Source organism: Thiovibrio frasassiensis, assembly GCF_029607905.1.
In the GTDB taxonomy this organism is placed as follows: domain Bacteria; phylum Desulfobacterota; class Desulfobulbia; order Desulfobulbales; family Desulfurivibrionaceae; genus Thiovibrio; species Thiovibrio frasassiensis.
In genome coordinates this window covers 674,407-900,755 of the sequence record NZ_JAPHEH010000001.1, presented here as the reverse complement: position 1 = coordinate 900,755, position 226,349 = coordinate 674,407, and the positions used below count along the sequence as shown (strand labels likewise).

At 57.1% G+C, this 226,349-nt stretch carries 208 protein-coding genes, 1 tRNA gene and 1 pseudogene (2 of these 210 only partly in view); 104 read left to right on the top strand and 106 right to left on the bottom strand.

Annotated features, from left to right (window positions below; translation table 11 throughout):
* Positions 1 to 832, bottom strand: the 5' portion of a protein-coding gene (gene glyQ, locus OLX77_RS04205; RefSeq protein WP_307632339.1) for a glycine--tRNA ligase subunit alpha. 50 nt of this gene lie to the left of the window's left edge; only the first 832 of its 882 coding nucleotides appear in the window; it begins with the start codon at positions 830 to 832; its stop codon lies off the left edge, out of view.
* Positions 833 to 1,475: 643 nt separating this feature from the next.
* On the opposite strand from glyQ, the gene OLX77_RS04200 reads away from it, so the two are divergent.
* The 5 genes from OLX77_RS04200 to secB all read left to right on the top strand — a co-directional run bounded on the left by OLX77_RS04200 (position 1,476) and on the right by secB (position 8,886).
* Entirely contained in the window at positions 1,476 to 3,029 is a 1,554-nt protein-coding gene (locus OLX77_RS04200) for a DUF3373 family protein (RefSeq protein ID WP_307632338.1), read from the top strand.
* 172 nt (positions 3,030 to 3,201) lie between these two features.
* Positions 3,202 to 3,924: a peptidoglycan editing factor PgeF gene (gene pgeF, locus OLX77_RS04195; protein WP_307634061.1), complete on the top strand. Its 723-nt coding sequence runs from the start codon at positions 3,202 to 3,204 to the stop codon at positions 3,922 to 3,924.
* A gap of 24 nt (positions 3,925 to 3,948) precedes the next feature.
* Positions 3,949 to 5,280, top strand: a complete 1,332-nt coding sequence (gene rsmB / locus OLX77_RS04190) for a 16S rRNA (cytosine(967)-C(5))-methyltransferase RsmB (protein WP_307632337.1) — start codon at positions 3,949 to 3,951, stop codon at positions 5,278 to 5,280.
* Between the two features lie 106 nt (positions 5,281 to 5,386).
* The gene (gene uvrA, locus OLX77_RS04185) at positions 5,387 to 8,215 is read left to right on the top strand and encodes an excinuclease ABC subunit UvrA (protein ID WP_307632336.1); all 2,829 of its coding nucleotides are present in this window, start codon (positions 5,387 to 5,389) and stop codon (positions 8,213 to 8,215) included.
* 188 nt (positions 8,216 to 8,403) lie between these two features.
* Positions 8,404 to 8,886: a protein-export chaperone SecB gene (gene secB, locus OLX77_RS04180; protein WP_307632335.1), complete on the top strand. Its 483-nt coding sequence runs from the start codon at positions 8,404 to 8,406 to the stop codon at positions 8,884 to 8,886.
* A gap of 78 nt (positions 8,887 to 8,964) precedes the next feature.
* Here the strand turns inward: secB and OLX77_RS04175 are convergent, their stop codons facing one another.
* The 6 genes from OLX77_RS04175 to pilM all read right to left on the bottom strand — a co-directional run bounded on the left by OLX77_RS04175 (position 8,965) and on the right by pilM (position 15,798).
* A complete protein-coding gene (locus tag OLX77_RS04175; protein ID WP_307632334.1) occupies positions 8,965 to 10,614 on the bottom strand; it encodes a secretin GspD/PilQ domain-containing protein in 1,650 nt (549 codons plus the stop codon).
* A gap of 181 nt (positions 10,615 to 10,795) precedes the next feature.
* Positions 10,796 to 12,889 (bottom strand): AMIN domain-containing protein, encoded by a 2,094-nt coding sequence (locus tag OLX77_RS04170; RefSeq protein ID WP_307632333.1) that lies wholly within the window; start codon positions 12,887 to 12,889, stop codon positions 10,796 to 10,798.
* Complete coding sequence (locus OLX77_RS04165; RefSeq protein ID WP_307632332.1) at positions 12,889 to 13,407, bottom strand: hypothetical protein; 519 nt, start codon at positions 13,405 to 13,407, stop codon at positions 12,889 to 12,891. The genes OLX77_RS04170 and OLX77_RS04165 overlap by 1 nt, the downstream gene beginning before the upstream one ends.
* Positions 13,408 to 13,473: 66 nt before the next feature.
* Entirely contained in the window at positions 13,474 to 14,124 is a 651-nt protein-coding gene (locus tag OLX77_RS04160) for a type IV pilus inner membrane component PilO (RefSeq protein ID WP_307632331.1), read from the bottom strand.
* A gap of 20 nt (positions 14,125 to 14,144) precedes the next feature.
* On the bottom strand, positions 14,145 to 14,696 hold the full coding sequence (locus OLX77_RS04155; RefSeq protein WP_307632330.1) for a PilN domain-containing protein: 552 nt from the start codon (positions 14,694 to 14,696) through the stop codon (positions 14,145 to 14,147).
* 4 nt (positions 14,697 to 14,700) lie between these two features.
* Positions 14,701 to 15,798 (bottom strand): type IV pilus biogenesis protein PilM, encoded by a 1,098-nt coding sequence (gene pilM / locus OLX77_RS04150; protein WP_307632329.1) that lies wholly within the window; start codon positions 15,796 to 15,798, stop codon positions 14,701 to 14,703.
* Between the two features lie 476 nt (positions 15,799 to 16,274).
* Between pilM and lepB the strand changes: the two genes are divergently transcribed.
* The 3 genes from lepB (at position 16,275) to OLX77_RS04135 (ending at position 19,406) form a co-directional block, all read left to right on the top strand.
* Complete coding sequence (lepB, locus tag OLX77_RS04145) at positions 16,275 to 16,895, top strand: signal peptidase I (RefSeq protein WP_371877492.1); 621 nt, start codon at positions 16,275 to 16,277, stop codon at positions 16,893 to 16,895.
* A gap of 272 nt (positions 16,896 to 17,167) precedes the next feature.
* On the top strand, positions 17,168 to 18,100 hold the full coding sequence (locus tag OLX77_RS04140; RefSeq protein ID WP_307632327.1) for an aspartate carbamoyltransferase catalytic subunit: 933 nt from the start codon (positions 17,168 to 17,170) through the stop codon (positions 18,098 to 18,100).
* 1 nt (position 18,101) lies between these two features.
* Positions 18,102 to 19,406, top strand: coding sequence for a dihydroorotase (locus OLX77_RS04135; RefSeq protein ID WP_307632326.1), 1,305 nt, complete (start codon positions 18,102 to 18,104; stop codon positions 19,404 to 19,406).
* Here the strand turns inward: OLX77_RS04135 and OLX77_RS04130 are convergent.
* Positions 19,396 to 19,749, bottom strand: coding sequence for a flagellar basal body rod C-terminal domain-containing protein (locus OLX77_RS04130; RefSeq protein WP_307632325.1), 354 nt, complete (start codon positions 19,747 to 19,749; stop codon positions 19,396 to 19,398). The genes OLX77_RS04135 and OLX77_RS04130 overlap by 11 nt on opposite strands.
* A gap of 175 nt (positions 19,750 to 19,924) precedes the next feature.
* Between OLX77_RS04130 and OLX77_RS04125 the strand changes: the two genes are divergently transcribed.
* Complete coding sequence (locus OLX77_RS04125) at positions 19,925 to 20,701, top strand: YdcF family protein (protein WP_307632324.1); 777 nt, start codon at positions 19,925 to 19,927, stop codon at positions 20,699 to 20,701.
* Positions 20,702 to 20,708: 7 nt separating this feature from the next.
* Here OLX77_RS04125 and topA read toward each other — a convergent pair whose 3' ends face one another.
* The 4 genes from topA to dnaG all read right to left on the bottom strand — a co-directional run bounded on the left by topA (position 20,709) and on the right by dnaG (position 27,833).
* Entirely contained in the window at positions 20,709 to 23,000 is a 2,292-nt protein-coding gene (topA, locus tag OLX77_RS04120) for a type I DNA topoisomerase (RefSeq protein ID WP_307632323.1), read from the bottom strand.
* A 56-nt stretch (positions 23,001 to 23,056) separates the two neighbouring features.
* Positions 23,057 to 24,172: a DNA-processing protein DprA gene (dprA, locus tag OLX77_RS04115; RefSeq protein WP_307632322.1), complete on the bottom strand. Its 1,116-nt coding sequence runs from the start codon at positions 24,170 to 24,172 to the stop codon at positions 23,057 to 23,059.
* A gap of 198 nt (positions 24,173 to 24,370) precedes the next feature.
* On the bottom strand, positions 24,371 to 25,987 hold the full coding sequence (gene rpoD, locus OLX77_RS04110) for an RNA polymerase sigma factor RpoD (RefSeq protein WP_307632321.1): 1,617 nt from the start codon (positions 25,985 to 25,987) through the stop codon (positions 24,371 to 24,373).
* A gap of 76 nt (positions 25,988 to 26,063) precedes the next feature.
* Positions 26,064 to 27,833 carry a DNA primase gene (gene dnaG / locus OLX77_RS04105; RefSeq protein WP_307632320.1) on the bottom strand — a complete coding sequence of 590 codons (1,770 nt, stop codon included), beginning with the start codon at positions 27,831 to 27,833 and terminating at the stop codon, positions 26,064 to 26,066.
* A gap of 226 nt (positions 27,834 to 28,059) precedes the next feature.
* Here dnaG and OLX77_RS04100 point away from each other — a divergent pair, with 226 nt between their 5' ends.
* From OLX77_RS04100 to yajC, 7 genes are all read left to right on the top strand, one after another.
* Positions 28,060 to 30,150, top strand: coding sequence for a bifunctional aldolase/short-chain dehydrogenase (locus OLX77_RS04100; RefSeq protein ID WP_307632319.1), 2,091 nt, complete (start codon positions 28,060 to 28,062; stop codon positions 30,148 to 30,150).
* Positions 30,151 to 30,244: 94 nt separating this feature from the next.
* Positions 30,245 to 30,850: a DUF6657 family protein gene (locus OLX77_RS04095; RefSeq protein ID WP_307632318.1), complete on the top strand. Its 606-nt coding sequence runs from the start codon at positions 30,245 to 30,247 to the stop codon at positions 30,848 to 30,850.
* Positions 30,851 to 30,899: 49 nt separating this feature from the next.
* Complete coding sequence (locus tag OLX77_RS04090; protein ID WP_307632317.1) at positions 30,900 to 31,160, top strand: hypothetical protein; 261 nt, start codon at positions 30,900 to 30,902, stop codon at positions 31,158 to 31,160.
* A gap of 7 nt (positions 31,161 to 31,167) precedes the next feature.
* Positions 31,168 to 32,262: a M24 family metallopeptidase gene (locus tag OLX77_RS04085; protein ID WP_307632316.1), complete on the top strand. Its 1,095-nt coding sequence runs from the start codon at positions 31,168 to 31,170 to the stop codon at positions 32,260 to 32,262.
* A 183-nt stretch (positions 32,263 to 32,445) separates the two neighbouring features.
* Entirely contained in the window at positions 32,446 to 33,147 is a 702-nt protein-coding gene (rph, locus tag OLX77_RS04080; RefSeq protein WP_307632315.1) for a ribonuclease PH, read from the top strand.
* Complete coding sequence (gene tgt, locus OLX77_RS04075) at positions 33,147 to 34,259, top strand: tRNA guanosine(34) transglycosylase Tgt (protein ID WP_307632314.1); 1,113 nt, start codon at positions 33,147 to 33,149, stop codon at positions 34,257 to 34,259. The genes rph and tgt overlap by 1 nt, the downstream gene beginning before the upstream one ends.
* Positions 34,260 to 34,318: 59 nt before the next feature.
* Positions 34,319 to 34,681, top strand: a complete 363-nt coding sequence (gene yajC / locus OLX77_RS04070; RefSeq protein WP_307632313.1) for a preprotein translocase subunit YajC — start codon at positions 34,319 to 34,321, stop codon at positions 34,679 to 34,681.
* A gap of 83 nt (positions 34,682 to 34,764) precedes the next feature.
* Here yajC and OLX77_RS04065 read toward each other — a convergent pair whose 3' ends face one another.
* The 6 genes from OLX77_RS04065 to OLX77_RS04040 form a co-directional block, all read right to left on the bottom strand.
* Positions 34,765 to 36,375, bottom strand: a complete 1,611-nt coding sequence (locus OLX77_RS04065; protein ID WP_307632312.1) for a methyl-accepting chemotaxis protein — start codon at positions 36,373 to 36,375, stop codon at positions 34,765 to 34,767.
* 33 nt (positions 36,376 to 36,408) lie between these two features.
* Positions 36,409 to 36,894 carry a chemotaxis protein CheW gene (locus OLX77_RS04060; RefSeq protein WP_307632311.1) on the bottom strand — a complete coding sequence of 162 codons (486 nt, stop codon included), beginning with the start codon at positions 36,892 to 36,894 and terminating at the stop codon, positions 36,409 to 36,411.
* Between the two features lie 43 nt (positions 36,895 to 36,937).
* Positions 36,938 to 37,372 (bottom strand): response regulator, encoded by a 435-nt coding sequence (locus OLX77_RS04055; protein ID WP_307632310.1) that lies wholly within the window; start codon positions 37,370 to 37,372, stop codon positions 36,938 to 36,940.
* A 240-nt stretch (positions 37,373 to 37,612) separates the two neighbouring features.
* Positions 37,613 to 38,995, bottom strand: a complete 1,383-nt coding sequence (locus OLX77_RS04050; RefSeq protein WP_307632309.1) for a sigma-54-dependent transcriptional regulator — start codon at positions 38,993 to 38,995, stop codon at positions 37,613 to 37,615.
* On the bottom strand, positions 38,992 to 41,547 hold the full coding sequence (locus OLX77_RS04045; RefSeq protein ID WP_307632308.1) for an ATP-binding protein: 2,556 nt from the start codon (positions 41,545 to 41,547) through the stop codon (positions 38,992 to 38,994). The genes OLX77_RS04050 and OLX77_RS04045 overlap by 4 nt, the downstream gene beginning before the upstream one ends.
* A 59-nt stretch (positions 41,548 to 41,606) precedes the next feature.
* Positions 41,607 to 42,011 carry a CoA-binding protein gene (locus tag OLX77_RS04040; protein WP_307632307.1) on the bottom strand — a complete coding sequence of 135 codons (405 nt, stop codon included), beginning with the start codon at positions 42,009 to 42,011 and terminating at the stop codon, positions 41,607 to 41,609.
* A gap of 132 nt (positions 42,012 to 42,143) precedes the next feature.
* Between OLX77_RS04040 and OLX77_RS04035 the strand changes: the two genes are divergently transcribed.
* Together OLX77_RS04035 and OLX77_RS04030 are read left to right on the top strand one after the other, a co-directional pair.
* Positions 42,144 to 42,338, top strand: a complete 195-nt coding sequence (locus OLX77_RS04035; RefSeq protein WP_307632306.1) for a CooT family nickel-binding protein — start codon at positions 42,144 to 42,146, stop codon at positions 42,336 to 42,338.
* Position 42,339: 1 nt separating this feature from the next.
* Positions 42,340 to 42,600, top strand: a complete 261-nt coding sequence (locus tag OLX77_RS04030) for a DUF8180 domain-containing protein (RefSeq protein ID WP_307632305.1) — start codon at positions 42,340 to 42,342, stop codon at positions 42,598 to 42,600.
* Between the two features lie 54 nt (positions 42,601 to 42,654).
* On the opposite strand, the gene OLX77_RS04025 is transcribed toward OLX77_RS04030, so the two are convergent.
* Both OLX77_RS04025 and OLX77_RS04020 read right to left on the bottom strand, forming a co-directional pair.
* Positions 42,655 to 43,152 carry a hypothetical protein gene (locus OLX77_RS04025; protein WP_307632304.1) on the bottom strand — a complete coding sequence of 166 codons (498 nt, stop codon included), beginning with the start codon at positions 43,150 to 43,152 and terminating at the stop codon, positions 42,655 to 42,657.
* Between the two features lie 18 nt (positions 43,153 to 43,170).
* Entirely contained in the window at positions 43,171 to 43,791 is a 621-nt protein-coding gene (locus OLX77_RS04020; RefSeq protein ID WP_307632303.1) for an HAD family hydrolase, read from the bottom strand.
* Positions 43,792 to 44,035: 244 nt separating this feature from the next.
* Between OLX77_RS04020 and nadB the strand changes: the two genes are divergently transcribed.
* From nadB to OLX77_RS03995, 5 genes are all read left to right on the top strand, one after another.
* A complete protein-coding gene (gene nadB / locus OLX77_RS04015; protein ID WP_307632302.1) occupies positions 44,036 to 45,685 on the top strand; it encodes an L-aspartate oxidase in 1,650 nt (549 codons plus the stop codon).
* 289 nt (positions 45,686 to 45,974) lie between these two features.
* Positions 45,975 to 48,089 carry an anaerobic ribonucleoside-triphosphate reductase gene (nrdD, locus tag OLX77_RS04010; protein WP_307632301.1) on the top strand — a complete coding sequence of 705 codons (2,115 nt, stop codon included), beginning with the start codon at positions 45,975 to 45,977 and terminating at the stop codon, positions 48,087 to 48,089.
* 14 nt (positions 48,090 to 48,103) lie between these two features.
* The gene (locus OLX77_RS04005; RefSeq protein ID WP_307632300.1) at positions 48,104 to 48,418 is read left to right on the top strand and encodes a hypothetical protein; all 315 of its coding nucleotides are present in this window, start codon (positions 48,104 to 48,106) and stop codon (positions 48,416 to 48,418) included.
* Positions 48,419 to 48,475: 57 nt separating this feature from the next.
* Positions 48,476 to 49,129, top strand: a complete 654-nt coding sequence (locus OLX77_RS04000) for an anaerobic ribonucleoside-triphosphate reductase activating protein (protein WP_307632299.1) — start codon at positions 48,476 to 48,478, stop codon at positions 49,127 to 49,129.
* A gap of 191 nt (positions 49,130 to 49,320) precedes the next feature.
* Entirely contained in the window at positions 49,321 to 49,641 is a 321-nt protein-coding gene (locus OLX77_RS03995; RefSeq protein WP_307632298.1) for a TusE/DsrC/DsvC family sulfur relay protein, read from the top strand.
* Positions 49,642 to 49,769: 128 nt separating this feature from the next.
* Here OLX77_RS03995 and OLX77_RS03990 read toward each other — a convergent pair whose 3' ends face one another.
* The 6 genes from OLX77_RS03990 to OLX77_RS03965 form a co-directional block, all read right to left on the bottom strand.
* Positions 49,770 to 50,033 carry a hypothetical protein gene (locus tag OLX77_RS03990; RefSeq protein ID WP_307632297.1) on the bottom strand — a complete coding sequence of 88 codons (264 nt, stop codon included), beginning with the start codon at positions 50,031 to 50,033 and terminating at the stop codon, positions 49,770 to 49,772.
* Positions 50,034 to 50,200: 167 nt separating this feature from the next.
* Positions 50,201 to 50,482: an acylphosphatase gene (locus OLX77_RS03985; protein ID WP_307632296.1), complete on the bottom strand. Its 282-nt coding sequence runs from the start codon at positions 50,480 to 50,482 to the stop codon at positions 50,201 to 50,203.
* Positions 50,483 to 50,525: 43 nt separating this feature from the next.
* A complete protein-coding gene (gene ligA / locus OLX77_RS03980) occupies positions 50,526 to 52,571 on the bottom strand; it encodes an NAD-dependent DNA ligase LigA (RefSeq protein ID WP_307632295.1) in 2,046 nt (681 codons plus the stop codon).
* Positions 52,571 to 52,759, bottom strand: a complete 189-nt coding sequence (locus OLX77_RS03975) for a tautomerase family protein (protein WP_307632294.1) — start codon at positions 52,757 to 52,759, stop codon at positions 52,571 to 52,573. Before OLX77_RS03975 ends, ligA begins: the two co-directional genes overlap by 1 nt.
* 139 nt (positions 52,760 to 52,898) lie before the next feature.
* Positions 52,899 to 54,017, bottom strand: a complete 1,119-nt coding sequence (locus tag OLX77_RS03970; RefSeq protein WP_307632293.1) for a GGDEF domain-containing protein — start codon at positions 54,015 to 54,017, stop codon at positions 52,899 to 52,901.
* A 54-nt stretch (positions 54,018 to 54,071) separates the two neighbouring features.
* Positions 54,072 to 57,398 carry an EAL domain-containing protein gene (locus OLX77_RS03965; RefSeq protein ID WP_307632292.1) on the bottom strand — a complete coding sequence of 1,109 codons (3,327 nt, stop codon included), beginning with the start codon at positions 57,396 to 57,398 and terminating at the stop codon, positions 54,072 to 54,074.
* A 183-nt stretch (positions 57,399 to 57,581) separates the two neighbouring features.
* On the opposite strand from OLX77_RS03965, the gene OLX77_RS03960 reads away from it, so the two are divergent.
* A complete protein-coding gene (locus tag OLX77_RS03960; protein ID WP_307632291.1) occupies positions 57,582 to 58,775 on the top strand; it encodes an MBL fold metallo-hydrolase in 1,194 nt (397 codons plus the stop codon).
* 25 nt (positions 58,776 to 58,800) lie between these two features.
* Here the strand turns inward: OLX77_RS03960 and OLX77_RS03955 are convergent, their stop codons facing one another.
* Positions 58,801 to 59,988, bottom strand: a complete 1,188-nt coding sequence (locus tag OLX77_RS03955) for an NAD-dependent epimerase/dehydratase family protein (RefSeq protein WP_307632290.1) — start codon at positions 59,986 to 59,988, stop codon at positions 58,801 to 58,803.
* Positions 59,989 to 60,162: 174 nt separating this feature from the next.
* Here OLX77_RS03955 and holA point away from each other — a divergent pair, with 174 nt between their 5' ends.
* From holA to ahcY, 7 genes are all read left to right on the top strand, one after another.
* Positions 60,163 to 61,566 (top strand): DNA polymerase III subunit delta, encoded by a 1,404-nt coding sequence (holA, locus tag OLX77_RS03950; RefSeq protein ID WP_307632289.1) that lies wholly within the window; start codon positions 60,163 to 60,165, stop codon positions 61,564 to 61,566.
* 106 nt (positions 61,567 to 61,672) lie between these two features.
* The gene (gene clpS, locus OLX77_RS03945; protein WP_307632288.1) at positions 61,673 to 61,987 is read left to right on the top strand and encodes an ATP-dependent Clp protease adapter ClpS; all 315 of its coding nucleotides are present in this window, start codon (positions 61,673 to 61,675) and stop codon (positions 61,985 to 61,987) included.
* Positions 61,988 to 62,010: 23 nt separating this feature from the next.
* Positions 62,011 to 64,296 carry an ATP-dependent Clp protease ATP-binding subunit ClpA gene (gene clpA, locus OLX77_RS03940; protein ID WP_307632287.1) on the top strand — a complete coding sequence of 762 codons (2,286 nt, stop codon included), beginning with the start codon at positions 62,011 to 62,013 and terminating at the stop codon, positions 64,294 to 64,296.
* A gap of 116 nt (positions 64,297 to 64,412) precedes the next feature.
* A complete protein-coding gene (locus tag OLX77_RS03935) occupies positions 64,413 to 65,315 on the top strand; it encodes a DNA-binding protein (RefSeq protein ID WP_307632286.1) in 903 nt (300 codons plus the stop codon).
* 8 nt (positions 65,316 to 65,323) lie between these two features.
* Positions 65,324 to 66,271, top strand: a complete 948-nt coding sequence (locus OLX77_RS03930; protein WP_307632285.1) for a ketopantoate reductase family protein — start codon at positions 65,324 to 65,326, stop codon at positions 66,269 to 66,271.
* Positions 66,272 to 66,393: 122 nt separating this feature from the next.
* Positions 66,394 to 67,560: a methionine adenosyltransferase gene (gene metK, locus OLX77_RS03925; RefSeq protein ID WP_307632284.1), complete on the top strand. Its 1,167-nt coding sequence runs from the start codon at positions 66,394 to 66,396 to the stop codon at positions 67,558 to 67,560.
* A gap of 135 nt (positions 67,561 to 67,695) precedes the next feature.
* Positions 67,696 to 69,069: an adenosylhomocysteinase gene (ahcY, locus tag OLX77_RS03920; RefSeq protein ID WP_371877491.1), complete on the top strand. Its 1,374-nt coding sequence runs from the start codon at positions 67,696 to 67,698 to the stop codon at positions 69,067 to 69,069.
* Between the two features lie 120 nt (positions 69,070 to 69,189).
* Here the strand turns inward: ahcY and OLX77_RS03915 are convergent, their stop codons facing one another.
* From OLX77_RS03915 to OLX77_RS03895, 5 genes are all read right to left on the bottom strand, one after another.
* The gene (locus OLX77_RS03915; protein WP_307632283.1) at positions 69,190 to 69,876 is read right to left on the bottom strand and encodes a YkgJ family cysteine cluster protein; all 687 of its coding nucleotides are present in this window, start codon (positions 69,874 to 69,876) and stop codon (positions 69,190 to 69,192) included.
* 54 nt (positions 69,877 to 69,930) lie between these two features.
* Complete coding sequence (locus OLX77_RS03910) at positions 69,931 to 70,728, bottom strand: biotin--[acetyl-CoA-carboxylase] ligase (RefSeq protein WP_307632282.1); 798 nt, start codon at positions 70,726 to 70,728, stop codon at positions 69,931 to 69,933.
* Positions 70,729 to 70,920: 192 nt separating this feature from the next.
* Entirely contained in the window at positions 70,921 to 71,640 is a 720-nt protein-coding gene (locus tag OLX77_RS03905; RefSeq protein ID WP_307632281.1) for a response regulator, read from the bottom strand.
* 23 nt (positions 71,641 to 71,663) lie between these two features.
* Complete coding sequence (locus OLX77_RS03900) at positions 71,664 to 72,197, bottom strand: chemotaxis protein CheD (RefSeq protein ID WP_307632280.1); 534 nt, start codon at positions 72,195 to 72,197, stop codon at positions 71,664 to 71,666.
* A gap of 85 nt (positions 72,198 to 72,282) precedes the next feature.
* A complete protein-coding gene (locus tag OLX77_RS03895) occupies positions 72,283 to 73,734 on the bottom strand; it encodes an exodeoxyribonuclease III (RefSeq protein ID WP_307632279.1) in 1,452 nt (483 codons plus the stop codon).
* A 304-nt stretch (positions 73,735 to 74,038) separates the two neighbouring features.
* On the opposite strand from OLX77_RS03895, the gene OLX77_RS03890 reads away from it, so the two are divergent.
* The 4 genes from OLX77_RS03890 (at position 74,039) to gspG (ending at position 77,527) form a co-directional block, all read left to right on the top strand.
* Positions 74,039 to 75,025 carry a sulfite exporter TauE/SafE family protein gene (locus OLX77_RS03890; RefSeq protein ID WP_307632278.1) on the top strand — a complete coding sequence of 329 codons (987 nt, stop codon included), beginning with the start codon at positions 74,039 to 74,041 and terminating at the stop codon, positions 75,023 to 75,025.
* Positions 75,026 to 75,048: 23 nt separating this feature from the next.
* Positions 75,049 to 75,489: a hypothetical protein gene (locus OLX77_RS03885; RefSeq protein WP_307632277.1), complete on the top strand. Its 441-nt coding sequence runs from the start codon at positions 75,049 to 75,051 to the stop codon at positions 75,487 to 75,489.
* A 317-nt stretch (positions 75,490 to 75,806) separates the two neighbouring features.
* Positions 75,807 to 76,955, top strand: a complete 1,149-nt coding sequence (locus tag OLX77_RS03880; protein WP_307632276.1) for a Na+/H+ antiporter NhaA — start codon at positions 75,807 to 75,809, stop codon at positions 76,953 to 76,955.
* Positions 76,956 to 77,104: 149 nt separating this feature from the next.
* Positions 77,105 to 77,527 carry a type II secretion system major pseudopilin GspG gene (gene gspG / locus OLX77_RS03875; RefSeq protein WP_307632275.1) on the top strand — a complete coding sequence of 141 codons (423 nt, stop codon included), beginning with the start codon at positions 77,105 to 77,107 and terminating at the stop codon, positions 77,525 to 77,527.
* Positions 77,528 to 77,617: 90 nt separating this feature from the next.
* Here the strand turns inward: gspG and htpG are convergent, their stop codons facing one another.
* Positions 77,618 to 79,504, bottom strand: coding sequence for a molecular chaperone HtpG (htpG, locus tag OLX77_RS03870; RefSeq protein ID WP_307632274.1), 1,887 nt, complete (start codon positions 79,502 to 79,504; stop codon positions 77,618 to 77,620).
* A 341-nt stretch (positions 79,505 to 79,845) separates the two neighbouring features.
* Here htpG and OLX77_RS03865 point away from each other — a divergent pair, with 341 nt between their 5' ends.
* Complete coding sequence (locus OLX77_RS03865) at positions 79,846 to 80,706, top strand: HDOD domain-containing protein (RefSeq protein ID WP_307632273.1); 861 nt, start codon at positions 79,846 to 79,848, stop codon at positions 80,704 to 80,706.
* A gap of 99 nt (positions 80,707 to 80,805) precedes the next feature.
* Here OLX77_RS03865 and OLX77_RS03860 read toward each other — a convergent pair whose 3' ends face one another.
* Positions 80,806 to 82,731 (bottom strand): chemotaxis protein CheW, encoded by a 1,926-nt coding sequence (locus tag OLX77_RS03860; protein WP_307632272.1) that lies wholly within the window; start codon positions 82,729 to 82,731, stop codon positions 80,806 to 80,808.
* 182 nt (positions 82,732 to 82,913) lie between these two features.
* Between OLX77_RS03860 and OLX77_RS03855 the strand changes: the two genes are divergently transcribed.
* From OLX77_RS03855 to OLX77_RS03830, 6 genes are all read left to right on the top strand, one after another.
* Entirely contained in the window at positions 82,914 to 83,768 is an 855-nt protein-coding gene (locus tag OLX77_RS03855) for a sulfurtransferase (RefSeq protein WP_307632271.1), read from the top strand.
* A gap of 117 nt (positions 83,769 to 83,885) precedes the next feature.
* Positions 83,886 to 84,455 (top strand): manganese efflux pump MntP, encoded by a 570-nt coding sequence (locus OLX77_RS03850; protein WP_307632270.1) that lies wholly within the window; start codon positions 83,886 to 83,888, stop codon positions 84,453 to 84,455.
* A gap of 251 nt (positions 84,456 to 84,706) precedes the next feature.
* Complete coding sequence (thiC, locus tag OLX77_RS03845; RefSeq protein ID WP_307632269.1) at positions 84,707 to 86,008, top strand: phosphomethylpyrimidine synthase ThiC; 1,302 nt, start codon at positions 84,707 to 84,709, stop codon at positions 86,006 to 86,008.
* A gap of 26 nt (positions 86,009 to 86,034) precedes the next feature.
* Complete coding sequence (locus OLX77_RS03840; RefSeq protein ID WP_307632268.1) at positions 86,035 to 86,367, top strand: hypothetical protein; 333 nt, start codon at positions 86,035 to 86,037, stop codon at positions 86,365 to 86,367.
* Between the two features lie 20 nt (positions 86,368 to 86,387).
* Positions 86,388 to 87,023 carry an endonuclease III domain-containing protein gene (locus tag OLX77_RS03835; RefSeq protein ID WP_307632267.1) on the top strand — a complete coding sequence of 212 codons (636 nt, stop codon included), beginning with the start codon at positions 86,388 to 86,390 and terminating at the stop codon, positions 87,021 to 87,023.
* Between the two features lie 253 nt (positions 87,024 to 87,276).
* The gene (locus OLX77_RS03830; RefSeq protein WP_307632266.1) at positions 87,277 to 88,233 is read left to right on the top strand and encodes a magnesium transporter CorA family protein; all 957 of its coding nucleotides are present in this window, start codon (positions 87,277 to 87,279) and stop codon (positions 88,231 to 88,233) included.
* On the opposite strand, the gene OLX77_RS03825 is transcribed toward OLX77_RS03830, so the two are convergent.
* The gene (locus tag OLX77_RS03825) at positions 88,230 to 89,069 is read right to left on the bottom strand and encodes an RNA methyltransferase (protein WP_307632265.1); all 840 of its coding nucleotides are present in this window, start codon (positions 89,067 to 89,069) and stop codon (positions 88,230 to 88,232) included. The genes OLX77_RS03830 and OLX77_RS03825 overlap by 4 nt on opposite strands.
* Positions 89,066 to 91,393: a ribonuclease R gene (rnr, locus tag OLX77_RS03820; RefSeq protein ID WP_307632264.1), complete on the bottom strand. Its 2,328-nt coding sequence runs from the start codon at positions 91,391 to 91,393 to the stop codon at positions 89,066 to 89,068. The genes OLX77_RS03825 and rnr overlap by 4 nt, the downstream gene beginning before the upstream one ends.
* Before the next feature lie 166 nt (positions 91,394 to 91,559).
* On the opposite strand from rnr, the gene OLX77_RS03815 reads away from it, so the two are divergent.
* Positions 91,560 to 93,674 (top strand): RelA/SpoT family protein, encoded by a 2,115-nt coding sequence (locus tag OLX77_RS03815; RefSeq protein ID WP_307632263.1) that lies wholly within the window; start codon positions 91,560 to 91,562, stop codon positions 93,672 to 93,674.
* A 341-nt stretch (positions 93,675 to 94,015) separates the two neighbouring features.
* Here the strand turns inward: OLX77_RS03815 and OLX77_RS03810 are convergent, their stop codons facing one another.
* Both OLX77_RS03810 and OLX77_RS03805 read right to left on the bottom strand, forming a co-directional pair.
* Positions 94,016 to 94,696 (bottom strand): Crp/Fnr family transcriptional regulator, encoded by a 681-nt coding sequence (locus OLX77_RS03810; protein ID WP_307632262.1) that lies wholly within the window; start codon positions 94,694 to 94,696, stop codon positions 94,016 to 94,018.
* A 4-nt stretch (positions 94,697 to 94,700) separates the two neighbouring features.
* The gene (locus OLX77_RS03805) at positions 94,701 to 95,471 is read right to left on the bottom strand and encodes a 4'-phosphopantetheinyl transferase family protein (RefSeq protein WP_307632261.1); all 771 of its coding nucleotides are present in this window, start codon (positions 95,469 to 95,471) and stop codon (positions 94,701 to 94,703) included.
* A gap of 63 nt (positions 95,472 to 95,534) precedes the next feature.
* Here OLX77_RS03805 and OLX77_RS13245 point away from each other — a divergent pair, with 63 nt between their 5' ends.
* On the top strand, positions 95,535 to 96,125 hold the full coding sequence (locus OLX77_RS13245; protein WP_371877490.1) for a CvpA family protein: 591 nt from the start codon (positions 95,535 to 95,537) through the stop codon (positions 96,123 to 96,125).
* 9 nt (positions 96,126 to 96,134) lie between these two features.
* Here OLX77_RS13245 and OLX77_RS13240 read toward each other — a convergent pair.
* Both OLX77_RS13240 and OLX77_RS03795 read right to left on the bottom strand, forming a co-directional pair.
* Positions 96,135 to 96,758: pseudogene (locus tag OLX77_RS13240) on the bottom strand (TIGR04283 family arsenosugar biosynthesis glycosyltransferase); the annotation flags it as partial.
* Positions 96,703 to 97,335 (bottom strand): TIGR04282 family arsenosugar biosynthesis glycosyltransferase, encoded by a 633-nt coding sequence (locus OLX77_RS03795; protein WP_307632259.1) that lies wholly within the window; start codon positions 97,333 to 97,335, stop codon positions 96,703 to 96,705. The gene OLX77_RS03795 and the pseudogene OLX77_RS13240, both read right to left, overlap by 56 nt.
* Positions 97,336 to 97,443: 108 nt before the next feature.
* Here OLX77_RS03795 and OLX77_RS03790 point away from each other — a divergent pair, with 108 nt between their 5' ends.
* Positions 97,444 to 98,208: a UPF0280 family protein gene (locus OLX77_RS03790; protein WP_307632258.1), complete on the top strand. Its 765-nt coding sequence runs from the start codon at positions 97,444 to 97,446 to the stop codon at positions 98,206 to 98,208.
* Positions 98,209 to 98,248: 40 nt separating this feature from the next.
* Here OLX77_RS03790 and OLX77_RS03785 read toward each other — a convergent pair whose 3' ends face one another.
* Positions 98,249 to 100,537 (bottom strand): ATP-binding protein, encoded by a 2,289-nt coding sequence (locus OLX77_RS03785; protein WP_307632257.1) that lies wholly within the window; start codon positions 100,535 to 100,537, stop codon positions 98,249 to 98,251.
* 222 nt (positions 100,538 to 100,759) lie between these two features.
* On the opposite strand from OLX77_RS03785, the gene OLX77_RS03780 reads away from it, so the two are divergent.
* The 4 genes from OLX77_RS03780 to nosR are packed head-to-tail and all read left to right on the top strand — an operon-like array spanning position 100,760 to position 107,312.
* Positions 100,760 to 103,120, top strand: coding sequence for a PAS domain-containing sensor histidine kinase (locus OLX77_RS03780; RefSeq protein ID WP_307632256.1), 2,361 nt, complete (start codon positions 100,760 to 100,762; stop codon positions 103,118 to 103,120).
* Between the two features lie 16 nt (positions 103,121 to 103,136).
* The gene (locus OLX77_RS03775; RefSeq protein WP_307632255.1) at positions 103,137 to 105,104 is read left to right on the top strand and encodes a PAS domain-containing sensor histidine kinase; all 1,968 of its coding nucleotides are present in this window, start codon (positions 103,137 to 103,139) and stop codon (positions 105,102 to 105,104) included.
* Positions 105,105 to 105,107: 3 nt separating this feature from the next.
* Positions 105,108 to 105,944, top strand: a complete 837-nt coding sequence (locus OLX77_RS03770) for a response regulator (protein ID WP_307632254.1) — start codon at positions 105,108 to 105,110, stop codon at positions 105,942 to 105,944.
* Between the two features lie 39 nt (positions 105,945 to 105,983).
* Positions 105,984 to 107,312 carry a response regulator c-di-GMP phosphodiesterase, NosR family gene (gene nosR, locus OLX77_RS03765; RefSeq protein ID WP_307632253.1) on the top strand — a complete coding sequence of 443 codons (1,329 nt, stop codon included), beginning with the start codon at positions 105,984 to 105,986 and terminating at the stop codon, positions 107,310 to 107,312.
* A 24-nt stretch (positions 107,313 to 107,336) separates the two neighbouring features.
* On the opposite strand, the gene OLX77_RS03760 is transcribed toward nosR, so the two are convergent.
* Positions 107,337 to 108,212 (bottom strand): HDOD domain-containing protein, encoded by an 876-nt coding sequence (locus OLX77_RS03760; RefSeq protein WP_307632252.1) that lies wholly within the window; start codon positions 108,210 to 108,212, stop codon positions 107,337 to 107,339.
* A 210-nt stretch (positions 108,213 to 108,422) separates the two neighbouring features.
* Between OLX77_RS03760 and OLX77_RS03755 the strand changes: the two genes are divergently transcribed.
* A complete protein-coding gene (locus tag OLX77_RS03755; protein WP_307632251.1) occupies positions 108,423 to 110,714 on the top strand; it encodes a sensor domain-containing diguanylate cyclase in 2,292 nt (763 codons plus the stop codon).
* A 124-nt stretch (positions 110,715 to 110,838) separates the two neighbouring features.
* Positions 110,839 to 111,894 carry an SPM autocatalytic domain-containing protein gene (locus OLX77_RS03750; RefSeq protein WP_307632250.1) on the top strand — a complete coding sequence of 352 codons (1,056 nt, stop codon included), beginning with the start codon at positions 110,839 to 110,841 and terminating at the stop codon, positions 111,892 to 111,894.
* Positions 111,895 to 111,900: 6 nt separating this feature from the next.
* Here OLX77_RS03750 and OLX77_RS03745 read toward each other — a convergent pair whose 3' ends face one another.
* On the bottom strand, positions 111,901 to 113,016 hold the full coding sequence (locus OLX77_RS03745; RefSeq protein ID WP_307632249.1) for a sensor histidine kinase: 1,116 nt from the start codon (positions 113,014 to 113,016) through the stop codon (positions 111,901 to 111,903).
* Positions 113,017 to 113,246: 230 nt separating this feature from the next.
* On the opposite strand from OLX77_RS03745, the gene OLX77_RS03740 reads away from it, so the two are divergent.
* The gene (locus tag OLX77_RS03740; protein ID WP_307632248.1) at positions 113,247 to 113,846 is read left to right on the top strand and encodes an FmdE family protein; all 600 of its coding nucleotides are present in this window, start codon (positions 113,247 to 113,249) and stop codon (positions 113,844 to 113,846) included.
* A 3-nt stretch (positions 113,847 to 113,849) separates the two neighbouring features.
* Here the strand turns inward: OLX77_RS03740 and nikR are convergent, their stop codons facing one another.
* Positions 113,850 to 114,269 carry a nickel-responsive transcriptional regulator NikR gene (gene nikR, locus OLX77_RS03735; protein WP_307632247.1) on the bottom strand — a complete coding sequence of 140 codons (420 nt, stop codon included), beginning with the start codon at positions 114,267 to 114,269 and terminating at the stop codon, positions 113,850 to 113,852.
* Positions 114,270 to 114,516: 247 nt separating this feature from the next.
* Here nikR and OLX77_RS03730 point away from each other — a divergent pair, with 247 nt between their 5' ends.
* The 3 genes from OLX77_RS03730 to OLX77_RS03720 all read left to right on the top strand — a co-directional run bounded on the left by OLX77_RS03730 (position 114,517) and on the right by OLX77_RS03720 (position 117,261).
* Entirely contained in the window at positions 114,517 to 115,539 is a 1,023-nt protein-coding gene (locus tag OLX77_RS03730; RefSeq protein WP_307632246.1) for an energy-coupling factor ABC transporter permease, read from the top strand.
* 136 nt (positions 115,540 to 115,675) lie between these two features.
* Entirely contained in the window at positions 115,676 to 116,488 is an 813-nt protein-coding gene (gene cbiQ / locus OLX77_RS03725; RefSeq protein ID WP_307632245.1) for a cobalt ECF transporter T component CbiQ, read from the top strand.
* Positions 116,485 to 117,261, top strand: coding sequence for an energy-coupling factor ABC transporter ATP-binding protein (locus OLX77_RS03720; RefSeq protein ID WP_307632244.1), 777 nt, complete (start codon positions 116,485 to 116,487; stop codon positions 117,259 to 117,261). The genes cbiQ and OLX77_RS03720 overlap by 4 nt, the downstream gene beginning before the upstream one ends.
* A gap of 31 nt (positions 117,262 to 117,292) precedes the next feature.
* Here the strand turns inward: OLX77_RS03720 and OLX77_RS03715 are convergent, their stop codons facing one another.
* The 7 genes from OLX77_RS03715 to OLX77_RS03685 form a co-directional block, all read right to left on the bottom strand.
* Entirely contained in the window at positions 117,293 to 117,715 is a 423-nt protein-coding gene (locus tag OLX77_RS03715; RefSeq protein ID WP_307632243.1) for a universal stress protein, read from the bottom strand.
* A 157-nt stretch (positions 117,716 to 117,872) separates the two neighbouring features.
* The gene (locus OLX77_RS03710; RefSeq protein WP_307632242.1) at positions 117,873 to 119,378 is read right to left on the bottom strand and encodes a B12-binding domain-containing radical SAM protein; all 1,506 of its coding nucleotides are present in this window, start codon (positions 119,376 to 119,378) and stop codon (positions 117,873 to 117,875) included.
* Between the two features lie 141 nt (positions 119,379 to 119,519).
* Positions 119,520 to 120,374 (bottom strand): universal stress protein, encoded by an 855-nt coding sequence (locus tag OLX77_RS03705; protein WP_307632241.1) that lies wholly within the window; start codon positions 120,372 to 120,374, stop codon positions 119,520 to 119,522.
* A 3-nt stretch (positions 120,375 to 120,377) separates the two neighbouring features.
* Positions 120,378 to 121,436 (bottom strand): sulfite exporter TauE/SafE family protein, encoded by a 1,059-nt coding sequence (locus OLX77_RS03700; RefSeq protein WP_371877489.1) that lies wholly within the window; start codon positions 121,434 to 121,436, stop codon positions 120,378 to 120,380.
* 305 nt (positions 121,437 to 121,741) lie between these two features.
* The gene (locus OLX77_RS03695; RefSeq protein ID WP_307632239.1) at positions 121,742 to 122,089 is read right to left on the bottom strand and encodes a hypothetical protein; all 348 of its coding nucleotides are present in this window, start codon (positions 122,087 to 122,089) and stop codon (positions 121,742 to 121,744) included.
* Between the two features lie 36 nt (positions 122,090 to 122,125).
* Entirely contained in the window at positions 122,126 to 122,653 is a 528-nt protein-coding gene (locus tag OLX77_RS03690) for a putative universal stress family protein (RefSeq protein WP_307632238.1), read from the bottom strand.
* A 28-nt stretch (positions 122,654 to 122,681) separates the two neighbouring features.
* A complete protein-coding gene (locus OLX77_RS03685; protein ID WP_307632237.1) occupies positions 122,682 to 122,861 on the bottom strand; it encodes a hypothetical protein in 180 nt (59 codons plus the stop codon).
* A gap of 346 nt (positions 122,862 to 123,207) precedes the next feature.
* On the opposite strand from OLX77_RS03685, the gene OLX77_RS03680 reads away from it, so the two are divergent.
* Together OLX77_RS03680 and OLX77_RS03675 are read left to right on the top strand one after the other, a co-directional pair.
* Positions 123,208 to 124,671 (top strand): sensor histidine kinase, encoded by a 1,464-nt coding sequence (locus tag OLX77_RS03680; RefSeq protein ID WP_307632236.1) that lies wholly within the window; start codon positions 123,208 to 123,210, stop codon positions 124,669 to 124,671.
* Positions 124,658 to 126,025 (top strand): sigma-54-dependent transcriptional regulator, encoded by a 1,368-nt coding sequence (locus OLX77_RS03675; protein WP_371877458.1) that lies wholly within the window; start codon positions 124,658 to 124,660, stop codon positions 126,023 to 126,025. The genes OLX77_RS03680 and OLX77_RS03675 overlap by 14 nt, the downstream gene beginning before the upstream one ends.
* A 22-nt stretch (positions 126,026 to 126,047) precedes the next feature.
* On the opposite strand, the gene OLX77_RS03670 is transcribed toward OLX77_RS03675, so the two are convergent.
* From OLX77_RS03670 to OLX77_RS03650, 5 genes are all read right to left on the bottom strand, one after another.
* Positions 126,048 to 126,524: a hypothetical protein gene (locus OLX77_RS03670; protein WP_307632234.1), complete on the bottom strand. Its 477-nt coding sequence runs from the start codon at positions 126,522 to 126,524 to the stop codon at positions 126,048 to 126,050.
* 66 nt (positions 126,525 to 126,590) lie between these two features.
* Positions 126,591 to 127,565 carry an AAA family ATPase gene (locus tag OLX77_RS03665; RefSeq protein WP_307632233.1) on the bottom strand — a complete coding sequence of 325 codons (975 nt, stop codon included), beginning with the start codon at positions 127,563 to 127,565 and terminating at the stop codon, positions 126,591 to 126,593.
* 36 nt (positions 127,566 to 127,601) lie between these two features.
* On the bottom strand, positions 127,602 to 128,003 hold the full coding sequence (locus OLX77_RS03660; RefSeq protein ID WP_307632232.1) for a hypothetical protein: 402 nt from the start codon (positions 128,001 to 128,003) through the stop codon (positions 127,602 to 127,604).
* A 36-nt stretch (positions 128,004 to 128,039) separates the two neighbouring features.
* Positions 128,040 to 128,510 (bottom strand): PilZ domain-containing protein, encoded by a 471-nt coding sequence (locus OLX77_RS03655; protein WP_307632231.1) that lies wholly within the window; start codon positions 128,508 to 128,510, stop codon positions 128,040 to 128,042.
* 262 nt (positions 128,511 to 128,772) lie between these two features.
* Positions 128,773 to 129,213 (bottom strand): hypothetical protein, encoded by a 441-nt coding sequence (locus OLX77_RS03650; RefSeq protein ID WP_307632230.1) that lies wholly within the window; start codon positions 129,211 to 129,213, stop codon positions 128,773 to 128,775.
* A 299-nt stretch (positions 129,214 to 129,512) separates the two neighbouring features.
* On the opposite strand from OLX77_RS03650, the gene hemL reads away from it, so the two are divergent.
* The 7 genes from hemL to rimO all read left to right on the top strand — a co-directional run bounded on the left by hemL (position 129,513) and on the right by rimO (position 134,877).
* On the top strand, positions 129,513 to 130,805 hold the full coding sequence (gene hemL, locus OLX77_RS03645; RefSeq protein WP_371877488.1) for a glutamate-1-semialdehyde 2,1-aminomutase: 1,293 nt from the start codon (positions 129,513 to 129,515) through the stop codon (positions 130,803 to 130,805).
* A 97-nt stretch (positions 130,806 to 130,902) separates the two neighbouring features.
* The gene (locus tag OLX77_RS03640; protein WP_307632228.1) at positions 130,903 to 131,127 is read left to right on the top strand and encodes an AtpZ/AtpI family protein; all 225 of its coding nucleotides are present in this window, start codon (positions 130,903 to 130,905) and stop codon (positions 131,125 to 131,127) included.
* Positions 131,127 to 131,528 carry an ATP synthase subunit I gene (locus tag OLX77_RS03635; protein ID WP_307632227.1) on the top strand — a complete coding sequence of 134 codons (402 nt, stop codon included), beginning with the start codon at positions 131,127 to 131,129 and terminating at the stop codon, positions 131,526 to 131,528. The genes OLX77_RS03640 and OLX77_RS03635 overlap by 1 nt, the downstream gene beginning before the upstream one ends.
* Positions 131,529 to 131,557: 29 nt before the next feature.
* Entirely contained in the window at positions 131,558 to 132,280 is a 723-nt protein-coding gene (gene atpB, locus OLX77_RS03630; protein ID WP_307632226.1) for a F0F1 ATP synthase subunit A, read from the top strand.
* A gap of 69 nt (positions 132,281 to 132,349) precedes the next feature.
* Positions 132,350 to 132,694 carry an ATP synthase F0 subunit C gene (atpE, locus tag OLX77_RS03625; protein ID WP_307632225.1) on the top strand — a complete coding sequence of 115 codons (345 nt, stop codon included), beginning with the start codon at positions 132,350 to 132,352 and terminating at the stop codon, positions 132,692 to 132,694.
* An 82-nt stretch (positions 132,695 to 132,776) separates the two neighbouring features.
* Complete coding sequence (locus tag OLX77_RS03620; protein ID WP_307632224.1) at positions 132,777 to 133,511, top strand: nucleoside phosphorylase; 735 nt, start codon at positions 132,777 to 132,779, stop codon at positions 133,509 to 133,511.
* A gap of 4 nt (positions 133,512 to 133,515) precedes the next feature.
* Positions 133,516 to 134,877, top strand: a complete 1,362-nt coding sequence (gene rimO, locus OLX77_RS03615; RefSeq protein ID WP_307632223.1) for a 30S ribosomal protein S12 methylthiotransferase RimO — start codon at positions 133,516 to 133,518, stop codon at positions 134,875 to 134,877.
* On the opposite strand, the gene OLX77_RS03610 is transcribed toward rimO, so the two are convergent.
* From OLX77_RS03610 to OLX77_RS03590, 5 genes are all read right to left on the bottom strand, one after another.
* Positions 134,874 to 135,158 carry an integration host factor subunit beta gene (locus tag OLX77_RS03610; protein WP_503827384.1) on the bottom strand — a complete coding sequence of 95 codons (285 nt, stop codon included), beginning with the start codon at positions 135,156 to 135,158 and terminating at the stop codon, positions 134,874 to 134,876. The genes rimO and OLX77_RS03610 overlap by 4 nt on opposite strands.
* Positions 135,159 to 135,257: 99 nt before the next feature.
* Positions 135,258 to 135,971, bottom strand: a complete 714-nt coding sequence (locus OLX77_RS03605) for a pseudouridine synthase (RefSeq protein WP_307632221.1) — start codon at positions 135,969 to 135,971, stop codon at positions 135,258 to 135,260.
* A gap of 100 nt (positions 135,972 to 136,071) precedes the next feature.
* The gene (locus OLX77_RS03600; protein WP_307632220.1) at positions 136,072 to 136,506 is read right to left on the bottom strand and encodes a hypothetical protein; all 435 of its coding nucleotides are present in this window, start codon (positions 136,504 to 136,506) and stop codon (positions 136,072 to 136,074) included.
* Between the two features lie 100 nt (positions 136,507 to 136,606).
* Positions 136,607 to 138,391, bottom strand: a complete 1,785-nt coding sequence (locus OLX77_RS03595; RefSeq protein ID WP_307632219.1) for a UbiD family decarboxylase — start codon at positions 138,389 to 138,391, stop codon at positions 136,607 to 136,609.
* A gap of 79 nt (positions 138,392 to 138,470) precedes the next feature.
* Entirely contained in the window at positions 138,471 to 138,716 is a 246-nt protein-coding gene (locus OLX77_RS03590; RefSeq protein WP_307632218.1) for a hypothetical protein, read from the bottom strand.
* A gap of 29 nt (positions 138,717 to 138,745) precedes the next feature.
* Between OLX77_RS03590 and OLX77_RS03585 the strand changes: the two genes are divergently transcribed.
* Positions 138,746 to 139,480: a flagellar brake protein gene (locus OLX77_RS03585; protein ID WP_307632217.1), complete on the top strand. Its 735-nt coding sequence runs from the start codon at positions 138,746 to 138,748 to the stop codon at positions 139,478 to 139,480.
* Positions 139,481 to 139,509: 29 nt separating this feature from the next.
* On the opposite strand, the gene OLX77_RS03580 is transcribed toward OLX77_RS03585, so the two are convergent.
* Positions 139,510 to 139,902: a secondary thiamine-phosphate synthase enzyme YjbQ gene (locus OLX77_RS03580; RefSeq protein ID WP_307632216.1), complete on the bottom strand. Its 393-nt coding sequence runs from the start codon at positions 139,900 to 139,902 to the stop codon at positions 139,510 to 139,512.
* A 164-nt stretch (positions 139,903 to 140,066) separates the two neighbouring features.
* On the opposite strand from OLX77_RS03580, the gene OLX77_RS03575 reads away from it, so the two are divergent.
* The 11 genes from OLX77_RS03575 to OLX77_RS03525 all read left to right on the top strand — a co-directional run bounded on the left by OLX77_RS03575 (position 140,067) and on the right by OLX77_RS03525 (position 150,468).
* Complete coding sequence (locus OLX77_RS03575) at positions 140,067 to 140,699, top strand: MBL fold metallo-hydrolase (RefSeq protein ID WP_307632215.1); 633 nt, start codon at positions 140,067 to 140,069, stop codon at positions 140,697 to 140,699.
* The gene (locus OLX77_RS03570; RefSeq protein ID WP_307632214.1) at positions 140,686 to 141,396 is read left to right on the top strand and encodes a precorrin-2 dehydrogenase/sirohydrochlorin ferrochelatase family protein; all 711 of its coding nucleotides are present in this window, start codon (positions 140,686 to 140,688) and stop codon (positions 141,394 to 141,396) included. The genes OLX77_RS03575 and OLX77_RS03570 overlap by 14 nt, the downstream gene beginning before the upstream one ends.
* A complete protein-coding gene (gene ccsB / locus OLX77_RS03565) occupies positions 141,393 to 142,208 on the top strand; it encodes a c-type cytochrome biogenesis protein CcsB (RefSeq protein WP_307632213.1) in 816 nt (271 codons plus the stop codon). The genes OLX77_RS03570 and ccsB overlap by 4 nt, the downstream gene beginning before the upstream one ends.
* On the top strand, positions 142,198 to 143,484 hold the full coding sequence (hemA, locus tag OLX77_RS03560) for a glutamyl-tRNA reductase (RefSeq protein WP_307632212.1): 1,287 nt from the start codon (positions 142,198 to 142,200) through the stop codon (positions 143,482 to 143,484). Before ccsB ends, hemA begins: the two co-directional genes overlap by 11 nt.
* Positions 143,485 to 143,679: 195 nt before the next feature.
* Positions 143,680 to 143,817 (top strand): 50S ribosomal protein L34, encoded by a 138-nt coding sequence (gene rpmH, locus OLX77_RS03555; protein WP_307632211.1) that lies wholly within the window; start codon positions 143,680 to 143,682, stop codon positions 143,815 to 143,817.
* Between the two features lie 21 nt (positions 143,818 to 143,838).
* Entirely contained in the window at positions 143,839 to 144,225 is a 387-nt protein-coding gene (rnpA, locus tag OLX77_RS03550) for a ribonuclease P protein component (RefSeq protein ID WP_307632210.1), read from the top strand.
* 47 nt (positions 144,226 to 144,272) lie between these two features.
* A complete protein-coding gene (yidD, locus tag OLX77_RS03545; RefSeq protein ID WP_371877456.1) occupies positions 144,273 to 144,608 on the top strand; it encodes a membrane protein insertion efficiency factor YidD in 336 nt (111 codons plus the stop codon).
* Positions 144,609 to 144,685: 77 nt separating this feature from the next.
* Positions 144,686 to 146,326 carry a membrane protein insertase YidC gene (gene yidC, locus OLX77_RS03540; RefSeq protein WP_307632208.1) on the top strand — a complete coding sequence of 547 codons (1,641 nt, stop codon included), beginning with the start codon at positions 144,686 to 144,688 and terminating at the stop codon, positions 146,324 to 146,326.
* A gap of 103 nt (positions 146,327 to 146,429) precedes the next feature.
* Positions 146,430 to 147,278: an RNA-binding cell elongation regulator Jag/EloR gene (gene jag, locus OLX77_RS03535; RefSeq protein ID WP_307632207.1), complete on the top strand. Its 849-nt coding sequence runs from the start codon at positions 146,430 to 146,432 to the stop codon at positions 147,276 to 147,278.
* A 194-nt stretch (positions 147,279 to 147,472) separates the two neighbouring features.
* Positions 147,473 to 148,879 (top strand): tRNA uridine-5-carboxymethylaminomethyl(34) synthesis GTPase MnmE, encoded by a 1,407-nt coding sequence (gene mnmE / locus OLX77_RS03530; protein ID WP_307632206.1) that lies wholly within the window; start codon positions 147,473 to 147,475, stop codon positions 148,877 to 148,879.
* A 47-nt stretch (positions 148,880 to 148,926) separates the two neighbouring features.
* Entirely contained in the window at positions 148,927 to 150,468 is a 1,542-nt protein-coding gene (locus OLX77_RS03525; RefSeq protein ID WP_307632205.1) for an HDOD domain-containing protein, read from the top strand.
* Between the two features lie 3 nt (positions 150,469 to 150,471).
* Here OLX77_RS03525 and rd read toward each other — a convergent pair whose 3' ends face one another.
* Entirely contained in the window at positions 150,472 to 150,633 is a 162-nt protein-coding gene (rd, locus tag OLX77_RS03520) for a rubredoxin (protein WP_307632204.1), read from the bottom strand.
* Between the two features lie 181 nt (positions 150,634 to 150,814).
* Between rd and hpt the strand changes: the two genes are divergently transcribed.
* From hpt to OLX77_RS03505, 3 genes are all read left to right on the top strand, one after another.
* Complete coding sequence (hpt, locus tag OLX77_RS03515) at positions 150,815 to 151,339, top strand: hypoxanthine phosphoribosyltransferase (protein ID WP_307632203.1); 525 nt, start codon at positions 150,815 to 150,817, stop codon at positions 151,337 to 151,339.
* Between the two features lie 5 nt (positions 151,340 to 151,344).
* A complete protein-coding gene (bioA, locus tag OLX77_RS03510) occupies positions 151,345 to 152,697 on the top strand; it encodes an adenosylmethionine--8-amino-7-oxononanoate transaminase (protein ID WP_307632202.1) in 1,353 nt (450 codons plus the stop codon).
* A 29-nt stretch (positions 152,698 to 152,726) separates the two neighbouring features.
* Positions 152,727 to 152,803 (top strand) — tRNA-Arg (locus tag OLX77_RS03505).
* Positions 152,804 to 152,961: 158 nt separating this feature from the next.
* Here the strand turns inward: OLX77_RS03505 and OLX77_RS03500 are convergent.
* The 3 genes from OLX77_RS03500 to dusB all read right to left on the bottom strand — a co-directional run bounded on the left by OLX77_RS03500 (position 152,962) and on the right by dusB (position 161,306).
* Complete coding sequence (locus OLX77_RS03500) at positions 152,962 to 154,467, bottom strand: ShlB/FhaC/HecB family hemolysin secretion/activation protein (protein ID WP_307632201.1); 1,506 nt, start codon at positions 154,465 to 154,467, stop codon at positions 152,962 to 152,964.
* 195 nt (positions 154,468 to 154,662) lie between these two features.
* Positions 154,663 to 159,885 carry a beta strand repeat-containing protein gene (locus OLX77_RS03495; protein WP_307632200.1) on the bottom strand — a complete coding sequence of 1,741 codons (5,223 nt, stop codon included), beginning with the start codon at positions 159,883 to 159,885 and terminating at the stop codon, positions 154,663 to 154,665.
* A gap of 467 nt (positions 159,886 to 160,352) precedes the next feature.
* Positions 160,353 to 161,306: a tRNA dihydrouridine synthase DusB gene (gene dusB, locus OLX77_RS03490; RefSeq protein ID WP_307632199.1), complete on the bottom strand. Its 954-nt coding sequence runs from the start codon at positions 161,304 to 161,306 to the stop codon at positions 160,353 to 160,355.
* A 963-nt stretch (positions 161,307 to 162,269) separates the two neighbouring features.
* On the opposite strand from dusB, the gene OLX77_RS03485 reads away from it, so the two are divergent.
* The 4 genes from OLX77_RS03485 to OLX77_RS03470 all read left to right on the top strand — a co-directional run bounded on the left by OLX77_RS03485 (position 162,270) and on the right by OLX77_RS03470 (position 165,648).
* Positions 162,270 to 163,769: a methyl-accepting chemotaxis protein gene (locus OLX77_RS03485; protein WP_307632198.1), complete on the top strand. Its 1,500-nt coding sequence runs from the start codon at positions 162,270 to 162,272 to the stop codon at positions 163,767 to 163,769.
* 148 nt (positions 163,770 to 163,917) lie between these two features.
* Positions 163,918 to 164,910 carry a glucokinase gene (gene glk, locus OLX77_RS03480; RefSeq protein WP_307632197.1) on the top strand — a complete coding sequence of 331 codons (993 nt, stop codon included), beginning with the start codon at positions 163,918 to 163,920 and terminating at the stop codon, positions 164,908 to 164,910.
* 19 nt (positions 164,911 to 164,929) lie between these two features.
* Positions 164,930 to 165,130, top strand: a complete 201-nt coding sequence (locus tag OLX77_RS03475) for a hypothetical protein (protein ID WP_307632196.1) — start codon at positions 164,930 to 164,932, stop codon at positions 165,128 to 165,130.
* 74 nt (positions 165,131 to 165,204) lie between these two features.
* A complete protein-coding gene (locus OLX77_RS03470) occupies positions 165,205 to 165,648 on the top strand; it encodes a hypothetical protein (protein WP_307632195.1) in 444 nt (147 codons plus the stop codon).
* Between the two features lie 14 nt (positions 165,649 to 165,662).
* On the opposite strand, the gene OLX77_RS03465 is transcribed toward OLX77_RS03470, so the two are convergent.
* From OLX77_RS03465 to OLX77_RS03450, 4 genes are read right to left on the bottom strand one after another with little or no spacing between them, the layout of a single operon-like run.
* Positions 165,663 to 166,460: a substrate-binding periplasmic protein gene (locus OLX77_RS03465; protein WP_307632194.1), complete on the bottom strand. Its 798-nt coding sequence runs from the start codon at positions 166,458 to 166,460 to the stop codon at positions 165,663 to 165,665.
* A gap of 14 nt (positions 166,461 to 166,474) precedes the next feature.
* Positions 166,475 to 167,680: an acetate/propionate family kinase gene (locus OLX77_RS03460; RefSeq protein WP_307632193.1), complete on the bottom strand. Its 1,206-nt coding sequence runs from the start codon at positions 167,678 to 167,680 to the stop codon at positions 166,475 to 166,477.
* Positions 167,677 to 169,791 (bottom strand): phosphate acetyltransferase, encoded by a 2,115-nt coding sequence (gene pta / locus OLX77_RS03455; RefSeq protein WP_307632192.1) that lies wholly within the window; start codon positions 169,789 to 169,791, stop codon positions 167,677 to 167,679. The genes OLX77_RS03460 and pta overlap by 4 nt, the downstream gene beginning before the upstream one ends.
* A gap of 38 nt (positions 169,792 to 169,829) precedes the next feature.
* Positions 169,830 to 170,960 (bottom strand): class I SAM-dependent RNA methyltransferase, encoded by a 1,131-nt coding sequence (locus tag OLX77_RS03450; RefSeq protein ID WP_307632191.1) that lies wholly within the window; start codon positions 170,958 to 170,960, stop codon positions 169,830 to 169,832.
* 52 nt (positions 170,961 to 171,012) lie between these two features.
* Between OLX77_RS03450 and OLX77_RS03445 the strand changes: the two genes are divergently transcribed.
* The 3 genes from OLX77_RS03445 (at position 171,013) to OLX77_RS03435 (ending at position 174,614) form a co-directional block, all read left to right on the top strand.
* Complete coding sequence (locus OLX77_RS03445) at positions 171,013 to 171,669, top strand: hypothetical protein (protein WP_307632190.1); 657 nt, start codon at positions 171,013 to 171,015, stop codon at positions 171,667 to 171,669.
* A gap of 396 nt (positions 171,670 to 172,065) precedes the next feature.
* Positions 172,066 to 173,652: a peptide chain release factor 3 gene (locus tag OLX77_RS03440; RefSeq protein WP_307632189.1), complete on the top strand. Its 1,587-nt coding sequence runs from the start codon at positions 172,066 to 172,068 to the stop codon at positions 173,650 to 173,652.
* Between the two features lie 248 nt (positions 173,653 to 173,900).
* Positions 173,901 to 174,614 carry a PilZ domain-containing protein gene (locus OLX77_RS03435; protein ID WP_307632188.1) on the top strand — a complete coding sequence of 238 codons (714 nt, stop codon included), beginning with the start codon at positions 173,901 to 173,903 and terminating at the stop codon, positions 174,612 to 174,614.
* A 7-nt stretch (positions 174,615 to 174,621) separates the two neighbouring features.
* Here the strand turns inward: OLX77_RS03435 and OLX77_RS03430 are convergent, their stop codons facing one another.
* Positions 174,622 to 176,250 (bottom strand): ABC-F family ATP-binding cassette domain-containing protein, encoded by a 1,629-nt coding sequence (locus tag OLX77_RS03430; RefSeq protein ID WP_307632187.1) that lies wholly within the window; start codon positions 176,248 to 176,250, stop codon positions 174,622 to 174,624.
* A 446-nt stretch (positions 176,251 to 176,696) separates the two neighbouring features.
* On the opposite strand from OLX77_RS03430, the gene OLX77_RS03425 reads away from it, so the two are divergent.
* The 9 genes from OLX77_RS03425 (at position 176,697) to OLX77_RS03385 (ending at position 186,279) form a co-directional block, all read left to right on the top strand.
* Positions 176,697 to 177,320 carry a CHAP domain-containing protein gene (locus tag OLX77_RS03425; RefSeq protein WP_307632186.1) on the top strand — a complete coding sequence of 208 codons (624 nt, stop codon included), beginning with the start codon at positions 176,697 to 176,699 and terminating at the stop codon, positions 177,318 to 177,320.
* A gap of 79 nt (positions 177,321 to 177,399) precedes the next feature.
* Complete coding sequence (locus tag OLX77_RS03420) at positions 177,400 to 178,326, top strand: substrate-binding domain-containing protein (RefSeq protein WP_307632185.1); 927 nt, start codon at positions 177,400 to 177,402, stop codon at positions 178,324 to 178,326.
* A 12-nt stretch (positions 178,327 to 178,338) separates the two neighbouring features.
* On the top strand, positions 178,339 to 179,796 hold the full coding sequence (locus OLX77_RS03415) for a sensor histidine kinase (protein ID WP_307632184.1): 1,458 nt from the start codon (positions 178,339 to 178,341) through the stop codon (positions 179,794 to 179,796).
* Positions 179,786 to 180,442 (top strand): response regulator, encoded by a 657-nt coding sequence (locus OLX77_RS03410; RefSeq protein ID WP_307632183.1) that lies wholly within the window; start codon positions 179,786 to 179,788, stop codon positions 180,440 to 180,442. Before OLX77_RS03415 ends, OLX77_RS03410 begins: the two co-directional genes overlap by 11 nt.
* Positions 180,443 to 180,627: 185 nt before the next feature.
* Positions 180,628 to 181,089, top strand: a complete 462-nt coding sequence (locus OLX77_RS03405) for an MOSC domain-containing protein (protein ID WP_307632182.1) — start codon at positions 180,628 to 180,630, stop codon at positions 181,087 to 181,089.
* Between the two features lie 27 nt (positions 181,090 to 181,116).
* Entirely contained in the window at positions 181,117 to 183,684 is a 2,568-nt protein-coding gene (locus OLX77_RS03400; RefSeq protein ID WP_307632181.1) for a molybdopterin-dependent oxidoreductase, read from the top strand.
* A gap of 78 nt (positions 183,685 to 183,762) precedes the next feature.
* Entirely contained in the window at positions 183,763 to 184,515 is a 753-nt protein-coding gene (locus OLX77_RS03395) for a 4Fe-4S dicluster domain-containing protein (RefSeq protein WP_307632180.1), read from the top strand.
* Between the two features lie 103 nt (positions 184,516 to 184,618).
* Entirely contained in the window at positions 184,619 to 185,272 is a 654-nt protein-coding gene (locus OLX77_RS03390; protein WP_307632179.1) for a TorD/DmsD family molecular chaperone, read from the top strand.
* Positions 185,269 to 186,279: a 4Fe-4S binding protein gene (locus OLX77_RS03385; RefSeq protein WP_307632178.1), complete on the top strand. Its 1,011-nt coding sequence runs from the start codon at positions 185,269 to 185,271 to the stop codon at positions 186,277 to 186,279. The genes OLX77_RS03390 and OLX77_RS03385 overlap by 4 nt, the downstream gene beginning before the upstream one ends.
* 51 nt (positions 186,280 to 186,330) lie before the next feature.
* Here the strand turns inward: OLX77_RS03385 and OLX77_RS03380 are convergent, their stop codons facing one another.
* The 5 genes from OLX77_RS03380 to OLX77_RS03360 form a co-directional block, all read right to left on the bottom strand.
* The gene (locus tag OLX77_RS03380) at positions 186,331 to 187,029 is read right to left on the bottom strand and encodes a cytochrome c biogenesis CcdA family protein (protein ID WP_307632177.1); all 699 of its coding nucleotides are present in this window, start codon (positions 187,027 to 187,029) and stop codon (positions 186,331 to 186,333) included.
* A complete protein-coding gene (locus OLX77_RS03375; protein WP_307632176.1) occupies positions 187,029 to 187,430 on the bottom strand; it encodes a thioredoxin family protein in 402 nt (133 codons plus the stop codon). The genes OLX77_RS03380 and OLX77_RS03375 overlap by 1 nt, the downstream gene beginning before the upstream one ends.
* A gap of 60 nt (positions 187,431 to 187,490) precedes the next feature.
* Positions 187,491 to 187,997, bottom strand: a complete 507-nt coding sequence (locus OLX77_RS03370; RefSeq protein WP_307632175.1) for a rhodanese-like domain-containing protein — start codon at positions 187,995 to 187,997, stop codon at positions 187,491 to 187,493.
* On the bottom strand, positions 187,978 to 189,324 hold the full coding sequence (gene arsB / locus OLX77_RS03365; RefSeq protein WP_307632174.1) for an ACR3 family arsenite efflux transporter: 1,347 nt from the start codon (positions 189,322 to 189,324) through the stop codon (positions 187,978 to 187,980). The genes OLX77_RS03370 and arsB overlap by 20 nt, the downstream gene beginning before the upstream one ends.
* A gap of 100 nt (positions 189,325 to 189,424) precedes the next feature.
* On the bottom strand, positions 189,425 to 189,766 hold the full coding sequence (locus tag OLX77_RS03360) for an ArsR/SmtB family transcription factor (protein WP_307632173.1): 342 nt from the start codon (positions 189,764 to 189,766) through the stop codon (positions 189,425 to 189,427).
* A 212-nt stretch (positions 189,767 to 189,978) separates the two neighbouring features.
* On the opposite strand from OLX77_RS03360, the gene OLX77_RS03355 reads away from it, so the two are divergent.
* The 4 genes from OLX77_RS03355 (at position 189,979) to OLX77_RS03340 (ending at position 193,637) form a co-directional block, all read left to right on the top strand.
* The gene (locus tag OLX77_RS03355) at positions 189,979 to 190,800 is read left to right on the top strand and encodes a ZIP family metal transporter (RefSeq protein WP_307632172.1); all 822 of its coding nucleotides are present in this window, start codon (positions 189,979 to 189,981) and stop codon (positions 190,798 to 190,800) included.
* Between the two features lie 144 nt (positions 190,801 to 190,944).
* The gene (locus tag OLX77_RS03350) at positions 190,945 to 191,955 is read left to right on the top strand and encodes a serine/threonine protein kinase (RefSeq protein WP_307632171.1); all 1,011 of its coding nucleotides are present in this window, start codon (positions 190,945 to 190,947) and stop codon (positions 191,953 to 191,955) included.
* 67 nt (positions 191,956 to 192,022) lie between these two features.
* A complete protein-coding gene (locus OLX77_RS03345) occupies positions 192,023 to 193,342 on the top strand; it encodes an adenylate/guanylate cyclase domain-containing protein (protein WP_307632170.1) in 1,320 nt (439 codons plus the stop codon).
* Between the two features lie 94 nt (positions 193,343 to 193,436).
* The gene (locus OLX77_RS03340; RefSeq protein ID WP_307632169.1) at positions 193,437 to 193,637 is read left to right on the top strand and encodes a hypothetical protein; all 201 of its coding nucleotides are present in this window, start codon (positions 193,437 to 193,439) and stop codon (positions 193,635 to 193,637) included.
* 93 nt (positions 193,638 to 193,730) lie between these two features.
* Here the strand turns inward: OLX77_RS03340 and OLX77_RS03335 are convergent, their stop codons facing one another.
* Together OLX77_RS03335 and OLX77_RS03330 are read right to left on the bottom strand one after the other, a co-directional pair.
* Positions 193,731 to 194,411 carry a response regulator gene (locus OLX77_RS03335; protein WP_307632168.1) on the bottom strand — a complete coding sequence of 227 codons (681 nt, stop codon included), beginning with the start codon at positions 194,409 to 194,411 and terminating at the stop codon, positions 193,731 to 193,733.
* On the bottom strand, positions 194,411 to 195,880 hold the full coding sequence (locus OLX77_RS03330) for an ATP-binding protein (protein ID WP_307632167.1): 1,470 nt from the start codon (positions 195,878 to 195,880) through the stop codon (positions 194,411 to 194,413). Before OLX77_RS03330 ends, OLX77_RS03335 begins: the two co-directional genes overlap by 1 nt.
* Before the next feature lie 188 nt (positions 195,881 to 196,068).
* On the opposite strand from OLX77_RS03330, the gene OLX77_RS03325 reads away from it, so the two are divergent.
* Positions 196,069 to 196,965: an EF-hand domain-containing protein gene (locus tag OLX77_RS03325; protein WP_307632166.1), complete on the top strand. Its 897-nt coding sequence runs from the start codon at positions 196,069 to 196,071 to the stop codon at positions 196,963 to 196,965.
* Positions 196,966 to 197,021: 56 nt separating this feature from the next.
* Here the strand turns inward: OLX77_RS03325 and OLX77_RS03320 are convergent, their stop codons facing one another.
* The 9 genes from OLX77_RS03320 to OLX77_RS03280 all read right to left on the bottom strand — a co-directional run bounded on the left by OLX77_RS03320 (position 197,022) and on the right by OLX77_RS03280 (position 204,292).
* The gene (locus OLX77_RS03320) at positions 197,022 to 197,966 is read right to left on the bottom strand and encodes a PA2778 family cysteine peptidase (RefSeq protein ID WP_307632165.1); all 945 of its coding nucleotides are present in this window, start codon (positions 197,964 to 197,966) and stop codon (positions 197,022 to 197,024) included.
* A 40-nt stretch (positions 197,967 to 198,006) separates the two neighbouring features.
* The gene (locus tag OLX77_RS03315) at positions 198,007 to 198,414 is read right to left on the bottom strand and encodes a PA2779 family protein (RefSeq protein ID WP_307632164.1); all 408 of its coding nucleotides are present in this window, start codon (positions 198,412 to 198,414) and stop codon (positions 198,007 to 198,009) included.
* A gap of 203 nt (positions 198,415 to 198,617) precedes the next feature.
* Positions 198,618 to 199,454 carry a putative beta-lysine N-acetyltransferase gene (gene ablB / locus OLX77_RS03310; protein ID WP_307632163.1) on the bottom strand — a complete coding sequence of 279 codons (837 nt, stop codon included), beginning with the start codon at positions 199,452 to 199,454 and terminating at the stop codon, positions 198,618 to 198,620.
* Positions 199,444 to 200,760 carry a lysine 2,3-aminomutase gene (kamA, locus tag OLX77_RS03305; protein ID WP_307632162.1) on the bottom strand — a complete coding sequence of 439 codons (1,317 nt, stop codon included), beginning with the start codon at positions 200,758 to 200,760 and terminating at the stop codon, positions 199,444 to 199,446. Before kamA ends, ablB begins: the two co-directional genes overlap by 11 nt.
* Before the next feature lie 244 nt (positions 200,761 to 201,004).
* A complete protein-coding gene (locus tag OLX77_RS03300) occupies positions 201,005 to 201,550 on the bottom strand; it encodes a MarR family winged helix-turn-helix transcriptional regulator (protein WP_307632161.1) in 546 nt (181 codons plus the stop codon).
* Positions 201,551 to 201,745: 195 nt separating this feature from the next.
* Positions 201,746 to 202,036 (bottom strand): DUF504 domain-containing protein, encoded by a 291-nt coding sequence (locus tag OLX77_RS03295; protein ID WP_307632160.1) that lies wholly within the window; start codon positions 202,034 to 202,036, stop codon positions 201,746 to 201,748.
* A 22-nt stretch (positions 202,037 to 202,058) separates the two neighbouring features.
* Complete coding sequence (locus OLX77_RS03290; protein ID WP_307632159.1) at positions 202,059 to 202,874, bottom strand: ATP-binding protein; 816 nt, start codon at positions 202,872 to 202,874, stop codon at positions 202,059 to 202,061.
* Positions 202,875 to 202,876: 2 nt separating this feature from the next.
* Positions 202,877 to 203,473 carry a DUF502 domain-containing protein gene (locus OLX77_RS03285; RefSeq protein WP_307632158.1) on the bottom strand — a complete coding sequence of 199 codons (597 nt, stop codon included), beginning with the start codon at positions 203,471 to 203,473 and terminating at the stop codon, positions 202,877 to 202,879.
* Positions 203,474 to 203,698: 225 nt separating this feature from the next.
* The gene (locus OLX77_RS03280; RefSeq protein ID WP_307632157.1) at positions 203,699 to 204,292 is read right to left on the bottom strand and encodes a cytochrome c3 family protein; all 594 of its coding nucleotides are present in this window, start codon (positions 204,290 to 204,292) and stop codon (positions 203,699 to 203,701) included.
* A gap of 314 nt (positions 204,293 to 204,606) precedes the next feature.
* On the opposite strand from OLX77_RS03280, the gene OLX77_RS03275 reads away from it, so the two are divergent.
* Together OLX77_RS03275 and OLX77_RS03270 are read left to right on the top strand one after the other, a co-directional pair.
* Entirely contained in the window at positions 204,607 to 204,735 is a 129-nt protein-coding gene (locus OLX77_RS03275; protein WP_307632156.1) for a hypothetical protein, read from the top strand.
* 95 nt (positions 204,736 to 204,830) lie between these two features.
* The gene (locus tag OLX77_RS03270) at positions 204,831 to 205,871 is read left to right on the top strand and encodes a lipid A deacylase LpxR family protein (RefSeq protein WP_307632155.1); all 1,041 of its coding nucleotides are present in this window, start codon (positions 204,831 to 204,833) and stop codon (positions 205,869 to 205,871) included.
* Here the strand turns inward: OLX77_RS03270 and OLX77_RS03265 are convergent.
* The 6 genes from OLX77_RS03265 to OLX77_RS03240 form a co-directional block, all read right to left on the bottom strand.
* Positions 205,849 to 206,622: a ceramidase domain-containing protein gene (locus OLX77_RS03265; RefSeq protein ID WP_307632154.1), complete on the bottom strand. Its 774-nt coding sequence runs from the start codon at positions 206,620 to 206,622 to the stop codon at positions 205,849 to 205,851. The two genes, OLX77_RS03270 and OLX77_RS03265, sit on opposite strands and share 23 nt — an antisense overlap.
* Positions 206,623 to 206,635: 13 nt before the next feature.
* Positions 206,636 to 207,619 carry a TIGR00341 family protein gene (locus OLX77_RS03260; protein WP_307632153.1) on the bottom strand — a complete coding sequence of 328 codons (984 nt, stop codon included), beginning with the start codon at positions 207,617 to 207,619 and terminating at the stop codon, positions 206,636 to 206,638.
* 33 nt (positions 207,620 to 207,652) lie between these two features.
* Positions 207,653 to 208,408: a DUF4197 domain-containing protein gene (locus tag OLX77_RS03255; protein ID WP_307632152.1), complete on the bottom strand. Its 756-nt coding sequence runs from the start codon at positions 208,406 to 208,408 to the stop codon at positions 207,653 to 207,655.
* Positions 208,409 to 208,476: 68 nt separating this feature from the next.
* Positions 208,477 to 209,328, bottom strand: coding sequence for a deoxyribonuclease IV (locus OLX77_RS03250; RefSeq protein WP_307632151.1), 852 nt, complete (start codon positions 209,326 to 209,328; stop codon positions 208,477 to 208,479).
* A gap of 3 nt (positions 209,329 to 209,331) precedes the next feature.
* A complete protein-coding gene (locus OLX77_RS03245) occupies positions 209,332 to 209,859 on the bottom strand; it encodes a peptidylprolyl isomerase (protein WP_371877487.1) in 528 nt (175 codons plus the stop codon).
* A gap of 137 nt (positions 209,860 to 209,996) precedes the next feature.
* The gene (locus OLX77_RS03240) at positions 209,997 to 211,097 is read right to left on the bottom strand and encodes an alkene reductase (RefSeq protein ID WP_307632149.1); all 1,101 of its coding nucleotides are present in this window, start codon (positions 211,095 to 211,097) and stop codon (positions 209,997 to 209,999) included.
* 246 nt (positions 211,098 to 211,343) lie between these two features.
* Between OLX77_RS03240 and OLX77_RS03235 the strand changes: the two genes are divergently transcribed.
* Positions 211,344 to 212,705 carry a sensor domain-containing diguanylate cyclase gene (locus OLX77_RS03235; protein WP_307632148.1) on the top strand — a complete coding sequence of 454 codons (1,362 nt, stop codon included), beginning with the start codon at positions 211,344 to 211,346 and terminating at the stop codon, positions 212,703 to 212,705.
* 46 nt (positions 212,706 to 212,751) lie between these two features.
* On the opposite strand, the gene OLX77_RS13235 is transcribed toward OLX77_RS03235, so the two are convergent.
* The 12 genes from OLX77_RS13235 to OLX77_RS03180 form a co-directional block, all read right to left on the bottom strand.
* On the bottom strand, positions 212,752 to 212,970 hold the full coding sequence (locus OLX77_RS13235; RefSeq protein ID WP_371877455.1) for an FmdB family zinc ribbon protein: 219 nt from the start codon (positions 212,968 to 212,970) through the stop codon (positions 212,752 to 212,754).
* 153 nt (positions 212,971 to 213,123) lie between these two features.
* Positions 213,124 to 214,194 carry a ribosome small subunit-dependent GTPase A gene (gene rsgA, locus OLX77_RS03230; RefSeq protein ID WP_307632147.1) on the bottom strand — a complete coding sequence of 357 codons (1,071 nt, stop codon included), beginning with the start codon at positions 214,192 to 214,194 and terminating at the stop codon, positions 213,124 to 213,126.
* A 143-nt stretch (positions 214,195 to 214,337) separates the two neighbouring features.
* Positions 214,338 to 214,634: a type II toxin-antitoxin system RelE/ParE family toxin gene (locus OLX77_RS03225; RefSeq protein ID WP_307632146.1), complete on the bottom strand. Its 297-nt coding sequence runs from the start codon at positions 214,632 to 214,634 to the stop codon at positions 214,338 to 214,340.
* Positions 214,631 to 214,912, bottom strand: coding sequence for a type II toxin-antitoxin system Phd/YefM family antitoxin (locus OLX77_RS03220; RefSeq protein WP_307632145.1), 282 nt, complete (start codon positions 214,910 to 214,912; stop codon positions 214,631 to 214,633). The genes OLX77_RS03225 and OLX77_RS03220 overlap by 4 nt, the downstream gene beginning before the upstream one ends.
* A gap of 438 nt (positions 214,913 to 215,350) precedes the next feature.
* Complete coding sequence (locus OLX77_RS03215) at positions 215,351 to 216,067, bottom strand: hypothetical protein (protein ID WP_307632144.1); 717 nt, start codon at positions 216,065 to 216,067, stop codon at positions 215,351 to 215,353.
* Positions 216,068 to 216,259: 192 nt separating this feature from the next.
* Entirely contained in the window at positions 216,260 to 217,339 is a 1,080-nt protein-coding gene (locus tag OLX77_RS03210) for a S1 family peptidase (RefSeq protein ID WP_307632143.1), read from the bottom strand.
* 447 nt (positions 217,340 to 217,786) lie between these two features.
* Positions 217,787 to 218,752, bottom strand: a complete 966-nt coding sequence (locus OLX77_RS03205) for an RluA family pseudouridine synthase (RefSeq protein WP_307632142.1) — start codon at positions 218,750 to 218,752, stop codon at positions 217,787 to 217,789.
* Positions 218,753 to 218,800: 48 nt separating this feature from the next.
* A complete protein-coding gene (locus OLX77_RS03200; RefSeq protein ID WP_307632141.1) occupies positions 218,801 to 220,252 on the bottom strand; it encodes an efflux transporter outer membrane subunit in 1,452 nt (483 codons plus the stop codon).
* A gap of 47 nt (positions 220,253 to 220,299) precedes the next feature.
* Complete coding sequence (locus tag OLX77_RS03195) at positions 220,300 to 221,667, bottom strand: ABC transporter permease (RefSeq protein ID WP_307632140.1); 1,368 nt, start codon at positions 221,665 to 221,667, stop codon at positions 220,300 to 220,302.
* Complete coding sequence (locus OLX77_RS03190; RefSeq protein ID WP_307632139.1) at positions 221,664 to 222,365, bottom strand: ABC transporter ATP-binding protein; 702 nt, start codon at positions 222,363 to 222,365, stop codon at positions 221,664 to 221,666. The genes OLX77_RS03195 and OLX77_RS03190 overlap by 4 nt, the downstream gene beginning before the upstream one ends.
* Before the next feature lie 7 nt (positions 222,366 to 222,372).
* Entirely contained in the window at positions 222,373 to 223,668 is a 1,296-nt protein-coding gene (locus OLX77_RS03185; protein WP_307632138.1) for an efflux RND transporter periplasmic adaptor subunit, read from the bottom strand.
* A complete protein-coding gene (locus tag OLX77_RS03180) occupies positions 223,665 to 224,342 on the bottom strand; it encodes a TetR/AcrR family transcriptional regulator (RefSeq protein ID WP_307632137.1) in 678 nt (225 codons plus the stop codon). The genes OLX77_RS03185 and OLX77_RS03180 overlap by 4 nt, the downstream gene beginning before the upstream one ends.
* Before the next feature lie 138 nt (positions 224,343 to 224,480).
* On the opposite strand from OLX77_RS03180, the gene rlmN reads away from it, so the two are divergent.
* Positions 224,481 to 225,578, top strand: a complete 1,098-nt coding sequence (rlmN, locus tag OLX77_RS03175; RefSeq protein WP_307632136.1) for a dual-specificity RNA methyltransferase RlmN — start codon at positions 224,481 to 224,483, stop codon at positions 225,576 to 225,578.
* A 321-nt stretch (positions 225,579 to 225,899) separates the two neighbouring features.
* Here rlmN and OLX77_RS03170 read toward each other — a convergent pair whose 3' ends face one another.
* On the bottom strand, positions 225,900 to 226,349 hold the 3' portion of the coding sequence (locus OLX77_RS03170) for a radical SAM/SPASM domain-containing protein (protein WP_307632135.1). The gene runs 414 nt beyond the window's last position; 450 of the gene's 864 nt are visible here — the last part of the coding sequence; the start codon falls outside the window, past its right edge; it ends in the stop codon at positions 225,900 to 225,902.

Sequence of the window (226,349 nt, the reverse complement as noted above, 5' to 3'; positions counted from 1 at the left end):
GGGCCACGAACTGTTCCGCTACCTTTCTCGCGATATTCCTGATCCTGCCGATGTATCTGGTCCGCTCTGCAACGCTGATGGCCTTTCTTGCGTCCAGCAGGTTGAAGGTGTGCGAGCATTTGAGGCAGTAATCGTAGGCGGGCAGGATCAACTCCGCACCGAGCAGCCGGTGGGCTTCCGATTCAAAGGTGTCGAAGAAGGAGAGCAGGGCCGTGACATTGGCCTGCTCGAAGTTGAAGGTGGAGAATTCCACCTCGGCCCGGTGAAAGATGTCCCCGTAGGAGATCTCGGAGTTCCAGGCGATATCGTAGACGCTGTCCACCCCTTGCAGATACATGGCGATCCGTTCCAACCCGTAGGTCACCTCCACCGTGATCGGATGCAGCTCCAGGCTGCCCGCGTGTTGGAAGTAGGTGAATTGGGTGATCTCCATGCCGTCCAGCCATACCTCCCAGCCTAAGCCCGAGGCGCCGAGGGTTGGAGACTCCCAGTCATCCTCGACAAAGCGGATATCGTGCTCCAGCGGGTCCAGGCCGAAACGGGTCAGGCTCTCGATATAGAGATCCTGAATATTGGCGGGAGAGGGCTTGAGCATCGCCTGAAACTGGTAGTAATGCTGAAGCCGGTTCGGGTTTTCGCCATAGCGGCCATCGGTTGGCCGCCGGGAAGGCTGTACGTAAGCAACCTTCCAAGGCTCGGGACCCAAGGCCCGTAACAGGGTGGCGGGATGGAAGGTGCCGGCCCCCACCTCCATGTCATAGGGCTGCTGTAACGCACACCCCTGTTCGGCCCAAAATTTGCTGAGTTCGAGGATGATATCCTGAAAGTACATGTGGTTTCCTTGGGTCGCCTTGGGAACAGGCGATTATTTTCGCTCGTGCTGAGCCTGTCGAAGCACAAAAAAATGTGGAAGAATCTCAGGCCCTCATCCTTTAATACATAGCAAGCAAGCCTGGCAAGATTTTTTTATGAACCACGGGCGAGATAGCGCTGGATAAGGGCAGATGCGTGGCGGAGAGTGAATATTTTTTTTGATTGCCATTGATCTTCAGTCGGTTTTTTGATGTCATGCCCGAATGCGTTCGTCGGGCATCCATCTCTCTGGATTCCCGCCTGCGCGGGAATGACGTATTGAATCGCCGGGTCGATAAGAGGTTTCCATAGTAATATCAATAGATGTTCGTGTAAGCCGACAGGTGGGCGATGATTCCTGACCAGGAATAAGCTTTTTTGTGAAGTGCTATTCATATTGTGTGCATTTTTATTTTGACAACCGTGTCAACCTGCGGTAACAGAATATAATTCCTAATTTTTAGGGGGAGTTGTCAGTAATTACGCAGATCTTAATCTTGCTTCTCGCCCTTGAGGGGGGAGCAGGGAGCGAATGGTGGCATGTGGACGTCGCATGCCACCGAGAGGGAGGGGGTGGAGCAATCACCCCGAATTACCAAATATTTTCTTAAGGAGAAAATGAGATGGTGAAGAAAATTTCTACATTGGCACTGGTTGGCCTTCTGGCTCTTCCGGCCATGGCTTCCGCAGGTGCGGGCGGCGCAGCCGCCACCGCGGACGTGCAGGCGCAGGTTGATGCCCTGACCAAGCAGCTCAACGCCCTGAAGGCTCAGATGGCGGACATCAAGACCACTCAGGACCAGAAGTTTGAGTCTTTTGATGAGAAGGCAGAAAAGTGGGACCTGGCCTCTCGTATTCAGTTGAGCGGCGATTTCCGTTCTCGGGGCGATTACTACACCCGTGATCGGAGAGTCTCTAATGTTGCCATGTTCACTGCCCCTGGCGCTCCCATCGCTTACACCGAGGTTACGGACACGAACAATTCCATGATGACCAACCGCTTCCGTCTGGATATGCGCGCCAAGGCTCTGGAGAATGTCGAGTTCAAGGGGCGTCTGGCCATGTACAAGGCTTGGGGAATGCAGTCAACTCCCGATAGCGATGGCAATGCGCCAATCGGCGCTTTCCCTGCCTTTGACGGCAATGCAACCCGGACCCCCGGCGACAGCGCCTTGCAGGTTGATCGCGCCTTTGTCAACTGGAACAACATCGGCGATTCGCCGGTTTGGTTTTCCGTTGGCCGTAGGCCCACCACCGATGGCCCGGCTGCCCAGCTGCGCATGGGGCAGGACGAGCGGATGGCCACCCCCACCGCCTTTATGGATTGGCCATTTGATGGTATTTCCGCCGGCTATGCTTACAACAACCTTTTCGGCATGCAGGATGCCCCGGGTCGGGTCCGTATTTGTTACGGCCGCGGCTTTGAGGCCGGCCTGAACCAAGACCAGTCGGCAACGGCTAGTGGTGGGATCAACGACACCGACTTTATCGGCGTGAGCTGGGATGTCTACAAGAAGGGCAACCGTTTTGCCTATCTCCAGTCCTTTGCAGCCATGGATGTGTTCAGTTACCCGGATTTTTCAGATTCATTGACGGCAATGGGTATGGAAGCGATGATGGGGGCCCGGTATAACATGGGTAATATTTATCATACCTCCGGCGTGTACCAGGATAAGTATGAGAATCTGAACTACTTCTTGACAGCTGCCTGGAGTCGGACCGATCCCAATACCAATGGTATGCTGAACGATTGGACCTCTGGCGCAGCGAATACAGACAAAGAGAATGGCTATTCCGTGCATCTCGGTGTGCGTTATGATATTCCTGACTCTCTCTTCAAGATTGGTGCCGAGTACAACCACGGATCCAAGTACTGGATTGCCATGACCCCCGGTCATGATGATGTGTACGCCTCCAAGCTTGCTACCCGCGGTAATGTCTATGAGCTCTACACCATCTATGACATCCCCGGTGGCGAGGCTGTGTCCAAGTTTGGCAAGGCCTTCATCCGCTTGGGCTACCAGCATTATGATTATGACTTCACCGGTTCCATGGATTGGACCACTATGCCGTACGATGTGAATGACGATGCCGAAGCTTGGAAAGCAAACTTCGCTGGTCAGGACATCATCGACAGTGCAGATCAGGTATACCTGACCTTTGAGGCACAGTTCTAATCCAGTTGTTCTGTAGTACCTGTTGTTCTCGTAATATTGAAGAGGGAAGGGCGCAAGCCCTTCCCTCTTTTTGTTTGTAATTGTAAGAGGTAATTAGAGGTAATCATAGACGTCCCTTTTTTCTCTTCTTTTTTTCTCGGAGTTTATTGTGCAGCACTCTTTTTTCCCAAACATGCCAACGGTATCGGCCGTCACCTTTTCGAGGCAGGGCGGGGCGAGTGCCCCCCCATATTGTTCGCTTAATGTTGGATTCCATGTTGGTGATGATGCGGCAGGGGTTCTGCGGAACAGAGCCGTTATCAAGGAAAAACTCGGGTTGGGCTGGCTTGTTTCGGCAAAGCAGGTGCACGGGAATAAAGTTCTGGTTGTGGACTGGCTGCCGCAAGAGGATGTGGAGCATGCAGGGTATGACGCCCTCATGACCAATATTCCCGAGGTCGGTTTGATGATCCAGCAGGCCGATTGTCAGGCGGTGATGTTGTACGATCCTCAACATGGTGCGGTGGCCAATATCCATTCCGGCTGGCGGGGCAGTGTGGCCAATATCATCGCCAAAACCTTGGTTGCCATGACCGCGGCATACGGGACGAACCCTACGGCGATTCTTGCTGGGATCAGTCCGTCCTTGGGGCCATGCTGTGGGGAGTTCAGCCAATATCACACAGAACTTCCTCTCGCGTTTCACGCCTATCAGGTCCGGCCGAATTATTTTAATTTTTGGGGTATCAGCCGGGACCAACTCCGCGACAGCGGTGTGCCTACGGAACAGATCGAGATTGCCGCAACCTGTACGGTTTGCGATGAAAATTATTTTTCCTATCGCCGTGAGGGGGTTACCGGGCGGTTTGCCTCGGTGATAGGGATAAAGACGACTGAGTCAGGGGCTGAGAGATGAAAATGAGGCATGGAACACTGATCCATGGGTAATTCTCGCGGGATAGCCATGGAAACCCTCCTGACTTGGGAGAAAGCGCAGGCCCCGCTGGATCAGGTCTTGGAAACCACCATCTCCGGGCTTTCTATGGACGATCCGCGCGATAAGCAGCTTGTCATGGCCTTGGTCTATGGGGTCGTCCGCTGGCAAGGGTATTTGGATGGAATTATTCAGCAATTTTCCAGCCATCCCCTGACGAAAATGAAACCCCTTACTCTTGTGGCGTTACGGGTAGGGTTGTATCAGCTCATTTTTTTGGATCGGATGCCGGAATCGGCCGCTATCAATGAAACGGTCCAGGCCTTGAAATCGGCCCGGCAGCCGAAATGGCTCACCGGCTTTGTCAATGGGATGCTCCGCGCCATGGCCCGGCAGCGAGCGACCTTGCCTGCGGCTGATGAGGGGGCAGCGGTTTTGAGCCATCCGGCTTGGCTGGTTCAGCGTTGGTACGATTTGTTCGGCCCGGAGCGCACGCGTCGGATCTGCTGGATAAACAATACCCTGCCGCCTTTGGTGGTGCGGGTGAACACCCTGCGCATCTCGACCGACGATTTTATAATCTTGTTGCAAGAAAATGGGATTGGATGCGAGCGTGGTCTTTTCGCCCAGGATGGTGTGCGGATCAATGATTTTCAGGGGCCTGTCACAGCCTTGCCCGGCTATGGGGAGGGCTTTTTTGTGGTTCAGGATGAGGCGGCCCAACTTGTCAGCCAATTACTCGCGCCCTTTGTCAGCGGAAGATATCTCGACGGGTGTGCCGGGCTTGGCGGCAAGACCTTGCATCTGGCCCAGCTGTTGCCGGAAGGCGGCAGGGTGGTGGCGGTCGAGCCCAGCCGGAAACGCCAGGCCATGCTTAAAGACAATCTGCGGCGCCTTGGCGGCCCGGAGATTGAAATCCATGGCGAGACCCTCCAGGTTTTTGGTGCGCAGCGCCATGCTGGCTTTGCGGGCGTTCTCGTTGATGCGCCCTGTTCCGGACTGGGCGTAATCCGTCGACAGCCGGATATCCGCTGGCAGAGATCGCTTGCATCATTGCAAGGTTACCAGGAGAGGCAGCGGGAGTTGTTGGCTGCCGCTGCCGGGTTGGTGGAGAAGAGAGGCGTGCTCGTCTATGCGACCTGCAGCATTGATCCAATGGAAAATGATGAGGTGCTCGCTGCATTTATTAAGGAACATTCTGAATTTGTCATTACCCCGGCGCAAGAATATCTTCCCGAAGCAGCCAGGAGCTTGTGTGATGGGCAGGGATTTTTTAAAAGCACGCCCGAGCAGGGGCTGGATGGTTTTTTTGCGGCGCGCATGGTGAAAAATGGCTAGGGGTCATTGTGCATGAAAGTTCTCAAGAGCGAGGAACGATGAGCATAATAAGCTTTATTGTACTCAAAAAGTAGCAATTTCGTTCTGAACTGCTTATTGGTATGCCATGGAACCAAAATACATCAGCATCCGCGGCGCCCGGATGCACAATCTGAAGAATATCAGTGTTGATCTGCCCCGCAACCGGCTGGTGGTTTTTACCGGGTTGAGCGGTTCGGGAAAATCATCGCTGGCCTTTGACACCCTCTATGCCGAGGGACAGCGCCGCTATGTGGAATCGTTGTCCACTTATGCCCGTCAGTTTTTGGGGCAGATGGAAAAGCCGGAGGTGGATTCGCTGGAGGGGCTGAGCCCTGCGGTCTCCATCGAGCAGCGGACCACCAGTCGGAATCCGCGTTCCACGGTGGGGACCATCACCGAGATCTACGATCACCTGCGCCTGCTCTTTGCCAGGGTGGGCAAGCCCCATTGCCCGGAGTGTGGCGAGGAGATCCGGTCCCAGTCCGTGCAGGACATGGTGGCAAGTCTGCTTGCCCTTGAGGAGGGAACCAAGATCGTTCTCCTGGCCCCGCTGCTGGATGGGAAAAAGGGCGAGCATCAGGCGGTGTTGCAGAAACTCCGTCGCGAGGGTTTTGTCCGGGCGCGGATTGATGGCGAGGTGCGCGATCTTGGTGAGGAGATTGTTCTTGAAAAGAACAAGCGCCACACCATCCAGGCAGTGGTGGATCGCCTGGTGATCAAGCCTTCGGTGGCCAGGCGGTTGTCCGATTCCGTTGCCACCACCGTGCAGCTGGGCTCAGGTTTTTTGTTGGTGCAAAAGCCGGAAACCGGGGAAGAGATTCTCTACAGCGAGCATGCCGCCTGCGTCCGCTGCGGCAAGAGCCTGCCCGAGCTGACCACCCAGCTTTTTTCCTTCAACAACCCCAAGGGAGCCTGCCAGGAATGCGGCGGGTTGGGGGTGAAACAGTTTTTCGATCCTGATCTGGTGGTGCCCAATCCGCACCTCAGCCTCAACCAAGGCGCCATTCTTCCCTGGCAGTCCAACTCGCCATCCACCTATACCCCGGAACTCATGGCCGCACTTGCCAGGCAATACGGTTTTTCGTTGGATACCCCCTTTGCTGATCTGCCCGAGCGGGCCAGGGAGGTTATTCTGTACGGGAGCGGCTTCGAGGATGTTATCTTCGATTATGTGCGTTTTCGTAGAATCCATACCCATCGGAAGCCCTTTGCGGGGATTCTCCCCCAGTTGGGCCGGCGGTATCTTGAGACCGGTTCGGGCTCGGTACGGGAAGATCTGGAACAGTATATGAACGAGCAGGAGTGCCCTGCCTGTCATGGGGCGAGGCTCAGGCCCGAGGCCTTGGCCGTTCGAATCGGGAAGTGGAATATCCATGATTTGACCAGCCAGAGTATCGGAGGGCTCCTGGAAACCTTGCCAGCCTTAGCCTGGACGGAGCAGGAGATGGTCATTGCCGAGCGGATCCTGAAAGAGATTATTGACCGGCTCTCCTTTTTGCATGACGTGGGATTGGGCTACATCTCCCTTGCCCGCAAGGCGGGAACCCTCTCCGGCGGCGAGGCCCAGCGAATCCGCTTGGCCTCCCAGATCGGCTCGCGGCTGGCCGGGGTCTTGTATATTCTCGATGAGCCCAGCATCGGCTTGCACCAGCGGGACAATCAGCGGCTGATCAACACCCTGACCCGGCTGCGGGATCTGGGCAATACCGTCCTGGTGGTGGAGCACGACGAGGACACCATTCGGGCGGCGGATCATGTGTTGGACATGGGTCCGGGCGCTGGGGTGCATGGAGGCGAGGTGGTCTACAACGGCGAGGTTGCGGGTTTGTTGCGCAACAAAGCATCCATTACCGGCGGGTATCTCTCTGGCCGCTTGTCTATTCCGATCCCAAAGAAGCGACGACGACCCGCCTCAAAAAAGGGGTGGATCACCATCCGGCGGGCTACGGCCAATAACCTGCAAAATATCGATGTCCGTATTCCTCTTGGCTTGATGACCTGCGTCACCGGTGTTTCCGGCTCAGGCAAAAGCTCGCTGGTGATCGAGACCTTGTTTAAGGGGGCGGTCAATTCTTTGGCCCACGGAAAGGGGCAATCAGGCAAAGCCGGCACCTTTGAGGGGCTTGAGCAGATCGACAAGGTGATCGATATCGATCAGAGCCCCATTGGCCGCACACCCCGCTCCAATCCCGCCACCTATACCGGGGTGCTTACCCCGGTGCGTGAACTGCTGGCCCGGTTGCCCGAGGCGCGGGCCAGGGGGTATCAGCCGGGGCGCTTCAGCTTCAACCTGAAAGGGGGGCGGTGCGAGGCCTGTGAAGGTGAGGGGGTGATCAAGATCGCCATGCATTTTCTTCCGGACATCTATGTGACCTGCGAGGCTTGCGGCGGGAAACGGTACAACCAAGACACCTTGGATATTGCCTATCGGGGCAAAAATATCGCCGAGATCCTGGCCATGAATGTGGAGGAGGCCCTGGCCTTCTTCGCCAAGGTCCCACAGATCAAGGGGAAGCTGCAAACCTTGCTTGAGGTGGGGCTGTCGTATCTTGCCCTGGGCCAGTCCTCCGTAACCCTGTCCGGCGGCGAGGCGCAGCGGATAAAGCTTGCCAAAGAGTTGAGCAAAAGAAGCACCGGCAAAACCCTGTACATCATGGATGAGCCGACAACCGGCCTCCATCCTGCCGATATCCAGCATCTCCTTCATGTGCTGAACCGGTTGGTGGAGAGCGGCAATACCGTGGTCATTATCGAACATAATCTCGATGTGATCAAAACCGGTGATCATCTCATCGATCTCGGCCCGGAGGGTGGGGATCAGGGCGGTGCCATTGTCGCACAGGGAACCCCCGAAGAGGTCGCCCGGGTGAAGGAATCGTACACCGGGCAATTTCTCAAGAAAATTCTGGCATGACGCGGGTAGGCGTGTAACGAGAATCATGAATAAAGCTCTCGGAGGCAATTCCGGCGGGAATCGCCGGAAATTTCAAAAGACCCGTTGAATTTTCACCATATTTCATTATAAAGAATGGAGTGTGGTATTTGAAGCAGCGTAATCGTGGCGGTTGCCATACAGAAACTCAGACAAGGAAAAAGCGAATCATGGCAGAAGAAAAGAATGAGGACGCTCAGGCGCCGCAACCACCTATTTTCCGTTTGCAGAAGATGTACCTTAAGGATCTGTCGTTTGAAAATCCCGAGGCTCCGGATATCTTTCTTGCCAAAGGCGAACCCAAGGTGGATGTGAACCTGGGCTTGAAGCACCGGAAGCTGGAGACGGAAGACCATTATGAGGTTACCCTGGCCATTACCGCCAAGGTGACCAACAGCCAGACCGAGAAAACGCTGTTTATCATCGAAGTCGAGCATGCCGGGGTGTTCTTGCTGAAAAACATTCCGGAGGAGCATCTGCAGCCGGTATTGTCGGTGGAATGTGCGGCCCTGCTTTTCCCCTTTACCCGGCAGATAATCAGTCAGGTTTCCGTGGATGGTGGGTTTATCCCCTTCCTCATGGAGCCGATTAATTTTCATGCCCTGTATGAGAATTCAAAGAAGCAGAAGGCGGGACAGGAGCAAGCGCAATAGGATTGATTGTCACATTGTGGAGTATAAAAAAAGCCCGGCGGTTGCCGGGCTTTTTTTATTGCATAAGAAACAAAGGTCTTAAAGAATTGTGGGCTGCAGCATGATAACCAGTTCGCTTTTCTTGGTGGACTTGGCAGAGTGGGAGAAGAGATTGCCGATGAGGGGGAGATCGCCGAGGAAAGGGACCTTGCTGCTGCCGAGGGTCCCTTCCGCATTGTCAATAAGACCGCCCACTACTACCACTTGCCCGCTCTTGATTCGGACGGTGGTGTTCATCTCCCGCAACTTAATCCTGGGAACACCGATAACACCTCCCCAGCCGTTGATATAGGTAACTTCATTGTTCTCAAGCTTTGAGGTGACCGGGGTCAGGGTGAGAATGATCTCATCGTTGTCCATGATGGTGCCGATCACCGACATGCCGATGCCGGACATGAGGGTTGCCGTCGTGACGGTATAAGTCACAGAACCGGTAGTGCCATCAACCCTGGATTCCACCTTGTCGATATATTTGACACTGTCCCCAGCAGTGATGAGGCCTGGTTGGCCGTTCATGACGCTGAGTTTTGGATTCGCCAGGACGGTGGTATGCCCTTGGGTGTCGAGAAAGTTCAGAGCAAGGGAAAAGGGGTTGGTAACAGAAACCTTGCTCACGACCCGGTTACCGCCATTGTTTGTGCCGGCTTCATAGATAACGCCATTGGAGCCAAAAAGTTGAAAATCGATGGATTTATCGGTCAGAAAATTGGTCCAGTCGATGCCACGGCTTTCTGTGTCATCAATAGAAACCTCCACGATTTTTGCCTCGATGGAGATTTGCCGATAGAGTTCTGTTTTAAAGTTTTCAAGATAGACGGCAATCTTCTCTACGAGAGGCCTCGGGGCGGTAACGGTGATCAAGCCGATTGGCTTGTCAATACTGTAATACCCCTTTCCTGCCTGGACATTGCGTTTGGTCGTCGTACTGCTGGCGGGCGGAGGCTGGGCTGCTGCAACAACAGCTGCAGCTCCTGTTGCCGTGGTAGTTGTAGCAGGGGCTGGGGTAGTGACGGTTTCCTCCCAAATGCCAAGTATTTGATCGAGATTGGTACTGATATTCCCCCAAACATCAAAATCGTTCTTTTCGCTGGTAAGCTGGATATTCCCCTTAAGGCCACTTTTTTCTGCGCCGCCTCCCAGCACATCTCCGCCGACTCCGGTGTTATAGGTGGATTTCAAAAAGGGCATGGCCACATGGAACTTCCTGGTTTCGCGGTATTTGACCACGATGGTATTGCCCTGCACCTCGTGGAAATAATCCTTTTGTCTGAGAATATTTTCCAGGGATTTGAAAAAATCATCCTCTGCGCGGATATCCACATCCACCATGGCCATCTGGTCCACATCGCTTGCCCAGCTGATATTCATCTCCTTTAAGACGGCCAGTTTCTTCATGATGTCGCGCAGCGCCACGGGCCCAGTATTGGAAGAAATATCTGCGCCAACCGGGATTGTAAGTCCTTCTGATTTCCCCGCCCCAATATTTTTGGCAGAACTCTCTCCCAGCATATACGCCGGGTTTTGGTAGCGGACCGGCAACTGGCCGGCTTCCAAAGTCTTAGTCTGTTTTGCCGCAAGAGGATCTTGCGTTGCCTCGGTTTTGGCAGCAGGTGCGCAGGCAGTAATGAGTAGCAGACAGATTGCTGTCCAGACTAAGAGGGTAACAACGCTTTGAGTTTTCTTTTTCATGATGGCAGTCTTTATACTTTTTTGAGGTGAAAGAAAATTTGTTGAAATCGCAAAAAAGCCGCGCTTACAACAGTGGTCTCTTTGTAACTTTTTAAATTATGTTACGGACCTGTGTCATCGTTCCCTTTTTTACGAGCCCAGCAAATCTCAGGTAAAAACCGAAAACGCCTCAACCTGTATATTAATTTGCAGCAGCAATTCTGCCTCTGATGAATTGCTGCAAATCTTCCGGGATCGTGTATCCGGAAAGCAGAACGGTATTGTATGCCTCGACTGCCTGGGCGGACAGGCCAAGTTTGTCAAGGATGCGGGCTTTGGCCACCAGGGTGTCGAGGGTATCCCCGAACAGGGTTTCATGTCTGGTAAGCAGTGCCAAGGCGCCATTATAGCTCTGATATTCTTCGGCAAAGGAAGCATAGCTGATCAGTGCCTCGCTCGCAGGCGCATCCCCGCTGATGGCCAGATCAAAGTATGCTTTGGCAGCCTCAGTATTTTTCATGTTCGCCGAACCAATGGCGGCCTGCAGTGCTGCCTCTGCGTTGCGCGGCTCAAGGGTCAGGGTTGCTTTGGCATAGTGTACGGCCTTGGCATTCATCCCAAGCCGGGTAAGACAGAGAGAGGCAATACGGCTTGTAAGCATTGCATTTTCTGGCCAGTTCTTAAATGCTGCTTCGTACAGAGATAAGGCTTTTTCATATTGGTTGCTTTTTTCCGCCGCAGTTGCCAGCTGAATCAGGTTTTTTGCTTCAACAACGCCTGTGGGCGTCTCAATGCGTTGTTTTACGGAAATGGATTCAACCGTTACGCCCCCTTTGACGGCCAGTGCATCCGTTGCGCCTTTGGGCCAGTTGAATTGTTTGGATTTTGGCGAAATGACGATGGTGTTGAACCGCTCCTCTTTCTGCAAATCCTTGAGGTTGAGAATAATGTCCAGGGCAAAATCCCAGGGAATATCGGTAAGTGCCAGGGTCAGGGTGCCATTGACTCCTTCATCCACAACAATATTCTTCCCGCTAATTTCCCCAAATAGTCTGAAGACGTTGTGGAGATCAATTTTAAAGAAATCGACGGTGATTTTTTGGGTTTCATATCCTGCAAAACCAAGGCTGTCTGCCTGGGTCTTTTCAGGAGATTTTTTAGCAGGAGGAGCCGGGACAACGGCCTTTTTGGGAGTGGTTTTTGCCTTTGGTTTAAGGCTGGCAATCTTCGGGATAATAAGCTCTGCCGGAGGAGCTGTTGTGACCAGAGCGGTTTCCTGAATTTCTGTGTGTACGGCAGGAGCAGCCACCGGCGGCGCTGGATTTTTGGGCGCTGTTGCGACCATTGGCTGTTCCTGCATTTCTTTGTTAACCGTGGCAACAGGGGGCGCGGGAGTTTTCGGTTCTTCTCGAGGGGGAAGGTTGGCAACGACTGGAGCGGCAATGGTTGACGACTCAGCTATTTTGATCAGTAAGCCATCGGGTCTGTTTTCCACCTCATAGGGGAAGAGCTCGTTAAGTCCGGAATCAAAAACAATGCGTACCGCAGATTTGTGCTGGGCCGCACGAATTTTTGCCAAAGCCGTTCCAACCGTGTGCTGCAACATCTTGCCTGGCAGGGCGACATTGGCAATGTCGATATACATTCTGGCCGGGCGACCACCGCCTTTAACGAGATGGGCTTTTTTGTAATCTTTGACCGGGCCGTCTGTTTTAATAAAAACGAGGGTCTCGGCGGGGTTGGTGGTGTCAATCTCAATGTCCTGGAGCAATGATGCAGGATGAGGCGACGGAATAGCAGTGGTTGCAGGGGGTTGCTTTGCCTCAGTTTCGGCTACCGCCTGCGTGAGTTGTGCTGGAAGGGGCATTGTCTTTGCAAAACTGACAACAATATTGTTTCCCTTTCTTTCAATGGTATAGGCAGGGTCATCGGCAAGGTAAATCTCCAAACGGGCGATGGCGGGGTCCTGATCGGTCAAGGCGATGCTTTTAATGCTCTGTACCGGCCCCAGTGGCAGATTTGCCGGAATAGACGCGGAGTCAACGATTTTGGCATCAGCAATGTCCAGCACAATCCGAAGGGGATCGAAGAGTTCGTACATTGTATAGGTGGGCGGAGTGTGCCCTTGCACAATGAGCTGCATGCCATCGGCAGTCTGCTCAAGAGAGATACTTGAAATTGTATATGCTGTTTTTGCTTGGGGAGCTGCTTTTTGAGCAAAAGCGATCCCGGATAAAAGGAAACAGAATATTATCAGCCCGGCAGGGATACATTTCAGGCGGGTAAGGGGTGTCATTATTTATCTCCCTCTTTGCTTAAGGTCATTTCAATTTTTCGGGTTATGCTGTCATCACCGGTTACATTTTTTAGAGATTGCTCGATGATAACTTTGTCTTGGGCTATTTGTACAACCTTTCCCGTTTCTCCAATTTTTGTCCCCTTGCGGAGGACATAGCCAACGCCGGATGAATCCTGGACCATGGCTATTAAACCGCGTTTTCCTGAAACGATGGCAACCAACGTCAACTGGCCTGGTTCAAATTTTTGTGTTCCCGTAAGTTCGGCTTGGGCCTTCATTATTTCCTTGCTGAGAAACGGGAAAAAGGGATCAGGTCTTTCGCGGTTATAGACAAAAGGTGGCGGTTGCCCGGTTGCAAGCGCTGTTTCCAAAGATTGAGCCGAATTTTCGGAGGTGGAGCTTGGCGTGGCAGGCTCGGTTTGGGCAGAGGCAATATTCCCTGCGCCTATGAAGCACAAACAAACTGCATAGGTTAATGCGAGGAAAATATTTTTTGAAGGGACGCTATTTGTCATAGTGAGTGGTTCTCGTCAAATGCACCGGTTATCTCTGTAATCGTTTAACCACATATTGTGGATATGTTATTTTTTCCCTGGAGTATTTTTTCCCGTGTTGGCTTCAATTTCAGCGGGATCCAGAAAACGGTAGGTGACAAGTTGAAATGTTGACTTTAGGGACATTTCTGCACCCATTTGTTTGGGGGAATCCATTTGAATGTTGTTCACGGCGACAACCCGGGGAAGCTTGCTGATTCTATCAAGAAAAACCCCTACATTATGATATGGCCCCTGTACTGCTATATCTACAGGGATTTCAGCGTAAAATTGTTGCGGCTTTTCGGGTAGCGGCTTAAACGAAAGAACATCCAACCCAGAGGAGGTGGCCTGGCCGGAAATGGTTGTCAGGAGGGAAGGGATTTCTTTTTGGTCGGGTAATAGGAGTGATGCCTCTGCAAACTGCCGCTGCACTTCTGCCATTTCCGCCTTGTGTTTGTTCAGGTCACTTGCAATTTTTTCTACGCGTTGGATTTCCGATTCGATCCCGGACTTCTTTGCTTCAAGGGTGGTTATTTCAGTGCTTTTCGGTGAATATGCAAGAAAAAAGAAAGCTATGCACGGCAAAACGCAAGTTGCGCCCGCGATCAGCATCTTTTGTTTCATGTCAAGCCGGCTTACCTTGCTGTCAAGAAAGCTCTCAAAGCCTGCCTGTATTTGTTTCATGTCAAGCGCCATGGCTTCTCCCGCCCAAGGTGTTAACTGCTCGGTGTGATGACATTAATCGTGAGAGAAAATGATTTCAGCTTCTGCTTGGCAACATCCGTCTGGGCAGAGCTGGTCAATTCTGTTTTTTCAAAATATTCGGAAGCTTCCAACTGTTGCATGTACTGGGCAATGGTTTCATTGTCCAGGGCGATGCCTTGCAGCTGCAAGCGCCCGGTCGACTGTTGCAGGGAGCTGAGCCACATCCGGCTTGTCGGGGTGCGAGAGGCCACCTCATCGAGGACGCGGACGGTAACCTTGGCGCCAGCCTGAAGTGTTTTGATGGAGTCCAGCTTCTGCTCTACAAGCTGCTTTTCTTTTTTCAGGGTCTCGATTTCTTTCAGGATGGGCGCGAAGGCCTGTTTTTTTTGCTCAAGCGTAACAATCTCATCCTGCAGGGTGTTTATCTTCCCGGCCAAGGCGAACCAGCCGCCGGCAAGGAAGAACAAGACCAGAGCAAGGGCAGCGCAAAACCCAAGCAGCTCCGTCTTCAGTCGTTGTCTTTTCTTGAGCTGCCTGATCGGCAGGAGATTTATGCGGATCATGCGGCTATACCTCCACCGGTCTTGTCGCCAGACCGGCCGCAAGAGTCATTTCCGGAGCAATGCTTTTCAAATAGGAGGGGTCAATGGTTCTGCTGTCCACGGTTGCTTGTTTGAAGGGGTTGAAAATTTCGACCGGTATATCCGTCTCTTTTTTAAAGAATTCGGGAAGTCCCTGTATTTTTGCTCCGCCACCGCTCAGAACGATTTTTGCAATCGTTTCGTCCGGATGATTGGAATAATAAAAGTCTATGGCCCGTTTCACCTCTGTCACCCATTGACTGCAGGTATTGGCAAAAAGGGTTTCAAGCTCCTCTTGCTTTTCTTTCGAGGCAATTTCCCCTGTTTTCAGCCCCTCCGCCTCTTCAAAGCTGACCCCAAAAAGATTTTCAATCTGTTCGGTCAGCTGGCGGCTGCCAAGGACAACGTCCCGAGCCAAAATGGAAGCGCCATGGGAGATAATATTGATGTTCATTTTGGAGGCGCCGATATCCACCAGGGCGACATTGTCCGCCACGCCAAAATTTGCCTCAAAGGCATTTTCCAGAGCAAAGGCATCCACGTCAACGACAACCGGTTGCAGTCCTGCCGCACGGAGCATGTTGAGATATCCGTCCACAACATCCCGTTTGGCGGCAACCAACATTACATCCGTGCGGGGCTCGGAAGCGGTGTTCGTTTTTAAATCCTGGAAATCCAGGTAGACGTCTTCAATATCGAACGGGATATATTGTTCCGCCTCTGATTCGATGTGTTTTTCAAGCTCCTCTTCGGTCATCACGGCGAGATTTATTTTTTTGACGATGACGGAATAGCCCGAAATGGAGATAGCGACTTTTTTATTTTTAATCTTCAGGTTGTTGACCAGAGAGGTGATTACCTTGCCTACGGCTTCCGGATCCTGCAAGGCTCCGTCTTCAAGGGAGTCGGGAGGGAGCAGAGCGCTGCCCAGGGCGACCAACTGATAGCCTGTGCCTGTTTCCGCCAGTTCGCAGATTTTCACGGCATGGGAGCCAATATCAAGGCCGACGGAAAGCGTTTGCCTTTTAAGAAATGGGATATTCAAGGATGGCAATTGTAATTTTTTGAAACCGGATTTGCCCATGAGCTCCCCGTGACCAAGATTTTCTGGCTGTGCACATCCGCATGCCGACATCGGTTGTCGCGCGGAATACTTTCTAACTGCTCTTGCTGACTTATATTTTTATCTATCCTGTTGCATTAGAGACACAAAAAAAACATGGTGTCAAGAATAAAGTAAGTGGTAGATCGTGGATTTTTCTCATAAAAATTGAATAGTTGAATGAGAGAGGGGGGAAATGGGTTGGTGAAAAAACTTAAATATATCGATATGTTGTGTTTTTCATAAGTCGCGGCTACTACAGGTGGTTTCTTTTTTTGAGATACAATAAAGATTGTTTTTGGAAGGGTTCGAGCGAATTTCTTGGCCAGTGTCATTCAGCCCCTTGTATTTATTTCGCTCTTCGCTTACTTTGCTGGCATCTTTCGGGCGACAATGTGCCGCTGGACGGATCTTGTGTAACCCTGAATGAACAGATTGTGAGACGAGGATCAAGCGTGTTGAAGAAAATTCCTGTCAAGGTCGCAGAAAAATCTCTTGTCCGCGAATATACCGAGGCAATCATTATTGCCTTGCTGCTTGCGATTTTTATCAGGACTTTTGTGGTCCAGGCTTTTAAGATCCCATCCGGCTCGATGATTCCCACTTTGCTGGTTGGTGATCATATTCTGGTCAACAAATTCGGCTATGGGGTGAAAAACCCCCTGAATGGGACCTCCTGGATCGCGGTGCATGACCCCCGGCGGCATGATGTTATCGTTTTTAAGTATCCGCAAAACCCTTCCCAGGATTTCATCAAACGGGTTGTAGGGGTTGCTGGAGATCGGGTTGAGGTTGTGAGAAAAAAGGTCTTTGTCAACGGAGAACCTTTTATCGAGCCAAACGCCGTGAATCTGGACCCCGAGATTCTTCCTTCTCCAAGGGACGAGATGGCGCCATTAACAGTGCCGCCCGGTTCCGTTTTTGTTATGGGGGACAATCGGGATAACAGCCACGATAGCCGATTTTGGGGATTTGTTGATCTCAAGGCCATCAGAGGTAAGGCGTTTATGCTGTACTGGTCATGGGACAGTGAAAATTTTACGGTGCGCTGGAACCGGATCGGTAATATAATTCCTTAAAAAAACTTCTGGACCATTGGCGTTTCTTTTTTTTATTGTGTACTGATACGCGGTGCTGCTTTTCATGTTCTATTGAAGAAATTACCGCGAGGTGCAGATGTTGCATAGCCGCAATGCACACAGTTGCTCAAGAGAACACTTTGATGTCGGGAGAGCCACTGGCTCGGCTACGTCTGCAACGGACCTGGAGCTTTTTCTCTTTACTCGACCTTCATAAATTTTGGCGCGGGCGGCTTTCTCCTTTGGCGCTGATATCTAACGGAAAGAATCGTATGGATCCGGAGTACCGATTCAGCCACAAACATGTCCTTGGTCTTGCCGATCTTTCCTCGGAAGATATTCAGGCCGTGTTACAGACGGCTGAATCATTCAAGGAAATCTCTGCCCGCTCCATAAAAAAAGTTCCGACCCTCCGCGGCAAAACCATCATCAATTTTTTCTTTGAACCAAGCACCCGGACCCGTCTTTCTTTTGAAGTTGCCGCAAAGCGCATGAGCGCGGACACCTTCAATATCTCCAACTCAGGCAGCAGCACGGTAAAGGGGGAAACCCTCATCGACACCGCGCGCAATCTTGCCGCCATGAATCCGGACTGCATCATCCTCCGGCATCCCCGCTCAGGGGCGGCCCGATTATTGGCCGATCATGTCGATGTTTCCGTGATCAATGCCGGGGACGGCACCCATGAGCATCCAAGCCAAGGGCTTCTCGACCTGATGACGGTCCGGCAAGCCAAGGGGGAGATCGCGGGGTTGAAAATCGCCATTATTGGCGATATAGCCCATAGCCGCGTGGCGCATTCAAATATCATCGGTTTTTCCAAGATGGGGGCTTCCGTTACCGTGTGTGGGCCTGCGACCTTGATCCCTCCCGGGATTGAGGCTCTGGGCGCCCAGGTCAGCCGGTCCGTGATGGAGGCGGTTGATGGGGCCGATGTCATCATGGCCCTGCGGATCCAGAAAGAGCGGCAACAGGATCCACTGTTTCCCTCCCTGCGCGAATATGCGAAATTTTTTGGTGTTTCCCAAAAGGTGGTTGATGCCGCGAAACCTGAGGTGATCATCATGCACCCTGGCCCGATAAACCGGGGGGTTGAGCTCGATCCCAAGCTTGCCGATGGCCGCCGTTCCGTTATTCTGGAGCAGGTTACCAACGGGGTGGCTGTGCGGATGGCTTTGATATATCTGATAATGGGAGGCGATTAGCATGGTCGGACGGATCCATTTAAAAAATGGGCGTGTGATCGATCCGGCGAACGGAATTGATCAGATTCTCGACGTGTTGATCGAAGATGGCAAAATAAGTGCGGTGGTCCAGCCAGACACTCTTCCCGAGCAGCCAGACGGAATCGTCTATGACCTGCAGGGGAAATGGGTGGTGCCCGGGCTGATCGACATGCATGTGCATCTGCGTGAACCCGGCCAGGAGTACAAGGAAACCATTGCCACGGGCACCCGCGCTGCTGCCGCCGGCGGCTTTACTGCGGTGGCTTGCATGCCGAACACCAAACCGGTCAATGATAATCAGACCGTGACCGTCTTCATTATCGCGAAGGCAGCGGAAGCCGGTTTTGCCCGAGTCTATCCGGTGGGGGCGATCAGCAGTGGGAGTACAGGGGAGCATCTCGCGGAGTTTGGCGAACTGCGGCAGGCCGGGGCGGTTGGTGTAACCGATGATGGCTTGCCGGTGGGCAACAGCCAGCTTATGCGCCGGGCCTTAGAGTATGCGGGGGACCATGATTTGCTGGTTATCTCCCATGCCGAGGAGCTCTCCCTCAGTCAGAGTGGCGCGATGAACGATGGTCCGTTGGCGACCCGGCTTGGCCTGCGGGGAATTCCCCATGTCGCCGAAGAAATCATGGTGTATCGCGATCTGGCCCTGGCTGAATTCACCGGGCGGCCTATCCACATCGCCCATGTCAGCACCAGGGAGTCATTGGCTTTGATCAGACGGGCCAAGAAGAAAGGGGTGGCCGTTACTGCGGAAACAGCGCCCCATTACTTCACCCTCACCGAGAAAGCGGTGGATGGTTATAATACCCTGGCGAAAATGAATCCGCCCCTGCGAACCGAGGCGGATGTGGCTGCGATCCTGGAGGCATTGCGGGACGGGACCCTGGATGCCATTGCCACGGATCACGCGCCCCACGGCGAGCTTGACAAGGATATGGAGTTTGATCTGGCAGCCAATGGGATAATAGGGTTGGAAACTGCCGTGCCCTTAACCTTGCGGCTGGTGCGGGAAAACCGGCTTGATGCTCGGAGAATGGTGGAGTTGCTCTCGGTGAATCCGGCAAGGATTCTCGGGGTGGTGGGCGGCACGCTTTCGGTGGGGGTGCCGGCGGATATAGCGGTGATTGACCCGGAAAAGAAATTTGTTTTCACTGCGGAGAGCATTCTCTCCAAGAGCAGGAATTCTCCGTTTCTTGGCTGGGAGATGCAGGGGAAGGCGGTATTGACTATTATGGACGGCAAGATAACCTGGCGCCAGGAGGGTGATTTCAGCTCTTGATGTCCAGTAGATTGCCAAGCATTTCATCTTGCACCTGCACGGTTTTCAGGTTGGCCTGAAAAAATCGGCGGCTGAGCATCATGCTCGGCAACTCTTCGCTCAACTCCACATTGGATTTTTCAATCAGGGTTTCTCCCCCGGACGTTTGTTCATACACCATGGGTCCGGCCGTTTGGATCTGTTGCACCACCGCCTCTATGCCCTGAGGCTCCTTTTCCTGCAAGGTCACCCGCGTTTTTTTGTAGCCATCCGTATTGATGTTGGCCACATTATTGGCGTTTGATTCAATCTTTTTCTGGATGGCGGTCAGGCCGGAAAGTGCTGAATGGATGCCGGAAATCATGGGGTTGCCTCCTGGTGTCCTTGCGTAAAGTATCCCTTATCATATTTCTTTATCGGTCGGTTTGGCAAGCAGCTTTAATTTTGCAGGTGGTAATCGGAGTGTTTTACAGGTATATCTGAGATGAATTTTACTGATGCGCCGCCTGTTACTCTGATGCTGCACAATGAGGGTTGCCATGCCTTTTTATACTCTCCAGGATGTGGGCCGATTTTTTCTCAATCCGCTCTTCCCTGTATTTTTTATCGGTCTGATTCTATTGTTCAAGAAGGAACGGACCCGCCTCAACCTGCTTTTTCTTCTGCTGTACCTCTATGGGGTCAGTATCCCTTATACTTCACAGATTGTCATGTCCAGATGGGCGGTGGCGGATACGGTGGATCGGCATAGCAGGTATGATGCCGCCGTGGTCCTGGGCGGCATGGTTGATTATAAATGGTATGTGCGGCATGCGGCGGAGAATGAAGAAGAGATCTTCAAATATGTCTCCGATTACCAGCAGTTGGGGCAGAGCTCCGCGCGCATCCTCATGGGGGCTGCGGCGATAAAAAGCGGCCTGGCCGACACCTTGCTCCTCAGTGACGTGAGTATCAAGGGCGTGCACGAGACCAGAATCCTCCTGGATCTCCTGGAAAGGCAGGGGATTGATCCCCAGAAGATCGCGGTCCACGGCAAGGTCAGGCATACCCTGGCTGAGGCAAAAAGCGTTAAGGCATACTGCGAGAGCAAGGGAATCAAGCGGATTTTGCTCATCACCTCGGCCAACCATATGCGGCGGGCGGCAGCGCTTTTCCGGAAGCAGGGCCTGAGCCCGGATCTGTTGTCTGTTTCCAGGGACAACCGGCCTATAACCAGGGATAGCTTTGTCCCTTCCGGAGATGGCCTGGAGGATACCTACTGGATGTTTTACGAGATGGTTGGCTACACCGCTTATCTGATTCAGGGCAAGTTGTAATTTCCCCCTATTCTTCCTCGCCGATCTTTTTCGTATACCCGCATTCCTTGTTCGGGCAATGCAACTGCCGGCCGCTTTTTTTCGTCTCCCGCTCGAGCAAATATACAGAGCCGCATTGCGGGCACACCTCATTGACCGGCTTGTCCCACAGGGCGAGAGCGCATTGCGGATACCGGTTGCAGCTGTAAAAGACCTTGCCGCGTTTGGAGATCTTCTGGATGAGTTCTCCGGTACATCCTTCTTCCGGACAGGGAACGCCGGTGCTGGTGGCGCGGATGTTTTTACAGGCCGGATAGCCGGAACAGGCGAGAAACTTGCCATAGCGGCCATTTTTAAAGACCATGGGCTTGCCGCATTTTTCACAGAGCTCGCCTGAGTCGGCGGGCTGTTCCCTCTCGACGGGCACGATCTTGCCCTCGTCGTTTCTGGTAAAATCCTGGGTGTGTTTGCAATCCGGATACTTCTCACAGGCAAGAAATTCGCCGTTTTTCCCCCACTTGATTACCATTTTTCCGTCACAGAGCGGACAGGGGAGGTCGGTGGGGATGGCCGTTTTCTTGATCGACTTCATCTCCTCTTTGGCCGCATCCAGTGTTTTGCTGAATGGACCGTAAAAATCCTGCAGAACCTTCAGCCACTGACTGTTGCCGGCCTCCACCTCATCAAGTTTTTCCTCCATGGAGGCGGTGAATTCAATGTCCAGGATATCGGGGAAATGGGCGACCAGCAGTTCGTTGACCAGCTTGCCCAGGTCGGTGGGCATGAATTTGCGTTGGGCCAGGAGCGCGTATTCCTTGTCCTGAATGGTGGAAAGAATGGAGGCATAGGTGGAGGGTCGGCCGACGCCGTTTTCCTCCAGCGCCTTCACCAGGGTTGCCTCAGTATACCGGGGAGGCGGCTGGGTGAAATGTTGTTTTGGTTCGATGGAGAGAAGCGAGACGGTGTCGCCTTTTTTTAAATCAGGCAGGGTGGCATCGTTGCTTTCCGTGCCATCCGAAGTAGCGCTTTCATCCACCGCCTCCTCGTACAGGGCCATGAAGCCCTGAAAACGCATGATGGAGCCCACGGTCTTGAAAATAAAGTCTTGGGCGGCGACCATGGTGATGGTGGTCTGGTCATACTCCGCCGGAGCCATCTGGCAGGCGACAAAGCGCTTCCAGATCAGCGAGTAGAGGGAGAGCATGTCCTTTTCCAGAAAGGGTGCGAGTTTTTCCGGGGTATTGCGCACATCCGTGGGCCGGATGGCTTCATGGGCGTCCTGGGCTGATTTACTGGTTTTGAAGATGTTCGCTTTGGCCGGGAGAAATTGTTCCCCGTAAGCTTCGGTGATATAGGCACGGGCCTCATCCAGGGCCTCGTTGCTGATCCGGGTGGAGTCGGTCCGCATATAGGTGATCAGGCCGGTGGGGCCTTCGGCGCCCAATTCGATCCCCTCATAGAGCCGTTGGGCCAGGGTCATGGTTTTCTTCGCGGAAAAGCGGAGCTTGCGGTTGGCGTCCATCTGCATGGTGCTGGTGATGAAGGGCGGGCTCGGGTTGCGTTTTTTCTTTTTCTTCTCCAGACCCTCCACCAGAAAGGAAGCGTTCCCCACCGCCTCGACAATGGCTTGGGCCTCAGCGTCGGTGCCGATCTTGTTTTTCTTGAGATCAATTTTTTTGCCGTAAGCCTGATCGAGCTGGGCGACAAAGGGTGGGGGCGTTTTCCCTTCCAGGGTGGTGTGGATGGACCAGTATTCTTCCGAAACAAAGGCCTCGATGGCCTGCTCACGTTCACAGACCATGCGCACCGCAACGGACTGCACCCTGCCGGCGCTCAAGCCGCGACGGACCTTATCCCACAGCAAAGGGGAAATCTGGTAGCCCACGAGACGGTCCAGGATGCGGCGGGTCTGTTGGGCCTCGAAGCGCTGCTGGTTGACCTCGGTTGCCTGTTCGATGGCGGCGAGGATGGCTTTTTTGGTGAGCTCATGGAAGAGAACCCGATGGATGGGCTTGCGGGTGGATTTTAAAATTTCGGCGATATGGTGGGCAATGGCCTCTCCCTCTCGGTCAGGATCTGGGGCCAGATATATCGTGTCCGCTTTTTCCGCCGCGCTTTTAAGGTCGCTGATGATTTTCCCCTTGCCCCGAATGGTGACGTATTGGGGGGCAAAATCATTGGCAACATCAACACCCAGGGTTTTAACCGGCAGATCGATGATATGCCCGACCGATGCCTTGACGGTAAAGTTTTTGCCGAGATATTTCTGTAAGGTCCGGGCTTTGGCCGGAGATTCAACAATGATGAGGGATTGTGACATGGTGTCCTGTGCGTTTTTGTTAAGCTGGCGCAGCTACGACTCTTTCTCTAGGGGCCTTATACACTGGACGAATGTGGTTCTGCAAGCCTTTGGTACTGTTTGCCCGGTAAAGATGCCACCAGACCTTGAAGTTCGAGGTGCAGGAGGATCTCGCTTATCCTGTGGGCCGGGAGCTGGGCTGCCTGAATAATCTCCTCGATATTTCTGGGGTAAACCTCCAGCAGGGCGAAGACCTTGCCCTCTTCCGCAGGCAGCGGAGGCGCCTGTGGTAGTGTTTTTGGCGAAGGGGCAGAGATTGCCAAGGCCAGTTCTTCAAGGATATCGGCAACGCTGTGCACCAACTTTGCGCCTTCCTGGATCAGGCGGTGGCATCCTTCGCTTTTTGGGGAATCAATCCTCCCGGGGATGGCAAAAACATCCCTCCCCTGTTCCAGTGCCTGATGCGCGGTGATCAGGGTTCCGGAACGGTGGGCGGCTTCAACCACAACAACCCCTAAGGAAAGGCCGCTGATAATCCGATTTCTCGCCGGAAAGCGAAATCCTTCCGGCAGGGTGCCCAATGGGGTTTCGCTGATGATGGCGCCGTGGGTCGCGATCTGCTCGTGGAGTTTCCGGTTCTGGCGGGGATAGACAATATCCAGGCCGCAGCCCATGACCGCGATGGTTTTGCCTCCCGCAGTCAATGCGCCCCGGTGGGCGGCGGTGTCAATCCCCAGGGCAAAGCCGCTGGTGATGACAAGGTCGTGGCGCGCCAAGTCGCCGGCCAGCCGTTCCGCCACCTGCAACCCGTAGGATGAGGCCGCCCGTGCCCCCACCATGGCGATGCCCGGAGCGCTGAGAAGTTGCGGGGAGCCCAAGACATGGAGGAACGACGGCGGGTCGTTTATTTCCTTGAGCATTGGCGGAAAGAGCGGATCGTTCCAGCAGAGGAGGGTTGTCCCTGTTTTTTCCGAAAGAAGGAGCTCCCTGTCCGCCGCGGTGGCGGCAATCGTTCGTTGGTCACACAGGCATGTCAGGCTGTCTTTGCGCAAAAAAGAACATTCCGCAAGATCCTTGCGGCTTGCGGCGAGGATTTGCGTGGCGGAGCCGAAGCGCAGGACAAGTTTTTTGAGGGTGGCTGGGCCAAGCCCTGGGGTAAAGGCAAGGGTGAGCCACTGGTGTCTGGTGTCCATGTCAGCACATGTGGAATGTGGGTGAAGGGCTTGAGATCTCTCGGCCCCGAGAAGCCATCAGCCGGACCGGGGATCTGTTCTGGCGCAAGCCAGCGGGCTCATGGTTGCTGGCTTGCGGGTAAATTTGTTGTCAGGCGCGGGCAGCGAAGCACGGGACTCCATAAAATGAAGGTCCTGTGCTTCGGTCTGGCAAACCGCTCAATCGTTATAAAAGGCGAATAGCAGATTGCGCCGGGTGGGGTGCTTGAGTTTTTTCAGCGCCTTGGCCTCGATTTGGCGGATCCGCTCCCTGGTTACGGCGAAGTTGTCGCCAACCTCTTCCAGGGTCAGGTCAACCGAGGTATCGATGCCGAAACGCATGCGCAGGACCAGTTCCTCCCGCGGGGAGAGGGTGCGCAGGACGTTGCGGAGATTCTCCCGCAGGCTTTCCATGGCGGTTGCCTCATCCGGCGAGAGCGAGTCCACATCTTCGATGAAATCGGAAAGATAGCTGTCCTCGCTGCTGCCGATGGGGGTGTCCAGGGAGAGGGGCTCCTTGGCGATCTTCAGGATATTTTTGACCTTGTTCAAATCAATATCGAGCCGTTCGGCCATTTCCTCGGGGGTGGGTTCACGGCCTGTTTCCCGCATAAAATCCTTGGCGCCCTTGAGAAGACGGTTGATGGTGTCGATCATGTGCACGGGGATGCGAATGGTCCGGCCCTGGTCGGCAATGGCCCGGGTGATCGCCTGTCTGATCCACCAGGTGGCATAGGTACTGAATTTGTAGCCCCGCCGGTATTCGAATTTTTCCACCGCCTTCATCAGGCCGATGTTGCCTTCCTGGATAAGGTCGAGCAGCTGCAGCCCTCGATTGGCATACTTTTTCGCGACACTGACCACCAGCCGCAGGTTGGCCTGCACCAAGGCATTTTTTGATTCACGGCTGGTCTTTTCTCCGTCGGTGATTTCTCCCAGCAGGGTGTTCAGGGATTCATGGTCGATGCCATGTGTTTTGATGCAGCCCTGCAAAAAGAGAGGGTACTTGATTGCGTCTTCCCTGATCTGGGCTGGCGGAGTAAGTTTGGCTCCTTGTTTGCGCAACCGGCTGATGATGGCGGAGAGATGTTTGGCACTGAAGCGGTCGTGTTCGAAAAGTTTGGCGATCGCCTTGGTGTTGCGTTTGATGCGGATCCTGATCTTCTGGGCTTCCGCCTTGGTTATTGCCGGAGCAAGCAGATCAAGACGGAAGGCCGAGAGCTCTTCGTTGAGCCGGTGCGCTTCACTGATCTGCCAGAGGAAGTGCTCCTTTTTTTCTTCATTGGCCTGATTGTTTGTTTCATCGAGACCGCGCAAAATATCGGCGATGCTTCGTTTCCCCGCGAGCATTTTGTCCGCCACTTCGCGCAGATATTCAACGGCCAGGGGCGTGGTGAGGAGGGTGTCCTGGATAAGTTTTTCCCCGTCTTCGATCTTCTTGGCGATGTCGGTTTCCGCCTCCGAAGAAAGCAGGCCGACAGATCCCATTTCCTGGAGATACGCTTTGACCGGATCAAGCTGGTTTCCGGAAAGGTCGCGGGCCTTGGTAATCAATCCTCCGCCAGGGCTCTCATCATCCTGGTCGATGGGGTGCAGGCTTTCCTCCAGATCGGACTCTGCATCCAGATCCAGATCAAAAATGGCGGTCAGATTATTCGGCCGCTCAACCGACCAGCTGCTTTCCTCTTCCCCTTCCCCCCCACTTTCGAGCAAAGCCTCGTCGGCCAGCAGAACGCTTTCCACTTCTTTGGCTGCGGTAATCCGTGCTTGTTTGCTTCCTTTCTCGTGACTCGCCATAGCTTTTTCACCCTCCTAAGTTAATTCGCCCCACCTCTTTAACTTATACAAAAGCTGTCGAAAAGGAGTACCGGCCCTAAGAATGCAGGGCCTCGTCCATCTGGATTTTTTTGCTCATCAGCTCCAGCAGGAGCTGTTCATTTTGGGTCTGCTGGGCTTCGCTGATCTGCTGCATCAGCCGTTCTTTTTTTGCCTTCAGGCTGGAAGAGGTTAGCCAACTGAGCATTTCCTGGGCCATCTGTTCCTTCATCTCTTCGGAATGCGAGGGCGTGGAAATGAGCAGTTCGGAAATAAAAGCCCGTTCAGGGCCGGTGGCAAGTTCAAGGAGCTGTTCAGAGCCGCCCGAGAGGTCCGGCTGCTTTTTAAGCAGATGGAGAATGGCAAGGCCGAACCGGTTCATGATGATCTCTTCGAGACCCGCCTCAAGAAAGGCGGGGAGATATTCCGGGTAGGCCAAGAGAAATTCAAGCAGCTGGCGTTGCTTCATGGGGAGCGGGGCCTCACCCTTACCCTGCCCAGCCTTGCTTTTTGCTGCTTGGCTGTTTGCCGGCGGCGGGAGGATAACCCCAGCGAGCAGCTGCTGCGGGCTCAAGCCGAGTTTTTTGGCGAAATGCGAGACAAAGAGGGTGCGCTGGAGATGTTGATCGCCAATGGCCTTGATCAACTCCTGCAGCTCGGCAACGATCTTTGCCTTGCCGGCCACGCTTGCGCCATATTGGGCGACGAGTTTGTCAAAAACAAACTCCGGCAGCGGCATGGCGGTTTTCAGATGTTTGTCTAAGCCCTCCCGGCCGAATTCCCGGACAAAGGTGTCCGGATCATGGTCCTCGGGCAATACGGCGATTCGGGCCGTAACCTGTTCGCTTAAAAAAAGCGGGACCGAGCGCATGGCGGCCTTGAGTCCTGCCTGATCACCGTCAAAAAGCAGGATCACCTCGTCGGTGTACCCCTTCAGTGAGCGGATCTGGGCCTGGGTCAACGCGGTGCCCAGGGGGGCGACCACATTGCGTACCCCATGCACGGCCAGGGATATCAGGTCGAAGTTGCCTTCCACCACCAGGCAGTTTTTTGCCTGGCGGATGTGCTCCCGATTCTGAAAGAGGCCAAAGAGGGTCCGGCTTTTGTCAAAGACCGGGGATTCCGGCGAGTTCATGTACTTGGGCTGGCCGTCGTCCAGAATGCGGCCGCCAAAGGCGATGACCCTGCCGGTCAGGCCGACAATGGGAAACATGACCCGGTTGCGGAAACGGTCATAAAAGCCGCCGTTGTCCCTGGGTACGATCAGGCCGGCTTCTTTGGCCGCGTCCGGGGTAATGTTCTGTTTGGGCAGGGTGTTGACGAGAAAATTCCAGCTGTCCGGGGCAAAGCCAAGGCGGAACTCTTTGCTGATTTCCTCAGAAATACCCCGTTGTTCAAGATATTCCCGGGCTTTTTTGGCGCTTGCATCGGAGAGCAAGAGCTGATGAAAGAGCTCTGCCGCTTTCTCATTGGCAGCCTGCATTGCCTCCCGCTTTTGGGCTTTTTCAAGCTCTTGCGGATTCAGCGGTTTTTCCGGCAGGGCGATCTGGTATTTGCGGGCCAGTTCTTTCAACGCCTCGACAAAGCTCAGGTGGTGAAAGTTCATCATGAAGCTGAAGACGTCTCCGCCTTCGCCGCAACCAAAGCAGTGGTAGGTTTTGCGATCGGGGTTGACGGTGAAGGAAGGCGTTTTTTCGGAATGAAAGGGGCAGAGCCCTTTAAGGTTGGTGCCGGCGCGCTTGAGGGAGACATGCTCGCCGATGATCTCGGCGATGTCTGCGGCGTCCTTGATGAGCTGGACAGTATCGTCTCCCTGATTCACGGCCATACGGGCAAAAAGACTCCTTCAGCAAAAGGAAAGGTACACGATCGAAAACAACTGAGGTATGATACACCCCAACTTTCTCTGTAATCCATCTGAGGGGGGTGTCAAGCAAAAAACGTAGAAAAGTCAACTTTTTAGGTCGTTTTTGATGTAAAGATTTTATTAAATAATTAAACCATTGAGAACTTTTTTCGGCTTTTTGGTCGGGAGTGTGCAGGAGAAATTGTTGATGAAAAACCGTTATGAGGAAAAAGAGGCCCAGGCCTTTGTCGGGGCCTATCCCCAGTGCCCAGCGGAACTAGCCCTCAGGGTCTATACCTCGCGGCTTCTCGGAGCGGAAGAAGATTTGGTGCTGCACGGCGGGGGGAACACCTCGGTGAAGGGGGTCATTACCAACCTGGTCGGGGAAGAGCAGGAGATCCTCTATATCAAGGGGAGCGGCTGGGATCTGGGGGTCATTGCCCCCCAGGGGTTCCCCGCCCTCGATCTCGCCTATCTGCGCAAGCTGCGGCAGGTGCAGGACTTAAGCGATGCGGAGATGGTCAACCAGTTTCGTACCCATCTCCTTGACGCCGCCTCTCCCAATCCCTCCATCGAGACCCTGGTGCATGCCTTTTTGCCCCACCGCTTCATCGATCATACCCATGCCGATGCCATTGTCACCCTGAGCAACCGGGAAGACGGGGCAAAGCAGTTACACGAGGCGCTGGGGACAAACATCGCGATCCTGCCCTTTATCATGCCGGGTCTGCCCCTGGCCAGAGCCATGGCCGAACTCTATGAAAGCCGGCCCGAAATCGACTGTATTATCCTGGCCAATCACGGCATCTTCACCTTTGGCGACGACGCGAAAACCGCCTACGACCGAATGATCGACTATGTGAGCCGGGCCGAGGCGTATCTTGCCGAACGCGGCCCCGGGGCATCCGCCGGAGAGGCGGTCGACCCGGGGCTGGTCCAACCTTCGCTGCTGCTGCCCATCCTGCGTGGGGGGTTGAGCTTTGTGGAGGACTCGGGACGGAGGAGGACCATGCAGTTGGCGGTCCGGCAGAATAAAGAAATCCTGGCCGCTCTTTTCCGCCCGGACGCCCAAGAGCTTTTCGTCAACGGGGTCCTCACCCCGGACCATGTGATTCGGACCAAGAATTACCCCTTATGGCTGGAGGTCGGAGGGCTGGATGAGGAAGGGACTTTGGCTGCGGTACAGACAGGACTTGGACGATACCAGGAGGAATATGACCGGTACTTTGCCGAGCAGGTGGCGGCGAAAGCGGTCAGCCGCACCAAGCTTGATGCCATGCCCCGGGTTATTCTCGTCCCTGGGTTGGGGCTGGTCGCGGCCGGTTTCAGTCAGAAGGACGCCGGCATCGCCGCGGATATTGCCGAACACACCCTCACCGCGAAGTTACGGGGCGCAGGGCTTGGCCCCTACCGCGAACTCGGAGCGGACTCTATTTTTGATATGGAATACTGGGCGCTGGAGCAGGCCAAGCTGGGCAAGGCAAAGCCCAAGGCCCTCGAGGGCAGGACTGCCCTGGTGACCGGCGGGGGCGGGGCCATTGCCATGGGGATCGGCCGCAAGCTCCTGGAGGCCGGGGCCAGGGTCTTTATGACCGATATCAACCAGGAACGGTTGGAGGCGGTGTGCCATAATCTGGCCGACACCTTTGGCAGCCGTCTGGTTTCGCCGCTGCTCATGGATGTTACCAGCGAAGAGTCGGTGCGGCTTGGCTTGGCGCAGCTGGTCATGGAGTGCGGCGGTCTTGATATCCTGGTGCCCAACGCTGGCATCGCCCATGTGGCGAAGCTTGCGGACCTCAGCGAGGCGGCATTCCGGCAGGTCATGGAGGTCAATTGCCTGGGGGTGTTTCAGGTGATCAAGGGGGTGATTCCGATTCTGCGGCGCCAGGGTACCGGCGGCTCCATTGTGATCAACAGCTCGAAAAACGTCTTCGCCCCGGGCGCGTCCTTTGGCGCCTACAGCGCTTCCAAGGCCGGGGCCCACCAGCTGGGCAAGATCGCCGCCCTGGAATTGGCCGAGTTCGGGGTGCGGGTGAATATGATCAATGCCGATGCGATTTTTGATGATGCGGGCGTTTCCTCCGGGCTCTGGGACGTGATCGGGCCGGAGCGGATGCGCTCCCGCAATCTCGATCCGGAAGGGCTTAAGGATTACTATCGCCAGCGCAATCTCCTGAAAACCACAGTGCATGCCGACCATGTCGGGAACGCGGTGGTTTTTTTCGCCAGCGAACAGACCCCCACCACCGGCGCTACCCTGCCCGTGGATGGCGGGATCATGGCTGCCTTCCCGCGATAAAGAAAAAACACAGGGCTGGAAATGGTCGAACCCTTGGTGTATGTTTGCCAGAGGTACAGGTGAAAAAAATGAAGAATCAAGGAGGCGGTATTCCGTGGCGGAAATAAAAAGTACCATGGACATGGTGATGGAACGGGCGGCCCGGATGGCTGCCGGTCCAGAAGATGACAATTATCTTGCCGAGGAACAGGTCAAGGAGGGCATGCGCCTTGGCGCTGCCTACATGCGGGGCGAGGGGGTAGGCTTGGGAGAAAGGCTTGCTGCCCTGCCGCCGGCGGAAAAAGGTCCTGTCCGGAAAGGGGCGGTGCAGTCCCTGTTGCGCAATATTTTTCTGGTCCGGGAGGTGGAAAAGCAGGAGGTGGCAGATAAAGCCATGCATGGTCTGGTTGAAATCGGGCAGGGAGATGGCGAGTTGCTCAAGATTTTGGCGGAACTGAAAAAGATTCTCGATGGCTACCGGCAGCATGGCCTCCAGCTGCGAGAACAGCTGGAAGCCCAGTTCAGCCAACAGCTGGCGATGATGGAACAGAATCTGGCCAAACAGACCGGCAGGGCCATGAAGTTGCAACCCTCCCAGCACCCGAAGTTTCAGGAGGAATGGGCCCGGATTCAAGATCAGCTCAACGAACAGTACGGCAAGGCTCTGCAGCAGTTAAAGGATTTGGTCGAACAGCATCTGGTCATGGAGGTTGCTCCCTAATCGGAGATTGCGGGAAAGGCACAGGGTACGGCAGGTAAAGGAGAAAGGCGTGGAAGCAGAAATCTGGCTTGATGTGGAAGAGGCCGATCCCAAGGATCTGCCCGAGGTTGAAAAAAGGTTTAAGGACTGGTACGCGGCAGGGGCAGAGGCGCGCTACAACAAGCCGTGTTTCGCTTTCCTCACCGTGCTGGACAAGCCGTTCCGTTACCAGGTGGATTTCGGGCAGGCCGATCTTGCTCTGTCCATTCAGGGGTTGCATGGCAAGCTCTTCCGCTTCGGGGTCAAGGTCTTTGTCCACTTCATGCACTGAGGCGCCGATGCGGGAAGCCTTTGCGCGAATCAGGCGCCGGCTCAAGCGGCGCCAGCTTGACGCCATCCTGGTGACCCAGCCGGAAAACCGAAGGTACTTGAGCGGGTATACGGCCAGGGATCATGCGATCAACGAGAGCGCCGGCGTCCTGCTCATCCCCAGCGAGGGCGAGCCCTATCTCCTCACCGACTCCCGCTTTTCGCTGCAGGCGGAACAAGAGGCCGCGGGGTTCCGGGTCAAGCTCTATCCCCGCGGGCTCTTTCCCCTGCTGCGCTTGTTGCTCAAGAGGCACCGCATCAAGCGCTTGGCCTTTGAGAGCCATTATTTTCTCCACTCCACCTCCCAGACCCTGGCCAAGCTGGCGGACAGTCTCAAGGTGGAGCTTGAGCCGCTCACCGGTTTTATCGAGGAGCTGCGGCTGGAAAAGGATGCAGCGGAGTTGGCCCGAATCGAACGGGCAGTGCTCCTCAACGAAGCGGTGTTTCAGGAGATCTACCGCACCTTGCGGCCGGGCCGGACCGAGAAAGAGGTGGCCCAGGCCATAGAAAATACCATGCGGCTCAAGGGTGCGGAGCGGCCGAGTTTCGAGACCATCGTCGCCTCCGGACCCAATGCGGCTCTGCCCCATGCGGTTCCTTCCGACCGGCCTCTGGCCACAGGGGAAACCATTGTCATCGACATGGGTCTCGTGCTGGACGGCTATTGCTCGGACATGACCCGCACCGTGGTACTGGGGACCCCGGACGAAAAAACAGTCGCGTTGTTTCGCTTGGTGCGCAAGGCGCAACTGGCCGGGCTCAATAGCCTCCGCGCCGGGATAAGCGGGATGGCGGTGGACAAGATTGCCCGGAGCGTGATCGAACGGGCGGGCTTAGGCGAGCGGTTCGGCCACGGCCTGGGGCACGGGGTGGGACTCAATGTCCACGAAGGACCCTCGCTCAACTACCGGAATCGCAAGCCCCTTGCCGCAGGGATGGTGGTGACGGTGGAACCGGGGGTGTATATCCCGGATTGGGGCGGCATCCGTCTGGAAAACATGGCGGTGGTTGAAAAAGAGGGGTGCAGGGTGTTGAATCGGGACACCACCTTTCTGGAGCTGTAAACAATTTGGAATTTACTCTAAGCAGGTGCTTCGACAGGCTCAGCACGAACGGAACATCAATATGTTACGACAACTTCCGTCGCCGCTGGCACTGCTCGGCCTGAGTCTGTCGAAGGCCAGTTTTAACGAGACCATCTCACAAACATCCTTTTCATCCTTTTCATTCTTTTCAGGAATCTAATCATGCGAAACGATCAACGGGCAGCGGATGCGCTGCGGCCGATTACTATTGAAAAAGGCTTTCAGCCCCAGGCCTATGCCTCGCTCCTCATAACCATGGGCGGCACCCAGGTGTGCTGCGCTGTTACCATGGAACCCAGTGTTCCCCCATTTTTGCGGGGCACAGGGCAGGGATGGATCACGGCGGAATACGGTATGCTGCCCTGTTCGACCAGCAGCCGCATGCAACGGGAGGCGGCCAAGGGCAGATCCGGTCGCACCTATGAGATCCAACGCCTCTTGGGCCGGTCGCTGCGGACCATGGTTGATCTCGCTCTGTTGGGCGAGGTGACCCTGCGGGTGGACTGCGATGTGCTCAAGGCCGACGGCGGCACCCGCACCGCCTCGATCACCGGGGCGGCCATTGCCATGCGGGATGCCATTACCCGCATGCACCGGGAGGGGGGGTTGGCCAAAATGGTGGAGATCCTGCCGGTGGCAGCCATCAGCGCTGGTATCGTTGACGGTCAAGCCCTGCTTGATCTTGATTATAGTGAAGATTCCACGGCCGAGGTGGACGCGAATTTCGTCATGACCGGGGATGGCCGTTGGGTGGAAACCCAGTGCACCGCCGAGGGCAAGCCCTTCTGGCCCGAGGATTTCGGCAAGATGGCAGTCCTGGCCCGCAAGGGCATCGATGAGTTGTTTACCTTGTGGGCCCAGTGATGACCTCTCCTTTTACCCTGCATAGTCAAGCCAGCGATTGCGCGGCCCGCCGCGGCGAGGTGCGCACCCTGCACGGCACGGTGCAGACCCCGGTCTTTATGCCGGTGGGCACCCAGGCGACGGTCAAGGGCGTGACCCCGGAAAATCTCAAAGAGCTGGGCGCCCAGATCATTCTCGGCAACACCTACCATCTCTATATTCGTCCCGGACACGAGCTGATCCGCAGCTTTGGCGGCTTGCATAAATTTATGAACTGGGACCAGCCCATCCTCACCGACAGCGGCGGCTTTCAGATCTTCAGCCTCAAGGATCTCACCAAGATCACCGAGGAAGGCGCGGCCTTCAAATCCCATCTTGACGGCAGCAAGCTTTTTCTGAGCCCGGAGGATGCCGTGGCTGTGCAGGAGGCTCTGGGAAGCGACATCATGATGTGTCTGGACACCTGCATTCCTTACCCGGCCACCCGCGAAGAGGCCATTGCCTCCACCGATCTCACCGGGCGTTGGGCCAAACGTTCCCGCGCCGCCCATAAGGAACGCGGGCAGCTGCTCTTCGGCATCATCCAGGGCGGCATGTATCCGGATCTTCGGGCCAAGGCGGTGGAAGAGCTGGTGGAGGTCGGCTTCGACGGTTATGCCCTGGGGGGGTTGAGCGTCGGTGAGCCCGCCGAGCTGATGATGGAGATCACCGAAGAGATCGCCGCCCTGATGCCCGCCGATTATCCCCGTTATCTCATGGGGGTTGGGACCCCGGAGAATCTGGTGGAAGCGGTCTATCGCGGCATCGATATGTTTGATTGCGTCATGCCCACGCGAAATGCCAGAAACGGAATGCTCTTTACTTCAAGCGGCAGGCTTGTTATAAAAAACGCTCGCCATCAGGATGACCAGCGGCCCGTGGATGAGGAGTGCGATTGCTATACGTGTCGTCATTATTCCCGGGCCTATCTGCGGCATCTTTTCATGGCCAGGGAGATTCTCTCTTCGCAGCTCAATACCATCCACAATCTGCATTATTATGTGGGACTCATGGCCAGGATCCGCAAGGCCATTGAAGAAGATCGTTTCGCCCAGTTTCGCCAGGAGTTTTATGCCAAGCGGACGGTGGAGTAAAATAGGGCGCAGGCGGATGCAGGCTTGCCCGAGAAATTTAAACTGAATCGGAGGAAATTATGGAAGGTGTAGCTTTTGCCGCAGACGCTGCGGCCGGTGGAGCAGCTGGGCCGGGAGGGTTGATGAGCTTTTTGCCGCTTGTTTTGATCTTTGTCGTGTTCTACTTTTTGTTGATCCGGCCCCAGCAGAAAAAAGCCAAGGAGCATCAGGAATTCATTGCCAATCTCAAGAAGGGCGACGAGGTGCTGACCAGCGGCGGTCTCCAGGGCAAGATCACCGGTCTCACCGACCGGGTTGCCACCCTAGAGATTGCCGAGAATGTCCGGGTAAAGATTGCCCGCTCCTATATTCTCGGCTCGCTGGCTGGACTGGAAGGCGGGGAGAAAAAAGAGGGCGCGGCTTGCTCCATCGGCGGCGGCTGAGCTCGATAAAAGTCTTCGCCGGGGGTGAAGCAAAAAAAGATTTACGGCCTGCCTGGGTTTTCCCGGGCAGGCCTTTTTTTTTGTTATGCCGCTGCGCCGAAGTCGACAAAATCCTCATCACCGTCAAGGGGGAGAAAGCGCTGCGCTGAGGCAGCCCCGTGCGGACGTAGAACCGGGCGTGCCTGCTGCCGAGGTGATTTTCTTGAGACCTGTGCGGCACGGGCATATTGACCCGCATCCCTCTGGTGGGCAAGGGCCTGGCCGCCGACCATGGCGATCAAGTCGCCAATAGTGCTTTTCATCACTTCGGCCTGGGCGCTCAGCTCTTCGGAGGCGCTGGCCGATTCCTCGGCAGTGGCCGCGTTCTGCTGAACAACCGCATCCATTTCGGTGACGGCATTGTTGATCTGGTCGACACCCTGGGCCTGTTCAGTCGAGGCAACGCTGATCTCGTTGACCAGCTGGTTGACCTTGGCCGAGCGGGCGGCCAACTCGCCAAAAGCCGCATTGGTGGTCGCGAGCAGGCCTGTGCTGTCTTGCACCCGTTTCACCGTGCCTTCAATGAGATCGGCGGTATTTTTGGCCGCCTCGGCCGCCCGCATGGCGAGGTTGCGCACCTCGTCGGCGACTACGGCAAAGCCGGCACCGGCCTCACCGGCCCTGGCTGCCTCGACCGCTGCGTTTAAGGCCAGGAGATTGGTCTGGAACGCGATTTCGTCGATGGTCTTGATGATCTTGAAGGTGGCCTGGCTAGCGGTGGAAACATCGTTCATGGTCGCAGTCAATTCGCCCATGGAGGTGTTGACCCGATCCACCGTCTGCATGGTTTCTTGCATGAGACCATCCGCCTCTGTGGCGTTACCGGCATTCTGTTTGGTCATGGCGGTCAGTTCTTCCAGGGCGGAAGAGGTCTCTTCAATGGCCGCGGCCTGCTCGGAAGCGCCTTCCGCCAGCATTTGGCTTGCCCCGGCAACCTGGCCGGAAGCGGAGGCAACCTGAGCCGAGCCGTCATTGAGGCTTTCAATGGCGCGATTCAAGGGGCGGGTGATCTGCCGGACCAGGGTAATCGCAAAGGCTGCGCCAAAAATGAGCACGCAGAGGCTGATAACCCCCATGAGGAATTTAGAACTCTGGCTTTGGCCGAGGGCTTCGCCGGCCACCGATTTTGCCTCGGCGGTATTGGTCGCTTCAAAATCCCGCACTGTTTTCTTGAAGGAGGTGGCAGCCTGTGCCATGGCATCGGCACGGGTATCGATGGCGCTCTGATCATTGGCAGCGACCGCGGCCATCAGTCCCTTTGCCTCAGTGGCAAAGTGGTCGTGGCCTCCGGCCACCGCATCGATTTTGTCGAGCCAGTGCTCGCCCACCAGATACTCGTCCTGGCGGATAATCTCTTTCATCTTCGCAAAATTCTGGTCTTCTGTCGCATCCAGTTCTTTAAAATGCTCCGCGAATTTCTCTTCCCTGTGCAGGGCGTAGTTGGTCATGGCCAGCTCCTGACGAAGCGCGGTTTCCGATACCGCCCCCATCATGAGGGTCAGGGGGAGATGGGTTTTGTCCAGATCGCTTACCCCGATGTCCACCAGGGTTGCCTTCCAGAAGCCGAAACCCCCGAGCATAACTGACAGGATCACGAGAAAACCGAATCCTCCCTTGATTTTCGTCCCTATGGTTAACTTGCTGAAATTGAACATGATTTTTTCTCCTTGTGTTGTGTTGGCCGTCAGTTAGGCAGCAAGCTGCATGGCTGCGGAACATTCACTGTTTATCACTTGATCGATATCAAGCAGGATCTTGACCCCGCTCTCCACCTTGGCCAACCCCAAAACACTTTCGGAATGGAGTTCTCCCAGAGAAGAATGCGCTTCGATCTGCTCACCTTTGATACTGAGCACTTCGGACACCGCATCCACCACCAGGCCGGTCAAGGAGCGAGTCGCGTTTCTGACAAACTCGACGACAATGATGCAGGTGCGCTCGGTCTCCATCTGGGCGGGCATGGCGAATTTTTTCCGCAGATCAACAATGGGGATCACCTTGCCCCGCAGATTAATCACCCCTCGCAGGTATTCCGGGGTTTGCGGCAAGGCAGTGATCGGCATCATGCCGATGATTTCCTTGATCTTTAAAATCCCGATGCCATATTGCTCGGTCCCGAGGGAAAAGGTCAGGTATTTGCCTTCTTTGCTGATTCTTGCTGTTTGTTCATCCATAACAATGCCTCTTGGGTTGGGTGAAATTTAGGGCGTTTCTTCTTCAACATTCGCAGGGGATTACTTCGCCGGGTTCAAATCGAGCACGCTTCTTTTTTTCCATGCAGAAAATGGCGCCAACGATCTCCTGGGGGAGGACCGGTTTTTTTCGAAAGGAATCGCGGTCGGGTCTCAGCAAGGACTCGAGCAGGTCTGCATTGCCGAAGCCGGAAACCACCAGCACCGCGACCTCGGGGTGCTCGGCATGCAACCAGAGGATAAAGGAGATTCCGCTCCGGTTTTGCATGAGGATGTCGCTGATCACCAGATCAAAGGGTTGGCCGGCTTGCTCTGCCGCCATGATTAAGTCTTTAGCCAGATCGAGCTCGTTGGTTTTGGTGACATTAAAGCCCTGGCGGTGGAGATGACGGGCGATGGAGCTGCCCAGAATCTCGTTGTCATCAGCCACCAGAATTTTATGGATTGTTGTTTGGCACATTATTCGCTCCTCTTTGCATAGCGGAGTTTTGCAAAGAGGGTGCCAGGAGCAAAAAACAGTCCTGATAAAAACATATCATCTTGAAATAACAGGAATTTGTTTTTTGTTGGGGGATGGGGGGGCGGCGTGGATGTGCGACCTCAATGTCGGGTCGCTGTTCTTGGGTGGAGGGAGAAACAAGATGGGATGGCGATGGAACAGACTGTTATTGCGATAAAAATGAATGCTGCGACATTGAGGTCATGGGTGTGCGACCTCAATGTCGCTCAAGAGCTTTTGCCAGCGGGGCTCTTTTTTCATCTCGGCAATCTTCCGTTGCACCTGGCGGACTGTTATTCCAAGGATCTCTGCTGCCTGCTTGCGATCTCCTTTGGTCTGCATGAGGACAAAGGCCGTATGTTGGCCGGCATCTTCCTTGAGGCTGCAGAGTCTTCTGCCAAAGCTTTGGGCGGGGGCGGATTCTTGCCCGAAGGCCTCGGGCGGTAAATAGGTCTCCCGAGAAATGAGTACTGCGGTTTCCACCTTCTGCGCCAGCTCGCGGATGTTGCCCGGATAACTTTGCTGCTGCAAAAGCTCGAGAGCCTCCGGGCGAAAGCCTTTGGCCTCTTTGCCATGGCGCAGAGCGGCTTTTTTAAGAAAATAGTCGGCAAGAAGGGGGATATCCCCATCCCGCTCCCGCAAGGGCGGCAGATGCAGATGGATGGACTTGAGGCGGTACATGAGATCCAGGCGAAAGGCCCCTTCCTGACACGCCTTGTCCAGATCCACATTGGTCGCGGAAACAATCCGGACATCCACCGAAATCTGCTGCGGGTCGCCGAGGCGCATTACCTTTTTTTCTTCCAACACCCGTAAGAATTTTGCCTGGAGCGAAAGGGGCAGTTCCCCGATTTCGTCAAGAAACAGGGTGCCGGTGTGGGCCTGGGCAAAAAAACCGGGATAGTCCATGGTCGCTCCGGTGAAGGCCCCCTTGACATGGCCGAAAAACTGGCTTTCAAAGAGAGACTCGGAAACAGACGCGACATTGACCGGCACATAGGGGCCATCCGGGGCGGGTCCGGCCCCATGAATGGCTCTGGCCAGGAGCTCCTTGCCGGTGCCCGACTCACCGGTGATCAGGACCGGGTTGCCGCTTTTGGCCATGGTTTGCGCAAAGGTCAGCAGCTCCTTCATCCGGGGGCACTGGGTGATGATCGGAGAAAATGGTTCCGACAGGGTCACCGTCTTGCCTGCGCTGGCTCCGGCGAGACCGGAGAGCAGAGCCCGGCGTTCGTAGGCGTGCTCCAGCACCAGGATCAGCCTCTCGTTATCAACCGGCTTGATAAGATAGTCATAGGCCCCGAGCCGCAAGGCCTTCACCGCGGTATGCACGTCATCCACCGCAGTGAGCATGATGAACTCGGTGTGCGGACAGAAGGGCTTTGTTGACTCCAGCACCTGCAACCCATCCATTTCCGGCATGAGCATATCCAGGAAGACCACATCGAAGCCCCCGGATTTTATCCTTTCTACGGCTGCGGGTGCCTGTTCACAGACCTCCACCTCTCGGTAGCCGCGACGTCGCAAGAGCCTCTGTAAAGAGCTCAGGGCCATCGGTTCATCGTCAACCATCAATATCTTCATAGCTGTTGCCTGCCAAGGGAGTTGATCACCGTGATAAGTACTTGGAAATCCAGGGGTTTTGCCATAAAATGATCCGGCTGGGGGTTGTCCTCCCGGAGGTGCTGCGCTTCAATCGGGTCTCCGGAGATAAGAATGACCGGCAGCAGGGGAAACTTTTCTTTGATCTGTTTCAGGAGCTGCCAGCCATTGATCCCGGGCATGGCAATATCGCTTAAGACCAGATCAATCTCTGGGTGCTCCTCTAAAAGGCTGAGCACCTCCTGGCCGTTTTTCATAAACTCCACCGGTATTTTTTGTACTTCGACGAAGAAGGATTGCAAGAGGCTCAGAACCAGAGGGTCATCGTCAACGCAGAGGATGGTTGGATGCAGGTCAAGGGGGCTCTGCCGCCGGTCAACGGGAAGAAAGATAGTGAACTTTGTGCCGAGACCGGGCCGAGACAATACGCCAATTTTGCCGTTATGTTCCTGGATTAATCCGTAGGAGACAGAGAGTCCTAGGCCGGTGCCGCCGCGATCGCGGTTGGTGGTAAAAAAGGGGTCGAAGATATGGCCTGCTGCCTCCCGGGGAATGCCCCGGCCATTGTCTTCCACCTCGATGAGTATGGCATTGAGCCTTTTCACATAGCGGCTGTGGATGGAGATTGCTCCCTTGTCCTTGCTGAGGACAGCCTGGGACGCGTTCATGATCAGATTGGCAACGACCTGTTCCAGTTTTTGGAAATGACCGTAAAACGGAGGCAGCCCCTCCGTCAGGTCAACGGTGATGTTGCCTACCAGCTTTCTCGCCTGGGCACCGACAATGGTCAGGGAATCATTGATCACCTTGTTGATATCCACCAGCTTGCTGGGGGAAGCCTCGTCGAGCCGGGCGAAATCCTTGAGCTTGGCGACAATGGTATTGATTCGGTCGGAACCTGTTTTGATGGCCGCAATGATTTCTCCCATCTCCTCGGCCATTTCAGCAAAGGTGATGTTCCCGGCCGTTTTTTCCGGATGGCGTTGGCTGAATTCCGAGATAATCGGGGAAAAGGCCTCCCAGGACTCTTCAAGCAGCGGCATATTATAGGTGATAAAGCTGTTTGGGTTGTTGATCTCGTGGGCAACGCCGGCGACGACCTGGCCCAGCGAGGCGAGCTTGTCGGCCTGGATGATCTGCTGCAACCGCTGTTCTGACTGAAGCTGGAGCTTCTTCTCCTCGGAGATGTCCTGCCAGGTGCCGATGATATAGCGCAATTCTCCAGAGGGATGCCGTACCGCCCGGAGGTTGGACGCAAACCATTTGTAGGAGCCATCCGCCACCTGAAAGCGGCATTCACACTGCTGATTTTCTTCCTTGTGCAGGGAGTCAAGGCCGGTGACTGCCCGCGCCCGGTCTTCGGGATGGAGATGTTCGAGCCAGAACCGGGGGGTCTGGAGAAACTGTTCGGGGGAGTATCCGGTAATGGCCTCGACCACGTTGCTCATGTACGTGAAGGAAAAATCCTTGTCCGCTGTTCTGGTGAAGGGAATGATGGGCAGGGAGTCCAGAAGCAGGGCGAGCTTCTCGTTGCTCCGCGCTAATTCGGCTTGGGTGCATTCCGCTATTTTTTGAATCCGCAGGGAATGGAGGCCATAGGCCAGATTGTGTGCCAGCTCCTCGAGGAGAAGGACCTCTTCTGCATCAAAGGCGATGGAATTTGCCGCATAGATGGTCAGGGCGCCGACAATCTCCTGATCCACCGGTAAGGGAAGACTCAAGGCGGCGCCGTATCCCCGTTTTACCGCTTCATCCCGCCAGGGACAGCTGGCCGCGGAACTCGCCGTATCCTGCAGGAGAACCCGCTTGCCCGTGGCAATGGCCGTGCCCACCGGGCCCCGGCCGCCGACGAGGGTATCGGTCCAGCTTGCCTGGACCGAAGCGAGAAAGCCGTCTTCATCCCCGAACTGGGCCATGGGCTTGACCGATTTTTGCTGGTCGTGCATGGCGTAGCCAACCCAGGCCAGCCTATAATTGCCGATCTCCACCACCAGCCGGCAGATATCATGGAGCAGATCGGTTTCGCTCCTGGCTCGGATCAGGGCTTCATTGCATTTGCGCAAGACCTCAAGGGCACGGCTGCGGCGGGCTAGCGCCTCATGGGCCAGCTTTGCCTCACTGATATCGGTGGCGATCTCCAGGCGGACGATCCGGCCATCGCCCCACTCAATGGCCCGATCGACCATGTGGTACCAATGATTGTTTTTGGTGTTGCAGAGCTCCCAGCTATACTCTCCGACCGGACGGCCGTTTCCGTCGATGAGTTTGGCGTTGCTGCAGAAGGGACAGGGGGAGGTTTGGCCCTGCTGCAAGCTCTGCCAGCAGATGGCCCCCTCGATTTCCCCGAAGAGCTTGCGGGTGTATCTGTTTACAAAGAGTAGTTCGTAGCTCTGCATGTCCGCCACATAGACAATGGCGTCGAGACTGTCGAGGATCTTGAGGAATTTGTGCTGACAGCTCAGGGTATCAGCGGTGGTGCTGTCCTGTGGCCTCTGCGTCTGCTGCTCTGCTGCCGGGTTCTTTTGAGAGGTCACGTATGCATCCTACTTTTCCTGGGCCGGGTTATGAGTGGAGTGGACATGGGGGGAGCTTATCAGCACAGGCCGGCATGTACGGTTTTCAGGCAGCGGTCCATCACCACGGTTAACCCGGCAGCCCGGGCCATTTGGGCGGCCGCTTCATTGACCACCCCTTCCTGCATCCACACCGCTGTGGCGCCGATGCGGATTGCGGCCTCGACGATGGGCTCCACATCCTCGGAGCGCCGGAAGATATCGACGATATCCACGGGGTCAGGTACCGCCTCAAGGTTACCATAGCAGGGGAGTCCCAGGATTTCCTCCTGGCCGGGGTTGACCGGAATCACCCTATAGCCGGCTTCAAGAAGATAGCGGGCCACCATGTTGCTCGGACGGGATTTCTTGGGGGAAAGCCCTACCACGGCAATGGTTTTGCTGGAAGTCAGAAGGTTTTTCAGGGCGCTTAAATCAAGAAGCATGCGGGGCTTTCCTGGGAATAAGTTGTGGTAGTATTGTAAATCTGCATGAAAAAGCGGGAAAATCTTATTATATTGTATTTTCCCTCGCGGCAAAGCGAAAAAACACAACAAGTGAGGCAGGTCATGTGCCAGATGAGCATAATCCTTGTAGGGGATGGTAAGGAAGAGGTACTCCTGGAAAATGCCTCTCTTCTTGAGGTTACCGATGATGGCGTAAGGGTTTCCGCTCTCTTTGAAGAGCCGAAGTTCATCCGGGGAGCCGCGGTACGCGCCATCGATTTTCTCCATGGCAAGGTAACCGTGACAAAAACGAAAGGAGCCACCTGAGATGCATCCGAAAACAACCATTGAAAAGTTGCAGGTGCTTCTGCCCCATTGGGTCGAGCATAACGAAAATCATGAGGCGGAGTTCAAGAAATGGGCTGCGGAGGTGCGCGGGGAAGGGAAGGAATCCCTGGCCGCGATTCTTGATCAGGCCGTGGCAAGCATGGGTGCCACCGATGCGATCCTGAAAAAAGCCTTGGCGGAAATCGGCGGGCCGAGTCAAGGCCATGAACAGCACCACCACCATCACCACCATTACGACTGATCTGTCCCCTGTCTGTCCGTTCCTGCGCCCGCTCAGCTTTGAGCGGCGCGCCTCTTAGTGTTCAAAGGAGCGCAGGGTGGAAACGTTGCCGGGCTCAAGGGCTTCCAGGGTGGCCACCACCTTGAGCAGCCAGAACTCTTCCGGCGAGGCCTCGATCTGGTTGCGCAGGGTGTCGCTGAGCCAGTGGGAATCCTCGGGCAGGCTGTAGAAGATGCTGTCGATGCCGAAAAATCCATCGAGGATATGGGCGACGGTGTGGATGATCTTGCTCTGAAAGCCTTGGGGCATACGGAGGAGATCCTGGAAATCCTTGGTGCCGGCAGCCCGCAGATCAGCCAGCAGTTTTGCGAGCACCTGCCGGTTTGCGGTAACCCCCTCTTCCAGCCAGGGCCAGAAACGGTTGTCCTCTCCTGAGCAGGATTCGGCCGCGATCACCCGGGAAGAGTCGTATTGTACCAGCGGGGTGTGGGCAAGAAAGCGCAGGGCATGCGCCGTGCTCTTTTCCAGGTCCGGCCCCATCACCAGGATCCGGTGCGATATTTCCAGCCGCATGGTGTTTCCCTCCCGGGGTCAGAAAATAGGCAACCGGCTGATTTCCATGAAGCTGCTCACGTGGTATTCCGCGGGCAGTTTTAGGTTTTTAAAGGCGATGAGCCGCATGCCGACAGCTTCGGTATGCTCCCGGTCCACCTGGGAATCGCCGATGTAGATGCTCTCTGCCACGCTGCACTGGAAATGCGCAAGGATCTGGTGCAGCGCTTCCGGATGCGGCTTGGGCTGGGTCACGTCAAAGGCGGTTACCACCTTGTCGAAAAGGTCGGCCAGGCGAAACATCTGCAGCACCGGGCCCATGGTCGAGGTCCGGTTGGTGCTGATCGCTGTTTTATAGGCGGGCCTGAGAAAATCGAGAAATTCAGGGAGATCGGGCTCCATGATCATGTGCTGCAGGTAGGGGGTGTAATCCAGTCCCTTGCGGAAGGCGTCCGCCGCCTCCAGATCCTGGGGATAGTTGCGGAAGATGTGGCGGACCGAATCCATGACATGGTGCATGTGCACGTATTCGAGCTCTTCGGCATCCATGACCGGGTGGCCGAATTTTTCCAGCATATGATTGTAGTAGACCCGGTTGGCGTTTTTTGAGTCGAACATCACGCCGTCACAGTCAAATATCACCAGTTTCAAAGCAGTCATTGCGAAGAATCCTTGTTATCTTGTCGGCGCCGCGCTATGTAAAATCCGTAAGCGCTCACCGGGCACACCATATGCTTCGCCGCTGCGCTGCTCTTGTCGGCCTGTTAGCTCCCGGGCCTTTGGCGTGCGGCTGCCGGAGAATGAGCCTCATCTTTACAGAACATTGCCGGGTGCTGTCAAGCTGTTAACCTGGGCGCGGCGCTGGATCTCCCTGCCGATTCCGCATAATTGGTGAGTGATTGCCATGAAACAGAGTACTGATTTTCTCGTGATTGGCAGCGGTATTTCCGGGCTCTCCTTCGCCATCAAGGCGGCGCAGCTGGGGCGGGTGACGATTATCACCAAGAAGGCCCGGGTGGATACCGCCACCAACCTGGCCCAAGGCGGGATCGCCGCGGTCTTGTCGCCGGATGATTCCTTTGCCCTGCACATCGAGGATACCCTGCGCTCCGGGGCCGGGCTCTGTCATGAGGATATCGTCCGGCTGGTCGTGGAAAACGGCCCGGCCCGGATCGAGGAGTTGATCCGCCTCGGCGTCCAGTTTCAGAGCGAGGCCAACGACCCCAGCCATCTCGACCTGGGCAAGGAGGGCGGTCACTCGGCCCGCCGCATCGCCCATGCCATGGATCTCACCGGCCGCAAGATCGAAGAGGGGCTTCTGGCCCAGGTGGCGGCCAATCCCAGGATCACGGTGCTGGAAAATCATCTGGCCGTGGATCTCTTGGTCAGCTCCAAGACCGGCACCCCGTATCAGCCCCACGACAGCTTCAGCGACCAGTGCCTGGGCGCCTATGTCTTTGACCGGGAAACCGGGGGGATCGACACCTACCAGGCCAAGGTGACGGTGCTCTGCACCGGCGGCACCGGCAAGGTCTACCTCTACACCACCAATCCCGATATCGCCACCGGCGACGGCATTGCCATGGCGTACCGGGCCGGGGCCAAGGTCGGCAATCTGGAGTTTGTCCAGTTTCACCCCACCTGCCTCTATCACCCTCAGGTGAAGAATTTTCTGATCTCCGAAGCGGTGCGCGGCGAAGGGGGACGGCTTATCGACAAGCATGGCCAAGCCTTCATGCACAAGTATGACGCCCGGGGGGATCTGGCCACCCGCGACACCGTGGCCAGAGCCATTGACAGCGAGATGAAGGCGAGCGGCGATGACTGCGTCTATCTGGACATCACCCACCAGCCGGCGGAGTTTTTGCAGAAAAGGTTTCCCACCATTTACCAAAAATGCCTCTCCTTGGGGATCGACATGACCACAGAGCCCATTCCGGTGGTGCCCGCGGCCCACTATATGTGCGGCGGGGTGGTTACCGACTCGTGGGGCAGGACCAACATCGAAAATCTCTTTGCCTTTGGTGAAACCGCCTGCACCGGTCTGCACGGCGGCAACCGGTTGGCGAGCAATTCCCTGCTTGAGGCGGTGGTTTTTGCCCATCAGGCCTTTCTTGAGTGTGAGCGGGAATGGCCCGAGCTGCGCAAGGCTGCGCTGCCCGAGGTGGCGGAGTGGTTTGCAGGCTCGGCCCAGCGCATCGAGGAGAATGTCCTGGTCAGCCACAACTGGGATCAGATCCGCCGCTTGATGTGGAACTATGTCGGCATCGTGCGCACCGAGAAGCGCCTTGCTCTGGTGGAAGAGCGCCTCCGGGTTATCGTTGATGAGGTGAACCAGCATTATCACGATTACATCCTGACCCCGGATCTCATCGAACTGCGCAATATCGCCCAGGTTGCCGAGCTCATCGTGCGCTGCGCCTGCCTCCGCAAGGAATCCCGCGGCCTCCATTATCTGGTTGAGTTTCCTCTCCCCGATGACGAACATTGGAAAAAAGACACCATTCTCCGGCGTTCGGAGGGGGAACCGGGCCAGTCCGATTCCGCCAACTAGCCGGATAGACGTCGGAACTTCCCCATCCTTCCCCCCTCTGTAACGCAAAACCCCCTTGAAACGTAAGTTTTTCATTAATCGCTTTTTCTTCTTATCCCGTTGATTGTGCGGATAAAAATGCGATTCAACTTTTCTCGTTTTCCCGCCTTTTTTTGCTTGACGAGTACACTGCCTGTAGTGCTATGATAGATCCCGAAACACGACATGTAGTGTTTCAAGCCAGTTTAGAGGGGAAGATTTTAACTAATTTCTTAAATCAGAGAAGAGGAGTACGGGTATGGGAGTTGTGATGCCACTCAAAGCGGAGACCGCCCAGGCCAGCACACATCAGGTAGTGAACGAGGACAGCACCGATATCGCTCTTTTTGTCCGTTCCTCCCAGGATGACATGCTTGGCTGGAACCGGCAGCGCATCGTCGATGCCCTGTTGCGCGAGACCTTTGTCGACCGTGACACCGCCGAGAAGATCAGTAAGGACATCGAGCTGACCATCCAGGCCGGCAAGGTGAAAACCATCACCGGTCCGCTGATCCGCGAAATGGTCAACGCCAAACTCCTGGAGATGGGTCTGGAAGAGGCGCGGCGCATGCATACCCGCCTCGGGGTGCCGCTCTACGATGTGGACCAGCTGCTGGTTCAGCACAACAAGGAAAATGCCAATGTGCCCCATGGGCCGGAGGCCACCAACCTCACCCTGGCCGAGGGCATCAAGAAGGAGTACGCCCTGCTTCACGTCTTTACCCCGGATGTGGCCGACGCCCACTTGAGCGGCGACCTGCATCTCCATGACCTGGGCTTTATCGACCGGCCGTATTGTTCCGGTCAGTCCCTGGAGTATATCAAGAAATTTGGCCTCAATCTGCCCCATGCCCTGTCCATGGCCAAGCCGGCCAAGCATGCCGAGGTGCTTCTTGCCCATATGGTCAAGTTTGCCGCCTCCCTGCAGAGCCATTTTGCCGGGGCCATCGGCTGGGATGCGATCAACCTCTTTTACGCTCCCTATCTCGAAGAGCTGGATGACAACGGGGTCAAGCAGCTGGCCCAGATGATGATCTACGAATTCTCCCAGCAGGCCGTGGCCCGGGGCGGGCAGGCGATCTTCTCCGACGTCAACATCTACTGGGAGGTGCCCAAGCATTTCGTGGACGTGCCCGCCATCGGCCCGGGCGGGGTGTACACCGGTAAGACCTATGGCGAATACGAAAAGCAGGCGCAACGCTTTGCCTGGGCGCTGTTCGAGGTTTATAAAGAGGGGGATGCCGCCGGCCGCCCCTTCTTCTTCCCCAAGCCTCTGGTGCATATTACCGAGAAGTTCTTCAAGACCGACGGCCACATGGACTTCCTGCACCATATCTGCGAAGTGGCCTCGGTGAAGGGCAACACCTATTTTGTCTTTGACCGGGGCGATACCGCCAAGATCTCTGAATGCTGTCGCTTAAGCTTCAAGCTGGAGGCCTCGGATCTGGAGGATGCCAAGCAGCCCTGGAAGATGCGCTACTCGGCCCTGCAGAACATCACCATCAACCTGCCGCGTCTTGCCTTCAAGGCCCAGGGCGATGACACCAAGCTCTTTGGGCTGCTCACCGAAAATCTCCAGCTTGCGGCCAAGGCCCATGGCCAGAAGAAGAAGTTTATCGAACGGCTGATGAGCCTGGGCAAGGGCGGGCCGCTTTCTTTGCTGGCCATGGATCTCGACGGCGAGCCCTACCTCAAGCTGCACAAGTGCTCCTATCTCATCGGCATGGTGGGCCTCAATGAGCTGATCCGGGTGCATCTTGGCGAGGAGCTGCACGACTCGGATGCATCCATCAAGTTCGGCCTCAAGGTCATTGCCCATATGAACATCGTGTGCAACAAGCTGGCCGAATCCCTGGGCATGAAATTTGTTCTTGAGCAGACCCCGGCCGAGTCCACCTCCTTCCGCTTTGCCAAGCTGGATCTGGCCCATTTCAATGCCGAGGCGGCAAAGGTTGTCCAGGGCAACCGGGAGAAAGGGGAGGTCTATTACAGCAACTCCACCCTCTTTAACGTCGGTGCCGTCATGAGCCCCATCGCCAGGGTGGAGAAGGAAGGTCTGTTCCATCCCCTCATCGAGGCGGGTTCCATCACCCATCTCTGGTTGGGCGAAGCCCAGCCGGACAAGGAGGCACTGGCCAGCTTCGTGATCAATGTCTTCAAGTACACCCAGAACGACCAGATCGCCTTTTCTCCGGAATTCACCGCCTGTCTGGATTGCGGCAAGACGAGCAGGGGGTTGAGCGAGGCCTGTCCCTATTGCCAGTCGAAGAACGTCGACGGCATCACCCGGATCACCGGCTATTTCACCAAGATCTCCAGCTGGAACAAGGGCAAGCTTGGCGAACTGCACGACCGCTACCGGAACACCGATCGCTTCAACAATTAACAGGGGGAAAACCTATGACACTTTTTACCACCGATGACTGCATGCTCTGCGCCCAGCTGAAAAAACAATTCGATCTTTCCGCCATGGATGTGCGGGTGGAGGTGTTGGGCAATAACGACGCCGGCGCCCTGGCCCATCTTGCCTGGCACGGCTTGGTGGAACGGGCCAGAAAGGCTCTGCCCATTCTGGTGCTCGACGATTCTTCAGCCCTGCATGAGTTTGGCCATATCCAAAGCCAGTTACTGGACCGTGCCGTCCGTTTCGGCGTTGCGGCCCAACACCAGAACAAACAGGCAGGCTGTGAATCCGGCAGCTGCGCCCTGCAGTAGTCTTGTTGTGATAGTAGGTGTCCTGTGATTGCTTGCCTGCCGCCGATAAAGGGGTTTTTGGAGACCTCCTTTATCGACTGGCCCGGTAAGCTGTGCGCCATCCTCTTTGTGGGCGGCTGCAACTTCCGCTGTCCATTCTGTCACAATCACCCGTTGGTTCTTGCCCCGGAAGGCATGGAAACCATAGCCTTTGAGGAGATCATGAGCCGTCTGGCCGCCCGGAAAAACTGGCTGGCAGGGGTCTGTATCTCCGGCGGTGAGCCGACCCTCTCTCCAGGTCTTCCTCGGTTGATTGCCCGGCTCAAGGCAGAAGGGTGGGCGATCAAGCTCGACACCAACGGCACCCGGCCGGAGGTGGTCGCCCAGCTGCTGGGGGATAATCTGCTCGACATGGTGGCCATGGATGTCAAGACGGTACTGGTGCAGGATAAATACGAGCGCTGCGCCGGAAGCGCCGTTGATCTGGGCGCGATTCAGCACAGTATCGACCTCCTATGCCACAGTGGTATCCCCCATGAGTTCCGCATGACCATTGCTCCGGCCCTGCACAGCGAAGACGACATCGTTGCCTGGGCCAAGCAGTTTGACCGCTCCCGTTCCCGCCTCAAGTTGCAAAATTTCAATCCGCGTACCACCCTGGATGTTGCCTTTGAAAAAGAGCAGGGGTTCGGGCCGGAAATATTTTCCCGCTTTGAGGCCATGGTCGCTTGAGAAGGGGGTGGCTCTTTCGAAAAAGAGCGTATTAAATCAGTGCGTTTGTAGGGCAAGCGCGGCGGAGAAAAAAATAAACCCCTCGGCTTGACAAAGGGGAAAGCATATAGTAATAAGTGGCATCCTGAATTAGCGAATACGTTACATTCACAATAATTTTTTTGTTAAAATTTTACTGAAGGAGAATAAATATGCCTACTATCGAGCATAATGGTTCAAGCTTCACCGTCGATGAAGACGGCTTCCTCACCGGCAACATGGATGCCTGGGATCAAAACTGGGTTGACTATGTTAAGGGTGTTGAGGGCATTGGTGAAATGACCGACGAACATCACAAGGTTATTGATACCCTTCGTGATTACTACAAGAAGAATGGTATCGCTCCCATGGTCCGTATTCTTTCCAAGACCACCGGCTTCCCGTTGAAGCGGATTTACGAGCTGTTCCCCTCTGGACCCGGCAAGGGCGCCTGTAAAATGGCCGGCCTGCCGAAACCGACCGGTTGTGTGTAATCCCCACGCCAGTTGATTTGTTCAGGATTGAATGAAAAAAGGAGAAGGCATTTGCCTTCTCCTTTTTTTTTGTCAAAAATCTCTAAATCTTCTGTCACAAATAAGCAAACAGTCGCAGAATCCTCTCGTTAGAAAAGCATCTCCAGGAAGTGGTTGTGGTACTCGGAAAGATCCTGGTTGCATTCGCCGCAAAAGAACTTAATCTCGCCTAAAACCTGCGATTCGTCGCCTTCCTGGGTAAAGCTGCCGTCGTCATTCTGTTGATAGCGGGTGGTCAGGACAACCCCGTCTGCGATCTCAAAAAAATCGGTATCGTTGCCGCAGTGCGGACAACGGATCCGCGCTTGGCCTTTTTGTGGAACCCTGCGTGGGGTTGCCATTTCGGTTTCCATACTCCTCCTCGCCAGAAAAATGGGGGGATTCTCATAATGATAAAAGGGCGGATTCTACGGCAGATGGAGAAAAATGTCAATTAAGAGCTTGTGAAAATGAAAACCGGCAGGGGGAAGCAAGACAGTAAGCGCGGCAGCGAGCGGGCAAAATCAATAATTACGGGATATCAATTATAACGGATGGCAAAGGCGGTCTTGTCGCCCAGGGGCTGCTCCTCTGTCACCTGTACCGTTTTGACCTCGGCTTGGGGCGAGCCGGTGTGCAGCCAGGCAATCATCTGTTCGACTTTTTCGGTCTCACCCTCCAGCACCGCTTCCACCGTGCCGTCCGGCCGGTTCCGCACCCAGCCGCTCAACTCAAGTTCCCGGGCCTCTTTCTGAGCATAATCACGAAAATAGACGCCCTGCACCACCCCTTCAACCCTGGTCACCACCCGTTTTTTTGTCATCTCCCGCTCCTCGCTTGCCTGGTCCGCCACGATCAGTTTATGGTCAGCGGCCAATAAGCCGTAAAAATTCATCCTCGCTGATAACAGTCAAGCCCAATTCCCGGGCTTTTGTCAACTTGCTTCCGGGGCTCTCCCCCAGAACAACATGGGTTACCTTGCGGCTGATGGACGAGGCAACCTGCCCGCCCAGCTCCTTGATGCGGGCCTTGGCTTCATGCCGGGAAAGGTGGGCAAGTGAGCCGGTAAAAAGAAAGACGCTGCCAGCCAGTGCGGCCTCACCCTCCGCGGCCGGTTTTTCTTCCTGAACATGAACCCCTAAACCTTCAAGCCGGGAGAGCATCTCCAGAACTGCCTGGTCCTGAAAGTAATCCACCAGGCTGGTAGCGACCTGTTCGCCGATACCTTCGATGTGTAAAAAATCAGCTTCGCCAGCGCGCATAAGCCGGGCAAGAGAACCGAAATGGCGGGCGAGCAGCTGGGCGGTTACCTCGCCCACGTGCCGGATGCCGAGAGCGGCAAGAAATTTTGCCAGAGTCGGGGTGCGGCTTTGCTGAATGGCCCGCACCGCGTTCTCCGCCGATTTGTCGCCCCAGCCCTCAAGGGGGGCCAGGTTTTTCGCCGTCAGGGTGTAGATATCGGGGATATCCTTGATAAGCCCCTGGTTGACGAGCTGTTCCACCGCTTTTTTCCCCAACCCCTCGATGTCCATGCCGCTCTTGCCGGTAAAATGGATCAACCCTCGCACCTGTTGCGCCGGGCAGTTCGGGTTGGGGCAGCGGGTTATCGCTTCCTGGCCTGCCCGCACCAGGGAAAAGCCGCATTCAGGACAGGTTGTTGGCATGACAATGGGCCGCTCGCGGCCGGTCCGGTTTTCCTCCACCGGTTTGACCACTTCCGGGATCACATCGCCTGCCCGCTGGACCAGAACGGTGTCGCCGAGCATCAGTCCTTTCCGGCGCAGTTCGTCCTCGTTGTGCAGGGTGGCCCTCCGCACCGTCACCCCGCCGATCCGCACCGGTTCCAGGACAGCCACCGGGGTTATCGCCCCGGTCCGTCCCACCCCGAACTCGACATCGAGCAAGCGGGTGGTGGCCTGGGAGGCGGGAAACTTGGCGGCGATGGCCCAGCGCGGGCTGCGGGCCTTGGCGCCCAACCGTTCTTGTAAGGCGAATTCGTTGACCTTGACCACCATGCCGTCGATATCGTAGGGCAGAGAAGGCCGTTGATCCTGGAGGGTGCTAAATTGGCTGATCACCTCCGAGATGGAGTGGCAGAGGCGGACCAGGGGATTGATCTTGAAGCCGAGGCAGCCGAGATAGGTCAGTAACCCATGCTGATCCTTACAGGGGAGGAGCGTGGGATCGCTCACCCCATAGACGAAAAAATCAAGGGGCCGGGTTGCGGTTATTTTAGGATCCAGCTGACGCAGGGAGCCGGCCGCGCCATTGCGGGGATTGGCAAACAGGGGTTCCCCTGCCTTGGCGCGTGCTTCATTGAGTTGCTTGAACTCTGCCAGGCCGATAAAGACCTCGCCCCGCACCTCCAGCCGCTGGGGAGCAATTCCCCCCTCCGGGGTCAGAAGCCGCAGGGGGATGGCAGGGATGGTTTTCAGGTTTTGGCTGATATCCTCTCCGATCAACCCATCCCCGCGGGTGGAACCAATGGTAAACAGACCCTCTTCATAGACCAGTTCAACGGCCAGTCCGTCGAGCTTTGGTTCGCTCACATAGGAGATCGGTGTTCTGCTCTGCAAAAAGCGGAAGAGGCGCTCTTCGAAATCCACGAGAGCCTCGGCGTCAAAGGCGTTCTCCAGGCTCAGCATGGGAATGGTGTGGGGTACCGTGGTAAACTGGGCCAGCGGGGCGCCGCCCACCCGCCGGCTCGGCGAATCGGGGGTGATCAGCTCGGGATGCTGCTGCTCCAGTGCCACCAGTTCCTGAAAAAGGAGGTCATACTCGGCATCGGCCAGGATGGGGGCATCCAGCACATAGTAGCGATGGGCATGAAAATTCAGCTCCTGCCGCAGCGCCTGTAACCGTTGCCGGACAGCTTCTTTGTCGGAGATGTTCAGTAAGGAGAGCTGGACCATCAGGCGGGTTTCTTGAGAAGTTTCCCGCCCTTGGCGATATTCTCATGTTGCTCCTCGTCCACGAAGATCAGGATGGAATCCTCGGGTTTTTTGGTTACCTCGGCAATAACCTTGGTCACCCCGGCGCACATCTCCTCTTTTTGCTCCCTGCTTAACGTGCCTGCAAGGCGGATGTTTACATAGGGCATGGCGTTCCTCGTGCTTGTTTTTGGAGGCTCCCCGGCAGGGAGCGGTTGCCGTACTATACCGCAGGCGAAAGGAAAAATGAAGACAGGAGAGGGGGCGAAACGGAAAATTGTCCAGCGTGGGAAAAAGCCTCCGGCCAGCTCAGTCGCCCGGCAAGGGCTCGGCTTCTTGCCCTGCCACGGTAACAGCGTGGCCCGGTATTTTTTTGGAAAGGTACATGGCCGCATCCGCTTGTTGAACGAGCAGATCTCCGTCGCGCAGATTGTCCCAATTTTCGGCGGCAATCCCGATGCTGAAAGCGACCCCTGTTTCCGTCAACCGCGGTTGACGGGCAAAGGCCTGAGCCAGCCGTTGCGCCACCTCTCTGGCTTCGGCCACGCCGCTGTGGGGAAGAAGAATACAGAATTCGTCCCCGCCGTAACGGGCGGCGATGTCCTCGCTACGCACCACCGTGCGGATCACATCGGAGACCGCGATGAGGATGTCGTCTCCCTGCTGGTGTCCCAGGGTGTCGTTGACCTTCTTGAAGCCGTCCAGGTCCAGATAGAGCAGGGCGATCTTTCCTTGGATCCGCAGGATTCTCGCGGTTTCCCTCCGCAGTTCCTCATAGAAGCTGCGCTGGTTTAAAAGTCCGGTCAACCCATCCTTGCTGGCCAAAGACGCCAGTTCCTGGGTGCGCCGGGCCACGGTTTCTTCTAGGCTCTCGGCGTATTCCTCCAGCTCTTGTCGGCCTCTGGCCAGGGCATCCATGAGGCTGAAGATATAGGTGTCAAAAACCAGCGCCAGATCAAAAAGCATGATTTTTTCCAGGGCATTCAGCCTGTCGCTGCAGACCCCGCATTTTTGGTCGGTTTCAAGGAGGATCTGGTGGCGCAACAGCGAGAAAAGGTTCCAGAGGGAGGGGACATACAGCTTGGGCGGCACGCCGATGCGTTTATGCACCATGCCGATGCGCAGCCGGGAAAGCACATATTCCATGCCGTATTCCCCGTCGAAAAGGGTCAGGATGTAGCGGGAGAGATGTTTTTTTAAGCGGGACAAGGTTTCGGAGTCGCCGATCAATCTGGCAATCTCGGGTTCCTCAACCTGCAGGGTGTAAAATCGATCCACCAGGGTCTCGACATGGGGAGCGATCAGGGGTTTCATCCCGACCATCTCCTTTTTTTCCTTCGGGCCGATGGACAAGAGCTCCAGCCGGCGGCGGATCTCCCGCTCCGACATCTTCAACTGCTCTCCCAGGTTCAAGTCAGTGGCTTTCACAGGGAATCTCCAGCGACGACCGGTGCGTGGAACCGGCCTAAGGGGGATATAGGATTATTTCGGCAAGGGCAACAGTTGATTGGCGTTTAGCAATTCAGCAAACGCTGGGCCGGGAACCGGCGGGCTGAACAGATAGCCCTGGATCTCCGTACAGTCAAGGCGTCTGAGGAACTCAAGCTGGGCAATATTTTCGACCCCTTCCGCCACAACCTCCAGATGCAACGCCTGCGCCAGGGAGATGATGATGGTCGCAATGGCCGCGCTGTTCGGATCCGTGGGTAATTCCATAATAAAGGCCCGGTCAATCTTCAGGGTATTGAGGGGCAATTTGCGGAGAAAATGCAGCGACGAATAGCCCGTGCCGAAGTCATCGAGCGCTAGGCGGATCCCTGCCTCTTTGAGTTCGTGCAGTGTCGCCAGGGCTGCCTGTTCGTTGAACATGACCGCCCCTTCCGTGACCTCCAGTTCAAGCTGGGCTGGAGGGAGTCCGCTTTCCTGTAAAATATCCATGATGGTCTGCAGCAGATTTTCCTGCATGAACTGGCGCGGAGAAAGATTCACCGAGACCACCAAGTCTTTGTTTTTTGCCAGCCATTGTTTGGTGTCGCGGCAGGCCTTACGCAGCACCTGTTCGCCCAAGGGAATGATCAGGCCGGTCTCCTCGGCCAGGGGGATGAAGTCCAGGGGGGAGATCAGGCGGCCATCACTGCTCTGCCAGCGGACCAGAGCCTCCATCCCGACAATGCGTCCCGTGCCGGTGGCCACCTTGGGTTGGTAATAGACGAGAAATTCATCGCGCTCCAGGGCCTTGCGCAGGCTGTTTTCCAGGGAAAGCCGATGCACCACCTTGGCATTCATGGCCGGGGTGAAAAGCTGGTACTTGTTTTTCCCTTCTTCCTTGGCGCGGTACATGGCAAGTTCGGCGCTTTTCAGCAGGGTATCCGCATCGCTGCCGTCATTGGGGAAGAAGCTGATGCCAATGGTCACCGTGACAAAGGTTTCATAGACGGCCAGGTTGAAGGGTTCGGCAAACAGGCCAATGGTCTTTTCCGCCATGCGGACCGCAGCCTGTTCATCCTCGCATTGTTCGATCAGGATCGCGAAATCATCGCCGCCCAGCCTTCCTACGGCATGGTCATCTCCAAGTCCAACCTTCAGCCGTTCGGCAACCTGCTGCAGCAAGGTATCTCCGATCTTATGGCCCAGGCTGTCGTTGATATGCTTGAAGTTGTCCAGGTCAAGCACCAGAACCGCTACCTGTTTGTGCAGGCGCAGTGCATGGCTGATTGCCACAGTGAAACGGTCGAGTATCAGCAACCGGTTGGGCAGACCGGTCAGGGCATCATGGTAGGCATGGAAATGCAGCTGCTCCTCGTAGCTGCGGATTTCACTCATGTCGTGGAATACCGCCACATTATGGGTAATCTGGCCATATTCGTCGGTAATCGCGGTAATGGTGAGCCATTCCGGATACACCTCGCCGTTTTTTCTGCGGTTCCAGATCTCGCCTTCCCATTTTCCTTCAGCCAGAAGGGTGGACCACATGGCGCTGTAAAACTGGGCGTCGTGGCGGTCCGACTTCAGGATGCTCGGATTCTTGCCGATGGCCTCCTCGGGGTTGTAGCCGGTGATATGGGTAAAGGCCCTGTTCACCGATTGGATGGTCCCCGTGGCGTCGGTAATGGTAATGCCTTCGATGCTGCTGTCGAACACCTTGGCGGCCAGGTCCATCTGTTCTTCGCTTCGTTTCAGCAGGGTGATATCCTGCACGATCCCGAACATCCGCAGCGGCGCGCCGCTTGTATCATATTCCACCTCGCCTTCTTCGTGGACTTCGCGGAGGGCGCCATCTTCCCGGATGATGCGATGATTGATGCTGTAAGGCGTTTTCCCGATGAGGGCGTCTTGCACTGCAGCCTGGACTTTTGGGCGGTCATCAGGATGGATATGGGCCAGGAAATTGTCATATGCGGCCGGAGTCTTTGTGGGAAGCAGGCCGAAGATCCGGTACACCTCGTCCGACCAGGACAGGAGATTTCCGCTGATATGCCAATCCCAATAGCCAAGCTGAGCGATTTGCTGCGCCTTGGCCAGATTTGCCTCGCTGATCAGCAGACGGTTTGCGCCCTGCTGGCGTTCGATGAGCAGAGCCAGGGCGTTGGCCACGCTTTCGAGAAATTTTTGCTCCGTTTCTCCGCTTGCATATCCGGCCTCGGCATAGAGCATCAGTACGCCGAGCAGCTGGTTGTCCCGGAGAATGGGAACGATGTAATGGCTTTGGTCTTCCAGTCCCGCATAGCGGAAAGCCTCTTCCGCCGGGAGATGCGGCGCGAAGATAAACCGCTGTTCTTCAGCGGCTGTGCCGCAGAGGCATTCTCCGAAGTTGATGCTGCCACAGTGTTGCAGCAGGGAGGGGGCCATGTTTTTCTGTGCGAACAGGGTGAGGGTTTTTGGTTTGGTGGTTTCTACCAGGAAAATCCCCCCCTTTGCAGTAAGCGGCAGCCAGGGAATCTCGACGATGAGTTCCAGGGCCGTGGAAAGCTGGGAGGCAAGCGAGGTCTTGCTGAAACTGATTCTGAGAAGCTGCTCGATGATCTCCTGTTGGCGGCGGATCTGCTGGAGGTTCTCCTGGGCCAGCGTGCTGGCGGTAATATCCCGGCCAAGGACCACGAGGCCCTTCCTGCTGCCGTCCGGATGAAATAGAGGGATCTTGTAGAGGTCCAAGGTGGTAAAGGCGCCATCGGGCAAAGGGATAATTTCTTTGCTTCGAACAAGGGTTCCGGCTTGCCAGGCCTTTTCGTCGCTCTCCTGGCAGGCGAGAAAAGCCTCCCGGTAAAAGGGGCTAAAGGCTGCAAGCTCACCATCTGTTTTTCCCAGATAATCGACGCCCTGCAGACGGAAAAGCTCCAGGTCGGACTGGTTGGCTTCAAGCCAGCGGCCGGCGCCGTCTTTAAAGCAGACGATGTCGGGCATGGCATCGAGCAGGCAACGGAGCCTCTCTTCGCCGGCAAGAAGCAGAGGGTCGGAGCAGGGGATATGGATCTCGGCACAAAACAGCCGGGGGAAGTTTTCCGGTGCCGCGGTCAGCCGAAACAGCGCCGCATTGCTGCCGGATACGGGCAGGGAGCAGGAAAAGGTATTTTCGTTGCCGGCCAGAAAGGTGCGAATCCTTTCTGGCGAGATTTCCCCCGCCTCTTGGCCGTCAGCGTTGCGAAAAAGTGCGGCAAAATCGTCGCCCGCCCGGCCGCCGCTCAGATGCAACCGTTGTAATGTCTCGGTCCAAGCCGCATTGCAGGAGGCAATGCGGCCGTCAGCCTCAAGAACCGCGAGCGGAAAAGAGAGGGCGGAAAGTATGCCGGGAAGATGGGAGAGAATCGTCATGGCGTGGTCTTTCTTAAAAAAAAATCCGAAGAGGAGAAATTTAGTATATTTACTATATATAGCACACGCATCTTGGTGCAAACAGGGAAAAGGGGCGGCATCCCAGGAAAAGCCGTTGCAGAAAGTTTCCAGTACTAGTAATCTTTATTAGATTAAACCTCAACCACTATTTTAGGAGGTCCCATGGATGCATCCACCCCGTTTCTTTATACCGCCAATGATCTTTTTGGCTGGATCAGCACCAAGCCCGACTTTATCCTGCTCGATGTCCGTAATGAAAAGGATTTTGCCAACTGGAGTGTCGAGGGGCCGGAATTCTTCCCTTATCTCAACATTCCCTACTTCAATTTCATGGAGGATGTGCAGGGCAGTCTTGACCGCATCCCCAAGGGGGAAAAGGTTCGGATCGTCTGCGCCAAGGAGGGCTCGGCCAAATACGTTGCCGATCTCCTGTGTCAAAATGGCTTTGGGGATGTGGGCTATCTCCAGCAGGGGATTGTCAGCTGGGGCAATGCCCTGGTTCCCAAAAAGGTTACCCCGGAGGGGCACCCCTATACCCTGTATCAGTTTATCCGGCCGGGCAAGGCGTCTTGCAGCTATCTGCTCATCTACAAAAATGAGGCCATGGTCTTTGATCCCTCGCGCAATATTGAGGCCTATAAAAGCCTTGCCGCCCAGCATGGCAGCAAGATCATCGCCAGCTTTGAGACCCATCGCCAGGCCGACTATATTTCCGGGACCCCGCAGTTTGCCGAAGAAGCAGGGTGTTCCGCCATGGTCAACAGCCTCGATTTTGAAGGCGCGGTTTTCCCCTGTAAGCCGGTCGCCCACGGCGACACCTTTACTCTGGGAGGAGACGGGCCAACGGTACAGGCGCTCCACACCCCGGGCCATACCATGGGCAGCACCTGTTATTTCATCGACAACGCCTATCTGCTGAGCGGAGACACGGTTTTCATCAACACCGCCGGTCGCCCGGATCTTGGCGGCAAATGGGAGGAATGGGCCAGGGAACTCTACCTCTCCTTGATGCTGCGCTTGCGCAGTCTCAGTGATGAGGTGCTTGTCTTGCCCGGCCATTACACAAACTGGAGCGAGGCCAACCCCTGCACCCAGATCTTTGCGATAAAACTGGGACAACTCCGGGAAAGCGTCATCGCCTTCCGGCTGCCCAATGAAAAGAAATTTGCCGAATTCATTCAGGACAACATGCGTCCGCAGCCTGGGGTCTATGCCGAGATCCGCAGGGTAAACGGGGGGTGGCTCAAGGTCAGTCAGGCCGAGGCCGATACCATGGATCTTGGGAAAAACGAGTGCGGGGCGAGTAACTACGGCAAGGTGGGGGTCAGCGCCGAAGTGCAGCGCTGCGCGATATAGTCTGAGCGCAGGGCCGGGGGTGTGGTTATTTTCCCGGGCCCTGCGTTGTTTCCTCCCCCCGTGGTGGGTTGCTCAGGGGGCACTGCTTGAGAAAGGGAAGGTCGCTTTCCTGGTGCATTTCCTGCAGAAGCAGCTCCGGGGTGTGGAGAAACTCCTCGGCCCTTCTGCGCGGGTCAAAGAATTCCTTGTTGAACGGTTTGATGAGGTTCAGGTGCTCCCAGCGAGTCACATAGTACTGGATCAGTTCGGGCAGCTCGGTGAAGATCGTCGCCTCCGGGTCCGGATCGCGGAAGCTTGACTGCCGGAGTTTGGCCGCGCTGAGGGTCTGCGTCTCGTAAAAATTCTGCAAAAACATCAGCTCTGCCGGCATGCGCGCTTCGATGCCGAGCCGGGTTATCAGCCGCACCAGCCGGGCCATGATCTCCATGCCGAATTGGGCCACCGGGAAAGGCAGGTAGATCTCCCGTGGGGTTTTGAGCTCAAGATAGGATTTGATGGTCAGGATGAGCTGGCTCAAGGAGACGGGGTTGGGATCGACAAAGTTATAGGTCTGCCCGGAAAATTCAGCTCGGTTTTCGAGAAGGTGGGCGATGAAATAGGGCAGCTTCCGGGCGTTGGAATAGGAGTGCAACGCCCCCTGCGTGGTGAACAGCACCGGCATGGACTGGTCGACAATGGCGAAAAATAAGCGGTGAAACCCCTGGATCTTGTGATCGTGGGCGCCGTAGACGATGCCCAGCCGGACACAGGTGTAGTCGAGGCCTCGGCTTCGGGATAGGTGTTCGAGGCTGAGCTCGGCCATGAGTTTGGCCTTGGTGTAGTTGGGCAGCGCCGCCTGCAGGGGCAAGCGGCGTTCTTCGCTCAGATTCTGGCCGATTGGCATGACCGCCGCTGAACTCAAATGGATATAGGGGATGCCCAGTTCCTGGGCCGCCTTGGCCAGATAGACCGTGCCTTGATAGTTTATCTCGTAAGCCAGCTGCGGGTCGCTGTCGATGGCGGCAATGGCGCAGTTGATGATGAAGGCTGGCTTGGCCTTTTCAAAATAGCGCCGGATGTCGTCCGGGTCCCGGAGGCTGAGTTTTTTGCTGTTGGGCGCAAGGATGTTGATCCGCCCCTCGGCCTGGGTCTTGAAATAATAGAGCAGGGTGCCGCCGATCAGGCCGGAGCCGCCGAGGAGCACCCCTGTTTTTTCAGTAATGGCTGGCGTCATGACGGGTTTTTCCGGGGATGTTCCGTTGAAGAGGGATGCCTGTTTGTCAGGGCTTTTTTCAGTGACAAGGGCAGCGAGACACAGTACTTAAATTGAGAGTAGCAATAAGGGGCGGGTCAGTCAACAGGAAGCGCGATCGGCCTGGCAGGTGGTCTGGACGCTTAAGGACAAGGGATGGCGATTTATAAACGACAGGAAGTGGCGACGCTGCTCAAGGGTGTGGAGCAAGGGAAGACGGTACCGGTCTATCTGCTTTTCGGGGAACGCTACCTCTGTCAGGAGATCGCCAACGACTTGGTCTGCCGTTTGCTGCCCGATGAGGCCCAACGGGTAAACAGCCTCAAGGCCATCGATGGCGATCAGGAAGAGATGGGCGCCACCGTCAACATGTTCAAAACCTATAGTCTGTTCGGCACCAGGCAGGTTATCCGGGTTATGGACTCCCAGATTCTCTATTCCAAGGTTGTGGCCAGTGGTCTCTGGGACAAGGCACGCAAAGCCTGGGGCGGAAAAGAAACGAAAAAATCCCTCCGCTATCTGGCGCAGATGCTGGCCCTGGCCGATCTTACTCCCGGAGATTGGGAGAAAGAGGAGATGGTCGCTTGCGCGCCGGGGCGCTGGCAGGAGCTGTTCGGTTTTGCCAAGCCCGATGAGCTGGCCTGGGTGGCGGAAGTCTGTACGGCAAGCGAGGGTAGCTCCCCTACGGCAGCGCCCAAGGTCGATGGGGCGGAGCTGCTGATGGCGGCTCTGGAGGCAGGGGTTCCCTCGGGCAATATTTTGATTCTCGTTGCCGAGGCTGCGGACAAGCGGAAGAAACTCTTCAAGTATCTGGAAAAGAACTGCGCGGTTGTTGATCTCTCCGTGGATACCGGTTCCAGTTCCGCGGCCCGCAAGGATCAGGACGGACTGCTCAAGGATATTGTCCAACAGAGCCTGGCCCGGTTCGGGAAGAGGCTGGAACCGCGGGCCTTGCCGGTGCTCCTTGAACGGGTGGGATTTCATCCGGTGGCCGTGGCCATGGAGGCGGAAAAACTGGCCCTTTCTGTGGGCGAGGTGGAAACGATCACCATGGACGATCTCAATGCCATGGTTGGCCGGACCCGGGAAGAGGCGCTCTATGAGCTGAACGAGGCCTTTGGCAATCATGATCTGGGTGCTTCGCTGACCATCTGCCGGCGGTTGCAGGAAAACGGCGTGCATCCGCTCATCGTGGTGGCGGGGCTGCGTAATTTCCTGCGCAAGCTCCTGCTGGTGCGGGCCATTATCGAACAGCCCGCCCCGGCCTATCCCGAGGGGATCTCCTATGCCGCCTTTCAAAAAGGGCTCCTGCCCCAGCTGCAAGAATCCCTTGGCCCGCAGCAGAAAGCGTTGGGTGGCCATCCCTTTGCCGTATACAAGAGTTTTCAGCAGGCGGAGCGGTTTACCCTGGCAGCCTTGAAGCAGGCCCAGACTGACCTGCTGGCGGCAGAATACCGGCTGAAAGGGTCCGGGCTGCCGGAATATCTGATTTTGGAGGATTTTCTTTTTTCCGTGTTGCAGGTTCGGGAACGGGCCAGGCAGTCCAGCATGGCAGGATAAGGCGACTTCCGGAAAAAGATGCGGGCCAGGGATGCGGATCAAAAAAAGATGATTATTTTTTTATTATAGGTTTGGTTGAGATTGATTGCAGGGGAGCAGGAGAAGCATGGGCGGTACAGGCAGGGAGAGAGAAGGTTCGGTTGTCACCGAAAAAAAGCAGCAGACCAAGCGCCCTTCCATGTACAAGGTGCTGTTGCACAATGACGACTATACCACCATGGATTTCGTGGTCATGGTGTTGCAAACGATATTTCATAAAAGCGTGGAAGAGGCCAACCAGATCATGCTCAATGTCCATGAACGGGGGGTTGGGGTGGCAGGAGTGTACCCGCGCGATGTTGCGGAAACCAAGGTGATTTTGGTCCATGACCTTGCCCGGAAGAACGAATACCCCTTAAAATGTTCCTTTGAAAAGGCGTAAGGGGTGCAAGTGAGGAGTGCGAGATGATCAATGCGAAGTTGGAAATAGCCCTGGTGCGAGCCATCCGGGAGGCAAAAATCCGTAGGCACGAACATGTCACGGTCGAGCATATTTTGTATGGCCTGTTGGATGACGAGCTTGCCGCCAGGGCGATAGTGGTCTGCGGCGGCGATCCCGAGGGGATGAAGAAGCGGCTGGAGGAATTTTTCGCCTCCAACCTGCCCATGGTCAAGGAAGGCATTGTCCACGATCCCGTCCAGACCCTCGGTTTCAACCGGGTCTTGCAGCGGGCCATTGCCCATGTGCAGAGTTGCGGAAAAAAAGAGGTGGATGCCGGGGATGTCTTGGCCGCCATCTTTGCCGAGGCCGAGTCCTTTGCCGTCTATTTTCTCCATTCCGAAGGGGTCAGCAAGCTGGATGTGACGGAATATCTTTCCCACGGTCTTGAGCGGGAGGAACAGCCCCAGGAGGAAAAGAAGTCGGAGGAGAAGGGCGCGGAGAAAAGCAAGGAAAACGAGGCCCTGGAAAAATACACCATCAACTTCAGTGAGCGGGCTGCCCAGGGATTGATCGATCCCCTGATCGGCCGGACCGCGGAATTGAAGCGGGTGATGCAGACCCTGTGCCGCCGGCGCAAGAACAACCCGCTGCTGGTGGGGGAGCCGGGGGTTGGGAAAACCGCCATTGCCGAAGGCTTGGCCCTGCAGGTTTATGAAGGCAAGGTGCCTGATCTGCTGCAGGGGGTGGAGATCCGCTTGCTGGACATGGGCGGGCTGCTCTCCGGCACCAAGTATCGGGGCGATTTTGAGCAGCGCCTCAAGGCGGTGATCTCCGCGGTGGAAAAGGAGCCGCACATCATTCTCTTCATCGACGAGATTCACACCATTGTCGGCGCCGGCGCAACCAGCGGCGGCAGCATGGACGCCTCCAATCTCCTCAAGCCGGCTCTCCAGGCCGGGAGTCTCCGCTGCATCGGTTCGACCACCTATGAGGAATACAAAAACTATATTGAAAAGGACCGCGCCCTTTCCCGGCGCTTTCAGAAGATTGACATCGAGGAGCCCAGCGTGGCCGAGACCTATGCCATCCTGCAAGGGTTGCTGCCCCGCTACGAGGCGCATCACGGAATCAGCTACTCGGCTCCGGCGGTAAAGGCCACGGCGGAACTGGCCAGCCGGTACATCACCGATCGTTTTCTGCCCGACAAGGCCATCGACGTGCTGGACGAGATCGGTGCCGCTTTCCGCTTGGCCGGGGGTCCTGCAGGCAAGCGGCGTCCCGTGACGGTGCGCGATGTGGAAAAGGTGGTCTCCCGCTTGGCCCGGGTCCCGGCAAGAAGCGTCAGCGGCTCCGACCTGATCCATCTGAAGGAACTCGATACGGTCTTAAAAAAGTCCATCTTCGGTCAGGACCATGCGCTCAGCGCCTTGGTCACCGCAGTGAAGCGTTCCCGGGCCGGGTTGAAGCAGAAGGAGGGACCCACCGGTTCCTTCCTTTTTGCCGGCCCCACCGGGGTCGGCAAGACCGAGGTCGCCAAGCAGCTGGCTGCGGCTCTCTCCGTGCATTTTGAACGCTTCGACATGAGCGAGTACATGGAAAAACACGCGGTCTCCCGGCTCATCGGGGCGCCTCCCGGCTATGTCGGTTTCGATCAGGGCGGGCTTTTGACCGACGCCATCCGAAAGCATCCGTACTGCGTGCTCCTGCTGGACGAGATTGAAAAGGCCCACCCGGACCTGTTCAGCATATTGTTGCAGGTCATGGACCACTCGACCCTGACGGACAATGCCGGGCGCAAGGCGGATTTTCGCAATGTGATCCTGATCATGACCACCAATGCCGGAGCCCGCGAGCTGAGCGAGCGCGCCATCGGCTTTACCGGGGACAGCAAGGGACGCAACGAGCGGGCCTTGAAAAATCTTTTTGCCCCCGAGTTCAGAAACCGGCTGGACGCGATCATTACCTTCAACTCGTTGAATGGTGTCCTCATGGAGCAGATCGTGGACAAGATGATCGAGGAATTGCAGGCCCAGCTGGCCGAACGCAAGGTGACGATCAGCCTCAGCAACAGTGCCAGGAGCTGGCTGGCTACCAAGGGGTATGATCCGGAATTCGGGGCGCGGCCGTTGAGAAGGCTTATCCTGCAAGAGGTGGGGGATGCCCTGACCGAAGAGCTGCTCTTTGGCCGTTTGGTCAAGGGGGGCAGTGTCCGGATCGGGGTCAAGGGTGATCGGTTGACCTATCAATATGGGGGCAAGGGCAAGGCCGGGCAGGAAGAGATGGCCCGTAAGCCTTCCCGGGCAAAATAAGGCGAACTTTTTGTCTGTTCGGTTGTCTTTGAAATAGAGCGTTGGCGCCCTGCGGAAATGGTGCGGGGCGCTTTTTTATGTCCGCAAAGAATGAAAAGAGGGAGGGTGTTGCGCGTATGGGTGAGGCAATGAAGTGGCGGAATTTTTTGGTGAGCGGGCTGTGTCTGGTGGCGCTTGTTGCCTGTAATAATCAAAAGCCGGAGAGCAAGGCGGCTGCGGAGCCGGTTGCGGCGGAAGGCGGAAGCCCGCAGGCCAACCCGGTCGGCGGTATCCAGGGGCAGGCCAAGGAAGTGCTCCAGGGCGGCGGCTTCACCTATGTGCTGATTGCGGCCGAAAAGGGAGAAACCTGGGTGGCGGTGCCGGAGACCAAGGTTGCGGTGGGTGAAGCATGTAACGTTGCCGGAGGGCAGGTCATGCAGAACTTTCCCAGCAAGAGCCTGAACCGCACCTTTGCCGAGATTGTTTTTGCCCCGGGCCTTGAAGGCAAAAAGGCGGAGATGGCCGGCGGACCCCATGGCGGCGAGAGTGGTGTTGGGACCCCTGCGGCACAGCCGGCTACGGCCGGAGCCCCGGCGCATGGTGGCTCTTTTGGCGCGGCCATGCAGCAGGAAGCAGGCGGTGCCCCAGCCGCGCCCTCTGCCGGAATGGGCGAGGCGGCTCCGGGCAGCGGCAAGGCCGTGGTTCCTTTTGTGGAGCTGAAGATTGCCAAGGCCAGTGGCGACAACGGTTTCACCGTTGCGGATCTTTTTGCCAAGGGTGGAAGCCTCAATGGTAAAAAGGTGAAGATCAAGGGGCAGGTGGTCAAGTTTTCTCCGATGATCATGGGGAAAAACTGGCTGCATCTCCAGGATGGCACCGGCGATCCCTTGAAGAACAGCCATGATCTGGTGGTGACCTCCGCGGGCAAGGCGGAAAAGGGCGATATCGTTACGGTGGAAGGCGTGCTGGCCGCGGACAAGGATTTTGGCGCCGGGTACAAGTATGCGGTCATTGTTGAAGACGTGACCATTACCCGTTAATCCGAACCATGCAGGACACCTCTCCAAAGAGGGTCGCCATCGTCGGCCCCGGCGCCCTCGGGTGCCTGCTGGGCGCCACCCTGTGCCGGGTGGGGGCGGAAATCTGGGTGCTGGACCATGACAGCCAACGGGCTGGACTGCTCCAGCACTCGGGCCTCACCCTTGAGCGTGCGGGTCGTTGCGAGCATTTTTCGATTCAGGCGACCGCCGACCCGCAGCGGATCGGGCCGGTGGATCTGGTCCTGCTCTGTGTCAAATCCCCGGCTCTGCGCCGGACCCTTCCTTCTTTATTCCCTCTGCTCACGGAAAAGACCCTGCTGCTTGCCTGGCAAAACGGCATCGCGCATCTGCCGATCCTCCTCGAGGCAGTGCTTCCAGGTCCGGTTGCCCTGGCGGTGACCTCCCTGGGCGCGCATCTGCTCGCGCCGGGGCAGGTGTGTTTCGGGGGGGCGGGGGCAACCACTCTTGGCTTTCTGCGCGAGGCATCGCCGGAAGCAAAAGAGGGGCTGGATGCGGCCGCGGAACTGATGCGGACGGCAGGCTTGGAGGTGCGGGTCGAGACGGACATCCTGGCCCAGGTCTGGAACAAGCTGCTGGTCAACGTGGGGATCAATGGACTTACCGCCATTTATAACTGCAACAACGGGGAACTGCTGCACAACCAGGCGGCGCTTGCTGTGTTGCAGGCCGCTGTTCTGGAAGCGGCCGATGTTGCCCGGGCCAAAGGGATAGCCATTGCTCCCGAGCCGGTGGCCAGGACCCTCGCGGTTTGCCGGGCCACCGCAGACAATATTTCCTCCATGCTCCAGGATGTGCGGCAAAAAAGAGAGACCGAAATCGAGGGGATCAACGGGGCGGTGCTGGCAGAGGCCCGCCGGCTGGGGATTGCGGCGCCGGTCAACGCGCAACTCTTTGCCGCGGTAAAGGCGCTGGAAAAAAGGTATCTCGCGGGATAAAGAACGGTTTTTGGCCTATTTTTTCGTGATTCTCCTTGACAACTTCCGCTATTCTAATAAAAGTAGTAGGTTTCGTGGCTGCGGGGCAGTCTTTTTTTTACCGAAAATTATGAGGAGTTGGCATGTCAAATTATCTCTTTACCTCGGAGTCTGTTTCAGAAGGCCATCCGGACAAGGTAGCAGACCAGATCTCGGATGCCGTCCTCGACGCCATTCTCACCCAGGACCCAAAAGCCAGGGTCGCTTGTGAAACTCTGGTAACCACCGGCATGGCCCTGATTGCCGGCGAGATCACCACCACCGCCTGGGTGGATATGCCTGCGGTGGTCCGGGAGACCGTGCGGGAAATCGGCTACAATTCCTCGGAGATGGGTTTTGACTGGCAGTCCTGTGCGGTGCTCACCAGCATCGGCAAGCAGTCCCCTGATATTGCCCAGGGCGTGGACGAAGGGAGCGGCCTGGACCTCGATCAGGGGGCCGGCGACCAGGGGTTGATGTTCGGCTATGCCTGTACCGAAACCCGGGTGCTGATGCCCATGCCCATCACCTATGCCCATCGGCTCATGAAGCGGCAGGCCGAGGTACGCAAGGCAGGGCTTCTGCCTTGGCTGCGTCCGGACGCGAAAAGTCAGGTCACCATTGAATATGAAAACAAAAAGCCCAAGCGGGTCGAGGCCATTGTCCTCTCCACCCAGCATTCCCCCGAGGTTGACTACGAGGATCTCAAGGCCGGCGTCATGGAGGAGATCATCAAGCCCATTATTCCTGCCGAGATGGTGGATAAGAACACCAAGTATTTCATCAATCCCACCGGTCGTTTTGTTATCGGCGGCCCGGTCGGCGATTGCGGCGTGACCGGCCGCAAGATCATCGTTGACACCTATGGCGGCATGGGTTCCCACGGCGGCGGCGCTTTTTCCGGCAAGGATCCTTCCAAGGTGGACCGTTCCTCTTCTTACATGGGCCGTTATGTGGCCAAGAATCTGGTGGCCGCCGGGATCGCCACCGAGCTTGAGGTGCAGATCGCCTATGCCATCGGCATTTCCAAGCCGGTCTCCATCAATGTCAACTCCTTCGGCACCGGCAAGATCAGCGACGAGCGGATCAGGCAGCTCATCAACGAGCATTTTGACCTGCGGCCCAAGGCCATTATTCAGCACCTTGACCTCCTGCGGCCGATTTATCGGAAAACCGCAGCCTACGGCCATTTCGGCCGGGAGCGGGAAGAGTTCACCTGGGAGCGCACCGACAAGGCCGAGGCCTTGAAGGATGCCGCCGGAATCAAATAACCAACGACTCATCCTGCGCCAAGGCGCAGTCAGGAGGAAATACCGATGAAGGCTCCAGCAAAAAAAGCACCAGTAAAAAAGGTCCCTGCCAAAAAAGTACCGGCCAAAAAACTGACCGATTGCAAGGTTGCGGACATGAGTCTGGCCGATTGGGGCCGCAAGGAAATCCGTATCGCGGAAACCGAGATGCCAGGGCTCATGGCCCTGCGCGAGGAATTCGGCAAGAAGAAGCCCCTCAAGGGGGCACGGATCTCCGGTTCCCTGCACATGACCATCCAGACCGCGGTCCTGATCGAGACCCTGGTTGAGCTGGGTGCCCAGGTGCGTTGGGCCTCCTGCAATATCTTTTCCACCCAGGACCATGCCGCCGCCGCCATCGCCGCGGCAGGGATCCCGGTCTATGCCTGGAAGGGGGAAACCATCGAGGAATACTGGTGGTGCACAGAAAAGGCCCTCACCTGGCCGGACGGCAACCCGCCTAATATGATCCTCGACGATGGCGGCGACGCCACCCTGCTGGTGCACAAGGGTGCCGAATTTGAGAAGGGTGGCAAGGTGCCTGCCGCCAAGAAAAGCGACAATGAGGAGTACCAGGCGGTTTTGGCCGTGCTCAAGCAGGACTTTGCCGCGGACAAGAAAAAGTGGACCAACGCTGCCAAGGCTATCCGCGGGGTGACCGAAGAAACCACCACCGGGGTGCATCGCCTCTACCAGATGGAAAAGGCGGGCGGGCTATTGTTCCCGGCGATGAACGTCAATGATTCGGTGACCAAGTCCAAGTTCGACAACCTCTACGGCTGCCGCGAATCCTTGATGGACGGGATCAAGCGCGCCACCGACGTGATGGTGGCCGGCAAGCTTGCGGTGATCCTCGGCTACGGCGACGTGGGCAAGGGCTGTGCCCAGGCCTTCCGCGGCTTGGGAGCGCAGGTTTGGGTAACGGAGATCGACCCGATCTGCGCGCTCCAGGCCGCGATGGAAGGGTACCGGGTGATGACCATGGAAGAGGCCGCAAGCCAGGGCGATATCTTCGTCACCTGCACCGGCAACGAGAAGGTCATCAACCACGGACACATGAAGGCGATGAAGGACGAGGCCATTGTCTGCAATATCGGGCATTTTGATTCGGAGATCGATGTTGCCTCCGTGCGCAAGTACACCTGGGAGAACATCAAACCCCAGGTGGATCACATCATCTTCCCCGACGGCAAGAAGATCACCCTGCTGGCCGAAGGCCGTTTGGTGAACCTGGGCTGCGCCACCGGCCACCCGAGCTTCGTGATGTCCGCCTCCTTCACCAATCAGGTGCTGGCCCAGATCGAGCTTTTTGCCAATGCCAAGAAGTACGAGAAGAAGGTCTATGTATTGCCCAAGGTGCTGGACGAGAAGGTGGCGCGTCTCCATCTCAAGAAGCTCGGCGTGCATCTCTCCGAGCTGTCCAAGGTTCAGGCCGCGTATATCGATGTGCCGGTGGGCGGGCCATACAAGGCGGACCATTACCGCTACTAGTTCATCGTTTTCCCTGCAATGCAAATGGCGCCTTCCCAGTCGGGAGGCGCCATTTTTTGTGGCTTAATGCTCAAGGCTGATACGAGGCGTAGTGTCGGTTCGGTTTCAGCGTGGGATCAATTATGGCCTTGCGGCGTGCAGCCACTGTGCAAAGGTCTGGCCGTTGATCTCCCGAGCGAGCAGATCCTGGAGAAGCGGTTCGACGAGGGGTTGTTCGTCCGGGGCAATGAGGAAGCCGGGAATGGGGCTCGTGGCTTGGCCATAGCCCTCCGCTTGCCCGCTGTGCAGCCCGGCCAGCAGTTCCACCATGGTGCCCCAGCACCCGCCGTTACCCAGATGTTCGATGTATTGCAGCAGGACGGTCGCGCCGGCGAGATACCCCGGCGGCATATCCGCTACGCCGCTGGCGGCGCAGGGGTCCAGGGAGGCAAAAAGTCGGCAGCCAAAGGGGCGCACCGGATAGATGGTGCAGCTTTCCTCCTTGAGAAACGGGCAGGGGCGCAGGTCCCAATTTTCCGGCTCCTCCAGCTCTTCGCCCCGGAGATGGGCGGCGACGAAGGTGTTGGTGGTACATTGCACCGTCCGGCTTGATGGTGCCGAAAATGCGGGGTCAGCCAGTTCGGCTTGGCGACCGGCCTCGGCCAGAAAGGTCATGATCCCCTCCCCTTCCAGGCTGGTCATGGTGACACTCCGGGTGCAGCAGGTGGCGCATCCCTTGTGGCAGGAAAAGGTGAATTTTTCCGCCCATCCGGCAAAGGCGTCGTAAAGGGCGGTGAGCAATTGCTGCTGGATCGAACGGGAAATCATGGTAAGGAGGGTTCCTTTCGCTGAAACTCGGTTTTTCTTTGTGAGCGATGCGTGTTATTCCTGGGCCAGGGAGATATCCCCGGAAATAACGGAATGGATCCGTCCCTGATTATCCCGGATATGGAGAAACCCTTCATCGTCCGGGCCAAGGGAGATGCCGGTGATGATCTTCCCCTGGGTGTTGCCCCAGGAGACCTGGTGACCGGCGTGGATATCCCGTTGTCGCCACTCGGTCAGGATGGCCGGAAAATCGCCCTGTTCGAGCCGAGCCACCGCCAGGTCGAGTTCGGCAAGGATGGCGGCGAGCAGGGGGCCACGGTCATGCGGGATGCCGGTTTCCGCCAGCAGCGAGGTGGCCTTGGATCGGAGTTCGCCCGTAAATGCTTCCGCCGGTATATTCACGTTGAGGCCGATGCCAATCACCACCGCGGTTTGTCCGGCTCCTGATACGGCCTGGGTTTCCGTAAGGATGCCGCCGCATTTCTTGCCGTGCAGGAAGATGTCGTTGGGCCATTTCAGTCCGGGCTGGCAATGGCTGTGCCCTTCCAGAGCTTTGCACAGGGCAAGGCCTGCGGCCAGGGTAAGCTTGGGAAAATCCTCAGGGGAAAGACGCGGGCGCAGGATCAGGGAAAAGTAGAGCCCGGTTCCGGGCGGTGACAGCCAAATTCTGCCTGCAAGACGGCCCCGGCCAGCGGTTTGGTTGTCGGCCACGATCAGGGTCCCGTCTGGGGCTCCGGTGTTGCTCAGGATCAGAGCGAGATCGTTGGTTGAGCCGGTGCTGGTGAAAAACTGGACCGGGTGTCGGCCAAGCTCGCCGCTCAGGATCATGGTTTGCCACAGATTGTCAGGCATGCTTTCTTGAGGAGTTCTCTTTGGGTTTTTTAGTTTATGCCGCTTAAGCGGCCAGTTGTTCAGGCCGCCGGGGTTGGGAAAGTCGAAACATTTCCAAAACGTCTTTTTTCGCGTGGTGCTCCACGGAAGATCAAGTCCTGTCCACGGGGGAGAGGCTGTCTTGCTCTGACAGAAGGGCGTTCCGGCAAACCATCACAGCCGTCGGTTGGATGCGGTGATAATTTTAGCCAAAAAATCTTCATCTATACTCCCCTGTACCGTTGTCTCTTGCATCTGTTCTGCCCAGCCGGCAATTTGACTCAAGGCATCGCGCTGTTCCAAAATGATATTTTCCCAGGCCCTTCGCTCATGAAAAAAAGAATCAATATTCTCCTGCAATACTTGTAGAAGCATCCCTTTGGTTTCTGCACTGAGGCACTGGCTCGCCCCCTCCTGCTCCTCGATAATATTGAGGAATTTGGCCCTGAAGCTGTTATGTGACGAAATGGCGTTCGCGGGGTTCAAGGTCTGTTGATAGGAAAGAATTCGTGCAAGTTTTTTCTTGATATCTTGAGGCCGGACCGGCTTGTCTAAATAATCAAAAGCACCAAGCCGCATGGCCTCGATGGCCGAATCCACCGTGCTGAAGGCGGTTACCATGATGACGGCACAGGCAGGGTTGGACTCCTTGGCGAATTTGATGACATCAAGACCACCCTCAGTAGGGTGCTCGGTGCCGGGCATGTTTTTGTCCGTCACCACGGCATGGAATTGCTGCTCACTTAAAAGCGCGATGGCTGAGGCCGCGTCATGGGCGGTCATGGTTTCGCAGTTTTGATTTTGTAACCCTAGCCGAATAACCTCGCGGGAAGTGGGTTCATCGTCAACGACCAATATACGAATTTTGATATCCATGTCCACTGGCGCAACCATTGTTCTCTCCTTCGGGATACCGATTACAAGGGTCTTTTCTGCGTGCCCGGTGATTTAACCAAAACATCACCGCTCTCAATATATAGCGAGACGGTCCGGGAAATACTGCCACCCGTATCCTGTTTTACCACAGGGATATGAAGGCGATGCAGTGTCTGGAGTATTTCTCGGAGAATCCTTTCGCCAAAGTGAAACGGATTCTTGATTTTTATGACCGCGGCACCACCAACCAATTTGGCTATAATTCCCGAGCTATCCGAGGAAGAGAGACCAGCTGCGGCACAAACTTCCCTCTGCAGCATGGGGACCGCTGAACTGGCATAGTATCCCTTCCCGTGCTTTTTCCCAACATGGCAAAGCGGATCTGGCAGGACAATATGGACAAGCCCCATGGTTCTTGACATCGGATGGTGAAGTATCAAGGCAACGCAGGAACCAAGGGCATAGGTGCGCAAGATATCTTCACGATTATTGGAGACGGCCCAGCCTCCGATTCCTACCACCTTCAGATTGCTCATGTCCTTTTGCGCGTCAATCGATTCTCCAAAGAGGATCATGAGTAATTCATGCTATCATCTTCTCTCCCCGCCCCCAAAAACTCCCAGGGAAAAAAAGGTTCGCCATCACTCCTAAAAAGAGGGCTTAGCGAAAGCCAAGGAGAACCGGGCAGTGATCCGAGCCCATTATATCATTTAAAATAGCAACCTCCGTCACTCGCTTTGTGCTCTTTTGATCCACGCAGAAATAATCGATCCGCCAGCCGAGGTTCCTCTCCCTGGCGTTGAAGCGGTAACTCCACCAAGTGTATCGGCCCGGCTCCTGGTTGAACATCCGAAAGGTGTCCACAAAACCGGTCCCAAGAAACTCGTCCATCCAGGCCCGTTCTTGCGGGGCATAGCCCGGATTCTTTTCGTTCTGTTTGGGGTTGGTCAGGTCGATCTCCTTGTGCGCCACGTTGAAATCCCCGCAGATCACCACCGACTTCTGCTTGGCCAGGGTGTTGGCAAAGGTCTGCAGATCGCGGTTGAACTGGAGTTTGTAGTCCATGCGGAGCAGCCCGTGTTGGGCATTGGGAAAATAGGCGTTTATGAAATAGAAATCAGCAAACTCCAGGGTCAGCACCCTGCCTTCATAATCGTGGTCTTTGTGGTCGATGCCGTAGATCACCGAGAGAGGTTCCTCCTTGCTGTAGGTCGCCACCCCGGCATAGCCTTTTTTCTGGGCGGAAAACCAGTAGGCGGTGTAGCCGGGGATGTTTTTGATCGTTTCCGAAAGTTGCTCCGGCTGGGCCTTGATCTCCTGGAGCGCCACCAGATCGGCGTTCAAATTGGCAAGAATCTCGACAAAGCCCTTTTTTTCCACAGCCCGGAGACCGTTGACGTTCCAGGAAACAAATTTCCGCATGCCAGCCTCATTTTTTTTTCGGCTCTTGCCCTCTATTTTTCGCGGACGTACTCCGAGCTGCGGGCAAAACCGGGCGATGACGCAGCGGTCGCAGTGGGGGGCCACCGGCCTGCAGGTGCCCTGGCCAAAGGCCACCAGGGTGGAGTTGATGCTCAGCCAATATTCGGGGGGCAGCTTTTCCCTGAGCGCCATCTCGGTTTCCAGCGGGGTTTTGGTTTCCACGTATCCCCAGATGTTCATGATCCGGTGGACATGGGTGTCCACGCAGATCGCCGGTTTTTTGAAGGCCACCGCCACCACCAGGTTGGCGGTCTTGCGGCCTACGCCGGGCAGTCGGGTGAGGGGTTCTACTTCGTCGGGGATTTGGTTGTTAAACTCGCTGGCCAACACGCCGGGAAGGCGGGCGAGAAACTTGGCCTTGTTTTTGTAAAATCCCACCGGGAAGATCAGCTTGGTTAGGCGCTCTTCGCTCAAGTCCGCCAGTCCGGCCAGATCCGGAGCTTCCTTGAACAATTTCGCCGCAGCCTTGGCCGTGGTTTCATCTTTGGTCCGGGCCGAGAGGATGGTGGCTACCAGAACCTTGTACGGATCCTTGGTTTGCACGCCAATAAGATCGACAATGGGCACCGCATATCCCGCGACCTCTTTGGCGAGGATTTGTAAAACGTCTGGTATTGAAAATTGCATCATTTACTCCAGGGGAAATGTTGCACAATGCAGCGAGCAAAAGTGTTTGCGCATCATTTTTTATGAATGATGCAGAATGCAATAGCTCTGTTTCAGAGAGAAACAGTTTTTTCTTGACACCACTTTTTGAGAGCAGTAAGCATACCGAAAATTTATGGAAAAAGCCACCGCTGCCGAGGTGGGGAAAGTTGAAGCCTGCCGGATCCAGCGAAGATTGTCCTCGGTTGTATGGCAAACGTTTATCGTGCTGATTCATTATTTATATATTTTTTACTTTGGCTTTAGCAAAGACAAGGAGGAAACAAGGATGCAAGGAACGATCAAGGAAAAGGCGGGGATGCTGTTTGTCTCTCTCATGTGTGCCATTATGTTGAGCCCGGCCTGGGCTTTGGCAAGCGAAGCGGTTGATATGGCACAGATTCCGGCTGCGGGTGATCCGGGTTGGTGGAAGTGGCCGGTGATTCTGCTGTTTGTCACCTTTGTCATGGGCATCATCGCGGTGCTTGGCGGGGTTGGCGGCGGGGTGCTGTTCGTGCCCATTATCGGCGGATTTTTTCCGTTTCACCTTGATTTTGTCCGCGGCGCCGGTCTGCTCGTCGCCCTGTGCGGCGCCTTGGCCGCCGGCCCTGGCCTGCTGAAGGCCAATCTTGCCAGCCTGCGTCTGGCCATGCCGGTGGCGCTCATCGCCTCCACCATGGCCATTGTCGGCGCCATGGTCGGCTTGGCCCTGCCCACCCACATTGTTCAGCTTTCCCTGGGCGGCACCATCCTCGGTATCGTGGCGATCATGCTCACCGCCAAGAAATCAACGGTGCCGGATGTTCCCCATGCGGATGCACTTTCTTCCGCCCTGCGCATCACCGGGGTTTTTTATGAGCCGACCACCAAGGAAGAGATCAACTGGAAGATCCATCGCACCATTCCCGGCTTGCTGACCTTCATCATCATCGGTTTCATGGCCGGGATGTTCGGTCTCGGCGCCGGTTGGGCCAACGTGCCGGTATTGAACCTCATGATGGGCGCCCCGCTCAAGATCAGCGTCGCCACCTCCAAGTTCCTGCTCTCCATTACCGATACCTCCGCCGCCTGGATTTACCTGAACAAGGGGTGCTTGATCCCCATGATCGTTGTGCCTTCGCTCATCGGCATCATGCTGGGTTCGTTCGTCGGGGTGCGCTTATTGAAGGTTGCCAAGCCAACCTTTATTCGTTGGATGGTTATCGTCATTCTCCTCTTTGCCGGCCTGAAAGCGGTACAGAAGGGACTGAGCACCATGGGCTATAACCTATTTTAGACTATTTCCTGGAGGATTCTACCATGTCAAATAAAAATACCCAAGCAACCGAGGAACAGCTCCAGTACGCCGCTATTCTTGAAAAAGGCATGTACGCAGGACTGGCCCTCATGGTCATCACCTTTGCCCTCTATGTGCTGCGCGTTCTGCCGCCGATCGTGCCCCGGAGCGAGATCTCCACCTACTGGAGCATGCCGGTGCACGACTATCTGGTGGCCATCAACACCAATTTTCTCCACTGGGAAACCCTGCCCACCGGCTGGTCCTGGATGAAACTCCTCGGCTATGGCGATTTTTTGAACTTTCTCCCGGTGGCCATCCTTGCCGGGGTCACCATTCTTTGCTACATGGTCATCACTCCGGGGCTTTTCGCCAGGGGCGACAAGGCCATGGCATTCATGGCCATAGCCGAGGCGGTAATTCTGACTCTGGCGGCCAGCGGGCTGCTTTCCGTCGGGCATTGATTTTTAGAAAATAGGTTCTGAAAAAAGCCATCCCGCCTTGCGGCGGGATGGCTTTTTTTGTTTTATGGTCCAGAGGATAGGGGCGCAGAAACAGGGAATGGTGTTATTCGTAAAGTTTTGGGCTGAGGCAGCCGTTATTGCCCTTGCAGGCCAAGGCGTGCAGGTCTGTTTGCTGGAGCATGGCAGGGGAACGAGGAGGACCGTTTCCCCTTGACCGGTGATGATTTTCCGGTATGATTGGCACTGGTTATTTCTGTTGCGACTCAAGGGAGACGCCTTTCCTGACCCCGCCAACGAAGAAGGAATAAGGATCAATCGTGAAAAGACATTTTAACTTGCTTCGGGAATTTTCGGTCCCCCTGCTTTCCGGGGTTGTGGCCGCCCTGATTTGGGTGAACCTGGATGCCGAAGGCTATCACAGTTTCAACCATGCGCCGCTGTTCGGGCCGCTCAGCTTCCATTTCATCACCAATGAATTGTTCATGGTGTTGTTTTTCGGCATGGCCGCCGTGGAGATCACCCAGAGTTGCGTTCCCGGCGGGGATCTCTATCCCTTGCGCAAGGCGGTGAATCCGCTCTTGGCAACCATGGGCGGGGTGGTCGGGCCGGTGCTTGTCTACTTAGGGCTCAACGCGGTCATCGGCTCCCCCGCACTGCATGGGGGCTGGGGCATTCCCACCGCCACCGACATTGCCCTGGCTTGGTTGGCAGCCAGCTTGGTCTTCGGCAAAAGGCATCCCGCCATCGCTTTTCTGTTGCTGCTGGCCATCGCCGATGACGCCATCGGCTTGGCGATCATCGCGGTCTTTTACCCGGACCCGCTGCATCCCATTGCCCCGCAATGGCTGGGCCTTACTCTTGCCGGTATGGGCATCGCCTTTCTGTTGCGGCAGCGCAAGGCCGCCTCTTATTGGCCCTACCTGCTTATTGGCGGCGTGCTCAGTTGGGTCGGGTTATTCAAGGCCCATGTCCATCCGGCCCTGGCCCTGGCCTTTATTGTGCCCTTTTTGCCCCATCCCCCCAGGGAGCACAAGCATCTTTTCGAGGAAGACCCCCGGGACCTCTCTCCCCTTGCCAGCTTCGAGCATGAATGGAAGGTGGTGGTGGATTTCGGCTTGTTCATGTTCGGTCTGGCCAACGCCGGGGTGGAGTTTTCCGGCATCGGCGTGGCTACTTGGTTGGTTTTTGCTTCTCTCCTGATCGGTAAGACCGGCGGCATCTTCAGCATGGGCATGTTGGGCAAATGGCTGGGGTATCCGCTCCCTTCGCAGGTCGGGAAAAAGGAGCTGTTGCTGGTCGGTCTGATCGGGGGGCTGGGCTTAACGGTGGCCCTGTTCGTGGCCGGCGAGGCGTTTACCGATTTGCGCATTCAGGGCGCGGCCAAGATGGGAGCTTTGTTCAGCGGCGGCTGCGGCATAATTGCCTTTATTGTCGGGAGGCTGATGCAGGTGCGGCGTAAGCCGTGAGCGGCCGGTAATTCGTAGAGCCCCATTTTTTATTGACATGGTTGAGCCAGCCATTGTAAGCACAATGGAGTTTTTCTGTTGAGCCGCCTTGCTGCCTTGCCCAAGTGTGCTGGGGCAAGGGTAACCTCCTCCAGGTAGAATATATCCCTATGAAACAGCGAAAACTGAGAAAGCAAAGCGGTTTTTCCCTGATGGAGCTCTTGATCATCCTGATAATTCTCGGGTTGCTCGCCTCTTTGGTCGGGCCCAAGTTTTTTGGCACCCAGGGAAAGGCCCATCAGAAGACGGCCAAGACCCAGATCGAAATGCTCATGGCAGCCATGGCGGCCTTCCGCCATGACGTGGGCCGCTATCCGACCCAGCAGGAAGGTTTGGCCGCCTTGGCCGCCGATCCGGGGGTGAAGAAATGGGACGGCGCCTACCTGAAAAGGGCCGTGCCCAACGACCCTTGGGGAAATCCCTATCGCTACCGCAATCCCGGCGAGCACGGCGCCGTTGATATCTATTCCTACGGGCGGGATAACCAGCCCGGCGGGGAAAAAGAAAATACCGATATCGGCAGCTGGGAATAACCCTTTCCGCAAGAGGCCCAACTCAGGAAACTGCTCTGGAAGCAGTTCCATCTGAGCCAGGATAAGCCGTTCTCTTTTTATGCCGTGTGGCTATTTCTCCACCAGCCGCTCTAAAATCCTGTAGCTTCGCGCCACCATGTTTCTCGGCTCCACCATGAGTCCGGCCTGGATCATGGCATTGTCGAAGATCTGTTCCACCACGCTGGAAGCGACCTCCCCATCCTTTTCTTTCAACCCGGCCAGCCCCTTGATCAGGGGGTGGGTGGTGTTGATTTCAAGATTCTTGCCGCCGAACTGCTGGAGCCCTTGGCCGGAGGCGCGCATGATCCGTTCCATGCTGCTGGTGACAAAGCCGTCCGGGTTGACCACCATGGCCGGGCTGTCGGTGAGGCGTTTCGAGGCGATGACCTCTTTGACCTGCTCGCCCAGCACCTCCTTCATCCAGGTGGTCAGGGCTGCGGAGTCCGATTCCGGCATGGCCTCAGCCTGGGCTTTTTCCTTGTCCGCCTCGGTTTCTATCGCTGCTTCGGGAAGGTCGAGATCGCCGCAGTCGGCGGAGACCAGTTTTTTCTCTCCAAAGGAGCCGAGGTGGCTCATGGCGAAATCATCGATGGGCTCCAGGGTGTAGAGCACCTCGATATTGCGTTTCTTGAAGGCCTCGATGTAGGGGCCGTTTTCTATGGCTTCCCGGCTGGGGCCGTTGATGTAGAAAATCTCCTTCTGGTCCTCGGGCATGCGTTCCACATATTCGGCCAGGGAGGTGAAGATCCCGTCCTCGGTTTTGGAGGATTCGAAACGCAGGAGCTTGGCAGCCTCTTCGCGGTAGGCGAAGTCCGAGATCACCCCTTCCTTGATGAACATGCCGAAGTTTTTCCAGAACTCGGTGTATTTCTCCGGTTCGCTCTTGGCCAGCTCTTCCAGGAACTTGAGCAACCGTTTGGTCACCACCTTGTTGATCTTGGCGACCAGAGCGCTGTCTTGCAGGGCCTGGCGGGAGATATTGAGCGGCAGGTCTTCGCTGTCGATGACCCCGCGCAGGAAGCGGAGCCATTCCGGAAGGATGGTCTTGCTGTGCTGCTCGATCAAAACCCGCTGGCAGTAGAGATTGACCCCCGGCTCCATGCGCCCGAAACCCATGGCTTCGAGATTCTCCTTGGGGATGAAGAGCAGGGTCTTGATGGCCAGGGGGGCATCCGCGGAAAAATGAAGCCGGGCCAGGGGTTCGTCAAAGGCGTTGGCGATGAATTTGTAAAACTCGGTGTACGCCTCCTCGCTGATCTCGCTCTTGCCCAAGGTCCAGATGGCCTGCACCGTGTTGATTGCCTCGCCCTTGAGTTTGATGGGGAAGGGGACAAAGCTGGAATACTGCTTGATGATGCGGCGGATGGTCTGTTCGTTGGCGTATTCCTTGGCCTCGTCCGTGAGCTCGAGGACAATGGAGGTGCCGCGCCGGATGCCGGGGCACATGGCGATGGTGAAGGTGCCGCCGCCGTCGGAGATCCATTCGTGGCCCATGTCGTCCATGCGGAAGGAGCGGGATTTCACCGTAACCTTTTTGGCGACCATGAAGGCGGCATAAAAACCCACGCCGAACTGGCCGATGAGGTTCACCTCCTTGCGGTCGGTTTCGGAAAGCTTGGTGAAAAAGGTTTTGGAGCCGGAGTGGGCGATGGTGCCCAGATTGGCCTCCAGTTCGCCCCGGTCCATGCCGATGCCGGTATCGGTGATGGTGAGGGTGTTTGCCTTGTCGTCAAATTCGATACTGATTTCCAGGGGGATGTGGCTGTCGAAGACCTCCTGCTCCACCACGCTTTGGTGCCGGAATTTTTCCAGGGCGTCCGCGGCGTTGGAGATCAATTCGCGCAAGAAGATCTCCTTTTCCGTGTAAAGCGAATGGATCACGATATCGAGCATCTTTTTTACTTCGGTCTGAAACTCCTTGGTCTCTGTCTGGGGGGTGGTTTTCTCGGGACTCATTTTTTTTCTCTCTCTGCCTTTGAATCGTTGGGGCCATACGGGCGCGGGCGCCTGTTACCCAAAAAAATGGTTTTTTTCTGTCGAACGCGACAATTGTGGTCAAAATAATCATCACGCTGCTCCTGTCAAGCTGCACCAAGGCGTTGTTTGCTAAGAGTCGCGCGATTTATGCGGCGGATCCCGGCGACTGGCGCAAAACGTAAATGGTGTTGATGCTTTTCTACCGACTCCTATATATTTACAACTGCGCCAGGATATGTGATAATCGCTCCGTTGGGATCGTTTTTGTTTGCCTGCCATGGGCCATGGGCCGGCCCAGACTTTTTGAACCGGGAAAAGCGATGATGGATGTAGCCGCGGAATATGTCAGGGATGTGGAAAAGATTGCCCCGTGTCCGGAGGTGGCTTTGGACGTGTTGTCCATGGCCCATGCCGCGGATTGTTCCATCCCTAAGCTGTCGGAAAAGATAGAGCAGGATCCGGGACTCACCGCCAACATGCTGCACATGGCCAACTCCGCGTATTTTGGCCACATGAAAAAAATCACCTCGGTCAAGGACATCATCGTCCGTATGGGGGTGGATGCGGTCAAGATCATCTCCATCACCAGTGCGTCGGTCGGGTTGCTCAGGTCGCCGCAGGCGGCCTATGCGTTAGGCCGGGGCGAGCTCTGGCGGCATTCCTTTGCTGTTGCCATTCTGGCAAATATCATTGCCCGCAACGCCAAGGCTCGGGATACTTCGGCTATTTATACCGCCGGTCTGCTCCATGACGTGGGCAAGGTGATCCTCGATCGGCCATTGCAGGTGGCGAGCTACAGCCGGGATGAAAACGGCGAGCAGGAACCGCTGCTGACCGTGGAACGGAGGTTGCTGCATACGGACCATGCCGAGGTGGGGATGGCCCTGCTGGAAAAATGGGGCTTGCCCGAGGCGGTTTCGGTGCCGGTTGGTCTGCACCATGATATGACGCAGGCGCAGTCGAAAAGATTGGGCGTCAAGATCATCTATCTGGCCGACCAGTTGGTGCATCTTACCGAATACGATGCAGGCAGTCCCGGGGAATTCTTTTTTGACGTGCTGGCCTATGAGAGCATGAAAGAGGAATTGCCTGAGGTGCCGCATTTTGAAAACAATATGCGTCTGATTATTGAAGAGTTTGTTGATAAATATCAGGATGCCGTCGCCGTATTCAGCCTCTAGTCCGGCACAGGCCGGGAACTCCCCCGTGATTTTGCTGGCCTGGGTCAGCCCCTCTCTCTTTTTTTCTACTTCCGATCTATACGATGAGGGTGCAGCCTTTTAGGCCGCTTCCCCGATCAGCACCGCCTCCTGGATATGCATGAGACGGTCAATGTCCAGGAGGATGGTCACGCCTTCGGCGAGTTTGGCCATGCCCAGCAGGCACTGGCTGTCCGCCGCGCTGCCGAATTTGGGGGGATCTTCCACCTCCTGCTCCTTGATGATAACCACCTCGGAGACCGCATCGACGATGATGCCGATGAGCCGGGAGCCGGTGAGGCCGGAAACCTCTACGACGATAATACAGGTGCGGCTGTCGTACTCCGCGCTCTCCATGCCGAATTTGCCCCGCATGTCCATGACCGGGATGACCTTGTCCCGCAGGTTGATAACCCCTTTGAAAAAGGGTGGCATCTGCGGCAGCTCATGGATGGTCATCAAGCCGATGATCTCCCGGACATCGAGGATGCCGAGGCCGTAACGCTCCTTGCCCAGGGTGAAGATCAGGTATTTTCCCTCGCGGGAGGCAAGGGATTGGTCGATGCCCAGCTTGCGGGCCGCGCCCCGGGGGGCGGCCGCTTCCTGTCCTGCCCCCACTGCTGTGGGCAGAGGCTTGCAAGCGATATCGGCAAAGCGGGTGTCGACAAATTCGGCCAGATTGATCCGCCTTCCGATCTCCATCTTGGAGGTCATGTAATCCTGGATGGTCTCCAGATCTTCCAGGACCGGATAGAGGTTGTCCGTGGTGATTCCCTGGGGATCGGAAAGGACATTGCGGAGCAGCCCGGGTTCGAGGCCGATTTTTTTCTCCGGATCGAGAAAGGCCACGGCGATCTCCGCCGCCTCGTCAACATGGTCCCGGATATAGATGCCGGAGTCCACTAGCATCGTGGTGAACTCCTGCACCGCCTCGGGGTATTTGGTAAGAATCTCTTCCCGGAAAACCACGACGCAGCAAGGATGGTCCTGCCACACCTCGCTGGAGAGGAATTGGCGTTCGGCAATGCCTGCGGTAATGGCGCGTGAGCCGATGGGTTCGGCCACCAAAAAACCGCTGGCCTCGGAGTTTTCCTTTAAAAATTCCGGCATGGCCACCGGCGGCACCACGTCGAAGAGGACGTTGACCGCCTCCTTGCCCGCCACCCCGGGCCGCAACCCCATCTGGGTGAAGTACATGTGGGCGAGCATGTTGTGGATCGACATCTTGTGGGGGATATAAAAGGTCTTGTGCTTAAAAAACTGCTGGTACGGCTTGGCGTATTTGCCGGTCTTGTTGCGTACGCAGATGCTGCCGTTGCGGTGGGCGAAGAGTACCAGCTTGATGGGCACCCCGTAGCTGAAGAGATCCATGGCCATGGGCGCCAGGATAAAGGCCCCATCCACTTCCCCGTTTTCCAGGGCGTTCTGCACCGGGTTCCAGCCGGGCATGCAGAGGGTGTCCAGGCTGAAATGCTGTGGGTTTTTCCGGCCTGCGGCCACCTGATGCTTAAGCACTCCCAGGGCGAGATGGTCGGTGATCTGGATATGGGCCATCTTGAGATGCACCTTGCCCTCGGCGCTCATCTTGGGGCCTTCCTCTTTTTTGGCGACCACTGCCTGCTTCAGGCCAAAAATCTCATCGATGAGGACCTTCAGTTCGTCCGGGGTAAAAGGCTTGGCGACCACGCCGTTGGCCCCGGCCTCTTTGGCTTTGGCGACATAGGCCTTGTCTCCGTGCCCTGTGGCCATGAGAAAGGGGAGGTTCTTGAATGATTCGTGACCGCGCATCCATTGCAGGAGCTGGTAGCCGTCGAAATTGGGCATGGACCAGTCGCTGATGACCAGGGCAATGTCTTTTTCGGCGGTAAGTTTTTCCATGGCGTCGTTGCCGTCTTTTGCCTCGACGATGTTGGTGAAACCAACCTGGCCGAGAATCCTGGCCTCCATCTTGCGCATGGTTCCGGCATCTTCAACAAGTAAGATCTTCATCTGGGGATCAAGAGCCATTGTACTACCTCCTCGTGTCAATATAGAGGAAGAAAATGGTTTCGACAAGAAGGGAGATAAGGCAAAGGGGGAAGGGGAGGGTGGCCGGAGAATTTTTCCGGGCGATCCACTGGCGAAGGTTTTATACTGGGGACGCAAGTCAAAGCGTTCGGCTATTTTTTTTCACCAAAGAACAGGCAACCATGACGGAAAAAATTCTCTACACCATCCGCGAAACCCAGGCGCTGCTCGAGAAAGATGCGGTGCAGCTCGTGGATATCCGTGATCAGGACACCTTTGGTGAGGGGCATATTCCCGGGGCGGTAAACCTGCCGGAGATCTTTTCCTTTTTAAGCGAGAGCAGTCCGGAAGGGTTGGCAGCTTTGCAGAACTCCTTTGCTGCGAGTTTCTCCCGGGTCGGCCTTTCCCATGGGCGGAAGGTGATTTTTTACGAAGACAGTTTTGACACCCGCTATGGTGCTTCCTGTCGCGGCTACTGGCTGGCGCGCTATCTCGGACATCGGGATTGCGGTATTCTTGACGGGGGGTTCTGGGCTTGGTTGCAAGACGGCCTGCCCGAAGAAACTGCCGAGGTGATGCCGACTCCCAGTCGGTTTATCCCCCGTCCCAATGCGACCCTGATGGCCACCAAGGAAGATGTGCTCAAGGCTCTGGGCGATGCACGGGTCATTCTCCTCGACAACCGGGATGCCAACGAATGGTTGGGCCAGACCTCCTCTCCGTACGGTTTCGATTTTGCACCCCGGCGGGGGCGGATTCCCGGCGCCCGCTGGATTGAATGGTACAATTTTATGAGCCGGGAACCGATTCCGGCCTTCCGTCCCGCCCAGGAAGTTCGGGCCTTATGTGCCAGCCAGCAGATATACCCGGACAGCGACATCATTATTTTCTGTTTCAAGGGGTCGCGGGCGGCCAATACCTATGTGGCGCTGAAGCTCGCCGGCTTCAGCAGATTGCGGGTGTACTTCGCCTCCTGGAACGAGTGGGCCAGGGATCCGAGCCTCCCCGTCGAGAGCGGGGAACCGGGGCCCGCTTAGATCCAGTTGCCCTCACCGGGCGGGGGCTTTTTTCTTGCCAGGCCAAGGGAAAAATGGTCAATATGCCACCAGACCCTGAATCATTTCCTCCATAATCATCTCCAAGCAGCCTCTTCCATGGAATTTACCACAATCCTGCTCATCGCCGTGGCTTTGGCCGTGGACGCTTTTGCCGTGGCCCTGGCCGCCGGAGTCAGCCTCTGTCAGGTCAATTCCCGGCAGCTCTTCCGCTTGGCCTTCCATTTCGGTTTTTTCCAGGCCGGGATGAATGTCCTCGGCTGGCTCGGCGGCCTTACGGTCCGCTCGTTCATCGAAGCGTATGCCCACTGGCTCGCCTTTGTGCTCCTTGCCTTTGTGGGGTTGAAGATGATCTGGGAGGCGATCCGGGAGGTGAAGGAGGAGGGGGCGGGCACGGATCCCACCCGGGGGCGGATGTTGATTACCCTTTCGGTCGCCACCAGTATCGATTCCCTGGCCGTGGGTTTGAGTTTTGCCGTGCTGGAGATCAGCGTCTGGTTGCCCGCCCTGATTATCGGCCTGGTTGCCTCGGGACTCACCGCCCTTGGCCTGCGGCTGGGCTGTCTGCTGGGCGGGGCTTCGCGCTTGGGCTCCCGGGCAGAGATCGTAGGCGGACTGGTTCTGCTGGCCATCGGGATCAAAATTCTCCATGAACACGGGGTGTTATAGGTTTTTGCTCCCCCCTTTCCCATACATTTACATTGCATTCTCCAAGGGGCGCTGGTATGTTTTTGCGTCTTGAATTTCCTTTAATTGTAGGAGTCGTTACGCTGTGTTTGTGTGACCTTTTTGTCGCCGTTAACATTGCGCCGGCTCTTTATTCCGTTTGGTGGCCATCCAGATGACGACCCTGTCTGGCCATCACGGCTTACTGTTAATAACACCCTGCGGCCCAGCCGCCGGTTATCGGAGAATCTGTGATGAGTATTCGAGAAGATGCGATCAGGGGCACGGTTACCCCTCTTTTTGAAAATTGTGCCGCCAACGAGAATGTTACGGTTCAGGCCCTGATGCAGGGGGTGGCCGCGGGGACGATCTGCATCCCCAAGAACAAGAACCACCAGTTTGACCGGATCATGGCGGTGGGCAAGGGTTTGTCCACCAAGGTCAACGCCAATATCGGCTCTTCCAAGGATTATCCCGAGGTGAGTCAGGAGCTGCAGAAGCTCTGCGTCTGCCTCAAGGCCGGAGCCGACACGGTGATGGACCTTTCCATGGGCGGCGAGTTGGACGCCATCCGGCAGGAGATCCTGAAGAGCTGTCCCATTCCCTTGGGTACCGTGCCCATTTATCAGTCCATTGCCGAGGTGGTGGAGAAGCAGAAGAAGAAGATCGGTGAGGTCACCGTTGCCCAGATGTTCAAGGGCATTGAGCAGCAGGCCAAGGACGGGGTCGATTTCATGACCATCCATTCCGGCATCACCCGCTCCACCATGGACCGGGTCCGCAACCACAAGCGGCTCATGGGCGTGGTCAGCCGGGGCGGCTCCTTTACCATCGAGTGGATGAGCTTCAACAACAAAGAAAACCCCATGTACGAACATTTTGACGAGCTGCTGGCTCTCCTCAAGGAGCACGAGGTCACCCTGAGCCTGGGCGACGGCATCCGTCCCGGTTGCCTGGCGGACGCCACCGACCGGGGCCAGATCCAGGAGCTGATCCATCTCGGTGAACTGACCCAGCGTGCTTGGGAGGCCGGGGTGCAGGTGATGGTTGAAGGGCCGGGCCATATGCCCTTAAACCAGATTCAGGCCAATATCCTCCTCCAGAAACAGCTCTGCCACGGGGCGCCTTTTTATGTGTTGGGTCCTCTGGTTACGGATATTGCTCCGGGCTACGACCATATCACCGGCGCCATCGGCGGCGCCATTGCCGGGGCGGCTGGCGCCGACTTTCTCTGCTATGTCACCCCGGCCGAGCATCTTAAGCTGCCCAGCGCCGAGGATGTGCACGAGGGGGTCATGGCCTCCCGCATTGCCGCACATGCCGCCGATATCGCCAAGGGGCTGCCCGGCGCCATCGAGAAGGATATCGCCATGGCCAAGTGCCGCAACAATCTGGATTGGAAAGGCCAGATCGATCTTTCCATCGATCCGGAAAAGGCCCGGCGTTTCCGGGAGGAGGGGAGTTCCTACAAGGGTGACGCTTGCAGCATGTGCGGCTCATACTGCGCCATCAAGGTGTACAAGCAGGCCACCGCGCCGGATCGACTGCAGAAATAATCAGCAGAGAAGGAGGACGTACCGCCATGACCGAATTCCTGGGGCAGATTGTCGATTTTGTCAACAGCACCAATATCCCGCAACAGCTGCACGAGGTGGATGTCAAGGGTCTTTTCAGCAACACCTGGTTCCTGGTCCCCCTCATCGCTTTTATCTGTTACAACCTCTACAAACAGGCGATGAACACCCTGGTTATGACCGGGTTGGGCTTCGGCCTCTGGCTCTTCAGCGGCAGCCGCTACATGGAGAATCTGGTGGTGGGCGACAAGCTTCAGCTGGACAAGGTGCTGCCCGTGGCCGGGGTCTTCATCGGGGCCATCGCCATTGCCATCTATTTCCTCTTCATGCGCTCCGACTGATTTTTAGGGGTGCAACAACCGTGAGTAACCGGATCGAGGAAATCCATACCCGTCTTTTCGACCATTTTGGCGCCCAGCACTGGTGGCCCGGCGAAACCCCCTTCGAGATCATGCTGGGGGCGGTTCTGACCCAGAATACCAGCTGGCGCAATGTGAGCATGGTCATCGAGGGGTTGCGCCGGGAGGGGTTGCTCTCCTTTGCAGCCCTGGATGCCTTGCCGCTCGAGGCGCTTGCCGAAAAGATCCGGCCTTCCGGGTATTACAATCAGAAGGCCAAACGGATCAAGGGTCTCTTTGCCGCCATCCGGGAAGACAGCGGAAGTCTTGAGGAATTTTTCGCGCAGGAGACCCAGACCCTTCGGGAAAAGCTTTTGGCCATCAAGGGCATCGGCCCGGAAACCGCCGATTCCATCACCCTCTATGCTGCGGCCAAACCGGTGTTCGTGGTGGATGCCTACACCTACCGCATCCTGCTCCGGCATGACCTCATTGCGGAAGACGCCGGCTATGAAGAGATTCAGGATCTCTTCCTGAGCAAGCTGCCCGCCGAGGCCCAGCTCTTTAACGAGTACCATGCCCTCTTGGTCCGTCTCGCCAAGGAATATTGCAAGAAATCAAACCCCCTCTGTGATAGTTGTCCCCTGCAGGGGTTCTAGTCCTCTGGCTTCTGCCATTCCCTCCGCGCGCTCTGTTTTCGATTGACACGGCTTTCTAAAACCAAGTAAAGAGCTCTTGCAGGATTGAATTGTCTTGGGGCGGTGCGTACCCTTGATTTTCTTCTCACCTTCCCCTATCCTCTCTTTTCAACCCCGCCCAATGAGTGTTATGTTTCCGGAGCTGGCTTGGGCTGTCCCTCAATAATGAGGCGCGGACCGGGCCAATTCCGTCCCGGACAGGAGGCGTACTGACATGCTTACCGTGTACAAGCGCTTTGACCATCAGCTGCAGATCGTCACAGACAGTGGGCCGGTGCCAAGATCCTGGATCCGGATGGTCAACCCGACTCCGGATGAAATTCGTACGGTTTCCGAGGCGACCAAGGTGCCGGAGGACCTGCTCCGTGCCGCACTGGACTCGGAAGAACGCTCCCGTATCGAAATCGAAGATAACTGCATGCTGGTGCTCACCAACTTCCCGATGCTGCGCGGGCCGGACATGTACGACACCCTGCCGTTGGGCATCATCCTGACCCCGGACCAGGTCATTACCGTCTCCCTGGAAGAAACCGAGATCCTGCCCGGCAATATCGTTGGCCCCGGGGCACCGGCCTATTACAACACCGGCAAGCGCACCCGCTTCCTCTTTCAGATTCTCTACAAGACCGCCAAGGTCTATCTGCGCTTCATCCATCAGATCAACCGGCAGACCGATGAAATCGAGCGCCATCTGCGGAAATCGATGAATAATGCCGAGGTGTTCCGGCTGTTCGACATGGAAAAAGGCCTCACCTATTTTACGGTTGCCTTACGTTCCAACGGTCTGGTTCTGGAGCGGCTGATGCGACTCAGGAAGAACAGCGCCCTGCAGCACTTGTTGCCGCAGTACGAAGAGGATGAGGATATTCTCGAGGATGCCATCATCGAAAACCGTCAGGCCCTGGAGATGGTCCAGATGTATTCCGATATATTGAGCGGCATGATGGATGCCTTCACCTCGGTCATTTCCAATAATCTCAACCAGGTGATGAAGCTGCTCGCCTCCATCACCATCCTGATTTCCACTCCGACCATGATCTCCAGCTTCTGGGGGATGAATGTGGGGGTGCCCTTCCTGGATCAGCAGATGGGCTTCTGGGTCGTCCTCGGGATCTCCATCGTACTCACCGGCTTGGCGGGTTTTGTGCTCTGGCGAAAACGGATGTTTTAGGGGGATTCTTCAGGCGTCAGGGGGGGTGTCCCTCCGGTGCTGGTCCCCTTCCTTTCCGCTGGGGTTCGTTCTTGGCGGGGCTGGCTCTCCCGCCGGATGAGCTGCTGGCAAACACCCCGAATGATCTTGATCTCCTTTGCTTTGAGCCCGATCCGTCCCAGAAATTGGCGGATGCTCTTCATCCAGTAGTCATCCTCCCCTTCTTGCAAAAAACCGCTGCTCGTAAGCGCCTCTTCCACGTGTCCGAACATGGCCTCCAGCTCCCGCTTGTCCCCCTGTTTGGCTGCCGCCTTGGGCAAACCGTTTCGGCTCGCCGCTTCGAGCACGCTGTAATGGAGCTCATGGCAGAGAATGGCTACGGCCTGGGCCAGGTTGAGGGAGGAGAAATCCAGGGTTGGGATGGTGGTGATCTGGTTGCAGTAGCGAAGTTCTTCGTTGGCCAACCCCCGGTTTTCCGGGCCGAAGAGCAGGGCGACCCGGTTGTTTTTGAGCTGGGGCAGAACCTCGTTCATGAGCTGCCTGGGGCTGTTGACCGTGCTTCGCTTTTTGCCCTGGCGGGCGGAGGTGCCCAGCACCCAGCCGAAGGGGGCCAGGGCCTCATCCAACTCCTGCTGGTGTTGCAGATTGTCGATGAGATGGGCCGCCTTGGCGGTGGCGAGCCTGAGCATCCTCTCGCGGTCGGGCATGTCCCGGCAGACCACAATGAGTTGGCCAATCCCCATGTTTGCCGCGGTTCTCGCCGCCGAGCCGATATTTTCGGCAAACTTGGGGGAGACCAGGACGATGGCCACCTGCCCCATCAGCTCCCGCACCGTATCCTGGATCGCCTCGCTCATTTGCTGTGAACGGCACGCTTTCTTGGTTGGGCAACGGGTTTTTTTCTCCCCTTACCCTCGCCTTTATTCTCGCTCGCTTTGCGCTTGCGTGGGGCAGGCGGGATCAGGTCCGTGGCGCGGGCCAGCTTTTCCTCCACGCTGAAATTGATCCTGCGCCGTGGGATTTCCACGCTGGTAAGCCGCACCCGCACCAGATCGCCGATCTGGAAGACGGTTTTGCTTCTCTGGCCGATGAGCCGGTGACGGCCCTCCTCCAATTCGTAATAATCGTCGCGCATCTCGGTGATGGGCACGGCGCCGTTGACAAAGACCTCGGTCAGCTCAACGAACAAGCCGAAGGCGGTGACCCCGGAAATAATGGCCTCAAAGGTCTCGTCGATCTTGTCGGCCATGAAGTGAACTTGGAGCCGTTCCATCATCTCCCGGTCCGCCTCCACCGCTATCCGTTCCCGTTTGGAAAGAAATCCGCCGGCCTCTTCGGTGGACACCGTCTCGGGGCCGGGTTTTCCCCCCCCCTTCTTCTGCAGGCTTGCCGCCAGCGCCCTATGGACCATGAGATCCGGATATCTGCGGATGGGTGAGGTGAAATGGGTGTAGTTGGTGGCGGCCAACCCGAAATGGCCGAGGTTTTGCGGGGAGTAACGGGCCTGCTGCATGGTGCGGAGCAGGAGATTGCTGATGATGTATTCCTGCGGGGTGCCGGCGGCCATGGCCAGTACCTGGCCGAACCACTTGGGCGAGCCGTCGCCTTCATCCACATTCAAGCCCATGCTTTGGGCAAACTCGGTGAATTCGGCCACCTTGATCGGGTCGGGTGGTTCGTGGATCCGGTAGAGGGAGTCGATCTTGCCTTCGGTCTGGGTCTCGGCCACCGCCTCGTTGGCGGCGAGCATGAACTCTTCGATGAGCTTGTGGGCCTGATTGCGCTCGCTCCGCTTGATGGTCTGCACGGTGTTGTCTTCGCCCAGTACCGCCAAGGGCTCCGGTAGCTCAAAGCCGATGCTTCCCCGCTTGATCCGTCGCTTTTCCAATTCCAAAGCCAGGCACCCCATCATCTCCAGAGCCGGGATGATATCGGCGTACTGGTTCAGGACAGCGGGGTCGCGATCCGTCAGCACCTGTTTGACCGTGGTGTAGGTGAGACGATGCCGACTGCGGATGATACTCTTCATGAACCGTTTTCCCAGCCGCTTGCCGTGCGCGTCAAAATCAAGCACTGCGGTGAAGGTGTAGCGGTCTTCGTTGGGCACCAGGCTACAGAGGTTGTTGGACAACCGTTCCGGCAGCATGGGGATGACCCGGGTGGGAAAATAGACGCTGGTGCCGCGCTGGTATGCCTCGACATCCACCGGGGTATGCGGCCGGACATAATGGCTGACATCGGCGATGGAGACATAGAGTCGGTAGCCGTTTTTCAGGGACTCGATGGCCACGGCGTCGTCAAAGTCCCGGGCCGTTTCTCCGTCGATGGTCACATGGACCACCCCGCGCAGATCGGTGCGGGAGGCGGTCATCTTCACCTCCGGATCAAGACTCTCGACCTGTCCGGTCACCTCTGCGCTGAAGGCATGGGGCAGATCAAACTTGCGGATGACCATTTCGGTCTGGACCTGGATATCCTTAGGATTGCCCAGGACCTCGAGGATGATGCCGTCCAGGTTGCGCTGCCCGGCGGCAAAGGAGGTCACCTCGGCCAAGACCGCATCGCCGTTTTTGGCCCCCCGGCTATCCTCCTTGCGGATGACCAGATTGTAGGGGAAGCGACTGTCCTCCGGGATCACCAGCCCGGTAACGCCGCCGGCCATGTAGACCCCGACCAGCCGGCTGGTGGCCCGGTTCAAGACCGCGATCACCCGGCCCTCGTAACGGCCCTGGCGGCGGCTCATCAACTGGACCAGGACCTTGTCGCTGTGGGCCGCGCCGCCCAGCATGCCGGGAGGGATAAAGACGTCTTGGTCGATCTCCAGTTCCGGGGGCGCCTCGGCGGGGGAAACAAAACCGTAGCCCTTGGGGTTGACGCTGATCTGACCTCCAAAAAGCTCCGCGCTTTTGCGCAGGGCAAAGGTGTCCCGTTTACAGGAAAGAACCTTGCGGCGACAGAGATCCTCCAGCACCCCCAACACCTCCTGGCGGTGGCTCTTGCTCAAGCCCAGGGCGGCAAAGAGGTCTTGGCCTGAAAGCGGCATCTCCGCAGTGAAAAGCTTGCCCAGGATCTCCCCTTCAAAGCGGGCTTCCTGCTGGTGACGCGGCACTCTAGTGCCTTCGCGCTGCCGTTTTCCCGGCCGCCCCTGTTTGCTGCGGAAAACTTTTCTTCTCTGTGTCACAGGCTTACCTCTCCCGGCTATTTTTTTGAAGAAATGAAAAATCATTGCACAAGGGCGGAGAACAAAATACCCTTATAAAATAACCTGACAACTGTGATTATAGCTTATTTGCAGGGACAGATCATCCATATTACCCATGACCGGATAAGAAAGACAGCGACCACACATGGCAGCCAGCAAAAAATTTAACATAGCCGCGTACTGTGAGCGCATGGAGGAGATTCTCGGCGGTCAGGAAGGTCCGGCAAAAATCTTCTGGGAGGCGCTCTCCTTTGCGGTTTCCGCCCATCAGGACCAGCGGCGCAAGTCCGGCGAGGTCTATGTCAGCCATCCCCTCCAGGTGGCGAAGATCCTGGTGGAGGAGCTGGACATCCGCGATCCGGAGTTGCTGGCCGCCGCCGTGCTCCACGACACGGTGGAGGATGTGCCCGAGGTAACCAGCGAGGTGATCGGCGAGATCTTCGGCAAGAATATCGAGATCATTGTCGATGCCTGCACCAAGATCGCCAACTTCTCCGGAGACAAGCAGACCTTTTACAAATTGGTCCATCGCAAGCTTTTCTCCGGGGCCGCCGCCCATCTTGAGGTGCTCTTGATCAAGCTGGCCGACCGGTTGCATAACCTGCGCACCATGGATTCCATGCCCAAGGGCAAGCGGCAGAAAATCGCCGAGGAAACCCTGGATATTTATGCGCCCCTGGCCAAGGTCATGGGACTCAACACCGTCAAGCGCGAACTCTACACCTTGGCGCTGATGTATAAGTTTCCCCGGCAGAGCCAGAAGGTGCTTGCCGCCATCAAGCGGTTGCAGGGCAGTGAAGAGGTGCAGGCCATCAAGCGCACCCTGGAAGAGCGGCTGAAGGAGGTGTGGATCACCCATGAAATCCGCCTCAATCCCAAAGGGCTCTGGGCGTACTTTGACCCGGCCCAGAAGGTTCTGCACAAAACCGTCGCCAACCCCCTGGAATTTATCATCGTTACCAACGATGTGCAAACCTGCTACCGGATTCTCGGGGTCATCCACCAAAATTATCCGCCCATCCCCAGGACCATCAGGGATTTCATCGCCAATCCCAAGGCCACCGGCTACCAGAGCCTGCATACCCGCGCCAACATCAAGGGGCGCAACTACCTCTTCAAGATCCGCACCACCGAGATGACCCACTCCTCCCGCACCGGCTTGGTGGGGGAATGGTTTGCCCACAAAACGGTGCCGACCAGCTTTGAGGTGGAATTGCGGGAGATGCTGGATATTCTCGGAACGGACGAGGATCTCTCCTACCGGGAGATGATCGCGGTCAGCGGCAAGAAGGCGATCTACACCTATACCCCCAAAGGCGACCCCATTGAGTTGCCCGCCCGCAGTATCGTCCTCGATTTCGCCTTCAAGGTGCACACCGATGTGGGCAAGCGGTGCATCAAGGCCAAGATCGGCAAGCGGCAGGTGGAGCCGGACGCCCTGCTTGAAGACGGCGATCAGGTGGAGATCATCTGCCAGAAGGATCCGGTCCGTTTCGAGCCGGATCTTCAGCAGCGCTGTCAGACCCCCCGGGCCCGGGCGGAGCTCTCCAAGCTGTTCCGCCAGCGGCGTGAGGATTTGGCCCGGATGATCGGCGAGAGCATTCTCCGCCAGGAACTCAAACGCTACGGCCTGCCCTATGAAATCCTTGAAAAACCTGGGATGGCCGGCCTCATGGCTCCTCTGGGGGCAAGGGATCTGTCGGAGCTCTTTCTCGGCCTGGGCGAAGGAAGACTCCGCCTGCGCGAACTGATCAACGAAATCAAAGTCCGGCTTTATTCCGGGAAAGAAACCCTGGAGCCTCCCACCGGCAGCCTGAACCGTATCGAACTTGCCACCCTGGACCCTGCCTGCATTAAATTTTCCCGCTGCTGCAATCCGGTGCCCACGGAAAAGGGGTTGTACGGCCTGCTCAGCGAGCGCGGGCTCTCCATCCACCAGAAGGAGTGCGGGACCATCACCTCTCTCCATGTGCAGCGGGAAGACGTGGTTGAGGTGCGCTGGCGGCTCAAGGAAACGGTGGTGCCCAAGCTGCAGACCATTCTCGTTTTGGAGGCCCCGTCCCGCAACCGTCTCCTGATGATGCTGGGCGTGGCCCCGGAAGAGATGAAGATCACAGAGATTGCTCTTCTTTCCAGCCAGCCGTCGCGGACCTCTGCCTGGCAGATAAACTTTCAGGTCGATACCCTGCAAGGACTCAAGAATATCCTCGGCCACCTGAACAAGACCGGGATGGCCTTTGAATTCGGGCTGGAACAGTAGTAACCGTTCAGCAGCACCACATCAGCCTCGCAGTCTCGTTGTGCTCGCTGAGCTGTCATCGGCCCGCTCATGTGCAACAGCACACTGTGCAGGCCTCTTGGTAGGCACTGCTGCCGACAATTGACACGCGCATCTGCGGCAGCAGCGAAGCGGCGCTGCGGAACGCTTACTTGCCGAAAACCATTATCAGTAGAACATCACAGAAGCTAAAAATCCCCTCTCCCCTTGCGGGAGAGGGTTAGGGTGAGGGGGAACGCCATGATTGCGATGGTGTGGCAAGTTCACCCACCCCCAGCCCCTCCCGTCAAGGGAGGGGGGGTAACACAACAATCCTCAGTACCCTAGAGCTTTTCCCCCATGGCCAGATCTTCAAGACCGTCCCGATCGAGAATGGTGATCTGCGGGCCATCGCTGCTGATCAAGCCCTGTTTTCCCAGTTTGCTGAGGATGCGGGAGAGGGTTTCCGGGATGGTGCCCAGCAGGCTGGCCAGCTGCGCCTTGCCGATATTGAGCTTTACCGTGTCGCTGTCCCCCTGTTGGGTGCTGAGGTAGAGGAGGTGGGCCGCCACCCGTCCCGGCACCTCCTTGAGCGAGAGATCCTCGATCAGATGGGCAAACTTCTTGAGCCGCATGGACAGGGCGGCCAGCATGTTCATGGCCAGGGCCGGATTGGCCTGGATCAACTCGATGAAGGCGTGGCGCGGAATGAAGATGGTCCTGCTTTTTTCCAGGGCCAGGGCATGGGCCGGGAAGGTCGAGCCGATAAAGACGGCGGCCTCGGCAAAGGGCTCGCCCGGGCCGAAGATATGGAGGATCTGCTCCTTGCCCTCAATGGAAAGTTTGTAGATCTTGACCAATCCCTCCATGACCACATAGAACCCGGTCCCCGGATCGCCTTCGGCAAAGATACTCTGGCCTCGGGCATAGTCCTGCAGGGTGATGATCATGGCCAGTTCATCATACTGGGGTGCGGTCAGGCCGGCAAAGAGCGGGACCTGTTTGAGAAAAGACATAAGCTCCATGGGATTACTCCTTCTTGGTCGGCAGACAAGCCATGGCCCAGGCCAGATTGTCTGCAAAAAAACAGAGTACGGAAATGGGCGGCGGGCAGGGGGGGTGCTCCCGCTCCGCAGCAAAGGTCAGCAACAGCGGTTCTTGCGGGGTGGGGTGCTCGCCGTGTATTGCAAGCAAGCGGATCTCTAGGAATCCAAGCAGGGGGGTGGCCCGGACCATTTTACGCACCGCTTCCTTGGCCGACCAGAGCAGGGTCAGGCGTTGGCCTTCGCTCAAGGATTGGGGCAGTCCGGCGTGGAGAAGCGCTTCTTCTTCCGGCGAGGCAAAGCGCTGCCTGACCGTGTGGATTTTTGTCCGCACCTCTTGGATGTCGAGTCCGCAGGGGAGGTTTGCCGCCAAGGCTGCGGCCATGCCGCCGCTATGGGAGATGGAGATGCATGGGGCACCACCCGGCGGAGCTGTGGCCAGATAGGGGCGGCCAGCGTCTTCGGTTCGGAGCACGAAATCGTGCCAGTTTGGCTCTGGCCCGCCGAGAACTGCTGCCGCCGCCCATTTGGCGGCCATTCGTCCACCAAGCCACTCAACGCGCCGCTTTTCCTGGCTAAATCCTTGCCATTGTCCCAACTCGTCTGGATGCAGATACTTGCCGGCCAGAGCAGGAAGGTCGGCGCACTGCTCCAGGCCGGAAAGCACCACCCCTCCAAGCCGTAGCCGGGCCTCCGGGGGGAAATGGTGCTGCCAGCACGGCCAGTATTCTTCAGAAATGGCCTGGACAAACGCCATTATGCCCTCCTTTCATAAAAATCCTTGCCCTTGTCCGCAAGTTTTTGTAATCCGTAAGAAACCATGCAACAGGGATCAATCATGACCGCAATCGATTTCGGCGTCATCGCCATCTTTCTCCTCTTTCTTGTCCGCGGCGTATGGATCGGCTTTGTCCGGCAGCTGGCCTCCCTGGCCGCGCTCATTCTCGGCTACCTTTTTGCCGGGCGCTATTACGAGCAGATCAGCCCGCGTCTTTCCTCGCTGATTCCCTCGCCCCAGCTCTGTTTCCTCGTGACCTACGCCCTGTTGTTTCTCGCGGTATTTGTGGGCGTTCTCGCCTTGGGTTTTGTGCTCAAAAAGGTGATGAGCATTTCCCTGCTCGGTTGGTTTGATCGCTTTATGGGCGGGATTTTCGGTCTGGTCAAGGCGGGGGTGCTGACCTCCGTTTTTTTCATGGTGATCTCCGGGCTGCTGGCGGATTCCAACCCGCTGATCACCGGTTCCCTGGCTGCGCCCTATCTTTCCAAAAGTTCCACCTTTCTGCTTTCCTTTGTCTCGGACCAGAATCTGCAACGTCATCTCCTTCCCAGAGAGCCTGCCATTGATTTTTCCGCCACGGTGATACCAGCGGGCCAGCCGCTCCGGCTTGATTCCGCAATAAAAGCCAAATAAGATCAGCTGATTCACCACTGTTGTGCGGACAAGCCCCAAGCGCTTCCAGCGCCGGGCCGAGGTGGAGGCCGGAGCGCTGAGCAGGGCGATTTTGCCGATTTTCCGCAAGCGGAGCACCAGCTCAACATCTTCCAGCAGGGGCAGCTCCCGGAAACCTCCCATGGCCAGGAACCGGCTGGCGGGCAAAAACAGCGCCTGATCTCCGTAGGGAAGTCCGAACCAGGCCGCTCGCCAATTGGTGCACTGCTCAAGCAGCCGAAAGCGCCAGCCTGTGGCGTCAATGGCGAAGCGGAAGGCGCCGGCCACGATGCCTGGGTGGTCGAGGGCTGCGCGGATCTGGGCAACAAACCCCTTCGGCAGCCGGGTATCGGCATGGAGAAAGAGCAGCATCCGACCGTTCGCCGCCCGTGCCCCGGCGTTTTGCTGGCTGCCGCGCCCGAGGGGGGCGGAAATCACCCTGGCACCGGCAGCGGTGGCTTCGGCCACGGTCCGATCCTGACTGCCGCCATCGGCGACAATCACCTCCACTCCCGGCAGCCCGACCAGCCCGGCCACGGTTTGGCCGAGGCAAAGAGCCTCATTGAGGGTCGGGATGATGATCGAAATGTCGCAGGTCTTCCGGGCGGTCGACATCGGCAAGGGTTTCCAGAGTATGGGTGGAAAGATTCAAGGTCTGCGCCTGTTTCATGGTTGCGGCCAGCACCTCGCCGCTGCCCCAGGGGATATCCTGAAAAAGGGCGGGCGCTGGCCGGTTGAGGCCAAGAAGATAATAGCCGCCGTCCCTGGCAGGGCCGAGGACCAGATCTTGGTTTTTCAGGGCGGTAAAGGCCCGGGCGAAGAGGGCAGGGGTGAGGCTGGGGCAATCGGCGCCGATTACCACCACCCGTTGCGCTCCTTGGGCAAAGGCTTGGCTGAAGGCCCGCTGCAACCGGTCTCCTAGGTTTCCCCCCCCCTGGTCCAGACAGGGGATGCTGCTTTTGGCAAGCCAACCCTCCATGGCCTGCTGGTTTCCGTCGGCATAGCGAATTTCGGCGCTGATCGGATATTGGCTCGCAAACTCTGCCATCCGGGCGACAATCGTTTCGCTCATCCGCCGCTGGAGTGCGGCCGCGCCTTGAGGTCCCAAGGCCGGAATCAGCCTGGTTTTTGTCCGGCCCGGTTCGGGGTACCTGGTAAAAAGAATGAGCCGCGCCTGGCTGTTGTTGTCCATTGTTCGTCTATTTTTTGGGATGGGGAACTTCTTGCCGCCCATCCTCTTCTCCGCTATATTGTTAGCAAGACTCTCTTCCCAATAACCACTCACCATACCAGCCATCCCGTGACCGTCAAAAGAAAAAAGAAAACTCCGGATCCCTCTTCATATCGAAAAAGAACCTACCGGAACCGTGTTGATCATGGTGCGCTGGTCAGCTTTGAGGTGCGGATCAGGGAGACGGACCTGCAGATTCTTGCCGGGAAAGATCTTCGCGATACGGCCGGAGCTGCTGTGTTTCAGTATCGCAGCCAGCTGGAAAGTTATATCGCCCGGCATCCAGAATTTGCAACGGTTCTGACCCCGCTCCCTGGTGATCCTACGGCTCCGCCCATTGTCAAGAGTATGCTTGGTGCGGGTCTGGCGGCGGAGGTCGGGCCCATGGCCGCGGTGGCCGGGGCCATCGCCGAGTATGTCGGGCGGGATCTTCTGGCTGCGGGGGCTGGGGAGGTGGTGGTGGAAAACGGCGGCGATATCTTTTTTTGCCGCAACCGGGAGAGCGTGGTCGGCATCTTTGCCGGAGCCTCGCCGCTCAGCAACCGGGTGGGGTTGAAGATCCCGGCCAGGTGCATGCCCCTTGGGATCTGCACCTCTTCCGGCACCGTGGGCCATTCCTTGAGTCTGGGCGAGGCCGACGCCGTCACGGTGCTGGCCAAGGATACCGCCCTGGCCGACGCAGTGGCCACCTTGGTCGGCAACGCGGTGCAACCGGGGCAGAGCCTCGATGCCGCGCTGGCCAAGGGGGCTGCCATCCCGGGGGTTCTGGGAGTGGTTATTATTCGGGGGGAGGAGCTGGGCGCCTGGGGCGAGGTTGAGCTGGTGCCGCTGTAACCGTTCAGGGCCACCGGAACAGGTGAACAAACAATTCAGGCTATTGCCCCGCAGGCTCCGCAACGATCACCGGGATTTTGACCGTGAAGCTCGTGCCCTTGCCCACCTCGCTTTCCACCTGGATATCGCCGTGGTGGTTCTTGACCACGATGTCGTAGACAATGCTCAACCCCAAGCCCGTGCCCTTGCCCACCTCTTTGCTGGTGTAGAACGGTTCGAAGATCCGCTTGATCTTGTCCTCGGGAATCCCGCTGCCGGTGTCGGAGATGCGGGTATAAATCCAATCCTGGTCACCCCAGGTTTTTATCTTGATTTCCCCCCTGGTTTCAATGGCCTGGGCCGCATTGACCAGCAGGTTCATAAACATCTGGTTGAGCTGCTGCGGGTTGCAGACCGTCGGGGGCAGCTCCCCGTATTCTTTTTTCACCTCGCATTTGTACTTGAGCTCGTTCCAGACAATATTGAGGGTGGAGTCCAGGCATTCGTTGATGTCGGCGGCCACCCGTTCGGCCTGATCGACCCGGGAAAAATTCTTGAGCCCTTGGACTATTTTTTTGACCCGGTCTGCGCCGTCCAGAGATTCTTCCACCAGATGCAGGGCGTCGTCCATGATGTAGTCAATCTTAAGCTTTTTACGCAGGGCAGCCAACTCCTCGTCCGGTGGTTCCTGTGGGAGTTTTGCTTCAAGCGCCCGGATAAACTCGGTGATCCGCTCCAGATATTTTGCCAATGAGCTGAGATTGCTGCCAATAAAGCCCATGGGGTTATTGATCTCGTGGGCAACGCCAGCGGCCAATTGTCCCACCGAAGCCATCTTTTCCTGCTGCAGGATCTGGGCCTGGCTCTGTTTGAGGGTGTCGTGGGCCAGGGCAAGATTGCGCTGCTGGCGGTGCAGCTGGTCGTTAGACGCGGCCAGTTCCTCGGCAAGGGTGTGTGCCTCGGAAAAGGCCTTTTCCATGGCCAGCTCATTTGCAAGCTTTTCGGTAATATCCCGAAAGGATTCCAGAATGCCGATGAAGGTGCCGTTGATGTCATGGAGAGGGACGGCAATAATCCAGCAGTTGATGATTTTCCCGGTGGGGCTTTCTTGGGCTGATTCATATTCAACCCGCTTCTTACCGGCCCGGATCTGTTGCAGGGGGCATTTTTTCTTGTTGCAGTAAGGGCTCCAGGAGATTTCATGGCATTTTTTGCCCAGGATATCCTCTTTGTCCATGCCCGTCATGGCGGCAAAGGTTTTGTTGATCCGGACGATGTTGCAATTATTGTCAACAATCCGCATGCCGTCGGCGGCGACATCCAATATTTGGGCGAGAAAGAGATTGGCGGATTTGACCTTTTGTTCCGCCTCTTCCCGTTGACGCAGGAATAGCTCCGCTTGCCGGAAAAGATAGGCGATTGCCCCGAAGATAAAAAGAGTCATGCCGGCAAGAAGCATTCCCGTCTTGCCGAAGAGTGCTTGGCGTAGCCGAGCCTTTGTCCGGTCCTCCTCCTGGAAATAGTTGATCTGCCAGCCCGGGGTACTTGACAGCGGAGTACGGGAGAAAAGATACTTCTTGCCATTGGGAGCATGGGCAGTGCCCTTGACCTTGTTAAAGGTTAAGGGCACTTGGAGGGGCGCCTCCCCCATAAGCGGCCTGTTTTTGGCAAGCGCTGCAAGATCGTCAGCCGTGGCGGCACCCATCAGCTTGAAGCGCCATCCTCGTCTGTTGCTGGCAAAAACGAAGTTGTGCTCATCGGTTAGGGCGACTAACCCGGTGGCATGGCTAACGAGTTCTTCTTCGATATTGACCAGCGGTACGGTGAGGAGCGCGACGCCCAGCACCCTATCCTTGAAGAAGATCGGATGGCTCAGGTTGATGGCCGGCTCCTGGCCGCGCACCCCTTGTGTCAGGGAGGTGACGCGCTTTCCCGCCAGCGTTTTTGGGAAAAAAGGCTGCAGGGAATAATCATCGCCAATTTGGACCTGGGCGTTATCGCTGCTGGCGGCGATAACCCGTCCCTCCCGGTTGATGAGGCAACAACGCGTAGCGCCGTATGCTTCGCGAAAATCGTCCAGCGCCAAATATACGTCTGCCGTGGTCTCCGGGCGCTGCGTGTTAAAAAAGTTTTGGACCGACCACATCTTGGCCAGAACCGTCACGGCATTCTGGGTGGTGTTGATCATTGAGGAAAGGTCCTTGTCGAGGTGTTCGATGTTCTCTAGGGTCCCCTTTCTCTCCTGGTCATGGATCAGCGCATTGACCGTTTGGAAATACACGGCTCCCCCGGTAATGGTGGCGCCCAGGGCGAGGAGCCCGAGGGCAAGAAAGATAAATCTGAATTTCATCTGGGGGGCGGCTCCGTATTGTTCCATGGGAAATCGAATCTGAACTTCATAATAACACAGGCGTTGCGGGGTGTCTAATTGGTGTTTTTAGTGGCGCAGTTGGGCGGATCGTCACGTCTTTTTTGTCTTTTTTGCCAAGCTGATTATGATACCATACATCAGGACACGCTCCTTCCTCTCGGAGCAATAGATCGGTTCTTCCCAGCGAAAAAGGGCTGTGTCATGCGTGAATTTCTCAAGCAATTTGCCCAATCAACGGATTTGATGCCGCACGGGTATTGCCTTGTCTGGGATCCGGCCCTGCTCTGGCTTCATGTCGGTTCTGATATTGTCACCGGCTTCTCCTATTTTCTGATTGCGGCAGTGCTTTTTTATCTGGTGTTCAAACGGCGGGATCTTCCATTTTTTTGGATGTTTTTGCTCTTCGGCGCCTTTATTCTTGCCTGCGGTTGCACCCATTTTTTTGCCGCCTGGACGATCTATGTGCCCTCGTATTGGCATGAGGGGATCGTCAAGGCGGTCACGGCCCTGATCTCCATTGCCACTGCCCTGTTTCTTGTCCCGTTGCTGCCGCGGTTGCTGAGTTTGCCCAATATTTCCAGAGCCCTGGAGGAAAATCGGCGACTGAGTCGAGAACTCGAACATCAGGTCGGCAGCCTGCGGAAATCCGAGGCACGGTTTCGTTCCCTTGTCGAAGCCTCGGATGACGCAATCGTCATCGCGAATGCACAGGGCGAGATTCTTTTGTCTAACCGTGCGGCGGAGAAAATGTTTGGCTACGGGAACAAGGAGCTTGATGGCAAGTCGCTCACCCTGCTCATGCCCGAACGATATCAGGAAAGACATCTTCAGGGAATGAAGAACGTCCTTGTCTCGGACATCTCTGCTTATCTTGGCGAGGTCCTCGAATTTGTCGGCAGACGCAAGGACGGGAGCGAATTTCCGCTGGAGCTCAACATCTCCCGCTGGGTCTCGGAGGGGGAGGTGCATTTCGGTGGGGTCATCCGGGATGTGACCGAACGCAGCCGTTTGGAGACGGAGACCCGCAATGCCAATGAACGGTTCAAGACCCTGGTGGACAATCTGGACGCCCTGGTCTACGTTGCCGATTTGACAACCCATGAGCTGCTTTTTGTGAACAAATATGGGCGGAAGATCTGGGGGGAGATTTCCGGGCAGCTTTGCTGGCAGGTCCTGCAGTCGGGGCAGGATGGGCCGTGTGCTTTTTGCACCAACGAGAGCTTGCTGGATGGTGCCGGCCAACCAACTGGGGTCCATGTGTGGGAGAGACAGAACTCGGTGGACAACGAGTGGTATGAATGCCGCGATGAGGCGATCCGGTGGACCGATGGCCGATATGTCCGCTTGGAGGTCGCCACCAATATCACCGCCCGGAAACGGGCGGAGCAGGAAAAGGCTGAACTGGAAAGGCAAATCCGGATGACCCAGAAGATGGAGGCCATCGGGACCCTGGCCGGGGGTATAGCCCATGATTTCAATAATATTCTGGTGCCGATCATTGCCTACACGGAGATGGTCATGGCCACTGAGGTTCCGGGCAGCCTGAACTGGCAGAATCTGAAGGAGGTTTGTAAGGCCGCCACCCGGGCCAAGGAACTGGTGAAACAGATCCTGAGTTTCAGCCGGGAGCGGGAGCATGAGACCTGTCCGCTCCAGATCGTGCCGATTGTCAAGGAATCTCTCAAGCTGCTGAAGGCCTCGCTGCCCAGCACCATCGAGGTTACAGAGCGGCTTGCCGCCGAGGGGATAACCATTCTTGCGGATCCGACCCAGATCCACCAGATTGTCATGAATCTCTGCACCAATGCCTATCATGCCATGCGGGAACAGGGCGGAATCATGGAGGTGACCTTGTCCGAGGTGGAAATCGGTGCCAAGGAGACCCGTGATTCCATGCTGCTCCCCGGCTCTTACCTTGTCCTGGCAGTGAGCGATACCGGGTCAGGTATGGAACCTGCGACCATGGAGCGGATCTTTGATCCCTATTTCACCACGAAAAAACACGGGGAGGGAACTGGGCTGGGTCTTGCCGTTGTTCGAGGAATCGCGAGAAAATACGGGGGAGATATCAGGGTGTACAGCGAACCTGGGCAGGGGGCATCGTTTCAGGTGTATTTGCCTGTGCTTGGTAAAGCCGAAGCGGGTTGGGCTGCCGTTTTGAGCACGCCGCCGGTCATCGGTGATGAACGGATTCTCTTGGTGGATGACGAGTTGCCCATTGTCGAATCCATGCAGAAGATGCTGGAATTTTTTGGCTACCATATTACGGGGAAAACGAGCAGCAGTGAGGCGCTGGAGGCTTTTCGGAGGGCCCCGGAGGCCTTCGATCTGGTCATCACCGACCAAACCATGCCGTACCTGACCGGCGATCAACTGGTGCTGGAAATAAAAAAAATACGTCCGGAGATCCCCATCATTCTCTGCACGGGATTCAGCTCCATGATAGATGATATCAAAGCCAGGGCTTTGGGAATTGAGGCTTTTCTCATGAAGCCTGTCCTCAGAAAAGAGATGAGTGAAACAATCAGAAAGGTTTTGGATTCGCGGAAAGGCATGCAATGATGGAGGGGAACAAACCATGTATGTCCTGAGCCCCATCGGCCAACAATTGCTGGAATATCTTGGCGATCCTATTTTCGTCTTTACCCCGACCAAGCGCATAGTGTTTTTGAACAGAGCGGCCAAGGAGCTCACCGGCCTTGCCGTCCCCGCCGGAGGGCTTTCCGTCTGCGCAGTGTTTTGCGGTCGGGAAAAAGCGGGATCCTGCTCCGCGGATTGTTCGATTGCCGAGGCCATCTCGCGCAACAAGCCGGTTCGTTGGCGGCAAGAATCGTTTTTTGGCCAAACCCCCTATGCGGGCGCCTATGCGCTTGTCCTTTCCCCCCTTGCAGACGAAGAGGGGGAAAAGGTGGCAGCCTTTTTGCTGCAAGTGCGGAGCCTTGCCAAGGAGGGCTCGGTAGGGCCGGTGGCCTCGCAGGAGCATGAGGCGCTGAAGCAGCTTTTTGCCCAGGTCAAGCGGGCCAAGGATGAATGGACCATGACCATGGACGGGGTTTCCGAACTGGTTATTCTGGTCGATGCAGCCGGGGCGGTGCAGCGCTGCAACAAGGCGGCCCGTGATTTTTTGGGAAAGCCGTACCTGGAGATTCTTGGCCGGAGATTGGAAGATCTTTTCCTGGAAGCTGGCTTGGTTCCGGACCCGGGTCAGATCGACGTTCACCCGGATGAGCTGGTCCATGGCGCCAGCGGCAGGGTTTTCCACCAGTCTTGCTATTTTCCTGAAGTGAAAAACGGCGAAGCGCAGCGTATCGTCACCCTGCAGGATATCTCCGAACGCAAGCGGATTCTGTTGCAGGTCGAGCAGGACAGAAAAAGGCTTGAAAATGCTTTGGGAGAGATTGGTACCATGATCCAGCGGGTCACCCGTGGCAATGGCGGGGAGTTTTTCTTTACCCTCCCTCCGGACCATGAGCCCTGCTGGAAGGCGATGCAATGCGATCAGGAAAAGTGCGTCTGTTTCGGCAAGAAGCCTCTGCAATGCTGGACCATTGCCGGAACCCGCTGCAAGGGGGAGGTGCAGGGACGATTCGCCCAAAAAATCCAAAATTGTTTGGCCTGCGAATTTTATCAGGAGGCAGCCGATGATCCGGTGGTGCGGATCGGCATTCAGTTCAGCCATATGATCGCGATTATAGAAAAAAAGAACAGGGAGCTGCAGAAAGCCTACGATGAATTGAAGGCAACCCAGTCCCAGTTTGTCCAGCAGGAGAAGATGGCCTCCATCGGCCAGCTCGCCGCGGGCGTAGCCCACGAGATCAACAACCCCATCGGCTTTGTCACCAGCAACCTGGGAACCCTGCAGAAATATCTGGCAAAGGTGGCGGAGTTTTTGAAGGTGCAGGCGGAGCTCTTCCCCCAAGAGGCGGGTGACGAGCGGGCCACGCGTCTTGCCGAGATGCGCAAGCAGCTCAAGATCGAGGTTATTCTGGAAGATCTGCCATCCCTGCTGGCCGAATCCCAGGACGGCGTTGAGCGGGTCCGTAAAATTGTCCAGAACCTGAAGAGTTTTTCTCGGGTTGACCAGTTCGATCACGCTATGGCCGATATCAATCAGTGTCTGGATGACACCTTAAATATCATCTGGAACGAGCTCAAATACAAGTGTACCTTGAAAAAAGAGTATGGCGAGATCCCTCTCACCCGATGCTATCCGCAACAGCTCAACCAGGTATTCATGAACCTGTTGGTCAATGCGGCGCATGCCATCGAGAGTAAGGGGGAGATCGTCATCATCACCAGGGCAAGCGCAACGGAGATAACCGTCTCGATTACCGATTCAGGGTCCGGTATCTCCCCGGAAAATCTTAATCGAATCTTTGAGCCTTTTTTCACCACCAAGGACGTGGGCAAGGGAACGGGGTTGGGTTTGAGCATAGCGTACGATATCGTCACCAAGAAGCATGGCGGCAGGATTGAGGTGACCAGCGAGGTGGGCAAGGGGACGACCTTTGTCGTGACCTTGCCCATCAAGACGGATGAGGGGTAAGATATGGTAATGGTTGGGGATGTGAGAATTCTATGCGTGGATGACGAGGTGAACGTCTTGAAATCCCTGAAACGTCTTTTTCTTGATGAGGATTACGAAATCCTCACCGCGGAATCGGGGAAGGAGGGGCTCGAAATCCTGGAACAGCAGCAGCCGGTGCAGGTGGTGATTTCCGATTACCGGATGCCGGAGATGGACGGGGTTACTTTTTTTAAAGAGGTGCATGCGCGCTGGCCCGAGACCATCCGCATCGTCCTCTCCGGCTATGCCGATACCGCGGCCGTGGTGGCGGCGATCAATGAAGGCCAGGTGTACCGGTTCATCCCCAAGCCGTGGAGCGACGACGAGCTCAAGATCACCATCGCCAAGGCAGTGGAGCGCTATTTCCTGATCAAGGCGAACAACGAACTCAATGAAGAGCTGCGGCAAGCTAATGATGAGCTTTCCCGCATTGCCCTGCAGCTTGAAGAGAAGGTGACGGCGCGTACGGAAGAGCTGTTGTTTCAGAACAAGGTGCTCCGACACAGCCAGGTCATTCTGAATACCCTGCCCATGGGGGTGATTGGTTTTGACCGGGATGGGTTCTTGGTGCAGCGGAATCGCTGTGCCGAAGAGGAGTTGCAGAAATATCGCCACTCTTCCCTCGGCGCGACGGCGGCGGAGGTATTGCCGCCCGAGTGGGGTGCCCTGTTGCAGGAGGTACAGCCAGGCAAGGTTGTCACCCGGGAGCTTGATCTTGGCGGGAAACCGTTCTGTGTGCGGGTGGCCATGATGAATGAGCCGGATGGGCAGACCGGCACGGTGTTGGTGTTTGACAGCGGAACGTGCGGGCTTGAATAGCACGGCGATCCCCCTATCGGAAACAGGAGAGCAAAAATAATGAGCGAATCACCAAGCCCTTCCTCCCCGGAGAAAGGGAAAATCCTCTTTGTGGACGATGAGGAAAATATCCTGCGTTCCCTGCAGCGGCTTTTCATGGATGAAGAGGTCGAGGTCTTTACCGCCCCATCCGGGGCAAAGGGTTTGGAAATTCTTGCCAGGGAAGCCGGGGTTGGGGTCATTGTCTCCGACCAGCGGATGCCGGAGATGTTGGGCGTTGATTTTCTTGAAAAATCCAAGGCGATTTCCCCCCAGTCCATCCGGATTCTGCTCACCGGCTATGCCGATGTCAATGCGGCCATCGACGCCATCAACCGGGGGGGAACCTTTCGCTATCTGAACAAGCCCTGGAATGATGAGGAGCTCGTGCAGACCGTCAAGGGCGCCTTGCAGATGTATCGGTTGCTCAGTGAAAACAAGCGGTTGACCGCCATTGTCAAGAAACAGAACGCAGAATTGAAGAAGTGGAACACGGAACTGGAGACCATTGTCCAGGAGCAGACCACGGAGCTCCGGAAGAGCTATGAGAGTCTGCGGGTGATCAACGGCAGGTTGCGGGCCAATTTCAAGAACACCATTGTCGCCTTTTCCGGGCTCATTGAGTTGCGTGACAAACGGATGCGGACCCATTCCCGCAATGTGGCGGAGGTCACGGTGAACGTTGCCAAACAGCTCGGCCTGGAGAGCGAAGAGCGGGAAATAATCATGGTGGCCGCCCTGCTCCATGATATCGGCAAGATTGGGATCCCCGACCTCATGCTGGCGCGGGAGGCCGAGCAGATGAATTTTGCGGAACGGGAAGAGTATCTCCTGCATCCGGTCCGCGGTCAGGCAGCCATTGACAGGATTGAAGAGCTGCGCGAGGCGGGGCTGATTATCCGTGCCCACCATGAAAGTTATGACGGCAACGGGTTTCCCGATGGATTGAAGAAGGGAGACATTCCTCTGGGTGCCCGGATCATCGCCTTGGCCGACTACATCGAGAGAAAAATCCGCAAAGCCATGGGCGCCAGAGGTTTTGAGGCTGTGCGCAAGGAGGTGGAGCTGCAGAAGGGAATCTTCTTTGATCCCAAGCTTGTCCCCGTGGTGCTTGCGCAGGCCGAGGCTTTTTATAAAAAAATCCGGCCCAGAACAGACCATATCGAGATCGAATTGCTGCCCGGGGACCTGCAGGAGGGGATGGAGGCGAGTCGGGATGTGTTCAGCGGCACCGGGATTCTTTTGCTCACCAAGGGGACCATTCTCGCCAAACCCAGTATCATGCTGCTGAAACGGTATTACGAACTTGATCCTGGCACGCAGGGGGTATTTGTTAGCGTCAAGGAGTGAGGGAAAGGATAGACGGGCTGAAAATCAGAGCTCGTATGACCAAGCCTCAAGGCATTGGGTATATTCCTCTCTGATATCTTTGATGATCGCGGGGAGGCTCTCTTTGTTGATTCCCAGGTTTCTTATGTCATCCGGAGTCACCTTTGCCATGTGCGGGTCCGTGCTTTCTCCCAGGTGCAGGGCCTTGGCGATTTTGTTGCCCAGATACACCGACATGACCAGGGCTGTAATTTTTGCGTTATCCCCTGTGATTGCGGCGGAGGGTGCGTGGTGCAGCCTGATGACGGTCTGGTAATCTTCCGGGAAATTCCATGAATTCGCCATGGCCTGCCCGGCCTTTTGGTGATTGAAGCCGAGGATGTTTTTTTCGATTTCGTGCTGGGCGGCCGTCCCGCTGCGGGTTTGCTTGAGAATCTCACCCATTTCGGCAGGCAGATTCTGGGCAAAGGCGATCTTGCCGATGTCATGCAGGATGCCGCAGATAAAGGCCTGTTCCGGCAGGGTTTTGTCGCAGGCAAGCATCGGACTGTGCAGGGAAAGGTGCTTTGCCGCGAGACCAACGCCGAGGGAGTGATACCAGAGGCCTTTTAGGTCAAAAAGTTGTCCGTCCTGGTTTTTGAAAACATGGAAAACGGAGATGGTCAGGGCCAGGTTTTTGATGGTATCGAAGCCCAGGATCGTAACCGCCCGTTCGATGCTGGTTATTTCCCGGGCCATCCCGTAATAGGCGGAGTTGGCGAGTTTCAGGACGGTGGCGGTGAGGGCCGGATCACGGGTAATGATCGTGCCGAGCGTTTTCGCGGTGAGCGCGTCATTCTGGTCGCGGTCATTGATCTCGTTGGCCACTGCGGAGATGGTGGGAAGCTCTTTGATTTTTTTCAGGAAGTCGCGCAGGTTCATAGGATACAGAGTACGTGAAATGAGGCGCAGAGGTAAAGGAAAATCTCTAACAATAAAGAAGGGTCTGCCGCATCCTTGCCTTGACTGGGGGCTTAGGCGGGGATGGGAAGGTGACAAGCGGAAAGCCCTCCTTGTCGTACTGTTGGTTGTTTTTCTTCCGCCGGCTCTGCAAGCCTCATGGGGGCAAAATTAACGTCACGGGAGGTTGGGGTGATCAGGAAGAAGATATTGCTCTATCTCCTTGTTTTTCTCTGCATTGAGGGGGGATTGTTTACCCTGCTCTTCTGGGGAAAACAGCGTGCCGAACAGCGGTATGTCGAGAGCGTGCTTATCCATCACCAGGGGGAGTACGATGCCAATCTTGCTTCCTTTGCTCGGCTGGCCCGTTTCACTGCCCAGGAAATCTTCATGCGTCCCGAGGTGGTTGCCATCTTTGCCCAGGCTGCCAAAGCCAACGGGCAAGAGCGTGACCGTCTGCGTCAGGCCATGTACACAAGGCTTCTCCCCTCATACGACAACCTCACTCAGGAATATTTTCGGCAGGTGCACTATCATTTTGCTGACGGGACCAGCTTTTTACGGATGCATCTGCCGGAGCGCTTTGCTGATGACCTGTTTGCCTCCCGGCCTTCTGTGCGGATTGCCAATACCGAAAAACGGCAGGTGGAAGGTTTCGAAGTGGGCCGCGATTATCATGCCTTCCGTCATATTTTCCCGCTGCAAAAAGAGGGAAACCATCTGGGGACCGTGGAGGTAAGTGAGCCTTTTTTTGTGATCAGCAAGGCCTTGCGGCAGATCTATCGGGAAGAATATTTCCTCATCCTAAAAGAAAGTCTCCTTCAGGAAAGCCTTACCCCGCAGGGGCTGAAAAATTATGTCGCCTCCAGCTTAGTGGCTGGGTATCTTCAGGAAAATGCCGATCTTGCCGGGGCTTCCGGCGGGTATCTGGATTCAGACCTCATCGCCCGGATCAACAAGCCCCTCAGGGCGAAAATCTCCGGCAAGCTGGAGGCTGGCAAGCCCTTTGCTCAATCTGTCCTGCTCGATGGTCAGGATTATCTGGTCATATTTTTGCCGGTCGTCGAGATCGGCGGTCAGGTGGCGGGTTTTCTGGTTTCCTACGGAGGAGATCTGCCCCTGACATCCCTCCGGCATGGGTATCTTCTTGCCCAACTCCTGGTCACGCTGCTGCTCGTTCTTCTGTTCGCATTGCACCTCCGGGATACCCGAAAGATAGACGGACAGCTTGGCTTCCAGCGGCAGCTACTGGAAGGGATCCCTCTGCCCATCTGTCTGAAAGACCGAGCCGGTATTATGTTGAGCTGTAATCAGGCCTTTGCCGAGATGTCCCGTCTGCCCAGGGAAAAGATCATCGGTCAACTCAATGCCAGTCTCATTGATCCACAGGTTGCCGAGCAGCAGCAGGCTCTTGATAAAAAGGTCATCGACTCCGGGAAAAAACAGCAGGAAGAGGTGCACATCTCATACCCGGACGGGAGCAGCCGCGACCTGTTGGTGGTTAAGGCGCCGTTTGTTGACGAGGATGGCAGGGTTGCCGGGATCATCGGTTCCTCCGTTGACATCACCGGGCAGAAAAAGTATGCGGCGGAACTGCAGCAGGCCCATGCCGAACTGGACCAGATTTTCAACACCGCTGCCAACGGCATGCGGGTGGTTGATCTTTCGGACCGGGTCATCCGGGCCAACCAGACCTTCTGTGCCCTTGTCGGCCTGACTGAGCAGGAGGTTGTCGGCAGGAAGTGTTACGAGACCTTTTCCGGGCCTGCCTGTCAGACCGAAAGATGTCCCCGGGCCCGCATCATGCAAGGAGCACTCCGGCTGGAGGTGGAGGCGGTCAAGTATTTGCCCTCGGGGCGCAAGCTTGATTGTCTCGTCACCTCTACCCCCTATTATGGCGCCAACGGCCAGCTGATCGGTATTATTGAAGATTTTAAGGATATCACCCATTATAAGGAGCTGGAACAGCGTCTCCGGGAGATCGCCATCACCGATGAGTTAACCGGACTTTTCAATCGGCGGGGCTTCTTGACCCTGGCCGAGAAGCAGCTGGGCAACGGGCTGCGGGCGGAGCACGATATGTTTTTGATCTTTGCCGACCTGGATAACATGAAGGAGATTAACGATACCCTGGGGCATGAAACCGGGGATCTGGCTCTGGCCACCGCAGCCGCGATCTTGCGGACCACCTTCCGTCAGGCGGATATCCTTGCTCGCCTGGGTGGTGATGAGTTTGCGGTTTTCATCTCCTGCAAACCTGGAACGGACAGCGAGCAGGCCATTGTCTCCCGGTTGGAGGCAAACATCGCCCAGGAAAACCGAGACGGGAAACGGCCATTTCCCGTTGCCATTAGTTTTGGCGTGGTTCGGTTTAACGAGGGCGAAACTTTGGGGCAGCTTATGATCAGAGCCGATGTATTGATGTACGATAGCAAGCTCAGGAGCAAGCTCAGTAAAAATGAGGAGCGGGCGAAACAGGGATGAGATCCCGCCGGTAACATTTGGCGGCGCCCCTGCTGAACCAGCGTGTCCCCATTTTTTTAACTTTTTCTTTCCGAATGCCGAAACGTATCCTGAAGAGGCACCATATTTTTGGGAGGGTTTCGCCATGAAAATCGCCACAGCCGCTGTCACTCTGGCAAGCGTCCATACACTGCACGAAGAACAGTCCAGGGAAGAATCGCTTCGGTTGTGGGTGGGCAATGAACGGCCGCTCTTTGCCGGGGAAGAAGAACCGAACGGTGTGCAGGTGCGGATCTCCCCGGAGGGTCGACAGCACCAGCAGGCTGCGGCACTGCCTCGGGTGAGTGGAGACGTTGTCGGCCCACCGACGGAGGATTCTCCGCAGGAAGACCCCAAGCTGACGGCCATGCGTCTTATTCTGGAGGCGCTTACCGGGAGAAAGATCCGGACTGTCAGCTTTGAGCCCGTGGCTTCTGAAGATCCTGGGACGCCACAGGGGGCAGGGGCGGCAGACTCGTCGCCAGCCCGGCAGGGTTGGGGGGTTGAGTATGACCGGGTGGAGACAACAACTGAACAGGAGGTCTTGGATTTTTCCGCCAGTGGCCAGGTTGTCACCGCAGACGGGCAGGCCATTGATTTTCAGCTCCAGTTTGCCATGCAGCGGGAATTCGTGGCCACGAATACGGTGCAGATCAGGGGGGGAGACGCCCTGCTGGTCGATCCGTTGGTGATCAATTTTAACGGCAAGGCGGCGGAGTTGAGCGATCTTCGCTTTGCCTTCGACCTGGATGCGGACGGGAATATGGAGCAGATATCCGCTCTTGCCCCAGGCAGCGGCTTTCTCGCCTTTGACCGCAATGGGGACGGCAAGGTCAACAACGGCTTGGAGCTTTTCGGCCCTGCCAGCGGCCAGGGCTTTGCGGAACTGGTCCGGCTGGACAGCGACGGCAATGGCTGGCTGGATGAAAACGATCCGCTCTATGGCGCGTTGCGGGTATGGATGCGGGATGCGGCTGGGAACGATACCCTGGCTTCGCTTGCGGATAAAAAGGTTGGTGCCATTTTGCTCAGCCCGGCGGCAACACCCTTTGCCTTGAAAAGCAGCGGCAATGGTTTGCAGGGGCAGCTGCGGGAAACCTCGATTTTCTTGGGGGAAAACGGCGGAGCGGGGACGGTGCAGGAGATCGATCTTGCCGTGTGAAATCAGTTAGGCTTTTGGCAGGCTGAAGGTGAAGCACGACCCCTTGTTTGGGGTGGAGTGTACTGTGATCAGGCCCCGATGTGCTTGGGCCACGGTTTGGCTCAGGCTCAAGCCCAGGCCAACTCCGGAAACGGCGGCCTGCTCGGAGCCTGGCGCGGCCTGGGCTCCCTTGGTGGTAAAAAACGGGTCGAAGATTTTGGGGAGATATGCCTTGGAGATGCCGCAGCCGTTATCCGTGACCCGGACAAAAACATTTTCCTCCTGCCGCCCGGTTTCGATGCGAATGGTGGGCGGCTTTTTGCCTAAGGTGGCATGGGCGGCGTTGCGGATCAGGTTCATGACCAGTTGTTTGACCAGGCCGAAATTGAGGACCGCGGTGCACTCCTCCGCCAACTCGGTTTCGATCTGGACCCCGGCACTTTCTAGTTCCTTGCGACAGAAGGAAATAGCCTCGATAACTGTATCTGTCAGGCTGCCGCAGGTAAAGCCCCATTGGGCATTCTGGTCGCTGAAGGTGGACAACTCCTTGATGATTTCCGTGCCGCGCTTGGCGCAGACCCTGACTTGCTCCAACTGTTGCCGGACCTCTTCCGGCAACTCTTTGTGGAGCAGGGCCATCTGGACATAGCCAAGGATGCCCACATCGATGTTGTTGAACTGGTGGGCGATTCCGGCCACCAGATGACCGAGGGCCGTGAGGCGTTCCGCCCGCTGGAGCTGTTCATCCGCCTGGCGGCGGAAGGTCATGGCCTCATGGTATTGGAAGGCATTGCGCACGGCCATGACCAATTCGCGATTGTCCTGCCAGGGTTTGGTGATATAGCGCCAGACCGCCTCGTCACTCACCGCTTGCATGATGCTGTCGATATCCAGGTAGGCGGTGAAGATCATGCCGACAAAAAAATGGTTTCTCTGCCGGGCCTGGTGGAGGAATTCCATGCCGCTCATGCCGGTCATCCGCAAATCGCTGACAATGACTTGCGGCGTATCCTCTTCCACCAGCCGGAGGGCTTCTTCGCCGCTACTGGCCAGCAGTACCTCGTATTCTTCCTTGGCAAAGGCCAGTTCGATGGTTTTGAGGATTACCGGGTTGTCATCAACAAAGAGCACGGTTTGGCGCATGGTGGCATCCTGTCTGGCCGCCCCAGGTTGTGGGGCATTTTTTTGAGACGGAGTGAACATCGGGGCTGCTGATATTTCTTGTTATACGATATAATGAAAAGAAAAAGCATGTCAAGCCGGCACCGCTGTGGACTTCTCTGTTTGTCTTTGACAGAGGATATTTGCCGGGGCTGACAAAAGGGTGAGTGTGTCTGCGCCATTGTCTCTTCAAGGAGTATGAGGAAAATGCTATGCACGGTTTTGAAGAAGCGGTTCGGTTTCATGGCCATGCCTGTCCGGGCCTGGCCTTTGGCTTTAGGGCGGCGGAGATTGCTTTGGCGGAACTCGGTCTTGGCCCGGCCCGGGACGAGGAATTGGTCGCGGTGTGTGAAAACCGTTCCTGCGCCGTGGATGCCATTCAGGTGCTCACCGGCTGTACGGCAGGGAAGGGCAATCTGATTTTCCGGGATTACGGGAAGCAGGTCTACACCTTTATCAAGCGGCAGAATGGTGCCTCAGTGCGTCTCGCCGTCTGCTGGGAGGCCTCCCCTGAAAGCCTGGAACAGCAACGGGCCTGGCAGGAATTTTCGGCCGGGCACCGCAGCCCGGAGGTCATGGGGCTGGTCCGGGGCAGAAAAGCAGAGAAAATCAAGGGGATCCGGGCGGCAGCTCCAGAGGAGCTTTTTAGGATCAGCCACCTTGTCTGTGTGGTGCCGGAGGCGGCCCGGGTCTATGCGAGCGTGCGTTGCCAAGCGTGCGGGGAAAAGGTGATGGAGCCCATGGCGCAACGGCGGGGCGGCCGGTTGCTCTGCATTCCCTGTCTGGAGGCGCAAGAAGCATCCACCCCTTAACGCTCAGTGGAGTTCCTCGCCCGTGGTGGTCATGACCAGCTGGCCATGCTTGACCCCCTTCACTCCGATGAGTTCGTTGGCGATTCGTTTCACCTCCCCCACCGGCCCACGCACCACCAGAACCTCCAGGCAGTTATGCGCGTCGAGATGCACATGGAGGGCTGAGATAACCCGGTCGTGGTGGGCGTGCTGGTGCTCGGTCAGCTTGTCGGAAAGATCCCGGACATGGTGATTGTAAACCAGGGTCACGGTCCCGACCACTTCCGCGTCCCCGGCCGCCCATTTCTCTTCCACCAGCGCCGAGCGGATCAGGTCCCGGATCGCCTCGGAGCGGTTCATGTACCCTTTGGCCTCGATGAGGTGGTCATAGCTCTCCAGCAGTTTTTCATCCAGCGAAATTCCGAAGCGGATCGTTTTTCCCATATGGTTTCTCCTTGTAGAAAGTCTAAAAATCAGTGCTGCCCGGATAAGAAATTGCGGCAGCGCAAGAGCTCCGCGGAGGCAACAACTATGCAAAGGGAGTGGATAAGAGCGCGCAAAAGGAACGGTTGCAAATTGTCCCTGTAAAATTTATTGACACCTGTTTGCTGATATTGTATTGAATACGTGTTACTAAATCTTATGTCGTGTTACCTGTTGTTGTGCGCAACCCGAACAAGGAGAAAAGACCATGCACATGGCAGACGCATTGTTGTCGCCCGCCGTCGGCGGGACCATGTGGGCCGCTTCCGCCGGCGCCATTATATACTGTTCCAGAACGCTGCGCCAAGAAATGGACGGGGGCAAGGCGCCCCTCATGGGTGTTCTCGGCGCCTTTATCTTTGCCGCGCAGATGATCAACTTTTCCATTCCTGCCACCGGCTCCAGCGGCCATCTTGGCGGCGGCCTTCTCCTTGCGGTGTTGCTCGGGCCTTCCGCCGCCTTCATTACCATTGCCTCGGTGCTTGTGGTGCAGGCGCTGTTTTTTGCCGACGGCGGGCTGCTGGCCCTGGGCTGTAATATCTTCAACCTCGGTTTTTTCCCGGCCTTTCTCGCCTATCCCCTTATCTACAAGCCGTTGCTCGGCAGCAAACCGAGCAAGAGCAGGATAACCGTGGCCGCCATGGTTGCCGCCATCATCGGCCTCCAGCTGGGCGCCTTCGCCGTGGTTCTTGAAACGGTGGCCTCGGGTATTTCCGCCCTGCCCTTCGCAACCTTTGCCGGCCTCATGCAGCCGATTCATCTGGCCATCGGGGTGGTTGAGGGATTGGTGACCGCTGCGGTGGTATCCTTTGTCTACCAAGCCCGCCCGGAAATCATCGCCAGCGTTCAGGATGCTCGTCTCCTCGGCCGCGCCCCGTTGCGCAATGTTTTGGCCGCCTTTCTTGGGATGACCCTGCTGACCGGTGGGTTTGTTTCCTGGTTTGCCTCGGAAAACCCCGATGGTCTGGAATGGGCCATCGCCAGGGTGAGCGGTGCCGAAGAAGTTGCCGAGCCGCAGGACGGAGTGCATGCCCGGCTCGCCGCGCTGCAGGAAGCAATCGCCTTTTTGCCGGATTATACGTTTAAACCCTCCGGGCAACAACCGGAAAACGGGGGCGGCCCGGAAAGTTCCTTGGGCACCAGCGTCGCCGGGGTTGTCGGCGGTCTGCTCACCCTGGCCATAGCCTTGTTGAGCGGCATGCTCCTGCGAAGGCAGGGCAGGGTGGTCTGAAGCAGCGAGGAAAGTTGCTGCCCCGTAAAATTCAGAAAAACCACAGGTCCGCAACAGAGAAGCGACAAGTTTGGAAAGCGTGTGAACATGGGGAGGAGACAGAGGTCTCTTCCCCGCTCTTTTTTGAGGAGAGGCGATGGCCTCCATTGTCGGAGCAATAACGGAGTTTAGAGAGCTTGACCTGCTGGCCGCCGGGGATACCCCCATGCATCGGCTCGATGCCCGGGCCAAGGTGCTGGTGACCCTGGTCTTTATTCTGGCCGTGGTTTCTCTGGGGAAATACGAGCTGGCGGCGCTCTTCCCTTTTTTCCTCTATCCGGCAGTGCTGCTGGCGCTTGGGAATCTGCCGGTTCGCTATATCGCTAGGAAGGTTGTGGTTGTCCTGCCCTTTGCCCTGATGGTGGGGATGTTCAATCCTCTTTTTGATCAGACGGTGCTGGTTCGTCTCGGCCCCTTTGGCATCAGCGGCGGCTGGCTTTCCTTCGCCGCCATTCTGGTCCGGGCGACGCTTACGGTCGGAGCCGCTCTCATTCTCGTGGCTGTAACCGGTTTTCCGGCGATCTGCCATGCCCTCGACCGGTTGGGGATGCCCAGGATCTTTACCGTGCAGCTCCTTTTTCTCTACCGCTATCTCTTTGTTCTGAGCGAAGAGGGGAGTCGCACGGCGAGGGCCCGCGAGCTCCGGGCCTTTGGCAAAAAAGGGTTGGGGATCCGCTCTTACGGCTCGTTGATAAGCCATCTTCTCTTGCGCACCTGGCTGCGGGCGGAGCGAATTCATCTCGCCATGCTGGCCAGGGGGTTTGCCGGGGAATTCCACCCCCGCCGGACAACCCGGTTCCGGGTTGGGGATTTTCTTTTTCTTGCCGGCTGGACCGGGGTGTTTCTGCTGTTCCGGCTGGTCAATGTTTCACAATTTCTCGGGATGATCGTCACTGGGGGGCGCGGATGAGCCATCATATCGTCGAGGTCAAGGACTTACGGCATGTCTATCCCGATGGAACCGAAGCCCTGCGGGGCGTCTCTTTTCGGATCACCCATGGCGAATCGGTGGCGATCATCGGCGCCAACGGCGCGGGAAAATCCACCCTGCTCCTGCATTTAAACGGCTACCTGGCCACCAGTCAGGGCGCTATCCGCATCGGCGATTTTCCCCTGACCCCGGCCACCCTGCCCGAGATTCGGCGCACGGTGGGGATGGTTTTTCAGGATCCGGATGACCAACTGTTTATGCCCACTGTTTATGACGATGTGGCCTTTGGCCCGTTGAATCTGGGTTTAGTCGGGGCTGATCTGGAAGAGCGGGTGCGGGAGGCCTTGACCCGTGTCGGGGCGGAACATCTGCGGGACAAGCCGCCCTACCGCCTTTCCGGCGGGGAAAAAAAGCGGGTGGCCATCGCCACGGTACTGGCCATGTCGCCGGATATTCTGGTCATGGACGAGCCGACCAGCGGGCTTGATCCCTTTGCCCGGCGGCAGCTCCTGGCGCTTTTAAAGGATTTCCGCCACACCAGGATTTTTACCAGTCATGATCTGGATATGGTTTTGGAACTGTGCGAGCGGACCATCGTCCTGCATGAGGGGGAGGTCAGGGCCGATGGCCCGACGGTGGAGATCTTTCAAGACGAAGCGCTGCTGGCCGCCTGTCGGCTGGAAAAGCCTTTTGCCATGCAGGGCTGCCCGGTTTGCAGCAGAAAGGCGTCTCCCCTCGATTTTCAGGGATAACGCCTTTTCTGGGGCAAAGAGGGGGCACGCTTCACGGGCAACGCACCACCAGGACATTGCAGTGCGCATGCCCGATCACCCGTGCCGTCGTACTGCCCATGAGCAACCGCACGAGTCCGGTGCGGCCGTGGGTGCCGAGGACAATCAGGTCCACCTTGCTTTTTTTCGCCGTTTCCACCAGCGCTGCCTGGGCAGAGGAGGTGAGGATGATCTTGGTCTCGCAGGGAACTCCGGCCTTTTTCACCTTTGCCGCAGCGAGATCCAGATCGGTGCGGGCCTTCTTTTCCATCATTTCATTTGCCTCCGGCGCCATGGCCTGGAGTTCCAGATTGATTTCCGGGGCAGAGACCAGCAAGAGCTTCGCCCCCGACTCCTTTGCCAGGCCAATCGCCTCTTTCAGAGCACAATCGCTGAATTTTGTGCCATCATAGCCAACCATGATTTTTTTATACATAGAAGTCTCCCTCTCAAGTGGTTACCAGCAGAACCGGTCGCGGTGTTTTGCCGGGCTGGCAAGGCGGTGCCTTACCTTCATTATCTGTAATCGCCAGGGATTTTGTCAAAGCAAAAAAAAAGAATGGGGGGGTGGCTTGGTGGCTGGGGATTTTTTTTCAGCAGAAAAAAGCGGCATGGTTTGAGGTGAAAATAGGCGGGTCACGTTGGAGGATCCGGGCAATATCCGGGTGACGCTTGAACTCCTGATCGAGGAATTTCCGGATTTCCTTGCGTGTCCATCCCTTGGGGTGCTCGAAATCGGTATACAGGGAAAGGTCGCCTCCGTAAAACGCGCTGCGCGCCACGCTGGGAGCTTCCGGGCTCCCGATGGGCATGTTGAACACGGCCAGGTTGAGAAAGGTAATGGCCGAATGGTGGCGGGTCACGAAGTCCAGGGTCCGGCGCGCTTCCGCTAGGGATTCCGAGGGGGTACCAAAGAGCAGGTAGATGTAAGTAGCGATTCCCGCAGCGGCCAGATTTTGCAGGACCGTTTCGATCAGGGCCAGATCCTGACCCTTGTTCATGGCGTTCAGGACATCTTGGTCGCCGGATTCCAGGCCGAGTTTCAGCATCCGGCAGCCGGATTGGCGCAGGCTGTGGCAGAAATGAATATCGGCCAGCAGGGGGGTAATCCGGGCAAAGCCATACCAATCGAGGCCGGGCGGTTCGGCAGCCAGCGCCTGCATCAGGGCAGGGCTTATTGCATTGTCGAGAAAATGGAGCAGGCTTGGGCGGTGTGCTTCTTTCAGAATAGCGATATCCGCCAGCACCGTGGCCGGAGGGATCTGCTGGTAAGGGTTGCCTTCAGCCTTTTCCGGGCAAAAGAGGCAGTTATTCCAGTAGCAGCCCGAAGAGGCGGCGTAGGGCAGAATAAGGCCGGGGGCCAGATAGCCGTCCAGCGGCAGGCCCGAATAGGAAGGCGTTTGCGCGTGCCGGGAAAACTCGGTGGAAAGGAGCCGGATCAGCGCTTCTTCTCCCGGTCCGGCAAGGCAATGGTCGATGAGTCCGGCAAAGGGATTGTTCCAGCTCGGGTTGCGCAGCCAGGAGGTGACCAGGCCGCCCCCCAGTACCAATGGCAAGCCGGGATAGTGCTTCTTGAGAAAACCGAGCATGGCAAAGGTGGTGGCGGCCTGACTGAGGTAGTTCAGGGAGATGCCAATGCAGGTAGGACGGGATTCTTCGATCAGGGCGGGAAGCCGGGCCGCAAAATAAGGGAAGAAGATGTTTGCTGCCGGGTTCTCGGCGCTCCGAATAAGATCAGTGCTGCTCAAGGGAGAGAGTCCCTCTTCCTGATAGTTGGCAAGGGAGAGGGAGAGGTGGTGGCGTTGGCCCGTCTGCTCAAGCACTCGGTTAAGATCCGCCACCGCGCGTCGGTAGCGGGATGGGTTTTGGTACAGTTCACGGGAACGTAAAGCCGCTAGATTATCCTTGAGATTTTTGCCAGCCCGGATGCTCCAGGTGTCTTTGCCGGGGGCTGGGTTGGCGAGCAGGAAGAGCTGTCCTTCCAGATTGGCGTCCAGCAGGGTACACGGTAACCCATGGCCACGGATGGCCCCGGCCAGACGGGCAATCCCGGCTGGCGGTTCACAACCTTTGGCGGCAGGGGGATGGATGAGGAGCATGGGAGCAAGGATACACGAATGCAGGCGAGAATGCCATTGTGAATGCAGCCGCGATGGCTTGCTTGCGCGCAATCCGGCATAAAAAAACGGGCGCCCCGATATGGAGCGCCCGCTGCGAACTCTTTTTTCTTGCTGCTGTGGTTACAGGTGACAGACCAGAACCGGGCAATCTGCGTAGCCGATTACCCGTTCGGTGACACTGCCCATGAGCAGCCGGGTTAAGCCTTTTCTCCCATGGGAGCCCATAACGATCAGACTGGCGGAGATTTCCGCAGCCATGGCGGTGATGGCCTGATGGGGCTCGCCATCCCGCACGAACAGTTCCGTCTGCACGCCGAGATCCCCGGCCCACTTCCGAACCTTGTCCAGGACCTTGTCCGCATCCTGGTAAAGTTCTTTCATAATCTCCTGACCAACGGCATAAAACTCGTCATTGCTATACACCACCGAAACAGCATTGAGTTTTGCCGACCGTTCTTGGGCGATTTCCAGGGCTCGGGCCAGAGCGTTGTCGCAGCAGGTGGAGCCGTCCGTGGCCAGCAGGATATTCTGCCAGGAGAGGGTGCCGTTTTCCGGGATAACCAGGACATCCTTGTTGGTGTGCCCGATTACCCGGGCGGTGACGCTGCCCATGAGTTCCCGTTCCATCTTGCCCTTGCCCCGGCGGCCCATGACAATGAGATCGCAGTTTTCTTCTTCGGCGACATGGACGATCTGCTCATAGGGTTCACCCTGTTCCAGGTTGGTCAGGATGTGGACCCCTTCATGATCCGCACATTGCCGGGCCTCGGCCAGCAGTTTCTGGCCGGGTCCGGTAATGGTCTCTTTAATATCCGAAACCCCGACAAGCTCCAAATCCCCCAAGTAGGGAGGGACAACGGCGAGAACCTTGATCCAGCTCTTGTCTTCCCTGGCAAGCTGGCTTGCCAGGGAGAGGGCGTTTTGGGCCGAAGGGGAGCCGTCGTAGGCAACAAGGATCTTTCGGTATTTGGCCATTGCTTATGCTCCAGCCAGGGCCTTTTTGCTCTGGCGGTCGGCACTCATTCCCTTGACCATGGCCACGGTGATGATGAGACCGGCGGAGCCGAGGGCGAGGACCAGGGCCCAGAAGCTGACCCCTTCGAGGAAAGCGTGAATGGGATCACTCATCGGGGTCATCAGGTCAAGATCGGCCAGGTAACCGGGGATCTTGGCACCGCGGCTGACTGCAACGATGAGCATGGTGGTGGCCATGACCACTTTGATGATGTAGTCCTTAACATAGGTGGTGCCCAAGGCGCCGAGCTGCACGCCGATGAGGGAGGTGGCCAGGAGGAGCAGGGAGAGACGGATGTCGATAAGACCAGAGAGACCCCACTGTACCGAACCCCAAGCGCCCATGACAAAGGCGATGATCAGCTCGGTGGCGCTGGCAACAACGGCGGAAGCGCCCACCACGTAAATCATGCCGGGAACGCCGATGAAGCCGCCCACCGCGATGGTGGCTGCGAGCATGCCGGTGAGTACGCCGACCGGGATGGTGATCCAGGCGGAGATGGTCACTTTGGCGGTTTTGAAGTGCATCATGGGCGCGAGCTGGATCTTTTGCATGCGCAGGGCCAGCTTGCTCACGGTCTCTTTGCCGTCGCCTTTGGCGAGTTTCCAAGCATCATAGAATACGTAGCCGCCGACAAAAACGAGAACAACCATGAAAACCGCGGAAACATAAAGGTTGGAACCGGCATTGCCGAAGGAGTTCATGATGTGCTTCTGGATCGTGATCCCGATCTGCACGCCGATGACGGCGGTGACAGCCATGACCAACCCGAGCTTGATGTCAGCCTGCCCGTATTTCCAACGCTTGTAAGCGCCGATCATCGCCTTGGGGAACTTGTGACACATGTTGCTGGCTACCGCCACTGCGCCGGGGACGCCCAGGGACATCATGGCCGGGGTCATGACGAAAGCGCCGCCGGAGCCGATGAAGCCGGAGAGCAGGCCGCCGATCAGGCCGATGACGAGCAGGGCAATGAGCTTGCTGCCGGTCATGTCCATGAACATGATGGAAACATCCTTCATCACATTCTCACCGGCAGCTTTGTCCAGACTGATCAGGACCTTTTTGTGCATCCGCATCTCTTCGGGCTTCATATCTGCGGCCAGAGTGAGGGTCATGAATTCCTTGTTTTCATGTCTCTGGAAAACAATGGTACGGTCCGCAGCATTCACTTCGGTGATAACGCCTTTAAGAATGTCCGTGGGGGGGCCGCCGGCGGCAAGGGCCGATTGGGCGAGCAGGGACAGGGGAACAAGGGCGAACATGAGTATAAGCAGTAACTTCTTCATTGTGGGTATATCTCCTTTAGAAAGCCAGCGCGGCTGAGTTATTTTTTTGCTTCAAGGCCAAGGGTGCTCAGCAGGTTGCTGGCAAAAGCCCCATGGGTGAAAGAGAAGAAGAAGGCTGCGCCCACCGGGTATACCCAGTGCCAACCGCCCATGGTGAAGGTGTCGGTAACCAGTTGTTCGTTGGTGAAGAGAAAATAATAGGCGGAAAGCGAAATGGCCCCAAAGATGATGGTCTTCAGGTAGGGCTTGCCCTTTGCCGCCGGGGCCGTGGATTTGCCGGCCTGCTTTGTAGCGTTTGCGCCGAGAATCTGACGGGCGGTGTCGTGTTCGCCGGCCTCGGCAAAGGCGACAGCCGACATGTTTTTGTCAAAGGTGGTGATGGTCATTTTTTCTCCCTTCTTGATCTGAATTTATTTAAGGTATCAGGCTCTGACGGATGCGCCTGCGTACATTACGACAGGGCAGTGCAGGGCCTGAAATTTGGCGATCATATTTTCTTTTGCTTTGCGGCATATCGCACCATCCGGCTCCAGCGCATCAAAAACAACGCAGAGGATATCCCGGCGGGGACCGGCATGGCGAAGAACCTCGTCCGCCAAGCAGCCGGGGCTGTTGACCGGCTGATAGACAACACCTTTTTCTTGAAGACCCAGGTTGAAAGAGGCGAGCGGTTCTTGTTCCAGGGTCAGGAGGGAAGCGGTTTCATTTTCCGGCAACTGGAGCATGTGGAAAATTTCCAGGCCGCCTCCGAGACGCTGACAGAGATGCATCGCGTAGCTGATGGTGCGGGGCTCGATCTCCGGCTTGTCCGTTCCCAGAAGTACCCGTTTGTGTGCATTCTTGTTTGTTTTGAGGAACTGGCGAGCCGTCTCGAACTCGCCGGCCTCGGCAAAGGTCGCCGCGGTCATGGCTTCTTCAAGTTTTTTGAACATCGTCGTCAGGGCGCTCATGGCTCGATCCAGGGTAAAGGTCTTCGGTTCAATGGGCGGTCTGAGTAGGCAGAATCTGGCCGCTGGTCATCGTGGTGTTCGGTTCTGCCTGCTTGCTCGGGACCGTTTTCCGGCTGGGGATGTATTCTTGGGCCAGTTCTGCTTCGTTGGCTTCCGCAAAGGTAATTGCCATCATCAGACGGTCGATGCGATTCAGGATGGTGTTCATGGCTGTTCTCCTTCGTATGGGTGTGTTGCTAAAAACAGTTTGAAAGTATGGTTGTTGATTGTTTCAATGAGCAACAACCGTGCCAGTCGTGTAAGTATTGATTTTATCCTTTAATAACAAGAAGTTGGCAAGGTGTCTAAAAATGCACCCAGTTGTTTCACTTTGCAACGTGATTTTTTGCATAAAAAAAATAATCAATCATATCGGAATGTTATTCGTGTGTTGCAATACTAAAGGCTGCGTTGCAACATGCAACCTCTGGACTTTGTTTTGCAGTGGGAGTATTGTGCGTGCAAAGAGAAAATGCTAGGGGAGTCGGCCCCTTCGTGGAAAAGGAAGACAGGGCATGTTTCATCTCGGCATACGCAAGAAGATCACCTTTGGCTTCTATCTGTTGCTCACTCTCATGGTGGGCTCCGCCGTTTTGACCTATGGGATTGTCAAGCGGGTGGAAGAGCAGGTTGCCTTCGGTGAGGTTATTGAGGACTTTTTTAATACGACCCTTGAGGTTCGCAGGTTCGAGAAGAATTATTTTCTCTACCGTCAGGAAAAGGATTTCCAGGAAAACCAGTTCTATTGGGAAAAAATCAGGGATATCTTTGCGAATAACGCGGCCGCTCTGCACATGGTGGTCTCTTCCGCCGAGATCCAGCAATTGGCGAAGGAGATCGACACCTACAACGGTTTCATGGGGCAACTGCACGTCCATAATCTCGATCTTGCCCAGGGGGCGGACTACGAGGGCATGGGACGCGCCCAGGAAAAATTAGAAGAGCAGGTCCGACATGCCGGCAAGCAACTCACCGAATTTGGCGAAAAAACCAGGTATGCCGTAAAGAGTAAAATCAAAAAACTCCTGAAAACGACCCAGAGCATTCTCCTTGCTTCCATGGTCTGTCTGTTTGTTTCCGCCCTGACCATAGCGGCCCTTTTGGGGAGGAAGGTGGTGAGTTCGCTCAAAATTCTCGAAGGATACACCAAGAGGATTTCCCATGGTGATTTTGTCGAAGTCGCGGTGGGGGAAGGGGAACAGGAGATCCGTTCTCTGCTCACCGCCTTCAACCGGATGACCAAGGAATTGCAGATGCGCCAGCATCAATTGGTGCAATCGGAGAAGCTGGCTGCCTTGGGCACGTTGCTGTCCGGGGTGGCCCATGAATTGAACAACCCGTTATCCAATATTTCCAGCTCGGCCCAGATTCTCGGCGAAGAGATCGAAGAGGATGATTTGGAGTTCAAGAAGAGCCTCATCGGTCAGATAGAGACCCAGTCGGATAAGGCCCGCGACATCGTCCGAACCCTGCTGGATTTCTCCCGGATCAAGGAATGCAAAAAGGAGAAGGTTCTCCTTAAAAAGTTGGTGGATGAAACCATCCTGCTCCTTCGCGGGCATACGCCCAACGAAGTGGTGATCGCCGTGGATATCCCGGAGGAGCTTTCCGTCATTGTCGACAAGCAACGGATGCAGCAGGTTCTGCTCAATCTGGTAAAGAATGCGCTCGACGCGGTTCAAAGCAATGGGCATATCTGGATTTCCGCTCTGGGGACGGGGTGTGGCACCGGTCTTGATGAGGTGGAAATCCTCATCGAGGATGACGGGCCGGGGATCGACGCGGAACATGTCAAGAGGATTTTTGATCCGTTTTTCACCACCAAGGACGTGGGCAAGGGCTCCGGGCTTGGGCTTTTTATTGTCCATGACATAATCGAATGGCATGGCGGCTCCATCAGCGTGGAAAGCAGGCCCGGCCTTGGCACCACCTTTATTATCTGGCTACCGGCAGTACAACAGGAACATGATCATGAATAACGAACCCGCAAGGATCTTGGTCGTTGACGACGAAGAAATAGCCCTGAGCAATCTCAAGCATGTGTTGAAGAAGGAAGGATACGAGGTCACCGCCTCCCAGAGCGGTCCCCGAGCTCTGCATCTGCTGGAAGAGAATATGTTTGACCTGGTCTTGACCGACCTGAAGATGGAAAAGGTCGGCGGCATGCAGATCCTGAAGCGGACCCGAGAGCTGTATCCCGACACCGAGGTGATCATGATCACCGGCTACGCCACGGTGGATTCCGCCATCGAGGCAATGAAGGGCGGGGCATACCATTATATCGCCAAGCCATACAAGCTCGACGAGGTCCGGAAGGTTGTGCGGGAAGCCCTGGAGAAAACCGGGCTGAAGCGGGAAAACTTCCGGCTGCGGGAACATCTCAAGGCCTTTCAGGGTGAGGCGCGGATTATTACCGACAACCCCGGGATGAAAAAATTGCTGGCTACGGCCGGACAGGTGGCCACCTCGGACAGCAACGTGGTGATCTGCGGGGAGTCGGGCACCGGCAAGGAGCTGCTGGCCCGCTTTGTCCATAGCTGCAGCAACCGGAGGAACGGCCCCATGCTTTCCGTGAATTGCGGAGCCTTTCAGGAGGATCTGCTGGCCAATGAGCTCTTCGGCCATGAGAAAGGGGCGTTCACCGGGGCGGTGGAAATGAAGAAGGGGCTGGTGGAGATGGCCGATGGCGGCACCCTTTTTCTCGATGAGATCACCGAGATGTCACCGGCCATGCAGGTGAAGTTGCTTCGGGTGATCCAGGAAAAAGAGGTGATGCATCTCGGTGGGGTTTCACCGATCAAGGTCAATGTCCGTTTTCTTGCGGCCACCAACCGAAACCTCTCGGAGGAGGTGAAGCTGGGCCATTTTCGGCAGGATCTGTTTTTTCGGATCAATGTGGTGGCGCTGCATATCCCGCCCCTGGCCGAGCGCAAGGATGATCTGCCCCTGCTTATTCAGCATTTTATCAGGAAGTACGGGATATTGATGCACAAGGAGGTGGCCAATATCGAGCCGGAGGTGGTGGATATTCTGCTGCGCTACGATTTCCCCGGCAATGTCCGGGAGCTGGAAAATATTATCGAACGTGGGGTGGCGCTGGCCAGCGGCGACACCATTGAAGTCGGGCATCTGCCGGAAGACCTGCGCGGCGCCTCTTTCCAGACCTTCCGCCGGAAAAGCGGCGGAATCCCAAGTCTTGCCGACCAGGAACGGGCCTATATCGAGTGGGTCTTAAAGGAGCACGGGGATAACAAGAGCGTGGCCGCCCAGGTTCTGGGCATTGATCGGGTCTCACTCTGGCGCAAGATCAAGAAGTACGAGCTTGAGAGCTGAGAGGCCAGCGGTTTAGGCGGCGTCAGTGCTCGGTGCTGGGCAGGGGGGGCAGTATCAGGCCAAAGGCGCTGCCCAGCTTGCGGACCAGTTCGGTGAAGCTGTGGGGCAGCGGCAGGTCGCGGTCAACCAGGAGGATCCCGAGTTCCTGTGCCTGCTTGAGGGTGGCGGTGCTGTCCTCGCCTTGCTGGTGGTCGCAGAGGGCTTGGATGCGGAGGGCATCGGTGAGAGGAATCCGGAGATCCTCAAGCAGGGGTCCGAGGGTAATTTTTTCTTGGGCAATGAGCTCCGCCTCTGTCCTGGCGAATTGGACAAAGGGCTCCTCTTGGGCCGGAACGCCGAAGATCATATTGATCAGCGCCCCGGTTAGCCTGGCGATGAAGGGAGCGTCCCGGTCGGGGTGTTTCGCCGCCAGCGCCTCTTTCAGCTTTTTATAAGCAATCATTTTTACAATATCGATCCCCTCGCGGAGCACGGGAATCAGCCTGCTTTCAACAGCCATGGGCAGAATCCTCCTCTGTCCTTTTTCGCCGGGGATGTTCTGGAAATGCGCGTGGCATGGGGCGGCTCAGGTGAAAAGATCCGGTTCGCCCGTGACCTTGCGGACAAGATCGCGGTAGTCCTGGGCGCCATTGGACCCGGGGGCAAACTCAAAAATGGTCTGCCCGTAGGCCGGGGCCTCTGATAAGCGGACGTTGTAACGGATCGGGGCACAGACCTTGTCCCCGTAGATTTTTTCAATCTCCTCGAGAAACTCACTCCCGCTCTTTACCCGCATGTCGCGGAAGGTGGGCAGGATGTAGCGGAGCTCGACCTCTTTGCGGAACTTCTGGATGGAGGCGATGCTTTTCAGGAATTCACCGAACCCCTGAATGGACATGACCTCAAGCGAGACCGGGGTCATCAGCTCGTTGACATAAAACAGAACATTGACGGTGAGGGGATCCCAGCCCGGCGAGGTGTCCACCACCACGTAATCGTAGTCTTTTTCCAGCGGGGTCAGGGCCTGGGCAATGGTCAGCTCGCCGCCGTAGTCCTTGCGGTCGATAAGGCGCTTGAGACCTGCCAGCGATTTGCCTCCGGCCAGGATCCACAGGTTCTTGCGCGCCTGAATAATTGCCTCTTCGGGAGGGAGCTCGCCGGTCACCAGCTCGGTCAGGCCGCCTTTGGGTTTTACGCCCAGCATGAAACTCGATTGCCCCTGGGTGTCGGTGTCAACCAGAAGAACCTTTTTTCCCGCCAGGGCAAGGCCGGCGGCGAGGTTTACCGAGGTTGTGGTCTTGCCGACCCCCCCCTTGCTCAGGGAGACCCCGATCCTTCTGGTCTCCTGGGTGCCCCGAGGCGCGGCGTCGGATGCAGCAGGAATCGGCGCTATCTCGACTGGGATGGGCTTCGGTAAGGGCGGCGGAGCTGGTTCTTCCCGGGGAATATCGAGGGGGAACTGTTGTCCGCACCCTTGGCAGCGAGCCATCTTGACATTGGGCGGGATTCTTTTTTCATCGATATTGTGCTGTTTTTTGCAGTGAGGGCAAGTGATTATCATTGTGAAGTCTCCGGGCCGGCCGTGGCCAACTTCTAATTATTTCTTGCGGATGTCTTTTAAGATCTCTTTGATCAGATGGCTTTTTTCGCCCTTTTCCTCAAAATCCTTGAGGATCATCCTCAGTGCCTGATTCACAATCCGGGACTTTGAAACCCTGGATTTCAGGCGCTGGTGCACCAGTTCATTTATTTTATCCCGTGCGTCGTCCAGATCCTCGAAAATCTCTTCGGAAAGATAGTGGGTGGATTTTTTCTTGCTGTCGGGTCCCGGGGCTTTCTTCTGCTCCGGGTCTGACGCGCTTTCGCCAGGATGTGTGGCGCGGGTTGTTTCTCCGGTGCGATGAATCAGCTTGGCAAGGGAGGGAGCCTCAAGCGGCGTGTCTTCCGAGGCGCCTTTCAGGAGGTCATCCATTATATCGTGTTTATTTTTCGCCGCCATTCTTCCCCGGGTCCATGATCATGATGAGGTTGCTGTTTAATCCCGGCCAAGGTCGGCAGAACGGCTAGTGGTGCTAAAGAGTCTGGCGTGGTGTGCGGTCAGAAACTGCTGCAGGGCCTCTTCGTCCTTTGGGTTCAGTTCGATGAACTCGATTCCGCACTGGCACTCCCCGGAGGTTTCGCTGGGTGAGATATGGGTGACTTTTCCCCGGAGGGTGATGGTGTTGTTGTCGATATGCAGCATGATACCGTACAGCGTGCCTGCCAGAAAGCCGCTGAGGGCAGGAACAATGAGGCCCATGCCCCGGCTGCCGATATCGCAGACCCTATGGGTTCGGCCGTCAATCTCGGCGCAGACCGTATCGTCTTCGGCAATGGGTTCGCGATAGTTTTTGCGGATGATTTTCTCGAGATCGCCGCTCGCAGGGCTTCCCCCGGCTGGGGCGATCGGCAAACCCGTAAGTTCCCATGGGGTTATTTCCTCGGTCCCGCTTTCTTTCTTGGTCATTACCGACTCCTTCCTTATGGTCATGTGCAGATGAGAGGCAAAAAAGTCTGAAAAAAAGCGTCTGCTGCCAAAGACGTGCAAATATGCAGGAGATGTTTGATTATTTATTGGCATTGCCAAGATTGTCAAGGCAAAACAGCCAGTTGTTGTGGCTGGACCGGGCAGGGCAAGGTTCTGGCGCTAGGGGGAAAAGGACCGCTGGCGGGAAGGGCGACGTTCTTCCGCTTGGAGCCTTTTGTCGGCAGGGCGCGGGCCGGAGCACTTATCTCAGCTCGGGAAATTTCACCTTGAGGGTTTCCTTGTCCGTGGTGCGTTCGATCTTCACCTGGACCTCGATCTGGTCATTTTTGAGCCCAAGGGTCAGCGCCATCCCGCCTTTGTCTTCCTCCAAATGGAGGATGGTGCGCATCATGGAAATGATTGTATTGAACACAGGTCTTGCCGGCGGGCGCAGGGCAATTTTTTCATTGTCGTGTTTGATGGTGACGGTGACCTTGTCTTTTTTCCGCTTCAGAGAAAGTTGGCTGGCCTCTTCGGTCAGGGTGTAGAGGAGGGCCAGGGCCAGATACCTCAGGGCGTCCTCTTGCGTGTCGGCGGAAGGACCATCCGCCACCTTTTGAATGGTGGCAGCGTAGTCTGTGCCGAGATAGCAGTCACACATTTCCATAAGCTTGAGATGAAGATTCGGGTCATGCAGTTCCATGGCGTCTCCTGGTGTGGTCTTGCGGGGAAAGGATGTTTTCGCCCGTCTTCTGCTCCTGCGGTCATATTGCTATGAAGGGCTTTGTCGTGTCAAGGGAAAGGATGGTGTAAAGAAAGGGATTGTGGGGGCGGTGCTTGTGGGGCTTGAAAGAATTTTGACAGCATGGCTGCAGCCTGCTATATTTTCCGCTTCCCGGAGACAGTAAGCGCATCGTGAAGGCGTTATCGTATTGTCGTTGATCTGTGCCCCTTTTTTCGTGCGGGATCAGCAATCATTTTAAAGGCAAGGAGTGCAGGATGATGAAAACCGATCAATCGCAGAGCCTGTTTGCAAGGGCGCAGCAACTTATCCCCGGCGGAGTGAACAGTCCGGTGCGGGCCTGTAAATCCGTGGGCTGTGACCCTCTTTTTGTGAAAAAGGCAGCCGGATCCAAGATTCAGGATGTGGATGGCAACGAATTTCTCGATTTTGTCTGCTCCTGGGGGCCGATGATCCTTGGGCATAACCATCCGGCCGTGGTCGAGGCCATTGAAAAAACCTTGCGGGACGGCACCAGTTTTGGCGCACCCTGCCCCCTGGAGGTTGAACTGGCCGAGTTGGTAATCAATGCTCTGCCTTCGGTGGAAAAGGTGCGCTTTGTCAGCTCCGGCACCGAGGCGACCATGAGTGCCATCCGGCTGGCCAGGGGGTACACCGGCCGGAATGTGGTGGTGAAATTTGACGGCTGTTACCATGGCCATGCCGATAGTTTTTTGGTCAAGGCCGGGTCTGGGGTGATCACCCTCGGGATACCCGGCAGCCCCGGGGTGCCTGCGGATATTGTCAAGAACACGATCTCCATTCCTTATAATAACCCGGAGATTCTGGAAAAGACCCTGCGTGATACAAAATTGGATATTGCCTGCGTGATCATCGAGCCGGTGGCGGGAAATATGGGGGTTGTTGCCCCCAATCCCGGATTTTTGCAAACGCTGCGCACTCTGACCACCGAGCTGGGCATCGTTCTTATCTTCGACGAGGTGATCACCGGTCTGCGTCTGGCCCTGGGCGGAGCGCAGGAATACTATGGGGTCATGCCCGATCTTACCTGTCTCGGCAAGATCATCGGTGGCGGCTTGCCGGTTGGTGCCTATGGCGGCACCAGAGAACTCATGGACACGATCTCCCCGGTCGGTCCGGTCTATCAGGCCGGAACCTTGTCCGGCAATCCCCTGGCCATGGCGGCGGGTGCCGCCACCATGCGGCAGTTGGCTCAGCCCGGATTTTATGCCGCGCTGGAGGAGAAGTCGGCCCGCTTTGCCCAAGGAATGACGATGCTTGCGGAAAAATATCTGCCCGGCCAGACCACCCTGAACCGGGTGGGCTCCATGATGACCGCTTTTTTTACGTCCGGGCCGGTGGTTGACTTTGACTCGGCCATGCAGGCGGATACGGCCCGATACGGCCAGCATTTCCGGCAGATGCAGGAGCAGGGAATCTGGCTGGCCCCCTCCCAATTCGAGGCGCTTTTTATCTCCGCTGCGCAGAGTGAAGGTGAGTTGGCCACGGCGCTTGAGAAAACTGAATGCTCATTCAAAAAGTTGGCAAAATGAGAAAAAAGCCGTTGACTTTGGGGGGATGCAATGCTAGTAATCCTATCGGTCGTAAATCGATGGAGTTGTTTTCCGGACAGTGCTGCAAGGGCTGAAGATGTCCAGTAATCGTAAGGATACCCTGCGGTTGCTTGCCCAGTTCAGCACCGTTGGCATGTCCGTAGCCTTCTCTATCTTTATCGGAGTCGGCATCGGTTACTATCTCGATCATAAGGTGTTTGACGGCAGAACCTCTCCTTGGTTGACCCTGATTTTCTTGGGGTTCGGGGTTGCGGCGGCCTTCAAAAATCTCTATGACATGGCCAGCCGGAAGGATCTCTGATGGCGGAGAGTCGGTCTTCCGCAGCTTCTGGCGAAGTGTCGCTGGGCAGGGTCATGGTTTTTAACTGGCTGTTGCTGGCGGTGCTCACCGGCTTGGGCTGGTGGGGGTACTCAGGATTTCATGCCCTTTCCGTTTTCATCGGCGGAGCGATTGCAAACCTGAGTTTTCTCTTTTTGAAAAGAGATCTGATCAGGTTGTTGGCCGGGCCGCTTGAGGCGGTCAAGCCGTTGTTCTTTATGCGATATTATCTGCGTCTGTTCGTAGTCGTGGGGGTTCTCTTCCTTCTGGTTCGGTATCAGTTGGTTCACACCCTCGCCCTGCTGGTTGGCCTGTCCACTGTGCTTTTGAGTATTGGGCTTGCCGTGATGGTCGCAGCAAAAAGTATTTATTCGACAAAGTAATAAAAGGTTTAAGGAGGCGCGCACGGTCCATGGAACATCCAATACTGTTTATCTCGCTGATTCTGCAAAGTCTGGGGTTGCCTGTTCCCCACGGTCCGGTCGGGGACACGCTGCTGGCCAAGCTGGTTTCTCCGCACATGACCTACACCTGGCTGGTTATGCTTTTTCTGATCATTGTCCCGAAATTGACCCTGGGCAAGATGTCCTTGGTGCCCGGCAAGGGCCAGAATTTCTGGGAGGTCGTCATCGGCGGCCTTGAGGGATTCATGGCGGACAACATGGGCAAGGAAGGGGCGCGGATGATGTTTCCCATGCTCGCCACCTTTGCCCTCTATATTCTGGTGGCGAACATGATCGGCTTGATGCCGGGATTCATGTCTCCGACCTCCAACCTCAATATCACCCTGGCCTGCACCCTGATCGTTTTCTTCACCACCCATATTCTCGGGGTGAAGTTTCATGGTATCGGCTACATCAAGCATTTTCTCGGACCCATTCCCTGGCTGATTCCCCTCATGCTCCCCATCGAGCTTATCAGCCATTTTGCCCGTATCTTGTCGCTCTCCATTCGTCTTTTCGGTAACATCATGGCTAAGGAGACCCTGTTGGGCATCCTCTTCATGCTGGCAGGCGCTTACTTTGCCCCGCTGCCGATTCTCTGTCTTGGCGTGTTTGTTTCCATCGTGCAGGCGCTGGTTTTTCTCCTGCTCTCGATTCTGTATTTTTCCGCCGCCATGGAACATGCCCATTAATTTGTGTAACCGGTTCTTTGTGAACTAATGAAGAAGGCCAATTATAAAAAATTTTTTGGAGGAAGTACGATGAAGAAAGCAGGAATTTTGTCCGTATTGATGGTTTTGGCTCTGTCCACCGTAGCCATGGCTTCTGAGGCTGGTGCAGAGGCTGCTGCCGCTGTTGCTCCCGCTGCGAACCTTGCCCTGATCTGCCTTGCTGCTGCTCTGTCTGTTGGCGTTGCTGCTCTTGGTTGTGGTATCGGCATGGGCGCTGGTATCGGCGGCGCATGCTCCGGTATCGCTCGTAACCCCGAGGCTTCCGGCAAGATCACCGTTACCATGATCATCGGTCTGGCTCTGATCGAGTCTCTGACCATTTACGGTCTGGTTATCTCCCTGATCCTGCTGTTCGCGAATCCGCTGTTGAAGTAAGTTTTTCGCGATATTTAAGGTTCGTAAGGCCGCAGGGGTTTTCCCCCCTGCGGCCTTTTCTGCTTTCTGGGGTCCTCCGGTCATGAGTGAAGTTGTTGTCCATCCCTCGCGCGGCAAGAATGAGCCGCAGCTCCCGTCCTGCGGGGTTCTGCTGGTGAATCCCGCCGAGGCCCGTCACGCCGCGCAGATTGCAGCCCAGGAAGAGTGGACCCGCCATTTTTTGTTTCACAGCAATCTGCATTGCAGTCAATCATCTCCAGTTTTCTGGGCTGGGCCTGCGGTTGGTGCGCCCATGGCGGTGATCTGTCTGGAAAAGCTCATCGCCCTCGGCGCCCGCGAGATTATTGTCTATGGCTGGTGCGGCTCCCTTCGTGCCGACCTTGGCGTGGGTGAACTGGTGCTGCCTACCTGGGGTGTGAGCGAAGAGGGAACCTCCACGCATTATCCTGTGGCTGGCAAGGTTGGGTCTTCTCCCCGGTTGCGCAAGGTTTTGCGGGATTTTTTCTCTAAAACGGGCAAAGATCTGCGGGAAGGGCCGATCTGGACCACCGATGCCCTGTACCGCGAAACCAGGGAAAAGGTGGTCCGCTATGGTGGAGAGGGGATCCTTGCTGTCGATATGGAGTATTCCGCCCTCATGCAGGTCGCGGCGTTTCGCCAGGTTGAGCTGGCTGCCGTCATGATGGTTTCGGATCTTTTGTGGCAGGAATCCTGGCAGCCTTCTTTTCAGAGCAAGGAGTTCCGTATCCGGTCCCAGGAGTTGGTGGCGGACCTTCTGCGCTGTGTCACCACCCTGGCTGCAGTTAAAAAAAAATGAGGCGATGATGCGTACTTTTTTTACTGTCAGTCTTGGCTGTCCCAAAAATCTGGTGGATACGGAGCTGATGCTCGGCCTGCTCGTTGAGGCAGGGTATGTCCCTTGCGAGGAAGCGGAGGAGGCGGATCTGCTTTTGGTCAACACCTGTGGCTTCATCCAGTCTGCGGTGGAGGAGGGGATCGAGGAGATCCTGACTCTGGCTGGGGTGAAGGAGCGGTTTCCGGAAAAGAAGCTGGTGGTGGTCGGCTGTATGGTGCAGCGCTATGGGGCCGATCTTGCCAGTGAGCTGCCCGAGGTTGATCTCTTCATCGGCACCGAGGGCACCCAGGATATCGTCCGCAGACTCCAGGAACTTGGCCAAGGGGGAAAAGCGAGGGTGCATCTTGCCCCGCCAACCTTTCTCCTGGACTCCACCTGGCCGCGGCGGCTCTCCTCCCCGGCGCATCGCGCCTATATGAAAGTGACCGAGGGGTGCTCCAACCGGTGTGCCTATTGTCTGATTCCTTCTCTGCGCGGCGATCTGCGCAGCCGCAATCTTGCCGATCTGGTGCAGGAGGTGGGGATGCTCGGGGAAAACGGGGTGCGGGAGCTGACCTTTGTCGCCCAGGATCTCACGGCCTATGGCCATGATCTTGGTCCTGGCGCCCCGCATCTGGTGGAGTTGCTCAGCGCCTTGCTGGAAGCGTCCGCCATCCCCTGGTTCCGCCTCCTGTATCTCTATCCCACTCGGGTCAACGCCAAGCTCCTTGAGTTTATGGCCGCCAATCCCCGGATTGTCCCCTATCTTGATATCCCGCTCCAGCATGTCTCGGATTCGGTGCTGAAAGGAATGAACCGTCCATACGGGCGCAAGCAGATCGAGGCACTTCTCGCCCGGATTCGCTCGATTTTGCCCCAGGCGGCCATTCGGACCACCTTCATGGTGGGCTTTCCCGGGGAGAAGGAGGATGATGTGCGCCAACTCGCCGAGTTTATGCAGACGGAGAAGCTGGCCCATGTCGGGATCTTTGGCTATTCAAACGAAGAGGGGTGCGCGGCCTACAAGCTGCCCGGCCAATGTACCGAAGAGGAAAAGAGTGAGCGCCGTCAGCGGCTCATGGAGCTGCAGGGCGAGATTTCTCTCGCCAGGAATCAGGCAATGGTTGGCAGGGTGGAAAAGGTACTGGTCGAAGGATGGAGCAGGGAAACCGATCTCTTGTTGGAAGGCAGGACCCGTTTTCAGGCCCCGGAGATCGATGGCTGTGTCTATATCACTGAGGGGATCTGCGGTCCGGGGGATATTGTGGATGTGCGGATCACCGAGGCGCATCCCTATGATCTTGTGGGCGAGATTGTCAAGCCCGGGCAGGGGGAGAACGCAGATTAATCGGGCGCTTCGTTGACCCGTTCTTTCAGTTCCTTGCCGACCTTGAAAAAGGGAAGTTTTTTGGGCTTGACCTTGATCTTCTCGCCGGTTTTCGGGTTGCGTCCGAAATAGGAGTCGTACTCCTTGACCACAAAACTGCCAAAGCCACGGATTTCGATACTCTCGCCATTTGCCAAGGCATCCGCCATGGCGTCAAGGATGGTGGTCACCGCTGAGCTCGCGTCCCGTAAGGGAACATGCATCTCCTCAGCCAGTGCCTCGATCAACTCCGATTTGTTCATCGTTTTTCTCCGATGTGCAGCCGCTAATAAAAACAATATTAAATACAGGGAGATAAAACATACTAAACAGCTAAGTGCCCAATTGTAAAGAGGATTTTTTCAAGAAAAAATAAGGGCCAGATCCGCCGGCGTCAATCGCCGGTATTTGCCGGTGGGCAAAGCGCCGAGCTGCAGGCCTCCATAGGCGATGCGCTTGAGCGCGAGAACCCGATGGCCTATGGCCTGGAACATCATGCGGACCTGTCGTTTCCGCCCCTCGTGGATGGTGACCTCCAGAGTGGTTGTTGTCGGTTCCTTGGCAACGATCCGGACCTTTGCCGGCCAGGTTTTTTTCCCTTCGAGCTCAAACCCTTCTTCGAGTAGACGAATTTTTTCAGGTGTTGGCAGGCCGCGGACCGTTGCCTGGTAGGTTCGCTCAATTTCAAAGCGCGGGTGGAGAATGCGTTCGGTAAAATCGCCGTCATTGGTCAGGATGAGCGCGCCTTCGGTATCGAAATCAAGACGGCCCACGGGAAAGACCCGACTGGTGATGCCGGTGAGCAGGGAAGAGACAATGGGTCTGCCTTGGGGGTCGTGGAGGGTGGTGACATAGCCCCGGGGTTTGTTGAGGAGGAGATATATTTTTTCTTCCTCCCGGCGCAGGGGGCGTCCTTCAAAGGCAACAACCTGTGTGTCGGGGTCAACCCGGCAACCCATTTCGGTAACGACCTTGCCGTCCACCGTCACTTTCCCCTGGCGGATCAGCTCTTCCGCATTGCGCCGCGAGGCGAGGCCGGCCTTGGCCAGGATTTTTTGCAACCGTTCTTCGGGCATGGAAAGGTACTGTGGCGGTCAGGCGCGGAAAGGCGCAACTACGGGGCGAGGAGAAAACAGGCGCTTCAGCGAGGGGACTCTTGCGCAGGAGAGCAGCGGTTCAGGCATGGTAATCGCCGCGCCGCAGTTTGGCGGCCTCGATATACGAGGCGGTGGCCACTCTCTCAAGCAAGGAGGAGAGCGGGTTGTTTGGTGGGAGTTGATTTTTCAGGCTGACCAGAGCCGCGGTGTCATCTTCAAGGGCGGAGGCAAAGGGGGCAAGGTCCTGGGCGCTGAAAGTTGGGTTGCCCAGAGCCGCGCTGAACTTGTCCAGGGTGTTGATGGTGTCTTCCGCCAGGGTAAGACCGTCCAGCCTGAGGGCTGCGGGAATAGGAGCTGTGGGGGAAACGGCGGCTATGTCTGTATTGGCCGGGCTTTTTGCTGCTGCCAGCTCCTGGGCAAGGATATCCTGAAAGGAAGCCCCTGTGGTCGAACCAGAGCTTTTGCCGAGGGCTGAAACATCCTGCTGGCCAGGAGTAGTCGCTGTGATTTTCATGATGGACCCCGCATTGATAATGATTACCCTGCTTATACCATATCGTTTCGGCAGAAGGATCGTCAATCTTTAACAGAAAGATGGGCGGAAAATTCTCCGCTCAGCGGTACCGGGGCGGCAGGATGTCGTTGATTTTTCCATCAACCAGGAGCCGGGTTTTCTCGTCCACCTCAAGCACTTCAGGATACCAAGGTTTCAGGCGGCAGTCAAAGATGATGGGCGGGGTGAGGCTGGGGTGAAAGCGGCGCAGCTCGGTTGCTGCCGCATGGATATCCGCAGCCGGTTCGAAGCGGGTGAAAACGGTCCAGAGAAACTCCTGCAGATTCTCCGTGGCGGCCTGGGTATCGTCCACCAGCACCACCACCTGCCAGTCGGCCAGCGCCGGGCAATGGGCCAGAAGGGCGGGAAGATCCTGTTGTTGGCTGAAGCCCATCCCCTCAACCACCAGGGTGCCGGGGAGAAAGACCTTGGCCTTGCTGCAGCCCTGGGGCAGTTCCCCGTGAAATGTTTCCGGCAGGATGCGGCGGGGTTCCTTGCCCAGCCCCATCATCATGGCCTTGGAGCCGTTGTTCACCGAGGGGCCGGTGTAATCCAGGGTGTCCTGGGAAACATTGGCAAAGACGAAGAGATCGGTCTGCCAGTTGATCCGTTCCAGCACATGGACCCACAGTTTTTTGAAGTCCGTGACCTCAATCTCACCGTCGGTGAGGATCAGGAATTTGGTCAGCGAGAGCTGGCCTTCGCCCAGGATGCGGAGGCCCGAGGCGAAAGCCTCTCGGGGGTAACGGTCGGTGACCTTGGCCGCGGCCAGGCAGTGGAAGCCGGTCTCGCCGAATGTTTTGAGCTGGCGGACCCCGCTCATCACCAGGGGGAAGAGCGGGGACAAGAGATCCTGAAGAAAGTCGCCGATGTAAAAATCCTCCTGCCGGGGGCGGCCCACCACCGTGGCCGGATAGATGGCGTCGCGGCGGTGATACAGCCGTTCGATATGGAAAACCGGGTAGTCGTGGGTGAGGGAGTTATAGCCGTAATGGTCGCCAAAGGGGCCTTCCGGCCGCCGCATGTGGGGCGGGACGAAGCCCTTGGCCGCGAATTCGGCGTGGGCGACCAGGGGGTGGCCGCCGGCCGGATCGCGGGTGATGGGGAGCTTTTCGCCAAGCAGCAGGGAGGCGAGCATCAGTTCCGGGATATTTTCCGGCAGGGGGGCAATGGCGGCCAGCATCAGGGCTGGCGGCCCTCCGATGAACAGGGTCATGGGCAGGGCTTCGTTGCGGCGTTCCGCGGCATGGTAATGATAGCCGCCGCCCTTGTGGATCTGCCAATGGATCCCGGTGGTGCGGTCATCATAGCGCTGGATGCGGTACATGCCCAGGTTGTGGCCGCGACCGTCCGGGTGCTCGGTGTAGACCAGGGGCAGGGTGACAAAGGCGCCGCCGTCCGTGGCCCAGGAGGTGAGCAGGGGCAGCTCGCTCAGCCGGGACGGGGTCTGGCAGACCTCCAGGATGGGGGCCTTCTCGGCGGTGATTTTTTTTAAGCCCACCTTGGTGGCCTGGCCCAGCAGAGAGCGCATCTCCCAGATCTTGCCCAGGCTCGGTGGCATGAGGGTCTCCGCTGCCCTGACCAGATCGGCGACAAATTGTTGGGGGCGGCGGCCAAAAGCCAGCTCCAGTCTTCGGGCTGTGCCGAAGAGGTTGGTGACCACCGGGAAACTGCTGCCTTTGACATTGGTGAACAGCAGGGCCGGGCCACCTTCGGCAATCACTCGACGATGGATCTCGGCAATCTCCAGATGCGGATCAACCGGAGCGGAAACCTCAAGCAGGCAATTTTCCCTCCGCAGGATTTCAAGAAAGGCCCGGAGATCTCTGATAATATTCTGGCTCACCTTTGCGCTCTCCTTGCTGGTATGCTATTTTGTGAGTATAAATAACGGCTTCATTCTTGCTGGAGATATAAAGAGTCTCTCAATCCTTAAGGAACAGGCGGTGGTATTCCTTTTCGCTACAATGCTTATGCATCAGCTGGGAAAGAAAATCAAGGAGGGAGGTGATTTCTCCTTCCTCCAGGCGGGGAATAAGGGTTTGCAGGAAGGCAGGCTCTGCGAATCGTTGCAGAAATGCCGCCAGGGAGCGCTCGTCGGTTTCCCGGTTCAGGCCAAAGCAGATCTCTTTTGCTTTTAGATGGGTGGTGGGCGTTTTGGGGCTGTTCATGGCAGTGTCCGGTAATTGTGGGTTAAAAAATGATCGGTTTTAAAAACAGTGATGAAAAAATGTCCGGGCAATGGATAACCCTGGAGAATGGGACGCAATCCACCGAGTCCCATGAGCTGATCCGTATGGCCCTTGACCGGCTCCGGGAAAAAAGGGAGCTCATTTCCTTGGTGCACACAGGCTATCAGTCTCCCAAAACGGTCATCGTCAGCTACGATGACCGGATGCTTGAGATTGATAAGCCCGTCGACTGGCCCGGAACCCAGGAGATTATCCATATCCTGTTCAAGGACGAGGCCATGGTCTGGAACAAGGTGCGGGTTCAGGTGACGCATACCACGGAAAACAGCATCTTTACCGAGTTCCCCTCCACCCTGTTCCGCCTGCAGCGCCGGTCCAACTATCGGGTTGGCGTGCCCAACGGCAGTACGGTCATGTTCATGCACAACAATGAAATGCGCCAGGGGTTCCAGGTTGTTGATGTCAGCGCCAACGGGATTTTCGTCTGCACGGACAGGTTTGCTCCCCTTCAGCCAGGGGATCTCCTGCTTGAACTGGCGGTGTTTTTCCCCGGGGCTGGAACCGGGCTGAGTGCGGGCACCTATATGAACATCAGTAGGGCAAAGGTAATGCGGGCAACCCGTGGAGACAATAAAAAATATTGCTATGGGATACTTTTTGATCTGACCAAGGGCGAAGAGGAAACGTTGCTTCAGTACGTGCGTCTACGCGAGCGGGAGCTGCTGCGCAAAGGGATGTTTTGATTTTTTCCCGCTCACCTGGGGCAAAACGGCTAGGCGAGTCGCCAAAAAACCTTGCGGGAGCGGGGCCCGTCAAACTCGCAAAAGAATATTTTCTGCCAGGTGCCAAGCTGCAACCGGCCATTTTCGATAAAAACCGTTACCGAACTGCCGACAAGCGAGGCCATGACATGGGCCGGAGAATTGCCTTCCTGGTGCTGATAGGCAATCTGCGGCACGATTTTTTGCAGGGCGGCAATAATATCGCTCTGCACCGTGGGGTCTGCCCCTTCATTGATGGTCAGTCCGGCGGTGGTATGCGGGTTGTATACGTGGCAGATCCCGTCTTGCACACCGCTTGCGCTCACAGCTTTTTGCACCTGGTCGGTGATGTCTAAAAACTGCATGACCTTCGAGGTGGAAAGGGCAAAGGTTCCTGTTGGCATGGGTGACCTCCTGGCCTGAGAGTACAAGGGCAACGGCGAGAGTTAATTCCGGAAGAATCTTAAGTTATGCAAGAAAATTGTACAGTTAACTCCTATAATAGATTGCAGAACGTGTCAAATTGATTATAGAGCGGGTTGTGGCAAACGAGGAGTTGGGGCGAGCTATGATAGAGAATGTTTTCAAAAATCTTCAGTGGCTCGGCCATGATGCATTTCTGCTCTGCGCCGGGGGCAAGAAGATCTATTTCGACCCCTTCCAGCTTGCTCCGGGGTTGCCGCCTGCCGATATCATCTGTATTTCCCATGACCATTACGATCATTGCTCTCCTGCTGATGTGGACCTGATTCAGCAACCGTCCACGCAGATTGTTACCGAAGCGGAGTCTGCGAAAAAACTGCAGGGGAAGATCATAACCCTTGCCCCGGGCGAGCGGTGCGAAGTGGAAGGGCTCACCATCGAGACCGTCCCGGCCTACAACACCAACAAGCAGTTTCATCCCCAGGCCAACGGTTGGCTTGGGTTTATTCTTACCGTAGATGGAGTGCGGGTGTACCATGCCGGCGATACCGATTATATCCCGGAGATGAAAAATATCCGGGCGGATATCGCCCTGCTGCCTGTTTCCGGCACCTATACGATGACCGCCGAGGAAGCGGCACAGGCGGCTCTTGCCATCGGCCCTAAGATCGCGGTGCCCATGCATTATGATGCCATTGTCGGTTCAAGCGAGGATGCAAACCGGTTCGCTGCAGCGCTTGCCGGAAGGATACGGGTGGAACTCATTGGTCGAAAATAATTCGCAATATTTTCCGGTTTGCCTCAAAATCGCTGGCCGGTCCTGCCTGGTCATCGGCGGCGGGCGGGTTGGCGAGCGCAAGGCGAAAGGGCTGTTGGCCCATGGCGCCCGGATTAAGGTGATCAGTCCCGAGTTGAGCGAGACCCTTGCGGGCCTGCATCAAGCCGGCACGATAGAGTGGCTGCCCCGTTTGTATCAGGATGGCGATCTGGCCGGGGCTTTTCTGGTGATTGCCTGCACCGATGATCCCACAGTGCAGGAGCGGGTCCATGCCGAGGCCGAAGCGCACAATATTCTGCTCAATGTGGCGGATGTGCCGAAATGGTGTAATTTCATACTTCCGGCCACGGCCCGGCGAGGGGACCTGGCCATTTCCGTTTCCACCGCAGGGAAAAGTCCGGCTCTGGCCAGCATGCTGCGCCAGGCATTGGAGGGCCAGTACGGCCCGGAATATGGGGCGCTCGTCGATATTCTCGGGGCTCTGCGGGATACGGTTCTGGCCGGCGGCAGACCACATGCGGAAAACAAGCTGATTTTTGCCAGGCTGGCCGATCCCGAGATGGCGGTCTGGATCAAGGACGGGTTGTGGCAAAAGCTTGCCCGCCATATTCAAGACGTCTTGGGTCCTGACGTCTCTCTTGACTGTCTTGAGGCGGTCCGCCAGGAATACCAGCACTTTGCAGGAGCGACACGATGACCCTCTTGTTTCAGCTCACCCTCTCTCTGTACCTTTTGGCCACCGCCGTGTATGTGGTCCATTTTCTCTCAGGTCATAAACAGGTCCGCGCGGTTGCCCGGGCAATTCTTCTTTCCGGCGGCATCCTGCATACCGTTTATTTTGTGGTGCGCTATCTTGCCGCCGGGCATACCCCCCTGACCAACAACCATGAAGCGGTTTCCTTTTTTGCCTGGTCCATGACCTGGGCATTCTTGTCGTTCTGGTGGCGGTACCGGGTGAAAAATTTTGGTGTCTTTGTTTCGCCGCTCATCTCGATCCTGATGCTGATTGCCGCCTTTTCTTCCCAGGAGATGGCGCCCTTGCCCCCGGCACTCAAGAGCAACTGGCTGCCGGTGCATGCCAGCATCGCCCTCATGGCCAACGGCTTCCTGGCCATGGCTTTCTGCGGCGGGGTCATGTATCTGTTGCAGGAGCGGGAGATCAAGAAGAAAAAATTCGGGATATTTTATAGCCGTCTGCCTTCGCTTGAGGCGCTTGACAACCTGAACCAGCATTGTCTGACCTTGGGTTTTTTGTTGCTCACCTTGGGGATCATTACCGGCTCGGTCTGGGCGAAGCAGGCCTGGGGGACATACTGGCAGTGGGACCCCAAGGAAACCTGGTCGCTGATCACCTGGCTCATTTATGCGGCCATCCTGCACCAGCGGCTCACCGTGGGATGGCGGCGCAAGCGGGCGGCGATCATGGCCATTGTCGGGTTTGCCTCGGTTCTCTTTACCCTCTGGGGCGTAACGTATCTCTTGGGGGGAGTACACTCCTATGTTGGCTGAGAGTATCGTCATCATCGGCGTGAATCATAAAACCGCTCCGGTGGCGGTGCGGGAGAAGCTCGCCTTTTCCGGGGATTGCGCCGGACCGCTGTTGACCTTGATGCAGATCGAGGGGTGCCGTGAGTGTTGTTTTCTCTCCACCTGTAATCGGGTGGAGGTGATTTTTGTCGCCAGCGATCCGGCCGTTGCGGCGGTGGCGGTGCGTGGTTTTCTTTTTGCCAAAAGCGGGCTTGCTGACGACGAAGCCCAGCAGTACAGCTACCTCTATCAGGGCAGGGAGGCGGTGGCGCATCTGTACAACGTCGCGGCCAGTCTCGATTCCATGGTGGTCGGGGAGCCCCAGATCCTGGGGCAGCTGAAGCAGGCCTACCGCGAGGCGGTGGAGCAGAAAGCCACTGGCGCAATCCTGAACCGGCTGCTGCACAAATCCTTTTCCGTGGCGAAGAGGGTGCGCACCGAAACAAATATTGGGGGCAACGCGGTTTCCATCAGCTATGCCGCAGTGCAGCTGGCTAAAAAGATCTTTGGCAACCTGCAGGATAAGGCCGTTCTTCTGGTGGGGGCGGGGGAAATGGCCGAACTGGCGGCCGAGCATCTGGTCAGGCAGGGGATCGGCCGGGTCATCGTGGCCAACCGGACCGTGGAGCGGGCGGCCAAGCTGGCCCGCCAGTTTAACGGTATTGCCGTAGGCTTGGCCGAGTTGACCACGCAGTTGGCGGAGGTCGATATCCTGATCAGCTCCACCGGGGCCACCGATCTGATTCTTAGGAAAGATGAGGTCAAGCCGCTCATGCGCCAGCGGAAAAACAGGCCGCTTTTTCTTATCGATATTGCGGTGCCCCGCGATCTTGACCCGGAGCTCAATGATCTGGATAATGTCTATTTGTATGATATCGACGATCTGAAAAACGTGGTCGACGTGAACAAGGCGGAGCGGGAAAAAGAGGCGCTACGGGCGGAAGGCATTGTTGCCGAGGAGGTGGTCAAGTTCTGGCAGTGGCTGGATGGCATGGAACTGGCTCCCACCATTACGGCCATCAGGCAGAAGGCCAACGCAATCCGCGAGGCCGAAGTAACAAAAACCTTGGCCTCGCTCAAATCGCTTTCGGAAAACGAACGGCGCTCGGTGGAGATGCTGGCCAATGCCATTGTCAACAAGTTGCTGCATGACCCCATGCTTTTCCTGAAGAACAGTGGCCCCCACGACAATCCCCAGCTCAAGCTGGCTTTTGTCCGCCAGTTGTTCGGTCTTGATAATGAATCTTCGGAGGAATAACCGCCTCGGGAAAATGTTTGACATGTCGGATGGCTCTGAGTAATATAGCGAGCTTTATTGCTGGGCGGATTTTTTTGTGCTTTCGGGGGTGTTTCCGTTAGACTGCGTGACGCACGGTTCCAGCTGCTGCAAGACAGCAAAAATGAGAGGCAGGCCATCTAGAGGCCGTAACAGAAGAGAAAAAGGAAGACGATCATGAGCAAGAGAACTTTTCAGCCCAGTAACCTCAAAAGACACCGCACCCATGGCTTTAGAGCCAGAATGCAGACAAAAAACGGCCGTGCCGTCATCAACCGTCGTCGGGCCAAGGGTCGTAAGCGGCTGACTGTTTAGTCCTGAGCCGTCCCGCGCAGCATGAGAGCCCATCCCCTTTCCAAGGACATGTTGCTGGTTAAATCCTGGCAGTATAAGAAGGTGTATGACCAGGGGAAGCGGCTGCGCGGTCAGAACTTCAGTCTGATTTATGTGCCAAATCACACCGCAGGCAATAGGGTGGGAATAAGCGTCCACGGTGTACGGCAGGCGGTTCAGCGAAACAGGATCAAGAGAATAATCCGGGAATTTTTTCGCCACAATCCAGCGTTTATCGAGCCTTTTTCCGATGTGGTTTTTGCCGTACGGCTTGGTTTTATTCCGGATTCCCCTCGGGAGGTCGAGGTGGCTGTCCGAACCCTTCTTGCCCGGCGTAAGCCTGGTGGGAGGGAGCCAGCTCCGGGTGAAGCGACGTTGAGCATCTCGTGATATCCTCTTTTCCCCCAGAAAATGGATGGCTGTGATTGTAGAAGGGTGTGAAGGCAGCAGGAAGCGAAAGTGACCGGCGACAAAAGCTGTTGTGTAACTCTTCGAGTGTCTGTCATGGAGATGCGGGTTTTCTCCCCATTTTTACGAGACTATCAGGATTGGATGTGAAAAGAATTTTCATTGCTCTGATACGATGTTACCAGCTCTGCATCTCTCCACTTTTCGCGCCGAACTGTCGTTTTTCTCCCACCTGTTCACAGTATGCCATAGAGGCTCTTGTCCACCACGGAACCATCCGTGGTCTCTATCTCGCCACGCGTCGCCTTCTCCGATGCCATCCTTTTCACCCTGGCGGGTTTGATCCGGTGGATAAATCTTTTTGAGACAACAGCAGCTGGTGTTGTCCGGGTGCTTCAGGCCTGCATCCAAACTAAATAGAGCCTGACGAGGATTCGATTTCATGGACACACAGAGAATGTTTTTGGCCATTTTTCTTTCCTTGGCCATCTTGCTTGGGTATCAGTACTTTTTTGTTCCCACTCCCCCCCCGGCCACGGAAAGTATCGTTGCCTCCTCCCCAGAAAACGGCAAAACCGAGGGAAAAAGTGTCGCTTCGGCACCAGCTCCCGTTGCCGCGGCAAGTCTGCTGGCTACTGCGCCTGCTGGTGCTTCCGTAAGGCAAGGGCGTGAGATTCCGGTAACAACCAGCCTCTACTCGGCGGTGGTCACTGAGTCTGGCGGTATGCTGAAAAGCTTTCAGTTGAAGAACTACCGGGAGGATCTTGCCAAGGATTCCGGCGAAAAAGAACTTCTTCGCCCCAAAAACGGCGACAACCTGCCCCTGAACTTTTCTTGGGGGGTTGAGCCGGGCACCATTCCGCCGGTGGTCTATGTCGCTGCGCCAATCAAGGAGGAGGATGGCGGCAAAGTGCTGACCATGCGGGGCAAATTGCCCTCGGGCCTTGAGATTGTTCGCACCATGCGCTTTGGCGACCAGCAGTATCTGTTGGATCTGACTATTGAGGTCATCAATACCACAGCCACTCCCCTGCAGGGTGCCCCCTATCTGACCCTTGACAACCGTCCCTTTGCCAAGGAATCCTCCATGGTCTTCGTCGGTCCCGCCCTGATAAAGGATGGGGTGCTCGAGGAAATCAAGGCGACTGACCTGAAAAAGGGAAGCCGAAGCTTTACCGGGAAGATCAGCTGGGCGGCTTATGAAGATAATTATTTCCTCTGCGGCATTGTTCCGCAGACCGGCGACCAGCACACGGCCCATTTTTCCGTGCAGGATGAAGATCGGGTGACCACGGTACTGGCCGGGGCCAGCGATGTTATTCAGCCCGGCCAGAGTCAGCAGTATTCGTATTCGGTGTACTGCGGGCCGAAGACCATGGCGGCTCTCAAGTCGGCCGGCCATGAGCTGGAGCGCAGCATCAATTTCGGCTGGTTTGACGTGATGGCCAAGCCGACCCTCTATCTGCTCAAGTTTCTCCACGGCTATGTGGGGAACTACGGGGTGGCCATTATCTTGGTGACGGTGTTCATCAAGCTTTTGTTCTGGCCCATCTCCCAGAAGGGCATGAAGTCCATGAAGACCATGCAGAAGCTGCAGCCCAAGATGGCGAAGCTGCGCGAGAAATTCAAGGACGACAAGCAACTGCAGCAGCAGGAAATGATCAAGCTGTACCAGACCTATAAGGTCAATCCTGTGGGCGGCTGTTTGCCCATGGTCATCCAGATTCCGGTATTTTTTGCCCTGTACAAGGTGTTGCTGCAGACCATCGAGCTCCGCCATGCGCCATTTTTTCTCTGGATTACGGATCTGTCCGCGCCGGACCGCTTGGCCATCGGCTTTGATCTCCCGTTTGTCGGGGGAATTCCGGTGCTGACCCTGTTGATGGGGGCCACCATGTTTTTGCAGCAGAAAATGACCCCGGCTACCGGGGATCCCACCCAGCAGAAGGTCATGATGTTCATGCCGCTCATCTTTACCTTCATGTTTTTGAATTTTGCTTCCGGGCTGGTCTTGTACTGGTTTGTCAACAATCTGCTGTCCATCGGGCAGCAGTATCTTGTGAACCGGCAGGAAACAGCGTAAAACTTGCTGAATTAACTAGCGCGGAAGAGGCTGCCAGGGCCACAGTTGCGAAGAGAAGACGCCGGGCTGCCAGGAATACCGCCTGAAATGGAGGAGTCATACGATGTCTGCCAAGATGGAATATAAGGGAACGGATGTTGAAGCGGCGATTGATACTGCCTGTGCCGCGCTGAATGTGGCGCGGGAAGAGCTTGATATCCGCATAATTTCCACCGGTTCCACCGGTATTTTCGGCCTGGGTCGGAAAAAAGCGGCGGTGCAGGTGTCTCTCAAGAAAGAGGGTGGCCAGGAGCAGAAACGCCCTGTTGCCGAGAAAAAAGCGAGTGCGCCAAGAACCAGGCCTGAGCGGCCTGCTTCGGAGAGGAAGTCGACCCCGCCAAAACCCAGGGCTGAACAGCCCAGGGAAAACGAAGAGCCCGAGGAGGCGATGGGAGATCCCGTCACCCCCGAGGAGATGGAATCAATCCGGGCGGATCTTGCCAGGATCCTGGATCTCATGCACTGCCCATCGGAAATCAACATTGAGCAGGATCAGAACAATAAGGTCCACGCCAAGATCTCCGGGGAGTTTGTCGATATCCTGGTCGGCCCCGAGGGACAGACCCTTGATAGTCTGCAGTATGTGATGCGCAAGATCATCACCCGGAAATTTACGCAGAAAGTACTCTTTTCTCTTGATGCCGGGGGGTTCCGGGATAATCGGATGGGAGAGCTCCAGGATCGCGCCCTGCGGCTGGCCCAGGAAGTCAAGGAAACCGGCAAAACCAGAACCATCCCCGCTATTAATCCGGCGGAAAGACGCATGGTACACATGGCCCTGCAGGACGACACCGAGATCCGAAGCCGCAGCGTCGGCGAAGGGTTGTTTAAGAAGGTACTCATCTATTTGCCCGGCAAAGGGCGGCGGCGTTCTCCCAGAAAAAAGAAAACCGGCGAGAAGAGCCTCGAGTAATACCTCTGGCCGGGGTACGAAGGTCCATGATCTGAACAACCTATCCGCAGGGGTGTGGTGATCTGATTACAAGGTAATCCCTTGTAATCAGGGGGTGTCGAATCGGTGTTTCTCTGCGATGCAACAAGAGCAGCTTGTCGGCTGACCCCTGGCAAGCTGTTCGGTCCCTCCGGAGTTTATAAGGTACGGTACGTATGGTAATGCCGGATTTCCCGGATTTCAACGAGGCGACCATTGCCGGCATAGCAACGCCACCCGGCGCCGGCGGCATCGGTATTATCCGGGTGAGCGGCCCCCAGTCCTACGCAATCCTCCAGCATCTTTTTCATCCGAAAAACCTCCAGCACAACTTCATAAGCCACCGCCTCTATTTTGGCGCCATTGTCCATCCCGAAACCGGTTTGGCCATTGACGAGGTCCTTGCCGTTTATATGCGGGGGCCGCTGACCTACACCAGGGAAGAGGTGGTGGAAATCCACGGCCACGGCAGTCATCTCCTGCTGCAGGAAATCCTTGCCCTGATCGTGACCTTTCCCGCGACCCGGCTGGCTGAGCCCGGGGAGTTTACCAAGCGGGCCTTTCTCAATGGTCGGATTGATCTGACCCAGGCGGAGGCGGTTGCCGAGTTGTTGGGCGCCAAAACACGCGAAGGCGCCACGCTTGCGATGAGTCAACTCCGGGGCGGATTGCACGAGGAGATCTGGAAAATACGTGACGCGCTGGTTGCGGTTCGTGCTATCATGGAGGTGGCCATCGATTTTCCCGATGAGGATGTGGAGATCCTTGATCCCCAACCGCTCATGGCCAGACTGGACCGGGAGGTTCAGGAGCCCTTGACCCAATTGCTTGCCCGGGCGGAGGGGGGGAAAATCATCAGAGAGGGGGTTTCCGCGGTCATCCTCGGCAGGCCCAATGTCGGCAAGTCAAGTCTGCTCAACTGTCTCCTGCGGGAAGAGCGGGCCATAGTTACAGCGATTCCCGGCACAACCAGGGATACCATCGAGGAATGTCTGGACATTCAAGGGGTGCCGGTACGGATCATTGATACGGCGGGCATTCGGGAAACCGTTGAAGCGGTTGAGGAGATGGGTATCCGTCGGGCCCGGCAAAAGCTCGGTGAGGCGGACTTGGTCCTGCTGGTTCTTGACGGGGCAGAAGGATTGCAGGCCGAAGACCGAGCCCTGTTTGCAGTGGCTGCGGACAAGAAGGTCGTGGTGGTGGTCAACAAGATCGACCGGGCGCCTGATCTGGATATTGGCCTGTATGGCGAGGTTTTTCCCGGACTACCGGTGGTCGGTATTTCCGCCACCACCGGCCAGGGCATCCATGCGCTGGAAGAGGCGCTCTACGAGGCGGCCACTGGCGGGCATGTTCTACAGGAGCCTGGGGTCGCCGCCCCGAATGTTCGGCATACGGCGGCCCTGCAACGCGCCCTTGGCGCGGTGCAGCAGGTCGGAGTGGGGTTGGCCGCAGGTCTGCCTCCGGATCTTCTGGCCATCGATCTACAGGGGGCGCTCTCTTTTCTCGGGGATATCATCGGGGAAACGACCACGGATGATGTGCTGGATATGATTTTTGCGGAGTTTTGTCTCGGAAAATAGTGAGGGGATAACAGCTGCATCGCAGTGCAACGGCGAAGGAAAAAAACATGGCCTCAGGCAAAAAAAACAAAGAGATCGATCTTGAGGAACAGATCGAGTTTCTGAAGAAGGTGCATTTTTTCCATGGCTTTGATGATCATGAGCTCAAGCAGTTCCTTCAGGTGAGCAAATGGCTCCGGGTTCCTGCCAATACGGTGATTATCAAGGAAAATACCACCGAACGTGCCTTTTATATCCTGGTGAGGGGCGAAGTCCGGGTGGAAAAACGGTTGCCCGGGAAAGAAAAACCCATTCTCCTCACCAATCTTGGTACCGGGGATTGCTTCGGGGAAATGGCGCTGGTTACCGAGATACGACGAACCGCCGATGTGGTGGCAAGCACGGAATCCTTTATCCTGCGGGTTGAGCCCGAGATTGTCAGCACCTCCAATGTCTTTCTCCAACTGAAATTTTATAAGCGGTTCTGTGAACGGCTGGTGGCCAGGTTGGATTTGGCCAATAAAAGGGTTGCCGGGCGGGATGGGGAAGAGGCGAAGCCTTCCATCTTACAGAAGGTGCTTTCCGACGGTGACTTGGTTGAGGCTGAAGAAGAGGTGGGGAAACCTCCGGTCAAGCCGAGCCCGGTCATAGATCGGTCCGACAAGGAACAAAGGGCCAGGGCCTCTCTCACCCTTCCCCCCTTGCCGGACAAGGAGCAACGGCTGACACCCGCCAAGCTCCATCATCGCGTGCATCCTGAGGCGGTTCTGCCGGTGAACCCGGCGGTTGCCGCCGAGTTGAGCCGCATGATGAAAGGCAGCGGTGGTCTCGATAATACCCGGCGTCTGGCGGATTTGATCTCCCTGGATCCGGTGTTGAGCTGCCGGGTGATCCAGACAGCCAATTCACCTTTCTACAGAAGAGCCAACATGGTGGGAACCGTTCCCCTCGCCATGGTTATTATTGGCGTCAAGCCGGTGCAAGAGGTGCTTCTCGACACTATCCGGGCGGCAAAGTCCGTGCAGGGTTTCAGCGGGGTTACCCTTGTTGCCAAGGATTTTTGGCAACACGCGGTGGTGGTCGGCAGGATTGCCGAGATGCTGCGGGATGTCATCCGTTTAAACACCTCCGCCGATCTTTATTTGTGCGGCCTTCTCCATGATCTGGGGATGCTGGTGCTGGATGGAATCTCTCCGAATTTTTACCCGCAGTATGCTCAGCCCTCAGAAGAGATGCAGGATGTGGTCCGGGTGGAAAAGGAATATATTGGTGTGGACCATGGTCAGGCCGGGGTTTGGCTTGCTGAAGGCATTGGTTTGCCGCAGCCATACCTGGATGTAATGCATTTTCATCATCAGCCGGAAAAGGCGACAACCAACCAGTTGCCTGTGGCCATGGTGAATTTGGCGAATATCTTTGCCTCCATGAAGGGCGCTTGTCTGGGGCAGCCCGAGGTGACGGAACAGGATGCCGTGCGTTCCTTTTCCTGGGCGGTGATTCAAGAATACCACCGACCCTTTCAGGAGGTCAGTGTGCCGCAGTTTGTCAATTCGTTTTCCGCGGAACTTGACAAAACCTGGGCCGGGATCACCGGGGATATCCTGCTGTAGCTCTCAGTCGATGGGGGTGAACTGATCCTTGCTGGCTCCGCAGATGGGACAGGACCAGTTTTCCGGCAGATCCTCAAAAGAGGTGCCAGGGGCGATGCCTGAGTCCGGGTCACCGTCCGCCGGATCATAGATATATCCACAAACCGAACATTCATAGCGTTTCATGGCTTGCTCCTTAGTGATGTTTGTGCCAGGCTGGAGGCTGCTTGGCGAGACCTTCGAGACGAGAGACTGTCTTTGTTTGTTATAGGTGGTGGACTTGTCCGAGGTCAATGATTTTTATCGACAACGGGCGGCGGTTTCCTTAAGGAGTTGGTTGTGTTCGGGAGCAGAAAGAGAGGGGCAGATGATTGAGAAGGAAGTGGTTGTTTCCAGCCAGGATATTGCCAGGAGGGTCAAAGAGCTTGGCCGGGCGATCAGCCGTGATTATTCCGGGCGCAAATTGGTTATGGTTGGCATTTTAAATGGGGCCTTCATTTTTTTGGCCGATCTGGTCCGGGAAATCGAGCTGCCCATTGAGATAGACTTTATCCGGGTGTCGAGTTACGGCTCCTCCACCTGCTCCTCCGGCACCATCCAGTGCACCAAGGACACAGAGCTTGAGCTGGAAGGCAAGGATGTCCTTCTGGTCGAGGATATTGTCGATACCGGGAAAACCATTGCCTGTCTGCGGCAGCTCCTGGTGGATAGAAAGGCGGCCTCTGTGGGGATCTGCGCCTTGATCGACAAGAGGGAAAGACGCGCGGTCGAGGTGGCGGTGGATTATGCCGGTTTTACGGTGGCAGAGGGTTTTCTGGTGGGCTATGGCCTTGACCATGCGGAACAGCACCGTCAGTATCCGGCTATTTACAAGATTGTCAGTCCTGTGTGACTCCCGTGTCAACCTTACAGGAAAAAGACAAGCGGTTCCTCTGGCATCCCTACACCCAGATGCACGATTATGCCCAGCGTGACCTGCTTCTTATCGACAGGGCGGAGGGGATTTTCCTTTTCGATCAGGAGGGGAGGCGATACTTCGATACCATTTCCTCTTGGTGGTGCATTGTCCATGGGCACAGTCATCCCATTATAACCGAAAAAATTCGTTCCCAGCTGGCGCGGCTCGATCAGGTGCTGCTGGCCGGGACCACGCATGAGCCGGCGATTCTGCTGGCTGAGCAGTTGGTGCGCCTGACGCCGCCAGAGCTTACCCGGGTATTTTACTCCGATAATGGCTCCACGGCCTGCGAGATCGCGATCAAGATGTCGCTTCAGTACTGGCGGCAGACCGGGCAGCCAGGCCGCTGCCAGTTGGTGGGGATAGAGCGCGGCTACCATGGCGATACCATCGGCACCATGAGTCTGGGCGGGGTGCCTGAATTCCATGGCCCTTTTGCTCCCCTGCTTTTTTCTTCCCATCGACTGCCATCCCCATACTGTTATCGTTGCCCCTTCGGCCGGGAACAAGAGGGGTGTGACTGTCGGTGTCTGGAGCCGTTGGCGCAACTCCTGGCCGAGCAGGGGGCGCAGATTGCCGCCCTGATCATCGAGCCGTTGATCCAAGCCGCGGGGGGGATGATCGTCTATCCCGCCAAGTATCTGCAAAAGCTGGCCGGTTTGACCAAGGAATACGGGGTGCATCTGATTTTTGATGAGGTAGCCACTGGCTTTGGCCGGACCGGAACCATGTTTGCCTTAGAGCAGGCGGGGGTAGTGCCGGATTTTCTCTGTTTGTCAAAAGGACTGACTGCTGGTATGTTGCCAATGGCGGCGACGTTGACCAGCGAGGAGGTTTTTCAGGCCTTTTATGGCGATTATGGTGCGGGAAAAACATTTTTCCACGGCCACACCTTCAGCGGCAATCCTCTCGCGGCCGCGGCAGCCCTGGGCTCTTTGCTGGTCTTTGCCGAGGAACAGACCATGGTCGGGTTGCCGGCCAAGATCACTCATCTGCAGGCCCGGATGCGTCGTTTTGCTGAACTGCCGTGGGTCGGGGATCTCCGGCAGCTCGGGATGATCACTGCCATGGAATTGGTCAAGGATAAGTCGACCAAGGCACCCTACGATGTGCATGAACGGGTGGGCTGGCCGATTTATCTGGCTGGACTGAAGCACGGGTTGTTGTTGCGGCCCATGGGCAATGTGATCTATTTTTGGCTGCCGCTTTCCGTGACCCTGGCCGAGATAGACGAGATCACGGAGCGAGCCTGGCAGGTGCTTTCCGATCCGCAGCATATTGCGGGTTGGTAGCCTGGCTTGATTGAAAGAATAGTGCATGTGCGCTTGTAGCTCAGCTGGATAGAGCATCGGCCTTCGAAGCCGGGTGTCGGGGGTTCGAATCCCTCCGGGCGCACCATTAAAAATAATATGAATCCGTGTAGCGCAGTGCTGCGCGGATTTTTTCGTTTTAGGCGACTCAGTGTCCCTTGCTTGTTTCAAGGGGCTCGGTAATCGAGCTGCGCTGGAAAATCTTTCAATTTCTTGGTTGGTTTTGCCCGTTGAGGGGCAATTTGCTTAATGTTGCCAGCTTGCCTGCAGCCACAACCTTGGATTGCGATCCACAGAGGCGGGCTCCGAGGTGGGCTGGTCGCCATCTATGCGCCAGGCCACATAGGCATTGATTTGCAGACCAAGGAAAGTGCTATTCGCCCCCACGCCGGCGCCGGAGATAGTACGACTGTTTTCCCCGGCAACGAACGGATCGTGGTTGATCCTCACTGAGCCCGCATCGTAGAAGACTACGCCCTGGAGATTGGGGAGAAAGCGATGCCTCAGTTCCAGATTCGTCAGCCAGCCTTGGTCGCCGCTGGCCTCGCCCTGCGGATAAGCCCGCACGCCGTAAGCACCGCCCAGGAAGAATTTCTCGGAGGAATTGAGGTTCTTGTCGGCCCATTGCCCTGAGAGGGAAACGGACAAACTGTCAAGGTCAGTCAATCGTTGCACCCGGTTGACGTTATAGGCCAAGCGGGTGAACCCCCCATCGCTGCGGGTAGTCAGCGAGTCCGCGCTGAGCGATTCGGCATCCATGCCCAAAAGACCCAGGGCCAGCGAAAGATCAAAGGAAGTAATCCCTGCCCCCCCCAGCCTGTCCTGATGATTGCCTGCCAAGCCAAAGTTGGCGAGTTGGATCTCTTTGTCGACTGTTGTCACTGGTGCATCTGTGTAGTCGCTGAGTTGCTTGTTTTCCAGGGACAGCGTACCGGAGAGATTGGCGGTCTGGCTGCGGATGAAGGGATACACACCAAACAGGGTGCTGCTGGTTGCGGTGCCGTGCGCTTGCAATGGTGCGAATTCCTTGCCCAGACGATAGCGGGTGTCGAAATAAGCCGCTCCCAGTCGTAACCCGTCGCTGCCCACCGGAACTTGGTAAGCCATCCGGGCATAGGTCAGATCCTGGTCGCTGGTGAGGGCGCGCACGGTGAACTGATCGCCCATTCGGAACGGGCTGTTAAGCGCCAGGGCGCCATCCAAGCGGTATTCCCCGGTATAGCGGTTGCCAAAGTTGTTCATCTCAACCCTGGCGGCATAGGGCAGGGAAGGATCGATTTCAACAATAAGGTCGGAGGTTCCGACGCTGGCACCGGGCTGCAGCGTGGCGCGGGTCCCGCCTACACCAGGCGTATCATTTAATAATAACAAGGCGCGCTCCACGGGAGCTGCTTGGAGGGCATCCCCACTCTTGACCCCCTGCAAATAGTTGTTTGCACGCGCATCGGAAAGTCGCGATTGATTATTGATGTGCTGCTCGCCAATGCGTCCCTCCACGACGTTGATTATCACCACGCCGTCTTGGATCTCCTGTGCCGGCAGATAGGCCCGCGCTATCACATAGCCATGTTCGCGGTAGTAGGCGGTAATCCGTGCCGCCCCTTGATAGAGCTCGGCAAGGGTGTGTTCGCCGCCGATCAGGTTGGCGACCAGGGCTTCCAGTTCAGCCGCGGCAAAGGCGCTGCTGCCGGAAACACGGATACCGCTTACCGTGAGGCGTATATCTGCATTGGCCGCGTCTGTGCGGGTCACATTTTCTTCAAGATGCAAAGGAGGCATGGCCTTCGGCGCGTTCAGTTCAGGTTGCTTTTGCAACTCGCGGATCGTCTGGCCACTGTCTGGCGCAACCGTGGCTGCGTGGGCGGAGATGGTAGCCAAAAAGCTCAATGCCAGGGCAGACAGGGTGAAGCGTTGGGTGTGTCGGATATTCACAAAGCTGCCCCTTTTTTATTCCCCATCGGGACTTTTTGTGTCGGCAGGCAATTTGACCCCGCCGTTCATCAGGGTAAGATTGCCCACCTGCTCTACCGTATCCGTAGTGCTCATACTGTCTGACGGCTTGAGTGACGTCCGGGGAATGACAGGCTGTAAGCTTGTCCCCGATGGAACGGTTACCGGACTCACTGGTGCTATCGTGGCAACCATTGCCGAAATGAAGGCGGGAAACAGGTCCTCCCCACCAGGCAAGGCAAGCACTGCTCCGACCAGAAGGGGCGGTAATCCTCCCGCATCGGTGGTAGGATTTATCGTCAGCACGCCATTTAGGTATGTGATGCTGTAATTGTCAGCGGTCAATCCACCGGGGGTGATCAGGTATCTGCCTGGGTTGATCGCGCCTTGTGAGGTACCGCTATAAGCCAGGGTGCCACCCAGCACGGTGGAGCTTTCGCCGTTGACGAAGCCGGTATAAGTTACTCCATTCCCTCCCTGAAAGGCAACGCCGGTGTACTCTTTCGTTGCATAATTCGCGGCAATCTTTAAGGCGCGTGCGGTAATGTCGGCAACGGTAGCGGTGGTGGTGTTAAAGGTATAGTTGCTCGCATCAGTGTTGCCCAGAGTGATGCCGCTCACATTCACGGCCTTGCCTATGCCGACGTTTTTGTCGAGATAGGAGGCTGTGCCGGTGATGGTAAGCAGGTCACCTGCTATCCGGTTATCAGTGTAGGTGACGGTCGCCCCGGTGGTGCCGTCATACACTTTGTTTTGGCCCGCGGCCGAGATAGTCAGAGGACGGGCGGTGATATCGGCGGTCACTCCGGTGGGTTGCAGCAGTGCGTAGTTGCTGGCATCGGTGCCGCTGATGGTGTAGCCGCTGACAATGACCGATTTGTTGTTCGCCACGTTTTTGTTGGCGAAGACGCCGCTGCCGGTGCCGCCCAGGGTGACAGTGTCGCCGCCCAGAGCGGAGATCGCAGCCGTGCCGCCCAAGGTGGCGTCGGTATTGCCGTCATATATTTTGTTCGAGGCGGTCACGCCGGGGACTTCCAGGTTGGCGGCGGTGATGTCGGCGGAGGTCGAAGCGCTGGTGTTGAAAGTGTAATTACCCGCATCGGTGTTGCCCAGGGTGATGGCGCTCACATTCACGGTCTTGCCGGTGCCGATGTTTTTATCGAGAAAGGCTGCGGTGCCGCCGATGGTCAGCAGGTCGCCTGCTACGCGGTTGTCCCAATAATTGACGGTCGCGGTTGCGTCAGTGTCATACACTTTGTTGGTGCCTGTTGCGGCGATGGTCAGGGCCCTCTTGTTCACGGTAAGCGTGCCGCTGGCATAGCTCAGGGAGTAGCCGAGGTTGGCGGCGGTTGCCGCGCTTGGGGTGATGTTGTGGAGAGTGGCCGCTGTCAGTTGACCGGAGGTGGAGGTGGTGCCGTCGACGGTATAGCCAGGCCCGCTGCTGATCGCAGCATTTATCAGATCGCTGTCGATCAGGCCGGAATAACTGTAAGTGAAGGCTGGATTGGCTGCGCCATAGGTTTTTATCTTGTTGTCTGCGGTCAGCGTCAGGATGGGTTGAATACGGAAGTACATCCGGTTGTCCGAGGCAATCGGGTCGCTGCCGTCATCCACATTGTAGCGTTTGCCAGCCTCGACCAGGCCGCCGCGATTGGTGTCGGTCGGGTTGCCGGTATGGATGCGCCAAGCCCCGCCGGCGCCGGTGGTAATGGCAGCACTGCCGGCATTCTTGAAGTTGCCGCCGCTGCCCGTGGCGTCCGGCGTGGCAGCACCATCCGCGATCAGGGTGACCGCATTGGCGCTGGTACTGGTTGTGGTAATGGCATTGTTCAGGGTTAGGTCGCCGCTTTGGCTGCGGATGTCCACCAGGCCGGTGGCGTTAATGGGTCCGATGCCGAGGGCGTTGGCGTCGACGAGGGACACGTTGTGGGTGCTGGTTGCGGCAACCGTGCCGAAATCGTTACTGGTGTTGGTGAAGGTCGCATCGCCCGCGCCCGTGTCCAGGGTGAGCGTCCCGGCGGTTGCCGTTACGGCGCCTGCTGCGCTGATATTGCCCCCGGCGGTGGTGCGCAGCGTGGTTGTTGCCCCGAAGGTGGTGGCGCCGCTATAGGTTTGCGCTCCGGAAGTTCGGACCAGGCCGCCGTTAACCGTCAGCGCAGTTCCGGCGGCGCCGCTCAATGAAGCGAGTGCGGTGCTGCTTCCAACCGTGCCGCCCAGGGTGACGGTTCCTCCGCCCAGAAAGTCAAGCGCGCTAGCGCCTTCAATGGTGCCGCTCAGCTCGAGCGAATTTCCGTTGGTTGCCCCCAGGGTGCTGTCTGTTGCCAGGGTGACCGGCCCTGCAAGCGATGCCGTGCCGGTGCCGGTTAACACCCCGGTTTCGCCGATGCCGCTCCCATTCAGGGTGATGGTTTCGTTGCCGATTGCGACGTTGGCAATTTCCAGGGTTGCGCCCTCTGCCACGGTGGTAGTGCCCGCTGTGGTTCCAAGGGCGTCCGCGTCAGCGGCGCTCAGTTTGCCCGCGCTGATGGTCGTTGCGCCGGTGTAACTGTTTGCGCCGCTGAGGGTCACGGTGTTGCCCGTGGATTTGGTCAGTGCTCCTGCGCCGCCCAGTCTGGCGCTGATCGTGCCGCTCTGTACATCGTAGCCCGTGCCGGTCAGCACGCCGGTGGTGCCGCTGATCGCGCCGCTGTTCAGGGTAACTGCGCCCACGGTATCCGAGTAGCTGCCGATATCCAGCGTGCCGCCGTTCACGGTCACTGCCCCTGCGTCCAGGGCGTTGGTGATTCCGTAAGCCAGGGTGCCTGCATTCACCGTGGTCAGTCCGGTATAGCTGTTCGCCCCCGAGAGGGTGAAGGTGCCTCCACCTTGTTTGAATAGGTTACCCCCAGCGCCGCTCATTACTCCGGCAAAGTCCGTGTTGCCTGCATCGCCGGTGGTCAGCGTGGAATTGTTCTGCAAGATTACGCTGGTGCCCGCAATGCCTGCCAGTGATCCGATCGTCTCGTTGGCGAACAGCCTCAATATCGCCCCGGAAGTGCCCAGATTCACCGCACCTGTGTCTGCGATCGCCGCGCCTCCGGCAAGCCGCAACGTGCCACCACTGACCGTGGTCAGGCCCGTGTAGCTGTTCGTCCCGGAGAGCTCCAGCGTGCCGCCCAGTCCTTTGTTAAACGCACCGCTGCCTGCGATGGTGCCGGCGTAGGTCGTGGTGTTACTGGAGGCGGTATTAATCGATCCTCCGCCCGGCCCCAAGGCAATGCCACGATTTGCATGTAATGGGACAGTGCCGATGTACTGGATTTCCAGGGCACCGCCATTCAGGGTCAGATGGCCTGCCGTTGCTGCTCCGGGTGCTGTTCCCAGCCCGGAGTCATTGCTGATGAGCAGAGTGCCGGCATTGATCGTTGTTGCACCGGTATAGCTATTGCTGGCTGCCAGCGTCAGGGTGCCGGTGCCGGCCTTGGTCAGGGTGCCGACCCCTGCGATATTGCCGAAAATGGTCAAGGTGGCACCCGGGGAGGTGTTAAAGGTTCCGGCTCCCGACAAACTGATACCGCGGTTCGCATCCATCTGGATATCAGAGGTGGCTTGCAACGTGCCGCCGTTTAAGATCAGGTTTCCCGGGGTCGGTGACCCCGGTACCGCGCCTAAATTGCCATCCCCGTTGAGCGAGAGCGTGCCCGCATTGATTGTCGTTGCACCGGCGTAGGTATTCACGTTGCTCAGGGTCAGGGTGCCGGCGCCGGTTTTGGTCAAGCCGCCTGCCCCATCAATGATGCCGTCCGCAATACTTGCGGCGCCGACATTGACGGTGAGGCCGGTGGTGGTGATGGTGGAGGCAACATCCTGGGTCAGTCCGGCGGGGGCGGTGATCGCGATCGCGCCGCCGCTGCCAAGGTTAGCATTGACCGCCACTGCGGCTGCCGCGCTCAGGTTGATCGTGCCCGTGCCCCCGTTGTTGATCGTAGAATTGACGTTGATATTGCGAACCGCATCCAGGGTGAGGCTGTTGCCGTTGTTCCAGTTCACCGCGTCATTGACGAAAATGTCGCCGTTGCCTCCGGGATTCACCGTGCCGTCGCTGCTGAGGATGGTCACGCTGGTACTGCCCAGGTTAAAGGCAAGGTCGGCGCCGGTGATGTCGCCGCCGGCTGCGGCAATGGTGTAGTCTGCCGGATCAATCAACCAGTTGCCGGTTGTTCCCTGCGGGGCCTGGGTGGTGATTATGCTGCCGGAGGCAACGGCAACGTGGGCCGCCGAAGTTTCGATAAAACCGCCGTCGCCACCGGCCGGGGCAGAGGCGTCCAGCGTGCCGCTCACCGTGACCTGGCCGGTTTGCATGTCGCCCAGCAGAGTGATGACTCCGTCCTGGTTTTCGATGGTGTGCGCTTCGATGATGCCGGAGTTGTTGACCACCGAGCTGGTGAGTGCGTCGGCTGCCCGGGCAGAGAGGATGACCTGCCCGCCATCGGCTTGTATCAGGTACTTGTTTTCCGCCAGACCGTTCAGCGTGCCTTGATCGATGGTGTAGGAGAGCAGCGAGCCGTTGTTGAGATTGAGCGTTATCTTGTCGCCCGAGGCGAGCAAGGCTGTCCCGAGGATGGCGACGATGACCCCTTCGTTGCGTGCTTCGGGGGCGAGCAGGGCGATGTAGCCCTTGTCGGTGGCGGTGAGGGTGCCGTAGTTGACCACGGATCCCGCGCTGCCACGATTGCTGAAGGTATGGTTGCCGGCCAGGAAGTCGGCATCGCTCAGGCTCAGGGTGGAGGCAACCAACCCGCCGACGTTGACTTGGGCGGCGCTGCCGAACAAGACCCCGTTGGGGTTCAAGACGAAGACTTGGCCGTTGGCGTTGAGATTGCCGAGAATCTGGCTGGGGTCTTGGCCGAGCACGCGGTTGAGGGCGATGGCGCTACTGCCGGGCTGGTTGAAATTGACGGTTTCGTTTTGGCCGATGTTGAAGCTTTGCCAGTTGATGGCGAGGTTGGGGGTGGTTTGGGTAATCGTGAGGGTGGTGGCGCTTTGACTGATGTTACCGATACCGGCGCTGATCTGTCCTGCACCGGGGAGGGCGAGCGCGTAGGCAGGGGAAGCCAGTGCCAGGGCAAGGACAAGGCGATGCAGTAACGGCCTTTTTGTTTGTTTGCCGCAGGGGTGTGTGCTTTCAGGGGCGGAGGATGCCTGCCTTTTGTTCCACGCAAAGTGATAGATTCGGCACATGGCTTGCTCCATCTTTGCAGTAAAAATTCATAAAGACAATTCCTTGCTAACCTTACGAGTAATACCGAAAAGTCCGGTAGATAATTTTGTCGAAATCCGGCCCTCTGAACCATTGCCTTAAAAATCGTCACGGATTCAGGAATCAGTCAATGAACTCTGTACTCTCAATTAAATCATCGACATTTTTAATAAAGGATTCAAGACAATAACGATCGGTAAAAAATAAATACGGACCGTAACAGCCTGAATTCGTGAAAGAATTGTAGGAAAAAAACGGTATTGATTCAGCGTAACATGTTGAAATTTAATCATGTGTTGTGCCACAGTTATCTGTTAAAAAAAACTCACCCAGCAGGTGCATCCAGGATCATGTCAGATCTTCCGTTTTCCGAGGGAGGTACGCGACCGCATGCAAGGGTTTTATTGCTAGAGAGTGCGGTCCTAATCCCCGCAGTACTTTGGGCAGGTCACTGCTGAAGCACTCGTTCGGCAAGGGTGTGGATGAACGCTCGCAGCGCGGGGTAGGTTGTGGTGGCGTCGATTTGTTTGCGGATGGCAGGGCCGGTGGGGGCCCCGCGAAAGTATTTCCAGGCGTGGTTTCTGATCTTGGAAAGATCCGGTTCCGGGCCAAGGTGCGTCTCGGCAAGTTCAAGGTGGCGGAGCAAGGCTTTGACTCTGTAGGCCATGGAGGGATGCTGGTTCACGCGTCCCGAAAAGATCCAGGGGGCGCCCAGGGCGGCCCGGCCAATCATCACCCCGGCGCAGCCGAGTTTTTTAAGCAGGAACAAGCCTTCTTCGTGGGAGGTGACATCGCCGTTTGCAAAAATCGGAATGGAAACGGATTCCATGACCTGGAGCAGTACCCTATGGTCAATGGGGCCGCTGAATCCGTCGGACCAGGTGCGGGCATGGATGGCAATGGCTTGTGCGCCGGAGCCTTCTGCTATTTTTGCAATTTCCGGGGCGGTAATGGTGTGCTGGTTCCAGCCCGAGCGGATCTTGACCGTTACCGGCTTTGTTGAATTTTTACAGACCGAGGTGATAATCTTTTCAGCGAGGTGCGGGTTTTTCATCAAGGCGGCTCCAGCCCCATTCTGCACGACTTTTTCCATGGGGCAGCCCATGTTGATATCGATACAGGCGATGGGGAGTTCGTTCAGGATTGCCGCGGCTTCGCCCATCATGCCGGGATTGTTGCCGTAAAGCTGCATGGCCACAGGCTGTTCCGCAGCGTCGGTGCGGAGCAGTTCGAGGCATTCCGGCTTTCGTGCCACCAGGTCATGGCATTCGATCATCTCGGAATAGCAGAGAGCAGCTCCATGTTCTTTGCAGAGCAGCCGGAAGGGCAAATCGGTGCAACCGGCCATGGGTGCGAGAATAAATGGGTTTATGAGGGTGATGGTCCCAAGGGAAAAGCTCATTGCAGGCTCACGGTCTCTGGTGGAATTGTAAAGATGAAAGCAGGGGAGAGCGGACTGGAACGGGCTCTCCCTGTTCGTACAAGGGTAAGAACTGGGTGGCCGGCCAAGGCGGAATAAGGAGGCGGTAAACCGAACCCCCTTGCCGGGTTCGGGGGGGTTGGCTGTGGAGCCTTTATTGGCGGGCAAGGCGCCGACAACCACAGGGATTGCACTATATCGGGCTTTGGCGCAGAGTGCAAACAGCAAAAAAAAGTGGGGGGAAAGTGCTTGAATGGGACAGATAAGTGGATGGAGATAGTTTTGCTTGGCGCAAAAAAAAGAAGACCGACTCTGCGGGAAAGTCGGCCTTCTTTTAAGGAGAAAGGAGATAAGAGTTGTTTTACTGTCTTGATGTAAAAGCAACAAGCGTGCCAATCAATTATTTTTTTATTTTTAAGTGGTTTTTGCCGGATTCATGGGGGTTGGTGGGGGGGCCGGGTGTAGCTATGGAAAGGTGTCCTGGTACAAAAATTTTAACGGTTATGGGAAGCGGGTGCGGGTGAGTTTTTGTTTTGTGCTGTTGTTTTAGTGAGTTATGGAGAGATGGTTTTTTTGTACCGGTGGGGCAAGCTTGTTTTTCTGAGGGGGGATTGAAAAGGCTGTGCAGGGCGTTGGGTTGGAGTGATTATGTGGAAAAAAATGTACAAAAAATTATACTGCACGGGGAAGGGGTCAATGGCAACGACAAAACTTCTCCTTAGGTATTCGTCGTTGTAGGTGGGAGTAAAGCTTCCCGCCTTTACTTCGTTTTGTCTGTAAATGAGGCTGGCTGGGTCGGTCGTTTCTTGGGAGACCCTCTGGTTGGAATATTTTTGACAACCAAGGGAACTGTGAGAAAAAGAGTGGTAAAAAAGGCAAAACTATACGATATAATGTTAAAATTGTTTGATTTGGATTTAACGAGGCACGCATTGAGGGGGCGCTATGAAAAGATGGTTTGACAGCTTGAGCCTGCGGGTAAAACTTTTTGTTCTGGTCGGGTTTGTTGCGTTGTCCATGGTCTCAAGCGTTGGGATTGCTCAGTACATCATCCAGCGGGTGCAGATCGGTGGTGCGATGTATACCGGGATCGAACTCAAGATGGACTATATCGACAAGGTCGCTCGCATCCGCCTCAACCTCAACCTTCTCAACAGCATCCTCAAGGGCCAGATCATGGAGTACGATCCGGAAACCTTGAGTGGCCTCAAAACCACCAGTAAGAAGTTTGAGGAGGCCATTGTCGAAATGCAGGGTAGCCTCGTCAAGCCGGAAAGCAAAAAATTGTATTGCGGCTCTTGTCATGCTGTGGATGTAGCCTCGGATGTGGTTGCCTCCTATGAAGAGCTGGCCGCTTCCTGGCCGAAGATGGACGAGATCATCAACAAAAAGATCCTGCCCTCCCTGGAAAAAGGGGACAAGGCCAATGCCCTGGAGGCCTTTGACGGGGAATTTTTTGAAAAGTATTACAGCCTGATGGGAAGCACCAAGACTGCGGTTGATCAGTTGCGCGGAGGGCAGGAAGCCACCAAGGCCGAGGCCATGGCTGAGGTGAAGAAGTTCGGTCTCTTCTTCATCGTTGGCGGGGCGATCTCCCTTTTGGTTGTTTGTTTGTTCGCCTTTTTTGTCGTGCAGATGCTGGTCCACTCCATCAACGCCATTGTCAGCGATCTGGACGAGAGCGCCGACCGCATCTCCGAAGAGGCACAGGCGACGGCAAGCACCTCTCAAATGGTGGCGGAAATGGCCTCGGAGATGGCCGCCTCGCTGGAAGAGACCAGTGCTTCCCTGGAAGAGATCACTGCCATGGTCCAGCAGAATGACACCAATTCCCATGAGGCCAATTCCTCGATGAAACAGAATGAATCGATTGGTTCCAGGGCAAATGTCAATGTCGCGGCGATGCAGATTTCCATGCAGAACATCAAGAAGGATAGTGACGAGATCGCTTCCATCATCCGTGAGATCGAAGCGATCGCCTTCCAGACCAATCTTCTCGCCTTGAATGCGGCGGTGGAAGCGGCCAGGGCCGGGGAACAGGGTCAAGGTTTTGCCGTGGTTGCCGATGAGGTGCGCAATCTTGCGCAACGCACCGCCAAATCGGCAAGAAGCTCCAGTGATCTGATTGAGCGGGCCATCGGCAATGTCAATGATGGGTTGCAGAAGGTGAATGAGGTCGTGGCGGAATCCAAGGATGTGGTGGATGGCTCCCGGAAGGTGGCTATCCTGGTGGAGGAGATCTCTACCGCGTCCCATGAGCAGACCCAGGGAGTGCTCCAGATCAACAAGGCCGTAACCGAGATGGACACCGGCACCCAGCAGATGGCGGCCAATGCCGAGGAACTGGCCGCAGCCTCCGAGGCGGTCACCGCTCAGACCATGATGCTCCGTGACAATATTGGACATCTCACCCGACTGGTTGAGGGGGGTAAGGGTTCAGACTGATAGCCGAGGCGGGTGCTTGCCTATTCCGGTAAGTCCCTGAGAGTGCACGTTTTTGTAAGAGGCCGCCTCCGTATGGGGACGGCCTCTTTTGCTAGGGCAGAGCCCGTTTACGGTGAGGGCGGGTTTTACCCCCATGCTTGGAGGGAAAATGGGTTATTTTCTGGCAGGTGATCTGGGCGGGACAAAAACCATTTTGGCCCTGTATAGCACAACAGGTGATGGGTATTGCCTGGTCAGGGAACAGCGCTTCGCCAGCAGCGATTATGGCGATTTCTCCGGAATAATCGCTGATTTTCTCCGCGGCCCTGAGGAGTCTCCGCAGGTGGCGGTCTTTGGCGTGGCCGGGCCGGTGGTCGGCGGGCGGGTCCGGATGACCAACCTGGGCTGGCTCATTGATCAGGAGGCCTTGCGGGATCGGTTCCGGTTTGCCGAGGTTCTTGTCCTGAACGATCTGGTGGCCGTGGCCGAGTCGGTGACGATTTTGCCGCCGGAAGATCTTTTGGTGGTAAATTGCGGGACCCCTGTCCCCCAAGGCAGCATGGCGGTCCTTGCCCCCGGGACAGGGCTTGGCGAAGCCTATCTTTGCTGGAGCGGCACGGGCTATGCCGCCTACCCATCGGAGGGAGGGCATGCCGATTTTGCCCCCACCTCGGAGATGGAGGAAGCGCTGCTTTCCTTTTTGCGGGCGGCACACGGCCATGTGAGCTACGAGCTGGTCTGTTCCGGAAAAGGAATCCCGAATATCTATCGCTATCTGACCGAAGGGGCAGGGATGCAGGTCCCCCCCGAGTTAGCGGCGGCATTGGCCGATGTGCCTGATATGACACCGGTTATTGTGGCTCAGGCCCAGGAAAAAGATGGCGGGGTTGCCCGCCTGACCCTGGAGATTTTTTTTGCAATTCTCGCAGCCGAGGCGGGCAACATGGCCCTCAAGTTTCTTGCCACCGGGGGGCTCTATCTGGGGGGCGGCATGCTGCCCAAGCTTCTTCCCGTCTTTGATCCGAAGCGATTCATGGCGCGCTTTGTCGGTAAAGGGCGCATGGCCGGGATCCTTTCCTCTATCCCGGTTAGGATGATCATGGCGGAGAGAGCGGGTCTTCATGGCGCTGCCCTGACCGCTTTTCGGGTTTTACAAAAATAGAAAGCACACAGGGAGACGCATGTCTTTACGGGATTTGGCTCGGGAACTCTATCGGGCGCAACAACAGGTGGGGCGGTTGGAAAAACTTTTGCTTTCCGCCTTGCCGGAGGAGGAGGCGGCGATCCAGGGCGAACTTGCCGATGCCCGGGCCGAACGTCAGCAACTCCAGAAGATGATCGATGGCCGCAAGGATTCATCTCCGCTGCCGAGAAAGTACTGAAAATCCCGGCCAGAAGGCGGAAGGGATTTCTGGCCTCAGGAAAAAAGAACGAAACAGCAGAACAGAGGGGCGATATGTGCATTGATGTGCGAAAAACCTGCGAGTGCGGCAGCAAAACCGTTCAGTTTCATCTCCGCGACAATCTTTTGCATTCAGCCGTGATCCAGCGGGTATTCTGTCCGAATTGCCCGGGAGACACCGGCTTTGATGTCCGCTCCATGCTCAATGACAACGGTTGGGTGGTTGAGTATGATATGCTCCTCGCCACCATGCTGCTCACGGCAAAATTGCAGCTGGAACCTGGGGCGGTTTGCCCGGAATTTCTCTTTGATCAGGGGTATGCCTGTTGGCTGGAGATGTATCCTGGCGAGCGGGAGGATATCCGGGAAGAAAAAGAAAAGATCATGGCCCTCCAGCGCGAGGATCAACGGCAATATCTTCAGGTCATCCAGAGCTGGAATATCGAGCGCATCGCCCGCCTTAAGGCGGCGGGGTGGCGCAAGGCCCAGCAAACCTGACGCGCGTCCGGCGTTCAGTTCTCAGCGGGCAGCCATTTTTTCAGGAGTTTCTCGAGGGTCCCATCTTCTTTCCATGTCTCCAAGGCAAAGTTCACCTTTTTGAGCAGAGACTGATCATCCCGGCGGACCGCCCAGGCAAGCTCTTCCTTGGTCAAAGGAGTCTTGAGCAGGACCAGCCCCTCGTCCTCGTTTGCGGCGGCATAGGCGCCGAGGATCGGGCCGTCGTCGATGTACAGCTCGATGCGCTTGTCGCGGAGGGCTTGCACGGCCGCATCCGGCGAGGAGAAGAAAAACGGTTCCGCTGTGGGGCAATAGCGCTGGACAAAGACATCTCCGGTGGTTCCCTTTTCTACGCCGATGGCGGTGCGGGAGGCAAGAATTGCCTGGACGGAGGGAAACTTTTCTTCCCCCTCCTTGGTGGTCAGGGCCATTTGGCTGATGGTGAGGTACGGTTCGCTGAAGGCCACTCGGATTTTACGCATCTCTGTGATGGACATGGCGGACATGACAATGTCAATCTCCTTGCGTTCCAGGGCGGGGATCTGCTCGCCCCATTCCAGCTCAACAAACTGGAGCCGGCTGTGTAACCGTTTGGCCAGTAACGCGGCGGCTTCGGCTTCAAATCCGGAAATTACGCCCGTCCCCGCGGCCTTATGAATAAGGCAGGGATAATTCGGGGTAACCCCGACCCGCAGGACCCCGTTTTCCCAAGAGGGCTGGACGCTTTTGTGCAAGCTGCACCCGGTAAGGCTGAGGAGCAAACAGCTGCTCAGCAGAAAGATGATTTTTGCGGCAATGGTCTTGTCAGGCATGGTGCGCTTCCTCGTTAGCTGCTGCTCAGACAGGTGACCGTCTGTTCGGCAATCTCCAACTCTTCATTGGTGGGAATAACCAAGATTTTCACCCGGCTCGTTCCGCTCTCCAGAGCGGCACATCCCAGACGCCGTTCTCGATTTGCCCCATTATTCATCTCCAAGCCCAGATGGTCAAGGCCTTCGCAGCACCCTGCCCGGATAAAATCGGCGTTTTCCCCGATGCCGCCGGTAAAGATCAGCCCGTCCAGCCGTCCCAGCACCGCATGGTAGGCGCCGATGTATTTCTTGATCCGGTAACAGTACATGCGGATGGCAAGCTGCGCCTCCGGATTGCCCCTTTCTGCCAGCTCGCCCACCGCGCGCATGTCGTTGGCCCCGCAAATTCCTTTGAGGCCGCTTTCCTTGTTGAGGATTGTCTCGATCTCGCCGGCGGAAAGACCGGTTTCCCGCACGAGATAAAAGATGATTGCCGGGTCAAGATCCCCGCAGCGGGTGCCCATGATCAATCCTTCTAGAGGGGTGAACCCCATGGAGGTATCGATGCAAATTCCCTGCTGGATGGCTGCGGCACTTGCCCCGTTGCCGAGATGCAGGCTGATCAGATTGAGGGAGTCAAGCGGTTTTCCCAGAAACTCCGCCGCTTTTTTTGCCACATAGTAGTGGGAGGTCCCGTGGAAGCCGTAGCGGCGGACCTGATGCGCTTCGTAGAGCTTTTTGGGAATGGCGTAGCGGTAGGCGTGGCTGGGCAAGGATTGATGGAAGGCGGTGTCAAACACGGCAACCTGAGGCACCAAGGGCGCGCTTTCCAGGGCGACCTCTATCCCGAGGAGGTTGGCCGGATTGTGCAGCGGAGCCAAAGGGATCAACTCCCGGATCGCGCTGAGGACTGCCGGGGTCACCCGGGCGGGTTTCTGGAACTGTTCCCCGCCGTGCACGACCCGGTGGCCGATGGCATGGAGTTCTCCGGGGTTGGCAAGGGCTCCGGTTTCCTTCAGGACTGCGGCGATGCGTTGAAAGCCCTGGTGATGATCGGGAACCGGCAGGGTTTGGACCGCTTTTTTCATCTCGGGCTGGCCCGTCGGGAGCGCGTAACTGAGGTGGCTGCCCGGTTCGCCGATCTGTTCGATGCTGCCAGCGGCCAATACCGATTCGTCCCGCATGTCGAACAGCTGATACTTGATGGATGAGCTGCCGGAATTGAGCACCAGAACCTTCATGGAGTTTTTCCTTGGCTTGTACGGGCGGCCTGGGCCTGGATGGCGGTGATGGCCACGGTGTTGACGATGTCGGGCACCGTGCAGCCCCGGCTCAGGTCGTTGACCGGCTTGTTCAACCCCTGGAGCACCGGGCCGATGGCCACGGCGTTGGCCGAGCGCTGTACCGCCTTGTACAGGTTGTTGCCGGTGTTCAGATCCGGGAAGATGAAGACCGTGGCCTTGCCCGCCACCTGGCTCTCCGGCAGCTTGGTTTTCGCCACCCCGGCGTCCACGGCGGCATCGTACTGGATCGGTCCCTCGATCTTGAGCTCAGGCCGAAGTTCTTTCGCGATCCGGGTTGCCTCGCGCACCTTGTCCACATCGGCGCCCTTGCCCGAGGCACCCGTGGCATAGGAGCACATGGCGACCAGGGGGTCAATGCCATAGAGCTTGGCGGTTTGCGCCGAACTTATGGCGATCTCCGCCAGCTGCTGGGCGTTGGGCTCTGGGTTTACCGCGCAGTCGCCGTAGACCAGGACCCGGTCGGCAAGGCACATCAGGAAGACGCTGGAAACAAGAGAAACATCCGGCTGGGTGCGGATGATCTGCAGAGCAGGGCGGATGGTGTCGCCGGTGGTGTGCACCGCCCCGGAAACCATGCCGTCGGCCAACCCCTTGTGGATCATCATGGTGCCAAAGTAGTTGACGTCCCCCACCGTGTCAAAGGCGGTCTTTTCGGTAATCCCCTTGTGCTGGCGGAGCGCGAAATAGGTTTGGGCAAAGTCTGTGCGCAAAGCGGAGGTGAGCGGATCAATAATTTCGATGCCCGATAGGCTGAGGCCGAGATTGCTGGCCGTGGAGCGAATCTCGGCGGGGTCGCCCAGCAGGGTGATCTGTGCCACCCCGCGCCGGGTAAGCATCTCGCTGGCTCGCAGAATCCGTTCCTCCGCGCCTTCGGGCAGGACGATGTGTTGCCGTTGCTTCTGGGCCATCTCCACCAGGTTGTATTCGAACATCAGCGGCGTGACCCGCGTGGATTTTATAAGGGAGATCCTCCCTTCCAGCTCGGCCAGGTCGATATGTGTCTCAAAAAGACCCAGGGCGGCGGCAATCTTGCGGTCGTTTTCCGGGGTCAGCATGGGAGGTACGGCGCTGGCGTTCATGGCCGTGGTATAGGTGTCGGTCTGCACGCTGATGATGGGGACAGTGCCGCGGTAGCTCAAGCCCTGAAGAAGCAGGGAAATCTGGGGGTCCGGAACGAAGCCGCCCGAGAGGAGCAAGCCGGCGATGCTCGGGTAGGTGCTGGAGAAGTTGGCGGCCAGACTGCCGAGGATGATATCCGAACGGTCGCCCGGCGCGATGATCAGGTCGCCTTCCACCAGATGGTCGAGAAAATGGGGCAGATTCATGGCCGCCACCTTGAAGTCGGACACCTCGCGGTTCATCTCTTCCGGATCGCACATGAGAATCTGGGCGTCGAGAGCCTTGGCGATCTCCCCCACCGTTGGTTTGCCTAAAAACGGTTCCTCCGGCAGGATATATACCGGCCCTGCGCCCTGGCCGTATTCGGTTAATTTTTCCCGTACCGTCCCCATGAGCAGGGGGTCGACCCGGTTGACCACGCTGGCCAGGATGGTGCACCCCTTCTTGAGGAAGGAATCTTGGGCTACATGCAGGGCGTCGAGGATGTCTGCCGGGGATTTGTTGTGGCAGTTCAAGAGCAACATGATAGTGCAGCCCAGGTTGTTCACCACCTCGGCGTTGAACTCGAACTCAAAGGGCAGGGAAAGGCCGCTGAAATCGGTGCCCTCGCAGAGGATAAAATCGCACTTGCTTTCCAGCTGCCGGTACTTGTTGAGAATGGTTTTGAGGATCTGGTCGGTGCGCCCTTCGGCGGTAAGATGCTGCGCCTCGTCGTGGGAGAGGGCGAACATTTCATCGTAGTCAAAGGCAAGGCGGTACCGTAATTTGATCAATTGCAGGTTGTTGTCTGCGGCCGCATGCGAGGGAATGATGGGACGAAAGTAGCCGACCCGGCGCAAACGGCGGGACAAGAGCTCCATAATGCCGAGGGCGACCACGGATTTGCCGCTCTGGGGGCCGATTGCCACGATGTACACGCTTTGGGCCATGGGGATCTTGCTCGCTTAAAATTATGCGCTCTTGGAGATCACGCCTTTGGTTCCAACAGAATCATGATTTCGAGATTGGCCGAGCCGGGAAACATGTCCAGGGGGGCGATGCGCCGCACCTGGTAGCCGTTGGCCTGCCATTCTCTCAGGGAGGGGGGGATCTGGTCCACCCCGCAGAAGATATGGAGGGCCTTTTTCGGCTTCCTCCGGGCCAGGGAGGCGATCACCCCAGGGAGCGGGCCTTGGCGGGGCGGGTCGAGGAGGATTGTTTCGTTGGCCATGGGGGGCGGCAGGGTTTTTTCCAGATATCCGACGGTAATCCGATGGGCGAGAAATTTGGCCTGGCCGCCCCGTTTCTGGTTCAACCGGCTATTGGCCTCGGCGGCCCGAATGGATGGGCCTTCGCCGTCAACGGCCAGCACCTGCCGGTAAGCGGGGGCGAGAAAATGGCTGAACAGCCCGTAGCCGCAGTACAGGTCGAGGAGCGCTTGCTCCTGGCTCGGGGCCAGCAGCTCTTTGGCCCGTTCCAGCATGGTTTCCACCATGGATTCGTTGATCTGGGAAAACGAGGTCGGGTGGAACTGGTAGCGGCAGCCGCAGTAGGTGGCCCCCAGCTGATCCGGGCCGAAGAGCTTTTTGAAATGGAGGGTCTCCGCCGGGCGTTTGCTCTCCAGATAGTAGTCGGACTGGGTGGGGTCAAGGTAGACGAAAGCGGCGGTGACCGCGACCGGAAGCTTCTGGAGATGTGCGCTCAGCAGTTTCATCTTGCGGACCAGCGGCCCGTTCATCAGGTCCACATTGAAGATTACCGCCTGTTCCGTGTAATTGCCGCGGATGATGAGATAGTTGAGATGGCCGGCGATGAGCCGGAAGGCGGGTTCGCTGAGCTTCTGCTGGAGAAAGCGGTAGATAACCTCGTGTTCTGTGGGCTCAAGCGGTGAGGCGGTGAAATACTGCCGGTTTTTGGGCAGAGCGGCTTTGTCCCCCAGTAGCAGGTAGAGGGTGGAGCCGTGGAGGAAGGCCTTGCGTTTTGAGGTCGTGCGGTAGCCCCGGGCTTTGGGGGAGCGGATTATCTGTTCCGGCTGCCCGGCGAGGCGGTGTTGTTTCCAGAAGGCGAGCAATCCCTGGTCTTTAATCTGCAGCTCAACGGAATAATCGAGATGGGCCAAGGGAGAGCTGTAGAGAATGGTCCGGGCCTCCTCCGGGGAAGCCGGTGCCGGAATGAGCGGTTTGAGAAAGGTGGCAAAGGAGCGATCGCTTGGCTCGGCAGGGGCCCAAAACAGTTCCTCTTCGGATCTTTCCGGCTGTGATTTTCCGGCGCTTTTAAATCCACGATCGGGAGAGGAATCAGCGGCGGACCTGCGGGTTTTTGGGCCGAAGGTTTTTTTGGGTGCTGATTTTCTCTTGCGGCTGGGTGGGCGGTCGGGTGACGAGGCAGGTGCACGGCAGGGTTCATCCCCGAATTCGCAACTTTCCGCCCGCGGCTTTCTGCCGCGACCGGGCGCGGAAGCAGCGCCGGGCCTGGGGTTTTTTTTCTCGAAGGGTCTTTCAGCCGGAGATTTTCTCTTGGTGCTGGATGGGCGATCAGAAGCCGTGGCAGGTTTCCGGAAGTTTTCTTCCTCGGATCGTGCCGCTTGTGGTTTTCTGGCCCCGGTGAAAGCACGACCGCGTGAAGAAGCAGCGTCCGGCCGAGGACCTTTTTGGGCGAATGGTTTGTCGGGAGATGCTTTCCGCTTATTGGCGGGCGGGCGACCGGATGCTCTGGAAGGCGTTTCGAACCATTCCTCGTCGGAGTTTGCCGACTGCGGTTTTTTGCCTCTGGTGAAGCTATGGCCGCGAGGGGAAGCAGCCTCCGCTCCCGGCCGTTGGTTTTTTTGACCGAAGGGTTTTTCTCGCGGTGTTGTTTTTCGGCCGCCAGACGACCGGCCGGGGGCAGAGGGTTTGCGCGGGCTGCCGGCTTGGCTGGGGCTTGATTTTCGGGTTGTCGTTTTTTTCTTGAAAGACAAGGGGGTCACCACAAAGAAAGAAGGGGAAGAAATAAAAAAAGTATACACCCCAGTCGGAGATGCATAAAGCAAATTCGTCCCAAGGCCATGGGAGGCAAGGGAGGAGTGGTTGTCGTTTTTTCTCCGGTGCTGCGCTGAGGAGGGGGAGAGGGCGCTGTTTTTGCGGACGGAGATTCTGCGGAACTTGCTGACAAAATGCGTTTTTTGGAGTATATACGCTGTTCCGTGGGTCGGGTTTCGACCTGGAAAGCAGAGAGAGAAGGAGCACATGAGCAGTCTATTGGAAAAAGAAATCAAGCGGCGCCGGACCTTTGGCATCATCAGTCATCCCGATGCGGGCAAGACCACCCTTACGGAAAAGCTCCTGCTCTTTGGCGGGGCCATCCAGATGGCCGGGGCGGTCAAGTCGCGCAAAACCGACAACCATGCGGTCAGCGACTGGATGGCGATCGAGAAGGAGCGGGGCATTTCGGTGACCACCTCGGTGATGCAGTTCAACTACCGCGACTTTGAGGTCAACCTGCTGGACACCCCCGGGCATAAGGATTTTTCCGAGGATACCTACCGGGTACTCACCGCGGTGGACAGCGCCCTGATGGTCATCGACAGCGCCAAGGGGGTCGAGGCCCAGACCGAGAAGCTCATGGAAGTGTGCCGGATGCGCAATACCCCGGTGATCACCTTCATCAACAAGCTGGACCGCGAGGGCCGCGAGCCTCTCGATATCCTGAGCGAGATTGAGGAGAAGCTGCAGATCGAGTGTACCCCCCTTACCTGGCCCATCGGCATGGGTAAGGGCTTCAAGGGGGTGTATAATATCATGCGCCAGGAGCTGAATCTCTTCACCCCCAGCAAGGACCGGCGGCCCCAAGACTCCATCATGGTCAAGGACCTGGATGACCCTCTTTTGGAGCAGATGTTGGGCAGCTATGCAGACCGGCTCCGCGAGGACCTCGAACTCCTGGCCGGGGCGGCCAGCCCCTTTGACCACAAGGAATATCTCAAGGCCAGCCAGACGCCGGTCTTCTTCGGCAGCGCCGTCAACAACTTCGGGGTGAAAGAGCTGCTGGACGCCTTTGTCGAGCTGGCCCCGCCGCCCGGACCCCGCGCCACCACGACCCGCATGGTTTCCCCGGACGAAGAAGCCTTTTCCGGTTTCACCTTTAAGATCCAGGCCAACATGAACCCGGCCCACCGCGACCGGATCGCCTTTTTCCGCATCTGTTCCGGCAAGTTCACCAAGGGCATGAAGGTCATGCACCACCGGCTCGGCAAGGAGGTCGCCCTGGCCAACGCCACCATCTTCATGGCCCAGGACCGTACCAATGTGGAGGAGGCCTGGCCCGGCGACATTATCGGCATCCACAACCATGGGACCATCAAGATCGGCGACACCTTCTCCGACAAGGAGCCCCTCAAGTTCACCGGCATCCCCAATTTTGCGCCCGAGCATTTTCGGCGGGTGCTGATCAAGAATCCGCTTAAGATCAAGCAGCTGAACAAGGGGCTGGTGCAGCTGGCCGAGGAAGGCGCGGTGCAGCTCTTTCGACCGACCATGGGCAGCGACTATATTCTCGGCGCGGTGGGGGTTTTGCAGTTTGAGGTGACCATGGCCCGACTCAAGGCGGAATACGGGGTGGACGCGGTGTATGAGCCGGTGAGCTATGCGACTGCCCGTTGGATCGACTGCGAGGACCGCAAGAAGCTCGATGCGTTCAAGAGCAAGAACCTGGCCCATCTGGCCCTGGACGCCGAGGGGCATCTGGCCTATCTGGCGGAAAGCGAATGGCGGTTGGGCAGGGTCCAGGAGTTGTTTCCGGAGATCGTCTTCCGCAAGACCCGCGAGCACAGCTGAGCCGGGCATAAGGAAGCCCCGATGAGGCTTCGCCGCTGAGCAGTTGTGGGGAACTGCAGGGGGGTGAAAAGCGGCCATCGGGGCGTGCTTCTATTGTCGTGAAAGCGGCGGGGAAAAGCAAGGGGAAAAAGCATTTTTTCCCTTTTCCGGACGGGGTGCTGTTGACCGGGGAGGGCAAAGCTTGGTATCCTTGAGTCGTCTCCGGGTGTTACCTGAAAGAACCTGAGTTGCAGGGAGTTTTATACGGGATGGAAGAGTCTGAAGTTGAGATTGTTCGGGATGCGGGGGCTGTCGGCCGGGTCTTCGAGCAGATGCTGGAACGGCGCAAAACCCTGAGCATTGTCCAGCATGGGCATCGCAGCGATGCCTGGGTGGTCAAGGTCTCATCCGCGCGGTTGATCCTGGCCAAGCGGGATAAGGGTTCGAAATTCACCACCGAGGAGGTGGAGTTTCAGTTTCGTGATGTGCTTGGCCGCAATATCGTCGGCAAGAGCCGGATTTTTCGCTTGAAGGATGACTATTTGGAGCTTGCGCTTCCGGCGGAGATTTCCATCATCCAGCGGCGGCATGCCTACCGGGTAGTGCCCACTGCCGAGAGTATGGCCATCTTTCTGACCGCCAGCAAATGGTTGCTCGCCGGCCGGATTGACGACCTCAGCTCCAACGGGGTCCTGGTCCGATTGCCGCAGGCAACCCCGGTGGTGGTGCCCAGCGATATTAAGGCGGTCTCTCTCCAGCTCAACCATGCGGTGCCTGCAGACGAATACGGGGCGCCGGCAAGGGTGGAGAGCCAGCTGGTTAGGCTTGAAACCGCAACCATTGCCAGAAAGGCCGATAACGGCACGACGAAATTCGCCAGTTACGGTATCCATTTCATCCCGCCCAGCGCTGGGGAGCGGCAACTGGCGCAGATGATCCTCATGTTCGAACGGGCCGCCCGGCAGAAGGGGCTCAGCGCCTAACGCGCAGTTATTGCGGCAGATGCCCCGATTTGCGCAGGTAGTATTCGTAATCCCCCCCGTAGGACCGCATCTCTCCGTGATCCACTTCCATGACCCGGTTCACCAGCGAGCGGAGAAAATGCCGGTCATGGCTGACCAGCACCACGGTGCCGGTGAATTTCTGCAGCGCGCCCAGCAGGATCTCCCGGGACTGGATGTCCAGGTGGTTGGTGGGCTCGTCTAAAATCAGGAAATTGAGCGGCTTCGCCAGCATGGTGGCCAGCACCACCCGGCTTTTTTCGCCGCCGGACAGCAGCTTGATCTGTTTGTCCACCGTATCGCCCTGAAAGAGAAAGGCGGCGCAGAGATTGCGCACCGTGCCGATATTGGCCTGGGGCAGGGCGTCCTGCACCGTATCGAAGACGGTTCGTTCCGGGACCAGGACATCCATGGCATGCTGGCTGAAATAGCCTAAGCTGACATTGGCCCCGATGGTGGCGCTGCCGCTGCTGGGCTCGGTCTGGCCGGCCAATACTTTAAGAAAAGTAGACTTGCCCGCGCCGTTGACCCCGACCACCGCCACCTTTTCCCCCCGCTGGATCACCCCGGAAATCCCGCTGAACACCGGCCGTTCGCCGCCCCCGTCCAGAGGCCAACTCTTGGCCAGTCCTTCCATGCGTACCACGTCGTCGCCGCTGCGGGGCGGCTCGTTGAATTCGAAACTGATCACCCGCTGTTCCACGGGCAGCTCGATGCGCTCGATCTTCTCCAGCTTCTTGACCCGGGATTGCACCTGGGAGGCATGGGAGGCGCGGGCCGCGAAGCGGGCGATGAAATCCTCCTCCTTGGCCAGCATCTCCTGCTGGCGGCGGAAGCTGGCTGCCAGCTGTTCCCGCCGGATCTCCCGTTCGCGCAGGTAAAAATCGTAATTGCCGCTGTAGGTGGTGATGGTGGAGTTGGCCACCTCGATGATCCGGGAAACCAAGCGGTTCATGAAATCGCGGTCATGGCAGGTCATGAGCACCGCGCCCTTGAACTCCTTGGCCAGCCATTCCTCCAGCCAGACGATGGACTCCACGTCCAGATGGTTGGTGGGCTCGTCGAGCAGCAGGACATCGGGGTTCATGGTCAGGATGCGGGCCAGGGCGATGCGCATCTTCCAGCCGCCGCTGAACGATTCCACCGGCCGGTTGAAATCCTCCGGCCCGATGCCCAGCCCGGTCAATACCGCCTGGGCGCGGGATTCCAGATCGTAGCCGCCGCGATGCTCGAACTCCTCCATGGCGTCGCCGTATTTTGTAAGCAGCGCGGTCATGGCCTCATCCTCCATGGGCAGAGCCATGGCCGCCTCCATAACCTTAAGCTCCTCGCCCAGCCGCAGCACCTCGCTTACGGCGGCCATGGTTTCCTCAAGGGCCGAGCGGCCGGACATCTCGCCCACCTCCTGGGAAAAATAGCCGATCACCGTTTTCTTGGCGCAGGTGATCTCGCCTTTGTCCGGTTCTTCCTCGCCGGTGATCAGCCGGAAGATGGTGGATTTGCCGGCGCCGTTGGGGCCGACCAACCCGGTGCGGATGCCGGGGAGTATCTGCAGGCTGGCGTTGGCAAAAAGGACCTGTGAGCCGTGCTGTTTGCTGATGTTGGTGAGGTGTATCATGATGCACTCGCAAAAAAAGAAAAAGTTAACAGGTTCGTGACCCAAAATTAAAAAGTTACAAAGTGATACCCGTTGTAATCGCGGTTTGTTGCGATTTCAACAATCATGAATGTTCTCGTAAAAAGGGAAAAAGGGCACATGTCGTGACACAGGTAAACGAGCCAGCGAGACTCCGAAATCAAATGGTTACGAAGCGGCAACCGTCGCCGGTCGTGGTCACTCTCTGCTGTAATCGCGGCTTCTTGCGATTTCAACAATCATGCTGAGGGTATCTCCAGGAAAAGACGGCATTTATAGCATGATGGCCAAGGCGGTGCAACCCTATTCTCCCGCAATCATTCAGCTCAACCTGCCTTGCCATTGTCAAGGGTGGGGGGGTCTGCTATGATGCGGCAAAGAATCTGGCGCGGTAGGCCTCAGAGCAACCAGAGCAGCACGGAATCCTTATGCAGCCAAGTACCGTTCGGGTGGTCGGCAAAATTTTTCTGTTTTTACTGTTGAGTTTCGGCTGCGGCGGGCCAGAATCCCTGGCTGCCCCCTCTTCAGGCCAGGAGCCGATGGTTGAGCCGTTTCCAGGGCAGCTCTCTTCGCGGGAGAATTTCAGCGCACCCCTTGCTGAGCAGGGGCGCGATACGGCAGAGTGTTTTCCGCTGCGGCCCGGGAGCAAGGGGCGACGCTGCGAACCCCAGAGCCTTCCCTTTGCCCGTTGCCGGAGCGGCATCGCCAGTTGCCGCCTGGGGCACGAAAATGGACCCCTTACCTGGTTTGCCTGTGAAAAAGAGCGCGGTAACACCTCGCTTATCCCCCAGCCCGGCAGTATCCTTATCCTTGCGGCCAACAGCCGGAGAAAGATGCCAACTGGCCATGTCGCCTATGTTGAGAAGGTTGTTGCGCAAAGCGAGACGGTCTATCGCCTCGTTTTTACCCACACCAACTACGATCGCAGATGCAGCCTGGAGTCGAACATCGAGGCCGTCTACGACAGCGAGGCCCGGACCCTGGATATTCACGCCGGTGCCTGGCAAACGTGGGGAAAAGACCTTCCGGTGGCCGGGTTTATTCTTGAGTGATATGCTGCACGGCAGTCTCGGTCGCAGCATGGTTACTTTCTGAGGGAAAAACCATAAACCCCGTGTGATATATTCTGTCATGACCATGTTCACGAAAAGAAAGTCTGGCGGTGTCTGGCGCAAGGCCGTGTGTCTGGGCCTTCTTTTCTTTCTGCTGGCCGGCTGCGAAGGTGGGCAGCAGGAAAAGGTGGAGCAGGATCGCCTGATCCGGCTGGACAACCTCCGGCAGCTCCCGGCGGGGCAAGTCGAGCCGGATTCCCAATCGCTGCGGATCGGGGTGGGGGCCATTCTTTCTCCCCAGGGTACGGCGCTTTCCTACCAGCCGCTCATCAATTACCTGGGGCGCAAGATGGGCAAACCGGCAATCCTGGTGCAGCGCAAAACCTACCAGGAGCTGAACGACCTGCTGGCCAGAAACGTGGTGGATCTCGGCTTCATCTGCACCGGGGCCTATGTCGAAGGCGCCCGGAACGGGGCAATCTCGCTGCTGGTTGTCCCGCGGATCAACGGCAAGACCACCTATCGGGCCTTTGTCATCGTGCCTGCCGCTTCCCCGGCCCGGGAATTTACCGATCTGCGCGGCAAGGTGTTCGCCTTCACCGACCCGCTTTCCAACACCGGCTATCTCTACCCCCTCTCCCTGTTGCAGGGTATGGGGCAGCAGCCGGAAACCTTTTTCGGCCGGACGATTTTCACTTACAGTCATGATCGTTCCATGGCTGCGGTCATGGAGGGTGTCGCGGACGGCGCTTCGGTGGACAGCCTGGTCTATGAATTTGCCGTAAAGCGCAACCCGGATATTGCCCGGCGGACCAGGGTGATCTGGGAATCGCGGGATTTCGGCATCCCCCCGGTGGTGGTGCCGCGCACCATCTCCCCGGAGAGAAAGGCCTTGCTGAAAGATTTGCTCCTCGGACTGCATCAGGATGCGGAGGGGGAAAAAGCCCTGGCCGTGCTCGGGGTGGAACGCTTCGTGGAGCCTGAGCCAAAACTGTATGGATTTTAAGGAGAGGTGCCCGTGCCTGTCGCTTTGACAGCTTTTCTCCGGCAAGCCGTGCGGCGGGGCAGGTCCGTTCTGCTCAGTGTGCCGTTGAAGCTGAAGATTCTGGGGCTGGCCCTGGCTCTGATCCTCCTCTTCGGCGCGGTCACCATTTACAAGGTGCAGGCGGCGCTCAGCGAGAACATCGAAGCTTTTCTCCGGGAAGAGAGCCGCTTCGTGGCAACGGAACTCTCCTATCAGTCTCACGACTATCTGCTGATCAACGATGTCTACGGCCTGACCCAGATGCTCAGGAACACGGTGCAGAATCGCCCGGACCTGCGTTATGTTTTTGTCCGCAATGGTGCAGGGCAGGTGGTTGCCCATACCTTTGAAGGCGGGTTTCCGGCGGATCTGTTGGAGAAGGCTTCCCGCCTCTCCCCGCAGGGTTCCGGGCCGAGACTGCTGCGCACCAACGAGGGCGGCATCTGGGAGGCGACGGCAGGCATCAGCAACGGCAACGAAGGCGCGGTGGTGGCCGGGGTGAAGGGCGACAGCCTGCGCCGTCAGATAGGGGTGATCACCGGATCCCTTGCCCGGACAACCTTGTTGGTCGCGGTATTTGGGGTGTTGTTGTCCTTGGGACTGACCTGGATTATCACCCGGCCGGTGGGCCGACTGCTCGAAGCAACCCGGGCCGTGCGGCGCGGGGATTATTCCGTGAGCCTGGCCCCGGCGGAAAGTCAGGACGAACTGGGAAAGCTCTTGGAGGGATTCAATGCCATGGTGCTTTCTCTTGCCAGCGCGGATAAGGCCCGATTGGAAAAGGAACATCTCCAGCGGGATTTTCTGCACCGGGTCATGGCCGGGCAGGAAGGAGAAAGAAAACGGATCGCCCGCGAGCTCCACGACCAGACCGGCCAGGCCCTGGCTTCGGTCATGGTTGATCTCAAGATGTTGGAAAACGCGAAAAACGAGACCGAGGCCCGCCAGAGTATCGGTCGGTTACGAAAGGCCATAACCGAGGAGATGGAGGCGATCCATAATCTGGCGGTGGCATTGCGGCCCAGTGTGCTGGACGATCTTGGTCTGGTCCCGGCGGTGGAGATGCTGGTGCGGGGTTTTATCACCCGGCAGGAGATACCGGTGGAGCTGACCATCATCGGTTTTGCCGAGAAAAGGCCGGATGGTTGCACGGAAACCTGCGTCTACCGGATCGTGCAGGAAGCTCTCTCCAATGTGGCGCGACATGCCCGGGCCACGGAGGTGAGCGTGCTTCTGGAATGGCGCGGGGAGAATATCCGGGGGGTGATCGAGGACAACGGCATTGGTTTTGAGCCGGAACGGGTTGATTCTAAGACCAAGCTCGGGGTATTGGGCATGAAGGAGAGAGCCCAGTTGCTGCAGGGAACTTTCCGGATTGAAAGCGGTCCGGGCGATGGAACCATGCTGGTTTTTGAAATGCCTGCCAAGGCGGGGGTTTGCCATGAACAATGAAATGATCCGGATTCTGGTGGTTGATGATCACCCGGTGCTTCTCTCCGGCTTGCGCCTGCTGCTCAATGCCGAACCGGACATGGAGGTGGCGGGCACTGCCGATTCGGGGCCAAAGGCTCTGGCTCAGGCCAAGGAGCTGCAACCGGACATCGTGCTCCTCGATATTTCCCTGCCCGGAACCAGCGGGCTTCTGCTTCTGCCGGAGATTTTGCGACAGGCGGCCAAGACCCGTGTCCTCATGCTGACCATGCACGAGGACCATCAGTATCTCAAGGAGGCCGTGGCCAAGGGCGCCAAGGGCTTTATTCTCAAGAAATGCCTGGATGTCGATCTGCTCTACGCCATCCGTTCGGTGATGCGGGGGCAGATGTACATCCATCCGGCCATGATGCCGGATATCCTGGCCGCGCAGGAAAAAGGGGCAACCTCCCCCGAGGAATTGCTCTGGCTCTCGCTGAGCACGCGGGAGCAGCAGGTCATGCTTGCGGTGGCCATGGGCTACACGAGCAGGGAGATCGCCGAGCAGCATTTCTTGAGTGAAAAAACCGTGGCGACCTATCGCTCCAGGGCCATGGCCAAGCTTGGCCTGGAGACCAGGGCCGAGCTGGTTGAGTTTGTCTCCCGCCAAAAACGTTCCGCGAAATAGCCCGTTTTCCTGACAGACGGTTGTCGGGAAAACCCCTACAAAGAAATCAAAAAACCCCCGCTTGTTTTTCCCCCGCGCTTCCCCTATCCTGATCTGTAATCGGATGTGTTTTCGGCTTTTTTGTACTTCCGGCCCTCGTTTGGAGGGCCTGTCTGTCGTCTTACCCAACAACCAAGAGAGGGGCTATGGGCATGGTCGAAGCGGTATGCATCAGCGAAAAGAAAGGCATGGTGAAAAAAGAGGTGCCGGAGATCCACCTGGAGGAAAACTGGGGGATCACCGGGGACGCCCATGCCGGGATCTGGCACCGGCAGGTTTCCCTGCTGGCCGGGGAAAGCATCGAACAGGTGAAAAAGAAGATGCCCCACCTGAAGCATGGGGTGTTTGCCGAGAATATCGTCAGCCGGGGGGTGGAGTTGACCGCGCTTGCCATCGGCGACCGGTTGATTATCGACGGCACGGTGGTGCTCGAAGTTACTCAGATCGGCAAGGAATGCCACAACGCCGGCTGCGCCATCAAGAAGGCCACCGGCGACTGCATCATGCCCCGGGAGGGGATCTTCACCAAGGTTATCCACGGCGGGGTTGTCAAGGCGGGCCTCGCTATCGCAATAGAAAGGATTTCGGAGGCAACAAGAGTCGCATAGCCTGAAGCACACAAAGGAGAGCAACGCATGAAGATCAAAAGAAGGGATTTTCTCAAGCTGAGCGCGGCAACCGGTCTGGCGGCCGCCGCCTTCAAGGGTTCCACCCTGAACGCCCTGGCCGAAACGCCTCGGGGAGCCATTGGGGAGAAGCCCGGCACATGGATGCCCTCCACCTGCCAGGGCTGCACGGCCTGGTGTCCGGTGGAGTTCTTTGTTCAGGACGGCCGCGCCGTGAAGGTGCGCGGCAACCAGCTCAGTAAGGCCAACAGCGGCTACTGCTGCCCCAGGGGCCATTTGATGCTCCAGCAGACCTACGATCCGGACCGGGTTCTGACCCCGATGAAGCGGACCAACCCGGCCAAGGGCCGCGGCATCGACCCCAAGTTCGTCCCCATCACCTGGGACGAGGCCCTGGACACCATTGCCGATAAGATGATGGAACTGCGCAAGGCCGGCGAGCCGGAAAAGCTCCTCTATATGCGCGGCCGCTATTCCCCGACCTCCACGGAGCTCTGTTACGGCACCATGCCCAAGATCTTCGGCAGTCCCAATGCCATCTCGCACAGCGCCATCTGCGCCGAGGCGGAGAAAATGGGCCCCGGGTATACCCAGGGATTCTTCGGTTACCGCGATTACGACATGGCCAAGACCAAATGTCTGGTGGTTTGGGGCTGCGATCCGCTCTCCTCCAACCGGCAGGTGCCCAACACCATCAATAAGTTCGGTGATATTTTTGACCGGGGCACGGTCATCGCCGTTGATCCGCGTCTCTCCGCTTCGGCCGCCAAGGCCAATGAGTGGCTGCCGATCAAGCCCGGCGAAGACGGCGCCCTGGCTGCGGCCATCGCCCATGTGCTCCTGAGCGAAGGCATGTGGAGCAAGGAGTTCGTCGGCGATTTCAAGGCCGGCAAGAACCTCTTCAGGGCCGGCGCCACCGTGGACGAGGCCGCTTTTGCCGAGAAGGAGACCCACGGCGTGGTCAAGTGGTGGAACCTTGAGCTGAAGGACAAAACCCCGGCCTGGGCCGCCAAGGTCACCCTGATCCCGGAAAAGCAGATCGTCCGCGTCGCCCGCGCCATGGGCAAGGCGGGCTCGGCCTGTGCCGTCTACATGGGCCCCGGCGTGGCCATGACCCCGCGCGGCACCTATGCCTCCATGGCGGTTTATGCCTTAAACGGCATCCTCGGCTCGATTGAGACCGAGGGCGGCGTCATGCAGAGCTCAAGCGCGCCGACGGATAAATTCCCCTCCATCGACAAGTACCTGGACGATCTGGCTAAAAAATCCGGCAAAGGTAAAAAAATTGACGGCCGCGGCGCCAAGGACATGCCGGCCATCATGGGCGGCATCGACAAAAAGGAGAAAGACGGCAAGGTGACCGAGAGCGCCAAGGCGAACGTGGTCACCAACAACGTGGCTAACGGCATGTTGAAGGATCCGGGGGCCATCAAGGTGTGCATCAGCACCTGGACCAACTTTGCTTTCTCCGGCACCGGTGCCCAGCGCTGGGAAAAGGCGCTGTCCGCGCTTCCCTTCTTCGCCCACCTGGTCACCAACGCCTCGGAGATGAGCCAGTTTGCCGACATCGTTCTGCCGGCCACCTTCGCGCCGACCGAGAAGCTGTCGATCATCACCAACATGGCGAACCTGCACGGCCACATGTCCATCCAGCAGCCGGTCGTCAAACCGCTGGGTCAGGCCAAACCCGAGGAGACCGAAATGATGTGGCTGCTGGCCGAGAAGCTCAAAGCCAGGGGCTTTGCGAACCTCTTCGACTACTACGCCTCCATCGAAGATCCGGAAACCAAGAAAAAACCCGCCAATGTCGCCGAGTTCGTGGAGATCGCCGCCAAGATCTCCAGTCACAAGGTCTGGGACGGCAAGGACAAGATGAAGGGCGACCAGATTTCCGGCTGGGAGGATTTCAAGAAGAAGGGCATCTACAACACCGAAACCTATGCCTACAAGAAGAACTGGGGCAAGTTCAAGACCGAAACCAAGAAGTTCGAGTTCTACAGCGAGACCCTGAAGAAAACTCTGGGGCTGTTTGCGGACAAGAACAAAACCACGGTGGACGAGGTTCTCAAGGCCAGCGGCTACGAAGCCCAGGGCGAACTGGTCTTCGTGCCGCATTACGAATCGCCGAAACGGCACGGCAGCCAGGAGGAATACCCCTTTACCTTCATCGACTACAAGTCCAGGCTCAACCGCGAGGGCCGGAGCCAGAACACCGCCTGGTACCATGAATTCAAGAAGGTGGATGTGGGCGATGAGAGCTGGGAGGACGTCGTGAAAATCAACCCCGCCGACGGCAAGAAGCTCGGCATCAAGACCGGCGACATGGTCAAGCTCACCTCGACCAACGCCAGCATCACGGTCAAGGCGAAGCTGTGGGAAGGGGTGCGGCCCGGCACCATCGCCAAATGTTATGGCCAGGGGCACTGGGCCTACGGCCGTGTTGCCGCCAAGGACTATGCCAAGGCGATCCCGCGAGGCGCGAACAACAACGAGCTCATGCCCGATGATTACGACCGGCTCAGCGGCGCCACGGCAAGAAACGGCGGGTTCACCGGCGTAAAAATTCAAAAGGCCTAAAGCTGAGTTGAGCAGCTTGCCTGCTCAAACGAAACTTATACCCGAAGGGTGTAATGGATTCACAGGAGGAAATGACACATGACGCAATATGCGATGGTAATAGATCTTCAGAAGTGCGTTGGGTGCGGGGCCTGCGCCCTGGCCTGCAAAACGGAGAACAACACCGCCGGCCGAAACTTCGGGCAGGCCCATAATTGGGCCGATTTCCAGAACGAAACCAGCGGCAAGTTCCCCAAAACCAAATACACGGCCAGACCGGTGCTCTGCAATCACTGCGCCAATGCGCCTTGTGTCAAGGCCTGCCCGGTGACCCCCAAGGCGATGTACAAAACCAAGGACGGCATCACCATGCACAACGACGAGCGCTGCATCGGCTGCCGCGCCTGTCAGGAAGCCTGCCCCTATTCCAAGATGGAGGTCAAGGGCGGCGAGACCAGCGTGATCAGCTACAACGAGGACGGCAAGCCCTATGAACCCTTTTATGCCGACAAGAGTGAGATGATCCCCGGCTGCACCATGTCGCCGGCGGAAATGGCGGCCAAGACCGACAACCCGCCCCATCGGACCAAGTACGACCATCCGGATTATCAGGATGTGCGGCGCAGCAATATCACCGAGAAATGCATCTTTTGCGAACACCGGGTGAAAAAGGGCGAGCTGCCCAACTGCGTGGTTGCCTGTCCGGCCAAGGCCAGAACCTTCGGCGACATTCAGGACAAGAACAGCGAGGTCGCCCAGTTGGTCAAAAAGTACAAGGGCACGGTTCTCAAGCCCGAGAAGGGCACCAAGCCCAATGTTTATTACATTCGGAGCTTCAGCGCCGCCAAGTAGTCTGGGGACAGGACAGCCGGAAGTCCGGGGGGCGGGTGCTCAGGCATTCCGCCCCCCTTTTTTCGTACGGTTTTTAGCTGTATACTCTTTTCAAGGAAACACTATGACCGCCGAACTCATGCAAGCCGCCCAGCGCCAAAGCGATGCCTACCGCCTGCTTGCCGCCTGTTTCTCTCAACCGGACCGGGAGATGTTTGTCGAGGAGAATCTTTGTGCCAATCTGGCGGGGCTGATGCGGGAGATTTCGCTGCCGGCGGTGGGGGAAGCCTGCCAACGGATGGCGCAGTCCCTTGCGGAAAACAGCCAGGAAGAACTGCTGATCGAGTATTCCGGCCTGTTCTTGGGGCCCTTCGGCGCCCCGGCCCATCCGTATGGTTCGGTGTATCTGGAGCAGGACAGGAAGCTGATGGGCGATTCGACCATGGAAGTCCTGAAGCTCTATGCGGAATCAGGGGTACAGCATGAAGGGGACGAGCCGCCTGACCATATCGCCATCGAGCTTGAGTTCATGGGTTTTCTCGAAGGCAGGATCGCCCAGGCCGTCAGCGAATCGAACCAGGCTGATCGTGCCGATTTTTCCGCGATCCGTGCCCGTTTTTTCAACAGGTTGCTCGCCCCGTGGGCGCCCATTCTTGGCAATATCCTCAAGGAGCAGGCTACGCTCGCTTTTTACCGCGACCTGGGCGAATGTCTGCTCGGCTTCATCAACGCGGAACGGCAACGGCTCCAGAAACCAGCAGCCGCCCAAAACCCATGAGCCTTGCCGACCGCCTGGCTGGGCGTTTTCATGGCAGCGAGCCGCCTGCCCTTGAGCTTATCTCCCGCCGCTGCCTGCGGACCCGCTTCCAGGGCAGTGCCTGCGCCCGTTGTGTAAGCGAGTGTTCGGTAGGGGCTATTCGCCTTGAGCCGGGGACGGTCATGCTTGACCCGAAGCGCTGCGTGGGCTGTCTGGCCTGCACCGCCGTCTGTCCGGCCGAGGCGCTGACCGGGTGCGGCTCCCGCCTGGCCGCATTCCCCGGCAAGGTGGACGCGGGGAAAGCGGTTTTCTTGTCCTGTGAAAAGGGGGTCCGCACCGGGGAGGAGATTATTCTCCCCTGCCTGGGCGCACTTTCCGAGGAACATCTGGTTGCCTTCGCCGCCCGGTCGGGGGAAGATGTTTGTCTGAACCTTGGCCGGTGCACCGATTGCCGGGCTTCGTTTGTCCCGGCGGTTCTGGCCCGCCGCCTCCAGGCTCTTGCAAGCAAATTGGGGCGCGAGGGCTTCATCTCCCGCATCCGGCTGCTTACCCGGGAGGAAGAGATCGGGCAAGCGGCATCAGCGAGCAGACGCTCCTTTTTCCGCGCCTTCTGGGATCTGTCCCTTCATGCCGCCACCGAGACCATCACCACCCTGCAGGCGGAGCCGGACCCCAAGGAAAAGCATGCCCACAAGCATCAGCCCGCTCGTTTGGTCTTACTCCGTCAAGCCCTGGTCGACTCCGGCGACGAAGCCGTCCGGCTGGCCATGCTGCCGCTCTTTTTTACGCTTACGGTGAACACGGAATGCAACTTCTGCGGCGGCTGCGCCGGAATGTGCCCCACCGGAGCGCTTAAAAACATCAGGGAAGAAGAGGGGAAGCAATTGCAGTTCACGTGGGCTCGCTGCAGCGGCTGTGGGCTCTGTCTGGAGTTCTGCCCCCCAAAGGCGCTCAGTCTGAGCGGCGGTCGCAGTCCGGATGCCCTTGGCCCGGAGTGTGATGTTTTGCTGCGGATGGATGGTGTGTAGCGCCAGGAATCAAGGCCGGGGAGAGTACACTCGCCCAACCTGTCGGTTTCCCTACCAGAAAGGCCTGAGCAGAAAATAAACCCCAAGCCCACCGATCAATATTCCGGCCCCCCTGCGGAACCATCCGCTGGCCTGGCCGAAGGAAGAGCTGGCCAGCAGCCGTTTCACCGTGGCGGTTGAACTGCCGGCCACGGCAATGGGCAGGCAATGGCCCACGGCAAACAGAAGGATGAACAATACCCCGGTCAGCACCTGCTGCTGCACCGTGATGATGGCCAGGATGGGGGCGATGAAGCCGAAGGTGCAGGAGCCGGAGAGCACGCCGTAGGCAAGCCCCAAGACAAAGGCGCCCCACGCCCCCCGTACTTTTAATTTTGCCATGAGCCCGCTTGGCACGGAGCACTTGGCAATGCCCAGCATGTCGCCGGACACCCAGAGCAGAATCACCCCCACGGCCATGGTCCAGTACGGCCCCACGTCGCCCAGCATCCTGCCGAGCAGGGCGCAGATCACCCCCACCAGGACGATGGTCAGGAAAAGGCCGGTGCTGAACAGCACCGCATAGTGCACGGCCTGCCTGCCCTTGATCAGTTGCTCCTGTCCGCCCACATAGGCCACCACCAGAGGGATGGAGGCCAGGTGGCAGGGGCTGAGCAAGACGCTGATCATGCCCCAGAGAAAACAGCCCAGGGCGGCCAGGGCGAGGCCCGCGCCCATCCATTCATTGACCAGGAGAAAAAGGGCGTCCATTACTTACCGCTCCCACTACCGGGCTGGGCAACGCCCATTTGGGCAAGCTGGGCCACAATGGCTTTTTTGTCCAGGAAGCCGCTGTGGCGGTAGACCTCATTGCCGCTACGGTCGAAAAAAATCTGGGTGGGGATCATGCTCACCTTGAATTTCTTGCCTTCGTCCGGATTCTTCCAGACATCGATAAAGATGATCGCCGCCTTGCCCCGGTATTCTGCTGCCAACTCCTCAAGGATGGGCGCCATCATCTTGCAGGGGATGCAGGCCGTGGCGCCGAGATCAACCATGGTCACCGTGTCGAGAACCGGTACCGGGGCAGATGGGCTTGACGCCCAACCGGCAGAGGTGTGCAGAACGACCAGGGCGGCCAGCAACAATGCGAATCGGACAATTGTTTTCATGCGTTCTCCTTGGTGTTGTATGGGATGCTCCCTTGCGAACGGAAGTTATTGCAAAGCTTCTTACTGTGCCGGGGTAGTGATGAAATCCCGCGCCTTGTCGCCCCGCAACAGCTCCGCCAGTCCGAGCAGGCCATCGTTGAGGTATCTGGCTCGGTATCCCTTGGTGATGAGATAGAGCCGGGCCATGCTGGAGCGATCGTAGTGGGGGCAGGCGGTGACGACGAGCTTGCTCTTGTCCAGTTCGCCCAGTCGTGCGGGCAGTTCGTTGAGCGGGATGTTCTTGGCGAAGTTCATGTGCCAAGCGGCGAATTCCTCGGGAAAGCGAATGTCGATGAGCTGGGCCTCTCCTTTCTTGAGCAGTTCCACCAGTTCCTTGCTGTCGATCTTCATCTCCTTGCGTTCCTGGTAGGTGAAACCTGCCAGATACTCGTCAAGGGAAGCGGCCTGTGCCGGACTGAAGCACAGGAGCAGGAACAATCCCGCCGTCCATGGCCAATGTCTCGTTTGCATCTGTTTTTTCTCCTTAGTGGCGGCGATCAGTCCGGCCTCACGGTTTGCAGGAAACATGGCAGACTCCGGCCAGGGTTTCCTTGGTAAAGGGGAAATATTTTTTCCGGAACCAAAGCGCCACGTTGACCAACCCGATGAGCACCGGCACTTCGACCAGCGGCCCGATCACCGCGGCAAAGGCGACGCCGGAGTTGATACCGAATACGGCGATGGCCACGGCGATGGCCAGCTCAAAGTTATTGGAAGCGGCGGTGAAGGAGAGGGTGGCGGACTGCTCGTAGGTGGCCCCCACCTTCACGGACATGAAAAAGGAAACCAGGAACATGACCAGAAAGTAGATGGTGAGCGGGATGGCGATGCGGATTACGTCAAAGGGCAGCTGCACGATGTATTCGCCCTTGAGGGAAAACATCACCATGATGGTGAAGAGCAGGAAGACCAGGGTGAAGGGGCTGATCTTGGGGATCAGTTTTTCCTGGTACCAGGCTTCCCCCTTGAGTTTCACGCCGATAAAGCGGGTGAGCATCCCGGCGATAAAGGGGATGCCGAGATAGATGAAGACCGACTCGGCGATCTGTGCCATGGAGATGTCCACCACCGCGCCGGTCAGCCCCAGCCAGCCCGGCAGTACCGAGATGAAAAACCAGGCGTAGAGCGAGAAGAAGAGTACCTGGAATATGGAGTTGAAGGCCACCAGCCCGGCGCAGTACTCGGTGTCGCCGCCGGCCAGATCGTTCCAGACAATGACCATGGCAATGCAGCGGGCCAGGCCGATGAGGATGAGCCCCACCATGTATTCGTGGTGGCCGGAGAGAAAGGTGACGGCCAGAAGAAACATGAGGAGCGGGCCGATAAGCCAGTTCTGCACCAGGGAAAGGGCCAGCACCCTGAAATCGCGGAAAACCTCGTGCAGCTTTTCGTAGCGCACCTTGGCCAGGGGCGGGTACATCATGAGGATCAGGCCGATGGCGATGGGGATGTTGGTGGCGCCGACCTGAAAGGAGTTGATGATCTCGGTGACCGGCGGATAGAGCCAGCCGGCCATCACCCCGATGAACATGGCCAGGAAGATCCAGAGGGTGAGGTAGTGGTCGAGGAAGGAGAGCTTTTTCCCTGTTTCCGGACCGGGGTTCTCCGGAAGGGGGCTGTTCTCGTAGCCAAGCCAGGCAAGGGCTTCCTTTTTGCTGGGAACCTTGCCTACACATTGCACCGTGCCGTTGATGACCACCGCCGGGGTTGAGAAGACGCCGAGTTTGGCGATCTGCTCAAAGTCCGTCACCTTTTCGATGGTGGCCTGCACCCCGGTCTCGTCCAGTACGGTTTGCATGAGGCGTTCCACCTCGCGGCATCTGGGACAGCCTGGGCCCAATACCTGAATTTTCATGGTGATCCTCCTGATGAGTTCTGTCTGGGTTTGGTCTCGTGTAAACGTCGTGCTAAGGACCATCTTCGCCGGGGTGACGTTCCTGAAGAAGGCCAGGTTGTCAGGCGCATTTTTTCTTGGTGCGTCTGAAGGCCTCCAGGGTGTTGTAATCCTGCTGGGTGTCTGGCAGTTCTGGCAACCTCTTGCTGAGCAGCTCGACCAGTTCCTTGGCCAACGGGGTCTCCATCTCGGCGAGTCGGTAATACATCCAGACTCCGCCCCGCCTGCCTTTTACCCAGCCCGTGTTGCGGAGATAGGCAAGGTGCCGGGAGATTGTGGATTGCGGCAATTGGAGCACGGCCATCAGGTCGCACACGCAGAGCTCGCCGTCCAGAAGCAGGGCGAGAATCCGCAAGCGAGGCTCCTCGGATAAGGCTTTGAAAAATTGTGCTGTTGTCCGCATGAATCTCCGATTCTCTTTCTGGTAGGGTGTTTCTTGTGAAAAATCGCACTCCGATAATAAGCATATCCGGATAGGCGGATGAAAGCAAGTGCGGTGTCGGCACAGGTCTGAAGCGTGGCGGCCTATTTCCCGCATATACTTTTCACTGTTTCTGGCATACAATGGCCGTGGGAAGCTTTTTAGGCTTAATTTCTTAGGTTACAGGCGGCAGGATGCATCCATTTATTTTTTTTCAGGAATTGAATCCGGTCATTCAGGCGTTGCTGGCGACCCTGTTTACTTGGGGCGTGACCGCCGCGGGCGCGGCCCTGGTTTTCATGCATCGAACCGTGAACCGGAAGGTCATGGATTCCATGCTCGGCTTTGCCGCCGGGGTGATGATTGCCGCGAGTTTCTGGTCGCTGCTTGCCCCCGGGATCGAGATGGCCGGGCAGATGGGCTTCGTGCCCTGGCGCACCGCAGCGCTGGGGTTCATGGCGGGCGGGCTGTTCATGCGGCTCATCGATTTATTCCTACCCCATCTCCATCCCGGTCTGGATATCAGCAAGAGCGAGGGGGTGAAAACCTCCTGGCAGCGCAGCACCCTGCTGGTGCTGGCCATTACCCTGCACAATATCCCCGAAGGGCTCGCGGTGGGCGTGGCCTTCGGCGCGGTAGCCGCCAATATCCCCTCGGCCACCTTGGGCGGCGCCATTGCCCTGGCTATCGGCATCGGCTTGCAGAATTTTCCCGAAGGGGCCGCGGTATCCATGCCCCTGCGGCGCGAGGGTTTAAGCCGGGGAAAAAGCTTTGTGCTCGGCCAGGCCTCCGGGCTGGTGGAGCCGGTGGCCGGGGTGCTGGGGGCCTATTTCGTCCTCAGCATGCAGTCTGTGCTTCCCTATGCCCTTTGTTTTGCCGCCGGGGCCATGATCTTTGTCGTGGTGGAAGAGCTGATTCCGGAGTCGCAGCAGAATCCGAAACATATTGATATGGTAACCATGGCGACCATGGTGGGTTTCGCGGTGATGATGGTTCTCGATGTGGCGCTGGGCTAACGGCAATGCAGCATGAAAAATGTAAAATTAACAAGGAAGGACAGGAAAAATGAAAAGGTATCAAGAACCATGCGGTGGAGGATGCAGGGAGAAGAAGTTTTTCCCATTTTTCACTATCCATTTTTCATTTTACATTGAGCAACGATGAACCGCATCGTCGCGCCCCACGCGCACACCGCCTTTCAGCGCCTCACCCCGGAGATCGTCCTCACCCTGGTGGAAAAGGCTCTGGATATCCGCTGCACCAATCTCTGCCGGCCCCTGGCCAGCTATATCAACCGGGTCTACGAGCTGGAAGGCGAGGATGGGGAGGGATTGGTGGTCAAGTTCTATCGGCCCGGCCGCTGGAGTTATGGAGCGCTCCAGGACGAGCATGAATTCTTGCTTGAGCTCGCCAGCCGGGAGATCCCGGTCATCGCCCCTCTTGCCTTGCAGGGCAACAGCAGTCTGGGTCAGCATGAGGGGATGTATTTTGCCGTCTTTCCCAAATGCGGCGGCCGCAGTTCGGATGAATACACCGATGAGCAGTGGCTGGAAATCGGCCGGTTGCTCGGGCGCACCCATGCCGTGGGCGCGGGGCGGATTCCGGAGGGGCGGATCATTATGACTCCGGAGAAATCAACCCGGGAGCAAATGGACTATCTCCTGGCCGGGAAGTTCATGGACGGGGATCTTGCCATCCAATTCGGGGAGCTGGCCAAGGCCCTGGTCGCCGAGATCAGTCCGCTCTTTAAGAACACCGAGATGATCCGTATCCATGGGGACTGTCATTTTTCCAATCTCATCTACCGGCCCGGCGAATCCTTCTATCTCATCGATTTCGACGATATGGCCCTGGGGCCGCCGGTGCAGGATTTCTGGATGCTCCTGCCGGGCTACCGGGAAGAGACCTTTGCCGAGATCGACCTCTTTCTCGAAGGCTATGAGACCTTCCGCGATTTCGACCGCCGGAGCCTGCGGCTGATCGAGCCGCTTCGGGCCATGCGTTATATCCACTACATGGCCTGGTGCGGTTATCAGGTGGCCGAGGAGGGCTTGAGCCGGGTGGCGCCTGATTTCGGTACCCGTGACTACTGGCAGCGGGAGTTGCGCGACCTCGATGAGCAGCTGGAGCGGATCAGAACCGCGCCCGAACCCCAGGGGAACTGGCTTTGAGGCGCGGCGGGACGCGAAGATGGGAGGAGCCCTTGGAACGGGGCAAGAATAAAGAGCAGGAATCACCATGAGCGATGATTTTCAGATCAAGCGCAAATTGACTGCCATCCTTTCGGCCGATGCGGTCAGCTACAGCCGGATGATGAGCGAGAACGAGGATCAAACGCTGCGGACCCTGGCGGATCAACGGCGCATCCTCGATGCCATCATCGAGGCCCACGAAGGGCGGATCGTCAACACTGCCGGAGACAGTGTGCTGGCCGAATTCTCCAGTTCGGTGGCCGCGGTGCGCTGCGCCATCGAGATGCAGGAAGCGCTCAAGACGCGTAACGACGGGCTCCCCAGCGATCAGCGGATGCTTTTTCGCATCGGGGTTAACCTCGGCGACGTGATGATCAGCGGCAGCGATCTCTTGGGTGACGGCGTCAATGTGGCCGCCCGGTTGCAAAGCATCGCCGAACCCGGGGGCATCTGCATCTCCTCCAGCGTCTACGACCAGATTTCAGGCAAGATCAATCTCGGTTTCGCCGATCTGGGCGAGCAGAATCTCAAGAATATCACCCGTCCCATCCATGTCTACCAGCTGACCGGGGCCAATGCCCCGATAAAGGCCAGGGCGGTCAATGCAACCCGCAAGCGCGGAATCTTTTGGGTGGTGGCGGGATTCCTCTTCCCCGTGGCGATCTTGGCGCTGGGCGGGTATTTTCTTCTCTCCTCCTCGCAAAAACCGTTGCCCACGGGCGAAGCACCTCCTCAATCGATGACCAGGGAATTGGAACAAAGCCGGCTGGAAGCGGAAAGGGGGCGAGCCCAGGCCGAGCTGGAAAAATTGCGCGCTGAAGGGGAGATGGCCAGGATGCAGGCGGAGTTGGCGCTGGAGAAAGCCCGGACCGAGGCGGAACAGATCAAGCGCCGCAGTGAGGCTGAAGTGCGCAACAAGGCGGCTTCGTCCTCGCGCTCGGAGCCTCGCGTCATACCAGCGGCAGTACCAGCCCCATTGCCTTCCGCGGTGCAGGATTCTGCTCCCAACTCGTCCGAGCCACCGGTAAAACCAGCGGTAGAGGCTTCGCCCCAATGGATCGCCACCCTGTCCTGCGAGGCCTTTGAGAATCGTCCCGCGTCACAGATGCGCCTGCCGGTTACCTCGCGCGGGGGGGATTTTGTTTTTGAACGGGGCAATGCCGGTCAGCCGGGTTATGTGTTTTTGCAGGGCAAGCCTGTTAACGGTCAGCTGACCATGATTGGCAACGTCATTTCCGGCGCCAAGGCCACGCTTGGCCGTCCGGGGAGCGCCCACCTGAGCGGCAGCTTCGACGGCAGCGGCTATCAGCTGCAAGGCAAGCTGGGCCGCCGTCCGTGCAGCATGACCTTGGAAGCCCGGCAATAGAGTCGGGTCTCAACGACCTACCCAGCTTGTTTCGGCCGTCGGGAGCAGGGTATTCCGAAAAGCGCCAGGATCTTTGCCCTTGCCGAGGTCTTTGATGCGCTCATCTCAAAGGCCCTACAAAGAGCCCTTTTCCTATGCGCGTTCCGTCGCCATCCTGCAGGAATCGTCCGGCAGCCACTTTGACCAGAAACTGGTCGATGCCTTGGCCATTGCCCCGCAGCTCTGCGGCAACGAGCAGGAGGCGGAGTTGAACGGTTTGCTCTATCAGCTGGTGCGGCGGTATTTCACGGCCTGAGCTGCGGAGGGTTCGAGAAGGCCCAATTGGGTGGGATATTCAGCCTTGAGCTCCGCCATGTTCTGCCGGCCCAACGCACAAGGGAATGGCAGCCTATCTTTCTTCCCGCGGTTCAAATTTATACCCTACCCCATAAACGGAATGGATGAACTCCGTTGCGGCATTAGCCAGAGAGATTTTCTCGCGGAGATGCTTGATGTGGCTGTCGATGGTTCGGTCAGCCACGATCCGTTCGTCGGGATAGATGTTGTCCATTAGTTGCTGTCGGGTGCAGACCTGCCCCGGTTTTGCGGAAAAAAATTGTAATAATCTGAATTCGACAGCGGTAAGTCCTAGGTCGCAGCCGTTGAGGGTGGCCTGATAGCGCGATTGATCCAGGACCAGACCAGGAACCTCGAGGGAGGAGGCCCTATCGGTTCGTCGGAGTACCGCCCTGACCCTGGCCACCACCTCGCGGGGGCTGAAGGGTTTGCAGATGTAATCGTCCGCTCCCGATTCCAGGCCCTGGAGCCTGTCGATTTCCTCGATACGGGCGGTGATCATGATAATCGGCGCAGACGAATAGGTGCGGATATTAAGGCAGATATCAAGGCCGTCGCCTCCTGGCAGCATCAGGTCCAGGAGAATCATGGCCGGGGCGTGTTTTAGTACCCAGGGAGCCACCGCCGCGGCGGTGGCAATCCAAAAGGTCTTGAATCCCGCCTGCCGGAGATAGTCGCGTAACACCCCTGCCAGCTTCGGTTCATCCTCCACGATCAGAATCATTTGCGCCATCAGGGGTTCGTCCTTGGAAGTTCGACCTGGACCCAGAGGCCGCCCAGGGGAGAGGGTTGTACCGAGATTTTCCCCAGGTGGGCCTCGACGATGTTCCGGCAAATGGCCAACCCGAGTCCGGCCCCGCCGGTTTCTCGGTTTCGTGAGGCATCCACCCGATACAGGCGCTCGAACAGTCGTTCCATGTCCGCTCCGGCAACCCCTGGGGCGGAATCCTGAAAATCAATACGCACGGTGCGTTCATGACAGGTCATGTCGATGCGCAGTGCTCCTCCGGCATTGGTGTACTTCAGGGAGTTATCGAGGAGGTTGGTGAAAAGCTGGCGCAATCGCTCGGCATCCCCGAAGACTTCCACGGCGTTTTCCGCAGGCACAGTGTTGGTGAGGGAAAGGCCTTTTTCGGTGAATTGAGCGGCATGGATAACGACAATCTCTTTGAGCAGAGCGATGATATCCAGATTTTTTTTCCGGTAGGTAAGCGCCCCGAGGTCGGACATCGTAAGCTGATAAAGATCCTCCACCAGGCGGGCGAGGCGGAGTACCTCTCCATGCAGTGAGCTGAGCGAGTGCTGGTCCGGTTGGCGAATGCCGTCCTGAAGTGCTTCGATCTCGCCGCGCAGGATCGCCACCGGTGTGCGCAGTTCATGGGAGATATCCGCAACCCATTGGCGGCGGGCTTGTTCGTTTTTTTCCAGGGTCATGGCCAGGGTATTGAAGTTGCCGGCCAGCTGTCCCAGTTCGTCGGCAGAGACCACTTCCACCCTGGTGGTGAACTTTCCTGCCGCCAGCAGGCGTGTTGCTCCGGCCAGGTTTTGCAGGGGGCGGACCAGCCGTTTGGAGAGAAGTGCTGAAAGCCAGGAGGCAAGCAGGAGGACGATTCCCGCCACTATGGCGAATGCCATGGTCTGCTCCTTGAGAAAACGCTCTTGATGAGGCTCAGAAATCTCGGTGCGCGGCAAAATCCCGAGATATCCTATGACCTTCCCCTGATTGCGCAAAGGCGTGGCCTCGCTGTGTGCAGGGATTTCAAGCCGGCTGATCAGAACCTTGCCGCCCGCATCGAGCAGAAAAAAGCGTTGCTCAAAGTGGTGGAGAAGACGGGGAGGAAGCGGTCTGTGGGGGGCTTTCTCGTCCATTCCCAGGGGTGGGGGAAGGTTGGCTGCTGGGCCGGCAAGGAGCTCAGGCGGAGGTCCAGGCGGGGGAGGCATGCCGCCTTCCGGGATTGAGGTCATGATCAGTCGCTGCCACATGGCTGGGTGATGCAGCACAAACCCCCAGCCGGATTCACGGCGATAGCCCTCTTCCAGTGAAGCGGCCAGCCTGGAGACCCCTGTTTTTTCGATGGTGTTGAGGTAGCGTAGAAACCCCTGTTTCATGCTCCATTGCATGGCAAGAACCAGACTGATCACCGCCACGGCGGCAGCCAGGCTGATCGCCAAGAAGAGTTTGTGGGTAATGCTGATTCGCATGGGCTGTCCTCAGGAACTGTTCGGATTCGATTTTCTTTGTAGCACAACCAGTGGGGGTGCGCATGGGCATTTGATTCGTCCGGAGTTCTTTCCTTATTCTTTCCACATTGTTGCGCGGGTCTGCAGCCGATAGAGCAAATAGGCGCATCATCGGATGCATCATCAGACCCAACACAGGAGGACAGATTATGGTAAACAGTGTCAGCAGTTCAAGCAGCTACGCCATGCAGGCGATGCTGGCCGCCATGCAAGGCGCGCAGCAGCGGCAGGGGCCGCAGGATTTGTTCAAGAAGGTGGATTTAGACAGCAGCGGTATGGTCTCCCAGGCTGAGTTTCAAACGCTGGCGGAAGACATCAGCAGTAAAACCGGCAAGAGCCTCAGCGTGGACGACACCTCCTTTGCCAGCTACGACGCCGATGGCAGTGGGGAGTTGAGCGGGGAGGAGTTGATGGCCGTCATGAAAAGCAACGGCTTTGGCCCCCCAGGAGACATGCAAGGCGCGGGAGAAGGAGGAGTGCCGCCCTCGAAAGATCAGGCAGCCGCAGCCTATGCCGTCACTTCCGGCGGGGACTCTTTGTCGGCTCTGATTGCCGGTTTGCAGCAGTTGTTGGCGCAGTTGCAGTCCGAGTCCGGAGATCAAGGGACTTCCACGGAGACAGCATCGGTCGGCAACGGCGGCAGTCATCATGGGCCGCATGATTTTTTCAAGAAGGTTGATACGGATGGCAGCGGTGGCATTTCCCTGGATGAGCTGTCAACCATGGCCACGAATATCCAGGATAAGACCGGCCAGGCCATTACCGTCGATCAGGACAGCTTTGCGGCGGCCGACAGCGATGGGGACGGCTCCCTCAATACCGATGAGTTGAAGGCGTTTATGGACAAAAGTGGTTTTGCGCCGCCACCGCCCCCGGAAGGCATGGCCATGAAAACGACCAGCGAGGATGCACAAGCCGAATCTTCAAAGACCAAGGCGGGGGGGCAGGAACAGATCGATCTGCTGAAAATCATGCTGGAAAGATTAACCAAACTCAGTAAGGCAGAATCAACGGGTTCGGCCTTACTGTTGAATGTTACCGCGTAAAAAATGTCTCTGCTCCCGGTGCGCCTTCCCGTTGAAGGCAGCCGGGAGTCCTTGCCTTAACGGGGCGAGGGCCTTGATTTTGCCTTTTTTGCCTTGATCTCTGCCTGGGTCTGCCGGAAATTATCGACAAGCGGGCCGCCAAGATCCACGGCTCGTTGCGCCGCCGCCAGAGCCTCTTTGCGCTTGCCCTGTTCGGCGAGAACCTGGGCCAGGTTGTTGAAGGGGATGCCGTTTTTGGGCTGCAGCCGGGTGGCCTTTCGAAAGGCCTCGGCAGCGCCAGCGAGATCGTGTAGGCTGTAGCGGCTGTTGCCAAGCCCCATCCAGGCGCCAAAGCTTTTGGGCCAGCGTTTCAGGGCCGCACGATAGCCGGCTGCCGCCTCCTGCCAGTGGCCGGTTCGCTCCAGCCCGGCAACGGCCTCAAGCCAAGGCGCTTCTTCGACCCTCTTCGGCAGCCGTTCAGGCGGCAGAACCAGGAGTCCCCAGTATTCGCTGCGCTGCCAGATATTGAGAAAAACCGAGGAACTGAGATGCTCGTTGGCCGTGAGCCCCGAATGGAGGATAACCTCGCTCTGTTCCTGGTCGTAGCCGATGACCACGCCATAATGCCATTTCGGGTACCAGGAAAAAGCGAGATTGGTCAGAACGATCACCGGATTCCCACCAGCAACCTCGGCGAGGAGGGCTTCGCTGCCGCTGATGGGATAAGCCACCCGGCCATGCCGGCGCGCTGCGCCGATCAGCCCGCTCTGCAGGCTGCCCTTGAGAGTGGGGCTGAAGACCTCGGGGGTGAGTGCAGTGGGTTGAATCGCGACCCCGCTCCAGTTGAGGGCCATGGCCAGAGCCGCCGGGCCGCACTGCAATTCATCTTGGGCAAAAAAAGGGACGCCGGAAACCATGGCTTTGTCCGGCACGTTCGCGGGTTGGGGCAACCGTCCTGTTGAGAGGAGACCGCAGCCGGAGAGGACAAGGGGCAGCGCGAAAAAAAACAGGCCGACAATCATCCGATTGCCGGCCTGAAGGAAACGCGAGTTTGCCTGGTGCTTAGCGGACGGGGTTAACAAAGGAAAAAACATTGGTGAGACCGAGGAGATCGGTGATCAGCAAGACCACAAAGATGAAAACCGCGGCGCCAACGATCGCCCCGATCGCATCGCCACCGGCAGGCAGCTGCTCCATGCTCTGGGAGATTTTCGCCAGCTCCGCATCGGAAAGGGAGGCCACTCTTTTCTGCGCCTCGGCCGCATCGACCCCGTGCTGCTCCATAACCTTCTGCACATCGTCGCGGCCCAAAAAGGTGCTCACCCGCTCCCGGTTTGCTGCGGTCTGCTGCGCGGTGAGCACGTTGCTGGTGTCGATCATCCGGGCCTGTGCGGTGTGTACGGAAAAATCGAGGAGCAGAAAGGTGAAAACCAAAAAGAAACTCATGGGTTTGATCATTTTTTGCAACATGGATCCTACTCCTATCTTGAAGTTGAGTAAAAAGTATAAGCAAGAAAAAAACCACTTTTAGTATATTAAAGAATAGAGGCAAACACTGCAATCTCTTTTCCGCGCAGAAAGCGGAAGCTGTCCGTTGGCGGCAGGGAATAAAAGGGTGGGAGCGCAGGAATGGCCGGGAAAGTCATGGGTGCGAGCCATGGCCGGCGACGGGTTTACAGCCGTTTATGCCAAACGTTCATGCTCTGGAGATCCCCGGAAATCTGGGTGTTGTTGACCAAGGGCCCGGCATAGGTGTAGCCATGTTTGGCAAAGGTTATATTCATCCCGAAGGAATAGGCCCGGGCAATGGTAAAGGCGGTCTTGATCCCGATCCGGCGGATCGCCTTTTCCATCTTGGCCAGAAGGTGGGTTGCCAGCCCCAACCCGCGAGCCTCCGGTAGGGTGGCGAAATCGGTCATCTCCGCATTCTGGCCGGCAAAATCAATCTCTGCCGAGGAGAGGGCGATCAATTTGTCCTCGTTGCGGATGCCGAAATAGATCAAATTTTCATCCATGGTCTGGGCGAGGTATTCGGGATCATGGATGGGGAAGGGGTACGAGGCGAAGACCTGCCGGTAGAGCTGGGCCATCTCCTCAACGTCATCTTTTTCCATGGTCCGGCAGGTAAGGCCCGAGGGCAGTCCGACTTCCTCCAGGGTTCCTGCTTTCTGTTCCGCGATTTCCAGAACCTGTGAGACCAGCTCCGGCTCTTTTTCTTGCCCGCGTTCGGCGGAGAAGAAGCGGCTCAGGAAGAAACTGTCGCCCTTGCCCTGAAAAAGGTCGGGAATGCGTGCCTCCTCAACAAAGCCGCGCTCCAGAAAGCGCGATCTGGCAAAGGTCGGCACCTTGGCGAAAATCTTGCTGTAGCCTTTTCGCTGCGCCAGTGCGACGACAAAATCGACAATCCCGGTGCAGTCCCCTTTTCCAACCTTCATTACGTAGGCGCGGTCGTTGACCTTGCCGTGCTGGATCAACGAGTCGCCGAGCTGTTCAATGGCATCAGGCTTCATCTCTTCGCTCCATTCTCCGGTTGTTTTCCGGGGTCAGGGAAATGGCCTGGTGATAGTCCGAAAGCAGCCTCTCGATGCCGGTTGAGCGAAACTCCTCGGCATCCTCCAGGTTCAACTGCAGATGGCAGTCCACGCAGTTGCGGTCGCAGAAGACCGGTTCGTAGCTGTCCGGCTCCTTGTAGGTGGTGATGACCCCTTCGTAGTTGCGCAGGATCACCTTGTTGGTGGAGTGGGAAATGAGGTAGCTGGGGTTCACCGGGATCTTGCCGCCGCCCCCCGGCGCATCGATCACATAGGTGGGTACGGAAAAACCGCTGGTATGCCCGATCAGGCTCTCCATGATCTCGATCCCCTTGCCCACCGGGGTGCGGAAATGGGAGAGCCCTTCCGAGAGGTCGCATTGGTACAGGTAATAGGGGCGGACCCGGTTGGCCACCAGCTTGTGCACCAGGGATTTCATGATCCGCGGGCAGTCGTTTACCCCGGCCAGGAGGACCGACTGGTTCCCCAGGGGAATGCCGGCATCGGCCAGGCGTTGCAACGCCTGCTTGGAGGAGGTGGTGATCTCCCGGGGGTGATTGAAATGGGTGTTGATCCAGAGGGGATGGTGCGTCTTGAGCATCGCCACCAACTCGGGGGTGATCCGGTAGGGGAGCACCACCGGCATGCGGGTGCCGATGCGGATCACCTGCACATGCTCGATCTTGCGCAATTGGGTGAGGATCCAGTCCAGGTACTTATCCGTAAGCATCAGGGGGTCGCCGCCGGAAAGGAGGACATCCCGGATTACCGGGGTGTTGCGGATATATTCCAGCCCCTTCTCGATATCATCGGTACCGGGAACGGAGTCGGTATCGCTCACCTTGCGCTTCCGGGTGCAATGGCGGCAGTACATGGAGCAGATGTTGCTGATATGAAAGAGGACCCGGTCCGGATAGCGATGGGTGATGCCCGGCACCGGACTGTCCTTGTCCTCGGAAAGCGGGTCGGCCATGTCGAACTTTTCAATGACCAGTTCCCGGGGTGAGGGGAAGGCCTGCTTGAATACCGGATCGTTCTGGTAATCCTCGGCATTGATCAGGGAAAGGTAGTAGGGGGTAATCGAGAGGGGGAACTTTTCCAAGGTCAGCTCCAATTGTGCCCGCTCCTCTTCTTCAAATTGGATCCCCAGAATGGATTCCACCATGGAGATATCCTTAATGGCGTGTTTGAGCTGCCAGCGCCAGTCACGCCAGTTGGCAAGGTCGACGGTTTCGGTGGTGATTATTTTGGCGATGTTTTGCTGGTTGGCTGAGAAAATAGTCATGTGCGGGTCCTTTGCGGGAAGAGTTTGCTTGGAAACAAGCTCTTAAATACCTTGAGCGGCTTTTTGTACAGTGTTCAGGGGCTATCGGTCAGGCTGTGCTGGTCAACAAATAGCCCGGCAGGCCCGTGGATGTTCAGGCCTTGCCGGGCGTTTCGGCGGGGCCAAAACGCTCTTTGTTGATGTCTCTTGTTTGAGGCGACGGACGGAAATATTCGGAGGGACAGCAGGGAGAACTTGGGCCGGTCTAGAGAACCGGCGGTGCTTCAATCTTTCGGGCCTCCATCATGTCAACCACCTTTTCCAGGGCCAGGGTAATGGAAACCTGTTCCAGCTCGGGAAGGTTCTTGAGCGATTCTGCCAGGGTTTTTTGCAGGGGGGAGGGGGCGTTGGCAATCAGCGTTTCGCCTGCCGCGGTCACGCAGACCTGCACCAAGCGCCGGTCTTTGCTGGAGCGCTCGCGGAGGGCCAGCCCCTTGTCGGTCAAACGGTCGACGATTCCCACCACCGTACTTGGGCTCTGGTACACCATGCGGGCCAGCTGGGTAATGGTCAAGGGTCCGCCTTTGGCAAGGGCCAGCAGGCAGCCCAGCTGCGGCCCGGTTATCTCGTGCTCGTGGGCCAGTTTGTGGGAATGGATTTCCACCGCCCGAATGATGCGGCGAATGGATTGCAGGATCCGCAGCTCATAGCTGTCTTTGGGAACCGGCGGAGTGACTCCGGGTCCCAGCAGGACCTCTCCGCCTGTTTCCGAGGCGTGACCTTTCTCGTTTTCCTGCACTGAATTGCTCATCGCTCTCCTGCTATTATGTTATCATCCGAATCTTTCGTGTTCAAATGATTAGAACACAAACAAGCTCTCTTGTCAAGGCGGGTAGGTTTCCGGGGAAGTACAGGCGAAGGTGATTTCTCGTTTTGGGAGTGATGCCTGCAGCCATTGGCTGGATGGCTGCGGGCAGAAGGGCGGCGGATTGCGGGGAAGAAGGGGTTATTTCTCGGGGATTGTCTTGCGGTCTCTTTTGGCGGGATCCGGACGCTGCCAGATCAGCTCGCCGTTGCGGTATACCTCGCGCACCCGGTGCAGGGGGATCCGTTGGTACACCCCCTCCTCGTCCATGAGCAGAAAGGAGTCCTTTCCGGTCGGCTCAAAGAGCAGATCGGTAAGCGGGTGCCGGACAATGCGAGCGGCCACCCGATCGTAGTAGCCGATCTCAAAGGCGCCATCCCCGAATGCTTTGTCCCATTTGATGCGGCTGAGGAGTTGGTCGAGCGGCTGCATGGAGGGCACTCCTTTTGGATGGCTACCAGCTCCCCGCCGCCGCAGGTACCGCAGCTCGGTCGATGAGACGGATGGCATTGTGCTGGCAAGCGGGACGGCAGACCCCGCAGCCATAGCAGGCGGCGGCATCGATCACACACTTCTGGTTGTCGCGGTTGACCCCGATGGCGTCAAAAAAACAGCGTTTGCGGCAGAGGTTGCAGCCCGTGCAGCGGTGCGGATCGATGGCAGCCACGTATTCCGCCTTCCACATGGTGCGTGTTACTCCCAAGGTGATTTGGGCCCTATAGGCCATGCAGTCTTGGTCGCAGTTGCAGATCGCGCCGATAAACGGGGTATTGAAGGTCCAGACGCTGTGGGTCTTGCCCTCCTGATCGAGTTGGCGGATGAAAGCGATGGCCTGCTCCCGGGTCCAGTATTCGAAGGCGGCGAAATCCGGCACCTGGGCCAGGATCGGGGTAAGGTCCATGCCCACTCCGAAGCAGTAGCGCTGCTCCGTGCCCAGGGAAACCCTTCGGCAGACGCAGGGCAGCCGGACGATGTGCTCCATCTGGGAGAGGATCGATTCCACGTCCTCCAGGGGCACGACCTGGCCGAAGTGGGTCTTCTCCATCTTGCGGGAAAGAAGGGGATAGGCAATGAACCGGTAGATGCGGGGGAAGCGGCGCTGCCAGCGGGAGGCGGTGGCGACATTATCGCGGAGCGATTTGCTGAAGGTGCGCAGGAAGCGGAGGAGGTTCTGTTCGGAATTGACCTGGTGGAACATCTCGGCCGTATAGTTGGCCATGTTTTCGTACCATTTTTTCCCTTCTCCGTGCTGGGTGCAGAATTGGCACATAATTATAGCTGTCCGGGATCAGCTTCCGCTTGAGGCGATAAGGGAGCCTGGGTTGTTTTCTGGGCGGAAACCCCGCCGGAGACGATGAGTTTCATGATTGCGCCGGGATCACCACTCAGGGGGGTGATCCGGCTCCGCTCGACAATGATGAGGTTGCCGGCGAAATTGTATGACTGGGGCAGGTAGACGGCGACACTGTCGGCAATGCCGAACCCCTGGAGATCGTCGCGGGTGATGAAACCCAGAACATGGATCTTGTTGTCTGTATCGATGGCAACCTGAACCGGCTTGTTGAAGCTTTTCTGATCGCCGACAAAGGCATGGATCAGGTCCTTGATGGCGGTGTAGATCATGGTCACCAGCGGCAGCCGGGCAAAAATCCGATCCACCAGAAGCACCACCCGGTTGGCAAGGAGATTGGAGGTCACGAACCCCATACCCAGGATGAGGCCGATGGTGACTAGAAAACCGACCCCCGGGATATCAAAGCGAAAGATCCCGTCGATTTTGGTGAAAATGAGATAGACCACATAGAGCGTGGCCACAACAGGTACGAGTACGAGAAGGCCCTGCAGAAAGTACTGGCTGATTTTTTTCATGATACGGTCCTGTGCGGGTTTCTGGTTGTTGCGGAAGCGTGTCGTTCTGGGCGAATTTCAAGATTGGGGCAACGGTAAGAGAACAGGACGCATAATAGCGCGGCTGGCGAAAATAGCCATATCCCTGTTGGTGAAGAGGGGGGCAAAGTGCGGTCGAAGGAGACGGGTATGGGGCGACTCCCGGGTTGCCCGGGGATCGCCCCATTGCGGGAAGCGGGGGAATGCTCAGCAGCCTTCGAGGGCCTTGGCTTTTTTCTGATGGCACTGGTTGCACACGGTGGGGCCACTCTTTTTTTCTTTATGGCACCCCTGGCAGAGGGCGTGGGCCGCATTTTTGCCCAGCTTTTGCGGGCCAGGTTTTTTGTCCCCGTGGCAGACTGTACAGCCGAAGGATTCGGCATGTTTTTTGTGCGCGAGCACAACCTTACCATTCTTGTTGTCGATGGTAACGGACCCCACTGTGGTGGTGAGCTTGGCTGCTGTTGCCGGGGCCGGGGGCGCTTTTTCCTCTGTCTTTACCGCGGTCTCGGCCGGTTTCGTTGGGGGTGTTGCCGGCGTGGCGATTTTTTCCATCACAGGTGCAGCGGTGGCCGCCACCTTGTCCTCCACTGTTGCGATCTGCTGTTCCGCCTTTTCCTCCACTGCCTCGGTGGTTTTCTCCACATGCTGGGCAACCGCCTCGGTGGCTTCTTTTGCCTTGTCCATGGCCTGTTCTGCAGCAACCATGGTTGTTGGCGCCTCGGCCTGTTTTTCCTCCTGGCTGCAGCCCGAGAGCATTAATCCAGTCATTATTGCGACAAAACAGAGGGTCTTTTTCATTGTTTTCTCCTGTGGTTTTAGGAAGGGGAAGGGTGGACAAGGGAAATATTTTTATGCACGCAGGGGGTGATGTTCGGTGAAACGAGGTGACTCGGCAGCATATTACCATGCTAGCAGGCAATGGGTGTAAAGGAAAGGCTGAAATGCAACGAAATCCTGGGGGAAGAGTGAGGGGCTGCTACGCAGCCCAAGCGTTATTTAATGCTTGAAAAAGCCGGGAAAGACTATACCTTGAATAAGGCATTATCGTATCGCGCGGCCGCAACGGTTTCCGTTGCCGAGGATATAAAAAAAGCAGCCAGGAGGATTTTCAGATGAGTGGACACGATGAGCAGCACGACGACCCCCACGGATACGGACACGATGAGCCCGAGGTGGCCGTGAAGATAGGGATCATGTTTATCTGCGTTACCGCGGCAATCTATCTTATTTCTCTGTTCTAGCTTTCGACTGCAAGGGGGGAGGTGGCGGCAGAAGACGGCCAAGGCCATTTCCCCTTTTTTGTCCCCCTCTGTCCGGTGCCTCCCGTGAGGTTGTCATGCCCCTGTCCCGTTGCCTTTCCCTTCCCTTTTTTTTCGCGCTCTCCCTGTGGTGTTGCTGGCTTGCGTCGGTAACAACCGCCCTGGCCGGAGAGGCCCCGGAACTGCCGTGGACCGTGCATGTCTACTTTGAAAACGATCTTTTCACCGGCACGGATCGCAATTACACCAACGGGGTCAAGATCTCGGTCATCTCTCCGGATCTGCTCCGCTTTGTCGAGAGCGGCAAGCTGCCGGATTGGAGCCTGGAATACATCTACCAACTGCCCTTTATCAACGATCCCGATCCCGCCTTGAAGCGGAAGGTGGAATTTTCCCTTGGTCAGAACATGTACACCCCTGCCGATACCTCCCGCAGCGATCTGATTGTTGACGACCGTCCCTATGCCGGCTGGACTTACGGCGCCGCGGCCTTTCACACCCGAAGCAAGGCGTGGATGGATACCATCGAGCTGCAGCTGGGCATGATCGGGCCGCAGTCCTATGCCGCTGAAACGCAGCAGGCGGTCCACGACCTCCGCGACCTGCAGCGGTCCAATGGCTGGGAGCATCAGCTGAAAAACGAGCCGGGGGTGGTGGCGATCTACGAACGCAAATGGCAGCTGCCCCCCATCTTCAGTTCCGGCAATTTCGGGATGGATGCCATCTCCCATCTGGGCGCTTCTCTGGGCAATGTCTCCACCTATGCCAATACCGGGGTCGAAACCCGGTTGGGCTGGAACCTGCCCGACGATTTCGGGGTGAGCCTGATTCGGCCTGCCGGGAACACCGCTTTTTCCGTCAGGCAGCAGCAGGGCGGCTATCTCTTTGCCGCGGTGAATACCCGGGTTGTGTTGCGGGATATCTTTCTGGACGGCAACACCTTTGCCGACAGCCACAGCGTCAGCAAGAGACCGATTGTCGCCGATCTGGCAGGCGGGGCGGCCATCTATTTCAAACAGATGAAGCTGACCTGGACCCAGGTGCTCCGCACCAAGGAATTCGATGGGCAACCCGACAATCACAGCTTCGGCTCCCTCATCCTCTCCTTCTTTTTCTAGTCCTCTCCCGCACCGGCACCGCGAGCAGCATGCAGAGCGCCGCCAGGCCCGATAGCAGATGTTTGAGGGTGTGGCCGCTGACCATGGTGCTTGCGGCCAAGATCTCTCGATCAAAGAGTTCGCAGAGCTTGGCCAGGGTATAGAGGGCCAGCCCGGCCCACAACCGCTCGCTGTGCAGATATTTGGCGGGAAAAAGCAGAAGGATTGCCGGGATCAGGGCCATGGGCAGGAATTGCACCAGCGCATAGGGGCGGAGATCTCCGAGACCTTGGGCTTCGCTCCAGTGCCAATACGCTGCGGAACCAATCCCCATGGCCAGCAGCGGCCAGAGGGTTTTCGAGCTGGCTGTGGGGAAGACCCGCTCTTCAAGCAGCAGGGAGAACAGGGCCATGAAGGTTATGCTCATGGGGAGCCTGTCCCAGAACAGGGCGGGGGTGGAGGGGGCCCAGTGATAGTGCACGGAGCCGAGGCCGATGCAGAGAATTCCGAGGCTGAGGGCGGTATAGCCGGGTCTGGTTTCCGGTTTCCGCAAAAGAGGGCGTCGTTGCAGGCCATAGAGGCCAACGAAGAGAAAGAGCAGGTTGGAGCAGATATTGGCGAAATTTGGCAGGGTTGCAATCTCGCGGCTGTCGGCAAAGCTGTGGTAGGCTGGGTCTTGGGGGATTCGCTCCAGAAAGAGCATGGTGATAACCGCCGCAATTGCGATGGCCAGGAGCATGATTCTGCGAGAGGAGGAGTGATCTTCGTCCATAGGTTCCGGCCGGCTAGGTTGCATACGCCCTGCGGCCATAAATGAAAAACACCAGGATAATCAGGGTTGCCAGCCAGGCCAGGATGTAGATGACCATCGCCCGTTTTGCCTTCTTTTTTTCCCACCAGGTACGCGGGCGGATGTCTTTGAGGAAGAAGACCACCTTGCTGGCCAGATTGACGCAGACCAGATTGATGGCCAAGAGCAAGCCCGCGCCGGTCGCGAGGCCAAGATCCCCGTGTCCCAGCATGAGGCCGAGGGTTACGGCCGGGGGGAGCAAGGCCACCGCCACCATCACTCCGACCAGGATGCTCGACAAGCCGGTGGTCAGGGAAAGGGCCGCCGCCGCGCCCGAGGCCAGGGCCAGGGCAACGGAATCGAGCCCCACCCGGGTGCGGGCGAGAAGCTCCGGGCTTTTGTCCGCAAATGGCCAAAAAATACCGAGCAAAACAGAAAGGGCGATGGCCAGCACGATTCCCACGGAGTTGCTCAGCGCCGATTTGCGCATCAGCGGGATATCGCCCAGGGCGGTGCCCAGCCCAAAGGCGAGGTTGGGGCCGAGCAGGGGGGCAATCACCATGGCGCCGATCACCACGGCCACGTTGTTCTCGATGATCCCTATGGCCGCAACGATTGTTGAGAGGATTATCAATACGACAAAATTCAGATCCAGGCGGGCATTTTTTTCGACCTCTTCATAGAGGCGTTCCCGGGCGGTGGTGGCCGCGTCTTCTTCCTCGCGTTCCTCTTCCGATGGTTTGGGCAGGGAAATCTCCACCGGCAGGACCACGATGCGGGCGGCTGGCTGCTTGCCAAAGAGGGCCTGCAGGGCATCGAGTACCGACTGGAGCTTGTCCTCTGTCACCAGCAGGCGCATGGGCTGCATCTTGTCCTTGCCCACCACCCCGAGGCGAAAATCGGCAATCTCATGTTTTTCCGCGATGGCCGAAACCGTCTCGGCACTCTCCGCGTGAGCGACTACCTCGACGTACTTCATGTGCGCACTTTTCCTCCGGTTGGGCGGCTGATACTAATTCCCGCCAAAAACCTTTTTCAATAAGGCGGTCGTTTGTTTCAGCGGGTCCTTGCGGATACTGGCCTCTTCCTTGGCGAGATAATAAAAGATCCCGTCCATTGCTTTTTGCAGAACATGGTCGGTTAGGTTTGCCTTCACATCCGGGACAAAGGGCACCGCTTTGTATTGGCCCATAACCTGGTCGTAGGATTGAACCGCCCCGACCTGTGACAAGCTGGTGTCGATGATGGGCTGCATCTCTTTTTTCAGGGAGGGGGTCATCTTGGCCTGGAAATAGCGGGTCGCGGAATCTTCCGGCCCTGCATAGATTCGTTTGATGTCCTCGAAGGTCATCTCCTTGATGGCCTGCAGGAAAAGAGCCTTGGCTTTCGGGGTCGCCGCCTCGGCGGCCCGGTTCAGTTTGAGTTCCAGATCGTCGATGGCTTGCGACATCCCGATCTTGGCAAGAACGGTTTTCACCGTTTGTAATTCCCGCGGCAGGGGGATGTGGATGGCGGGGTCGGTATTAAAGCCGTCCGTGGCGCCCAGTTGGCCGACGACCTTTTTGGTGCCGAGGTTCAGGGCCTCCTTAAAGGCGCTGCCGATCTCGGCATTGCTCGGTGTCCCCCCGGTCTTCTGGGTGGTGGTCGTGTTGAGGGTGTTCAGCATCCCGGCGCCTTTTTCCAGCCAGGAGGTTTCCGCCTGCGCGTACTCCGCGGAAAAGGCAAAGAGGGTCAGGGCGACACCGATAAGATAAAGAGATTTTTTCATGGGCGGGTCCTCATCAAGGAATGGATATTCCATTATAGCAGGAGGCGGTGTGGTTTTTGCCAGCGATATTATCGCAGCAGGCTCCGCAGCAGGGTCAGGTTCTCCCGGTCTTCGTGGAGATCGTCCGACTTGGGGGTTTCCAGGACCATGGGATGGTCGGCAAAACGCGGATCGTTGACGAGGTGGCGGAATCCCTCGATGGTGATCTCGCCCTGGCCGATATGGGTGTGGCGGTCGATCCTGCTGCCCAGCCCCTTGCTGGCGTCGTTAAGGTGGAAGAACTTGAGTCGCTCCAACCCGAGCAGCCGGTCGAACTCACCCATGGTTTTGGCGTACGCCTTGGGGGTGCGGATGTCGTAGCCGGCAACGAAGGTGTGGCAGGTGTCGTAGCAGACGCCCAGTTGTTTCGGGTGCGAGGAGGTGGCGATGATCGTGGCCAGCTCCTCGAAGCTTGCTCCCAGGTTGGTGCCTTGGCCGGCGGTGGTTTCAAGGAGGACCATGACCTGTTTGCCGGTATCGGCCTCAGCAATAGCGCGGTCGAGGTTGGCGGTGAATCGTTGCAGCCCTGCTTCGATCCCTTCGCCGAGATGGGAGCCGGGATGGACCACCAGGTATTCGATGCTCAGGGCCGCGCAGCGGCGCAGCTCGTCGGCAAAGGCCGCGATGGACTTGCCCGCTGCCTCCGGTTTGGGCGAGGCGAGGTTGATCAGGTAGGAATCGTGGGAGGCCACCGGAATACCCGGGGCTTTCCGCCGTCGGGCCTTGAAGGCTTCGATCTCCGTCGGGTTCGGGGTCTTGGGCTGCCATTGCCGCTGGTTGGCGGTGAAGATCTGCAACGCCTCGCCCTCCACCTCGGCCAAGCGGTCGAAGGCCAGGGCGATCCCGCCGCTGATGGACATATGGGCGCCGAACTTGGGCATGGCTTACTCCCCAAGCTGTCCGCAGTTAACTATGGTCACTTTTGCCCGGGGCCGGCCGCTGCGCGACCCCATCTCTTCGATTTTCTTCACCACCTCGAGGCCTTCAACCACTTTGCCGAACACCACATGCTTGCCATCGAGCCAGGGCGTTTTGACGGTGGTTATGAAAAACTGTGACCCGTTGGTATTGGGGCCGGCATTGGCCATGGACAGCATGCCCGGTCCCGTGTGTCTGCGGATGAAATTTTCATCGGCAAAGGTGCGGCCATAAATGGACTTGCCGCCGGTGCCGTCACTGTTGGTGATGTCGCCGCCCTGGAGCATGAACTGGGGAATAATGCGGTGAAAGATGCTGCCCTTGAACCCGAACCCTTTTTCGTGGGTGGTCAACTGGAGGAAATTTTCTGCTGTTTTCGGCACCACATCGGCAAACAGTTCCATGACGATCCGGCCAGCTTTTTCATCGCCGATGGTGAGATCAAAAAACACCTTGGGATTGGCTCCGGCCGCCGGTTTTTCCTGTGCCGCCAGACTTCCCGCCACAAAGAGAGACGCCAATGCCACCCAGCCAATGAATAGTTTCTTGCCGTACCCTTTCACTTTTTGCTCCTTTATGATGTGTTCTCAAGAAAAGACGTTCTTTTGACCAGGTATCCGCAGGGTCCAACTTACACGGCAGCAGGCGGGGTGTACGGCGGATAATCCGTATACCCCTCGGCGCCCGAGGTGTACCACAGGGTCATATCCTCGGCCGGGTTGAGGGGGTAGTGGTGTTTGAACCGTTCGGGCAGGTCGGGGTTGGTGATAAAGGGGCGGCCAAAGGCGATCATGTCGGCGGTGCCTTCGGCCAAGCGCTGTTCCGCCAGCTCTTGGGTATAGCCGCAATTGCCGATGATCGTGGTTTGGATGATCGGCCGGAATTCCGCCAGGGTCATGGGTTCACCCTTTGCGTGAAAGCCAAAGGCCAGCCCGTCCATGATATGGAGATAACCGAGCTTGAATTTGTTGAGTTCTTTGGCCACGTACAGATAGGTTTCCCTGAAGTCCTCGCTACCCATGTCGTTGAAAACGCCGTTGGGCGAGATGCGGGCCCCGACCTGGTCGGCGGGCCAGACCTCGAGCACCGCCTCCAGGACCTCCTTGAAAAAACGGAAGCGGTTTTCCAGGCTGCCGCCGTACTGATCGGCGCGGAGATTGGTTTTCGAATCGAGGAATTGATTGATCAGGTAGCCGTTGGCCCCGTGCACCTCAACCCCGGAAAAACCGGCCGCCTTGGCATTGATCGCGGCCTGGCGGTAATCGGCCACGGTTGCCTTGATTTCCGATACCGTCAGGGCGCGGGGGATTTCGTACGGCTTCTTGCCCAGCGGGGTGTGGATGGAGTCGCCGTTCAGTTGCACGGCCGAGGCGGAAACGGGCAGCTCGCCGTCATGGTAATCGCTGTGCGAGGCCCGGCCGCAATGCCAGAGCTGCAAAAACATGTGTGCGCCGGTGGGCTTGATCGCCTCGGTAACTTTGCGCCAGCCGGCAACCATCTCTTCGGTATAGATGCCCGGCGTATCATGCCAGCCGATGCCCTGTTTGGAAACCACGGTTGCCTCGGTGATCAGCAACCCGGCCGAGGCGCGCTGACGGTAATATTCGGCCATCAAATCATTGGGAACCCGAGATGAGCCAGCCCGGGATCTGGTCATGGGCGCAAGGGCGATTCTGTTTTTGAAATGTAAATTTCCGATGGAGAATGGTTCAAATAAGCGGTTTGTTGTCATGGGATTTCCTAAGGAATTTATTGCTGTTTGGTGGATTAGCTTATTGTCTAAGCTATCTTTATTTTATGGATTGTGCTCTCCAAAAAGCAATGGGTTAAATTGTCGTCAGTTGTTGAGGGTGTCTGCCTCTCTTCTCTCTTTTATTAGTTTTGCGTACGGCGCAGGTTTGGCCTTGTGAGTCGGCCCGTGCTTCGCTAGAGTATACGAGATGCGATATTCAGCGGCTGCAAACCGGGGCGGAGGTGCATGATGGAGAAGGCAATACCGATAGACCTTGGGCGCCCTCCGGCGGGCGGTGTGGTCTCCCGCTCGCTGCCGTTGCTCTTTATGGCCCTGGGGTTGATCGCCCTCTATTATGTGGGCTTGCAAAACTATCTCCTTTTCCACAGCCTGGTGGAGATCTTCAGCATCGTCATTGCCTGCACCATCTTCATCATCGCCTGGAATTCCCGGGAGCATCTGGCGGATTCCTATCTCTATCTCCTGGGCATTGCCTACCTCTTCATCGGGTTCCTCGACCTCATGCACACCCTTTCCTACAAGGGGATGCGGATCTTCACCGATTATGATTTCTACGCCAATCAACTGTGGATCGCCACCCGTTTCCTGGAAAGCGTGACCCTGTTGGCGGCTTTTTCCTTGGTCACGACCCGGATACGGTTGCGGCCCTATGTGCTCGAGGGTGGGTATGCGGTGGTCACCGGACTGATTCTGCTTTCGATTTTCCAGTGGCGGATATTCCCGGTGTGCTTCATCGAAGGAGTGGGGCAGACCCCCTTTAAGATCTGGGGTGAATTCGTGATCTGCGCCATCCTCGGTCTGGCCGCCTGGGTGGCCTACCACCAGCGGCACCATTTCTCCTCCCAGGTCTTCGGCTACCTCAGGGTCTCCCTGGTGTGCACCATCCTCTCGGAGCTGGCCTTTGCCCTGTACGTGAGCAATTACGGGATTTTCAATATGGTGGGGCATTACTTCAAGCTCATCTCATTTTATATGATTTACCGGGCCATCGTCCAAACCGGCATTCGCTCGCCCTACCAGCTGATCTTCAAGGAGTTGAAGGCCAAGGAGGCGGAGCTGGAGCGGCAGGCGGCCATTGATGAGCTGACCGATCTTTTTAACCGGAGGGCGGCCCTCACCCTGCTCCAGAAACAGGTGGGCGCCAGCCAGCGGGAGCACATCCCGCTCACCATCTGCTATCTCGATCTGGATGGCTTGAAACAGGTGAACGATACCTGCGGTCACGCCGAGGGCGACATTATGCTCAAGATCTTTGCCGGCCAGCTGGTCCACGAGATGCGGGCCGGTGATTATGCCTGCCGGATGGGGGGCGACGAGTTTCTCCTCATCCTGCCCCATTGCCCGGAGGGGGAGGCAACGCGTTTGATAGCGCGGATCGAGGCGCGGCTGGCCCTGGTGAACAATGGCTTGGGCAAGCGTTGTGTGCTGGCCTTCAGCTACGGAATAGCCCAGTGGAGTGAGGGCGATACCATGGATCATCTGCTGGAATTGGCCGACACCAGGATGTATGCCCAGAAGATGGAAAAGAAAGAGAAGACAGCGTTGGGGGCTACACCTGTCGGCGTCGTGGAGGCGGTGGACAGTTAGTTTTGGCGGCGGGCGTGGTCTGCGTCGGAACCCTTTTGTGTTTCACTTATTTCCCCTTGCGGGATAACCGTTGAAACTCTTGTTTGTTCGGCAGGCTGGGATCATCCCAGTTGCATTTTGTGTCATCCGAGGTTGTGCCGCATGCGGAGATGAGTTTTTTCAGGTTGGCTGAATCGCACTGCGGGCAGGAGATTTCTTCTCTCCCATTTGTGAGTGTTTCAAAGGTGTTCCCGCAATCGTTGCACTCAAATTCAAAAATAGGCATGGCTTCATCCTTTTGGGGTTTGCAGAGCGAAGGTCTTCCTTTTCAAGGAAGACAAAGGGTGTTTTTTAAGGATATTTTTAGTTCGTTTGCGCTCAGGCCGCGGCACGCCAAGGCCGTCGCGCCTGCAGTGAATTATTCTTCGCCTGGTACAGGTCAATCGTCCTCGAGATCTTTCTTGGCAGACTTTATGAACTTGCCAAAGTCCTTATCTTTCTTGCGTTTCTCGGTATACGACATCTGATAGTGCTCGGCCTCATTTCGTAACTTGAGAAAGTTCTCGTAATGCTTGGCGTCAATTTCCCCCGCCGCCACCGCCTTAAGCACGCCACAGCCGGGCTCATTGGTGTGCTTGCAGTCGCTGAAACGGCACTGGCTCGAGAGGGCAACGATGTCCGCATAGCTCTCGTCAATTCCGCCCTCTGCGCCGAGCACGGCAAATTCCCGCATGCCTGGGTTGTCTATGACCATCGCCCCGTTTTTCAGGATGATGAGCTCCCGGCGAACGGTCGTATGCCGCCCCTCGCCAGTGCTGCTGACCCCCTTGGTTTCACGCACCTCCTGGCCCACAAGACCGTTGATAATGGTGCTCTTGCCAACGCCTGACGAGCCGACAAAGCAATAGGTTTTGCCTGGGGAGAGAACGTCTTTCAGCTCGCGAAGCCCTTCTTTCGTGACATTGCTCAAGGTGAACACGGGAGCGGTAATGCCAGCTTGCAAGATTTCCGCAAGCTGGGCCGCCAGAACCGCAGGGTCAACCAGATCGGTTTTGCTCAGGAGAATATATGGCCTTGCCCCGCCATCCTCCACCATTACCAGATACCGTTCCAGCCTTTGCACGTTGAAGTCGTAGTGACAGGACTGCACGATGATGACGAAATCGATATTCGCCGCGATCATCTGGTACTTGACTGATTCTCCGGCAGCCTTGCGCCGCAAGTGGGTCTTTCGTTCGAGAATTCCGTGCACCTGCCCGAATTGATCGGCCTCGGACTTTATGACGCAGACCCAGTCGCCGACACACGGCAACTCCGCTGCGGATACTGATTCGTGCAAGTACTTCCCCGAAAGCTTTGCCCGGAAAGGGCCGGTTTCATTGAGGAGCAGCAACTGCTCGCGGTCCACGGTCACTACCCGCGCGACCGTGGCCGTGGGGGGGCAATGCAGCCCGGCTTGTTCTGCAAACCGGCTATCCCAGCCCAAACCGTTAAGATTGGATGGATTCATGGGGAATGATCGGCAATTTTATGTCCCTGTGGCAAGGATAACCGGTGCATAACGCAAAGCTAGACGCGCGCCTAGTCGAGGTTGGTAAGTCCGGCTGTATTGAGTTGGCCGAAGCCGTAAAACTGGTGTGCTTGAGCAAATTGTTATGCCAAGATTTCATCTACCGGCAATATCTGTTTGCTGTGACGGATAGTAAGGATAGAGATGTTTGATTTCTCAATTCGGTAGATTATGCGATAATTGCCAAAAATTAATTCTCGAATCTCATTTCTGTTCACTTCGGGTACTTTCCTGCCAGCTTCTGGCAATGATGATAGGGTGTTGACTTTGGCAAAAACTCTTTCAACCCATTTTGTTGCAGCCGTTGGATTGTCTGAAGCGATGTATTGAGCGATTTCCGATGCCCGGTCAATTGCTACCGGAGACCAAATAATTTTCATTTGGATACTTTCTTGAGGATCATTTCCATGGCATCACCATGAGCGACCCCTTCGCCATTTTCGATTTGGCTTATTGAGGTGTGTATTTCGCTGAGTAATTCAATTTTTTCCTGCATGGCGTCGTATTCGCCGGCATCCATGAGAACTGCTGCACTTTTGCCATGCTGAGTGATAATTAATGGCCTTTTTGTGTCGTGAACCTGTTTGAGGAAAGAAGCGATTCCTGTTCTGAATTCTGACATTGAGCGAATATCTTGATCGACTCGTAATCTTTGCATGGTCTCCACCTTGTGATTAGTTTTGTACATTATACCGTACTTAAGGTGGGTCGTGCAAGTGGTTGGTTTTATTTGTGGCATAACGTTCAAGATAAGACGCGGCTGGCCGGAGGCCAGACCGTCGTGCTTGAGCGCATTGTCGGGCAATATTGATAACATTGCCTAGTTGTTGACTTTTATTACAGCAAACGCAGCTATTGCTAGGAGGCAAATTGTGGAAACTGCGTTCCGCAACTCGTATTTTTTGCTTAATTCATCAGAAAAGTTGGTTTTACACCCCTTCCCAATCCAAAACAAAAAAGCACCTGCTCCATATAATGAGTAAATGAATAATTCAAACAAGATATCCATAAGGAAGTTCCTAGAGAATACAGATAATTTCGTTGTGTTTTAAATTGTATTTTTTGTTGCCCAACGTCCAACTATCAGGCGTGCCAACTATGGTTTCATCCCCATCATCGGCAAGGCGGCAGCAAGGCATATCGGCCACGCGGCGGCACAAGTCGCACCCCCTACTATAGCTGCAGTAGGTCCAAGCAAATCGACTTTGGTTGTTTGGCCGTCCACGACTACCACTGTGTAGCGTTGATCCAGCTTTTGAAAATCAGCTCCCTGCATTGCCACCGGTTTTTTGTCATCGAATCGACGGCCGGCTATAGATAGTGGGAGAAAAAAAACACCACCCAGTTTTTTTGTGTATTTTTCAGCGTCAGCATCGGACCACGCCACATACCGAGGTATTGGCATACCGTCTCGTACGACCTGCATTCGCCCCTTGAGTGAATAGATATGACCATGGGAAAAGCCGATGCTCTCAGCTACTTGTTTCATGCTTTCGTGGTCTTGAAAAAACGAATCTGGTAGGACAACAGAAAAAGAACCGAGAATCGTCCCATCTTTTTTAACCTCAAATGCTATGGCGCCATCATTCTGAAACAGAAAACTAAGGCCCTTTTTCAGCGGCGAATTAATCATCTGCGACAAAGGGGCGGGGACATCAAATTCATAAGAGTATTTATCAGTTCCGATTACTAATATCTTTTTGAGATCGGATGAAACATGCACCTCCGAGAAACTTTCTTTATACGCCGAAGAAGATGACGTACACCCTGAGAGTAGAACTAAGAGAGCTATTGCAGGCACAATGAACCGCATGATGTCTCCTTCAACGAGAGGTAGCACGTCTAACAAAGTATTAGGAAAGCCCAACGCTAAAAATCACTGGTGCCGCCAAAAATTTGGCCCCTTAGGGCCGCAGACGTTATCGGCATCCAGTGAATTGATTGGTTATGTGATTTATTGCTCTTCATTTGACTTACTTAACTTTACTTCCGGCCAAAAGCAGACCTAAAGACCTTTTCCGATAAATTGAGGGATTCCATCCTTGCCATTATTCATTAGCTCAAACAGGCTTTTATTTTCAATTAATGGTAAACCCATCATGGGTGCGATTAGACATCCGCTGGCGTGATTTTCCTTGCTTCCCAAACTGCGACTAACAACTCCTTTCGTTATAATCCCTCCGCCAACTAAAATAGGACTACCACTCATTTTGCCCGGAATTTTTGCGTTAAATTCGAAATTGGGTCCATCCGTTGGGTTTTCCTTTTCCGTTATGTTATCAGGATAAATGGCCGTTACTGAGCCAACTGAAACAACCAGTTCTGGTTGATAATCATCACCACCAAATCGTATATTCCGCATTTCGGGATAACCGATCGCTACAGCACGGTCATTAAGCTTGAGATTATGCATACCTATATTCAACGGCTGATAGTTACCAATCAAGGGCTGTTCTCTAACCTTGCATACCGCAATATCTAGGTCGAGTTTGAATTCAGGTTTTTTATGCAAAAGTGGGTTTTGGATGTTTTTTCCCCAATGTTGTGTCCACTCAAATGGACACATAAACCATTTTGCTTCCCGCATAGCTGGATGAATTTGAAATGGTGGACTTGGAGCGTTTTTCATGGCTGGGTTCGCAGGAATTAAAACACCATATTGCAACGACTCGTCCAACCTGAAAGACCGTTCGTCAACCTGAGTGAGAGTGGTATAATTTTCGTCAACAGGATCACGAAGTACGTGAGCGGCGGTTAGCAGCAGGCCAGAAGCACTAATGAAAAAGCCTGTACCAATGCAGCGCATCTCTTCATCACCATTATTCCAAGCCACGACAGGCACGATGCTTTGACGTATTAAAAATTCTGTGGTACCAAACGTGGTAAATAAACTATTCATGATAGGACCCGGACTCTGGGTCATAAGATTCATTTCGCTATTTTGTATCTTGAAATAATCCTTTGTGAATCCTTCTCGCGGTTTCAGGTCAATGCCTTTTAGATCGTGACCAGCCCAAACGCCTGCCTCATCCTTCCTCCAGACTGTTTTTAATATTCCGATGTCATCTGTTGGTGTATTCCGCATGGGATGATTCTCATTTCCACATTGGCCGCTATGTTTCGAAATCAGTCATTCCTAAACACATAACATATTTATTATCGAGCTAGCTCGAGTTGAAATTTTCTGCTCGTTTTTAGGCCCTTTAATTGATTTTTCTGGGCAAGTTTTGAGCGTTTTTTCTCTTAAATAGCTATATATCCACCCCGTATGGGGGTGTTATGTAGCTAGCTATATAATTCCGGCTAAAAATAGTCGGGGTGTTATCTGCCTACCTGACTACAAGGGGCAAGGCAATGATTTTATCCTTTGAAAACGGTGGATTACAGATAATGGGGGAATACTCCCCGATTCTGTCATGACCGGTTTCCACTTATTGTCTGATAGGGTATGGAATCTCAAGGGAAAAGTAAACCTAAATTGCCCCAGGAAAACCAGCCCCAAGAAGTTGGGCACGTTTACAGGGAATCAGGTCTATCTCCCTGCCAGTAATCCCTGAAGCGCAGACGGTAACGGGGCGGAAAACTCCAGCTCCTTGCCGGTGGTCGGATGGTTGAGGCGCAGACTGGCTGCATGCAGGGCCTGGCGGGGGATGCGGAGCAGGGTGTGGTCGGTGGCGCTCAGGTGCCCTTCCTTGAAACGGAGGAAAAGCTGCTCATCCAGTCCGTAGAGTTTATCGCCCACCACCGGAAAGCCCAAGTGTAGCAAGGTCGCCCGGATCTGATGGCAGCGGCCGGTGTGCGGCTTCGCTGCCACCAGGCTCAGGCTACCGTTGCTGGCGGTGGAGATTCGGTGGAACTCGGTGCTGGATTCCGCTGCTCCTGGGGGCGCATCGTTTTGGGTGGGATAGAACCGCATCTTCTTGCGGATCGCGCTCTCCGGGTCCACCCCCAGCCAGCCAATGGCCTCCACCCCAATCGGCGTGTCCGGGAAATCCCCTTCCACCACCACCAGATAGACCTTCTCCACCGTGTGCTGGATAAACTGCGCCTGGCACAGGCGGGCCGCAGCTTTGTTCTTGGCCACCAGCACAAGGCCGGAGGTCTCCCGATCCAGCCGGTTGATGAGCCTCGGATTGTCGAATCCGTGGTTTTCCTTGAGCAGGGCCCAGAGGGTATGGGCGAAGAAGCGGCCGCCGGGATGGCAGGGCAGGGGGGCGGGTTTGTCGATTACCAGCAGGTCGTCATCTTCGTGGAGGATGGTGTAGTCGGTGGCCACCGGGGGTTCGATCAGGGCGTCCATCAGGTAAACGAGGCGGTCGCCGGCAGCCAGGACGGCATCACCTCGCGCCTCGGTATCGTTGAGGAGGAAACGGTGGGCTGTCAGTTCCGCCTGCCATTCCTCCCTGCTCCGGTAGGTGAAGCGCTGGCTGATAAAGTCGAGCAGCTGCTGCCCCACCTGCTGGGGCTGGATGCGCACCGAGTTTTTTCTTTCCATCATTGCCCGGCCATCCGCATGCCCCCCAGGAGTTGCAAGGTGCAGCTCCGGCTAGGAGTCGGAACCGGCGGGAGTTGCGGGCTCTACCGTCTGCCAGCCGCCGCCCAGCGCCTTGAACAGGGCGACGAGATTGGTGGAGACGGTGCGGCTGGACTGGGCCAAGCTATCCTCGGCCGCATAGAGGGAGCGCTGGGCATCGAGCACGGCGAGGAAGTCGTTCTGCCCCGCGGTGTAGAGGGCGGTGGCCAGCTCCACGGCGCTGCGGTTGGCCGCCACGGCCTGGGCCATGGCTTGGCGATGTTCCTCCTCCTTGGTCGAGGCGATGAGGGCGTTTTCCACCTCGCGCAGGGCGTTGAGTACTGTCTGCTCATAGGCCAGGAGCTCCTCTTCCTGCACCGCCTTTTTCAGTTCGAGATTGGCGCGGGTGCGGCCCATGTCAAAAAGCGGCCAGTTCAGGGCGGGTCCGAGGGACCAGAAGCTGCTGGCAGGGAAGAAGAGGGCATTGGAATTGCTGTTCTGGTAGCCAAGGGCCCCGGAGATCGTGAATTTGGGGAAGAGATCACTCTTGGCTACGCCGATCCGGGCGGTGGCCGCATGGAGCTTGGCAACCGCCTTGCGGATATCCGGTCGCCGCAAAAGCAGATCGGAAGGCAAGCCCACCGGCACTGTTGCTTGCGCCGTGGGCAGGGCACCCTCCGGGCTCAGTTCTTCCAACAGGGCGGCGGGTTCGCCGCCGAGGAGCAGGCTGAGGCTGTAGATCGTTTGCCGGACCTGCGCCTCAAGGAGCGGGATCTGCCCGGCCGTGTTGGCGGCCAGCGCTTCCGCCCGCACCAGATCGAGTTTGCTGGCAAAGCCTGCGTCAAAGCGCTGGCGGGTCAGGTCGGTGGTGTGTTTTTGGGCGGTCAGGTTCTCCCGGGCAATAGCGAGCCGCTGTTGCAGGGAGCGGAGGTTGAGATAGTTGGAGGCCACCTCGGCGCTCAGGCTCACCAAGAGATCGCTGCGGCTTTCCACCGCCGCTTCGTAATCCGCGCCCGCCGCTTCAACCCCGCGCCGCAAGCCGCCGAAGAGATCGATCTCCCAGCCGGCATCGAATCCCATCTGATAGAGATTGCCGGTTGCCACCTCGCTCCGGCTGGCGGAGGCCGGGGTCCGGCTGCGGGTGAGGGAGGCCGCGGTATTGACGGTCGGGCCGAGGTCCGCCCCGGCAATACCCATGGAGGCGCGCGCTTGGCGGATGCGGCTTTCGGCCATGCGCAAGTCCAGGTTGGCCTGCATTCCCCGTTCGATCAGGGAAGTGAGCTGGGGATCGTTGAACACCGTCCACCACTGGGCCAGGTTTTGTTCCACCGTGGGCGCAGCCTCGCCAGCGGGGGGCGGTTGCCCCAGCCACTGGGAGGAGACCTTGGTTTCCGGGCGGAGGAAATCGGGACCCAGCGCGCAACTGGTCAGGAGGGGCAGGCAGAGGCAGAGGGCCAGGGAGGTCCGGTAGGTGGTGCGGTTCATGGGGTTACTCCTTAATAAGATGGGCCGAAAAGCCGGCCCTGGCATTTTTATTCATAACGGAGCGCTTCGATGGGATCAAGGCGGGAGGCCTTCCAGGCCGGATAAAAGCCGAAGATGATCCCCACCCCGGCGGAAACCAGTACCGCCGTAGCGATGGCCGCGGGCGAGGTCTCCACCGGCCACTTGAGCAGGAGCTTGACCAGCAGGGAGCCGCCGTGGCCGAGGACGATGCCCATGGCCCCGCCGGTGAGGCAGAGGACCACCGCTTCCACCAAAAACTGGCGGAGGATGTCTTTGCCCCGGGCGCCGACCGCCATGCGCAGCCCGATCTCCCGGGTGCGTTCGGTAACCGAAACGAGCATGATGTTCATGATTCCCACCCCGCCCACGACCAGGGAGATCATGGCCACCGCCAGCAGCAGGTTGGTCATCAGGCTGGTGGTGGTGGAGAGGGTTTTGGTGAGCTCGGCCATGTCGCGGATGTTGAAATCGTCCGGCTCGCCGTTGCGGATGCGGTGCCGTTCTCGGAGGACCCCGGCGATCTGTTCGATGGCCAAGGGAATCTCCGCCGAGCTGTTGGCCGCGGCCATGATCTGGTCGATATTGGCGAAGCGCACCGGCATGGGATTGTTGGCTTGCTGGACGGCGGAGCGTTCCGGGTAGAGGCTGCGCTGGGCCGTGGGGTAGAGATTGGAGAGGGTGTTCACCGAATCGGCGGCGGTGGCGGTGCTCTGGTTGGCGGTCGAGAGGCTGGCGCCGGTAACCCGGTACTTGATGGTGGTCCAGGGGGCGAGGATGACATCGTCCTGGTCAAAACCCATCATGTTGGCGCCTTTGGGGGTGAGCACCCCGATCACCCGAAAGGCGATGTTCTTGATCCGGATCTCCTTGCCCACCGCCGACTCGCCCTCGAAGAGCTCCCGGACCAGGCTTTTGCCCAGGATGCAGACCCGGTTGCCGTTTAAGACATCCCGGTCGCTGAAGGGCTCGCCCTCGGCGAGAATGGACCAGTCCTGGACATCGAGATAGGCCGGGGTGGTGCCGTAGATGGCGTTGGGCACCCAGTTGCGGTTGCCGTAGACCACCTGGGTCCGGGCCCGGACCATGGGGGTGGCGTTGCGTACCGCCGGGCATTCCCGCAGGATAGCGAGGCTGTCTTCCGGAGTCAGGGTGGTGGTGGAGCCGGCGCCGAAGGAGACTCCGCCGCTCGAGGCGGTGCCGGGTCGGATTACCAGGACATTGGCCCCCATGCTGGCGATGGTTTTTTTCAGCGCCGCCGAGGCCCCGGCCCCGATCTCCATCATGGCGATGACCGCGCCCACGCCGATGACAATGCCCAGGGTGGTGAGCATGGCCCGCAAGGGATTGCGGCGCAGGGCGCGGAAGGCGGTGCGGGCGGTGGTGTAGACCATCATGGCCTGCCTCCCGGGGGGGCATCGTTTCGGATCACCCCGTCTTCCATGCGGATCATCCGTTTGGCGTGTCCGGCTACCTTTGGGTCGTGGGTTACCATGATGATGGTGATCTTGTCTTCGCTGTTGAGCCGCTCGAACATCTTGAGCACCTCTTCGCTGGTCTTGGAATCCAGGTTGCCGGTGGGTTCGTCGGCAAAAAGCACCGGCGGGCGGTTGATCAGGGCCCGGGCGATGGCCACCCGCTGCTGCTGGCCGCCGGAAAGCTGCGAGGGATGATGGTCCAGCCGGTCACCCAAGCCAACCCGGTTAAGCATCTCGGCGGCCCGCTCCCTGGCTTCGCGTTCGCTCAAGGGTTCGGCGGCATAGGTGAGCGGCATGGCCACATTCTCGATGGCGCTGGTTCGGGCCAGGAGATTGAAGCTCTGGAAGACGAAGCCCAGCTTGCGGTTGCGGAGCAGGGCCCGCTCATCGGTGGAGAGGGTGGAGGTCTCCTGGCCGTCCAGCCAGTATTCGCCTGCGCTGGGCCGGTCCAGGCAGCCGAGGATGTTCATCAGCGTGGATTTCCCGGAGCCGGACGAGCCGGTGAGCGCGACCAGCTCTCCTTGCCGGATGGAAAGGGAGATGCCCTTCAGCACGGGCACGGAGATGTCGCCCATCTGGTAGGTTTTTTCGATACCGTGCAGTTCGATGAGGTTCATGGCTGCTCTACTTCTCTGCCTTGGCCTTGTTGCCGCGGGCGAACTGCGGGGTGAAAGGGCTGCCCCCCGCGCTCTTTTCCGTTTCGGAGATGCGTATCCCGGTGATGACCTGCATCCCCTCGCGCAGCTCCATGCTCTCCACCACGGTGTTGGTGCCGTCGCTGGCTCCGGTCAGGACCGCGATCCGGCGTGGCTTCCGGTCCTTGTCCAGCACCCAGAGGCTGCCGCTTTTCTTGCCCGGTTCTGGGGCGGAGGATGCTTTTTTGCTTTCTTTTATCCCGCTTTTTTTCTTGCCGGGTTCTGCCTCGCCTTCCCAGGCGGGCGGGCTCCAGCGCAGGGCCGCATTGGGCGCCTGCAGGACGTCGCGCACCTGCTGCAGCTGAAAGAGCACGTTGGCGGTGAGATAGGGCAGCAAGCGGCCATCCGTGTTGTCGGTGGTGATCTCCACCGTGTAGGTCACTACGTTCTGGGTCATGGAGGCGTTGAGTCGGATCTTGCCCACCTCGCCTGTGAAGGTTTCGTTGGGAAAGGCATCCACCGTAAAGGTCACCGGCTGGCCGGGTTGGATTCTGCCGATATCCGCCTCGTTCACCGCTACCCAGACCTGGATGCGGGTAAGATCCTTGGCCAGCAGGAAGAGGCTCGGGGCATTGAGGCTCGCCACCACGGTCTGGCCGGTGTTGACCCTGCGGTCGATGATGATGCCCTTGACCGGCGAGGTGATGGTGCAGTACCCCAGGTTGCGCCGGGCGCGGGCCAGGGCCGCCTCCCCTTGGCGGATGGAGGCCTCGCTCACCGCCACCTGGGCCAGCGCGGTTGTATGCGCCGATTCGTAGGATTCGTAGGCCGATTGCGACAGGGCCTGGGAGGAGCCGAGGAGTTGGGCCCGTTTCCAGTTCAGCTCCGCCTGGTTCAAGTCGGCCTTGGCCTTTTGCAAGCCGGCCTTGTTCGACATGAGCTGGGCCTCGGCCTGGGTCACGTCCGCCGCGTAGAGCGAGTCGTCGATCCGGGCCAGCACCGTGCCCGCCTCGACCAGTGAGCCGTAATCCACGGTTTTATCGTGGGCATCCTTGCCGAAGGAAACGATCCGTCCGGCCACCTGGGCGCCGACGTCGATGACCTCCTCCGGCTCCACGGTGCCGGTGGCGCTGATGGTCACCAGCAGATCCCCGCGGGTCAGTTCGGCGGTCCGGTAACCGGCGCCATTCTTCGCCTTGCTGCGGGTCAGCTGCCAGGTGGCGAGGCTGCCGAGAAGCAGTGCGGCGATCAGAATGATCAGGGCTTTCTTGGCCGGGTGTTTCATGAGTCAACCTCGACGAGAGACTGTTGATGGTGTAGGGGGTGAAGTGCACGGATGCCCGCCAGGCTGAAGCGGGTGACATGATCGGCCAACTGCTCCACATCATCGAGCAGGGGTTCAACGCCGGTGGTGAAGAGGCCTTGATCCGCCTTGCGGCGGCGGGCGAGAAGCAACGGGCCGAAACACTGGGCCCGGATACTCATGGCGCAGAGCTGCACCTCGGATTCGTGGGGCTCCTTTCCGAGCAATTCTCCCACCAGAAGACTGAGGCCCTTGAAAATCTGTTCCACCGACTCCTGCATGGCCTGGGCCAACAGGCCGGTGGGGTTTGCCATTTCCTTGTGGAAGATGTCGAAATCATGGCTTTGCGGGTCCACGATCCGCCGCATGATCGCGAGAATCCGGCCCCGCAGGCGTTTTTCCGGGGGGGCGTCCGGCGGAATGCTGCCATCGGGGGGATAGAGGTTCAGCGACTCGGTGAAGGCATAGCGCCAGCTCTCCGCATAGAGGGCTTCCTTGCTGCCGAAATGGTAGCTGATCGCGGCGGTGTTGGCCCCTGCCTGCTGGCAGATCTCGGCGATGGTGGTATCGCGAAAGCCTTTGGCGGCAAAGATCCTGCCTGCGGCCGCCAGCAGGTTCTGGCGGGTTTCCTGGCCGTCGCTTCGTAGTTTTCTCACGGGGTGTTTCCTTTGCGTAATAAGTTAAATGTATATTTGATTTATTTATCTTGCCGCGTCAAGGGGTTTTTGGGGCCGGCTTCCCTTCGGCTATCCTTTGAAACAGGGGCGGAAATGTGTTACAGAGGGTGGATGAAGATGCAGCCAAAACAAGCGATGGAGGGCGGGGTGGAAACAGTCTCGGCCAAGGGCGGCCAGACCGACCTGCGCGATCTTACCCCGGACCGGTTGCGCGATTATGTCGTCTCCCTGGGGTTGCCTGCCAAGCGGGCGCGACAGATCTTTACCCGGCTGTACCACCCCGGGGTGCGCGATTTTGCCCAACTCGGCATCAGCCGGGAGGTGACGGAGCTGCTGGCAAAACACGCCAGCATGAGCAGTCTTGAACCCGCGACGGTGGAAAAATCGGCGGACGGCACCGAGAAATTCGCCTTCCGCCTCGCGGACGGCGCAGTGATCGAGAGTGTGCTTATCCCAGAAGACGGTCGCCATACCCTGTGCATCTCCTCCCAGGCGGGCTGCGCCATGGGCTGCCGCTTTTGCCTCACCGGGGGACAGGGCTTTGTCCGCAATCTGCGCCCCGCCGAGATCGTGGGCCAGGTCCTGGCGGTGATGGCCCATATGGTCGAAAACGGGATTCAGCGGGCCACGCCGCGGGAGCTGCTCAACAACCTGGTTTTCATGGGCATGGGCGAACCCCTGGCCAATTATGACACTCTCCTGGCTGCGCTGACGATCCTCATGGATGACCATGGCCTCGGCTTTTCCGAACGGCGGATCACTGTTTCCACCTGCGGCATCGTGCCGAGGATGGACGATTTGGGGCGGGACATCCGGGTCAATCTCGCCGTGTCGCTGCACGCCGCCGATGATGCGGTCCGCAGCCGCCTGATGCCGGTGAACACAACCTATGGCTTGGAAGCGCTGCTCGCTGCCTGCCGCAGGTATCCGCTGGGGAAAAAAAAGGTGATTCTTTTCGAGTACATCATGCTCAAGGGGATCAACGATTCGTTGGCTGATGCGCATCTGCTGGCGGAAAAGCTGCAGGGTATCCCCAGCCGGATCAACCTGCTGCCCTACAACGGCTCCGGGGAAACGGAGTTTGCCTGCCCGGATGCGGCGCAGACCCTTGCCTTTCAGAAGGTGCTGCGCGAAGCGGGGTTTAACACCTTTATCCGGCAGAGTCGGGGCGGAGATATCTCTGCGGCCTGCGGTCAGCTGGCGGGGAAGAGTTGATCTGGGTGCAAACAACATTCAGCAACAAGAGGAAGATAGTCTTTCTTCTGTTCATTTCTTTGCGTGCCCAAAGAAACGAACCAAAGAAAGGGCACCCTGTGTCTCTTGTCCCGCCTTTGGCGGGATGCCCGGAGTTTATCCCCTGCGGGGACTTCTCGATGCTGCCGGGGCTTTGCAAACTCGCTTCGCTCAAACAGTGCAAAGCCCTTTTTCGGCAGCCTCTCCGGTGCTCGGCTGCGGGTCAATGGGATTAACGGCTATAAGACGAAAAGTTTTGGGTTTTAATGTTTGCAAGTCAGATTAGGGAGTTGTGAGGATGAGCTAGAATATTTGGCGGAAGGTGCAGCGGCGGCAGAGGGGCTCAGTAAGGCGGCGTTGGCTAAAGCCGGTGCGCATGGCCTCGGCGCGCGGGGAGTTGATGATCTCGGGCAGGGATTGTTCGTGGATGTTGCCCAGGGCAATATCCGCCTCAGCATCGAGACAGCAGGGGACCACGGTGCCGTCCACCAGGATGGCGACATGATCCCGCAGGCCCCGGCAGGTTCCCTTGTCGCCCAGGTCCGGGGCGGGTCCATGGGGCCAGGTGAAGCGAGGGTTTTGGCTCAGGAAAACTTTTGGCGCCAGGGTGATGCCGTGGCCGGGGGTGAGTCTGGTGGCCAGCGGCTCGGGCAGCCCGAAAAAGGATTCAAGCGCTTTGAGGATGGGGTCGTTGGCGGACGGAAGATTGGTCTCCATTGCCGGCAGATTCCAGAACCGCAGACTGATCAATAA

Excerpts from the sequence above, each read along its gene's own strand:
- OLX77_RS03370 (WP_307632175.1), bottom strand. The coding sequence starts at position 187,997 with ATGTTTCCTGCAAACCGTGAGGCCGGACTGATCGCCGCCACTAAGGAG.
- yidC (WP_307632208.1), top strand. The coding sequence starts at position 144,686 with ATGGACACACAGAGAATGTTTTTGGCCATTTTTCTTTCCTTGGCCATC.
- OLX77_RS03190 (WP_307632139.1), bottom strand. The coding sequence starts at position 222,365 with ATGAACCTCATCGAACTGCACGGTATCGAAAAAACCTACCAGATGGGC.
- OLX77_RS03315 (WP_307632164.1), bottom strand. The coding sequence starts at position 198,414 with ATGTTGCAAAAAATGATCAAACCCATGAGTTTCTTTTTGGTTTTCACC.
- OLX77_RS03955 (WP_307632290.1), bottom strand. The coding sequence starts at position 59,988 with ATGACGCCAGCCATTACTGAAAAAACAGGGGTGCTCCTCGGCGGCTCC.
- OLX77_RS03270 (WP_307632155.1), top strand. The coding sequence starts at position 204,831 with ATGCCCCTGTCCCGTTGCCTTTCCCTTCCCTTTTTTTTCGCGCTCTCC.
- kamA (WP_307632162.1), bottom strand. The coding sequence starts at position 200,760 with ATGACTATTTTCTCAGCCAACCAGCAAAACATCGCCAAAATAATCACC.
- OLX77_RS03400 (WP_307632181.1), top strand. The coding sequence starts at position 181,117 with ATGAAGATCAAAAGAAGGGATTTTCTCAAGCTGAGCGCGGCAACCGGT.
- OLX77_RS03575 (WP_307632215.1), top strand. The coding sequence starts at position 140,067 with ATGATAGAGAATGTTTTCAAAAATCTTCAGTGGCTCGGCCATGATGCA.
- OLX77_RS03825 (WP_307632265.1), bottom strand. The coding sequence starts at position 89,069 with ATGAGCGAGGCGATCCAGGATACGGTGCGGGAGCTGATGGGGCAGGTG.
- OLX77_RS04135 (WP_307632326.1), top strand. The coding sequence starts at position 18,102 with ATGGTCGGACGGATCCATTTAAAAAATGGGCGTGTGATCGATCCGGCG.
- OLX77_RS04050 (WP_307632309.1), bottom strand. The coding sequence starts at position 38,995 with ATGAAGATATTGATGGTTGACGATGAACCGATGGCCCTGAGCTCTTTA.
- OLX77_RS03250 (WP_307632151.1), bottom strand. The coding sequence starts at position 209,328 with ATGCCCAAGTTCGGCGCCCATATGTCCATCAGCGGCGGGATCGCCCTG.
- arsB (WP_307632174.1), bottom strand. The coding sequence starts at position 189,324 with ATGAAAATTCAGGTATTGGGCCCAGGCTGTCCCAGATGCCGCGAGGTG.
- OLX77_RS03890 (WP_307632278.1), top strand. The coding sequence starts at position 74,039 with ATGCAAGGAACGATCAAGGAAAAGGCGGGGATGCTGTTTGTCTCTCTC.
- pilM (WP_307632329.1), bottom strand. The coding sequence starts at position 15,798 with ATGGGCAAATCCGGTTTCAAAAAATTACAATTGCCATCCTTGAATATC.
- OLX77_RS03475 (WP_307632196.1), top strand. The coding sequence starts at position 164,930 with ATGTCTTTACGGGATTTGGCTCGGGAACTCTATCGGGCGCAACAACAG.
- OLX77_RS03330 (WP_307632167.1), bottom strand. The coding sequence starts at position 195,880 with ATGCGAATCAGCATTACCCACAAACTCTTCTTGGCGATCAGCCTGGCT.
- OLX77_RS03295 (WP_307632160.1), bottom strand. The coding sequence starts at position 202,036 with ATGCAGCCGCTCGACCAACTCCTCAGCCGCATCAAATGGGACAAAGCA.
- dusB (WP_307632199.1), bottom strand. The coding sequence starts at position 161,306 with ATGAGCTTTTCCCTTGGGACCATCACCCTCATAAACCCATTTATTCTC.
- glk (WP_307632197.1), top strand. The coding sequence starts at position 163,918 with ATGGGTTATTTTCTGGCAGGTGATCTGGGCGGGACAAAAACCATTTTG.
- OLX77_RS03410 (WP_307632183.1), top strand. The coding sequence starts at position 179,786 with ATGAACAATGAAATGATCCGGATTCTGGTGGTTGATGATCACCCGGTG.
- OLX77_RS04005 (WP_307632300.1), top strand. The coding sequence starts at position 48,104 with ATGACACTTTTTACCACCGATGACTGCATGCTCTGCGCCCAGCTGAAA.
- OLX77_RS04060 (WP_307632311.1), bottom strand. The coding sequence starts at position 36,894 with ATGGATGAACAAACAGCAAGAATCAGCAAAGAAGGCAAATACCTGACC.
- OLX77_RS04125 (WP_307632324.1), top strand. The coding sequence starts at position 19,925 with ATGCCTTTTTATACTCTCCAGGATGTGGGCCGATTTTTTCTCAATCCG.
- OLX77_RS04040 (WP_307632307.1), bottom strand. The coding sequence starts at position 42,011 with ATGCTTCTTGATTTAAGCGCCCTGAAAAACCTTCTGACTTCCAGCAAA.
- OLX77_RS03585 (WP_307632217.1), top strand. The coding sequence starts at position 138,746 with ATGATCGGTTTTAAAAACAGTGATGAAAAAATGTCCGGGCAATGGATA.
- hemL (WP_371877488.1), top strand. The coding sequence starts at position 129,513 with ATGAAAACCGATCAATCGCAGAGCCTGTTTGCAAGGGCGCAGCAACTT.
- OLX77_RS03650 (WP_307632230.1), bottom strand. The coding sequence starts at position 129,213 with ATGGAACTGCATGACCCGAATCTTCATCTCAAGCTTATGGAAATGTGT.
- OLX77_RS03935 (WP_307632286.1), top strand. The coding sequence starts at position 64,413 with ATGGGTGAGGCAATGAAGTGGCGGAATTTTTTGGTGAGCGGGCTGTGT.
- rsgA (WP_307632147.1), bottom strand. The coding sequence starts at position 214,194 with ATGAATCCATCCAATCTTAACGGTTTGGGCTGGGATAGCCGGTTTGCA.
- OLX77_RS03590 (WP_307632218.1), bottom strand. The coding sequence starts at position 138,716 with ATGAACAGCCCCAAAACGCCCACCACCCATCTAAAAGCAAAAGAGATC.
- OLX77_RS03255 (WP_307632152.1), bottom strand. The coding sequence starts at position 208,408 with ATGAAAAAATCTCTTTATCTTATCGGTGTCGCCCTGACCCTCTTTGCC.
- dprA (WP_307632322.1), bottom strand. The coding sequence starts at position 24,172 with ATGGACACCAGACACCAGTGGCTCACCCTTGCCTTTACCCCAGGGCTT.
- OLX77_RS03855 (WP_307632271.1), top strand. The coding sequence starts at position 82,914 with ATGACGGAAAAAATTCTCTACACCATCCGCGAAACCCAGGCGCTGCTC.
- OLX77_RS04155 (WP_307632330.1), bottom strand. The coding sequence starts at position 14,696 with ATGATCCGCATAAATCTCCTGCCGATCAGGCAGCTCAAGAAAAGACAA.
- OLX77_RS03335 (WP_307632168.1), bottom strand. The coding sequence starts at position 194,411 with ATGGCGCAAATGATTCTGATCGTGGAGGATGAACCGAAGCTGGCAGGG.
- OLX77_RS04020 (WP_307632303.1), bottom strand. The coding sequence starts at position 43,791 with ATGACTGCTTTGAAACTGGTGATATTTGACTGTGACGGCGTGATGTTC.
- OLX77_RS04170 (WP_307632333.1), bottom strand. The coding sequence starts at position 12,889 with ATGACACCCCTTACCCGCCTGAAATGTATCCCTGCCGGGCTGATAATA.
- OLX77_RS03905 (WP_307632281.1), bottom strand. The coding sequence starts at position 71,640 with ATGGTTGCGCCAGTGGACATGGATATCAAAATTCGTATATTGGTCGTT.
- yajC (WP_307632313.1), top strand. The coding sequence starts at position 34,319 with ATGGAAGGTGTAGCTTTTGCCGCAGACGCTGCGGCCGGTGGAGCAGCT.
- secB (WP_307632335.1), top strand. The coding sequence starts at position 8,404 with ATGGCAGAAGAAAAGAATGAGGACGCTCAGGCGCCGCAACCACCTATT.
- topA (WP_307632323.1), bottom strand. The coding sequence starts at position 23,000 with ATGTCACAATCCCTCATCATTGTTGAATCTCCGGCCAAAGCCCGGACC.
- rimO (WP_307632223.1), top strand. The coding sequence starts at position 133,516 with ATGATGCGTACTTTTTTTACTGTCAGTCTTGGCTGTCCCAAAAATCTG.
- OLX77_RS03390 (WP_307632179.1), top strand. The coding sequence starts at position 184,619 with ATGACCGCCGAACTCATGCAAGCCGCCCAGCGCCAAAGCGATGCCTAC.
- ablB (WP_307632163.1), bottom strand. The coding sequence starts at position 199,454 with ATGAAGCCTGATGCCATTGAACAGCTCGGCGACTCGTTGATCCAGCAC.
- OLX77_RS03810 (WP_307632262.1), bottom strand. The coding sequence starts at position 94,696 with ATGGAGCTTATGTCTTTTCTCAAACAGGTCCCGCTCTTTGCCGGCCTG.
- hemA (WP_307632212.1), top strand. The coding sequence starts at position 142,198 with ATGTTGGCTGAGAGTATCGTCATCATCGGCGTGAATCATAAAACCGCT.
- OLX77_RS03780 (WP_307632256.1), top strand. The coding sequence starts at position 100,760 with ATGCGTGAATTTCTCAAGCAATTTGCCCAATCAACGGATTTGATGCCG.
- holA (WP_307632289.1), top strand. The coding sequence starts at position 60,163 with ATGGCGATTTATAAACGACAGGAAGTGGCGACGCTGCTCAAGGGTGTG.
- OLX77_RS03580 (WP_307632216.1), bottom strand. The coding sequence starts at position 139,902 with ATGCCAACAGGAACCTTTGCCCTTTCCACCTCGAAGGTCATGCAGTTT.
- OLX77_RS03610 (WP_503827384.1), bottom strand. The coding sequence starts at position 135,158 with ATGAACAAATCGGAGTTGATCGAGGCACTGGCTGAGGAGATGCATGTT.
- OLX77_RS03320 (WP_307632165.1), bottom strand. The coding sequence starts at position 197,966 with ATGATTGTCGGCCTGTTTTTTTTCGCGCTGCCCCTTGTCCTCTCCGGC.
- OLX77_RS03995 (WP_307632298.1), top strand. The coding sequence starts at position 49,321 with ATGCCTACTATCGAGCATAATGGTTCAAGCTTCACCGTCGATGAAGAC.
- OLX77_RS03815 (WP_307632263.1), top strand. The coding sequence starts at position 91,560 with ATGGCAGCCAGCAAAAAATTTAACATAGCCGCGTACTGTGAGCGCATG.
- OLX77_RS03910 (WP_307632282.1), bottom strand. The coding sequence starts at position 70,728 with ATGCCTGACAATCTGTGGCAAACCATGATCCTGAGCGGCGAGCTTGGC.
- OLX77_RS03770 (WP_307632254.1), top strand. The coding sequence starts at position 105,108 with ATGGTAATGGTTGGGGATGTGAGAATTCTATGCGTGGATGACGAGGTG.
- OLX77_RS03470 (WP_307632195.1), top strand. The coding sequence starts at position 165,205 with ATGTGCATTGATGTGCGAAAAACCTGCGAGTGCGGCAGCAAAACCGTT.
- OLX77_RS04085 (WP_307632316.1), top strand. The coding sequence starts at position 31,168 with ATGCGGGAAGCCTTTGCGCGAATCAGGCGCCGGCTCAAGCGGCGCCAG.
- OLX77_RS03405 (WP_307632182.1), top strand. The coding sequence starts at position 180,628 with ATGGGCATGGTCGAAGCGGTATGCATCAGCGAAAAGAAAGGCATGGTG.
- mnmE (WP_307632206.1), top strand. The coding sequence starts at position 147,473 with ATGGTAATGCCGGATTTCCCGGATTTCAACGAGGCGACCATTGCCGGC.
- htpG (WP_307632274.1), bottom strand. The coding sequence starts at position 79,504 with ATGAGTCCCGAGAAAACCACCCCCCAGACAGAGACCAAGGAGTTTCAG.
- OLX77_RS03850 (WP_307632270.1), top strand. The coding sequence starts at position 83,886 with ATGGAATTTACCACAATCCTGCTCATCGCCGTGGCTTTGGCCGTGGAC.
- OLX77_RS03290 (WP_307632159.1), bottom strand. The coding sequence starts at position 202,874 with ATGTGCCAATTCTGCACCCAGCACGGAGAAGGGAAAAAATGGTACGAA.
- OLX77_RS03600 (WP_307632220.1), bottom strand. The coding sequence starts at position 136,506 with ATGAAAATCACAGCGACTACTCCTGGCCAGCAGGATGTTTCAGCCCTC.
- tgt (WP_307632314.1), top strand. The coding sequence starts at position 33,147 with ATGACCTCTCCTTTTACCCTGCATAGTCAAGCCAGCGATTGCGCGGCC.
- OLX77_RS04130 (WP_307632325.1), bottom strand. The coding sequence starts at position 19,749 with ATGATTTCCGGCATCCATTCAGCACTTTCCGGCCTGACCGCCATCCAG.
- pgeF (WP_307634061.1), top strand. The coding sequence starts at position 3,202 with ATGCCAACGGTATCGGCCGTCACCTTTTCGAGGCAGGGCGGGGCGAGT.
- OLX77_RS03975 (WP_307632294.1), bottom strand. The coding sequence starts at position 52,759 with ATGCCCTATGTAAACATCCGCCTTGCAGGCACGTTAAGCAGGGAGCAA.
- OLX77_RS03685 (WP_307632237.1), bottom strand. The coding sequence starts at position 122,861 with ATGAACACCATCCTGAATCGCATCGACCGTCTGATGATGGCAATTACC.
- OLX77_RS03885 (WP_307632277.1), top strand. The coding sequence starts at position 75,049 with ATGTCAAATAAAAATACCCAAGCAACCGAGGAACAGCTCCAGTACGCC.
- OLX77_RS03740 (WP_307632248.1), top strand. The coding sequence starts at position 113,247 with ATGCACGGTTTTGAAGAAGCGGTTCGGTTTCATGGCCATGCCTGTCCG.
- OLX77_RS03465 (WP_307632194.1), bottom strand. The coding sequence starts at position 166,460 with ATGCCTGACAAGACCATTGCCGCAAAAATCATCTTTCTGCTGAGCAGC.
- OLX77_RS03655 (WP_307632231.1), bottom strand. The coding sequence starts at position 128,510 with ATGACCAAGAAAGAAAGCGGGACCGAGGAAATAACCCCATGGGAACTT.
- OLX77_RS13245 (WP_371877490.1), top strand. The coding sequence starts at position 95,535 with ATGCAACAGGGATCAATCATGACCGCAATCGATTTCGGCGTCATCGCC.
- OLX77_RS03205 (WP_307632142.1), bottom strand. The coding sequence starts at position 218,752 with ATGATGGAAAGAAAAAACTCGGTGCGCATCCAGCCCCAGCAGGTGGGG.
- OLX77_RS03385 (WP_307632178.1), top strand. The coding sequence starts at position 185,269 with ATGAGCCTTGCCGACCGCCTGGCTGGGCGTTTTCATGGCAGCGAGCCG.
- OLX77_RS03720 (WP_307632244.1), top strand. The coding sequence starts at position 116,485 with ATGAGCCATCATATCGTCGAGGTCAAGGACTTACGGCATGTCTATCCC.
- OLX77_RS03495 (WP_307632200.1), bottom strand. The coding sequence starts at position 159,885 with ATGTGCCGAATCTATCACTTTGCGTGGAACAAAAGGCAGGCATCCTCC.
- OLX77_RS04165 (WP_307632332.1), bottom strand. The coding sequence starts at position 13,407 with ATGACAAATAGCGTCCCTTCAAAAAATATTTTCCTCGCATTAACCTAT.
- OLX77_RS03260 (WP_307632153.1), bottom strand. The coding sequence starts at position 207,619 with ATGAAGTACGTCGAGGTAGTCGCTCACGCGGAGAGTGCCGAGACGGTT.
- OLX77_RS03210 (WP_307632143.1), bottom strand. The coding sequence starts at position 217,339 with ATGCGGAATACACCAACAGATGACATCGGAATATTAAAAACAGTCTGG.
- OLX77_RS03525 (WP_307632205.1), top strand. The coding sequence starts at position 148,927 with ATGGCCTCAGGCAAAAAAAACAAAGAGATCGATCTTGAGGAACAGATC.
- OLX77_RS03965 (WP_307632292.1), bottom strand. The coding sequence starts at position 57,398 with ATGACGATTCTCTCCCATCTTCCCGGCATACTTTCCGCCCTCTCTTTT.
- OLX77_RS03420 (WP_307632185.1), top strand. The coding sequence starts at position 177,400 with ATGACCATGTTCACGAAAAGAAAGTCTGGCGGTGTCTGGCGCAAGGCC.
- OLX77_RS03690 (WP_307632238.1), bottom strand. The coding sequence starts at position 122,653 with ATGAGCGCCCTGACGACGATGTTCAAAAAACTTGAAGAAGCCATGACC.
- OLX77_RS03680 (WP_307632236.1), top strand. The coding sequence starts at position 123,208 with ATGTTTCATCTCGGCATACGCAAGAAGATCACCTTTGGCTTCTATCTG.
- OLX77_RS03225 (WP_307632146.1), bottom strand. The coding sequence starts at position 214,634 with ATGAAAATTATTTGGTCTCCGGTAGCAATTGACCGGGCATCGGAAATC.
- OLX77_RS03900 (WP_307632280.1), bottom strand. The coding sequence starts at position 72,197 with ATGATCCTCTTTGGAGAATCGATTGACGCGCAAAAGGACATGAGCAAT.
- nosR (WP_307632253.1), top strand. The coding sequence starts at position 105,984 with ATGAGCGAATCACCAAGCCCTTCCTCCCCGGAGAAAGGGAAAATCCTC.
- OLX77_RS03200 (WP_307632141.1), bottom strand. The coding sequence starts at position 220,252 with ATGAACCGCACCACCTACCGGACCTCCCTGGCCCTCTGCCTCTGCCTG.
- ahcY (WP_371877491.1), top strand. The coding sequence starts at position 67,696 with ATGAGTCTGGCCGATTGGGGCCGCAAGGAAATCCGTATCGCGGAAACC.
- OLX77_RS03340 (WP_307632169.1), top strand. The coding sequence starts at position 193,437 with ATGCGCTCATCTCAAAGGCCCTACAAAGAGCCCTTTTCCTATGCGCGT.
- cbiQ (WP_307632245.1), top strand. The coding sequence starts at position 115,676 with ATGGCCTCCATTGTCGGAGCAATAACGGAGTTTAGAGAGCTTGACCTG.
- OLX77_RS03830 (WP_307632266.1), top strand. The coding sequence starts at position 87,277 with ATGCTTACCGTGTACAAGCGCTTTGACCATCAGCTGCAGATCGTCACA.
- OLX77_RS04065 (WP_307632312.1), bottom strand. The coding sequence starts at position 36,375 with ATGTTCAATTTCAGCAAGTTAACCATAGGGACGAAAATCAAGGGAGGA.
- OLX77_RS03915 (WP_307632283.1), bottom strand. The coding sequence starts at position 69,876 with ATGATTTCCCGTTCGATCCAGCAGCAATTGCTCACCGCCCTTTACGAC.
- OLX77_RS03665 (WP_307632233.1), bottom strand. The coding sequence starts at position 127,565 with ATGATAATCACTTGCCCTCACTGCAAAAAACAGCACAATATCGATGAA.
- OLX77_RS03345 (WP_307632170.1), top strand. The coding sequence starts at position 192,023 with ATGAGCGATGATTTTCAGATCAAGCGCAAATTGACTGCCATCCTTTCG.
- OLX77_RS03635 (WP_307632227.1), top strand. The coding sequence starts at position 131,127 with ATGGCGGAGAGTCGGTCTTCCGCAGCTTCTGGCGAAGTGTCGCTGGGC.
- OLX77_RS03695 (WP_307632239.1), bottom strand. The coding sequence starts at position 122,089 with ATGACCATCACCACCTTTGACAAAAACATGTCGGCTGTCGCCTTTGCC.
- nadB (WP_307632302.1), top strand. The coding sequence starts at position 44,036 with ATGAAACAGAGTACTGATTTTCTCGTGATTGGCAGCGGTATTTCCGGG.
- OLX77_RS03275 (WP_307632156.1), top strand. The coding sequence starts at position 204,607 with ATGAGTGGACACGATGAGCAGCACGACGACCCCCACGGATACGGACAC.
- OLX77_RS03960 (WP_307632291.1), top strand. The coding sequence starts at position 57,582 with ATGGATGCATCCACCCCGTTTCTTTATACCGCCAATGATCTTTTTGGC.
- ccsB (WP_307632213.1), top strand. The coding sequence starts at position 141,393 with ATGACCCTCTTGTTTCAGCTCACCCTCTCTCTGTACCTTTTGGCCACC.
- OLX77_RS03865 (WP_307632273.1), top strand. The coding sequence starts at position 79,846 with ATGATGGATGTAGCCGCGGAATATGTCAGGGATGTGGAAAAGATTGCC.
- rnpA (WP_307632210.1), top strand. The coding sequence starts at position 143,839 with ATGAGAGCCCATCCCCTTTCCAAGGACATGTTGCTGGTTAAATCCTGG.
- OLX77_RS03700 (WP_371877489.1), bottom strand. The coding sequence starts at position 121,436 with ATGAAGGATGTTTCCATCATGTTCATGGACATGACCGGCAGCAAGCTC.
- OLX77_RS04055 (WP_307632310.1), bottom strand. The coding sequence starts at position 37,372 with ATGTGCCAAACAACAATCCATAAAATTCTGGTGGCTGATGACAACGAG.
- OLX77_RS03730 (WP_307632246.1), top strand. The coding sequence starts at position 114,517 with ATGCACATGGCAGACGCATTGTTGTCGCCCGCCGTCGGCGGGACCATG.
- OLX77_RS03460 (WP_307632193.1), bottom strand. The coding sequence starts at position 167,680 with ATGAAGGTTCTGGTGCTCAATTCCGGCAGCTCATCCATCAAGTATCAG.
- OLX77_RS03805 (WP_307632261.1), bottom strand. The coding sequence starts at position 95,471 with ATGGCGTTTGTCCAGGCCATTTCTGAAGAATACTGGCCGTGCTGGCAG.
- OLX77_RS03670 (WP_307632234.1), bottom strand. The coding sequence starts at position 126,524 with ATGGCTGTTGAAAGCAGGCTGATTCCCGTGCTCCGCGAGGGGATCGAT.
- OLX77_RS04100 (WP_307632319.1), top strand. The coding sequence starts at position 28,060 with ATGAAAAACCGTTATGAGGAAAAAGAGGCCCAGGCCTTTGTCGGGGCC.
- OLX77_RS03265 (WP_307632154.1), bottom strand. The coding sequence starts at position 206,622 with ATGGACGAAGATCACTCCTCCTCTCGCAGAATCATGCTCCTGGCCATC.
- OLX77_RS04140 (WP_307632327.1), top strand. The coding sequence starts at position 17,168 with ATGGATCCGGAGTACCGATTCAGCCACAAACATGTCCTTGGTCTTGCC.
- OLX77_RS03445 (WP_307632190.1), top strand. The coding sequence starts at position 171,013 with ATGAGCGGTTTGAGAAAGGTGGCAAAGGAGCGATCGCTTGGCTCGGCA.
- clpS (WP_307632288.1), top strand. The coding sequence starts at position 61,673 with ATGGGCGGTACAGGCAGGGAGAGAGAAGGTTCGGTTGTCACCGAAAAA.
- OLX77_RS03285 (WP_307632158.1), bottom strand. The coding sequence starts at position 203,473 with ATGAAAAAAATCAGCCAGTACTTTCTGCAGGGCCTTCTCGTACTCGTA.
- OLX77_RS03715 (WP_307632243.1), bottom strand. The coding sequence starts at position 117,715 with ATGTATAAAAAAATCATGGTTGGCTATGATGGCACAAAATTCAGCGAT.
- OLX77_RS03440 (WP_307632189.1), top strand. The coding sequence starts at position 172,066 with ATGAGCAGTCTATTGGAAAAAGAAATCAAGCGGCGCCGGACCTTTGGC.
- OLX77_RS03620 (WP_307632224.1), top strand. The coding sequence starts at position 132,777 with ATGAGTGAAGTTGTTGTCCATCCCTCGCGCGGCAAGAATGAGCCGCAG.
- rpmH (WP_307632211.1), top strand. The coding sequence starts at position 143,680 with ATGAGCAAGAGAACTTTTCAGCCCAGTAACCTCAAAAGACACCGCACC.
- OLX77_RS03375 (WP_307632176.1), bottom strand. The coding sequence starts at position 187,430 with ATGAAAACAATTGTCCGATTCGCATTGTTGCTGGCCGCCCTGGTCGTT.
- OLX77_RS03395 (WP_307632180.1), top strand. The coding sequence starts at position 183,763 with ATGACGCAATATGCGATGGTAATAGATCTTCAGAAGTGCGTTGGGTGC.
- OLX77_RS03325 (WP_307632166.1), top strand. The coding sequence starts at position 196,069 with ATGGTAAACAGTGTCAGCAGTTCAAGCAGCTACGCCATGCAGGCGATG.
- OLX77_RS04160 (WP_307632331.1), bottom strand. The coding sequence starts at position 14,124 with ATGGCGCTTGACATGAAACAAATACAGGCAGGCTTTGAGAGCTTTCTT.
- rpoD (WP_307632321.1), bottom strand. The coding sequence starts at position 25,987 with ATGGCGAGTCACGAGAAAGGAAGCAAACAAGCACGGATTACCGCAGCC.
- OLX77_RS04035 (WP_307632306.1), top strand. The coding sequence starts at position 42,144 with ATGAGCATAATCCTTGTAGGGGATGGTAAGGAAGAGGTACTCCTGGAA.
- OLX77_RS03710 (WP_307632242.1), bottom strand. The coding sequence starts at position 119,378 with ATGCTCCTCATCCATCCCCCTGCCGCCAAAGGTTGTGAACCGCCAGCC.
- gspG (WP_307632275.1), top strand. The coding sequence starts at position 77,105 with ATGAAACAGCGAAAACTGAGAAAGCAAAGCGGTTTTTCCCTGATGGAG.
- OLX77_RS03240 (WP_307632149.1), bottom strand. The coding sequence starts at position 211,097 with ATGACAACAAACCGCTTATTTGAACCATTCTCCATCGGAAATTTACAT.
- nikR (WP_307632247.1), bottom strand. The coding sequence starts at position 114,269 with ATGGGAAAAACGATCCGCTTCGGAATTTCGCTGGATGAAAAACTGCTG.
- OLX77_RS03895 (WP_307632279.1), bottom strand. The coding sequence starts at position 73,734 with ATGATGCAATTTTCAATACCAGACGTTTTACAAATCCTCGCCAAAGAG.
- dnaG (WP_307632320.1), bottom strand. The coding sequence starts at position 27,833 with ATGGCCGTGAATCAGGGAGACGATACTGTCCAGCTCATCAAGGACGCC.
- OLX77_RS03860 (WP_307632272.1), bottom strand. The coding sequence starts at position 82,731 with ATGGCTCTTGATCCCCAGATGAAGATCTTACTTGTTGAAGATGCCGGA.
- ligA (WP_307632295.1), bottom strand. The coding sequence starts at position 52,571 with ATGGTCCAGCTCTCCTTACTGAACATCTCCGACAAAGAAGCTGTCCGG.
- OLX77_RS03795 (WP_307632259.1), bottom strand. The coding sequence starts at position 97,335 with ATGGACAACAACAGCCAGGCGCGGCTCATTCTTTTTACCAGGTACCCC.
- OLX77_RS03760 (WP_307632252.1), bottom strand. The coding sequence starts at position 108,212 with ATGAACCTGCGCGACTTCCTGAAAAAAATCAAAGAGCTTCCCACCATC.
- hpt (WP_307632203.1), top strand. The coding sequence starts at position 150,815 with ATGATTGAGAAGGAAGTGGTTGTTTCCAGCCAGGATATTGCCAGGAGG.
- rsmB (WP_307632337.1), top strand. The coding sequence starts at position 3,949 with ATGGGTAATTCTCGCGGGATAGCCATGGAAACCCTCCTGACTTGGGAG.
- OLX77_RS03235 (WP_307632148.1), top strand. The coding sequence starts at position 211,344 with ATGATGGAGAAGGCAATACCGATAGACCTTGGGCGCCCTCCGGCGGGC.
- OLX77_RS03990 (WP_307632297.1), bottom strand. The coding sequence starts at position 50,033 with ATGGAAACCGAAATGGCAACCCCACGCAGGGTTCCACAAAAAGGCCAA.
- OLX77_RS03425 (WP_307632186.1), top strand. The coding sequence starts at position 176,697 with ATGCAGCCAAGTACCGTTCGGGTGGTCGGCAAAATTTTTCTGTTTTTA.
- pta (WP_307632192.1), bottom strand. The coding sequence starts at position 169,791 with ATGGCCCAAAGCGTGTACATCGTGGCAATCGGCCCCCAGAGCGGCAAA.
- OLX77_RS03360 (WP_307632173.1), bottom strand. The coding sequence starts at position 189,766 with ATGCGGACAACAGCACAATTTTTCAAAGCCTTATCCGAGGAGCCTCGC.
- OLX77_RS04175 (WP_307632334.1), bottom strand. The coding sequence starts at position 10,614 with ATGAAAAAGAAAACTCAAAGCGTTGTTACCCTCTTAGTCTGGACAGCA.
- metK (WP_307632284.1), top strand. The coding sequence starts at position 66,394 with ATGTCAAATTATCTCTTTACCTCGGAGTCTGTTTCAGAAGGCCATCCG.
- OLX77_RS03300 (WP_307632161.1), bottom strand. The coding sequence starts at position 201,550 with ATGAGCAATTCAGTGCAGGAAAACGAGAAAGGTCACGCCTCGGAAACA.
- OLX77_RS03750 (WP_307632250.1), top strand. The coding sequence starts at position 110,839 with ATGAAAATCGCCACAGCCGCTGTCACTCTGGCAAGCGTCCATACACTG.
- OLX77_RS04030 (WP_307632305.1), top strand. The coding sequence starts at position 42,340 with ATGCATCCGAAAACAACCATTGAAAAGTTGCAGGTGCTTCTGCCCCAT.
- OLX77_RS03185 (WP_307632138.1), bottom strand. The coding sequence starts at position 223,668 with ATGAAACACCCGGCCAAGAAAGCCCTGATCATTCTGATCGCCGCACTG.
- OLX77_RS03745 (WP_307632249.1), bottom strand. The coding sequence starts at position 113,016 with ATGCGCCAAACCGTGCTCTTTGTTGATGACAACCCGGTAATCCTCAAA.
- OLX77_RS03705 (WP_307632241.1), bottom strand. The coding sequence starts at position 120,374 with ATGGCCAAATACCGAAAGATCCTTGTTGCCTACGACGGCTCCCCTTCG.
- OLX77_RS03640 (WP_307632228.1), top strand. The coding sequence starts at position 130,903 with ATGTCCAGTAATCGTAAGGATACCCTGCGGTTGCTTGCCCAGTTCAGC.
- OLX77_RS03775 (WP_307632255.1), top strand. The coding sequence starts at position 103,137 with ATGTATGTCCTGAGCCCCATCGGCCAACAATTGCTGGAATATCTTGGC.
- OLX77_RS04200 (WP_307632338.1), top strand. The coding sequence starts at position 1,476 with ATGGTGAAGAAAATTTCTACATTGGCACTGGTTGGCCTTCTGGCTCTT.
- clpA (WP_307632287.1), top strand. The coding sequence starts at position 62,011 with ATGATCAATGCGAAGTTGGAAATAGCCCTGGTGCGAGCCATCCGGGAG.
- OLX77_RS03485 (WP_307632198.1), top strand. The coding sequence starts at position 162,270 with ATGAAAAGATGGTTTGACAGCTTGAGCCTGCGGGTAAAACTTTTTGTT.
- rph (WP_307632315.1), top strand. The coding sequence starts at position 32,446 with ATGCGAAACGATCAACGGGCAGCGGATGCGCTGCGGCCGATTACTATT.
- OLX77_RS03195 (WP_307632140.1), bottom strand. The coding sequence starts at position 221,667 with ATGATGGTCTACACCACCGCCCGCACCGCCTTCCGCGCCCTGCGCCGC.
- uvrA (WP_307632336.1), top strand. The coding sequence starts at position 5,387 with ATGGAACCAAAATACATCAGCATCCGCGGCGCCCGGATGCACAATCTG.
- atpB (WP_307632226.1), top strand. The coding sequence starts at position 131,558 with ATGGAACATCCAATACTGTTTATCTCGCTGATTCTGCAAAGTCTGGGG.
- OLX77_RS03215 (WP_307632144.1), bottom strand. The coding sequence starts at position 216,067 with ATGCGGTTCATTGTGCCTGCAATAGCTCTCTTAGTTCTACTCTCAGGG.
- OLX77_RS04025 (WP_307632304.1), bottom strand. The coding sequence starts at position 43,152 with ATGCGGCTGGAAATATCGCACCGGATCCTGGTGATGGGGCCGGACCTG.
- OLX77_RS03605 (WP_307632221.1), bottom strand. The coding sequence starts at position 135,971 with ATGCCCGAAGAACGGTTGCAAAAAATCCTGGCCAAGGCCGGCCTCGCC.
- OLX77_RS03220 (WP_307632145.1), bottom strand. The coding sequence starts at position 214,912 with ATGCAAAGATTACGAGTCGATCAAGATATTCGCTCAATGTCAGAATTC.
- OLX77_RS03660 (WP_307632232.1), bottom strand. The coding sequence starts at position 128,003 with ATGGCGGCGAAAAATAAACACGATATAATGGATGACCTCCTGAAAGGC.
- OLX77_RS03435 (WP_307632188.1), top strand. The coding sequence starts at position 173,901 with ATGGAAGAGTCTGAAGTTGAGATTGTTCGGGATGCGGGGGCTGTCGGC.
- thiC (WP_307632269.1), top strand. The coding sequence starts at position 84,707 with ATGAGTATTCGAGAAGATGCGATCAGGGGCACGGTTACCCCTCTTTTT.
- rlmN (WP_307632136.1), top strand. The coding sequence starts at position 224,481 with ATGCAGCCAAAACAAGCGATGGAGGGCGGGGTGGAAACAGTCTCGGCC.
- OLX77_RS03430 (WP_307632187.1), bottom strand. The coding sequence starts at position 176,250 with ATGATACACCTCACCAACATCAGCAAACAGCACGGCTCACAGGTCCTT.
- atpE (WP_307632225.1), top strand. The coding sequence starts at position 132,350 with ATGAAGAAAGCAGGAATTTTGTCCGTATTGATGGTTTTGGCTCTGTCC.
- OLX77_RS03785 (WP_307632257.1), bottom strand. The coding sequence starts at position 100,537 with ATGAAATTCAGATTTATCTTTCTTGCCCTCGGGCTCCTCGCCCTGGGC.
- OLX77_RS03675 (WP_371877458.1), top strand. The coding sequence starts at position 124,658 with ATGATCATGAATAACGAACCCGCAAGGATCTTGGTCGTTGACGACGAA.
- OLX77_RS03355 (WP_307632172.1), top strand. The coding sequence starts at position 189,979 with ATGCATCCATTTATTTTTTTTCAGGAATTGAATCCGGTCATTCAGGCG.
- OLX77_RS03930 (WP_307632285.1), top strand. The coding sequence starts at position 65,324 with ATGCAGGACACCTCTCCAAAGAGGGTCGCCATCGTCGGCCCCGGCGCC.
- OLX77_RS13235 (WP_371877455.1), bottom strand. The coding sequence starts at position 212,970 with ATGCCTATTTTTGAATTTGAGTGCAACGATTGCGGGAACACCTTTGAA.
- OLX77_RS03840 (WP_307632268.1), top strand. The coding sequence starts at position 86,035 with ATGACCGAATTCCTGGGGCAGATTGTCGATTTTGTCAACAGCACCAAT.
- rd (WP_307632204.1), bottom strand. The coding sequence starts at position 150,633 with ATGAAACGCTATGAATGTTCGGTTTGTGGATATATCTATGATCCGGCG.
- nrdD (WP_307632301.1), top strand. The coding sequence starts at position 45,975 with ATGCCACTCAAAGCGGAGACCGCCCAGGCCAGCACACATCAGGTAGTG.
- OLX77_RS03380 (WP_307632177.1), bottom strand. The coding sequence starts at position 187,029 with ATGGACGCCCTTTTTCTCCTGGTCAATGAATGGATGGGCGCGGGCCTC.
- OLX77_RS03985 (WP_307632296.1), bottom strand. The coding sequence starts at position 50,482 with ATGACAAAAAAACGGGTGGTGACCAGGGTTGAAGGGGTGGTGCAGGGC.
- OLX77_RS03280 (WP_307632157.1), bottom strand. The coding sequence starts at position 204,292 with ATGAAAAAGACCCTCTGTTTTGTCGCAATAATGACTGGATTAATGCTC.
- jag (WP_307632207.1), top strand. The coding sequence starts at position 146,430 with ATGTCTGCCAAGATGGAATATAAGGGAACGGATGTTGAAGCGGCGATT.
- OLX77_RS03350 (WP_307632171.1), top strand. The coding sequence starts at position 190,945 with ATGAACCGCATCGTCGCGCCCCACGCGCACACCGCCTTTCAGCGCCTC.